The organism is Pedobacter lusitanus, assembly GCF_040026395.1.
Taxonomy (GTDB): domain Bacteria; phylum Bacteroidota; class Bacteroidia; order Sphingobacteriales; family Sphingobacteriaceae; genus Pedobacter; species Pedobacter lusitanus.
Genome location: NZ_CP157278.1, coordinates 4,902,068 through 5,132,753, shown reverse-complemented (window position 1 = coordinate 5,132,753; position 230,686 = coordinate 4,902,068). Strand labels below are relative to the sequence as shown.

At 39.1% G+C, this 230,686-nt stretch carries 203 protein-coding genes and 4 tRNA genes (2 of these 207 cut by a window edge); 66 read left to right on the top strand and 141 right to left on the bottom strand.

From position 1 onward, the window contains the following. The 3 genes in view from PL_RS22070 to PL_RS22060 are tightly spaced (at most 56 nt apart) and all read left to right on the top strand, a layout consistent with a single transcriptional unit that may run on beyond the window. Positions 1–264, top strand: the 3' portion of a protein-coding gene (locus tag PL_RS22070; protein ID WP_052496487.1) for an import component protein. It extends 90 nt beyond the left edge of the window; 264 of the gene's 354 nt are visible here — the last part of the coding sequence; the start codon falls outside the window, past its left edge; the stop codon is at positions 262–264. Between the two features lie 56 nt (positions 265–320). Further along, a complete protein-coding gene (locus PL_RS22065) occupies positions 321–806 on the top strand; it encodes a hypothetical protein (RefSeq protein ID WP_041884487.1) in 486 nt (161 codons plus the stop codon). Between the two features lie 34 nt (positions 807–840). After that, positions 841–1,881, top strand: a complete 1,041-nt coding sequence (locus PL_RS22060; RefSeq protein WP_041884490.1) for a hypothetical protein — start codon at positions 841–843, stop codon at positions 1,879–1,881. Between the two features lie 70 nt (positions 1,882–1,951). On the opposite strand, the gene PL_RS22055 is transcribed toward PL_RS22060, so the two are convergent. The 9 genes from PL_RS22055 to PL_RS22015 are packed head-to-tail and all read right to left on the bottom strand — an operon-like array spanning position 1,952 to position 6,960. Beyond that, positions 1,952–2,458 carry a hypothetical protein gene (locus PL_RS22055; protein WP_041884491.1) on the bottom strand — a complete coding sequence of 169 codons (507 nt, stop codon included), beginning with the start codon at positions 2,456–2,458 and terminating at the stop codon, positions 1,952–1,954. A 48-nt stretch (positions 2,459–2,506) separates the two neighbouring features. Next, entirely contained in the window at positions 2,507–2,995 is a 489-nt protein-coding gene (locus PL_RS22050; protein WP_041884493.1) for a hypothetical protein, read from the bottom strand. A gap of 6 nt (positions 2,996–3,001) precedes the next feature. Continuing rightward, positions 3,002–3,322, bottom strand: a complete 321-nt coding sequence (locus PL_RS22045) for a hypothetical protein (RefSeq protein ID WP_041884496.1) — start codon at positions 3,320–3,322, stop codon at positions 3,002–3,004. 28 nt (positions 3,323–3,350) lie between these two features. Then, positions 3,351–4,208 (bottom strand): hypothetical protein, encoded by an 858-nt coding sequence (locus PL_RS22040; RefSeq protein WP_052496482.1) that lies wholly within the window; start codon positions 4,206–4,208, stop codon positions 3,351–3,353. Further along, positions 4,168–5,202, bottom strand: coding sequence for a hypothetical protein (locus tag PL_RS22035; protein ID WP_152620358.1), 1,035 nt, complete (start codon positions 5,200–5,202; stop codon positions 4,168–4,170). The genes PL_RS22040 and PL_RS22035 overlap by 41 nt, the downstream gene beginning before the upstream one ends. Continuing rightward, positions 5,199–5,579 carry a hypothetical protein gene (locus PL_RS22030; RefSeq protein ID WP_041884498.1) on the bottom strand — a complete coding sequence of 127 codons (381 nt, stop codon included), beginning with the start codon at positions 5,577–5,579 and terminating at the stop codon, positions 5,199–5,201. The genes PL_RS22035 and PL_RS22030 overlap by 4 nt, the downstream gene beginning before the upstream one ends. Before the next feature lie 21 nt (positions 5,580–5,600). Further along, positions 5,601–6,065, bottom strand: a complete 465-nt coding sequence (locus PL_RS22025; RefSeq protein ID WP_041884500.1) for a hypothetical protein — start codon at positions 6,063–6,065, stop codon at positions 5,601–5,603. Positions 6,066–6,076: 11 nt separating this feature from the next. Next, positions 6,077–6,625, bottom strand: coding sequence for a hypothetical protein (locus tag PL_RS22020; RefSeq protein ID WP_041884502.1), 549 nt, complete (start codon positions 6,623–6,625; stop codon positions 6,077–6,079). 11 nt (positions 6,626–6,636) lie between these two features. Beyond that, complete coding sequence (locus tag PL_RS22015) at positions 6,637–6,960, bottom strand: import component protein (protein ID WP_041884504.1); 324 nt, start codon at positions 6,958–6,960, stop codon at positions 6,637–6,639. 219 nt (positions 6,961–7,179) lie between these two features. Between PL_RS22015 and PL_RS22010 the strand changes: the two genes are divergently transcribed. Next, positions 7,180–9,042 carry a helix-turn-helix transcriptional regulator gene (locus tag PL_RS22010; protein WP_348620383.1) on the top strand — a complete coding sequence of 621 codons (1,863 nt, stop codon included), beginning with the start codon at positions 7,180–7,182 and terminating at the stop codon, positions 9,040–9,042. Here the strand turns inward: PL_RS22010 and PL_RS22005 are convergent, their stop codons facing one another. From PL_RS22005 to PL_RS21990, 4 genes are all read right to left on the bottom strand, one after another. After that, positions 9,043–10,347: an amidohydrolase gene (locus tag PL_RS22005; protein ID WP_041884506.1), complete on the bottom strand. Its 1,305-nt coding sequence runs from the start codon at positions 10,345–10,347 to the stop codon at positions 9,043–9,045. A 56-nt stretch (positions 10,348–10,403) separates the two neighbouring features. After that, positions 10,404–10,970, bottom strand: a complete 567-nt coding sequence (locus PL_RS22000; RefSeq protein WP_041884508.1) for a dihydrofolate reductase family protein — start codon at positions 10,968–10,970, stop codon at positions 10,404–10,406. Positions 10,971–11,070: 100 nt separating this feature from the next. Next, a complete protein-coding gene (locus PL_RS21995; protein ID WP_041884510.1) occupies positions 11,071–11,847 on the bottom strand; it encodes a helix-turn-helix domain-containing protein in 777 nt (258 codons plus the stop codon). A gap of 78 nt (positions 11,848–11,925) precedes the next feature. Next, on the bottom strand, positions 11,926–12,822 hold the full coding sequence (locus tag PL_RS21990; protein ID WP_235324613.1) for an oxidoreductase: 897 nt from the start codon (positions 12,820–12,822) through the stop codon (positions 11,926–11,928). Between the two features lie 156 nt (positions 12,823–12,978). Here PL_RS21990 and PL_RS21985 point away from each other — a divergent pair, with 156 nt between their 5' ends. Both PL_RS21985 and PL_RS21980 read left to right on the top strand, forming a co-directional pair. Next, positions 12,979–13,890 carry an NAD(P)-dependent oxidoreductase gene (locus PL_RS21985; protein ID WP_041884512.1) on the top strand — a complete coding sequence of 304 codons (912 nt, stop codon included), beginning with the start codon at positions 12,979–12,981 and terminating at the stop codon, positions 13,888–13,890. Beyond that, on the top strand, positions 13,891–14,391 hold the full coding sequence (locus PL_RS21980; protein ID WP_041884514.1) for a hypothetical protein: 501 nt from the start codon (positions 13,891–13,893) through the stop codon (positions 14,389–14,391). A 50-nt stretch (positions 14,392–14,441) separates the two neighbouring features. Here the strand turns inward: PL_RS21980 and PL_RS21975 are convergent, their stop codons facing one another. After that, a complete protein-coding gene (locus tag PL_RS21975; RefSeq protein ID WP_041884517.1) occupies positions 14,442–14,816 on the bottom strand; it encodes a winged helix-turn-helix transcriptional regulator in 375 nt (124 codons plus the stop codon). Between the two features lie 120 nt (positions 14,817–14,936). On the opposite strand from PL_RS21975, the gene PL_RS21970 reads away from it, so the two are divergent. The 3 genes from PL_RS21970 (at position 14,937) to pncB (ending at position 17,697) form a co-directional block, all read left to right on the top strand. Next, positions 14,937–15,941: a quinone oxidoreductase family protein gene (locus PL_RS21970; protein WP_041884519.1), complete on the top strand. Its 1,005-nt coding sequence runs from the start codon at positions 14,937–14,939 to the stop codon at positions 15,939–15,941. A gap of 19 nt (positions 15,942–15,960) precedes the next feature. Beyond that, on the top strand, positions 15,961–16,440 hold the full coding sequence (locus PL_RS21965; RefSeq protein WP_041884521.1) for a cupin domain-containing protein: 480 nt from the start codon (positions 15,961–15,963) through the stop codon (positions 16,438–16,440). A 72-nt stretch (positions 16,441–16,512) separates the two neighbouring features. Further along, positions 16,513–17,697, top strand: a complete 1,185-nt coding sequence (gene pncB / locus PL_RS21960) for a nicotinate phosphoribosyltransferase (protein WP_041884523.1) — start codon at positions 16,513–16,515, stop codon at positions 17,695–17,697. A 6-nt stretch (positions 17,698–17,703) separates the two neighbouring features. Here pncB and PL_RS21955 read toward each other — a convergent pair whose 3' ends face one another. The 9 genes from PL_RS21955 to PL_RS21915 all read right to left on the bottom strand — a co-directional run bounded on the left by PL_RS21955 (position 17,704) and on the right by PL_RS21915 (position 27,789). After that, a complete protein-coding gene (locus PL_RS21955) occupies positions 17,704–18,720 on the bottom strand; it encodes a WD40/YVTN/BNR-like repeat-containing protein (protein ID WP_041884525.1) in 1,017 nt (338 codons plus the stop codon). Next, positions 18,720–19,151 (bottom strand): DUF2147 domain-containing protein, encoded by a 432-nt coding sequence (locus PL_RS21950; RefSeq protein WP_041884528.1) that lies wholly within the window; start codon positions 19,149–19,151, stop codon positions 18,720–18,722. Before PL_RS21950 ends, PL_RS21955 begins: the two co-directional genes overlap by 1 nt. 485 nt (positions 19,152–19,636) lie before the next feature. Further along, positions 19,637–20,023 (bottom strand): TonB-dependent receptor domain-containing protein, encoded by a 387-nt coding sequence (locus tag PL_RS21945; RefSeq protein WP_041884533.1) that lies wholly within the window; start codon positions 20,021–20,023, stop codon positions 19,637–19,639. A 197-nt stretch (positions 20,024–20,220) separates the two neighbouring features. After that, positions 20,221–21,258: an aldo/keto reductase gene (locus PL_RS21940; RefSeq protein WP_041884535.1), complete on the bottom strand. Its 1,038-nt coding sequence runs from the start codon at positions 21,256–21,258 to the stop codon at positions 20,221–20,223. Positions 21,259–21,294: 36 nt separating this feature from the next. Continuing rightward, positions 21,295–22,314 (bottom strand): LLM class flavin-dependent oxidoreductase, encoded by a 1,020-nt coding sequence (locus tag PL_RS21935; RefSeq protein WP_041884537.1) that lies wholly within the window; start codon positions 22,312–22,314, stop codon positions 21,295–21,297. A 115-nt stretch (positions 22,315–22,429) separates the two neighbouring features. Continuing rightward, complete coding sequence (locus tag PL_RS21930) at positions 22,430–23,470, bottom strand: hypothetical protein (RefSeq protein WP_041884539.1); 1,041 nt, start codon at positions 23,468–23,470, stop codon at positions 22,430–22,432. A gap of 85 nt (positions 23,471–23,555) precedes the next feature. Further along, positions 23,556–23,639, bottom strand: a tRNA-Leu gene (locus PL_RS21925). A 253-nt stretch (positions 23,640–23,892) separates the two neighbouring features. Continuing rightward, positions 23,893–25,191, bottom strand: a complete 1,299-nt coding sequence (locus tag PL_RS21920) for an esterase-like activity of phytase family protein (protein WP_041884541.1) — start codon at positions 25,189–25,191, stop codon at positions 23,893–23,895. A gap of 168 nt (positions 25,192–25,359) precedes the next feature. Next, entirely contained in the window at positions 25,360–27,789 is a 2,430-nt protein-coding gene (locus PL_RS21915) for a TonB-dependent receptor (protein WP_041884543.1), read from the bottom strand. Between the two features lie 263 nt (positions 27,790–28,052). Between PL_RS21915 and PL_RS21910 the strand changes: the two genes are divergently transcribed. Further along, entirely contained in the window at positions 28,053–28,994 is a 942-nt protein-coding gene (locus PL_RS21910) for a hypothetical protein (protein ID WP_041884545.1), read from the top strand. A 7-nt stretch (positions 28,995–29,001) separates the two neighbouring features. Here PL_RS21910 and PL_RS21905 read toward each other — a convergent pair whose 3' ends face one another. The 4 genes from PL_RS21905 to PL_RS21890 are packed head-to-tail and all read right to left on the bottom strand — an operon-like array spanning position 29,002 to position 32,548. Continuing rightward, complete coding sequence (locus PL_RS21905) at positions 29,002–29,418, bottom strand: hypothetical protein (RefSeq protein WP_041884547.1); 417 nt, start codon at positions 29,416–29,418, stop codon at positions 29,002–29,004. A gap of 2 nt (positions 29,419–29,420) precedes the next feature. Then, positions 29,421–30,860, bottom strand: a complete 1,440-nt coding sequence (locus PL_RS21900; RefSeq protein ID WP_041884549.1) for a GMC oxidoreductase — start codon at positions 30,858–30,860, stop codon at positions 29,421–29,423. 21 nt (positions 30,861–30,881) lie between these two features. Next, positions 30,882–31,871: a UbiA family prenyltransferase gene (locus tag PL_RS21895; protein ID WP_041884550.1), complete on the bottom strand. Its 990-nt coding sequence runs from the start codon at positions 31,869–31,871 to the stop codon at positions 30,882–30,884. An 8-nt stretch (positions 31,872–31,879) separates the two neighbouring features. Further along, positions 31,880–32,548, bottom strand: a complete 669-nt coding sequence (locus PL_RS21890) for an HAD family hydrolase (RefSeq protein WP_160292140.1) — start codon at positions 32,546–32,548, stop codon at positions 31,880–31,882. Positions 32,549–32,747: 199 nt separating this feature from the next. On the opposite strand from PL_RS21890, the gene PL_RS21885 reads away from it, so the two are divergent. Then, the gene (locus PL_RS21885) at positions 32,748–34,253 is read left to right on the top strand and encodes an ArnT family glycosyltransferase (protein ID WP_348620377.1); all 1,506 of its coding nucleotides are present in this window, start codon (positions 32,748–32,750) and stop codon (positions 34,251–34,253) included. Between the two features lie 50 nt (positions 34,254–34,303). Here PL_RS21885 and PL_RS21880 read toward each other — a convergent pair whose 3' ends face one another. From PL_RS21880 to PL_RS21835, 10 genes are all read right to left on the bottom strand, one after another. After that, the gene (locus PL_RS21880) at positions 34,304–35,419 is read right to left on the bottom strand and encodes a metallophosphoesterase (protein WP_152620413.1); all 1,116 of its coding nucleotides are present in this window, start codon (positions 35,417–35,419) and stop codon (positions 34,304–34,306) included. 8 nt (positions 35,420–35,427) lie between these two features. After that, positions 35,428–36,897: a RagB/SusD family nutrient uptake outer membrane protein gene (locus tag PL_RS21875; RefSeq protein ID WP_041887293.1), complete on the bottom strand. Its 1,470-nt coding sequence runs from the start codon at positions 36,895–36,897 to the stop codon at positions 35,428–35,430. A 10-nt stretch (positions 36,898–36,907) separates the two neighbouring features. Further along, positions 36,908–40,138, bottom strand: coding sequence for a SusC/RagA family TonB-linked outer membrane protein (locus tag PL_RS21870; RefSeq protein WP_160292175.1), 3,231 nt, complete (start codon positions 40,136–40,138; stop codon positions 36,908–36,910). Between the two features lie 304 nt (positions 40,139–40,442). Further along, positions 40,443–41,588 carry a FecR family protein gene (locus tag PL_RS21865; RefSeq protein ID WP_041887288.1) on the bottom strand — a complete coding sequence of 382 codons (1,146 nt, stop codon included), beginning with the start codon at positions 41,586–41,588 and terminating at the stop codon, positions 40,443–40,445. A gap of 70 nt (positions 41,589–41,658) precedes the next feature. Then, the gene (locus PL_RS21860) at positions 41,659–42,237 is read right to left on the bottom strand and encodes an RNA polymerase sigma factor (protein ID WP_041887289.1); all 579 of its coding nucleotides are present in this window, start codon (positions 42,235–42,237) and stop codon (positions 41,659–41,661) included. Positions 42,238–42,370: 133 nt separating this feature from the next. Continuing rightward, a complete protein-coding gene (locus PL_RS21855; RefSeq protein WP_052496661.1) occupies positions 42,371–43,432 on the bottom strand; it encodes a phosphatidylinositol-specific phospholipase C1-like protein in 1,062 nt (353 codons plus the stop codon). A 52-nt stretch (positions 43,433–43,484) separates the two neighbouring features. After that, positions 43,485–45,083: a RagB/SusD family nutrient uptake outer membrane protein gene (locus tag PL_RS21850; RefSeq protein ID WP_041887290.1), complete on the bottom strand. Its 1,599-nt coding sequence runs from the start codon at positions 45,081–45,083 to the stop codon at positions 43,485–43,487. A 23-nt stretch (positions 45,084–45,106) separates the two neighbouring features. Continuing rightward, positions 45,107–48,106: a SusC/RagA family TonB-linked outer membrane protein gene (locus PL_RS21845; RefSeq protein ID WP_082036110.1), complete on the bottom strand. Its 3,000-nt coding sequence runs from the start codon at positions 48,104–48,106 to the stop codon at positions 45,107–45,109. A gap of 205 nt (positions 48,107–48,311) precedes the next feature. Further along, the gene (locus PL_RS21840) at positions 48,312–48,512 is read right to left on the bottom strand and encodes a hypothetical protein (protein WP_041887291.1); all 201 of its coding nucleotides are present in this window, start codon (positions 48,510–48,512) and stop codon (positions 48,312–48,314) included. A gap of 341 nt (positions 48,513–48,853) precedes the next feature. Further along, a complete protein-coding gene (locus tag PL_RS21835; RefSeq protein ID WP_348620375.1) occupies positions 48,854–49,387 on the bottom strand; it encodes an NAD(P)H-dependent oxidoreductase in 534 nt (177 codons plus the stop codon). A gap of 164 nt (positions 49,388–49,551) precedes the next feature. Between PL_RS21835 and PL_RS21830 the strand changes: the two genes are divergently transcribed. Then, positions 49,552–49,908, top strand: coding sequence for a winged helix-turn-helix transcriptional regulator (locus PL_RS21830; protein ID WP_041885231.1), 357 nt, complete (start codon positions 49,552–49,554; stop codon positions 49,906–49,908). A gap of 86 nt (positions 49,909–49,994) precedes the next feature. Here the strand turns inward: PL_RS21830 and PL_RS21825 are convergent, their stop codons facing one another. The 11 genes from PL_RS21825 to pyrF all read right to left on the bottom strand — a co-directional run bounded on the left by PL_RS21825 (position 49,995) and on the right by pyrF (position 59,243). Then, positions 49,995–50,591: a short chain dehydrogenase gene (locus PL_RS21825; RefSeq protein ID WP_041885234.1), complete on the bottom strand. Its 597-nt coding sequence runs from the start codon at positions 50,589–50,591 to the stop codon at positions 49,995–49,997. Between the two features lie 84 nt (positions 50,592–50,675). Continuing rightward, positions 50,676–51,314: a class I SAM-dependent methyltransferase gene (locus PL_RS21820; RefSeq protein ID WP_041885239.1), complete on the bottom strand. Its 639-nt coding sequence runs from the start codon at positions 51,312–51,314 to the stop codon at positions 50,676–50,678. A 35-nt stretch (positions 51,315–51,349) separates the two neighbouring features. After that, a complete protein-coding gene (locus PL_RS21815; protein ID WP_041885242.1) occupies positions 51,350–51,580 on the bottom strand; it encodes a hypothetical protein in 231 nt (76 codons plus the stop codon). A 95-nt stretch (positions 51,581–51,675) separates the two neighbouring features. Continuing rightward, the gene (locus PL_RS21810) at positions 51,676–52,521 is read right to left on the bottom strand and encodes an AraC family transcriptional regulator (RefSeq protein WP_041885244.1); all 846 of its coding nucleotides are present in this window, start codon (positions 52,519–52,521) and stop codon (positions 51,676–51,678) included. Positions 52,522–52,693: 172 nt separating this feature from the next. Continuing rightward, positions 52,694–53,536, bottom strand: coding sequence for a DUF5694 domain-containing protein (locus tag PL_RS21805; RefSeq protein ID WP_041885246.1), 843 nt, complete (start codon positions 53,534–53,536; stop codon positions 52,694–52,696). Positions 53,537–53,648: 112 nt separating this feature from the next. Next, positions 53,649–53,732, bottom strand: a tRNA-Leu gene (locus PL_RS21800). Positions 53,733–53,790: 58 nt separating this feature from the next. Further along, entirely contained in the window at positions 53,791–54,552 is a 762-nt protein-coding gene (locus PL_RS21795) for an MBL fold metallo-hydrolase (protein WP_041885263.1), read from the bottom strand. Between the two features lie 109 nt (positions 54,553–54,661). Next, a complete protein-coding gene (locus tag PL_RS21790) occupies positions 54,662–55,312 on the bottom strand; it encodes a LolA family protein (protein WP_041885247.1) in 651 nt (216 codons plus the stop codon). 13 nt (positions 55,313–55,325) lie between these two features. Further along, entirely contained in the window at positions 55,326–57,959 is a 2,634-nt protein-coding gene (locus PL_RS21785) for an FtsK/SpoIIIE family DNA translocase (protein ID WP_041885249.1), read from the bottom strand. An 86-nt stretch (positions 57,960–58,045) separates the two neighbouring features. Further along, on the bottom strand, positions 58,046–58,267 hold the full coding sequence (locus PL_RS21780; RefSeq protein ID WP_041885250.1) for a PspC domain-containing protein: 222 nt from the start codon (positions 58,265–58,267) through the stop codon (positions 58,046–58,048). A gap of 145 nt (positions 58,268–58,412) precedes the next feature. Continuing rightward, entirely contained in the window at positions 58,413–59,243 is an 831-nt protein-coding gene (gene pyrF / locus PL_RS21775) for an orotidine-5'-phosphate decarboxylase (RefSeq protein ID WP_041885252.1), read from the bottom strand. 283 nt (positions 59,244–59,526) lie between these two features. On the opposite strand from pyrF, the gene rho reads away from it, so the two are divergent. Together rho and pssA are read left to right on the top strand one after the other, a co-directional pair. Beyond that, positions 59,527–61,269 (top strand): transcription termination factor Rho, encoded by a 1,743-nt coding sequence (gene rho / locus PL_RS21770; RefSeq protein WP_041885256.1) that lies wholly within the window; start codon positions 59,527–59,529, stop codon positions 61,267–61,269. Positions 61,270–61,275: 6 nt separating this feature from the next. Continuing rightward, the gene (pssA, locus tag PL_RS21765) at positions 61,276–61,959 is read left to right on the top strand and encodes a CDP-diacylglycerol--serine O-phosphatidyltransferase (RefSeq protein WP_041885259.1); all 684 of its coding nucleotides are present in this window, start codon (positions 61,276–61,278) and stop codon (positions 61,957–61,959) included. Positions 61,960–62,039: 80 nt separating this feature from the next. Here pssA and PL_RS21760 read toward each other — a convergent pair whose 3' ends face one another. Beyond that, positions 62,040–62,417 carry an Hpt domain-containing protein gene (locus PL_RS21760; protein WP_041877569.1) on the bottom strand — a complete coding sequence of 126 codons (378 nt, stop codon included), beginning with the start codon at positions 62,415–62,417 and terminating at the stop codon, positions 62,040–62,042. 108 nt (positions 62,418–62,525) lie between these two features. Beyond that, entirely contained in the window at positions 62,526–63,023 is a 498-nt protein-coding gene (folK, locus tag PL_RS21755; RefSeq protein ID WP_041877571.1) for a 2-amino-4-hydroxy-6-hydroxymethyldihydropteridine diphosphokinase, read from the bottom strand. Between the two features lie 52 nt (positions 63,024–63,075). Here folK and sppA point away from each other — a divergent pair, with 52 nt between their 5' ends. Next, positions 63,076–64,845 (top strand): signal peptide peptidase SppA, encoded by a 1,770-nt coding sequence (gene sppA, locus PL_RS21750; protein WP_041877572.1) that lies wholly within the window; start codon positions 63,076–63,078, stop codon positions 64,843–64,845. Between the two features lie 105 nt (positions 64,846–64,950). Here sppA and PL_RS21745 read toward each other — a convergent pair whose 3' ends face one another. Beyond that, complete coding sequence (locus PL_RS21745) at positions 64,951–66,273, bottom strand: hypothetical protein (protein ID WP_235324403.1); 1,323 nt, start codon at positions 66,271–66,273, stop codon at positions 64,951–64,953. Between the two features lie 114 nt (positions 66,274–66,387). Between PL_RS21745 and PL_RS21740 the strand changes: the two genes are divergently transcribed. The 7 genes from PL_RS21740 (at position 66,388) to PL_RS21710 (ending at position 72,699) form a co-directional block, all read left to right on the top strand. Continuing rightward, positions 66,388–67,308 (top strand): glycerophosphodiester phosphodiesterase family protein, encoded by a 921-nt coding sequence (locus PL_RS21740; RefSeq protein ID WP_041877575.1) that lies wholly within the window; start codon positions 66,388–66,390, stop codon positions 67,306–67,308. Between the two features lie 89 nt (positions 67,309–67,397). After that, complete coding sequence (locus PL_RS21735) at positions 67,398–69,083, top strand: DNA polymerase/3'-5' exonuclease PolX (RefSeq protein ID WP_041877810.1); 1,686 nt, start codon at positions 67,398–67,400, stop codon at positions 69,081–69,083. A gap of 37 nt (positions 69,084–69,120) precedes the next feature. Next, a complete protein-coding gene (gene rfaE1, locus PL_RS21730; RefSeq protein ID WP_052495976.1) occupies positions 69,121–70,104 on the top strand; it encodes a D-glycero-beta-D-manno-heptose-7-phosphate kinase in 984 nt (327 codons plus the stop codon). Next, on the top strand, positions 70,104–70,658 hold the full coding sequence (gene gmhA / locus PL_RS21725; protein WP_041877576.1) for a D-sedoheptulose 7-phosphate isomerase: 555 nt from the start codon (positions 70,104–70,106) through the stop codon (positions 70,656–70,658). The genes rfaE1 and gmhA overlap by 1 nt, the downstream gene beginning before the upstream one ends. 13 nt (positions 70,659–70,671) lie before the next feature. Then, a complete protein-coding gene (gene rfaE2 / locus PL_RS21720; protein ID WP_200890675.1) occupies positions 70,672–71,163 on the top strand; it encodes a D-glycero-beta-D-manno-heptose 1-phosphate adenylyltransferase in 492 nt (163 codons plus the stop codon). Between the two features lie 55 nt (positions 71,164–71,218). Then, on the top strand, positions 71,219–72,187 hold the full coding sequence (locus PL_RS21715; RefSeq protein ID WP_041877577.1) for a glycosyltransferase family 9 protein: 969 nt from the start codon (positions 71,219–71,221) through the stop codon (positions 72,185–72,187). Positions 72,188–72,195: 8 nt separating this feature from the next. Then, entirely contained in the window at positions 72,196–72,699 is a 504-nt protein-coding gene (locus tag PL_RS21710; RefSeq protein WP_041877578.1) for a SixA phosphatase family protein, read from the top strand. 2 nt (positions 72,700–72,701) lie between these two features. On the opposite strand, the gene PL_RS21705 is transcribed toward PL_RS21710, so the two are convergent. From PL_RS21705 to tig, 4 genes are all read right to left on the bottom strand, one after another. Further along, entirely contained in the window at positions 72,702–73,565 is an 864-nt protein-coding gene (locus PL_RS21705; RefSeq protein ID WP_052495978.1) for an AMP nucleosidase, read from the bottom strand. Positions 73,566–73,712: 147 nt separating this feature from the next. Then, positions 73,713–74,954, bottom strand: coding sequence for an ATP-dependent Clp protease ATP-binding subunit ClpX (gene clpX / locus PL_RS21700; protein ID WP_041877579.1), 1,242 nt, complete (start codon positions 74,952–74,954; stop codon positions 73,713–73,715). Positions 74,955–74,957: 3 nt separating this feature from the next. Next, positions 74,958–75,647, bottom strand: coding sequence for an ATP-dependent Clp endopeptidase proteolytic subunit ClpP (gene clpP / locus PL_RS21695; protein ID WP_041877581.1), 690 nt, complete (start codon positions 75,645–75,647; stop codon positions 74,958–74,960). 236 nt (positions 75,648–75,883) lie between these two features. Next, on the bottom strand, positions 75,884–77,239 hold the full coding sequence (tig, locus tag PL_RS21690) for a trigger factor (RefSeq protein WP_348620365.1): 1,356 nt from the start codon (positions 77,237–77,239) through the stop codon (positions 75,884–75,886). A gap of 481 nt (positions 77,240–77,720) precedes the next feature. On the opposite strand from tig, the gene PL_RS21685 reads away from it, so the two are divergent. Then, positions 77,721–79,034 (top strand): hypothetical protein, encoded by a 1,314-nt coding sequence (locus tag PL_RS21685; protein ID WP_041877583.1) that lies wholly within the window; start codon positions 77,721–77,723, stop codon positions 79,032–79,034. Between the two features lie 61 nt (positions 79,035–79,095). Here PL_RS21685 and PL_RS21680 read toward each other — a convergent pair whose 3' ends face one another. The 11 genes from PL_RS21680 to PL_RS21630 form a co-directional block, all read right to left on the bottom strand. After that, on the bottom strand, positions 79,096–80,508 hold the full coding sequence (locus PL_RS21680) for a cation diffusion facilitator family transporter (protein ID WP_041877585.1): 1,413 nt from the start codon (positions 80,506–80,508) through the stop codon (positions 79,096–79,098). A gap of 152 nt (positions 80,509–80,660) precedes the next feature. Further along, positions 80,661–81,044: a hypothetical protein gene (locus PL_RS21675; RefSeq protein ID WP_152620242.1), complete on the bottom strand. Its 384-nt coding sequence runs from the start codon at positions 81,042–81,044 to the stop codon at positions 80,661–80,663. Positions 81,045–81,130: 86 nt separating this feature from the next. After that, complete coding sequence (locus tag PL_RS21670) at positions 81,131–81,928, bottom strand: Fic family protein (protein ID WP_041877587.1); 798 nt, start codon at positions 81,926–81,928, stop codon at positions 81,131–81,133. Positions 81,929–82,039: 111 nt separating this feature from the next. Next, positions 82,040–82,121: transfer RNA gene (locus PL_RS21665), tRNA-Leu, on the bottom strand. Between the two features lie 112 nt (positions 82,122–82,233). After that, positions 82,234–83,031: an ABC transporter substrate-binding protein gene (locus PL_RS21660; RefSeq protein ID WP_041877589.1), complete on the bottom strand. Its 798-nt coding sequence runs from the start codon at positions 83,029–83,031 to the stop codon at positions 82,234–82,236. Positions 83,032–83,048: 17 nt separating this feature from the next. After that, on the bottom strand, positions 83,049–83,732 hold the full coding sequence (locus tag PL_RS21655; RefSeq protein ID WP_041877591.1) for an ABC transporter ATP-binding protein: 684 nt from the start codon (positions 83,730–83,732) through the stop codon (positions 83,049–83,051). 41 nt (positions 83,733–83,773) lie between these two features. After that, positions 83,774–86,170, bottom strand: a complete 2,397-nt coding sequence (locus PL_RS21650; RefSeq protein WP_041877594.1) for an ABC transporter permease — start codon at positions 86,168–86,170, stop codon at positions 83,774–83,776. Between the two features lie 15 nt (positions 86,171–86,185). Next, complete coding sequence (locus PL_RS21645) at positions 86,186–88,579, bottom strand: ABC transporter permease (protein ID WP_041877818.1); 2,394 nt, start codon at positions 88,577–88,579, stop codon at positions 86,186–86,188. 18 nt (positions 88,580–88,597) lie between these two features. After that, the gene (locus PL_RS21640; RefSeq protein WP_041877596.1) at positions 88,598–90,967 is read right to left on the bottom strand and encodes an ABC transporter permease; all 2,370 of its coding nucleotides are present in this window, start codon (positions 90,965–90,967) and stop codon (positions 88,598–88,600) included. A 67-nt stretch (positions 90,968–91,034) separates the two neighbouring features. Further along, positions 91,035–91,733, bottom strand: coding sequence for an ABC transporter ATP-binding protein (locus tag PL_RS21635; protein WP_041877598.1), 699 nt, complete (start codon positions 91,731–91,733; stop codon positions 91,035–91,037). A 55-nt stretch (positions 91,734–91,788) separates the two neighbouring features. Continuing rightward, the gene (locus PL_RS21630; RefSeq protein ID WP_041877822.1) at positions 91,789–93,033 is read right to left on the bottom strand and encodes an efflux RND transporter periplasmic adaptor subunit; all 1,245 of its coding nucleotides are present in this window, start codon (positions 93,031–93,033) and stop codon (positions 91,789–91,791) included. Between the two features lie 219 nt (positions 93,034–93,252). Between PL_RS21630 and PL_RS21625 the strand changes: the two genes are divergently transcribed. The 3 genes from PL_RS21625 to PL_RS21615 are packed head-to-tail and all read left to right on the top strand — an operon-like array spanning position 93,253 to position 97,082. Continuing rightward, complete coding sequence (locus tag PL_RS21625) at positions 93,253–94,623, top strand: sigma-54-dependent transcriptional regulator (RefSeq protein WP_041877600.1); 1,371 nt, start codon at positions 93,253–93,255, stop codon at positions 94,621–94,623. A 3-nt stretch (positions 94,624–94,626) separates the two neighbouring features. Further along, positions 94,627–95,982 (top strand): sensor histidine kinase, encoded by a 1,356-nt coding sequence (locus tag PL_RS21620; protein ID WP_041877602.1) that lies wholly within the window; start codon positions 94,627–94,629, stop codon positions 95,980–95,982. 47 nt (positions 95,983–96,029) lie between these two features. Continuing rightward, positions 96,030–97,082 (top strand): ferredoxin--NADP reductase, encoded by a 1,053-nt coding sequence (locus tag PL_RS21615; protein ID WP_041877605.1) that lies wholly within the window; start codon positions 96,030–96,032, stop codon positions 97,080–97,082. Between the two features lie 276 nt (positions 97,083–97,358). Here the strand turns inward: PL_RS21615 and PL_RS21610 are convergent, their stop codons facing one another. After that, complete coding sequence (locus PL_RS21610; RefSeq protein ID WP_041877607.1) at positions 97,359–98,633, bottom strand: glucose-1-phosphate adenylyltransferase; 1,275 nt, start codon at positions 98,631–98,633, stop codon at positions 97,359–97,361. Between the two features lie 9 nt (positions 98,634–98,642). Next, the gene (locus tag PL_RS21605) at positions 98,643–100,049 is read right to left on the bottom strand and encodes a glycogen synthase (protein ID WP_041877610.1); all 1,407 of its coding nucleotides are present in this window, start codon (positions 100,047–100,049) and stop codon (positions 98,643–98,645) included. Between the two features lie 338 nt (positions 100,050–100,387). On the opposite strand from PL_RS21605, the gene PL_RS21600 reads away from it, so the two are divergent. Next, positions 100,388–101,179, top strand: coding sequence for a hypothetical protein (locus PL_RS21600; protein ID WP_041877613.1), 792 nt, complete (start codon positions 100,388–100,390; stop codon positions 101,177–101,179). Positions 101,180–101,294: 115 nt separating this feature from the next. Here PL_RS21600 and PL_RS21595 read toward each other — a convergent pair whose 3' ends face one another. From PL_RS21595 to PL_RS21570, 6 genes are all read right to left on the bottom strand, one after another. Beyond that, positions 101,295–103,892 (bottom strand): BamA/TamA family outer membrane protein, encoded by a 2,598-nt coding sequence (locus PL_RS21595; protein ID WP_082035778.1) that lies wholly within the window; start codon positions 103,890–103,892, stop codon positions 101,295–101,297. Positions 103,893–103,895: 3 nt separating this feature from the next. Beyond that, positions 103,896–106,259: a GAF domain-containing protein gene (locus PL_RS21590; protein WP_041877616.1), complete on the bottom strand. Its 2,364-nt coding sequence runs from the start codon at positions 106,257–106,259 to the stop codon at positions 103,896–103,898. 104 nt (positions 106,260–106,363) lie between these two features. Then, complete coding sequence (locus tag PL_RS21585) at positions 106,364–107,233, bottom strand: SdiA-regulated family protein (protein ID WP_041877618.1); 870 nt, start codon at positions 107,231–107,233, stop codon at positions 106,364–106,366. Between the two features lie 40 nt (positions 107,234–107,273). Further along, positions 107,274–109,337, bottom strand: a complete 2,064-nt coding sequence (ppk1, locus tag PL_RS21580) for a polyphosphate kinase 1 (RefSeq protein ID WP_052495980.1) — start codon at positions 109,335–109,337, stop codon at positions 107,274–107,276. 7 nt (positions 109,338–109,344) lie between these two features. Continuing rightward, complete coding sequence (locus PL_RS21575; RefSeq protein WP_431357146.1) at positions 109,345–110,616, bottom strand: Pycsar system effector family protein; 1,272 nt, start codon at positions 110,614–110,616, stop codon at positions 109,345–109,347. 25 nt (positions 110,617–110,641) lie between these two features. Further along, positions 110,642–111,229, bottom strand: coding sequence for a TetR/AcrR family transcriptional regulator (locus tag PL_RS21570; protein WP_041877621.1), 588 nt, complete (start codon positions 111,227–111,229; stop codon positions 110,642–110,644). Positions 111,230–111,686: 457 nt separating this feature from the next. On the opposite strand from PL_RS21570, the gene PL_RS21565 reads away from it, so the two are divergent. From PL_RS21565 to PL_RS21555, 3 genes are read left to right on the top strand one after another with little or no spacing between them, the layout of a single operon-like run. After that, positions 111,687–112,478, top strand: coding sequence for an FkbM family methyltransferase (locus tag PL_RS21565; protein WP_348620354.1), 792 nt, complete (start codon positions 111,687–111,689; stop codon positions 112,476–112,478). After that, positions 112,471–119,055, top strand: a complete 6,585-nt coding sequence (locus tag PL_RS21560; protein ID WP_041877624.1) for a type I polyketide synthase — start codon at positions 112,471–112,473, stop codon at positions 119,053–119,055. The genes PL_RS21565 and PL_RS21560 overlap by 8 nt, the downstream gene beginning before the upstream one ends. Before the next feature lies 1 nt (position 119,056). Continuing rightward, complete coding sequence (locus PL_RS21555; protein WP_041877626.1) at positions 119,057–123,115, top strand: non-ribosomal peptide synthetase; 4,059 nt, start codon at positions 119,057–119,059, stop codon at positions 123,113–123,115. Between the two features lies 1 nt (position 123,116). Here PL_RS21555 and PL_RS21550 read toward each other — a convergent pair whose 3' ends face one another. Together PL_RS21550 and PL_RS21545 are read right to left on the bottom strand one after the other, a co-directional pair. Then, the gene (locus tag PL_RS21550) at positions 123,117–124,286 is read right to left on the bottom strand and encodes a glycosyltransferase family 2 protein (protein WP_041877628.1); all 1,170 of its coding nucleotides are present in this window, start codon (positions 124,284–124,286) and stop codon (positions 123,117–123,119) included. Between the two features lie 6 nt (positions 124,287–124,292). Further along, positions 124,293–125,204 carry a glycosyltransferase family 2 protein gene (locus tag PL_RS21545; RefSeq protein WP_041877629.1) on the bottom strand — a complete coding sequence of 304 codons (912 nt, stop codon included), beginning with the start codon at positions 125,202–125,204 and terminating at the stop codon, positions 124,293–124,295. A 367-nt stretch (positions 125,205–125,571) separates the two neighbouring features. Here PL_RS21545 and PL_RS21540 point away from each other — a divergent pair, with 367 nt between their 5' ends. Genes PL_RS21540 through PL_RS21525 form a run of 4 tightly spaced genes read left to right on the top strand, consistent with a single transcriptional unit; the run spans position 125,572 to position 128,691 of the window. Further along, a complete protein-coding gene (locus PL_RS21540) occupies positions 125,572–126,432 on the top strand; it encodes a beta-1,6-N-acetylglucosaminyltransferase (RefSeq protein ID WP_041877630.1) in 861 nt (286 codons plus the stop codon). Further along, positions 126,416–126,787, top strand: a complete 372-nt coding sequence (locus PL_RS21535) for a sugar 3,4-ketoisomerase (RefSeq protein ID WP_041877631.1) — start codon at positions 126,416–126,418, stop codon at positions 126,785–126,787. Before PL_RS21540 ends, PL_RS21535 begins: the two co-directional genes overlap by 17 nt. Beyond that, entirely contained in the window at positions 126,765–127,865 is a 1,101-nt protein-coding gene (locus PL_RS21530) for a DegT/DnrJ/EryC1/StrS family aminotransferase (RefSeq protein ID WP_200890676.1), read from the top strand. The genes PL_RS21535 and PL_RS21530 overlap by 23 nt, the downstream gene beginning before the upstream one ends. Positions 127,866–127,878: 13 nt before the next feature. Beyond that, positions 127,879–128,691, top strand: a complete 813-nt coding sequence (locus tag PL_RS21525; RefSeq protein WP_052495981.1) for a methyltransferase, TIGR04325 family — start codon at positions 127,879–127,881, stop codon at positions 128,689–128,691. A gap of 13 nt (positions 128,692–128,704) precedes the next feature. Here the strand turns inward: PL_RS21525 and PL_RS21520 are convergent, their stop codons facing one another. Both PL_RS21520 and PL_RS21515 read right to left on the bottom strand, forming a co-directional pair. Beyond that, the gene (locus PL_RS21520; protein WP_041877635.1) at positions 128,705–129,694 is read right to left on the bottom strand and encodes a hypothetical protein; all 990 of its coding nucleotides are present in this window, start codon (positions 129,692–129,694) and stop codon (positions 128,705–128,707) included. A 49-nt stretch (positions 129,695–129,743) separates the two neighbouring features. Continuing rightward, positions 129,744–130,604 (bottom strand): beta-1,6-N-acetylglucosaminyltransferase, encoded by an 861-nt coding sequence (locus PL_RS21515; protein ID WP_041877636.1) that lies wholly within the window; start codon positions 130,602–130,604, stop codon positions 129,744–129,746. Between the two features lie 438 nt (positions 130,605–131,042). Between PL_RS21515 and PL_RS21510 the strand changes: the two genes are divergently transcribed. From PL_RS21510 to PL_RS21500, 3 genes are all read left to right on the top strand, one after another. After that, positions 131,043–132,422, top strand: a complete 1,380-nt coding sequence (locus PL_RS21510; RefSeq protein WP_041877637.1) for a hypothetical protein — start codon at positions 131,043–131,045, stop codon at positions 132,420–132,422. 133 nt (positions 132,423–132,555) lie between these two features. Further along, positions 132,556–133,356 carry a glycosyltransferase family 2 protein gene (locus PL_RS21505; RefSeq protein WP_041877638.1) on the top strand — a complete coding sequence of 267 codons (801 nt, stop codon included), beginning with the start codon at positions 132,556–132,558 and terminating at the stop codon, positions 133,354–133,356. A 54-nt stretch (positions 133,357–133,410) separates the two neighbouring features. Beyond that, positions 133,411–134,304, top strand: a complete 894-nt coding sequence (locus PL_RS21500; protein ID WP_041877640.1) for a glycosyltransferase family 8 protein — start codon at positions 133,411–133,413, stop codon at positions 134,302–134,304. Positions 134,305–134,308: 4 nt separating this feature from the next. On the opposite strand, the gene PL_RS21495 is transcribed toward PL_RS21500, so the two are convergent. The 15 genes from PL_RS21495 to PL_RS21425 all read right to left on the bottom strand — a co-directional run bounded on the left by PL_RS21495 (position 134,309) and on the right by PL_RS21425 (position 150,494). Continuing rightward, positions 134,309–136,006, bottom strand: a complete 1,698-nt coding sequence (locus PL_RS21495) for a GMC oxidoreductase (protein WP_041877643.1) — start codon at positions 136,004–136,006, stop codon at positions 134,309–134,311. A gap of 3 nt (positions 136,007–136,009) precedes the next feature. Next, entirely contained in the window at positions 136,010–136,588 is a 579-nt protein-coding gene (locus PL_RS21490) for a gluconate 2-dehydrogenase subunit 3 family protein (RefSeq protein ID WP_052495982.1), read from the bottom strand. A 33-nt stretch (positions 136,589–136,621) separates the two neighbouring features. Continuing rightward, positions 136,622–138,058, bottom strand: a complete 1,437-nt coding sequence (locus tag PL_RS21485) for an MOP flippase family protein (protein ID WP_041877645.1) — start codon at positions 138,056–138,058, stop codon at positions 136,622–136,624. Between the two features lie 2 nt (positions 138,059–138,060). After that, positions 138,061–138,861 (bottom strand): glycosyltransferase family 2 protein, encoded by an 801-nt coding sequence (locus PL_RS21480; RefSeq protein WP_052495983.1) that lies wholly within the window; start codon positions 138,859–138,861, stop codon positions 138,061–138,063. An 11-nt stretch (positions 138,862–138,872) separates the two neighbouring features. After that, positions 138,873–139,754 carry a glycosyltransferase family 8 protein gene (locus PL_RS21475; RefSeq protein ID WP_041877647.1) on the bottom strand — a complete coding sequence of 294 codons (882 nt, stop codon included), beginning with the start codon at positions 139,752–139,754 and terminating at the stop codon, positions 138,873–138,875. Between the two features lie 11 nt (positions 139,755–139,765). Continuing rightward, positions 139,766–140,569: a glycosyltransferase gene (locus tag PL_RS21470; RefSeq protein ID WP_348620348.1), complete on the bottom strand. Its 804-nt coding sequence runs from the start codon at positions 140,567–140,569 to the stop codon at positions 139,766–139,768. A gap of 4 nt (positions 140,570–140,573) precedes the next feature. After that, on the bottom strand, positions 140,574–141,404 hold the full coding sequence (locus tag PL_RS21465) for a glycosyltransferase family 2 protein (RefSeq protein ID WP_041877649.1): 831 nt from the start codon (positions 141,402–141,404) through the stop codon (positions 140,574–140,576). A 28-nt stretch (positions 141,405–141,432) separates the two neighbouring features. Continuing rightward, entirely contained in the window at positions 141,433–142,053 is a 621-nt protein-coding gene (locus PL_RS21460; RefSeq protein ID WP_041877651.1) for an acyltransferase, read from the bottom strand. Between the two features lie 6 nt (positions 142,054–142,059). Next, positions 142,060–143,274, bottom strand: a complete 1,215-nt coding sequence (locus PL_RS21455; protein WP_041877653.1) for a glycosyltransferase — start codon at positions 143,272–143,274, stop codon at positions 142,060–142,062. 5 nt (positions 143,275–143,279) lie between these two features. Further along, a complete protein-coding gene (locus tag PL_RS21450; protein WP_041877655.1) occupies positions 143,280–144,434 on the bottom strand; it encodes a glycosyltransferase in 1,155 nt (384 codons plus the stop codon). A 136-nt stretch (positions 144,435–144,570) separates the two neighbouring features. Then, positions 144,571–146,040, bottom strand: a complete 1,470-nt coding sequence (locus PL_RS21445; protein WP_052495984.1) for an O-antigen ligase family protein — start codon at positions 146,038–146,040, stop codon at positions 144,571–144,573. Between the two features lie 21 nt (positions 146,041–146,061). Further along, positions 146,062–148,212, bottom strand: coding sequence for an exopolysaccharide transport family protein (locus PL_RS21440; protein WP_041877657.1), 2,151 nt, complete (start codon positions 148,210–148,212; stop codon positions 146,062–146,064). 22 nt (positions 148,213–148,234) lie between these two features. After that, positions 148,235–148,927 (bottom strand): TolC family protein, encoded by a 693-nt coding sequence (locus PL_RS21435; protein ID WP_348620345.1) that lies wholly within the window; start codon positions 148,925–148,927, stop codon positions 148,235–148,237. Positions 148,928–149,023: 96 nt separating this feature from the next. Beyond that, on the bottom strand, positions 149,024–150,085 hold the full coding sequence (locus PL_RS21430) for a sugar transferase (RefSeq protein ID WP_041877659.1): 1,062 nt from the start codon (positions 150,083–150,085) through the stop codon (positions 149,024–149,026). A 7-nt stretch (positions 150,086–150,092) separates the two neighbouring features. Continuing rightward, positions 150,093–150,494, bottom strand: coding sequence for a response regulator (locus PL_RS21425; RefSeq protein ID WP_041877661.1), 402 nt, complete (start codon positions 150,492–150,494; stop codon positions 150,093–150,095). Between the two features lie 640 nt (positions 150,495–151,134). Here PL_RS21425 and PL_RS21420 point away from each other — a divergent pair. Further along, on the top strand, positions 151,135–152,121 hold the full coding sequence (locus PL_RS21420; protein ID WP_041877664.1) for an LCP family protein: 987 nt from the start codon (positions 151,135–151,137) through the stop codon (positions 152,119–152,121). A 2-nt stretch (positions 152,122–152,123) separates the two neighbouring features. On the opposite strand, the gene PL_RS21415 is transcribed toward PL_RS21420, so the two are convergent. Beyond that, positions 152,124–152,837, bottom strand: coding sequence for a glycerophosphodiester phosphodiesterase (locus PL_RS21415; RefSeq protein ID WP_052495985.1), 714 nt, complete (start codon positions 152,835–152,837; stop codon positions 152,124–152,126). A gap of 6 nt (positions 152,838–152,843) precedes the next feature. After that, positions 152,844–153,827: a GlxA family transcriptional regulator gene (locus PL_RS21410; protein ID WP_041877666.1), complete on the bottom strand. Its 984-nt coding sequence runs from the start codon at positions 153,825–153,827 to the stop codon at positions 152,844–152,846. A 111-nt stretch (positions 153,828–153,938) separates the two neighbouring features. On the opposite strand from PL_RS21410, the gene PL_RS21405 reads away from it, so the two are divergent. Continuing rightward, positions 153,939–154,235: a Dabb family protein gene (locus PL_RS21405; protein WP_348620342.1), complete on the top strand. Its 297-nt coding sequence runs from the start codon at positions 153,939–153,941 to the stop codon at positions 154,233–154,235. A gap of 82 nt (positions 154,236–154,317) precedes the next feature. Here PL_RS21405 and PL_RS21400 read toward each other — a convergent pair whose 3' ends face one another. From PL_RS21400 to PL_RS21385, 4 genes are all read right to left on the bottom strand, one after another. Then, on the bottom strand, positions 154,318–154,701 hold the full coding sequence (locus PL_RS21400; protein ID WP_235324411.1) for a VOC family protein: 384 nt from the start codon (positions 154,699–154,701) through the stop codon (positions 154,318–154,320). Between the two features lie 27 nt (positions 154,702–154,728). Continuing rightward, positions 154,729–155,787 carry an NAD(P)H-dependent flavin oxidoreductase gene (locus PL_RS21395; RefSeq protein ID WP_041877668.1) on the bottom strand — a complete coding sequence of 353 codons (1,059 nt, stop codon included), beginning with the start codon at positions 155,785–155,787 and terminating at the stop codon, positions 154,729–154,731. Positions 155,788–156,115: 328 nt separating this feature from the next. Then, positions 156,116–156,628 (bottom strand): DinB family protein, encoded by a 513-nt coding sequence (locus PL_RS21390; RefSeq protein ID WP_041877670.1) that lies wholly within the window; start codon positions 156,626–156,628, stop codon positions 156,116–156,118. 102 nt (positions 156,629–156,730) lie between these two features. Continuing rightward, positions 156,731–157,909, bottom strand: a complete 1,179-nt coding sequence (locus PL_RS21385) for a hypothetical protein (protein WP_152620243.1) — start codon at positions 157,907–157,909, stop codon at positions 156,731–156,733. Positions 157,910–158,171: 262 nt separating this feature from the next. Here PL_RS21385 and PL_RS21380 point away from each other — a divergent pair, with 262 nt between their 5' ends. The 7 genes from PL_RS21380 to PL_RS21350 all read left to right on the top strand — a co-directional run bounded on the left by PL_RS21380 (position 158,172) and on the right by PL_RS21350 (position 163,667). Beyond that, positions 158,172–158,810: an NAD(P)H-dependent oxidoreductase gene (locus PL_RS21380; protein WP_041877675.1), complete on the top strand. Its 639-nt coding sequence runs from the start codon at positions 158,172–158,174 to the stop codon at positions 158,808–158,810. Then, positions 158,782–159,072 (top strand): putative quinol monooxygenase, encoded by a 291-nt coding sequence (locus PL_RS21375; RefSeq protein ID WP_041877677.1) that lies wholly within the window; start codon positions 158,782–158,784, stop codon positions 159,070–159,072. The genes PL_RS21380 and PL_RS21375 overlap by 29 nt, the downstream gene beginning before the upstream one ends. A gap of 36 nt (positions 159,073–159,108) precedes the next feature. Then, the gene (locus PL_RS21370) at positions 159,109–160,095 is read left to right on the top strand and encodes an aldo/keto reductase (protein WP_041877680.1); all 987 of its coding nucleotides are present in this window, start codon (positions 159,109–159,111) and stop codon (positions 160,093–160,095) included. Between the two features lie 121 nt (positions 160,096–160,216). Further along, positions 160,217–160,591: a hypothetical protein gene (locus PL_RS21365; protein WP_152620244.1), complete on the top strand. Its 375-nt coding sequence runs from the start codon at positions 160,217–160,219 to the stop codon at positions 160,589–160,591. Positions 160,592–160,689: 98 nt separating this feature from the next. Next, positions 160,690–161,787: a DNA alkylation repair protein gene (locus tag PL_RS21360; RefSeq protein WP_041877685.1), complete on the top strand. Its 1,098-nt coding sequence runs from the start codon at positions 160,690–160,692 to the stop codon at positions 161,785–161,787. Between the two features lie 3 nt (positions 161,788–161,790). Beyond that, entirely contained in the window at positions 161,791–162,483 is a 693-nt protein-coding gene (locus PL_RS21355; RefSeq protein WP_041877687.1) for a VIT1/CCC1 transporter family protein, read from the top strand. Between the two features lie 146 nt (positions 162,484–162,629). Further along, complete coding sequence (locus PL_RS21350) at positions 162,630–163,667, top strand: glycoside hydrolase family 18 (protein WP_041877689.1); 1,038 nt, start codon at positions 162,630–162,632, stop codon at positions 163,665–163,667. Between the two features lie 94 nt (positions 163,668–163,761). Here the strand turns inward: PL_RS21350 and PL_RS21345 are convergent, their stop codons facing one another. Continuing rightward, positions 163,762–164,814: a PLP-dependent cysteine synthase family protein gene (locus PL_RS21345; RefSeq protein WP_041877690.1), complete on the bottom strand. Its 1,053-nt coding sequence runs from the start codon at positions 164,812–164,814 to the stop codon at positions 163,762–163,764. A 184-nt stretch (positions 164,815–164,998) separates the two neighbouring features. On the opposite strand from PL_RS21345, the gene PL_RS21340 reads away from it, so the two are divergent. Together PL_RS21340 and PL_RS21335 are read left to right on the top strand one after the other, a co-directional pair. Beyond that, the gene (locus PL_RS21340; RefSeq protein WP_041877692.1) at positions 164,999–165,463 is read left to right on the top strand and encodes an Lrp/AsnC family transcriptional regulator; all 465 of its coding nucleotides are present in this window, start codon (positions 164,999–165,001) and stop codon (positions 165,461–165,463) included. Positions 165,464–165,510: 47 nt separating this feature from the next. After that, entirely contained in the window at positions 165,511–165,948 is a 438-nt protein-coding gene (locus tag PL_RS21335) for a GNAT family N-acetyltransferase (RefSeq protein WP_041877693.1), read from the top strand. Positions 165,949–165,950: 2 nt separating this feature from the next. Here PL_RS21335 and PL_RS21330 read toward each other — a convergent pair whose 3' ends face one another. From PL_RS21330 to PL_RS21290, 9 genes are all read right to left on the bottom strand, one after another. Beyond that, positions 165,951–166,541, bottom strand: a complete 591-nt coding sequence (locus tag PL_RS21330) for a hypothetical protein (RefSeq protein ID WP_348620336.1) — start codon at positions 166,539–166,541, stop codon at positions 165,951–165,953. A 1-nt stretch (position 166,542) separates the two neighbouring features. Next, positions 166,543–167,817: a phthiocerol/phthiodiolone dimycocerosyl transferase family protein gene (locus PL_RS21325; RefSeq protein ID WP_041877695.1), complete on the bottom strand. Its 1,275-nt coding sequence runs from the start codon at positions 167,815–167,817 to the stop codon at positions 166,543–166,545. Positions 167,818–167,819: 2 nt separating this feature from the next. Next, positions 167,820–169,097, bottom strand: a complete 1,278-nt coding sequence (locus PL_RS21320) for a condensation domain-containing protein (RefSeq protein ID WP_041877696.1) — start codon at positions 169,095–169,097, stop codon at positions 167,820–167,822. Positions 169,098–169,253: 156 nt separating this feature from the next. After that, complete coding sequence (locus tag PL_RS21315) at positions 169,254–170,459, bottom strand: glycosyltransferase (protein WP_041877697.1); 1,206 nt, start codon at positions 170,457–170,459, stop codon at positions 169,254–169,256. Between the two features lie 9 nt (positions 170,460–170,468). Beyond that, positions 170,469–171,674, bottom strand: a complete 1,206-nt coding sequence (locus tag PL_RS21310; protein WP_041877699.1) for a glycosyltransferase — start codon at positions 171,672–171,674, stop codon at positions 170,469–170,471. Between the two features lie 22 nt (positions 171,675–171,696). Next, positions 171,697–172,458, bottom strand: coding sequence for an alpha/beta fold hydrolase (locus PL_RS21305; protein ID WP_041877700.1), 762 nt, complete (start codon positions 172,456–172,458; stop codon positions 171,697–171,699). Further along, positions 172,446–172,748 carry an acyl carrier protein gene (locus PL_RS21300; RefSeq protein WP_041877701.1) on the bottom strand — a complete coding sequence of 101 codons (303 nt, stop codon included), beginning with the start codon at positions 172,746–172,748 and terminating at the stop codon, positions 172,446–172,448. Before PL_RS21300 ends, PL_RS21305 begins: the two co-directional genes overlap by 13 nt. Continuing rightward, positions 172,736–177,010 (bottom strand): type I polyketide synthase, encoded by a 4,275-nt coding sequence (locus PL_RS21295; RefSeq protein ID WP_041877703.1) that lies wholly within the window; start codon positions 177,008–177,010, stop codon positions 172,736–172,738. Before PL_RS21295 ends, PL_RS21300 begins: the two co-directional genes overlap by 13 nt. A gap of 26 nt (positions 177,011–177,036) precedes the next feature. After that, positions 177,037–184,086, bottom strand: a complete 7,050-nt coding sequence (locus PL_RS21290; RefSeq protein ID WP_041877705.1) for a type I polyketide synthase — start codon at positions 184,084–184,086, stop codon at positions 177,037–177,039. A gap of 273 nt (positions 184,087–184,359) precedes the next feature. Here PL_RS21290 and PL_RS21285 point away from each other — a divergent pair, with 273 nt between their 5' ends. Then, a complete protein-coding gene (locus PL_RS21285; protein ID WP_160292050.1) occupies positions 184,360–184,518 on the top strand; it encodes a hypothetical protein in 159 nt (52 codons plus the stop codon). 182 nt (positions 184,519–184,700) lie between these two features. Here PL_RS21285 and PL_RS21280 read toward each other — a convergent pair whose 3' ends face one another. Continuing rightward, positions 184,701–184,892, bottom strand: coding sequence for a hypothetical protein (locus PL_RS21280; RefSeq protein ID WP_041877709.1), 192 nt, complete (start codon positions 184,890–184,892; stop codon positions 184,701–184,703). A gap of 159 nt (positions 184,893–185,051) precedes the next feature. Between PL_RS21280 and PL_RS21275 the strand changes: the two genes are divergently transcribed. Then, positions 185,052–186,068 carry a hypothetical protein gene (locus PL_RS21275; RefSeq protein ID WP_052495987.1) on the top strand — a complete coding sequence of 339 codons (1,017 nt, stop codon included), beginning with the start codon at positions 185,052–185,054 and terminating at the stop codon, positions 186,066–186,068. 84 nt (positions 186,069–186,152) lie between these two features. On the opposite strand, the gene PL_RS21270 is transcribed toward PL_RS21275, so the two are convergent. Together PL_RS21270 and PL_RS21265 are read right to left on the bottom strand one after the other, a co-directional pair. After that, positions 186,153–186,632 carry a peroxiredoxin family protein gene (locus PL_RS21270; RefSeq protein ID WP_041877711.1) on the bottom strand — a complete coding sequence of 160 codons (480 nt, stop codon included), beginning with the start codon at positions 186,630–186,632 and terminating at the stop codon, positions 186,153–186,155. Positions 186,633–186,749: 117 nt separating this feature from the next. Beyond that, entirely contained in the window at positions 186,750–187,439 is a 690-nt protein-coding gene (locus PL_RS21265) for a sterol desaturase family protein (RefSeq protein WP_041877853.1), read from the bottom strand. 130 nt (positions 187,440–187,569) lie between these two features. Here PL_RS21265 and PL_RS21260 point away from each other — a divergent pair, with 130 nt between their 5' ends. The 5 genes from PL_RS21260 (at position 187,570) to PL_RS21240 (ending at position 191,899) form a co-directional block, all read left to right on the top strand. Then, positions 187,570–188,007 (top strand): hypothetical protein, encoded by a 438-nt coding sequence (locus tag PL_RS21260; RefSeq protein ID WP_041877713.1) that lies wholly within the window; start codon positions 187,570–187,572, stop codon positions 188,005–188,007. 66 nt (positions 188,008–188,073) lie between these two features. After that, positions 188,074–188,547, top strand: coding sequence for a DUF3347 domain-containing protein (locus tag PL_RS21255; RefSeq protein ID WP_041877857.1), 474 nt, complete (start codon positions 188,074–188,076; stop codon positions 188,545–188,547). A gap of 73 nt (positions 188,548–188,620) precedes the next feature. Next, complete coding sequence (locus PL_RS21250; RefSeq protein ID WP_041877715.1) at positions 188,621–189,196, top strand: DUF3347 domain-containing protein; 576 nt, start codon at positions 188,621–188,623, stop codon at positions 189,194–189,196. 13 nt (positions 189,197–189,209) lie between these two features. Further along, on the top strand, positions 189,210–189,665 hold the full coding sequence (locus PL_RS21245) for a heme-binding domain-containing protein (protein WP_235324412.1): 456 nt from the start codon (positions 189,210–189,212) through the stop codon (positions 189,663–189,665). Positions 189,666–189,667: 2 nt separating this feature from the next. Then, positions 189,668–191,899 carry a multicopper oxidase domain-containing protein gene (locus PL_RS21240; protein ID WP_041877719.1) on the top strand — a complete coding sequence of 744 codons (2,232 nt, stop codon included), beginning with the start codon at positions 189,668–189,670 and terminating at the stop codon, positions 191,897–191,899. 88 nt (positions 191,900–191,987) lie between these two features. On the opposite strand, the gene PL_RS21235 is transcribed toward PL_RS21240, so the two are convergent. Continuing rightward, positions 191,988–194,354, bottom strand: coding sequence for a right-handed parallel beta-helix repeat-containing protein (locus PL_RS21235; RefSeq protein WP_087149043.1), 2,367 nt, complete (start codon positions 194,352–194,354; stop codon positions 191,988–191,990). 264 nt (positions 194,355–194,618) lie between these two features. On the opposite strand from PL_RS21235, the gene PL_RS21230 reads away from it, so the two are divergent. After that, on the top strand, positions 194,619–195,119 hold the full coding sequence (locus PL_RS21230; protein ID WP_041877720.1) for a GNAT family N-acetyltransferase: 501 nt from the start codon (positions 194,619–194,621) through the stop codon (positions 195,117–195,119). Between the two features lie 79 nt (positions 195,120–195,198). On the opposite strand, the gene PL_RS21225 is transcribed toward PL_RS21230, so the two are convergent. Continuing rightward, complete coding sequence (locus tag PL_RS21225; protein ID WP_041877723.1) at positions 195,199–196,020, bottom strand: energy transducer TonB; 822 nt, start codon at positions 196,018–196,020, stop codon at positions 195,199–195,201. A 214-nt stretch (positions 196,021–196,234) separates the two neighbouring features. Continuing rightward, positions 196,235–196,552 carry a hypothetical protein gene (locus tag PL_RS21220; protein WP_041877725.1) on the bottom strand — a complete coding sequence of 106 codons (318 nt, stop codon included), beginning with the start codon at positions 196,550–196,552 and terminating at the stop codon, positions 196,235–196,237. 115 nt (positions 196,553–196,667) lie between these two features. On the opposite strand from PL_RS21220, the gene PL_RS21215 reads away from it, so the two are divergent. Beyond that, a complete protein-coding gene (locus tag PL_RS21215; protein ID WP_087149044.1) occupies positions 196,668–197,435 on the top strand; it encodes a DUF2625 domain-containing protein in 768 nt (255 codons plus the stop codon). 96 nt (positions 197,436–197,531) lie between these two features. On the opposite strand, the gene PL_RS21210 is transcribed toward PL_RS21215, so the two are convergent. Then, positions 197,532–197,945, bottom strand: a complete 414-nt coding sequence (locus tag PL_RS21210; protein WP_041877728.1) for a hypothetical protein — start codon at positions 197,943–197,945, stop codon at positions 197,532–197,534. A gap of 285 nt (positions 197,946–198,230) precedes the next feature. After that, on the bottom strand, positions 198,231–198,665 hold the full coding sequence (locus tag PL_RS21205; RefSeq protein ID WP_152620245.1) for a hypothetical protein: 435 nt from the start codon (positions 198,663–198,665) through the stop codon (positions 198,231–198,233). 183 nt (positions 198,666–198,848) lie between these two features. On the opposite strand from PL_RS21205, the gene PL_RS21200 reads away from it, so the two are divergent. The 6 genes from PL_RS21200 (at position 198,849) to PL_RS21175 (ending at position 203,761) form a co-directional block, all read left to right on the top strand. Next, on the top strand, positions 198,849–199,781 hold the full coding sequence (locus tag PL_RS21200) for a sugar phosphate isomerase/epimerase family protein (protein ID WP_052495990.1): 933 nt from the start codon (positions 198,849–198,851) through the stop codon (positions 199,779–199,781). A 61-nt stretch (positions 199,782–199,842) separates the two neighbouring features. Beyond that, positions 199,843–200,844 carry a sterol desaturase family protein gene (locus PL_RS21195; protein ID WP_041877730.1) on the top strand — a complete coding sequence of 334 codons (1,002 nt, stop codon included), beginning with the start codon at positions 199,843–199,845 and terminating at the stop codon, positions 200,842–200,844. Between the two features lie 137 nt (positions 200,845–200,981). Then, complete coding sequence (locus PL_RS21190) at positions 200,982–201,194, top strand: NAD-dependent epimerase/dehydratase family protein (RefSeq protein ID WP_041877733.1); 213 nt, start codon at positions 200,982–200,984, stop codon at positions 201,192–201,194. Continuing rightward, positions 201,191–201,838: a hypothetical protein gene (locus tag PL_RS21185; protein ID WP_041877736.1), complete on the top strand. Its 648-nt coding sequence runs from the start codon at positions 201,191–201,193 to the stop codon at positions 201,836–201,838. Before PL_RS21190 ends, PL_RS21185 begins: the two co-directional genes overlap by 4 nt. 37 nt (positions 201,839–201,875) lie before the next feature. Further along, entirely contained in the window at positions 201,876–202,973 is a 1,098-nt protein-coding gene (locus PL_RS21180) for an MBL fold metallo-hydrolase (RefSeq protein ID WP_041877738.1), read from the top strand. A gap of 5 nt (positions 202,974–202,978) precedes the next feature. Beyond that, entirely contained in the window at positions 202,979–203,761 is a 783-nt protein-coding gene (locus PL_RS21175; protein ID WP_041877741.1) for a helix-turn-helix domain-containing protein, read from the top strand. A 124-nt stretch (positions 203,762–203,885) separates the two neighbouring features. Here PL_RS21175 and PL_RS21170 read toward each other — a convergent pair whose 3' ends face one another. After that, positions 203,886–204,197 (bottom strand): ArsR/SmtB family transcription factor, encoded by a 312-nt coding sequence (locus PL_RS21170; RefSeq protein ID WP_041877743.1) that lies wholly within the window; start codon positions 204,195–204,197, stop codon positions 203,886–203,888. A gap of 44 nt (positions 204,198–204,241) precedes the next feature. Then, positions 204,242–204,622 (bottom strand): DoxX family membrane protein, encoded by a 381-nt coding sequence (locus PL_RS21165; protein WP_041877746.1) that lies wholly within the window; start codon positions 204,620–204,622, stop codon positions 204,242–204,244. 194 nt (positions 204,623–204,816) lie between these two features. Between PL_RS21165 and PL_RS21160 the strand changes: the two genes are divergently transcribed. Continuing rightward, positions 204,817–205,593 carry a hypothetical protein gene (locus PL_RS21160; protein WP_041877749.1) on the top strand — a complete coding sequence of 259 codons (777 nt, stop codon included), beginning with the start codon at positions 204,817–204,819 and terminating at the stop codon, positions 205,591–205,593. On the opposite strand, the gene PL_RS21155 is transcribed toward PL_RS21160, so the two are convergent. From PL_RS21155 to fdhD, 3 genes are read right to left on the bottom strand one after another with little or no spacing between them, the layout of a single operon-like run. Continuing rightward, complete coding sequence (locus PL_RS21155) at positions 205,590–207,962, bottom strand: FdhF/YdeP family oxidoreductase (protein ID WP_041877752.1); 2,373 nt, start codon at positions 207,960–207,962, stop codon at positions 205,590–205,592. The genes PL_RS21160 and PL_RS21155 overlap by 4 nt on opposite strands. 21 nt (positions 207,963–207,983) lie before the next feature. Further along, positions 207,984–208,334, bottom strand: a complete 351-nt coding sequence (locus tag PL_RS21150) for a DUF7009 family protein (RefSeq protein ID WP_041877754.1) — start codon at positions 208,332–208,334, stop codon at positions 207,984–207,986. A 46-nt stretch (positions 208,335–208,380) separates the two neighbouring features. After that, the gene (fdhD, locus tag PL_RS21145) at positions 208,381–209,256 is read right to left on the bottom strand and encodes a formate dehydrogenase accessory sulfurtransferase FdhD (protein WP_041877757.1); all 876 of its coding nucleotides are present in this window, start codon (positions 209,254–209,256) and stop codon (positions 208,381–208,383) included. Between the two features lie 165 nt (positions 209,257–209,421). On the opposite strand from fdhD, the gene PL_RS21140 reads away from it, so the two are divergent. Both PL_RS21140 and PL_RS21135 read left to right on the top strand, forming a co-directional pair. Further along, positions 209,422–209,991 carry a Crp/Fnr family transcriptional regulator gene (locus tag PL_RS21140; protein ID WP_041877758.1) on the top strand — a complete coding sequence of 190 codons (570 nt, stop codon included), beginning with the start codon at positions 209,422–209,424 and terminating at the stop codon, positions 209,989–209,991. A gap of 75 nt (positions 209,992–210,066) precedes the next feature. Beyond that, positions 210,067–211,350, top strand: coding sequence for an adenylosuccinate synthase (locus PL_RS21135; protein ID WP_041877867.1), 1,284 nt, complete (start codon positions 210,067–210,069; stop codon positions 211,348–211,350). A gap of 118 nt (positions 211,351–211,468) precedes the next feature. Here PL_RS21135 and PL_RS21130 read toward each other — a convergent pair whose 3' ends face one another. The 19 genes from PL_RS21130 to PL_RS21040 all read right to left on the bottom strand — a co-directional run. Then, positions 211,469–212,959 carry a serine hydrolase domain-containing protein gene (locus tag PL_RS21130; RefSeq protein WP_041877759.1) on the bottom strand — a complete coding sequence of 497 codons (1,491 nt, stop codon included), beginning with the start codon at positions 212,957–212,959 and terminating at the stop codon, positions 211,469–211,471. Positions 212,960–213,129: 170 nt separating this feature from the next. Then, positions 213,130–214,764 carry an ABC-F family ATP-binding cassette domain-containing protein gene (locus PL_RS21125; RefSeq protein ID WP_041877761.1) on the bottom strand — a complete coding sequence of 545 codons (1,635 nt, stop codon included), beginning with the start codon at positions 214,762–214,764 and terminating at the stop codon, positions 213,130–213,132. A gap of 100 nt (positions 214,765–214,864) precedes the next feature. After that, positions 214,865–215,401 (bottom strand): hypothetical protein, encoded by a 537-nt coding sequence (locus tag PL_RS21120; RefSeq protein WP_041877763.1) that lies wholly within the window; start codon positions 215,399–215,401, stop codon positions 214,865–214,867. A 139-nt stretch (positions 215,402–215,540) separates the two neighbouring features. Beyond that, positions 215,541–216,482: an alpha/beta fold hydrolase gene (locus PL_RS21115; protein WP_152620246.1), complete on the bottom strand. Its 942-nt coding sequence runs from the start codon at positions 216,480–216,482 to the stop codon at positions 215,541–215,543. Between the two features lie 402 nt (positions 216,483–216,884). Beyond that, on the bottom strand, positions 216,885–217,517 hold the full coding sequence (locus tag PL_RS21110) for an immunity protein Imm33 domain-containing protein (protein WP_041877767.1): 633 nt from the start codon (positions 217,515–217,517) through the stop codon (positions 216,885–216,887). Positions 217,518–217,588: 71 nt separating this feature from the next. Beyond that, positions 217,589–218,362 (bottom strand): Fic family protein, encoded by a 774-nt coding sequence (locus PL_RS21105; protein WP_200890677.1) that lies wholly within the window; start codon positions 218,360–218,362, stop codon positions 217,589–217,591. Positions 218,363–218,428: 66 nt separating this feature from the next. Further along, positions 218,429–218,508, bottom strand: a tRNA-Leu gene (locus PL_RS21100). A gap of 77 nt (positions 218,509–218,585) precedes the next feature. Continuing rightward, positions 218,586–218,888, bottom strand: a complete 303-nt coding sequence (locus PL_RS21095; protein WP_041877770.1) for a DUF3817 domain-containing protein — start codon at positions 218,886–218,888, stop codon at positions 218,586–218,588. A 79-nt stretch (positions 218,889–218,967) separates the two neighbouring features. Further along, a complete protein-coding gene (hscB, locus tag PL_RS21090) occupies positions 218,968–219,498 on the bottom strand; it encodes a Fe-S protein assembly co-chaperone HscB (protein WP_041877772.1) in 531 nt (176 codons plus the stop codon). 6 nt (positions 219,499–219,504) lie between these two features. Beyond that, entirely contained in the window at positions 219,505–220,836 is a 1,332-nt protein-coding gene (gene rseP / locus PL_RS21085) for an RIP metalloprotease RseP (RefSeq protein WP_041877774.1), read from the bottom strand. A gap of 29 nt (positions 220,837–220,865) precedes the next feature. Then, positions 220,866–222,032, bottom strand: coding sequence for a 1-deoxy-D-xylulose-5-phosphate reductoisomerase (locus tag PL_RS21080; protein ID WP_041877776.1), 1,167 nt, complete (start codon positions 222,030–222,032; stop codon positions 220,866–220,868). Beyond that, on the bottom strand, positions 222,029–223,534 hold the full coding sequence (locus PL_RS21075) for a GH3 auxin-responsive promoter family protein (protein WP_041877778.1): 1,506 nt from the start codon (positions 223,532–223,534) through the stop codon (positions 222,029–222,031). Before PL_RS21075 ends, PL_RS21080 begins: the two co-directional genes overlap by 4 nt. 9 nt (positions 223,535–223,543) lie before the next feature. Next, a complete protein-coding gene (locus PL_RS21070) occupies positions 223,544–224,329 on the bottom strand; it encodes a hypothetical protein (RefSeq protein WP_041877780.1) in 786 nt (261 codons plus the stop codon). Beyond that, positions 224,326–225,294: a glycosyltransferase gene (locus PL_RS21065; protein ID WP_041877783.1), complete on the bottom strand. Its 969-nt coding sequence runs from the start codon at positions 225,292–225,294 to the stop codon at positions 224,326–224,328. Before PL_RS21065 ends, PL_RS21070 begins: the two co-directional genes overlap by 4 nt. 2 nt (positions 225,295–225,296) lie before the next feature. After that, positions 225,297–226,250 carry a glycosyltransferase family 2 protein gene (locus PL_RS21060; protein ID WP_041877785.1) on the bottom strand — a complete coding sequence of 318 codons (954 nt, stop codon included), beginning with the start codon at positions 226,248–226,250 and terminating at the stop codon, positions 225,297–225,299. A gap of 122 nt (positions 226,251–226,372) precedes the next feature. Next, complete coding sequence (locus PL_RS21055) at positions 226,373–226,912, bottom strand: DUF4199 domain-containing protein (RefSeq protein WP_152620247.1); 540 nt, start codon at positions 226,910–226,912, stop codon at positions 226,373–226,375. A 10-nt stretch (positions 226,913–226,922) separates the two neighbouring features. Then, positions 226,923–227,597: a hypothetical protein gene (locus PL_RS21050; RefSeq protein ID WP_041877788.1), complete on the bottom strand. Its 675-nt coding sequence runs from the start codon at positions 227,595–227,597 to the stop codon at positions 226,923–226,925. Beyond that, on the bottom strand, positions 227,590–228,852 hold the full coding sequence (locus PL_RS21045; RefSeq protein ID WP_041877791.1) for a dihydroorotase: 1,263 nt from the start codon (positions 228,850–228,852) through the stop codon (positions 227,590–227,592). Before PL_RS21045 ends, PL_RS21050 begins: the two co-directional genes overlap by 8 nt. Positions 228,853–228,858: 6 nt before the next feature. Next, positions 228,859–230,686 carry the 3' portion of a BatA domain-containing protein gene (locus tag PL_RS21040; RefSeq protein WP_041877794.1) on the bottom strand. It continues 200 nt past the right edge of the window, so 1,828 of the gene's 2,028 nt are visible here — the last part of the coding sequence; its start codon lies beyond the right edge, outside the window; its stop codon occupies positions 228,859–228,861.

Sequence of the window (230,686 nt, the reverse complement as noted above, 5' to 3'; positions counted from 1 at the left end):
AGTACGCTCGTTAATTATCATCTGGGACAGGCTTTAGGTCTGATGATCATCAGCGTTGTACTCAGTATAACAAGTAGTATTATTCTGGTCATAATCCCAGCTCTAGGATCAATCTTATACCTCATTTTATTACTGCCTCTTGTACTTCTGTTATTCGGTATTGTCGCCGCCTCTAATGAAGTAGAAAAACCAGTACCGCTCATCGGAAAAATATTTGAAGGAAAATTCAATTTCTCTTCTAAACATCCTTTGCAAAGCAACTAAAGATCCTGTAAATAAATCAGGAGCTGAATAAATAACCTTTATTAATAATCAGAATTATGAAAATCAGTCATTTTTATCCATTGCTATTTTTAGTCCTGTTGTGTACTCAGTTTACAGCTGTGGCTCAACAGGAATCGAAACGACAGATAAACTTTAAGCTGACCGATCCGGCAATACAGACCAGTCATACTTATCACCTTAACAATGTAACTTATATAGTCAGTAACGCATTTCCGGCACAAGACGAAAGCAAGCAGCTCCGTGAAGGTAGCTGTAGCATAAGTTTGGATCTGGGTCAGGATATGGATCCCTTTTTACTCAAATGGATCGCCGGGGAAATGAAGAATGCAACTGGCGTAATTACAATGGTGTCAGCAGATGGGAGTAAAAAAACAAGGAACATTGCCTTTACAGGTGGCAGACCCGCTGGCTCTTCCGAAAGCTTTTATGGCTCAGAGGTTAATTCCGCAGTACAAATCAGCTTCTATGTGAATACACTTTCCATAGATGGCACAAGCATCTTCAAATCAACCGGTAACTGATACCTTAAATAACCTATCATTTAGCTACCGAACCATGAAAAACTTAAAGTCAATTGTAATCTTATTTCTGGTCATCAATCTGGCCGCCTGTAAAAAAGACAAAAACAAACCAGGCGACAATGAGAATGATCCCGCTATTCCGATAACAGATATATACGTAGCCGGGTATCAGACAAGCCGGGGAAGCAATGTAGCCATATACTGGAAAAACGGAGTACCTGTAACACTTTCGGATGGGATAATGAGTGCACATATTAATTCCATAAAAATCCAGGGTCCCGATGTCTATGCCGCAGGCTGGGAAGGAATACCTTTAGGTAATGGCAAAAACAAAGCAGAATACTGGAAAAATGGCGTGGTAACTCAACTTAGTATAGGAAACAATGACGCTACTGCAACCGGAATTGTTGTAAACGGATCTGATATTTATATAGCAGGATCTGAACACAATGGTACAGCTTACGTAGCTAAAGTGTGGAAAAATGGTGTAGCTACGAATCTATCTGACGGAACCAAAACCAACCGTACCGGGAATATAGTTATGGCCGGTAATGATATTTATGTGTGTGGCGGCGAATACAATGGAACACGAATGGTTGCCAAGTACTGGAAAAACGGTCAGGCTGTGATCCTTACTGACGGCAGCAAATCAGCCTTTGCAAATGCTATTGCTGTACGGGATAATGATGTTTATGTGGCAGGGTCCGAAACAGAAGGGAACAACACTGTTGCCAAATACTGGAAAAATGGTCTTGCAGTATCACTTACTGATGGCAGGGTACCGGCTATAGCTAATTCAATTGCCATATCAGGAAAAAATGTTTACGTATCAGGCTGGGAAAGGAGCACAATTAAAAACATAGATATTGCCAGATACTGGAAAAACGGAAATGCAGTTCAGCTTAGCGATGGTATTACCGAAGGTGCTCATGGCAATGCCATCGCAGTAAACGGCAACGATGTGTATGTGGCAGGTTATAAAGGCAATTTCCCGGTATACTGGAAAAACGGACAGGTGGTCCAGCTATCAGACCGTTCAGCCAGTACTGAAATGTGGGATATCGTATTAAAATAATAAATGCCGTATTCAGGCCGGAATATTCTTCAGCCATTGCAGATCAATACTCCGGTTCTGATTAAGGATCTTAAACTTCCTTAATAGCTGCAAAATAATTACTCAGCCTGTTTTGTTCTGTGATCAATGTCACAATGACCTCCACCTGTTCACTAAAAGAATAGCGATGATTTGGATATTTCCTGCTCCTGTCAAACCGGCCAAAATGATCTTCAATACTTTTGATGCTGCTATCAGGTGAAGGGCTTACATTCCAAAAATCAGCAGACTCTTTTCTCTCCCGTTTCTGGTACAGTTTTCCGTCAAAAATAATCTCACTAAAGTAAGGTATATAATTACATCCTTCCTGACGTACCGGAAAATTCTCATTCTGTAATTCTGAGCGAAAATAATACGCAAATCCCCACTCTTTATCCTGAACAGCTGCGCTGTTTTTTATAGAGACAGGTGTCTGGCTATTGGGTTTCATCAGGGCAACAGATTGTGGCAGCATCAGATGACGCTCTTTAAAGAAAAAGATCAGTCCGGGATCAGTTACAGGAAGTCCCAGTAACGCTAACAGATCACTTTGTTTCATGTAATATGGCTTTATCAGATTATCTTAATTAGTAGAATAACAAGGAGTTCAGCTGGTCCGGGTAAAACTCTCCAGAACAGATAGCACCTCTGTTTCAAATAATTCCCGTCGTTTTATACTTTTACGGTTACTGCCAAAAGGCTGACTGATAGCATAGCTTTTACCAAATTTGTTTTGTTTAGTTGAAAGTGCGTAATACAGCAGACCGTCTTCCTGGGTATGTATGATGTACATCTCATCAAAAGACATAAGTTTATAAGTATACAGACCAGGAATTTTCCGGAAAACATAACCAACAGACTGATCGAATACATAAGTGACATTAAAGTGGAATATAAAATCATATATCGCTGTAAAGGCCGATACTATTCCGATAGTCAGCACACCCCATTTGGTCTGATAGTACAAACTGAGCATCGGTGTGACGAGAAATATTACCGCTGCAATCAGTCCGAAAAACAAGATCTTCCCTAAGTAATCGCGTTTGGGCTGAAAGCTTAATTGCCCGTTTTCTATTTTCAGATTATATGCCGCCATATTGTCCTATATTTTTTCCTGTGCTTTTATTCTTCTCCATTGCAGATAACCTTTGCGTAAAACAAAAAAACCAAGCACAGCCATAAAGCCCAGAATCAGCCACTTTCCTCCTATACTGTACATCAGCTCTGTTGCCTGATTCATTTCAAAATCTCCTTTCAGCTGTTCCCAGTTTCTTATTTTAATAAAATTGATAATACCTGCTGTGATGAAAAATACACCAATAAGCAGGTAACTGATAGCTTTGATATAAGGTTCTTTTCTATTGCCGCTATAGACATGGTCATTGGCAAAATGCTTATCGTTTTTATCCGTTTCGTTTTCCATAGTTTTGATTTCAGATTTTGGTTATCCCTCACTCCTGCCCATAGCTTTTTAAAGTGCCATCAGGATTGAATTCTATTGAATAGCGCTCACGTGTACCGTTGATCGTGCCTGGAAACCAACGCATGCGATCATCCCAGATAGATACATAAACATAAGCTGTTGGCTTCGCACCTTCCACCTGAGCCGCCTTTTCATTATATAGATTTAATACCTTAAAGGCGCAGGGAAAGCTTATTTTATCCAGCGGCATTAACCGGCGGGTTATGTTCCGGGTAATAGCCTGAACTGGTTCAGGAGCTGACCATTTGCCATTTGCATAAACATATTCATCCAGGTAGTTTGGATTTTCCGGATGTTGGAGTGTCAGCCTGATACGACCATCCTGATCAAAATGAACAGACTGATATATCTGGATATTTTTTCCCGCATATTGAGGTAATGCTCTGAGTCTCATTTCTGCTTTTTCCAATTGAACAGTATTCATAAATCCTTCCTTATTTTTCTCTGTAACCGGTTTTACCGTTGCCTTTACACCTGCCTGATGTGACAGGTTTATACTTTTTAAAAATTCATTTACTCTTTTCTGAATCTTTTTGCTGTCACCATTTTTTTTCAATGTTTCCAGGTCTTCAAAGAAAATTTTGGACTTATCCTCCATCTCTTTAGTATTCAGTGTATCTCCATTCACAATTACCTGCCGGCTTTCTACACGTGTCGTACTGGTTGCAGAACTCGTTGTGGAAGAACCATATTTTTGCGCATGACGCTTAACAACAGTCTCACCGGGTCTGAGTGTATCATCTATACTTTTTGTAATTTCCTTACAACCCGGCAATAGCAAGATACTACCTGCGATGAGGTGAACGACGATTTTTAAGGCTTTCATAAACTACATTTAACTCTTCTAAATCTTTGGCAAAAATAATTCGTCCGGGATCTTCCTTAAGATATAATATATCCACTTCCTTTTCCCGGGTTCTGTCCAGATCCAACAGACCTATCACTTTCTTTTTACTGACTTCATGACTCCGGTTGTGATGATCTGTAAATTGAAGCACAAACTCAATCATTGGCTGTTCATTAATATAAGTACCAGTTTCTCTGACTTGCAGTACTTTTGCACTAGCATGCAGTCCTTTGTACTTGATTAAAAAATCATTCTTATAATTCTGATTCATCAGTCTGGAGATCAATTTTCCAAAGAGCTGTATATTGCCCAGTATCAACAGCACCGCACAGATAATCAAAGGATGATAAAAAACCATAAAACGCCAGCCCATTCCTTCGCTTTCTCTTTGATAACTATAATAATAATAACCAACTATTATGGCTGCGATAGCCAGTGTAGACAGATGAATCCATATCAATGGCTTTATATTAATCTTTACCTGGAAACTGGACAATACCACATAAGGATAGTCACTGGGATTTTGGTCCAGCACAACTTCTACCTTATTACCTGCCTGAAACCTCCGTTCATAAGCTTTGGTATCGTTTACAGTCATTTTCTCTTCTATTTCTGCACCGGCAAGATTCTTAAACGCCAGGTTTAACTCATAAGTACTATAGCCAATATCAGGAACTGACACATCAATACTGGTCAGAATCCTGGCTTCCCGTTTTTCCCCGTTATCTTTCAGTCGTTCTATTCTTCGTTTTAAGGCAAACGTCTTCCATACCCGTTTTTTGTAGTAACCTGCCAGAACGGCAATCCAGAGCACAACAGACAATGCAACCAGCCCCAGAGCCAGCCGTGGATCGGCATTAACCAGATCTGTTGGATCATCACCCGTGATCCCATAATACATAATCATAGGAAAAGGTATCGCATAAAACAGGACGATCAGTTTCCTGAATATAGAAAAGCCATTCAACATCATACTTTCGGTTTTAAATGTCCGTAAATGTATAGTCCGGCCAGCAACAGAAATATTGCGCCAAAGAATACAGCAGCAATCCATAGCAGTATTTTCCCTTTAGTCCCAATTTTAAAGGATGTAATTACCTTGATCTGTTTTTTCTCTGTCTTGTAAAAAGCGTCGAGTTCCTTATCCCAGCGTACTACCGGTATCTCCTGCCCGCAATGCTTGCAACTGACGGAGGCCGTAATTTTTTTGGTATTATGAATATTGTCTGTTTCTATTTGCAACTGATAAAAACTCATCTCCATGCCATTACCCAAGTGACATAACGGACAATCAAGCTGAGGCACAGACAGTGTTTTAAGGTACAGGTGGTTTTTGTTTATACGTATCATCTGCTCTTGTTTTTAATCAGTTTATTCAGGTAACCCCAAAATCACATACAATTCATCACTAAGTCGTTGAAGAGGTTTCGACGTGAAAAAACATTGTCGCAACAAAATATTTTTGGTCTTTCCGTTTCTTTCCATAACCAAAACACCCGATACGCCTACAGTGATAAAAGTACTTTTAAGTTTAGATACCAGAAAGTGATCAAAATCGTCAAAACTGTAAGTAACCGGCGAGCTGAAAAAGAAAGACTTTTGCTGTATTTCCCGCTCTGTTGTATTAAACTCCATACTAGCTGTACTGCGCAGCACCCCCATTACCCCAATAAAGACCAGTATTGCTACACCAAAATAACTTCCTTTAGTGGTTCCGTAAATCAGGGCGGCAATCACAGCAACAAAGGCTATAATTGCCATAGTATAAAAAAATCCCTTCTGTACTTTCAGATGATAAATATTGTCCTGCTGTTCAAAATATTTAAATGTCTCCATGGCTGATCAGATTAAAATGGCATCTCTTTTATTTTTATACCGTTATTTTTTGCATAGACTCCGGCTATCTCCCAGACCTTGTCATATTTCTCTGCAAAACCGGCATAACTCTTTTTATCCAGAGCTTCAATAGCCTGATTGATAACTTCGGGCGATTCCTGCTTATCGATCATCCTGGCTATAGCAAGATGATCAGTTTTATAACTTTCCAATACATAAACATGAAGTGCAACAGAAGCATTTATCAGTGGCGCTGCCTCTTCATTGGGATACAGATCCTGTACCTTTTTCAGATTTCTTTCTGCAGATGCGATGGAATAATTCCTGAGATACTTTTCACAGGTATTAAAATCATTGGTTCCTGCCCCGCCTTTAATATATTTCACATAAGTGCGGAAATACTCACTGCCAAATCTGGATAACATATTGGTATTTAAAGCAGCCCGGTCAAAATATTCACCCGGGCTATTCACCAGATTGCAGCCTGTTCCGGTAACCAGTAGTAAACACAGGATTCCTGTCATCAACCTGGCCGAAGAGATTAATAGCTGATCTTTCATACTGATTTGACTTAGCCGATAAAGGCAAATTTATTTTCAAACATTTTACCAATCAGAGGCACAGGTTTCTGAGCTTCGTTAGCGGCATGAATGATACCCATAATCCACAGCACTACAATGACCCAGCCTGCTAAACTCAGAAAAGCGAGAGAAGGGACAATTGAAGCAATAATGGTTAAGACCACATTAAAAATAATACTGACGATGGCCAGGCCCAGTGCCTGTCTCAAATGATATTTAAGCAGTGAATCTGCATTTTCTTTTCCACTGAAATAGGCTACAAGCCAGCCAATGAGCGTAATGTACGATACGATTGATAGTGTTTTGCTGTTCATCTTTTTGTTGTTTAATTTTTAGAATTGATTGCTAACAAAATTGCAGGCTTATAGCTAATCTTTCAAATACCGGCTTACTACAAAACGCCTACACTTAAACAGCACAGGTGTCTACAATATGTCTACATAAAAAATAAACAACTGTATATCAATAAAATACAACTAAAAAAATTTAACAGCTAAAACGAAACCTGTAGACATTTATGCTATTTTTACTTTATGAATTATCTAAGGCAAACTCTCTTTTTTGTAGTCTTATACTGCTCCTTTTTTACTGCAGCGGCGCAAACCCCTGTTACCGGAAATACCAATGTGGCAGAAAAAGAAAAACCTGCCCGGCTTATCCGTCTTGCCGAGTCACACCGGATTAACGAAAATTATAAAGCAGGGATTTCCGAAGCTCAGCAAGCTGCTGCCATTGCTTTAAAACTGAAGGATTTTAGTACAGCAACAAAAGCCTATGTTATCCTTGCCAATATTTATGCCGCTACCAAAGAGTTTACACAGCTAAAAAAAGTAAGTGATTCGGCAATGCTGGCTGCCCAGCAGGCCCACAGTCCCGCGGTCATGGCTTATGGCTATTATGCCCAGGCTTATTTATATAATAACATTGATAATGCCGAGCTGACACTTAAATATAGTCAGATGGGGCTTAAGGAATTAAAAAAGGTACCGGATCACTATCTGCAGGCTAAGATTTATTACCTGCTATATGCTTTAAATACCCGCTGGGATAATATTCCTAAAGTAAACCTCTATGCCAGACAAGCCACAGAAAATGCCCTGTTCACCACAGATTATAATCTGCTTGGTAATTGTTATACTGCTTTATCTGTAGCAGCAGATTACAATTACGGTATTACTAAAAGCACAGCACAAAGAGATAGTATTCTGTATTATTTGAAAAAGGTGGAGGAGATTTACCAGCAGCATCCCAAAGAAATAGCACCAAGAACCTATGGTATTGCCTGCATTAATATTGCTTTTTATTATTTGAAAAATTTTTCTGAGGGAGATAAAGAAGCTAAAGCAAATGCCATCCAATATGCCAATACAGCTCAAACAGTAATGAAAGATGCGCCTAATGGCGAAGAAATTATGGCCAGTGGTCTGGGTATACTCAGCGAATACGCCCTGCGTGAAAAGAATTTCCCTATGGCAGAGGCTTATCTGATGCAGGCTTATAGTCTGATGCAGTCAGAAGAACATCCTTACTATTATACCCTGGTCAATGTGGTGCGTTCGCTTTCTCAGTTGTATGAACAAATGGAAAACTACCCGATGGCACTGAAATTCCAGAAAAAAATAGCTGAATACAACAGTAAAATTTTTGATCAGAAACAGGCTTTAAATGTCCAGAAGCTGGAAATACAATATGAGAGTGAAAAAAAAAACAATGAGGTGAGCTTATTGCGGCAACAGGAAAAGTATAACCGCATCCAAAAGAATCTCTACATCGGTATTGCGGCAGTTTTTTTACTCGGACTGATTTTTATGTTTCGTTCTTATCACTTCCGTCTGCGCTATTCCCTGCAGCGCGAAAAACAGCTGCATTTAGAAAAACATGAAGCCGAATTACAGACAAAACTGGGGCAGGAGGAGCAGTTAAGGCTCAAAGCCGAACAGCAATTACTGGAAACCCAGCAACAACAGCTGCAAAAAGAAATGATGGCCAATGTCCTTCAGCTGGAACACAAAAAGGATATGCTTTCAAAAATCAGGGAAAAATTAAATGATAACCATGAATTGAATATCAATAAAATATGGAACGAAGAGTTATTACTGGACAATGATTTTGAGAACACCAAACTGCATATCCAGCGTGTACACCCTGAGTTTTTTTCTATTCTGAATGAAAAAGCACAACAGAAACTCACCCCCCTTGACCTGAAACTCTGCGCTTATCTGTACCTGAAACTGGATACCAAAAAAATCGCCTCTATTCTGCATATAGAGCCTAAAAGCGTCCGTATGAGCCGTTACCGGATTAAGCAGAAACTGGAACTGGACAAAGAAGAAGATCTTAATATTTTTTTACAGAACCTGGGCTCGAATAAACAACCGCTGCCGGATATAACCTGATCAGTTTTTTAAATTCATATAATCCAGAACCAGGTTACTCATGGTATTTACGCCCAGTGTAAAACCACTTTCATCAATAAAGAAATCAGGCGTATGGTGCGAAGGAGCTTTCAGCGGGTCCTGACCTTTAGGCATACCGCCCAGGAAGATAAACAAACCCGGTATCTTTTCCTGGTAAAAGGAGAAATCTTCTGCACCTGTTACTGCTGGTCTTAATTTCACATGATCTGTACCAGCACTGCGCTGCAAACTTGGCAGCATCTTTTGCGTTAAGGATATATCATTAAAAGTCACCGGATAATGATTACCGTAAGGGATTTTAACTTCTGCTGTTCCACCCCCTGCCTCGGCAGTTTTTGTAGCTATAGTTGTTACCCTGTTGACAAACATTGCTTCATCTTCCCTGCTTAAAGTACGGATAGTCCCTATCATTTCTACTTTTTCAGGAATGATATTGGATCTGACACCGCCATTAATTGCACCTATAGTAACAACCCCCGGATTCTCAGTGACGTTCAGGTTTCTGCTTACTATAGTTTGCAGATTATTGATAATCTGCGCTGATATGACGATAGGATCTACACTACTCCATGGATAACCTCCATGTGCCTGCTTCCCTGTTACTGTAATTTTCAAACTGTTACTACCAGCCATTGTTCCTCCCGGACGATAAGCAATATCACCAGCTGCGGTCTGGGAGTTGATATGTAAACCAAAAATAACGTCTACTTTCGGATTCTCTAATACCCCTTCCTTAACCATTAGCTGTGCTCCCCCCTCTTCTCCTTCCGGGACTCCTTCTTCAGCCGGCTGAAATATAAACTTTACTGTTCCGGAAATATCTTTTTTTACCGAAGCCAGAACTTCGGCTACTCCCATTAAAATGGCCACATGAGAATCATGACCACAGGCATGCATTACACCTGTTTCTTTTCCATTGTATATGGTTTTCACCTTCGAAGCAAAAGGAATAGCTACACGTTCCGTAACCGGAAGAGCATCCATATCTGCCCTCAAAGCCACGACTGGTCCCGGCTTTCCACCCTTTAGAATTCCAACCACACCAGTTTTGGCTACACCGGTCTGTACCGCTATACCCAGACTTTTTAAATGCTTTGCAACAATACCAGCAGTACGCACCTCATTATTTCCAAGCTCCGGGTGCTCATGAAAATCACGACGCCAGTCTATAACCTTTTTTTCAATACTGAGCGCCTTTTTTGAAACTGACGATCTTAAGTCATTTTCCTGCGCCATTGCGGATGAAGCGATCAGCACAAGAATAGCAAAGCAATATTTTTTCATAGGTATACTTTTTGGTAAATTAAGAAAATATTAATTACTCTGCTAAAACAAATGAGCTATTCTTTCTGATAGTGCAGGCAGACTACTTCCTTAGGAAACATGGTACTTTTGATCAGTTTAAGCTTAATAGATTCTTTGACCGGAGTAAACACAGGGATACCCTGCCCAAGGATTACCGGATTAATAAATAACCAGAAATCATCAATCAGATTATCCTTCAATAAGGAATGTACTGCACCCGGGCTTCCCAGCACTAAGATATTTCTTCCCTGCTGCTGTTTCAGCTCTTTGATCCGTTCAGTAACCTGATCACTGATGATAGTGGTATTATTGATCTGCTGTCCACGTAAAGTTTCTGATAAAACAACTTTGGAGACTTTATTGTACCATGCCGAATGTTCAATATCATGTTTGGAAGCTCCGGGATGATCTGCTGCTGTTGGCCAGTAGTTCTCCATCATCTGGTACGTAACTCTTCCATAAAGAGCCGTATCTGCCTGATTTGTCTGTTCACCCGCAAAATCAAACATTTCATCACTAACAATAATCCAGTCCATTTCACCATTCGGACCTGCAGCAAAACCATCGAGTGAGGTATGCATAAACATCACTATTTTTCTCATCGTAAATATTTTTTGTTTTACTAAAATTACGAAGGAAATTTAATAGCGATCGGGTGTGATCAAGCCATTTAAAGGGGGTAGACTGGTAACAAATCAGCTATTATATTTTTGATGGTGCAAGCCCGTATTTTTTCTTAAAAACAAAAGAGAAATGAGATAAGTCTTCAAAACCAACTTCCAGATAAACATCAGAAACTGTTTTTCCTTTTTCCTTTAGCAGATGATAAGCTTCCTGTAATCTTTTGTTCTGCAGCCACTTTCCAGGTGACATCTGATAAAGCTTCCCGAAATCTCTTTTAAAAGTAGCCAGACTTCTTCCCGTCAGATAAGCAAACCTTTTCATTTCTACATTAAAGCGGAAATTCTTATTCATAAAAGCTTCGAGATCAATTTTTCCAGGTTCCGCAAAATCAAATAATGCACCTGCCAGCTCCGGATTAGTCTGGAGCAGAATTAAAATTGCCTCTGTCAGTTTCAAAGTCATGAGCTTTTGATTTTCCAGGGGCTTTAGCTGGTAAGGAGTCAGAGAATCCATAAAGCTTTTATAGAGAGGATCGTGCTTTAATGACAGAATAGGTTCAACATGCTGATGTTTTACTTCATTATAACCATGTTCTCTACTAAAATCGCGAAGTGTTTGCTGATCAAGACGGACAGACAACGCTTTAAATTCTCCATTTTCCGGCGGAATTTTAGTGAATTTAACCAAATGATTCCTTTTAAGGAATCGAAAGTCTCCCTCTTCAAAAACATGCAGTTTATTACCGTCATACATCTGGAGTTTTCCGGAAATCTGATAGCTAAAGACATGTTCAGGAATAAACTGTTCCCCTTCCCTGCTGACATTGGTATAACAGGAATAAAGTATGTTTGTCATCTTTTATTTGCTTCTCTTTTGAACGTATCAAATATAAAGATAAGTACCAGTAACGCTTACTGATACTTATCTTTGATATTATCTTTTAGCCAGCATTGCTTTTCCTGCCTCTGTTTCCAGAAAATTTACGGCATTTGTATGATCCGTAGAAACAGATACCGGCAGCCATTTTTCAAGCTCTTCTGCTTTTACAGCCTCTGCATGTCTGACAATACCCACAGCTTCACTACCCAGAATCAGGTGTACCGGAGGCTCTGGATTTTCTACCAGTTCAACCATAACTTTCGCTGCTTTGTCAGGATCACCCATTGGGACGAAAGTGCCCCCTTTAAACATTTCAATTCTCTGATCAACAGTTTCGTATCCTTCAACCTGTTTAGCATAAGTCATAGAATCACCAGCCCAATCGGTACGGAAACCACCTGGTTCAACGCTGGTTACAAATATTCCTAAAGAAGCCACTTCTTTAGCCAATGCCTCACTAAAACCTCCTAAACCAAATTTAGCCGACTGATAGATGGAGAGTCCGATGCTGCCCACTCTTCCACCAACTGAACTGATTTGTAAAATACGTCCCGAACGCTGTTTACGCATATGAGGTAATACTGCGCGGGTAATTGCTATCGGGGCATATAAATTGGTCTCCAGCTGGCTGCGTACCTGCTCATCTGTAAAGGCTTCTGTTGCTCCGGTAATGCCAAAACCGGCATTGTTTACCAGCACATCGATACGGCCAAATTGTTGAACAGCAATGTTAACTGCCTGGTCGATCTGCTCCTGATCAGTTACATCCAGCTGTACCGGATAAAGCTGATCCGGATACCGGACTAAAAGTTCTTTCAACTGACTGATATCCCTTGCTGTTGCCACTACTTTATCGCCACCAGCCAGTACACTTTCAGTCAGGCTTCTGCCCAGTCCGCGGGAACTTCCTGTAATAAACCACACTTTTAATATTTTTTCTGAATCTTTCATGATTGTAATTTTTAATGAAATAAAGTTCGGTAGTATTCAGCCAGTCTGTTTTGTTATAAAGCTCATTTTAATTTGCTGTAAAGCTCAGCAACTAAGTATCTGCTGATTAATTATAATTAACATATATTCGCATTTTGATAATTAATTAACAATTACATGCAATTTGAAAAAATAATTATACTGGACAACTGTGGTCTTATCCCCGAAATTACGGATCAGATTGCCGGCCTTTCCAAACATAAGATCATTGTATATAACGATTATCCAAAAGATGATTATGAAACACTTTTGCGTATAGGGGATGCAGATTGTGTTCTGGTAAGCTGGCAGACAAAAATCACTGCCGAAATCATCGCCAGAACTACAAGGCTGAAATTTGTGGGTATGTGCTGCAGTTTATATGATGAAGCCTCTGCAAATGTTGACATTATGGCTGCCCGTAAAAAAGGTATCCAGGTAAAAGGAGTCAAGGATTATGGAGATGAAGGTGCTGTAGAATTTATCTTTGCACAACTGATTTTCCTGTTGAAAGGTCTGCTTAAGGCAAGATGGAAAGCTGAGCCGGTAGAATTAAAGAATAAAAGTATCGGTATTATCGGGCTTGGAACCTTAGGATTGATGGTTGCACAAACTGCGCAGCATTTTGGAATGCAGGTATTTTACTATAGCAGAAGCAGGAAACCTGAGCAGGAGAAAAATGGGATTACCTATTTACCTCTTGATGAATTAATCCAGTCCTGTGATATTATTACCACTCATTTACCAAAAAATACCATCCTGCTTACCGCAAGAGAATTTAAGCTTAAAAAACCGAATTCGATCCTTGTCAATACCTCTCTGGGCGTACCTTTTGAAAAAGACGCATTTTTAGACTGGATTGCTGATGAACAAAACTTCGCCATCTTTGACGCAGACGGAGTCGGAGATTTTATGCAGGAGTTTACCGGACGTGATAATATCATTTTATCAGACCAGTTTGGAGGTTTTACCTTTGAGGCAAAACAACGGCTCTCAGAAAAAGTCCTTGCAAATTTAGCCGATTACCTGAAGAATCATAAAGAAGTATAAATGAGGTTATTGAATAAGATTATTTTCTGGATTTCTATTGCTATAATCATCATCTGGATGATTATAGCTCTTTTTGGAAAAATTATCCCGCTGGAGATCAAAATAGGAAACCCCGGTGATTTCCATCAGCTTTTTGTATTCTATGCCCTTCAGACAGCGGTTCTGTTTACCATGTTCGGCACTTTAAAACGAAAAGACAGTAAAAAACTATTAATCGGAAAAGTAATCTTAACCTGTATAGTTGCAGCAGCAGCTTGCTTTCTAACGTTTATTACTGTTTTTGCAGGGATGTGTGCCTGGAGTACAGACCAGGTTTTAATGGAGAAAAAAGACTCGCCGGATACCCGGATAGTTTTAAGAAGAAAGAGTTGCGGATCACCACAGGGTACTCTTCCTCAATATAAAACCAGTAAAGTAAAATATATTACGTCCCGCTTGTTCTGGATAAAAGATATTGACACTAATACTATTGATAAAAAGCAATGGATCAGGATAAAATAACTCACCCCGGATGAACAAAGCACCTTATGCTATACCGCAAGGCTATATACCTATACTTCTTCCTTAATTTTCTCCCGGTGATTCAGTCCCCATTGCACCAGGATATCAGTAACCGGAATAATGCTTTTACCATATTCAGTAATTGAATAATCAACAGTAATTGGTCTGGTATCCTGAATAGTTCTGGTCACCATCAGATTCAGTTCAAGATCTTTTAATTCTTTGGATAACATCTTTGCCGAAATCCCATTGATGCCACGCTGAATCTTTTTGAAGTGATTACTTTCTGAAGTCCGGTTAGTCAGATAACGCATAATCAGTAACTTCCACTTTCCACCTAATATATCAATACTATCACGCATGGCTGTAAGCTCTTCCTGACAGCTCGCTTCACGTACATTTCCTTTATTCTTTACAGTGCTCATAAGCTGATGGTTTATCCGGGGTAACCAGTTACCTGAGGTTAACTAATAGCAAATATAAAAATTCACTATCTAATTTAGCCCTGCTCTTAAACAGTTTATAAGAAAGGAAATAAAAGGATCATGAAAGCAATCGTATTAAAAGATTTTGGCAGCACAGATAACTTCACTGCAGATGAAAATTTCGCTATACCTGAACCCGGAGATCAGGAAGTACTTATCAGAATTAAAGCAACGGCGTTTAATCCTATAGATTATCAGATGAGACAAGGTAAAACCGAAAGAAAACGCATGCACTCTCCTATACTGGGCCGCGAATTCTCAGGCCTGGTGGTTAAAACCGGTAAATCAGCTCATCAGTTCAAACCAGGTGATGCCGTCTTTGCCGCGTCGGGCAGTATGGGGTCAAACGGAACCTATACAGAATATATCAGTGTTCCTGAACTGATACTGGCTGCCAAACCTCAGAACATAACCTTTGAAGAAGCCGCAGCTATTCCCAGTGCTTCACTTACGGCACTGCAATGTTATAACCGTTTAGGCATTAAAACAGAGGATTCAGTTTTTATCAGTGGTGCAGCAGGCGGTGTCGGGATGGCGCTGATTAAAATACTTGTAGCTAAAGGTTATCAAAGAATAATTGCTACGGCCGGGAATGCAGAAAGCAAAAATCAGCTGCTCAAAGCAGGACTCAAAAAAGAACAGATTATAGACTATAAAACAGAAAATCTTGCTGAAGTTATTCTGGCACACAATAATGGTCAGTTATTTCATTATTGTATAGATCTGGTAGGTGATAAAATGTCTCTGATCAGTGCTCAGGTAATTGCCACAAATGGCACTTATGCTGATGTTACTGCACTGACTACAGCAGATGCAAGAGAAGGTCTTTTTCATAAAGGAGCTGTAATCGTGAATATTTCCAATTATGCCTATTCCTTAGAAAAGAACTACCGTTATTATGGCGAAAGACTAAATGAGTTTATGAAATTAATGACAGATTTCTCTTTATCCCCGCCATCCATATTAAACGTAGGTTCCCTGAATGTTCAAACTGTCAGCAAAGCACACCAGCTCCTGGAAGACAACCTCACACAGGGTAAGAAATTAGTTATGCAAATAGATTAAGTCAGTATTCATAGAAAATATGTCACAAATACCAAAAATACCCCGCCGTATAGTCACAGGAAATAAAAATGGTAAATCAGTAATTACTGAAGATGCCATAGTAAACAATGTTTCTGAACATTTTCCCGGCCTGATCATCTCAGATATCTGGGCTACCAATCAGATGCCTGTAGATTTATCAAAGGAATTAAAGATAGAAAATACAGCTATGCCCGAAACTCCTGCTCATGGCTCTTATTTCCGTTACGTGAGTATCCCACCGGACAAAGACCTGGGTATAAGCCCACTGGAGAAAGGACAAGTGCATCCTTTAATGCACAAAACCGATACACTGGATTATATTATCATCCTGTCGGGAGAAATCTACCTGATCCTGGAAGAAGAAGAAACATTGCTGAAAGCAGGTGATATCGTAATCCAGCGGGGTACAAATCATGCCTGGAGTAATCGTTCAGCTACATATTGTATTCAGCTGGCTGTACTATTAGACGCCAAATAAATTATATTTAAGGCAAAATAATGAGCTACTGGCCCGAATTATGTTAAGGTAGCTCATATATATCCTTAATTTATGTCTATACAGCCTGCTCCTTCGATTGTTTCCATCCTTGACAATGACTTTTATAAGTTTACGATGCAGCAGGGTGTGATCCGTTTATTTCCCTATGCTAAAGTCCGCTATAAGTTTATAAACCGTGGAAAACACTCTTTCCCGCCGGGATTCGGTGATGCATTACGTAAAGCTGTCAATGAGATGCCTTTATTGCGGTTAACCCGCGAAGAGAAAAAATTCCTCCAGCTAAACTGTCCTTACCTGGACCCATTGTATCTCGACTTTCTTGAAGGTTATCGTTATCAGCCTGATGAAGTGCACATAGAACAACAGGGTGATCAGCTGGAAGTACACATTGAGGGACTATGGTACCGGGCAATTTTATGGGAAGTGCCAATCATGTCATTGATCTGCGAGTTATTTTATGAAATGACACATGCTGTCAGGATCAGTAATGAGGAAGTAATTGAGCGGACAAAAAAGAAGATTGAGAACTATCGGGATCTTGGGGTCACGATTGCTGAATTCGGCACACGCCGGAGATATTCCTATGCTATTCATCGTTTAGTTCTGCAGACCTTGCAACAATACGGAGAAGGATCATTTATCGGGACCAGCAACGTGCATATGGCCATGGTACATCAAACCAAACCCATAGGTACACATGCGCACGAATGGTTCATGTTCCATGCAGCCAGATATGGCTTTAAAATGGCTAACTCTTTAGGATTGGAACATTGGGTACAGGTATTCAGAGGAGATCTTGGAATCGCTTTATCTGATACTTATACAACAGATGTGTTTTTCAGACAATTTGATAAGATGTTCTCCAAGCTATTTGATGGAGTAAGACATGACAGCGGAGATCCTCTTTTGTTTGCCGATAAAGTAATTGCACATTATCAGCGTATGGGCATAAATCCTCAGACTAAAACTATTATTTTCTCTGATGCATTGAATTATGAAAAAGTAAAGCGCATAGCTGGTCATTGCCGTAACAGAATTGGTATCTCGTTCGGCATAGGGACCAACCTGACCAATGATGCAGGTCCTGCTCCAATGAATATTGTGATTAAGATGACGCAGACACAGCCTCAGAATGAGGAATGGACAGATGTAATCAAACTATCTGATGAACATGGAAAATATACGGGTACGGAAAAAATGATTAATCTGGCCAAAGAAATTCTGGGAATAGATTAGCAATTATTATTTGACCTTTAATCTGTAGATGAGTCCCTTGCCACCTGCCAGCAGTACCAGGTTACCTTTTTTAGCTTTTTGAATTACATTAAAGCTTTCTTCAGAAATGTGATACCAGTTCATCCCTCCGTCTCTGGAAACATCTGTACCCGAGGTACCCGTTGCAAAACAGGTTTTCTCATCATACCAGATTACTCCGGAACGGAAACCAAAAACCGGTCTGGATGGTTTAATCCATGATTTACCTCCGTCTCCGGTTAGCAAAACATTATTTGTATTCTCTTTATCCTTCTCATAATCACCACCAACTACGATGCCCTGGTTTTCATTATAGAAATCAACAGAGAAGGCACCCGTAGTACTTTTGCCATGTATGATAGGACAATCGTACTTTTTCCAGCTCAGGCCGTAATTATCAGATGCATAAATATTTGATTTAGTACCGCCGGTTGCGATCCATACCTTCCCATCAGAGAAAGTCTTAATTCCGGTGCCACTGGCAGCAAAACCAGCTTCACCGGTTGCAATGGTATGGTTTAATCTTTTAGTGACATCTGTCCAGTTACAGCCACCGTCATCAGTGATCAGCAGTTGTAAATGGTTTTGAATGGGATCACCAAAGATGATCCCATGTTTTTCATCCCAGAATGACATTCCATCAAGGAATATTGCAGAATCCAGGTTTTTATAAGTTTCAGTCCAGCTCTTTCCACCGTCTTCGGTACGCAATATATAAGCAGGAGAACCTGCATTTACAATTACAGCATGGTTTTTATCAAAGGCTTCAATATCCCTGAAATCAAGTGTTTCATAGCCTTTGGGTTTTGTCCACGTCCACTCCTTGCCTCCATTTAAACTTTTGCCAATAAACCCGTTACTTCCACTTACCCAGGCAATACTGTCAGATACAACAGACATTCCTCTGATACTGGTATTGGTTCCAGTATTAACGGTACTTAGTTCGTAGGTTTGTGAAAATACAGAAAACGGCGTCAGCAATAAAAGGTACAGGAGTATTCGCATTATTTAACTTTTTTCCAGACTTCAGATCTTCCAATAATTGAGATACCGATATAACCACGCATATTCAAGTCACCGTTGTCTTTAAGATTCATATTACAGCTATAGGTTTTACCTGATTTAGGATCATAGATTTTACCATCAGTCCATTTTCCATCTTCAAAAACGAAATCTTTAAGCATTTCCAATCCCAGGATAGGTCTTGACTTTAAATTTGCATCAGGATTCTTTACATCAGTTTTTGCATTACCTTTTTCATCCTTAGGATTCTTAAGCCATACAATTTTACCAAAATATTTAGAGTCTTTCTTAAAAATCTCTACGTGCGCCTCTCCTGTTGCGTTAACCCATTGACCAACAATAGCATCTTTGTTCTGTGCAAAACCTGTGAAGGAAATTGCTGTGAAAAGTAATAACAGTGAAATGTATCTCATAAGTTTATATTTAGTTTAGGCTAATTTACAAATTACAGCTATTAAACAACTATGCTTTCGGCTGGTTTTTTCTTTTTCTTTATTTTGTCTGTTCATCCCTCTGACCTGTAATTGATAATTCGTCAAGATCATACATTCCACTACTTATTGTTATATAGCTGGTATAGTTATGTTTTGTTTTACAAACTATTGTGGCTATGTTGTGGCTAGTCTTCCGTTAGTATTGAAACGGGTTTGAAGCGTAGTTGATACGGGGTTGAAACGCTTCGACCCGTTTCAACTACGCTTCAAACCCGTTTCAATGGCGTATCAATATTAGCCGGTATATAGCCCATAACCCTATTGTCCCATCCCAGAATTACCTGACAACACAGCTCATTGTACTGCTTTTGTTTTACCTGTTCAACCTTTATCAGGATAAGAGCACAAAAAAACCGTCCTCCACAATTCGGAAAGACGGTTTTCATCATTATAAAGAGTTAACGTTAAAATTTATAAGACAAGGTTGTCATAAACTGGCGCGGTGGAATAGGATTGATACTGTAGTTTTCATGTACATAATAGTTATAAGTATTTCCTATGTTTGATAATTTAGCAAGGATTGAGAATCTGCTAAAGCTATATCCTGCTGAAACATCAACGGTAGTAAATGGTTTAAGGGGGATTGTACCCGTAGTAGTCCCATTTTTATTATTATCACGGCCACCATTACGAGAACCTACATAAAACACCGATGTTCCCAGTTTAAGTCCTTTAAGGTCTCCATCCATAAACGTATAAAAAACAGTTCCGTTCGCCGTATTTTTTGTTGTTCCAACTAAACGCTGTCCTTCAATAATACCGATTCCGGGTGCAGTTTCAGTATAACGCATGTAGTTATTAATAACACCTGCGGATCTAAGACTGTGATTAAACGAATATTAGTCAGTTTTTAAATCGATTAATCATTATCATTTGATAAAATGAACTGATTTCCAGAAACAATCCGGTTACTAAAAAGAAAGCACAAAAAAGCCGTCTTTCAGGGTTCTGAAAAACGGCTTCTCTGCTTAAAGCAGATTAAAATATATTAAGCTTTATAAAATACCGGCAGTGGATTTAGTTCTTCACTTTGTCTTTGATGCCAGTAAGGATAAATAGGTTCAGGTTTACTTGCCTCATCTAATTTCTTAACCTGCTCAGTTGTCAGATTCCAGCCTACGGCTTCAAGATTTTGTTTCAGCTGCTCTTCGTTTCTTGCTCCGATAACAATATTTGAAACCGTAGGTCTCTGTAATAACCAGTTTAAGGAGATCTGCGCAACTGATTTCCCTGTCTCAACCGAAACTTCATCAAGGGCATCCATGATGGTATATAATCGTTCTTCATTCAATGCAGGCCCATGTCCTCCACCCTGCTGCACACGATTATCCTGTGGAAGTGGCTGATTGCGTCTGTACTTTCCCGATAAACGCCCGGAAGCCAGCGGGCTCCAGACAATTGTTCCTACTTTCTGATCAATTCCCAATGGCATCAGCTCCCATTCAAATTCACGATCCAGCAAAGAATAATAGGCCTGATGTGCGATATATCTGGACCATCCGTATCTTTCAGAAACTGAAAGGGATTTCATTAAATGCCATCCTGAAAAATTAGAGCAGGCAATATAACGCACTTTCCCACTCTCCACCAGGTTTTCCAGTGTTTTTAAAGTTTCTTCAACTGGTGTATTTCCATCAAAACCATGCATATGATAAATATCAATATGATCTGTTTTCAACCTTTTCAAACTGTCTTCACATTGTTTAATCAGATGAAATCTGGAAGAACCCAGATTATTTGGTCCGTCTCCCATAGAGAAAGTTGCTTTGGTAGATAGCAGAACTTTATCCCGAAGTCCTTTTATCGCCTGCCCTAAAATCTCTTCTGATAATCCGTTAGAATACACATTTGCAGTATCAAACAGATTTACACCGGCATCCAGACAAAGGTTAATCAGTCTGCCTGCCTCTTCAACCTGAGTACTGCCCCAGGCTTTAAAAAACTCATTTCCACCACCAAAAGTAGCGGTACCAAAACTTAATACGGGTACTTTAAGACCCGAAGCGCCTAATTGTCTGTATTCCATGTTATGTTAATTTATAATCTAATACTCTCTTTCCTGTTAAGCCTTCATCAGGTCTGCAAAAAGCTCATAAGAATGTACTCTTGCCTGATGATCAAAAATGTGAGAGGTTATCATGATCTCATCGACCTGCGTCTGTTTAATAAAAGACTCCATATCTTCCCTGATTGTTGCCGGACTGCCAAAGAAAGAACAGGCTATCATTTGATTAACCGCAGCCTCTTCATAATCTGTCCAGACACTATCCATGTTATCAACCGGAGGTTGTAACAGTTCCAGTTTTCCGGTTACTACTCCCATAAAAAACCGCTTTAATGAAGTCGAAAGTCTATCAGCTTCAGCATCAGTATCTGCAGCGATTACATTGATACAGGAAATAACATAAGGAGCCTTCAGATGAGCGGATGGCTTGAAATTCTGACGGTAAATATGAATTGCTGTCAAAAACTGAGCTGGCGCAAAATGACTGGCAAAAGCATATGGCAAGCCCATAGCCGCGGCCAAACGGGCACTATCGGTACTTGAGCCCAATACCCAGATTGGAATATCTAATCCTTCGCCGGGAATAGCCCTTACACGGCTGTTCGCATTGTCTGCTGAAAAAAAAGTCTGCAACTTGATAATATCCTGGGGAAAATCATGTACGGCACTAAATCTTTCTCCCCTGATAGCCATTGCAGTTGTCTGATCAGTACCTGGTGCACGACCAAGTCCCAGATCTATCCTTCCGGGATATAAAGATGCCAGAGTACCAAATTGTTCTGCCACAATTAAAGGAGAATGATTGGGTAACATAATTCCTCCCGACCCTACACGGATCGTATTTGTACCACCCGCAATATGACCGATCAGCAATGAAGTTGCCGAACTCGCAACACTTATCATATTATGATGTTCTGCCAGCCAGTATCTGGTATACCCAAATTTCTCTGCATTTTGTGCCAGATCAAGGCTATTGCGAAAAGTATCAGCAGGGGTCTTTCCCGCCACTACTGTAGCTAAATCTAATACTGAATATGGAATAGCTGATAATTTTGTCTGATGTGTTTCATTTACCATTACGTAAGCCCTCTAATGCAGAAATATCTGCCTGTTTTATAAAATTAGAGATTAGTAATGGTAAAAATATCCTGTACAGAAAGATTTGACTTTACATACAGAAGTGCGCATATACCTAAAAAAATGACCGTTCTAATTGAACAAGTACCCATCTGCCTTTAATCCAGTAACATGAGAATTGAATACTCTTTTCACCTTCATCAGTTTCATATTTCACCGTTACTTCAAGACAAATTTTACCTCCGGCATACAGGTCATTGTCATAATTTCTGATATGATAACCAACTGATTTATTTTTACTGATCGTATACTTAAATTCATGCAGTAGTCTGGAAGCAGAACCGATATCCTCGACGGACTGATTATAGTATTGCTCCGGATGATTAGCTAAAAGGTCCCGAAATACGTTGAGCAGTTCAATCTCCTGCTTGCCAGGTGATCCTTTAAACTTAGTTGCCACCATCTTCAGCAGATCCTGACGGAAATATTGGATAAAATCAGATTCGGACAAAAGATAAGGAAACTCTTTAACCGGCTTATTTGCCGCTATATCCTGTAAAACAGCAGTAATAAAAGATATCGGGTCAGAAACACAGGTACCTGCTGCTTTCCAGCGGTCATCACTGATAGTCTGATCAGCGAAAGGAACACCTGCCTGGTTCATGACACCTGATTCTTCTTTTTGAGCTGCACGTTCAAAAGTAATCTTATTGCTTTCTTCTGTCCTGAACCGAAAAAAATGATCATCAACAGCAGTCAACTGCCATTTATTTTCCTGCCTTAATAATTTGAACTGAATAGCCAGCGTATCACTTTCTTTTTGAAATGCAGCGTATAAAATCATACCATCCGGCAGCCCTGATTGATCAAATACCTGATTGGTGGAAAAATAACTGTTATAAAAACTGGTATTTGAACTGGTAATATTCTCCGTCTTTGCAGTATGAAGCAGTCTGTTCCAGGAATTTATCAGCTGCGGCGCAACTGCTGTATCAGAAAACACAGAAGCTTTACCGAGATCTTGCTGAGTTAGAAATGCATTTACAAGGTATTTACCCAGAGAATCAGGGATAATCAGACAGGATTTTTGTGCATTTACCTGTAACGCGCAGAGCAGACCTAAAGTAATCAATGCGATAATTTTCCTCCTGAACATATCAGACTATATTTAGCTATGCAGTTAAAATAAAAAAGCCTGTAAACTTTCGGTTTACAGGCTATAAAGAGCTTTGATATTGGTGTGCCCGAAGAGAGACTCGAACTCTCAAGGATCTTACTCCAACGGCTTCTGAGACCGCAACGTTTACCAATTTCGCCATCCGGGCATTAAAATTCTGGATATCCGCTCTGTGGCGACAAATGTAGCATTATTTCTTAAATGATATCAAATATTCAACAAAATTGTTCACCTGTAAGGAGAGAAATTTCAGACAAATTATAATGACCAGGATTAATAATCCACAAAAACCCGGAGAAAAACACAAGCTATTTACCAGATAATCTGTGTATTAAAAAAAGCCCTCACCGATCTGGCAAGAGCTTTTTTTTAGCCTGTTTTCAACAAAAAAAATATGATAATTACAGTTTTATTTTCACAAAATATAACCTGTTGCGGTCAACCTGATTGATAGAAGGCAGAATTTTTGCCGCAAATGAACCATTTGCTCCTGGAATTACACCAAAATCATCATCATTGGAGATCACCAGGGTATTTCCGTTCACTAAAGCCATTCCTTCTGCTTTATCATGCGGATAAACAGTTGGTAAATTCTTTAAAAGATCCAGGACCTCGGTTTTGCTCACCGGTACAATACCTGCACCCTGGATACCAGCCAGATCCTTTAATTGTTCCGGAGTTTTACCACCAAATAACTTCCCTGTTGCACCATTAGCTGCATCAGAAATATCTGTAGCATTAGAAAGATCAATCTTAAATACCTTCTTAAAGGTAGCAGGACTGGTTGGTGCACCACCATAATCACCATCTCTCTCCAGTGTTAAAAAAGTAGTACTGTTTACTGCCAGGATCTCACTAACACCCGTCAGTGAAGCATTATCCATTAAATAAACATATTGTTTAGTTGCACCTGTAGCAATTTCAAAAGTCAGTATACGTAATACAACAGAACCTTTTACTTCTGCTTTAGACGGATTGAACATTGGAGACTGCATGATGCCAACCAGCGTTTTTCCATCTGGTGTGATAGTTAGTCCTTCCATTCCGCGGTTAGGTTTTCGTCTCGCAAATACAGCAGGAATTTTACGACCGCCCGTACCATCACCAAAGGGATTTATTCTTTCAATGGTTTTTCCTGCCGGATCAAAATGAACCAGATGTGGCCCATACTCGTCACTCACCCAGAAACTGCCATCAGCAGCGCGGACTAAACCTTCAGAGTCCAGTCCATCCGGACCAGGAGCCAGAACAGTGCCGTTAAGATCAATTGCCGTTTCTTCACTGGAACCGGCACCCGGCAGATTTGGTAAACCATTTAAATTTACACCAGCTGCATTTTTTAACAGAATGGTTTGTTCCAATACCAGTTTTCCATCTTTTAACCGGAATTTACCTATCTGAGGGGTAAAATCAGGCTTACCAAAAATCTTAATATTTTCAGCTGGTCCATCAGCATTCGGACCGCGATCGGTTAACATATAGAAAACAGCAGGATCATTCGGATCGGCTGCTACAGCAGAACCAAAACCTCCGTTATAGACTTTAACTCCATTTGAAGCAGTGAAGAGTACAGCAGGATCAGCAGCTTCTGCCATATCCGGATAGGTTAAATTCCCGGTAACTGTTTCGCCATTATTTTTTTTACAGGAATACAAAGAGACCGTAAGCATAAGGAAAGAAGATAGTATCGTTTTTTTCATAAGAATGTTTTCACAAAAAAAAGGTTATACTGTCAACTCAATGTTAATTCAATATTGTTTAACAATGTCCATTGAATTTCAAAACAGCAAAAAAGAAAAGGGGTATTCTTTAAACAGAATACCCCTTTTCTGATAAGCAGCAAGAATGCTGCTGCGGAGAAATCTGATTTAGAATTTATAAGAGATACTACCTACAAAACTGCGTAGTTTCTGCGCATTCATAGTGGTATAACCAATCCAGTATTCTTTATTGGTCAGGTTGTCTACTTTGGCACCAATACGGAATTTTGGATGATCATAGAAAACACTGGCATTTAAAACCGTATATTTTGGTAAGGTAAAAACACTTGTGGTGGTGTTAACAATTTTGTTGTCACTTGCATAATTACCTCCAAAGCCGACACCCAGTCCTTTTAAATAACCCGAAGGTAATTTATAACTTAACCACAGATTGGCAGAATAAGGAGACATAGAAGAACCATCACGACGACCTTCAACATCTTCACTTGCATTTACAAAATGGTTTTCATTGTAACCAAATCCCGTCAGGATATTGAACCCCTGGAAAGGATTGGCATTAAGTTCAAACTCTATACCTTTACTGATTTTACCTCCGTCCTGGATTCTAAAATTAGGATTTGTAGGGTCTGTCCTTAAAACATCTTTTACTTTGATATAATAATAAGAAATTGTACCACTCAACTTTCCTTTAAAAACATCCAGTTTAACCCCGCCTTCCAATTGATTAGCTTGTTCCGGCTTAAATGTATTTCCTTTAACGTCTGTTCCCTGCTGATTGGTAAAACTGTTCTGATAATTTCCAAAAATTGAAACCTGGTCTTTTACCGGTTGGAATACCAAACCAAATTTTGGTGAAAATGCAGTCTGTTTATAAGCAGGATTATTACCTGTAGCTGCACCAGCCTCATTATTGATATTTTCAAAACGATCTACTCTTAAAGCAGCTAGGGCAGTTAAACGATCTGTCAAACCTATTGCATCCGATACATAGGCACTGTATATATTATTTATTGACTTAGAAAGAAAGTTTGAAACACTATCCGGATTTGTTCTGTTCAACGCATAATACGCCGCCACGCTAGCTGCGTTAAAGTTGTTATAATTCGGCATTGACCCTCTGAAGTTGATCACATCAATCTTATTGGTAGAATAGAACAATATGTTAGAATTGCTATGCATATAATCTAATCCAACAACGATCTTGTTTTTAACCTGTCCAATATTAAACTCGCCGTTAAAGTTCTGCTGAATTTCAGTAACTTTTGCCTTACCATTTTCAGTAGACTGATCAGCTCTGGATAAATAATTTGCCTTTGGAGAGGCCGGTAATCCAGGTACAGCTATGTTATCAGGGGCCAAAAAGAAATATGGGCTCCGGCCATTAGAATAGCTGTAAGTATGAGTAATATTGGTTTGCGAAGTCCATTTTTTGCTAATCTTATAGGTTGCCTGAGCAAAGATATTTGCATTGTTATAGACTTGTAACAAGTCATTGCTCATATATGATTTTCTATAGTCCAGACCAACCTGATCTGCTCTGTCATATCCCAGTTGCGAAGCCGGGAAATAAAAGAAGATAATCTGTTTAGGTACATTTCGTCCGGAAGAAATTTCCGCGTCAAAATTCAGATCTAACCGGTCATTTACTTTATAAGATAAACTCGGTGCAAGAAAAAAACTTTTATCAAATCCACTGTCCTGGAAGCTGCCTTCGTAATTATAGGCAGCATTTACACGCATATAAATCTGATCAGATTTCGAAACTGGTGCATTAAAATCTACCGCTACCCGCTCAAAATCATAACTTCCTCTGCTGTAGGTTACCTCACCTCCTGTACCTTCATAAGGCTTTTTAGTCACTCTGTTGATTAAGCCACCATAAGAAGTCAGCGTACTGCCAAATAGAGTTGCAGAGGGGCCCTTAATCACTTCCAGACGCTCCAGGTTAGCGGCATCAATTCTTGTGCTTATGTTACCGGCAACACCATTTCTCATCTTGCTCTGCACTATAAATCCACGGGAACTGTAATAACCGCCACCATCTCCTGCTCTTGAAGTTGCTTCCCACATTTTTTGCAGTCCGGGTACATTCCTGGTTGCATCGTCTACAGAAAAGACCAGCTGATCGCCCATGAGTTCTTTGGAAACTGTTGTATAAACCTGCGGATTTTCCAGATTGGTCAGAGACATCTTTGATACATATTCGCTTTTCTTCGTTGCGAATTTATTTCTTGCATTACTCCTGATATTGATCTCTTTCAGCTCATCTGAACTTTGAACAATAATAAAGTCAACATTCAGTTCTTCACCGGCCTGTACTTTAATCTGTTTTTCAACAGATTTACTACCCACAGCAGAAACTTTTAAGGTATACTGACCTGGTTTAACCATTTTAATAGTATAGTATCCTTCTTCGTTACTGGTACTTCCCAGATTTTTATTTTTCAGACCAACAGAAACATAAGCTGCCGGATGACCATCGGAGGTCGAAATTTTCCCTTTAATAGTACCAGTTGTTTGTGCACAAACGTTCAACGTAAGGAGTACAAATAAAGGAGCAAGTATAAGTCTTATCATATATTTATTTAGATTGATTATAAATTTTGCGCAAATAAACCACCTGACAACGGCTTTTCAAAATTTATTTAGAATTATTCTACACAAAATCTGAAACTTTGTTTGTTTATAACTAAACAGTTAAGACTATTTTCAATAAGAATGATGGATTTCATTTAAAGAAACATTGAAAAATAACAGATCTATCCCTGAGCTTTTCTAACCTTTATATTTATATTCAATCAATTCTGCCAGAAAAGCCACATCTACCTGACTACCCATCCATGAAAAACCTATCGAAAATTTGCTCAGTTTTACTATTGACCGCAGTTATCTCCTCCTGCAGTACCCCCAAAAAAACAGCATCCAATTCCAAACTTCTGGGATTTAAGTATAATTACTGTGCGCCTGGCGTTCCTTATCTTCAAAATGAAATATCATGGAAGGATTCAGTCAGAACTGACCTCTCCAAAACTAATATTTCTGCACATGACCAGCTGCTCTGCCGGATTCTGGGTATAAGCAGTTATGTAAATGATCTTTATACCATAAATCATGATCATTCGCCGGAAGCTATATCCAGACAGGTACTGCTGAAACAAAAAATAACCAGCAGATTATTACTTGCCCAGACTCAGTTACAGGCTGTCGCTGCAGAACTGGATTGTGAAGGAGAAAGAGCCGATATGGCCGCTGCTTATCTGGATGGGATTAACAGCAAAAGAAACACAAAATTAACTGTTGGATCTGTAATTATAGGTGCATTGACCACGGTTGCAACCGCAGCTATTTCTAAAAACAGTGTACAAACTGCCGTAGGTGTGGGTGGAGGCCTGTTAGGGGCAGGTTTAGGTGCTCTGACTATCAACCCTAAAGGAAAACAACTGGAGTTTTATCATGATCATAATCTGTTGCGTACCATATGGACTGAACCAAAAACAAATACAGATTACCCGGAATTTGTATGGGAAATGCTGCATGAAAAAAGTTTCAGTAATAAAGGTGATGTAACGCTTTCCCAAAGTATAAAAAACAGATGGCTCCAGTTTGAGTTTGATGAGCATATTGATCAGACACAGGAAGCTTTACTGTTCGGCAACGGAGGATATTATCGTTCTGACGATCTGCACACCAGAGCAACGATGATTAACCAGCTCCAGTCTACGATTCGTTCTCTTAACCAGGATTTGAGTAGCCTGATTGCATTTATCACCAGAATGGAGTAAAAAGAGATCAGACCGAAGGATATAACACAAACGAATATGGATTCGGAACCGGACTTTTATACGGGCTGTATAAACCCAGATAATTTACGGTTTTGCTTTCGTCCATCTGATGAATAAAAAAATCTGTTGATAACAAATAGAATTTAATCAGCTCAAATATCTGGTTTGATCTGTCCTTATTGAAACCCAGATAATAAAAGGTTTTCCACCTGAGATTGGTTATGATATTGTTGGACGAAGCATTGAAATAGTCATTTACATACTGATCAACACCGGCAGAATCGAGTTTCAGATAATCCAGTTCTTCTCTGATTAGCTTTCCGGCATATTTCCTGACTGACGGGGAAGATAAATATAAGGCTGGCGGAAGGATCAGTAATCCTGTACCAATACCAGCCATAGTGATGAATTGTCTCCTTTTCATAATTAAAATGAATGATCTGCTGAGTATAAAGACATAGCGGCTAAAGTTAAAGTAGGATTTGACGCGCTAAAAGTGGTAAAAGCGCCGCTACCTAATACAAAGACATTTCTGTACTGATGATGGATCATATTTTTATCTACCACACTATCTGCTGCACTCAGGCCCATTCTCGTTCCGCCTATAATATGCCCCTCATTTGGAAAGGGATCAAGATATTTAAGCTTCTCTACAGGCAGACAGGATAAAATTCCAGGCAGTACTTTTTTCATGTTTTCCATGCCTTTAATGGCATAATCTGATCTGCCGTTAAAATGGACTTCCGGAACCAGCTTATCTGCCGAAGTAGTGATATAGTTTGTCAAAAGCGGCAGATCTTCAAAAATCATTCTGAAAGAAGCCATATTTAACCATTTCCCTCTTTCCAGTCTGATATTGTAAGGTGCGTTATTCACTTCAATCAGACAGGCTGCAAAGTCTTTCCGGTGATCGCCATCATATAACATATAACCATTGGCATTGACCCAGGTACTGCCTCCGGTATTTTTCAGGTTGTCCAGGTAAATCAGCACCTGCATTCCCATCTGTTCTCCAAATCCTTTACCGGTAAGCGGATTCCGGTCTCCTGAATTTAACAGAATATTGGAATTAAACATCGGGTTTGTTCCCAGCACAATGACCTCTCCCGAGATCTGGAAATCTTTACCATCCTTTACATAATTTACTTTCTTTACCACATTTCCTACAGTTTCCAGACTGTAAACCTGTGCGCCATAGACAAGTTCTACCTGCGGATCCTCATATACGCCAATATTTGAATTCTCAATAGTGAATTTGGCGTTTACGGCACATACATCACAGGATGAATGCGCCATACAGGCATTTCTTCCTTTAACAGCACGGCTGGCCCTGCCGGTAGGCTGGCTGATATACAGCTTACCGTATTTTTCATGGAGTATTTTATCGACTGCTGTAAAGTTATGCGGAGGAAGCGGATATTTTCCTGTTCTTGGAAATGGTGTGCCTTCCGGACCTGATACAGCCATTAATTCTTCTGCTTCGTAATAATACGGATCAAGCTGTTCATAGGTGACCGGCCAGTCGTTTTCTATTCCAAACAGGGTCTTCATTTTAAAATCTGCGGGCATAAACCTTGGCGTACAACCCCACCAGCAATTAGAACTTCCCCCAAAGTCTGTAGAAAAAGGCCATCTCTTTTCTTTGTTTTTATTGATGATTTTTTCTTCCCAGGAATTTTCATCAGCTAAAAAATCAGAGTGCTCTCCTTTCTTTATTTTAAGTCTTTCTGTATGTGGAAACAACTGTCCACGTTCCAACACCAGAATCCTTTTTACGCCCTTATTTTTTTCCAGATATTTTTTCAGGAAAAAGGTTGAAGCAAACCCGGTACCGGCTACAATTAAATCGTAATAGTCATATTTCATGAGCAGTAAAAAGAGAGGAAACTAATAATTAGAGGCATTTTTAAGGAACCAGTACAACCATGGGATATCAACAAACATCAGAATGCAGAGTAAAGCGGTAAACAAAAATAGATACAACATAAACCACTTGCGGGTATGCAGTTTCTCTGTCCCCTGTACAGGAGAATCATTTAATAATCCAATTCTCAGATACCAGGAAAACAGTAAAGCAAAAAAGGGAAAACTAACGAGTAATTCTATCCTATCTTTGATGAGAAAAATCCCCATAAAAAAAGCACAGGTAATCGCATAAAAGAACATGGATACAAGCAAACTGTTCTCTGTATAAAACTTAAAAGATCTGCGGTACAGACCAGCTGTTTCAGGATTTCCAATTAATCTGTATTCTGCAAAGCGTTTAGTTGCCATTAAAAACGCTCCTCCCATCCAGTAGGCCACAATAATACTCGTTGGCGGAAAAGTATTAATCCAGTCAAAATCCCATTTACTGCTGGGCGCACCTAAAGCCGGAGAAAATATAAACCATCCCAGACCAAAGCGGATAGGGTTATTCACAGATTCAGAAAGTACGTCCAGAAATACTCTTTCCTTACTTCTGAAGGGTCTGACATTATAAATCACCCCCATGAATAACAGCAACGCAGATAAGATGATAAACTTATAAGAGATGAGATAGGCAAGCGACAAACCGGCAATTGCCAGAAAAGCATATTCCAGACAGACCAGTCTGGGATTTACGGTGTAAACAACTGAAGATCTGTTCTTCTTTAACGGGTGAAACTTATCAAAATCTGCATCCAGGTACTCATTGATCACATAATTTGCTGATGCAATGAAACAGGTACTGATGATCCCAATAATAATTTTAAAGAAAAGGTGACTGGTTAACGGCGTTTTAAATACAGATAATGCGAAGAGCATTCCCGGTACCATAAAGATATTTTTCACCCAGCTGTCGGGTCTGGCCAGGGCAATATAATTTTTCAGACCTGCCGTTTTTTTAAGCGTCATTTAGCAATCTAATTAGCGTTTTTTAAACTATCTGCCAGTTCAGTATATAAACTACCAGCTTGATGTGTATCTATATTGAGGTAGTGTATTTTTGCCTGGGCAGCACATACTCCATCCAATTCCTTCCTGTCACCTATATACAAACACTGTTCCGAACGAACACCAAAAACCTGCATGATATGAAACAATGCCGTTGCTTTCGGCTTCAGACAATTGATCTGCCTGTCGGTAGATGCAATTACCAGATCAGGTTCTATATTTAACGCTTTTAATTTATCAGCGGCAGGGTAATCTGAGTAAACAGCTACTTTGATTTTACGGGCCTTCAATTCATGCAGAAAAGGATATATTTCTTTATACCGGTATTCATATAAGTAAGGATTTGGAAATTTGAACATCCATTTGGAAATGACCTGTTTAATCCGGTCTGTCGAATCCCCCGTTTTGGAAGCACACCACTGATACTGCTCATGTTCCAGATTATTACCGCAATATCCTGCTCTTTTTTCACGTTCAGAACGAAAGACATACAGGATCAGGAGATCTTTAATTTGCAATGGTCTGACCAAATAGTACTTTAGCAAAGCAAATAACATTTTTGTTCTTAATCCTGCCTGATTGTACAATGTGCCGTCTACATCAAGAATCAGAACTTTTAAATTTGCCCAGTCAATCACATCCAATTTATTTGCTTAAATATTGTTTAAATTTATGTATTATTTATATTAATTAAAAAGTTTCGAATTACTGAATATCAGCCATATGTGTAAAAACCATTCCAGTGTTCTTAAAAACCCAAATATTTGGTTTGGTATTTTTATCGTATCCGGCATTTTACTACGTCTTTTCCATTTTTTTTATAACCACACCCTGTGGATGGATGAAATTTATCTGGCCACTAGTCTGATTAAAATGAACTATACGGAGCTCATTACGCAGACACTTGATTATCAGCAAAAGGCACCCATTGGATTCTTATGGACTGTAAAAACGTTCGTCAGTCTTTTAGGGAAAAACGAGATGGTTCTCCGTCTATTTCCTCTTTTATGTGGCATAGGATCACTTTTTCTATTTATTCCCGTTTTACGATATTTTCTCCGGCCCATTGGTGCAATAACCGGAATTGCCATATTAGCACTCTCTCCTCCCCTGGTTTTTCATGCTGTGGAGATCAAACAATATTCAACCGAACTGTTTGCCACTATCCTGATCCTTTATACTTATATCCGTTATCATGAAAAACAGGCCATAGCCTCATTACTTCTCTGGGGTCTGTGGGGAGCAATAATTTTATGGTTCTCTTATTCTTCGGTTTTCATTTTAGCAGGAATGGCTGCAGGAATAAGTTACAGAAGTTTATACAAGAAAGACTGGAAGATGTTCTTCAGGCAACTCATGCCTTTTTCTTTATGGCTGATAGCTTTTGCAGTCAACTATTTGTTATTTACACATAAACATGCAGAATCCGGATGGGTCATACTGTGGTTTGATTTTTACCATTATTTTATGCCGCTGCCTCCGGTCAATGCAGCAGACCTCAGATGGTATCCGGCTGCTTTATATCATTTAATAGAATATCCGCTGGGCCTGACCTGGAAACTTTATACCGGAAATTCTGTCTGGTTTAAGGTTCTGCTGAATACCCCCTGGTTACCATTTGCCACATTATTTTATGGAATCTGGTTATTTATAAGGGAAAAGAAACACAGACTGGTTTTATTGTTTCCATTTCTGCTGGTTTTCCTGGCCTCAGGATTGAAGCTCTATCCGTTAAATGAAAGATTCTGGGTTTTCATCTGTCCTGTACTGATTCTTTTTATTGCCAGAGGTACAGAGCAACTAGCCGGCCTTTTTCAAAGTTCACTGGTAAAGCTACTTCTGGTGATACTTTTGATAGCTGCCCCCATTTATAATTCCATATGGTTTATGATACATCCTGATGAATTTATTATGCACAAAAGATCTTTCCAGAAAGAAGCACTAGCTTATATAAATGACCGGTTTCAGCAAGGTGACCTGGTTTACGTTTACTGGAATGATTTACCGGGTTATCGTTTTTACAGCAATACTTATCCTTATACTTTCAAAGCACTGGAAGGAAAAGATTACCGTAAAGCTTCGGTAAGTTATCCGGACTATATCGCACATCTGCAAAAAGACTTCAGTGCCTTTAAAGGAAAGAAAAGGATATGGCTGATTTATAATAATCGCTTCCTGACTGATATCGGCGATGAAATAGATCAGCCCGCCTGGTATTATCTGAAAGACATTAATCCGGCAGACCGCCTGAACAGTTATCTTTCAACTTTAGGAAAGAATGAAAATGTTTACAGCTCATTTGATATCAAAGTATCACTGATCACTTTAAACGGGCAAAAATAAAATAGCGGTTCTTCTGATCGCAGAGCCGCTATTATCAATAATTATTTTCCTTATTTTTTAATCAGCACTTCCCTGCTTTCTGTTAAACCTGTTTTATACCAGGTCCCGTTTTCGTAAAGAGCACCTTCATGTTTACCATTATGCTGATCAACATCGATTCCCAATACCTTACCATTGTAATAAGCACCTACATTGGTTTGAGTAATAGTATGTCCAACTATTATTCTTTTTACTTTATACAAAGATAAAGTCTGGTCCACTTCTGCCTCTGTAGCCTTTGGTTCAATAAAATAACCTCTGTACCAGAACAATGAAGAACGGGTTCCGTCAAATAGTTTCCTGACCACACTATCAGTGAGCTGTTTAACCTGTTTTGCCTTATCATAATACGGGCGGCATTTACTATTCAGTTCGGACACATTCATATTCAAAGTGTTAATTACAGGTGCTACTCCGGCATGCAGACAAAGATTATCACCAATCTTTTCTATCAGGTTTTTACTTCTCAGCCAGCGGCCCAGTTCTGTATTTTGGGCATAAAGCGCTTTATAATCCAGCCCCATAAGTCTTGCATTTTCAAAGTATTCAGGTACTACATAACGCAGATCACCACTCAAATTCATAATGTCATGATTGCCCAAAATAGTATGAAGATAACCACCTTTAGCTTTGGCATCCTGTTCAAGTTTATATAGCAGCCAGATTGTTGCCGGGACTTCTTTCCCCCGGTCAAATAAGTCACCGCAAATCACTACGTGTCCTTTTCCAAAAATCCAGTTATAGTGCTTATCGATTACTTTATTAGCGATTAGTAATGCCCTGAAAGCTTCAAACTCCCCTTCTATATCAGAAAGTGCAAAAATCCGGTCAGGCTGCCTGAATTCTGCCGGTTCATTTTCAAGAACAGGCTGTAATTTCACAGAGAAATTCCAGTCCGGATGATTGGAGAACTGTAGTTTAACCGGAACTGAGCTTTTCTTCCGGGCCGGAAATGTTTGCACCACAGCCTTCCGGGCACCATTTTCAAGAACAATACTCCGAACTTCAATTTTATCTTTTTGATAAAGGACATAAGGTCCGTCATTCAGATTTTTCTGACCAGTGGTATCAGGTTGTAACCCCATACTATTGATCATCAATGGCAAAACTATCGCTAATAAATTCATCCTATTAATTATTTATAACCTTGATTTTGTTCCATATTTGGATTTGAGTTCATTTCCGCCAGAGGAATTGGCAAAACAGTCTGCAGTGAACCTTGCTCTACTGGTATCACAATACCACCGGTACGATACTTGGTAAAACCTTGTTTATTACGGGTAAGATCAAACAGACGATGTCCTTCAAAAGCAAATTCTTTACGGTTTTCAAGCAGAATAAGACTTTGTAATGCTGCTCCGGTTTGTGTAGTGGTTGGTTTTGCAGTATCAGCACGTTTAGCTACCACATCCAGATCGGCCGCCGCCAATGCATCTTTACCTTGTTTTGCCCTGGCTTCAGCCCTGATTAAATAAACTTCTGATAAACGGATTACTTTAACTCCTTCTTCATAGGTTGAAATGTTATTGTATTTGGTGATCACGAAAGCAGGATCTTCGCCACCACTACCGCTTCTTTTCCCCTTAGCCATAAAGCTTCTGCGCACGTCTGTACTGCTATATATATTATACAGGTCGTCAGTTGCCAGACCATCACCATAACTTGCTCCCTGAAGTAAAAAGCTGGATAGTGCATCCTGTGCCAGGTTATCTGTCAGGGTAAATTGCACCTCAAAAATTGCTTCACTGTTATTCTGGGTTCTGAAATTAGTTGAACCGGCCGCATAATTGGCATTGGTCAGTAAGGTGTATCTGTTACTGCCAATTACATCTGTAGCCATAGTTTCCGCATTTGCCCAGTCACCCATGTATAAGTAGATTCTGGAAAGTAAAGCTTTTGCTGCATAATGTGCAATATGCGCCCTGTTAGAAGTACTAAAACCTACAGGTGCTGCTGCGGGCATTAAAGTAATTGCTTTTTGCAGATCACTTACAATCTGGGTATATCCTTCTTTTACAGTGTTCCGTTTGGGAGAAATCACGTCTTCCTTGCTCGTTCCGCTTTTGATAATTACCGGGACGCCGATATGACCGGCATCGGCCGATGCATTATAAGGCGCAGCATATAAACGCAATAAATCAAAATGCGCCAGTGCCCTTAGGGTATAAGCCTCGCCTATCAGGTGTTTGAGCTCTGCAGTCTCGGTTTCGGCCAGATTAAGCTGTTCGCCTTTGCTAATTATAATATTGGCATTCACAATGGTTTTATACAGCGCATTCCATGTACCTGCAGCCGTACCGTCATTGGCGATAGTGATATATTGATCATAGCTGGTATACCTGTTTGAGTTTCTCCGGCTGATGTACATATTATCTGCCATCACATCAGGCAGTATCACCAGACTGCGTCCGTAATAAGCTGCGCTTTGTAAAATCCCATAGGTCCCCATTACCGCAGCTTTTGTACTTGGCAGGTCGATTACTACCATATTTACTGCTGTTTGCTGTTCGGGATTAATTTCCAGAAAATCCTTTTTACAGGAACAAAAAGATAGTGCCAATAGCATTATTGGCCATATTTTATAGAAGTGTTTTATAGTTTTCATCCTTGAATGATTAAAATTTAAGATCAAGCCCCAGTAGAGCGGTTTTATAAATAGGAACATTTTTATCTGCAAGACCGTCGATCCCTACCTCAGGGTCGAAACTGATACGCTTGTCTTTGATATAGGTGAAAAGATTATTCGCTCTGAAGTAGATTTTAGCACTGGTCAGATTCAACTGCTTAATCCATTTTGAAGGCAACTGATAACCCAGAGACACATCACGCAGACGGATATAATCACCGTTATAAAGAAAACGGGAAGATCCCTGACTGGATGGTCCTGACTGAGTTCCTGTAAATACAATTTTAGGCTGATCAGTAATATCACCCGGATTACGCCATCTGTGGTCATAAGTATATCTTGTCATCCTGGTCGTTGGCGTAAAGCCTCCTGAACCATCTGAGGCTCCCGTAGCTCCATAGTTATCATAAATCTTGTTCCCATAATTAAAGTATAACTGGAAACTTAAAGAGAAACCTTTATAAGTGAAGGTATTGGTTAATCCTCCAAAGAATTTGGGCAATGCACTTCCCTGATTAAACTGGGTTGCGGAACCGTAATTATTTGTAGTTTTCGTTTTAGTTTCATCTGTATACCACAACGCTTCTCCATTCTGAGGATCCACACCTGCATAACCAACCATATATAACTGGTAAAAATCCCCCCCCACATAACGGTTATATCCACCAGAAACAATAGGGCTGTTTAATGCAGTTATCCTGTTTTTCATCGTAGAAATGTTAAAGCTGGTAGTCCAGCCAAAGCCATTATTTTCAGCTTGAAAATTGGTACTGTTCACCTCAAATTCAAGACCGCTGTTTTTCATTGCACCAATATTATCGGTATAGCTTGTCAAACCATTTGTTGCTGAAATAGGTCTGCTCAATAATAAGTCTGAGGTAGCACGGGTATAATACTCAATCGTTCCTGTAAGCCTGTTTTTAAGCAACCCAAAGTCAAGTCCAATGTTAAATGGTTTATTTTTCTCCCAGGTCAGGCGATTATTGCCATAGTTGGAAAACTCCAGCCCGGGGGCATTATCATAATCAGCACTTCTGTAAAGTGCTCTTGAAGCAAAGTTACCGATATCCTGATTTCCATTGACACCATAACTGCTACGCAAACGAAGATCAGAAATCACATTTTGTCCTTCCATAAAATGTTCACGACTGATATTCCAGGAACCACCAACTGACCAGAAATTTCCATATCTGTTATCAGATCCGAATCTTGAAGATCCATCACGGCGAACTGAAGCACTTAAATAGTATTTTGATTTATAATCAAAGGAAGCATTAAAGAAGGCAGAATTCAGTGCGTTCGCAGTCGCGTTAGATCCTCCGCTTACTAAGATTGATGCATTATCAAGTGTATAGGTATTCGGTAAGAAATTACGTTTGATTACATTATTGCCAACTTCATTTACCTTTTGAGCTTCATAACCGGCATAGGTTTTAAGACCAAAATCGCCCAGTGTTTTGTTGAAACGGAGAATGGTTGTATTTACCCAGTTTGAAGAGCGACCAGTAGAAGAGGTCGCTCTGCCTCCATCGGTACGTGAAGTACCTACTCCTGATTTGTTATAATCTGTAAATTCTTCATAAACAAAACTGATATTAGATTGATTTTCAATTGATAAAGAAGGCAACAATTGATACTTAACCAGAAAATTACCCAGCATTCCATAAGAATTACTTCTGCTATAGCTTTCTTTGACCTGTGCTACGGGATTATATCTGTTGAAATAACTAAAATCGTAAGTACCGTCCTCATTATATGCCCTTAACCAGGGTTGATAAATTGAATACATCCGGACAGGATTTCCAAATGAACCGGCATCAGCCTGAGTTTGATTTTTACGATAGTTAAGCTGAATTCCACCGCTGAAAGAAAGGTTTTCTGTAGTCTGATTGCTTAGCTTTAAATTAGCAGTACTCCTTGAAAACTCACTTCCTAAAAGAGGTGCTTTTGCTACGTAATGGCTACCGGAAACATAAAACTTAGTCTTCTCTGTCCCGCCACTTGCAGAAAGATCATATTGATTATAGGTTCCTGTACGGGTAAGTAAATCAAACCAGTCCGTATTGACATTAGGGTCAACAGCGTTATCAACGAGTGCTTTATCAAAAAGTGCAGGATCATTTCCTTTATTCACCCAGCCTTCTTTTAAAAGTTCGAGCATTTCCTGCGTATTTAAGGCCTTATTACCTTTAATTGTCGTTACTGTATTAGCTCCGAACTGTACTGAAGCATTGATCACTGTTTTACCGGCAACTCCGCTTTTAGTGTTAATCAGGATTACTCCGTTTGCTGCTCTTGATCCGTAAATTGAAGCCGCGGAGGCATCTTTTAAAACCGTTATTGATTCTACATCAAAACTATTCAGACTATTGATCAGACCTGATTCCAATGGAATTCCATCTACGACGCAAAGAGGTCCGCTACCTGCATTTACAGATCCGATACCGCGAATTCTGACATTAGGTACAGCACCGGGTTGTCCCGATCCGTTTGAAGAAATCAGTCCGGGAACATTTCCCTGTAAGGACTCCTGGATACTTGTTCTGGGGCTCCCATTGATTAAATCAGATTTTAAAGTTTTGGCCGATCCGGTAAAAGAGGATTTAGTCTGTGTTCCATAAGCAACAACCATGACTTCATTTAGATCTTCATTTGATGGTGTTAACGTAATATTTTTAACTACATCTTCTTTTTTGAGGTCAACGGCCACGGAATATTTTTCATAACCTATAAAACTCGCTGTCAGTACATATTTACCAGCTTTAGGAACATTAAAGATATATTCACCATTTCCGGTAGTCTGTGTACTCTGCTTAAAATCATCACCGCTCAGGATAATACTGACTCCAGGCAGCGGCATTCCTTTTTCATCAAGGACTTTCCCCTTAAGTGTCGTTAGCTTATAATAATCTCCGCTAATACTTAAAGACAGCTCTTTTTTCCTGAGCAGTACATTATTTCCAACCAGCTTAAAAGTTAAGGGCAATACTTTTGTGCATTCATTCAATACAGTTTCTATGGACACGGTTTTAACATCAATGGACATTCTGATTCCACTTATATCACGAGTATCATAGAAAAACACATAACCACTTTGTTTTTTGATAGCCTCCAGAATCCTTTCCAGAGGCACATTTTTCTCTTTGATACTTATCTGGCTATATCCCTTTGCGCTGACCTGTACAAGGGCCAGAAACAACAAGATGGTGGTCAATTTCATAGTAAGCAACAGTTTAGGGGGAAGCCATGTTTTGGACATAGCTCTGCTAATAGCATAATAATTCATACTTTTGGTGTGTTTGGGTTAGAACAGTAAATAGTTTCGAAATTGTTTGATCCCGGATCTATGCCGGGAAAGGGCTAACTCAGATATTCCGCAGTTGTGCTCCAACACTTCTGCGGTATTTTACCCGGTTACCCCGGACTGTCAATACTCTTGTAGTTTTCTTTTCATAATCTTGATTAGTTTTTGGGTTAATTGGTTAGGTTATTATCTGGTAGGTTTAGTTTTTTTGTTGGGCAGGTTAACTGGTTACAGTGATCTTCTTTCCTTCAACCCTGAAATGCACTTTAAAAAAGCTCAGGATATCCAGTACTTCTGAAAGGTTAATATTGCGATGAATTTCTCCCGAAAACTGTCTTGCGGGAAGGCTTCCTTCGTAACTTACTTCTACGTCATACCATCTGGCAACAGATCTCATTACAGTTAGCAAGTCAGCATCTTTAAACCTGAACATTCCGTTTTTCCAGGCAACAGCCTCTTCCGTATTAGCCAGATTCACATGCAGTTGATTCCCCACCAATGAAGATTGTTGTCCTGGTTTTAATAAAACATCCGGATTCGAAGTTGTTTTTACAGTGACTTTAACTGAACCTTCCAGTAAAGTGGTTTTTACCGCAGGTTCATCGCTGTAAGAACTGATATTAAAATGAGTGCCCAATACCTCTACCGTCTGCAGGGCCGCAGCTACCTTGAAAGGTTTTGCCGGATATGCTTTAGCTACTTCAAAATAGGCTTCTCCTGTTAAACTTACTTTGCGCTCTGCTCCCGTAAATACAACAGGAAAACGTAAAGATGAAGCAGCATTCAACCATACTTTTGTTCCATCAGGCAGGTTGATCTGATATTGTCCGCCTTTAGGCGTGGAAATCACATTCGTCTCTGTCTGTCCGTTAATCAGATTCCCACGGTCAGAAACAGTGTATACCAGCTGACCGTCTTTGGTTTTCGTGATAATCATACCGGCCTGTTCTGCCAGCCGGCCATTACCCGCTTCATCTAAAGTAATTTTCCTGCCATTAGCCAGTGTTAAAGTAGCTTTATTTCCACCGGGCAGAATTTGTGGAAATTCAGTTTTAGCAGTCTGCTTCAGCAAAGCCGGATGGCTGTTAAATGAAAAGGGTTTCAGGTAATAAGTACCTGCAGAGACTACAAACAGAATTGCAGCAGCGATTCCTGCATATGACCATAGTTTGCGTCGTTTTACCGGGTTTTCTTCATGAACCGGTAATTTGTTCCAGATACGGTCAGTTGCATCATTTAACTCGGTATCAGACAAATCTCCTGGTCTTTCCAGTTCAAATTTCAGATACCATGTTTCTACAATTGCCTTTTCTGCATCTGTACAATTTCCCGATTTATACTTCTCCAGTAATTCTTTTGCATCCATTGGCTTTATCTGCTTGTTACCTCTATAGACGGTTAACTCAGCTACCGGGCGTAAAAGAAAATAAAATAATTTAGTGGTGGCCGATATACAGCAGACAGGTAAGCAATCCCAGTTTACTTCTCAGAATTTTGAGTGCATTATTAACATGTTTTTTCACCGTCATTTCAGACAGTTCCAGTTTTGCAGCAATCTGTTTATGAGAAAGATTGGCTTTTCTGCTTAATTCAAATACCACTCTCATTTTCGGAGTCAGCGCGCCAATCTCTTTTTCAATCAGCGCAGTCAGTTCATTTTCTCTGACCAGATGATCTGTAACTGCCTCACTTTGATTTATAAATTGCTGGAGTGAAACTATATAAGTTGATTCAACTTTTTTATGAGAATAGATATCAATAATACGATTTTTGATTGCCTGATAAAGATAACCTGAAAGCTGAGTTCTTAAAACCAGCTCCCCTCTTTTAGTCCATAAAGAGGTAAACAGCTCATGAACTACATCATCCGCTTCCTGCTGATTCCTTAAACGGTTATAGGCATGAATATATAACAGACCTTTGTAACGATTATATATTTCGGTAAAGGCAGCTTTGTCACCATCCTTCAGATAGGCAACTAAATCGTTATCAGATAGGGTTACATAAGAGATCATAAACAGAATCGCTCCTGTGTTTTAAGGAAGATTCTGGTCAATATTAAATAAATTTTCTGTAAAAGCTCCAAAGACCCAATGTAATCAAATTATTAACAGACAGATAAAGCACTGTAAGATAATAACATTACTATTATTTAAAAAGCGGATTAATTCTGAAATACCGTCCTCCTTCAAAGCTGACCAGATAATCAGATTTAAAATGTGTACTCTTTAAATAATAATCAGTGGTGATAATCTGAGCTCCTGACTCACATGCTGCATTAAAATTAGAGTAATCATTGTTGCGGGCTTCCTGAGTATCTGCATCAGCCCGGGTACGGATAATATATCCTTTTTTAACCAATTGAGGAATTAACGGATCTTTAGCATCATTAATGATCATCATAGCTGCTTCAGGTCTGCCAGCTTCAGCATTCACAAATAAAACTCTGCCTGCGAGTGAAGGATGCCCTTTCATATAAAGTTCCATTTTCTCCCCTTTCTGATCCAGAAGAAAAATAAACTTTTCTTTTGCATTTTTTACTAACGGCCAGTTATCTTTTAAAACAGCAGCTTCCAGCGTACTATATTTTCCTCTTACCTGATCTGGTGTGATCAGCTTTTGCTTACCTAATCCATCTAGCAGTGCCTTGTCCAGCTCATCAAATGTTTCTGCGGTAAAGACTTCAGGATCACTATAACCTTCGCCTTTCATTTTACTGTCTTTAGCTTCCAGCGTAATAAATACAGGTGTATGACCGGGATGATGATCTGACCAGTTCTTTAACTTCTCCAGTCCCCTTTTCAAGGTCAGAAAATCACTTCTGAAATCCAGATCCTGAATATGAAAAACTTTAAATCCCGGCTGGTCCATCTCTTTATCCAAATCATAGGGTGCCTGATCTTTTGCCCAGTCAAGTCCTCTTGGATGTGCATATTTTCCACCTTTGGAATCAGCATACACATCAATTTCAAGGTTCCTGAGCCCTATATCAAGCTGTTCGGTTATACCAATATGCTCATAATCTATTTTACCGGCAGATATGGAATCACGCTGCCTGAATTTTTCAAACAAGTGAGGATCTATTGCTTTTTTATAACTGTTATGTGATCCTATAACCTGAATTTTATTAATTGGCAATTCATCACTATCAGTCGATATGAATAACGGAAACACAAATAATAACAATGCGCCTGAAACTGTTTTTATCATTTTAGTAATATAAAGGCAGCTGGCTTTTGAGGCCGGCTGCCTGATCAGATAATTAGTAACCCGGGTTTTGTCTCAGATTGGAATTTAACTGAAGTTCAGTTGCCGGAATCGGATAAAGCCTTCTGGTAATATCCTTATTCATTGATAACACATCATTTGGTAAAGGATATTCCTTTTCAAATAAACCATAACGAATCAGGTCATTTCTTCTCCAGGCTTCCCAGCTCAGCTCTCTTGCTCTTTCATCCAGTAAAGATTCTAAATCGACACTGGTTGCAGCAGTTGCTCCTGCTCTGGCACGGATTTTATTGATCAGCGTAAGTGGTGTTTGCATTTCTCCATTCACTGCTGTCGGTTGTGCACCACGTAAAATAGCTTCTGCTTTCATCAGCATCACATCTGCTAAGCGTAAAAATGGCATATCATTACCGTTTAAACGGGTGGCTTGTATAGCATTCACATCCGGCCAGTATTTAACTGAGCGAATACCCTTGGCCTGATCGGTCACCAGATTTCCTACATCCATTGGTTTACCTGGTTTGAGCACAAGGTCTGGTGTAATTACAATTTGTGTAGTAGTCCCGGCGATATAAACAGGTTTGTTCGGATCAGGTTTTCTATTTGCATCAGGCGCAAACTGAGGTCCTACCAGCCAGAAAGATTTCCGGATATCATTATCGAGATTAAACCTGTTATAATATTCTGGCGTGGTACTCATTGAAATACTGAACCCTACCCCCGGAATCCCATATGCAGCAGCTAAAGCAGGATAAAATCCGAATCTGGTAATCTGATTACCCGGAATCTGCTGATCATAAGGAATAGCAAATATTGTTTCAGTAATCTGAGGTCCGTTGTTTACGTCAAAAATATCGGAATATTTAGCATCCAGCTGATAAGTGGTATTTTTCATTACACTATCGGCCATCGCTACCGCATCGGTATACCTCGGCTTACCAGTATATACCTGAGCATTCAGATACATTTTTGCCAGCAGGGCAAAAGCCATGCCCCGGGTTGGCTTACCGTATAACAAGGTTTGATTAGCTCCGGTTTTCTGAGGTAAATTAGGTATAACAGCCAGCAGCTCCTTTTCAACAAACTCAAATACTTTGTCCCTGCTGGTTGTACCAGGTAAAGAACCCGCCTCAACAGGAAACTTATCAATGATAGGTATATTCCCATAAAGATCCATCATCAGAAAATAATACAGCGCACGCATTGTTTTTATTTCTGTTATCCCCGTCGCCTTTGTCGCATCAGAAACTGAAGACGCATTGGTCACAGAAATCAGACGGTTACAATTGTTGATTCCTCCAAATCCCCATTCCCAGATTGTCTTCACATTTGGATGATCAAATGTCCAGGTATGGTAGTGCAGTTGTCTGTATTGCCCGCCGTCATCAAAATTACCATCTCTTGCTGGTAATATCGCAGCATCGGTTGACAGCTCCTGCATTCTGAAATAAGGTACACCAAACTGAGAAGAAAGGTTTGAATACATGGTACCATATAAAGCAGCATAATCAGCTCCGGTGGTAGGAAAATTATCTTTTACATATTGCGATTCTACCTTTACATCAAGTTTAGTACAGGATATGGTAGCTAACATTGCAGCAAAGGCTGCCGTTAATAAATATATATGTTTCATTTCTTTGAATTTAGAATGACAGCTTAAAATGATGCGTTAATACCGAAACTGAACGTACGGGTTTTAGGATAATAATTATTATTATCAATTCCCGGTGTCAGCCCTCCGATGTTAATTTCAGGATCCAGTCCGCTATATTTTGTAATAACAAATAAATTGTTTGAGGTCAGGTAAAGACGTATAGCTTTAATGGCTTGTACCTTTGGCTTGATGGTATAACCAAGAGTGGCATTATCCAGACGCAGATAAGAACCACTTTCCAGGTATCTGTCAGAGATCAGATAAGCATTTACATCATTGAAAGACTCACCCAGTGTAGATCTTGGAATATTCTGCAATTTGGCATCAGCTGGTGTATTCAGACCTGCAGCAGTAGCGTTTAAGATTTTATTACCCAACACCCCACGCACAAGGAAACTGAAATCCCATTTTTTATAGGTAAAACTGTTACTCCAGCCATAAATATATTTTGGCTGCGCGTTACCTGCAACTTTAGCATCAGAAGTTAAAGGTTGTGTGGCAATTGTCTGCCCTGCTGCATTGATATAGGTACTTACTCCTGCTGCATTTTTACCTGCATAGTTCCATAGCTTAAACGTTCCTAAAGATTCTCCCGGCTGGATAATCTGACTGTAGTTCCCAGACTGTCCTTTACCACCTAACTGAGCAGTTTGTATATACGAGATTTTATAGAAATCATCTGATAAGGTCTCCACCACGTTTTTATTATGCGCAATATTTGGCGAGGTATTCCAGCTAAAGTCATTTGTTTTAACCACTAATGCATTTAAAGACAATTCTATACCTGTATTCTTAATTTTCCCCACGTTTGCAGTAATAGTAGGTAAGAAAAACTGGGTAGTAGAAACAGCATATTCAGAATAGATCAGATCGGATGTTTTCTTTATATAATAATCAACTGATCCGGTGATTCTATTGCCAAATAAACCAAAATCCAATCCGATATTGGTTGTTGCTGTACTCTCCCACTTCAAATCAGGGTTTTCATTTCTTACCGGGCCTATGGCATTGCTGATTATCCCATTATTCAGATATTTACTGCTTGTTGCCGGTGTTCCATAAACCAATAAGGCAGAAAAGGCATCAAATCCCAAACTGTTACCAGATTTACCATAACCTGCTCTTAACTTTAAATCACTGATTGCCGGTATGCTCTTCATAAAATCTTCGCCGATAATTCTCCATCCGGCAGATACTGCAGGGAATAGTCCCCAGCGGTTATTTCTACCAAAGGCAGAAGAACCATCTTTTCTCAGCGATGCCTGAAACAGATATTTCTCATTAAAATTATACTGCGCCCTTCCGTAAAAAGATATTAATCTTAAAGTTGAAATTGGAGAATTAGCAAATGTAACCTGTGAAAGTAATGCAGGATTAGATAGGAAGATATTGTTTGCACCAAGATTATCATTAGAGAACCCCTGAGTAGTTACGCCAAAACCATCATTGGTCCGGTCTTCCTGCCAGGAATATCCTCCAAGTAATTTCAGGTTGTGTTTCCCGAATACTTTATCATAATTAAAATATCCTTCTATCACTTCTGATTTATTCAAAACATCTGCTTTGATCGCCTGCCCGTTAGCACCTCTGGCCAATCCTGACTGACTGTTCAGATAAGAACTTGCATTATTCTGGTCTTTTTGTGTAGACAAACTAGCTGTGAATTTCAGACCCGATAAAATGTTAACCTGCGCCATTCCATTGATCAGAGTTTTGTTATTTACATTTTTAACTGCATTATTATCAACGATAGAAAGCGGATTTCTGGTTCCGCTTCCTGTTCTGTCATAATTCTCTTTATAAGTCCCGTTTGCATTGAAAGGACTTACAGTTGGCAGATAGAACAGCATATTTGAAAGCGCCTGAGTCTGATAAATATCATTTCCGGTTGAAGAACTGTTAGTAATTGTTAATCCCAGCTTCAATCTGTCATTGAAAAACTTCTGATTTACATAGGCTCTGACTATAGTTCTTTTCAGGGAAGTATTTTTCAGAATACCCTGATTGTCAAAATAATTGACACTTGCGCCGTATTCTGAGGATTGCCCCGAACCGCCATAAGAAAGATTATGATTTTGAGAATAACCTGTTCTTTCCAGCAGTTTTTGCCAGTTCGTATCAGATCCGTCATCATCAATAGGATTCAGTGTTTGTTTATTATCTTTCAGATACTGACGTAATTCGGGAGCAGTAAGCATATCATATTTTTTTGATACACTCTCCATCGCTCCGTAACCACTATAGGAAAGTCTGGACTGTCCGCCTTTTGATCTTTTAGTGGTCACAATAATTACCCCATTCGCTGCTCTGGAACCATAGATCGCAGTAGACGAAGCATCTTTTAAAATATCTATACTTTCTATATCGGCTGGTGCCAGAAGATCAATAGAGGCGCCCGGCACCCCATCAATTACATAAAATGGTTCTTGTGCAGCACCTTCACGTAAAGTAGACGGTCCTCTTAGAATTGTGGATGGTTTGGCATTAGGATCACCACTTTTAGTAACATTTAATCCTGCAACTTTACCCTGCAGTAACTGAGCAGGGCTGGTTAATACTCCCTGATTAAATTCTTCGGCATTTACAGAGGTTACCGCACCGGTTAAATCTTTCTTGCTCGAAGTACCATAACCGATCACGACAACATCCTTGAGCAGTTTGCTATCGGTAACCAGTGAAATAGTTAAATTCGTATTATTGCCAACAGGTATTTCCCGCGTTACTGTTCCCAGCATGTTAAATACAAGAATATCTTGCGGCCCGCTTACCTGGATAGAAAAAACACCGTCCTGGTTTGTGGATGTGGCTGTTTTTGTTCCTTTAACTCTGACCGTAACACCAGGCAAGCCGCCATTACTTTCATCAGTTACTTTTCCTTTAATAACTTTGTTTTGCTGTGCATAAGTACAGACTGAGATGGCCAGCATTAATAACAGCAAAAGCATATTCTTCTGCTGAAAATAATGGGTAACCACGAAAATTAATTTGTAGTTTTTTCTCATAAATCGTTTTATTTAAGCTCTAAAATTCCGACAAAGATGTGGCTCTCAGTTTAATACGGATCTCCATTGAAGTTATCAAATTGTTAATAACAATCCTAGATGTTATTACTATGGTAACATTAGAAGGTGTTTTAATTCTTAATAAAATACGATACAGATTTATGAAAATGAAGAAAGTATAAGGTAATAAAAAAAGAAAGGACTATTATCTGTTGTGTTTATCCAGCAACCTGGTTAACTCGATCAGCTGTTGCTCAAGAATCCTGCACTTCAGTAAATTTTTCATAAATTCTGCTGGCATGCCCTCTGTCGGTTCAACCATTATTGCATTAAGTTCATCCGAGACAAACTCTGACTTAGCTTTGAACTCAACTATATCGAGGAATAAATCATTATTCGATTCCATTGTATAAATTGTTTTAGTTTAAATATTATTGGTTATTAATCCGGTCAGGGGAAAATTAATTCAATAATATTTGCAGGCTTATATTATTACGGGAACTATAGATTAAATTACGTGAAGTACTATAAGTTACGATTATTATGGATTTAATTTTACTTTGCTACACAACCAATTTAGGCTAAAAAAGCCCACATATAAACTAACCCGATATGAACAAATCATTAAGCTTCCTGCTCAAATTCACTCTCAAACTATATTCTCCCATGGAAGAAAAAAAATAAGGCTGCTGTAAATTAAATATACACAACAGTCTTATTAAGCATACAACCAGGACTTACGAGTTATTATTTCACAAACATGAGAAAAAATATATAATCATGTACACTTTTTTCAACTATTTCTTCAGTAGCTTGGTACTCAGCCCCATAGAAAGCAAAGAATGATTTATAATCTGCCCTTACATAATCAAAAGTAACCTCAAATGGCGACGTCAGTTGCTCAAGTGTATATTTATATCTTCCAGATGGAGCATAATCTTCTTTGTTGATTCCAGCTGTAATACCCAGTCCGATTTTTTTCCCGGTTAACTTATACTCACTTCCTTTACCATAAGCCCAGCCATGAGTTAATACCAGATCCAGCCACTTTTTGAATAAAGGAGGGCAATTGAACCAGTAAAAAGGAAACTGGAATACAATATTATCATAAGCTTCAATCAGTTTTTGTTCTTTTTCAACATCAATTTTCTCGTCCGGATATACGCTGTATAAATCATGTATAACATACTTTTCGGGGTATTTCTTTAATTCTGCAACCCATCGCTTGTTGATTACTGAATTTTCAGGATCAGGGTGAATAATAATGACAAGAGTTTTCATAGTATAATCTTTATGTTTATTAAATAAATTTGTCTGTGCAAAGATGAAACTCATAAACTCGTCGCACAATACGGGTCTGATTAATCATATAGTGATAAATTAATCACTAACAGTTTTATATCCCCGGATTATTAATTTACAATTCTAAAGAAAGCATTGAACATATGTATCAGCGAAAAATTCCAATTGATTATGATTGCGGCCTTACTGTTGCAATGGAAGTAGTGGGTTCTAAATGGAAATTTTGTTTACTGGATGAAATTTCAAAAGGGAAGAAACGCCCAAGAGATCTTGTTAATGCTGTTAATGGAATTACCAGACGGGTATTACAAAACCAGTTGAGAGAACTGGAATTACATGGGATTCTAGGCAAAACAGTATATAATGAAACTCCTTTACGGGTTGAATACTATCTTACTGAATCAGGTGAATCTATCTTACCCCTGATTTCTGCTCTTGACCAGTGGGGTTTGGGCTTTGCATCGCAGCTAAAGACTATACTGGAAACTGAAACAGTATAAATCAGGGACAGTATCTGACAATTTCTGTCTGAGACCTATCCGCAGATCATTAAGCCTAATGATCTGCGGATAATACAGGTTCTGTTTTATAAAACTTCTATGACCTGTCCTGTACCTGCGCCAGTCACACTTTTAAGATAGCCGTATATAACCTGTTTCATGGTTACAGGAATATGTCCCGGGAAGAAAGAAAAGTATTTTGGTGATTCTTCCACTACCGTAGGACTTACTGCATTAATACGCACACCGTTTTCCAGCTCAATTGCCGCTGACCTTACAAAAGCCTCAATTGCTCCATTGGCAGCAGCTGGATTAGCACCACCCAGAACCGGATCATTTGTCAGCACACCAGAGGTTAATGTAAATGAACCTTTAGGTCTGATATATTTTTGTCCGATAAGTACGAGATTGATTTGTCCCATTAATTTACTATCAATGCCTAATCTGAACTCTTTATCAGTCATCGTTTTCCAGGGACCAAAGTATGCATCTCCTGCTGTGCATATTAATGCATCAAATGGACCTGTTTGCCTGAATAGATTTTCTATGGCATCCGGCGAAGTAATATCTGTTTGAATATCCCCGCTTTTTAAACCGACTCTTATGATCTCATGATCTTTTTCTAAAGCACCTGCAACATGTTTCCCTATGGTTCCTGTTGCGCCTACAATGATTATTTTCATTCGTGTAAATGTAAATTTGTTATTTTATAATGAATGGTTCAGAGAACCGCTATCTGATTTAGTTGTTCTGAAACTGTATGGTAATTATGAAATTTTTCTGCCTGCAAATCTGATCACAGAACTTTTTCCTATATGATACTTTCCTTCGTCTAAAAGGACTTCTTCTTCTTCCAGCAGCAGTATCTCGTAATTTTCAAAATCGGCTGCTATTTCTTCCTTCGAAAATAACATATCAATATCCTTTGGCCCGCCAACTTTAGGATCAAGTTTGTTTAACTCCAGATGCTTTTTACTGAAAGCTTCAAAAATGATCACCCCACCCGGTTTGAGATAATTATCCAGTTCCTGATGAAATAAAGATTTTTTTTCGGCAGCAAAATGTGCATAGATAAGCCCGATGGCATCAAATGATTCTTTTTCAAAATGCAGCTCCTCCAGATCACCTACCATATAATCCAGTGTAACCTGGTTCTCTTTTGCCAGTTGCAGCGCTTTTGTTCTTCCTTCAGTACTAAGATCCAGTGAGGTTACTTTCCAGTCATTACGGGCTGCAAATACTCCATTTCGGCCCTCCCCATCTGCCGGCATCAGTATAGATCCTGGTTCAAATTTCTGAAGCCATTCTGCAAAAAACAGATTAGGACCTTTCCCATAAACATATTCCTGTTCTTTATACCGGTCATCCCAGCTATTTCTGTATAGATCATCCCAAGATTTACTCATATTTTCCAGTTTAAAATTTTCATGCAATAATGTCCTTATTTACTCATATCATTCTTCTCAGCCGAGATAAGGCTGATGATAAAATTAATCAGAGGTAAGCCAATAAACACTATACAAGGGACTAGAGAGACTGTCAGCAAAAGCGTTCTCTGATATAATGGAAATGCAGCTAAAGGTTTACCGAACAGGTACAGGAACAGCGTGATAGCTGGATAAATCACTATCCATATTTTTAATGAGGTAATTAATTTGGCTTTTGTATTCATTCCCTGATAATTAATTTTATGAATTCCTTTTTCTTATACAAAAGTAATTCAGAAGGGAAACTGAGGGATAGGACAAAAACTCAGTTGAACAGGATTTATCTAAAGTTATGTCTGAATGACTCAGGAGAATAGCCCGTATGCTTTTTGAAAAAGCGGATAAAGTAGGAAACATCTTCGTACCCCAAACGATAGGCGATCTGATTGATCTGACTGGGAGTTGCCAGAAGACATCTTTTAGCTTCGAGTAAAATATATTCGTTAATCAGTTCTGAGCTGGTTTTCCCTAGTGTTGTCTTAGCGATAGCATTAAGCTGATAAACGGAAATATTCAGCATGTCCGCATATTCAGATACTTGTTTATGGCTGAAAATATGCGTTTCTAAAAGTTCCAGAAACTTCTCGAGCTGTTCCTGCCTGTACAGATTGACCTGAGCAGAAGGACTGCTATTGTGCTGCCGGATAAGTTCAATAAAGAAAACCTGCATATTTGCTTTAATAACCTCCTGATATCTTTCTTTTTTGTTATTATATTCATGAAAGACAGAGGTTGATAGCGTAAGGAGTTTTTGAATCCCATCTGCATCAAGCTGATAATGGTTACTGTTGCCCGCACTGCGTAATAACTGGCCTGATGTTTTATCACCTGATTCATCTCTGAATCCCATGAGATAACCGATGCTTCCTGCTTTAAGCACAAGCTGATGTACCTGACCAGGACGCATAAAAAAAACTGAATTATCCGTAATTGTATAGGGGACAAAATCTATTTCATGATTACCGGTTCCTTTTTCCAGAATAAGTATATAGAAGAAATCATGTCTGTGAAGTTCCTGGATCATATCCTGTCCGGCAAGTAATTCAGTAAGATTCCGAATACTAAAACTCCCTGAAAAATCAGGTTCTTTCTGAGTGGTGAGATGTCTTACCGGTATTCCTTCCATTTGAATTTGTTGCTTATAGCGTTGGACAAGTTATTAAAAAGGTTGGATTATCTTCTTCAGGCTTCTTTAAATCATCAAATCAAAAGTTAAGCTATGAAAAGGATATTTTCATAGCAAACAATTTTCATCAACAAGACCCCTTGCTCAAAAATTGCCTGATTAGTTATTTTAGTTACAAAATCTTGTCAATTCTAATCAGGTTAAATTTTGGATCCGCTTTAATAAAGTCTTCCATTATTGCTGCGTGGCCAGCACCCACAATAATTACTATATTTTTATCTGAGGCCGAAACCTGGTTTTGTATATTTGCATACATAATCAAGTTTCTTTTGTACCATCCCGCTACGAGTTCAGAGCCAAAGAAATCAGAATCTTTATTAAGCTTATTCAAAAAGGATATATAGAGCCCTTTGTTCAACCGGTACTGTTCATCAGAATTCAGACACTTCAAAACATTTTCAAGTGAATTTTTGCTTACACAATCGTTCATAAAATTTTCCAATGCTGCAATCTCATTTTGGTAGTTGCTAAAATGCAAGGCTGAATTTTGGGATATTTTTGATTTGATCAGGTCAAACCTGATAGGGACTTTGTCATAATCCATTGCATAAATCAAATCGTTATCTGCCTTTTTCGACAGCCTGAATCCAAACTGGAATATTTCGTTTTCTGCATAAAATCTTTTATAATAATCCTCTTTTAAGGTGTCCTTTTTATAATAGGGTTTAGCAAATTTGTATAAACGGTACATTTCATTGAGCTTGTCTCTCTTGTCATAATCATACTCGACAAAGACCTTACTCGGCTTATATGTTTTTAGCAGTTTGTCGGTAATTCTCTCAAGGCCATTTTGGTTTTCATTTGACAATATATTACGTTCATTTATTTTACCCTGATCAAAACCAGGATTATTAAAATGGTAAACCCCAATCAAAACTACATTTGTTTTAGATTTGGTTTGACTAAAACTTAAAGTAAAACATAGTGATAAAATAGCAGTAAAAATTAATCTCATAAATTTTTAATTGAAGTACCCCCGAGCAGGAATACTTTGAATACAATTTAGAACAGTTTAAAGCCCGGAAGTTCATAAAAAAGCCGGAATCGATGTGTTCGATTCCGGCTAGTACCCGGAAGCAGATTCGAACTGCCACGCCTTTGCAAGCGCCACCCCCTCAAGGTGGTGCGTCTACCAATTTCGCCACCCGGGTATTTTCAGAGCTGCAAATATAGATTTATTCGCATTACTTCAAACAGATATTTTAAAAATTATAAGTTTATAACCAATCCGTCATAGCCCAGCCTGATATTAGCCGGCAATTCTCTCTCTACATCCTCATGTTTCCCCATATTATGACTGATATGCGTAAAATAAGTTATCCCTGCACCAATATCCTGTGCAAAAGCAATAGCTTCGGCCACAGTAAAATGAGAAATATGGTCTTCCATCTGCAAAGCATTTACAACAAGTACCTTTGTTCCTCTTATTTTGGCTATAGTTTCTTCCGGTACTGTCTTCGCATCTGTGATATAAGTAAAATCATTGATCCGGAAACCCAGAATCGGCAACTTATAATGCATAATAGGCAAAGGGATCAGTTCCGTTTTTCCAATATAAAAGTTTTCTGTTGTTATAGTATGCACGTTGATCTGCGGGATTCCAGGATATATCTTCTCTGCAAAAACATAGGAGAACTCCCTTTTCAGGGCTTCCTGAACCCGCTCAGTTGCATAAACATCAATATTCTTTTGTAACAGATAATTAAATGGACGTATATCATCCAATCCGGCCACATGGTCCTTATGCTCATGCGTATATACAATCGCGTCCAGATCCTTTACACGGGCCCGCAGCATCTGATACCTGAAATCAGGTCCGCTATCTATCACAATTGTCTTGTCATCCGTTTCTATCAATACAGATACCCGCAGACGATTATCCCTTGGATCGTCAGATTGGCAAACTTCGCAATTGCAGCAAATCACAGGAATTCCCTGGGAAGTGCCAGTACCTAAAAATGTAATTTTCAAAAGCAGCTGATTTATATGAGCCTGACTGAACAGACTCCAATGTTGACCAAAAATAACAAAAAAAAGGGGTTTAGACAGAAGTCCAAACCCCAAATTTCTTTTTGGATAATTAACGTAAATCAACTACTTCTACACCAGGATATTTCCTTGCATCAAACGTAAAAGTTGATTCAGGAACCTTTGCATTAGCTGCAAATGACTTGATAACATATGTATACTTATTTCCGTTTTTATCAAAAATCAAAACGCTGGCAAGCTGTTTCGCAGCTTTATCAATGCTCAGTCTGATCTTGAAATATGATTTCTTAGTATCTGTCGGCGATAAATCTATCAGCTGATAAACCTTCGCTCCTGTTTTCTGATCACCGGTATAAAGATATTTAAACCCCTTTTCATAAAGTGTAAAGATCTTTGCAGGATTAAGCGCATCCCCACTGTTATCAGCTGCCGAAACCTGTACCTCTTTATCCTTTTTCAAGTAAGTCCACTGACTTTTCCCATCACTGATCATATCCTGATCAGTCATGATCACTTTATATTTATTAGCAGCAGCTTTCGCGATCAATGTGCCCTGCTGAGTTTCCTTTGCCTTATTCTGCGGACTCTCCAGCGTAAAAGCAAACTCTGCTTTTACCACATCAAAAGACCTGTATTTCTTGCTTACTTCTGCTAAAATAGCCTTTGCTTTAACATCCTGCTGAGCATAACCCCCAAAACTTATACCTGATAAAATCAGTAACGCAACTAATATCTTCTTCATTTGCTCTTTAATGTTATTTCTTCAGGTTGTTCAAGAACTGTTCCAAAGCATATTCATCAGGCAATAATACTTCCCTTGCCTTACTACCTTCAAACGGACCAACCACGCCCGAAGCCTCCAGCTGATCAATAATTCTGCCCGCTCTGTTATAGCCTAATTTCAGCTTTCTCTGTATCAGAGAAGTGGAACCCTGCTGATGCATGACAATTAATCTCGCCGCGTCCTCAAACATCGCATCACGATCATCCGGATCAAAATCAGACTTGGCAGATTCTGCTGCCTCATCAAGATATTCAGGTAACTGATAAGCCTCAGCATACCCCCTCTGGTTACCAATAAATTCAGAAATACGATCAACTTCTGGTGTATCCACAAACGCGCACTGTAACCTGATCAGATCATTTCCAGTAGATAATAACATATCCCCGCGTCCGATCAGCTGATCTGCACCCCCACTGTCCAGAATAGTTCTCGAGTCAATTTTAGATAATACCCTGAAAGCAAGCCTTGCCGGGAAATTCGCCTTAATTGTACCAGTAATAATATTTACAGACGGACGCTGTGTAGCCAGCACCAGGTGAATCCCTACCGCACGGGCCAGCTGTGCCAGACGTGCAATCGGCGTTTCCACCTCTTTACCTGCAGTCATCATTAAATCCGCAAACTCGTCCACGATCAATACGATATAAGGTAAGAAACGATGTGAATTATTCGGATTTAGCTTCCTTTTGATAAATTTATCATTGTATTCTTTCAGATTCCTCACCATTGCATCTTTTAACAGATCATAACGCTGATCCATCTCAATACAAAGTGAATTTAAAGTATGAATTACCTTTTTAGTATCAGTAATAATCGCATCAGCCTCTCCGGGAAGTTTAGCCAGGAAGTGTCTTTCAATCTTATTAAATAAGGTCAGCTCCACTTTCTTTGGATCGACTAATACAAATTTCAGTTGTGAAGGATGTTTTTTGTAAAGCAGAGAAACCAGGATAGCATTAATACCAACTGACTTACCCTGTCCGGTTGCTCCTGCTACCAGCAAATGGGGCATTTTTGCCAGATCGGCGATATAAACCTCATTCGAAATAGTTTTACCTAAAGCAATTGGCAGATCCATGTCCGTTTTCTGGAACTTTTCAGTACTCAGAATACTTCTCATAGAAACCATCTCCGGATGCAGATTCGGAACCTCAATACCGATAGTCCCTTTTCCAGGCATTGGCGCAATGATACGAATCCCCAAAGCAGCCAGACTCAGTGCAATATCATCTTCCAGATTTTTGATTTTTGAAATCCTGATTCCCGGAGCAGGAATAATTTCATAAAGTGTCACCGTTGGGCCTATGGTAGCTTTGATTTTATCAATCTCTATGTTATAGTGATTAAGCGTCTCAACAATTTTATTCTTGTTTGCCTCTAACTCATCCGCATTTACAGAAATCTTATTCGACCCATAGTTCTCCAATAACTCAAGATTCGGATAGACATAACTGGAAAGTTCCAGCGTAGGATCATAATTACCAAACTGTTCAATCAGCTCATCAGATTTCTTTTCCTCTTCAGTTTTCTCAATAGTCAGCTGAGGCACTGGTTTCACTTCTTCAAAAATCAATTCCTTAATCGGTTCAACAGTCGGAGAAAGAATAATCGGCGCATTCATCACATTCAACACCGGTGATTTTGGTACAATCACCTCTGGCTCTTCCTCTTCTTTTTCTTCAAAACGATTCGGAGTAAGTGTGATATTCTGCTGTTCTTTTTTACGCTCTGATGCCAGTCTGTCATTTAAGGTGAACTCTACCTGATCAGCACGTCTTTCATTTTCCTGAGCTGCCACAGGCGATGGACGTTCTGCCTGAGCAGGAGAAACTCTCTCTGACGCAGAATTAAAGCCAGAAAAAGAATTACCTGTTTCGGTAATGATTTCCTCTTCTTCTTCAACCTTACGCACTCTCTCCGGAAATTTAAAGTCAATATTATAGGCAATAATTAAAATTGTCAGCCCCAGAAAAGCAATTAGTCCGCCAACTCCGGTAACACCAATCTGTGCAACCAGCAATTTGTTGGCCCAGTACCCTATTTCACCTTCCAGGTAATGCGGAGAATCCAGGAAGAAAGAATGCAGGAACCCAAAAGTCAGTGACAGAAAAAGAAGGGAGAACAAACTGTAACCCAATGTTTTTTCCAGCGCAAATATTTTCACTTTAAACAATAGGCGATAGCCTATCACAAAGAAAACAAAAACAAACAGAAAGGAAGCTACACCAAACCACTCATAGATAAACTGATGTGATAACAGCGCTCCGAATTTACCGAGCCAGTTTTGCACCACAACAGGAATATTATGCTGTTGCAACTCTTCCATGGTCTTGAAAAGGTTACTCCAGCCCCCGTTTGCATCAATGACATAACTGTAGTCTTCCTGCCAGGTAAAAAGATAAGAAGTGAAAGCCACCAGGAAGTAGACAGACAGGATCAGAAAAAACAAGCCTGCAATTTTCAAAACCCTTTCATCCTGAAAATTCAGTGAGGGCATCCGTTCAAATCTCAATCTTGGCTCTTTGGATGATGCTTTTGAACCTGACTTCTCCCCGTATTCGTTCTTGAATGAATTAGATTTAAATTGGTTTCCCCTTAACGACATTTTTCGTAACTGTATTAATAAACAACAAATATAAAATATATAGTTGTATGACCCCTGTTATTATAATTTGTAACAGAATAATAAATTTATAAATCCCAAATCCGTTGTCTGATCCTTTTTATATAGTGACGTACATCTAAAATCAGTACAGCCATAATATAGAATACAATAGGAAAACCTACTGCCAGAAAAGAAGAATAGATAAAGAATAATCTGATTTTACTGATAGACATGTTAAAACGATCCGCTATATAAGTACAGACCCCAAAACTTTGCTTCTCGAAATAGGTAACGATGCTCTGAAACATGCTTTTTATTTAATAACATACAAATGCAATAATCATACCCCAAATCGGAATAACACTACACATCAATGCTAAAAGCAATTTAAGCATTTTTTCTCAGAACAAAATTTCTTTTTATCTGAAGAAGCTGCCGGAATAAAAGCAGAATTTACAATAATCCTGCTTTTTCCAGAATCACTTCCATTTCCTGCTGCAATTTCAAAGCTTCTTCTCTTGCTTTTTCAGCAAAATCTTCCCCTTTACCAGCATAGATAATACCTCTTGATGAATTGACCAGTAGCCCGCAGGTCTCATTCAGTCCGAATTCACAAACATCAGCCAGACTTCCCCCCTGTGCACCAACACCAGGCACCAATAAGAAATTATCAGGAGCCAGTCTTCTGATATTGGCAAATTCAGTCCCTCTGGTAGCTCCTACCACATACATCAGCTGATCACTGTTTCCCCACTGTGAAGACACCCTGATTACCTCTTCATAAAGTTTACCCTCTTTATTTTCAAATAACTGGAAATCACTGTGACTTTCGTTTGAAGTCAGCGCCAGTAAAATCACCCATTTATCTGCATACATTAAAAAAGGTCCGACAGAGTCTCTGCCCATATAAGGTGCAACCGTAACCGCATCGAAACTCATTCCGGACTTTTCCTCACTAAAAAAAGCATCCGCATACATCGCAGAAGTATTTCCGATATCTCCTCTTTTTGCATCCGCAATGGTAAAAATATCTTCAGGAATATGAGCCCATGTTTTCAGTAAAGTTTCCCAGCCTTTCAAACCCCTTGATTCATAGAATGCTGTGTTTGGTTTATAGGCAACACAAAGATCTTTAGTGGCATCAATAATCTGTTTATTGAATTCAAGTATCGGATCTTCAAAACTCAACAGGTGTTTTGGAACATTTTCCAATACAGGATCAAGTCCGACACATAAAAATGATTTTTTCGATTGAATTTGTTCAAATAGTTGCTTCTTATTCATTTGGGCTTAGATTATGCGCAAATATGCCAAAATTTCTACAGCAATTAAGTCCCTATTTGAGATGAGTTTTACACATTATTAAGTAAAATATTTATAACAATTTTAAATTTTCCTTGGAGATTAGAATACAAATACATACAATTGCAGCATAATTCTCAACAATTTATCTGATCATTCCAGAAAATCTCACAATAATTTGTTCTATTTTCAAATTCGTAATTGCATTTTTTTGCTTTGATATACAGATAAATACGTTTATATAAAATTTCTCTACACCCACATAATGTTTAACAAAACAGAATTAAATGAAAAACTTACTGCAGAATTGCGGGAGTTAGCAAAATCTCAGGGGATCTTGAATGCTGATGATTTGCGTAAAGCTGAATTGGTTGAAGTTATTCATCAAATTAGTGAACAACAAGCTGAAGCTACTCCTCAAACTGATGCTCCTGCAGCGGCAGTTAATGATGAGGCCACAGGAGAAAATCCTGTTAAAGCAGCTAAATCAAAAGCACCTAAAGTTGCTCCGGCAGCAGCCCCGGCTGCAACAGCAGAAAAGCCTCTCAGAAAAAGAACACGTATTGCTAAAGACGAAGCGGAAGCAGCGCCAGCGGCAAATAACAACGCTAACTTTAACAGAGCTTCTTTATTTGACGCACCTCAACAGGAAGAACAGGCACAGCCAGAAGCTGCACCAGTTATCACTGAGGGAAATGTGAAGACAGAAAATGCTGCTCCTGCACCAAAAACGGCAGAAAGATCTAACGTTCAGCAACCTGTTACAGCACATACCGAAATTAAAAAGGCAAAACCTGTAAGAGAAGACAACAGACAGAAAAACAACAATAACGGTAATAACGGCAACAATAATAATCAGAAACAAAACGAAAACAGTTATTCAAACCTGGATTTCGATAATACCATTACCAATGAAGGCGTATTGGAAATTATGCCGGACGGATATGGTTTCCTGAGATCGGCAGATTACAACTACCTTTCCTCTCCTGATGATATTTACGTTTCACAGTCTCAGATCAAACTTTTCGGTTTAAAAACCGGAGATACAGTTAAAGGAAGTATCCGCCCTCCAAAAGAAGGTGAAAAATATTTCCCGCTGGTAAGAGTAGAAACTATCAATGGCCGTTTACCTGCTGATGTAAGAGACAGGGTTCCTTTCGACTACCTTACTCCTTTGTTCCCTACGGAAAGATTAAATCTTTTCACAGAAACCAATAACTATTCTACCCGTATCATTGATTTGTTTACCCCGATAGGTAAAGGTCAGCGTGGTTTGATTGTTGCACAACCAAAAACAGGAAAAACCAACCTCCTGAAAGAAGTTGCCAATGCAATCGCTAAAAACCATCCTGAAGTATATCTGATCATTTTACTGATTGATGAACGTCCGGAAGAGGTTACTGATATGGCAAGAAGCGTACGTGCAGAAGTAATTGCATCTACATTCGATGAGCCGGCTGAACGTCACGTTAAAATTGCCAATATCGTATTGGAAAAAGCAAAACGTCTGGTAGAATGCGGACATGATGTGGTTATCCTGCTGGACTCAATTACACGTCTTGCACGTGCTTATAATACAACTGCTCCTGCATCAGGTAAAATCTTATCAGGTGGTGTGGACGCAAATGCATTACACAAACCAAAACGTTTCTTTGGAGCTGCACGTAATATTGAAAGAGGTGGCTCATTAACTATTTTAGCAACTGCTTTAACAGATACAGGATCTAAAATGGACGAGGTAATTTTCGAAGAATTCAAAGGAACAGGTAATATGGAATTACAGTTAGACCGTAAACTGTCTAACAAACGTATTTTCCCTGCTATTGATATCACAGCATCAAGTACCCGCAGAGACGACTTATTACATGACAGAGATACCTTACAAAGAGTATGGATCCTACGTAACCACCTGGCAGATATGAATGCACAGGAAGCTATGGAGTTTGTTCAGGCGCAAATAAAGAACACAAAAACCAACGAAGAGTTCTTAATTTCCATGAACAGCTAGTCAGATATGAAAAGGCACATTCCCAATGCATTAACTTGCGCCAATCTCTTTTCGGGATGTATAGGCGTGGTTTTTGCATTTAAAGGTGATTTAAATATTGCAGCATATGCCGTGTTAATATCCGGCATATGTGACTTCTTTGATGGTTTTGTAGCCAGATTACTGAATGTTAAATCCCCGATTGGTAAAGAACTGGATTCCCTGGCGGATATGGTAAGTTTCGGATTCCTGCCTGGTGTAGTGATGTTCCAGTTACTTGCACAGAGTGATTTCTCTTCGCCTTATTTACCTTACCTGGGTTTTCTGATTACCATATTTTCGGCATTAAGACTGGCTAAATTCAATATAGATACCAGACAGACAGAAGATTTCATAGGCTTAAATACACCAATGAATACCCTGTTTATTGTATCTCTGCCTTTTATCCAGAAAGATTACCCCGGATTGATCAGTTCCTCTATTCTGCTGGTTGCAATTACAGTAATCATGAGCTTTTTGCTCACCAGTGAAATCAGGATCTTCTCTTTGAAATTTGGCTCACTGGAATGGAAACATAACAAAATAAAGTTTATCTTCCTTATGCTGTCAGCAGTGCTGATCGGGTTTCTGAAATTTGCGGCAATACCATTTGTACTGGTACTTTATATCAGTTTATCGGTATTACATTTCAGACGCGAACCCAAATTATAAACCGGTTATACCCTATAGTATAAAAAGCAGAAAGCTGTAAATAATGATTATTTACAGCTTTCTGCTTTTTATACATTTTTCTAAAGTCTTTTGGCCAGTTCAGCCTTTGCTTCATCCAGCTGTCTGTACAGGATGTGTACAAAATCATTCAGTTCTTTGATGGCCTGAGGCATTGCCGAAAGATCTTTCAGATCACGGGCATTATTCTCAATCAGCTGAAGATGTCCGCGGGCATCTTCTCTACCTACATATGACAGTGTAGGTTTTATTTTATGTGCATAACCCGCCATCTTTTCCCAGTCCTGAGCCTCGTACGACTGTTCCAGATCTGCTACGTATAAAGGTGTCTGTACCTTAAACATATCAATCATCTCAATCATAAACTCGGCACTGTCACCAGACATGTCCCGGAGGTAAGACAAATCAAGGGGGCTATTATTTTTTTCTTTGTCAATCATTTGAAACAAAACTAATAAATTTATAGAAACTGTCTAAAATTCATCTGATAATTTATTTTTTCTTCTTTTTAGCTATAAATAGCCTCATCAGATGAACCTAAAACAATTTTATGATATTTTTGACACTTTTAAATTATCCTTTAATAACGCTAACAAAACTGAAATATGCTGTTTGAAAACCGGATGTTCCACTTCCCCGGCAATTTCGGCAAGAGGTACCAGTACAAATTTACGTTCGTGCATTCTTGGATGAGGTACCTGCAGGCGCTCACCCTCATCGATAATCTCCTGTCCGTATAAAACCAGGTCAATATCGATCAGTCTGGCTCCCCATCTCTCCAGTCTTACCCTCCCCAGCTCCTGTTCTATAGCCAGAGCAGCATCCAGTACCTCAAGAGCAGTCATTTTTGTTTCCACAGCCACTGCAACATTCAAAAAAGAGGGCTGATTTGCATTTCCCCAGGCCGCAGTTTCATACATAGCTGATTTTGAGACCACTGTTCCTATCCTTTCTCCAATTTTAGAAATTGCCTCATGAATCAGCTCTTTTCTTTCTCCCAGGTTACTTCCCAGTAACAAATAAACTATTTCGCACTCCAACCCCATATAAAAAGCTAATTCATTTAATATATTTACAAATTAAATATTAAACATCTACATGAGAGAATTTTTTAAATATGTTTTTGCCACCGTTGTAGGAATACTGCTTTCTACCGTGATTATTGCCCTGCTTTTTATAGTTACCGTGGTTGCTATAGTTTCTTCGATAGACAAAGAAAAAACTGTAGATGTGGTCAGCAATTCAGTACTCTACCTTAATCTGGATCAGACTATTAAGGAACGTACTCCGAATAAAACACTGGATAACCTGCCAATCATCGGTTCAAATTCAGGCAAAAGTCTTGGTTTTAATGATCTGATGAGAGCATTAAAAAGAGCAAAAACAGATGATAATATTAAATGTATCTATTTAAATGTTAGCTCACCAAGAGCTGGAAAAGCAACTTTAAAAGAAATCAGAGATGCATTAATTGATTTTAAAACAAGTAAGAAAAAAATCATTGCTTACAGTGAGATTTATACTCAGGATGCCTATTACCTGGCTTCAGTAGCTGATAAAGTTTACCTGAACCCACAAGGCGCTCTGGAATTCAAAGGCTTTAGCTCTCAGCTCACCTTTTTCAAAGGAGCCATGGAAAAACTGGGTGTAGAAGCTCAGATTATCCGCGTTGGTAATTATAAAAGTGCTGTAGAGCCTTTCACTAATGATAAAATGAGTGATTATAACCGTCAGCAGGTTACAGCCTATCTGGGTGGTCTTTACAATACCTTTTTAGAAGGAATTTCCCTGTCCAGAAACATCCCGAAAGACAGTTTATATAAAATGGCTGATACTTACAGGATTCAGGCTCCTAAAGACGCCCTAACCTATAAAATGGTAGATGGACTGAAATATAAAGACGAAGTGATTGATGAGCTTAAAACGCTGAGTGGAACAGGTCAGAAAGAAACTATCGCTACAGTGACTATCAATGATTACGCCGCGAATCAGAAAGAAGACAATAGTGACAGCAAAAACAAAATTGCTATCATTTATGCCAATGGCGATATTACAGGTGGTGAAGGAAATGATGAATCCATTGGTTCAGAAAGAATTTCCCGTGCGATCAGAAAAGCCAGACAGGATGACAAAATTAAAGCTATAGTACTCCGTGTAAACTCAGGTGGCGGAAGTGCACTGGCCTCTGATGTGATCTGGAGAGAAATTGTACTGAGTAAAAAAGTAAAACCGGTTATTGCCTCTTTTGGAGATGTAGCCGCTTCAGGTGGTTATTATATTGCCTGTGCAGCTGACTCTATTTTTGTACAGCCGAATACAATTACCGGTTCTATAGGCGTATTCGGTATTATCCCGAATTTCCAGAATCTGTTAACCAATAAAATAGGAATTACTTTCGACGGTGTAAAGACCGGTCAGTATGCTGATATCATGAGTACCAGCCGTCCGTTAACTCCGGGAGAAAGATTAATTATCCAGACAGATGTTAATCATGTCTACGACAGTTTCATCACCCGTGTTGCAGATGGACGTAAGAGATCAAAGGCTTATATAGACTCCATTGGCGGCGGACATGTCTGGGTTGGCACAGACGCAGTTAAAATTGGTCTGGCTGACAGAATAGGTAGCTTCAATGATGCTATAGCTGCTGCTGGCAAGAAAGCGAAACTCAGCAATTACAGAGTTGTTGAATATCCTGAGAAAATGGACCCCTTAAAATCTTTCCTGTCTGATGCAGGCGATAACGTAAGGATGTATTATGCAAAACAGGAATTCGGTGATAACTTCATGCTATATCAGCAATTGAAAAAAGTAGTTATCAATAGCGGTGTTCAGGCCAGAATGCCATTTGAGATTAAGATTCAGTAACAGGATCAGCATAAACAGGAAAGGCCTTTTAACAATTGAATCTGTTAAAAGGCCTTTTTCATTTAAATGAACAGTACCAGGAACAAAATCCAGGGTTTTCTGCTATTATCTTGCACTTACAAACGAATAAACCGGGAATTTATAATTATTGTAAGTGGTAAAAAAGTCCTTTCCACAATGCTCAGGTAAAGTAGCCAGTCCAAAAAGCATAGTTGAATAATCAATCCCCTGAACCTCATTAGCTCTCCAGGCCGGATCTTTTACACTATATCTCCACAAGATCTGATCAGTTGTTCCAGGAAGTGTATAAACCCCTTTATTAGCTCTGTACAAACTAACCAGATCATTCTTTGCCTCAGCATTAACCGGAATAAAGCCACCTGCGATATGCGGGGAAACTACTTTGCCTGCATTATCATTAATCCTGTTGGCTTGATAACCGGCAGGATCACTGCCAGCACCCAGCCCCCATTCATAAACCGCCGTCCCACCAGCGGTGATCCACCATAATTTATCAGCCAGCATCGAATTCTTCATGTAATTCATATAAACCGGACTAGCCGAATAAGGCTGACATAAATAATAACAGAACTGAGGGATAAAATCAGACAGGAATGAACCGGCATAATCTGTCAGTACTTCCTTACCGGAATAATTCGATTTAGGTAAATTAGCCGGATTGGCATAAAAATTAGTCCATAAAGAAGTCGCAGGGCCCGTATTACCATTTTCAGCTTTATAAGCCAGATGGGCAAGCAGCATATATTCATTGTATACCGAAGTAGTACCTATTCCTTTACCATCAGCATCCAGGGTAAGAAATAATTTACCGGTAACCGGATCAGCAATAGCCTTAGACCAGTCGATAGATTTATACAAAGAGTCAGCAAGTCCGGAAATTGTCGGGTTTCCGCTAAAATAATTCTTGCAGAACAATGCACCCGAAACCATAATCGCTGCATCAACCGTACTGTATTCAGAATTCCACTCCCGGGCCCCGGTTTCCATATTCACAAAATGACGGGGAAAACCAGCACTATTGACATCCAGTTTGAAAGTTTTATCCCATCCCAGTATAGTTCTCAGCGTGGTAATCGCCTGCTGGCTGCCATCAGGAATCCATTTCATCCGGTCTGCAACACAAAGTGAGACCAGCCCGATTCCGATATTAGCTACAGAAGACGGATGATAATCAGTCCCGTTAAACAATTTTGAATCCCTGTAAATTCCTTTCACATTGCGCTGCATTTCATATACCCGGTAAGCGTTCCGGAATAAGGTATTTAATGTATCAGCAGCCCCATCCTTCTTTACTGATGGTGGCGTATCAGTTATCCCTTTATCCTTGGAACAGGAAAACATTCCCGTAATCAGTAATACAGGTAAAATGTATATTGCGGTTTTTCTCAGATATTTAATCATTTTCATAAAAACTAGAGGAATAATTGCTTTTATTACCCCGATTTACAATATCGCGGGTAAACATTCCGTTACAATTTAAGCAATTCTTAGTTTATTATTCCGATTCTTCCATCAATTCGTATGAAAAATTTTCTACTCAAAATCACGGTACTGGCCATCATCCCTGTTGCCCTCAGCTCCTGTGCTTCACTTCGCCAGCACTCAACCCAAACTAAATCTCCTCAGATCGTTGCCCATCGTGGCGGCAAGAATGATTTTCCTGAAAATACCTTGCTGGCGTTCAATAATGCACTGCAAAAAGGAGCCGATGCAGTAGAAATGGACATTCAGGTCAGTAAAGACAGTGTCCCGGTGCTATATCACCCAAATGATCTCAGCGTATGGACAGACGGAAAAGGCAAAATCGAAAATTTCACGTTAAAGGAGCTGAACAAACTCAATGCAGCCTGGAATTACCAGCCGGATAAAGGCTTTCCTTACCGCAAGCTGCCGTTGCATATTCCTACACTCAGAGAAGCCCTGAATACTATTCCTTCTGATATTCCTATTACACTGGATATGAAATCCTTGCCTCCGGGGATACTGGTACGCAGTATAGCCAGAGTATTGGATGAACTGAATGCCTGGAATCGTGTCATCTTTTATTCTACAAGTATAGCACATTTGAATGCGCTGAAAGCATGGCCAAAAGCCAGGGTATTTGAAGCCAGAGAACTAACCCGTCAGCGGCTGCTGGATTACCGGATCAACAGGAAATACCAGGCTCCTGATACCAGCGTAACCTGGATAGGTTTTGAATTACAACGCAGCTTCACCATCAATGAAGCACTTACCCTGGGTGAAGGCAGCAGCCCTGTCACCATTGATCTCTGGGACAAAGAACTGATCAGAACTATTAAAGGTAAATCCGGCAAAATAAAAATCATCCTGTTTGGGATTAACAATGAGCAGGACTATCAAAAAGCCGGAGAACTTGGTGCAGATGCTGTCCTGACTGATGCACCGGCCAATCTCACAAACATCAGAGCTAAAATGAAATAACCAGGCAGATGCCTGCACTGAAAAACCAGGCTATGTTTTTTTTAGCAGGCAATCTACCCTTCATCTTTTTTTCTTTATTTTTGCATCAAATGGAAAATAAAACCATAGCCCGCAGTCTCAGACTCCTTTCTCAGTTAATGGAGCTCCATAACGAGAATCCTTTCAAAATAAAGTCAATAGCAAATGCTGCCTTCAAAGTAGATAAGCTACCCTACGCAATCAGTACCAAAACCATGGACGAAATCGAAAAAATCGATGGTCTTGGTAAAAGTACTGCAGCGAAAGTCTGGGAATTACTGCAGACCGGGACTATGACAGAACTCCAGCAGATTCTTGCAGAAACACCGGAAGGTATTGTGGAGATGCTGGGTATCAAAGGGATTGGTCCAAAAAAGATCGTTGTGATCTGGAAAGACCTTGGTATTGAAAATATCGGTGAACTCTATTATGCCTGTAATGAAAACCGCCTGATAGAAGCCAAAGGTTTTGGTCTGAAAACTCAGGAAGAAATCAAAAAGGTTATCGAGTTTAAAATGGCTGCACAAGGTAAATTCCTGTATGCACAGGCAGAAACACTGGTTGCCACTCTTTCCGCAGATCTTCAGTCATGGCTGGATACTATTGAAAAGAATACCTTATTCAATATTGCAGGAGAATATCGCAGGTATCTGGAAACCATCGAAGAACTGGATTTTGTGATCGGTGCAGAAAACCCTGCAGCTATCATCAGTGGCCTTGGTGCATTTACAGACCTCTCCTTTGAAAAGCAAACAGACAACCTGTTTACTGCCAGCAGTACTTTCGGACTAAAAATACAATTACATATCTACCCTAAAACAGACTTCTATCTGAATCTGTTTACCCTAACTGGTAATGAAGCCCATGTACAGGAAGTACTGAAACTTTCCGGAAATGGTCCATTTGCCAACGAAGAAGAAATCTATACCAAAGCAGGTCTTGAATTTGTAACTCCGGAACTCAGAGAAGGTCTTGATGAAATAGGGCTGGCCAAAGCAAACCGCTTACCACAACTCATTACCTATACTGATCTTAAAGGAAGTCTTCACAATCACTCGACCTGGAGTGACGGTGTACACACCCTTGAACAAATGGCCGTTTACTGTAAAGACACACTCCACCTGGAATACCTGGGTATGTGTGACCACTCTAAATCAGCCTTTTATGCCAACGGGTTAAATGAGCAGCGTATTTTTGCCCAGCATAAAGAAATTGATGCCCTCAATGAAAAGCTGGCACCATTCAAAATATTTAAAGGAATAGAAAGTGATATCCTGAATGATGGATCTCTTGACTATAGTGACGACATCTTAAAAACCTTTGACTTTGTTGTTGCATCTGTCCACAGTAATTTAAGGATGGATGAGGAAAAAGCAACAGCCAGATTAATCAAAGCTATAGAAAACCCTTATACCACCATTTTAGGTCACCCAACCGGACGTCTGTTGTTAAGCCGTAAAGGTTACCCTATAGACTATGCCAAAGTGATTGACGCCTGCGCCGCAAACCAGGTGGTCATTGAGATCAATGCTAACCCTTTGCGTTTAGACCTGGACTGGAGATGGCATCGCTATGCGCTGGAAAAAGGCGTATTGCTTTCGGTTAACCCGGATGCGCACCGGATGGAAGGCTTCAGAGATATGCATTATGGAGTTTATATTGGCAGAAAAGGAGGATTACAGGCTAAACAATGTCTTAATGCATCTACTTTAGCTGAAATTACTGCTTTTTTTAACGGTTTAAAAACCGGCATATAACCCCTTTATACCTATCTTTGAAAATTAACCCATTAGCATGCTTGCAGAAAAATTATATAATGCACACCATCAGATTCAAAAGCCTAAAATCCTTGTTATAGGTGACCTGATGCTGGATCATTATATCCTTGGCAATGCGTCCAGACTTTCACCGGAAGCACCTGTACCTATAGTCAATGTTAAAAAAGAAAACAAAATAATTGGTGGTGCAGCAAACGTTGCCAGTAACCTGATTGATTTAGGCGCACAGGTATCACTGGCTGGTGTTACCGGACAAGATAGCTTTGGAGAAGAAATCAAAGCCATACTCCGTACCAAAAACATAGATACCCGGCTTATTTTAACAGATCAGTCCCGTCCGACTACAGTAAAAACCAGGGTAATTGCATCTACTCACCAGATTGTAAGAATTGATCATGAAGAAACTCATGATATTCCGGAAGCACTGGAAAAAGACTTCCTGAATGCACTTTATGCACATATTGAAGCCAGTGACATCATTATTCTTTCTGATTATAACAAAGGACTCCTGACCAAAAGTCTGTGTCTGGACATCATTGACTACTGCAACAAGCTGCAAAAGAGAGTAATTGTTGATCCCAAGGGACTGGATTATACCAAATACAAAGGTTCATTTATCATCAAGCCTAACCGCAAAGAACTTGCAGAAGCAGCAAAGACAGATAAAATACATAGCCCGCAGGAGTTGGTAAAAGCTGCCGAAGTTATATTTAACACCACCCAGGCAGCCTATTTAATTGTTACCCTTTCTGAAGGAGGAATAGCTATCATCACTCCCGATGATCATCAGATCTTACCGGTTATGGCAACCGAAGTCTATGACGTTACCGGAGCCGGAGATACGGTTATTGCCACTTTGGCCTATTGCCTCACTTTAGGCATGACAGTTGAGGAAGCCTGTCATGTTGCTAACTACGCTGCTTCAATTGTGATTAAGCATATTGGCAGTGCAACTACAACGGTTGATGAAATTATAGCCGCAATCAAAACAAACAACTAATGGTATCAGAAGAACTTATCCTTCATAAAAAAACAATAGACCTGGTAATTGCAACATTGGTTCCGGCTATAGAAAACGGATGTAAATTAGTTACAGAAACCGTTCTTGCAGGAGGAAAAATATTAGTAGCAGGTAATGGCGGCAGTGCCGCTGATGCCCAGCATATCGCGGCAGAATTAACCGGAAGATATGTTAAAGAACGCAAAGCCTTACCAGCGATAGCCCTGACTGTAGATACCTCTGCTTTAACGGCAATCAGTAATGATTACGGCTTTGAAAGAGTATTTGCCAGACAACTGGAAGCCTTTGCAGGTCCGGATGACCTGTTTATAGCGATATCAACCAGTGGTAACAGCCCAAATATTATTCAGGCTTTGCATACAGCCCGCGAACTGGGCTGCAAAACTATTGGTCTTTCCGGAAGAGACGGCGGACAGATGAATAATTTATGCGATCTTAATATTATTGTACCAGATGATGTTACAGCCCGTATTCAGGAAATGCATATCCTGATCGGCCACATCTTCTGTAAGGCAGTAGATAATTTATTCTAATCCAGAAATACAGATGATGATGAACCATTCACCAAGCCATAAAATTGTTTCCTTATCCGAACTGACTCCACTGGTTAATCACTGGAAGGGAGAAGGAAAGAAAATTGTATTCACCAATGGCTGTTTTGACTTATTACATGCCGGACATATTACTTATCTGACAGAAGCAGCCAGCCTGGGAGATATCCTGATTATTGGGCTGAATTCTGACGACTCTGTAAGCCGTCTGAAAGGACCCGCCAGACCTGTTAATAATGAAACGACCAGATCTGTTGTCCTGGGTGCAATGTCTTTTATAGATGCTGTTGTATTTTTCAATGAGGATACGCCGCTGGAACTGATCAAACAGGTTTTGCCGGATGTACTGGTTAAAGGTGGTGATTACCAGATTGAAAATATAGCAGGAGCAAAAGAAACCATTGAAAATGGCGGAACAGTACAGGTCCTCAGCTTTTTACCCGGATACTCTTCTACTGCTATTATTGATAAAATAAAAAATTCCTAAGCGGATTATTAACCATCAGGCTATTGAAAGTACCATTGAAAACAATCATAAACAAATGAAAATACTGGTCATCAGATTCAGTTCAATGGGTGATATTATTTATACCACTCCGGTCATCCGTTGCTTAAAATTGCAGGTACCGGGCTGTGAGGTGCACTTTCTCACCAAAGAACAGTTTAAATATATCTATCAGCAGAATCCGTATTTAACTAAATTACATTTCTTAAAACCTACCTTATCAGAAACGATTAAGGATATTAAAGCAGAGAAATTTGACCTGATTATTGACCTGCATAATAACCTGCGGACAACTCTTATCAAATTAGCCACACAAATTCCCTCTTCTACTTATAAAAAAGATACGGTCAGAAAATGGCTGGCTCTTAAATTCAGATGGACCAGACTTTTCTCTAAAGACCATCTGGTAGACCGCTATCTGGAAACCGTTAAATTTCTTGGGGTAAAAAATGATAACAGGCCCATTGACTATTATGTAGCTAAAGAATATCAGCTGGCAGAACTGCTCCCTGCATCTCACCAGCATAAATTTGTTGCTTTTATTATTGGTGCGACACATTTTACCAAACGTTTACCTAACCATAAGATTATAGAGATCTGTAAGGACATTAGTCTGCCGGTGGTACTGTTAGGTGGTCAGGATGTAAAAGCTAATGCAGATGAGATTAAACTGGCATTGGGCGAAAAGATATATTCAACCTGTGGCTTAACTAATCTGGATCAGTCAGTTTTCATCGTTTCCCAGGCCCATAAAGTTATTGGTTTTGATACCGGACTAACCCATATCGCTGAAGCCTTTGACAAACCCATAGCCTCGGTATGGGGTGGTACAACTCCGGAATTACTGGGTGTTTACCCTTATAAAATAAAAGATTCGTTAATTGCAGGAGTTGATTTATCCTGCAGACCCTGCTCCAAATTCGGACTGGAAAAGTGCCCTCTCGGACATTTTGACTGTATGGAAAAACTTCCGGCTCAGTTAATTGTTAATTTCTCAAACGAATAACAGAAAATATGGCTAAACAACTGGTATTAGTAAGACATGGTAAATCTGACTGGGCAGTGGGTGGAACGTCTGATTTCGACAGACCATTAAACCATCGCGGCAATAAAAATGCCCCTGAGATGGCAGAACGCATCAGCAGACGGAATCTTATTCCTGACCTTTTAGTCAGCAGTCCGGCAAAAAGAGCCATTACCACGGCAAAACATTTTTCTGAAACATGGAATATGCCTAAGGAAAACATCCTTAAAGAACCCTCAGTTTATGAAGCAAATACAACAGCCTTACTGGCAGTTGTCAATAAATTTGATCCGAAATATAACAGGGTGGCACTTTTCGGGCATAACCCGGGATTAACTGATTTTGTAAACTATCTTGCCGATGCACATATTTATAATATGCCTACAGCAAGTGTAGTATACATAGATTTCCCATTTGATGACTGGTCTCTGGTAAGCCATCATACAGGAAGTCTATGGTTATTTGATTATCCTAAAAACACGGATTCAGTTTAGACCTAGAATTTAAGGTGTTTAACTGTCAGTCCGTTATTGATTAATTGTTTTAGTGAATCAATACCGATTTTCAAGTGTGTATCTACATAATTGGTAGTTACACTGCTGTCACTTTCCGAAGTTTTCACACCCTCAGGAATCATTGGCTGATCAGAAACAAGCAATAAAGCACCAGTAGGTATTTTGTTGGCAAAACCAGTAGTGAAAATTGTTGCTGTTTCCATATCTACTGCCATTGCTCTTAATGTTTTAAGATATTTCTTAAAATATTTATCATGTTCCCAAACTCTGCGGTTAGTGGTATAACAGGTTCCTGTCCAGTAATCACGTGAATGATCACGAATGGTTGTAGAGATCGCTTTCTGCAGAGCAAATGAAGGCAATGCAGGCACTTCAGCCGGCAGATAATCATTCGATGTACCTTCTCCTCTGATTGCAGCAATCGGAAGGATTAAATCTCCTAATTGATTTTTCTTTTTCAATCCACCGCATTTTCCCAAAAACAATACTGCTTTAGGCATGATTGCAGTCAGCAAATCCATCATGGTTGCTGCCATCGGGCTTCCCATACCAAAATTGATAATGGTAATTCCATTTGCAGTAACACTCTGCATCGGTTTATCGAGTCCTACGATAGGTGCATTATCATTCCATTCTGAAAACATCTGCAGATACTTACTGAAATTGGTCAGTAAGATATATTCTCCAAACTCTTCAAGCGGACGGCCTGTATATCTTGGTAACCAGTTTTTAACTATATCTCCTTTAGATTTCAGTCCGCCTTTTACCGGTGAATCTATTTCTTTGTTCTTTTTCGATTTTTCTTCAATAGCCTCGTCTTTTTTTACTTCTTTTTCTTCGTTCATATCTTCATTTATTAATTATTGACTGCCACCGGCAGCCAGAGCGGACAATTTTCAGGATATACCCCCTGACCAGGTATTTTTGTCAAACGGTATCCTGTTTAAACAAGTTAAAAAAAAATCCCCGTTAAAACGGGGATTTTAAATTCTTTAGGCAGCCTTTAACTTCTTAAAATCTGCTTTTTCAAATTTCTCCACCGCATATTCGAGCGAGATGACCAGCTCCTTAATATTCGGGTCTGATGGAATATCAAACATGGCATCCAGCATAATAGCCTCACAAATAGATCTTAATCCCCTTGCGCCTAACTTATACTCCATAGCCTTGTCTACAATAAAGTCTAAAACTTCATCGTCAAATACAAGATTTACACCTTCAAATTCAAACAACTTCACATATTGACGGAATAAAGAATTCTTTGGTTCCGTTAAGATGTTACGTAATGCCTGTTTATCCAGAGGATTCAGGTGAGTTAATACAGGAACACGACCAATAAGCTCAGGAATCAAACCAAATGATTTTAAATCAGCAGGTGTGATATACTTGTACAAATTGTTCAGATCAAGATCAGTCTCATCCTTTTTCACTTTATAACCTACCGCCTGGGTACGTAATCTGTTGGCAATTTTACGTTCAATACCATCAAATGCACCACCACAGATAAACAGGATATTATTCGTGTTTACCGGAATCATTTTCTGATCAGGATGTTTACGTCCTCCCTGAGGCGGAACATTCACAATAGTACCTTCCAGAATCTTTAACAGCGCCTGTTGTACACCTTCTCCTGAAACATCTCTGGTAATAGAAGGGTTATCACTTTTACGTGCCACCTTATCTACCTCATCGATATATACAATTCCGCGTTCTGCAGAAGCCACATCATAATCCGCAGCCTGAAGCAAACGGGTCAGAATACTTTCCACATCCTCCCCTACATATCCTGCTTCTGTCAATACCGTAGCATCACAGATACAGAATGGTACATGAAGGATTTTAGCGATTGTTTTAGCCAGTAAAGTTTTACCTGTACCGGTTTCTCCAACCAGCATAATGTTGGATTTTTCAATCTCCACTTCATCAGCTGCATCTACCTTCTGTCCTAACCGCTTATAGTGGTTATATACGGCTACAGAAAGTACTTTCTTAGCATCATCCTGTCCAATAACATATTGGTCAATGTGTGCTTTAATCTCCATGGGCTTTAAGAGGGGGCCGGCAGCATCCAGAGATTTAGCTTGTTTATTGCCAAATTCCTGTAGTACCAGCTGGTGAGCCTGTGTCACGCATTTATCGCAAATGTATGCATCAAGCCCTTCAATAAGCATTAAAGTATCCTGCTTACTTGAACCGCAAAAAGAACAACGGGATTCTTTATTTTGTTTAGCCATTATCTATTTTTTATTCGAGCCTAATACCTCATCAATCATTCCAAAGCTTTTAGCTTCATCAGCTTTCATCCAGTAGTCACGGTCAGATGCTTTTTCAACCCACTCGTAAGTCTGTCCTGAATGATTAGAAATGATGTCATATAATTCTTTTTTCAATTTAAGCATTTCTCTCAGATTAATCTCCATATCTGAAGCTACACCCTGTGCACCTCCTGAAGGCTGGTGGATCATTACACGTGAATGAGTTAATGCCGCACGTTTACCTTTAGCACCCGCAACCAGTAAAACCGCACCCATAGATGCTGCCATACCTGTACAGATAGTAGCTACATCAGGAGTGATATACTGCATGGTATCATAGATACCTAAACCAGCATAAACAGATCCGCCTGGTGAGTTGATATAAATCTGGATATCTCTGTTATTATCAGTTGACTGTAAAAACAGTAATTGTGCCTGAATGATATTTGCATTACCATCATGGATAGCATCGCCCAGGAAGATAATTCTGTCCATCATCAAGCGGGAGAACACATCCATCTGAGCAACGTTTAACTGACGTTCTTCAATGATATATGGTGTCATGCTTTTTGGTGAACTATTTGTATGACCAATATAACGATCAACATTTAAGCCGTTTATACGGTGATGTTTAACTGCGTATTTTCTAAATTCGTCTTTATCTATATTCATCTGTATATATTTTATCGAGTTTACATTATTTTTAATTGTCTGACAGTTTTTTAAGAATTTTCATACTGTCAAATCCAAATTAGTCAAACTAAGTTGACAATTTATTTGGTTATTGTAAAATTAAGTGCCTGTTTAATTTAGTTAGTCAATTTAAACGGCTCTGAAATAGCAGTTATAAATAAGGCGGCTTTAATAAAGCCGCCTTACGATAATTTTAAAGAAATCGGAGAAACCTGTTATACAGATTCAACTAACTCCTGAAATTTATTATAAGCTATATCTTTTTGGTCTAAAGTTGCAACCGATTGAATGTATTCAAAAACTTTGATTGCTTTAACTTCTTCGAAGATACGGTTTGCATTGTCTTTTTCCTGTAAGAAGGTAGCTGTGTATTGTGACAACTGATCTTCTGGCATCGGAGCCGGGCTATACATTCTGAATTGAGCATCTAAACGCTGTTTAGCCGTTTGGAATACATCTTCGTATTTAATTTCGATACTGTTGTCTTTAATGATTTTGTTTTCAATTAAAGTCCATTTCAGGTTTTTTGCAAAATCATTGTAACCTTCTGCCAGTTCTGCATCAGATAATTTTTCGTTGGTAGCTTTTAACCATTTACGTAAAAATTCATCCGGCAAATCCATTTTCACATTTTCAGTTAACTGAGTGTACATATCGTTCTGCAGTTTGCGATCAGCATCCTGTTTGAACATACCTTCAATCTCTTCAGTGATTTTTGCAGTGAAACCAGCTTCGTCAGTAACGATACCTTCACCAAATATTTTATCAAAGAACTCCTGGTTCAATTCAGATTCTTCCAAACGGTTGATATTTTTAACCGTTACTCTGAATTTAGAGGTTAATTCCTTAGCCTCAGGTTCACCAATATTTAACAATTTAGCGATAACAGCTTCATTGTTTCCTAATGCTTTCTGCAAATCCAGTTCAAGTACAGCATCTTTTTTAAGACCGATTAATGATTTTAAAATTGCTTTGTCTTTAACCTGATCTAAACGGATAGAACCAGTATTGGTAATTCCACCTTCAAAAACTGAACCATCCGGAGAAAGTTGTGCTAATTCGGCATAAAGTACATCATCATCTGCCGAAACTTCCGGGTTTGTCATTTTGCCATAGCTGCGACGGATGTTTTTGATACGTGAAGCCAAAGTTTCATCGTCAGCTTTTACGTTATATTGAGTAAATTTATCTTTAGCGGTGATGTTAACTTCAACTGCCGGAGCTAAACCAATTTCATAGTCAAACTCAAAAGCATCAGTACCATCCCATTTAAAATCTTTAGTGTTATCTACAACCGGAACTGGCTGACCAAGGATCTCAACTTTATTTTCTGTTAAAAATTTATTAAGGTTTTCACTCAATAAAGTATTTATAGTTTCAACCAGGATACTTCTACCATACATTTTCTTAATATGTGCCGCAGGAACCATTCCTTTACGAAATCCTGGAAGGGTAGATTTTTTCGCTTGTTCTTTAATAGTTTTATCGACCTTTTCAGTATAATCTTCAGGCGAAATTTTAACCTTTACAACTGCATTTAAGTTGTCAATCTTTTCCTGTGTAATATTCATCTTTCTAAATCAATGTGTTTAAATGTCTTTTTCTTGAAATCCTCTTCATGTTACCGGAGGATGATCCGCAAGAAGGATATAATCTCTTCGTAGCCCCTCTTCAATAGAGGTGCCAAAAATATTAATTTTCTTGAATAACACCTAGTTAATTATCAAATTGTGTCCTGAATGTTATTTTAAGCCACATTTTTCCAATAAAATCAGGCTTTAACGGATTAAAAAAAACATGACAAATATGGGCACCGGAATAGATAAAACCAGCATACTGACATCCCAGGGATGTTTGTGATAGGTAAGAGACCGTGTGCGACCACCGTGTTTCCCGCAAGCGACTGGCGGGTCACCCCTGCATTACCGGTTAAAACCATGCTGATCAGCCTGTATACCCCATTCCAGGTGGTAACATCAGCAATAATCTATACATTTATGCTATATCATTGCATGATCTATTCTTCTACCTCCTGGTAAAAACAAAAAGCCTATGAAAACGAAAAAAATTTTACTCTTAAAGCGATCGGTTATTGCCTTTACCACAGTTTCTATTTTCTTTACTGCCTGTAAAAAGGATCAGAATCCATCTCCCGCTCCTGTTCAGACAAACCTTGCTGCCAAAGGAAAACAGGTAGCAGGTATGATTGTAAAGGATTCATCTGTTATCCTGAATACACAAGCTATCGGATTACTGACTCAGGTGAATGCCAAAGAGCTTGTTTTTAAATCAAAACCGGCACAGGCAGACAGCATGGGAACCCATTTTATCATCGCCAGTGGCATCATTCCTGAAAAAGCACCTTTGGGACTTTTGCTCAGATCGACCGGAAATTATGAAGATGCACAGGGTTTTCACGTTCAGATCGAAGAAGCACAGCTGAAAGATTATATTGTCTCAGCTGATATCAGAGGGGAGATTGAACTGGATCCGGAGCATCCGGCCAGAATGTACAGCAGCACCAGGGATAAAAAACAGGCGCAGGCATTGCCAAACACCAGTGCTTTCACCCTTCCCGATCTGATTCCTCATATCAAAGGCTCAGAAACCATTACTGGTAAGGATATAGATCTGACCCAGACTTTCCCGGTTTACCAGGACAATGTTAGTAAAGCCACCGTTAAGATACATTTTCTGGCTACCCCAAAAATCCAGTACTGGTTCCGGGTAGACCCGGTCAACGGGGTTCAGCTGGAAGTTAATTCCAATTTAAATGTAAAAGAGCTGAAAGCCACTTTTGAAGGCACAGCGGGGTTTAAGTTCCTGCAGATTGCGGGTGACAATGTATATATACCGCTGGTTGCCATACCAGTAGGGCCGATAGTGATTACTCCTTATATCAGCTTGTTCCCATATCTGGAAGGTACAGTAGCAGGCACGGCCAGCTTCAGTATCAATTCTACCGAAAACATCAGTTTCGGCGCCTATAAAAAAGGGATAGCTAATTTTGGGGGATCGGCAGAACTTACCGCGACAGTATTTGCACCGGCAGCGGAAAAACTGGAGGTCCCGTTAACTTTAGAAGTTGGTATCCAGGCCACTGTTGGCGTTGGTATTTATGGTAAAACTGTTTTTGCACAGGTACAGGCAAAAGCCGGCCCTAAGTTAGTGACCACAACAGATATCCTGAATACACAAACCCGTTTTAATCTGACAGTTCCGGCCAAAGTAACCGCCGCTGTGGGTTCGGGTCTCCCGGGATTTTCGTTCCCTACTTACGGAGCTACTTTATTTGAAAAGAACTTATATGAAAAACAATGGGTTTATGACTGGCCTAAATTAGCCGGTTTACAGGGAATCAATTAATAAAACATAATCACCAGGAGTTAGAAGGAAGCTGTCTCTGATGAGACAGCTTCTTTTGTTTTTAATGATTAAAGGTCCTTCCTTTAGCTACCTGCCTGGACATCGGTTCCGGATCGATATGAATCTTTGCAACATCCAGTACCTGAGCACGGATTTTACGTTCAATAGCTGACATCGCAGAATGGACTTCAACCAGAGCCATCTCATCAGGAAGCGGTAAAGTCAGGGTCAGAACAATTCCGTAGCCGGTAGTTAAAACATCTTCCAGTATCACGTCTTTATCAATTGACTGAGTGATTTTCTGTATTTCATTTTTCAGTTCATAATCGATCTGTGCCGGATAGGGTTTCTCATTTAAAGGCTCCAGATGCACCTTGATATGTACTGGTGATTTGAATTCTTTGATGATAGCCTTTTCCAGTTTTTCGGAGGCTACATGAGCCTGAGCAAGATTTAACTGACCGGAAACCTCCATATCCAGCTCCAGCCAGATTTTTTGTTCCACCAGATATACATGCAGATTATGTATTTTTAAACCTAAACGATCAGCAATGGCATGAACAGTAACAGCATATGGTTCGTCTGCAGCAGCTTTGGGTTCCGGGTGTATAATGATAACAGCATCAGTACCCAGTTCTTTTGTAAGCACTTTTTCAATCTGATCAGTCAACTGATGAACTTTTTCAAAATTAAGTTCACGGTTAATCCCTATGACCACTTCTGCATAGGGAATATTACCCACATATCTGATCTTGGTTTTCACCGTATCAGGTATAACTCCTTTCTGTTCTTCTATCAGCTTATTTAAACCGGGTATAAGTTCTTTAGGGATATTATCCATCAAAGAACGTACAGCCTGTGAACCAATGTTCCAGAAGGATTTTAAAGCGGCAAATGCGACACCCAATGCTGCAATCGCGTCAATACGGTTTACCAACCAGATGGGTAGCGCTATATAGCGGGAAAGAAAGATTACAAAAAGTCCTGCCAGCACGGCTAATGAACCCAGCAGATCGTTACTAAAATGCTCGGCATCTGAAGCCAGTGACGGACTGTTATAATGAGCAGCAGCCTCGTTTAAACTTCGGACCCTCCAGAAATCGACCAGCAAACTGATTATAATAATGGCAAAAGACCAGACAGTGACCTCCGGTGCTCCGGGATACCAGATAATTTTTGAGATGGAGTGGTATAAGATCCAGATCGCAGTTACCGCAAGCAGAACCATCCCGCCCAAAGCACCTAAAGATTCTGCCCTTTCATGACCATAAGGATGATTTTCATCTGGCGGAAGGGCAGAAACACGGACAACCACAAAAGTGATTAGTGTAGAAAACAGGTCTAACAGGGAATGTGCGCCTTCGGCAATTAAGCCCAGACTTCCTGTTGCTATTCCGACAATAAATTTTAATGCTGATAAGCCTGCACTGGAAATAACGGAGATTGTGGTGATTAATCGTTTACTCTGTATCATGATTTGAATTGATATGTACTCAGATTTATCAGATATAAATTTAACTGATAGCTTGTAAAATTGAATTTATCACAGCATAGCCGACAGCAAATCATTACTGATCTGATCAATATCAAAAGCCGGATGATAAATTAAAATGATGAAATAAGTTATTAGGCTAACTTCGGCGGCTGCCAGATCTTTCCTGACAGACAGGAAGGTATAAACAGAAAGTCTTCTGCGATTTGAATTCTTTCGCAACAGGCATATATTCTTGCTGCAAATTCGTAGCTCCAGGATGACGGCACGGCATTAACTGCACTGCCAGAAACATGAATATGTTTAAAGGGTAATTGCATATCCCTGGAACGGTCATGATCATAATCATCCTCCAATGCGTAATGCAGATATAAAAATTCAGAAAAGCTGATTTTATTGTTCCTTAACTGATGTTCATGATAATGCACAATCAGGACTGGCAGCTTCAGGAATTCCCGGACTGGCAGCTGATCCTGAACAATGACCAGCATTAACACGATGAGGATATATCTTTTCAACAGGACAAAAGTATAGACTTATAGTCTAATAATATAATTAAAAGACAAGTTCCACACAAATTGCAGGAATTTTAAGGTAACATCATTTATTCTTTTTTCTTCGGTTTAAAGCTCATGTTAAAGTTCTGAGTCAGGTTTTTCTTCTGATCCATTTCCTTTTGCATTCTGTTTATAGCCGTTTCAGCAAAAAAAACAGTCAGAATATCCGTATCCTGATGTCTTGCAGACTGTTTTAAAGCTTCAATATAAGCAGCTTTTTCAACTGTGCCAATAATCACATGAGGCTGATTAAATTTGGCTAGTATAAAGTTTGAGATCAATCGCCCGGTTCTGCCATTCCCATCAGGGAAAGGATGTAAATAGATAAAAAACTGGTGAAATCTAGTACTAATGTCCAATGGGTGAAGTTCTGCTTTTTCAATTGCATTTTGCGTGGAATTGATTAGCGATGGCATACGTGAGATATTAACCTTATAATCACCAAAAACTGTATCTCCGGCTGCCATTTGGGTATCAGTATATTCACCTGGCTCGTATCCCTTTGAAAACCTGATTGTGTTTTCAGTTAATATCTTCTGAGTTTGTTTGATCAGTTCTTCTGTAAGTGGCTGCTCCAGATCGTTAAAAAGAAATTCATAAGCTTTGAAATGGTCAAGAATTTCATAAGCTTCATAAAGCGACCGGTTTTGCAATTTTAAATTGATCCCCTGTTCTCTTAATTCACGGGTTTCATCAACTGTAAAAGTATTGCCTTCTACTGCGCAGTTGTGCGCTGAAAATAAAATCTCGTTATATTCTCTGAAATCTTCAATACTGAAACTATCAACAATTGTTTTATTGTATTCCAATACCAGTGAATCATATTTCTTAAGCAATTCCTCCATAAGGTGTGGTCTTATATAACTACAAAAATAACCTAATTTATCAGACTAGATACAAGTAAAGAAACAGGTAAAATAAAAAAGGTGACAACTTTTCAGTTATCACCTTTTTTGTGCGGATGAAGGGACTCGAACCCCCACGCCGTGAAGCGCCAGATCCTAAGTCTGGTGCGGCTACCAATTACGCCACATCCGCAGTTAGGAATTGTTTTTGTTTGGACTGCAAAGATAGAGATTGTTATCAATTATCAAAAACCTTTTACATTTATTTCGCCTCCAAATAGCTAAAGCATTCATTTTAAGCTAATTTATTTTAATTCTTTTTGTAATTGAAATAAATACTGAACAGCTTTGACCAGCCTGCTGCCATACCACGAGAACATTTCACCGTCAACCAGCATCACTTTAGCTCCGGGAATTGCTGTTTTTAACTCTTCTATATGTTTTTCCCTGAAGGGATAGGGCTCTGAAGACAATAATACCAGTTCAGGTTTTAATGCTGCCAGCTCTTCCAGTTCTATTTCCGGGTAGCGGTCAGCCTTGATGATATTAGTCAGCCCGTTTTTCACCAGTATATCATTAATAAAAGTATTTCTTCCGGCAAGCATATAAGGGCCTTTCCAGATCAGGTAAGCCACTGTTTTATCTATCCCCTGCTCCAGGGCCAGAGTCTGCAGATCAGTAAATCCGGCATTAATCAGATAATTCAGATAAGCAGCCTCAGGCTGCCGGTCTACCAGTTCAGCAATCTGGGTTATCGTTTGCATCGCATCTTCGAGCGTAAATATATCACTCATCCAGACCGGAAACTCTTTTTGCAGCAGCTCGATATCTTCTTTCGTGTTTTCTTCTTTATTTCCGATAATCAAATCCGGCTTCAGACTCCTGATCAGCTCAATGTTTAACTTTTTTGTCCCTCCTACTTTTGTTTTAGACTTAAACTGCTGCTGTGGATGTATACAGAATTTAGTGAGTCCGACTACTTCTTCATTCAGGCCCAGCTCGAACAGCAATTCAGTTTGTGAGGGTACAACAGAGATAATCCGCTTTGGCGGATAGTTAATGGTAATGGTCTGATCAAGCTGATCGGTAAACTGACGTCGCATGAAACAAAGATAGTTTTTTATACTACCACCTGCAGATCCTCACTGATTACTCCATCAAGCAAATGTAAAATCCGCGAACCATAACCTGCATTGACTTCAGAATGTGTCACCTGGATAATGGTGATATTTTCTTCTTCATTGAGTTTTTTAAAAAGTTCCATGATTTGCAGGGCCTGTGCTGATTGTAAATTCCCGGTAGGTTCATCAGCCAGTATAATCAGCGGTTGTGCAGCTAAAGCTCTTGCAATACCTACCAGCTGCTGCTGACCACCTGATAACTGGTTTGGAAAAAGATCTTTTTTGGCAACCATATTGAAACGGTCAAGCATTTCAGCAACCCGGCTTTTACGTTCTGCACTTCCTATCTTTTTATATAATAAAGGCGCTTCGATGTTCTCTGCAACTGTCATTTCATCAATCAGATGATAAGCCTGAAAAACAAAACCTATATGATTTCTGTAAAGCTCTATCCTTTTGCGCTCATTCAGAGAAACTACATTTTCACCCATAAATTCATAGGTACCATAAGTAGGTTCTTCGAGCATGCCCAAAATATTCAGCAATGTTGATTTTCCGGCTCCCGAGGGGCCCATAATGGAAACAAACTCCCCCTGTTTGATGGTTGTAGTTACATGTCTGAGCACATAGCTTTTCAGACCTTTGTTCGCATAGTATTTTTCTATATTCTGTAATTGTATCATCTTTTGATAAATATAAGATTTAATTAGTTAACTCTCTTGCTTTACTCGCCTTTAAGTGCATCTACAGGATTTGTTCTGGCAGCCCTAAAAGACCGGAAACTCACCGTCAGTAAAGCGATACTCAAAGAAATAAACAGCGCTATAGCAAAAGGCCAGACACTTAACTGTATACGGTAAGCATAACGGGACAGCCATCTATCAATAAATAAATAAGCAAACGGCCAGGCTACCAGATTGGCTAAAAGTACCAGGATCATAAAGGATGAATTCAGCATATTAACCAATTCCAGCGTACTTGCACCTAATACTTTACGGATAGCTACTTCTTTTGTTCTTTGCGTGGCCACAAAAGAAATAAGCCCGAATAACCCGATGAAGGAGATAAAAATGATAACCGCAGCAAATACTTTGAACAGGGTTCCCATGACACGTTCACTTTCATAATATTTATTGATATTATCTTCCATAAAAGCAGAACCATATACATGTTCAGGATACACAGAATTCCAGATGGCTTCTACCTTACTCATCACCCCCGGAATGCTTTTACTCTCCATTTTCACCGCGAGAGCTGTGGAAGTTTTACTGCTTTTAATCAGCATAAGCGGTGCGATTGCATCTTTGAGACTTAAATTATTAAAATCCTTCACTACTCCGATAATCCGGGCACCTACAGTATTTCCACCCAGACGGATCGTTTTCCCGATAGCATCTTCAGGATGAACGATATTTAGTTTTTTCAACAGGGTCTCATTGACGATATATTCATTCAGGCTATCATTTCTGGAGTACATCTTACCCGCAATCAGTTTCAGATCAAAGGTTTTAAGATAATCAGCGTCAACGGTCTTGTGGCCTATCTGGAAATCGGCATCTTTTGTTCCGTCAAATGCAAAATTGCTATAAGTATTGGCCGAAGAAGAAGGAGCATCACTGCAGAAACTTGCAGCTATCACTCCCGGTTCACTCAATATTCTCGATTTTAACAGGTTATATTTCAACTGGCTCAGACTATCACTCGGAACATCCACCAAAGCAATAGCCGAAGGATTAAATCCCAATGGCTTCTCTCTGATATATTTCATCTGTTTGAGAATGACAAGCGTACCTGTAATCAGAATTATAGTAATAGCAAATTGCACCACAACCAGCACTTTGCGTAAGACACCGCCCCCACTATTACCAATACTGACTTTGTTCTTGATTGCCAGTACCGGATCAAATCCGGACATGACCATAGCGGGGTAAAAACCTGCTACAAAACCCACAAATAAAACCAACACAATCATGAAAACAAAAATCACCGGCTGGTCAACCAGGCTAAATACAATCTTTTCCCTGAAAAGAGCAGTCATACTGGGTAATGCAGCTTCTGTTAACGCACAGGCGACAAGCAATGCAAAAACTGTGATCGTAAGGGTTTCTGTCAGAAACTGCGCCATCAGCTGCTGACGCCTGCTTCCCATTACTTTACGTACACCTATTTCCTTAGACCTGCTAACAGCCTGAGCAGTTGCCAGATTTACAAAATTAATACAGGCTGTAATGAGCAGAAATACACCAATAATTGCCAAACCCGTCATTTCATTTTTACTGGTAATTTTATGCGCAAAATTATCATATCTGTCATCCTGATGAACTTCAAGCAGAGGCTGAAAGAAATGATCTGTTTTACCTGGCCCTTTTTCCGTATAATACTTCTTCACAAAAGCCTTTTTTGTTGCTTCCAGATCTTTTACATCCACTCCTTTTTTAAGCAGGATAAAACACTGGGAACCGGAAGAAACTGCTCCCCAGCTCTTTAGTTTTGAGTTTTCATATCCTGCATAGGCAATGGCAATTTTCACCGGATTACTGGTATTTTCCGGCATATCAGCAAATACTCCGGTCACCTTGAGTGTAGTTTTATTTCTGAACTCCAGGCTTTGTCCTACTGCTTTACGCCAGTCACCAAAAAACTTCACAGCCATTTCTTTTGAAAGTGCTACAGTATTTGGTTCTTTCAGGGCTTGCTCAGCATCGCCCTGCAGCCATTTATAATTGAATATTTTAAAAAACTGAGGTTCAACAAAAAAGGCTTCTTCAGAAGTTTTAAGCCTGACTTTACCAGATTCATCTTTTGTTTTAAAAATTCCACCACTGCCCTGTATGGCTGCAACTTCTTCCAGCATCCCGAAATCATTACGCATAGCTGGCGCCAAAGGTCTCGGAACTCCACTTTGAAACTCCTCGCCATCACTATATTTCCAGTAAGAAACTACCCTGTAAACCCTGTCTTTATTCCCAAACTGCTGATCAAAACTGAGCTGATAACTGATGAAAATAAAAATGAGGATACAGCTGGCCATCCCTATGGATAATCCGGCAATATTGATAAAGGTATAGCCTTTATTTTTCCAGAGATTTCTTAATGCGATTTTGAGATTGAGTCTAAACATCTTAAGCGTTTTTAATTATTCGTATTTCAATGCGTCTATAGGATTAGTTCGCGCTGCTTTATAAGAGCGGAAACTTACTGTTATCAGGGTAATGGACATGGAAATAAACATCGCAACAGCAAATGGCCAGATACTGAGTTCTATCCGGTAAGCATATCCCGACAACCACTTTTGAATCAGCACATAAGCTACCGGCCAGGCGATCAGATTGGCCAGAAAAATCATCACGATAAATGAGGTATTTAACATGGTTACCAGCTCCGGAATACTAGCTCCTAAAACTTTACGTATAGCCATCTCTTTGGTTCTCTGTGCAGCTACAAATGAGATCAGACCAAACAAACCGATAAAGGAAATAGAGATGATCACCATCGCAAATATCTTAAAAAGTGTCCCCATCAGCTGTTCGCTCGCATAATATCTGCTGATTCTCTGGTCCATAAAATCAAAAGTATAGACCTGCTCGGCATAATATCCATTCCAGATTTTTTCTATATTTTTCATGATTGCAGGAATTTGCTGCGCGTCCATCTTCACTGCCATGAGCTCAAAGCGATCATTACGGGTTATCATAATAATTGGCGAAACTGCTTCTCTGAGATTCATATTATTAAAATCTTTCACCACACCGACAACCGGACCAGTGATCCCTCCAAACTGGATTTTTTTGCCAACTGCCTGCTGAGGATTACTTATTCCAAACTTCTTTAATAAAGTTTCATTCACGATATACTCCCGCGCAGTATCACTTTTACTTTTAGTCAGATTTTTACCGGCAAGAAGCTTTAAATCGAAAGTCTTCAGATAATCATCATCTACTACTTTAGTATTGGCCTGAAAATCTGCAGTCTTTGTTCCATCAAAAGCAAAAGCATTATTGGTATTGTCATCAGAGCTTGGGCCATCACTACAAAAACTAACGGATAATACACCGGGTTCTGCCATAATTCTCGTCTTTAGAATCTGATATTTTTGTCTGCTCAGACTATCTGCAGGAACATTGATCAATGCAATAGCCGAAGTGTTAAATCCCAGCGGTTTTTCTCTCATAAATTTCATCTGCATGAGAATGACCAGTGTGCAGGTAACCAGTACTATAGTTATGGCAAACTGAATAACAACCAGTACTTTACGGATCATACCACCGCCATTACCCATGCTGACTTTGTTTTTAACTGCCAGCGCGGGGTTAAATCCTGACATAACCAGTGCAGGGTAGAATCCGGATAAAAAGCCGACAAACAAAACCAGGCAAAGCAGAAAAACAAAAATAACAGGATGTGCCGCCAGGTTAAAGGTTATCTTTTCCTGAAACATGGCTGACATGCCTGGTAAAGCAACTTCTGTGAATACACAGGCCAGCAACAATGCAATCAGCGTTAATACCATAGTTTCGGTTAAAAACTGAACTATCAGCTGTTTTTTCCCGCTCCCCATTACCTTGCGCACACCAACCTCTTTAGATCTGCTTACCGATTGCGCCGTAGCCAGATTAATGAAGTTAATGCACGCAGTAATGAGCAACAACGCACCTATTATTGTAAGACCAAGCAGTTCACTTTTGCTGATTCTCTTACCAGAAAAGTTACCAAAGCGTTCATTTGTATGTATGTCTTTAAGCGGCTGAAAAAGATGATCAGGTCTGACATTCGTTTTTTCAACATAATATTTTTTCAGGAAAGCATTTTTAGGTCCTTCCAGATCTGTTACAGCTACTCCTTCTTTCAGTAAAATATAACACTCTGAACTGGAAGAAACAGAACCCCAGCGCGTTTGATTTCTGTGTTTAAAACTGGCATAAGAAATTGCAATGTTGATCACATTGCTGTTATTCTCCGGAACATCGGCAAATACACCTGTAACTTTAAGATCCTTGTCATTTTCATAATTGATAGTTCTGCCGATGGCCAGATGCCAGTCTCCAAAATACCGCTCAGCTGTTTTTTGTGAGAGTGCAACTGTACCCGGTGCTGTTAAAGCCTGAGCGGGATTGCCCAGCAGCCACTGATAATCAAATATTTTAAAGAATTCAGGTTCAACATAGAAGGTCTTTTCCTGAGTTTTAATTTTCAGATTTCCTTCGGCATCTTTCACCTTAATCATCCCCCAGCTGCCTTCTATTGCAGCCACCTGTTCCAGCATCCCAAAGTCATTGCGCATTGCCCCTGCCAATGGCCTTGGTACTCCACGATCAAAATCTTCTCCTCCAGCATAATAAGCATGGCTGACCACCCGGTATATCCGATCCTTATTTTTATACTGCTGATCAAAACTTAACTGATAATTGATAAATAAAAATATGAGTATACAGCCGGTCATCCCAATTGATAAACCCACTATATTCATCAGGGTATATCCTTTATTTTTCCAGAGATTTCTGAATGCAATTTTTAGGTTAAGTCTGAACATATCCATATCTTATTGATTTTATTCGTATTTCAATGCTTGTACAGGATTGGCCTTCGCAGCCTTATAAGCCTGGAAACTTACAGTAATCATAGCTATCCCTAAAGTTCCGGCCACAGCCAGTGCAATAATCACCCAATTGACTGAGGTATGCAGTTCAAAACCTTTCAGCCAGCCGGACATCAAATAATTGGCTACCGGTACGCCGATTACTATAGCAATCAGAACCATTTTCAAAAAGCTGAAAGAAAGAAGCTGTATCAGATTTCCTACAGATGCACCCAATACTTTTCTTACTCCGATCTCCTTGGTTCTCTGCTCTGCACTATAAGCAGCCAAACCGAATAGACCAAGACAGGATATAAAAATGGCAAGCCCCCCAAATACGTTAGACAGAATGCCCAGTACCTTTTGTGTGTTCAGCTTATCTGCATATAAGCGATCTGTGTAATTAATCTCTACGGGATAAGCCGGGTTAACTTCTTTTACAATTTTCTCTATTAAGGCGATATTGGCAGCTGGACTATTAATGGGATTCAGACGCATGGTAACTCTACCTCCCCAGCCCTTGAAAAATGCAACGACCATAGGTCTCTCGACCTGTGAAGGTGAGCCCCAGATAAAGTCTTCAAAGACCCCTACAATAGTGCGGTTTTCTCCATGATAAACAACTGTCTGCCCTACCGGATTCTCCAGATTCATTCTTTTTGCAGCAGAACGGCTCACCATAACTGCGGCACTGTCAGAAGCAAAATGAGGGGAGAATTCTCTACCTGCTAAAAGTTTGACACCAGTAGTTTTGATAAAATCGTAGGTAGTAGCCAGCTGATTAAAACTAAACAGTTGATCTGCATAATTTGATCCCGGCCATTTCATCCCTATGAAACTAGAACCATCCCGGGTTATACTGGATGAGGTTTGTGTCAGAGCTGTTACTGCCCCCGATTGTAATAACCTTGTTTTTAACAACTCAAATTTGTTATATAAATCACCATCCTGCTCCATTTCTACGAGTTCGCCGATTTGATAACCAACAGGCCTGTTTTTGATAAATTGAATCTGCTGATAAATGACTGTGGTTGCAATAATCAATACAACTGCAAAACCAAACTGGCCAATCACCAGTAACTGACGAAGGCTGACAAGCTGTTTTTTAACCCCTTTTTTCTTAAGGATCTGTACCGGATTAAAGGAAGATAAATAGAGCGCGGGATAGCTTCCTGCGATCAGTCCTGTAAGCAATGTCACGAAAACCAATCCGGCCCATATATAAAAATCAGCATAACTGACACCTAATTCAATAGCCAACAAACTGTTAAATAAAGGCAAAGCTAATTCAACGATAATAACAGCCAGGATCGCACTGCAAAAAGTCAGTACGATTGATTCCATCAGGAACTGAGTAATCAGACTGCTGCGGGTTGCACCAATAGTCTTTTTAATACCGACTTCTTTAGCTCTGCGCTCTGACTTTGCTGTAGCCATGTTCATAAAATTGACGCAGGCAATCAACAGAATTCCAATTGCAAGTCCCATAAACAAACGTACTTGTTCAATTTTTCCGCCTGTACTTTTGCCATTGATAAATGTACCGTGCAGATGCAGCTTATTTAATGGGTAAACTGATACAAATACTCTGGCACCAGCACTGTTTTTTTCCACTATCCCTTTGATTTCTTTATTAAACCGGGCAATATCAGTTGACAGGTCAAGTCTGACCAGCGTTGCCCAGCTGAAATTAGTCCAGGCAGGTTCTTTAACCCAGCTATACTGGTTTTCGAAAAGAGACCAGGGCATCAGAAAATCAAAGTAGACAGAACTATTACCCGGAAGATCTCTGATTACTCCGGTAATCTTAAGACTGATCTTATTTTCAAAACGCACAACTTTATTCAGCACATCTATGGTACCAAATAATATTTTAGCCGTAGATTCTGTAACGATCACATTGCCGGGTAAATTAAGGGCAGTTTTGCGATCACCGGCAATAAATGTATAATCGAATATGTTCAGGATACCTGCATCCGCAAAGAGTCCTGTTTTCTTGAAACTTTTAGTTGTTCCGTTAGCAATTAATTTGGGTCTGCCCTTTTCATAACGGCACATTGCTTTAACAGCAGGATAGTTTTCTTTCAAAAACGGCCCGATCATATTCCCCGTCGCTCCGTCAGTCGATTCAATATTCCTGTTTACATCCAGGAAATTTGTCATGACCTTATAAACATGGGCCGAATCTTTTCCATGATTGTCATAACTGAATTCATAAGACACATAAAGCAGCAATAAAAAACAGGAAGCCAGACCAATAGCTAATCCGCTGATATTGATCAGAGAGAAGCTTTTATTTCTCCAGAGATTTCTTAAGGCTATTTTCAGGTTCAGTTTAAACATCGTTGTGGTTCTGTTTGATGATCGCTGGTACAGTATTAAATTGACGCTTTCTAAATAAAAACGTTGCTTAAATGAGTTCTTCTGTACGGGCTTTATTTACTTTTTCTGAGATTACATGCCCGTCTTTCAGGTTGATGATCCTGTTGGAAAAACTTGCATCATGCGAAGAGTGGGTAACCATCACAATAGTAGTTCCCTGCTCATTCAGTTCACAAAGCAGTTCCATCACTTCATTACCATGGGAGCTGTCCAGGTTACCCGTAGGTTCATCGGCAAGTACCAGTTTAGGTTTAGTCACCAGTGCTCTTGCCACAGCAACACGCTGCTGCTGTCCGCCGGATAACTGTTGAGGGAAATGGCCGCTCCTGTTAACAATATTCATTCTTTCAATCATTTCATTAACCAGACGTTTGCGCTCAGGTGCAGCAACTTTGTTATAGATCAGGGGTAATTCTATATTTTCAAATACAGTCAGCTCATCAATCAGGTTGAAATTCTGGAAAACAAAACCCATATTTCTTTTACGGAAGTTTGACCTTTCTTTATCATTCAGCGTCAGCAGTTCTGTTTCCAGAAATTTATAACTGCCGCTTTCAGGTTTATCCAGCAGCCCCATCACGTTCAGCAATGTTGACTTTCCGCACCCTGAGGGGCCCATAATAGAGACAAACTCACCAGCTTTGACGTGCATATTAATTCCATTCAATGCAGTGGTTTCTATCTCTTCTGTTTTATATACTTTTTCCAGGTTTTCAATTTTTATCATGATATGATGATTTATATTTTTTTATAGTTTTTATAACGGTTATCAGGTTATACGTTTACCTGCTTACTTCTACAATATCGTATTGATTGAACTGATCGTAAGATGAGGTAATTACTTCTTCATTTTTCTGCAATCCTTCCATAACCTCATAGTACAAATAGTTTTTCCGGCCTATTTTCACATTTCTTTTCTGTGCTTTTCCATCTTTCAGTACAAATACCCATGACCCTCCGGTACTCTGGAAAAATTGCCCCTGTGCAAGCAGTAACGATTTACTGTTGTCCGAAAGGGTAAGTTTTACCTGTAAAGATAATCCTCTTCGCAACTCATCCGGTGATTTCCCTTCAAAAACAAGCTCCACCTGGAACTGACCTGCAGTTACCTCAGGAATTACTTTTCTAACCGTAAGATGATAGATCTTCCCATTAAACTCACAGTTAGCAGATTGTCCTTCTTTTACTCTGTTGATATAGTATTCATCTACGCCTGCCTGCAGTTTATAGCCTTGCAGTACATCTATCTTGCCCAGCATTTCATTTGCTGTATAGGATTTACCTATAACGGGATCATAAGAGGATAATCTTCCGGAAACCGGAGCCTTGATGGTCATATTCTCAATATTTTTTCTGATAGTTTCCAGGCTCTCGTTCATTCTGCTTACAGATACATCAATCTGCTGCAACTGCATCGCCCTGCTCTGGTTTTCTTGTTTTACAGCCTGTTTTAATATATTCTTTCTGCCTTTATTATACTCATAATCCTGGCTTGAGTTATTAAATTCCTCTCTGGTTATCACTTTATTTGAAAACAAGGTACTGTCAATTTTATATTTTCTGCTGGCAGTTCTCAGTGTATTCTCTATGACCATCATATCCTGAGCCATTATCCGCTGGTTTTGTTCCAGATCCAAACGTACTTTACGCAATTGATTAATCTGCTCGATAATACTGGTTTCACTCGATGTATAATTTGATAACGCGTTTGGATTAGCAATTCTCAACAGCGGCGTACCTTTAACTACCGACGCTCCGTTCTCCGTAAAAATTTCTGCAACTGTTCCGCCTTCTGATGAACTCACGATCACTGAAGTCAGCGGTACTACGCTTGCATTCAATAATACCACATCCTCAAAGTCACCATACTGAACTTTGCTGATCGTTAATTTATCTGCATCAGCTTTGTATACCTTATTCAGGGATAGTTTATATCCATAAGCTACCAGCCCGGCCAGCAACAGGCCTCCTGTAAGCATTAATATCTTTTTTGTACTGAATCTCTTTTTTGCAATGATCTTATCCATGATAAATGTAATGTCTGTGAAGCCATATACCAAGGGCATGCCAAAGCAAAAAAACATATTTAATCAACTACATATCAGTAATTTAACACATTAACACTAAAAAACACTGTTCGTTATCGGACAGCTGTTGTACAGCAACGGACAATTCCATTATTTTTGCTCATCAGTCAGTTAAATTTATCGTTTGATAAGCTTAACTATATATAAAATCCTTATAAAATGACAGAAGCAAACGTTTTGGTAATTGATGATGATGATGATATTCTTTTAAGTGCGAAACTCTTTTTAAAACAGCACTTTAAACAGGTTGTCACTTGTAAATCACCCAAAGAGATCAATGTATTACTCAGCCATAATGAGATTGATATTATCCTGTTGGATATGAACTATCAGAAGGGAGCCAGTGATGGTCGTGAGGGACTTTACTGGTTAGAGCATATCTTATCAATAGATAAAGACTATGTAGTCATTCTCATGACTGCTTATGGCAATGTGGAACTGGCTGTACAGGCGATAAAAAAAGGAGCTGTAGATTTCATTCTTAAACCCTGGGAAAATGAGAAACTTTATGCTACGCTCTCAGCAGCTTCTAAACTAAGACAATCAAACAAAAAGGTTAAAAAACTTGAAAAAATAAACACCTCTATACAAACTGATCAGGCCAGAAAGTTTGAGCATATTATCGGGACTTCGGCTCCCATCAGACATTTGCAAAACACACTAATTAAAGTAGCGCCTACTGATGCGAATGTATTGATATTAGGCGAAAATGGTACAGGTAAACAGGTATTTGCTTACGAATTGCATAAACACTCTCTAAGAAAAAATCATATTTTCATGCATGTCGATCTGGGTTCTTTAAATGAGAATCTGTTTGAAAGTGAACTTTTTGGTTATGCTAAAGGCGCATTTACGGATGCCCGCGATGACAGACCGGGAAGATTTGAACTGGCCGATAACGGAACAATATTCCTTGATGAGATAGGAAATCTGTCTTTGCCATTACAGGGCAAATTACTAACGGTCCTGCAAAACCGGACAGTCACCCGTTTAGGAGAAAGCAAGGACCGGAAAATAAATGTAAGGTTGATCACTGCAACCAATATGCCGTTGAATGAAATGGTAGCCAAAGGCACTTTCCGTCAGGATTTACTTTTCCGGATCAACACAGTCGAACTGGAACTCCCTCCGCTGCATCAGCGTGCTGAGGATATCTTACTGCTGGCCAATCATTTTTTGCATACTTTTAGTACCAAATATCATAAGAACATTAACCTGATTACTGAAAAAGCCGGTAATACCTTACTGGCCTATCACTGGCCGGGTAATGTCCGTGAATTACAGCATGTGATTGAAAGAGCTATTATCATGGCTGATGGTAATGAGATTACTGAACAGGATTTACAATTAAGCCCGCAAAGATTTGGCGGATCGGCATCGCTACCGGTGACTCTGGATCTGGAAGAAATGGAAAAAATGATGGTACAGAAAGCAATAGAGAATCATAAGGGAAATATTTCGCGTGCAGCGGCAGAACTGGGGCTTACCCGTGCAGCTTTATACCGCAGAATAGAAAAATTCGGATTATAGCCTATGTTTTATCAACGTTTTACTTTCAGACTGATTTTTAAGCTGCTGCTGATTAATTCACTGATAGTTTTATTGGGTTATCTGATTTTAAAAACTCAGCTATGGTTTACTATAGCCGGCGTTTCCTGTATACTGATAATCTCTGTCTTTTCCTTATACAGTTATATTAACCAGATCAGATCTGATATTAAGCGTTTTATTCTTGCAATTAAAACCCGCGATCATACTTTGAATTTCAAAAATAAAAGTACCAAAGGGAGCTTTCCTGATTTGTACGGATCATTTGATGAGATTATCAAAACTCATAAAGATATCCAGCTGGAACAGGATGCCATGTTTCAGCTGATCAAAACTATTCTGCAGCAGGTACCGGTAGGTGTCATAGTCCTTAAAGACAATGCTGATCCTGCGCAGGCAGAAATTTCTTTTTTTAATGAGGCTGCAGCTTTCCTGCTTAAGGTACCAGCTTATAAATACTGGCACCGGCTGAAAGAGCATCTGCCGATTTTCACGACAGAAATTGAAAGCATACAAAATGGTGGTAAAAGATTTCTTGAAATTAAAATTCAGGAAAAACTCATTCAGTTATCAACTGAGGTTATCCCGATAAACCTGTATAATACCAGTTACAGGATCATTTCTTTCCAGAACATTAAGGATGAAATTGAGCAGAAAGAAATCGAAGCCTGGAACAGGCTGATTGGTGTAATCTCTCATGAGATCCTGAATTCCATTACCCCTATCAGCTCCCTTTCTGATACAGTTAACAGTATGGTATCAGGTAAAGATTCATTAAACAAAGAGGAGCTGGAAGACCTTAAGCCAGCTATACAGGCTATCAAAAGACGATCGGTGGGCTTGCTTGACTTTGTAAAGGATTACCGTCTGATTGCTGAATTACCCACGCCAGAGCTTGAATCACATAGCATTGGCGAAATCCTCCAGCATATCCAGATCCTGATGCAGCCTTTTGCAGCTGTAAAAAATGTAAAACTCTCTATAGGACAGACCTCTTCAAAAATTACGATCAGCGTAGATTTAAAACTTATAGAACAAGCTTTAATTAACCTGGTGACCAATAGTATTCATGCTTTGGAAGATGTAGATCAGCCATTTATAGCAATTGATTACCGTCTGGAACAAAATAAGTTATTCCTCGACGTAACTGACAATGGCAGGGGTATTGAACCGGAGCTGGCAGAGAAAATATTTGTCCCGTTTTTTACGACCCGCAAAAACGGTTCTGGAATTGGTCTGACCATTACCCGGAACATTATGAAAATGCATTACGGTAGTCTGGAAGTTAGTTCCATACCTTATCAAAAGACTATTTTTTCTCTCGTTTTTAATTATGTTTAATCCCTTGTTTAAACAGGCTCTGAGAAAAATCGGTAGATTTGTATCCTATGACCACTCTGCAATTACGAATTACTGAAATTTCAAAGCGCCCCGGAGATAATATCTTCATCCAGTTTGAACCTGTAGACGGAACAATTCCAGCTTATGAATCCGGACAATTCCTGACTGTATTATTCCAGGTCAATGAAAAAGAAATCAGGCGTTCCTATTCTATTTGCAGTTCTCCAGCCATTGATGAGCCCATGAGTATCGCCGTAAAATTGGTAGAGAACGGAGAAATATCAAAGTATCTGCATCATAAAACCGCTGTGGGTGATGTCCTGACGGTTCTGCCTCCAGCCGGCATTTTTACTTATTCTCCGGTCACAGCAATTAAGCGTACCGTTTTCCTTTTTGCAGCCGGCGTCGGGATTACCCCGGTTTATTCTATTTTAAAAACTGCTCTGCTTAAGGAAGAAAACTCAAAAATAGTGCTGATCTACAGTAACCGTTCGGCCACTACTACCCTGTTTTACAAAGAACTAAATGACTGGCAGGAAAAATACCCTGAAAGATTTAAACTTATCTATCTGTTCAGTGATTCAAAAAACCTTCAGTTTGCCCGTCTGAATAGTTTCCTGATTCATGATCTCTATAATTCGAACATTCAGTATGACCAATCCGATGCCCTGTGTTATACCTGTGGTCCGATTGATTATATGGTGATGTGCCGTATTTCTCTTTTAGGAATGGGTTTCCGTCTAGATCAGATCAAAAAAGAAACCTATTTCATTCCTGAAGATGAGGCAGACGATGATGATATGACCGAGAAGGTCATCAAGGATAAAAATACTTATACGGTAATCCTGGAGTTCAATAAAAATGTTTATCAGCTCGAAGTTCCGTGGTATAAGAGAATCCTGGAAGTAGCCCTTTCCCATAACATTAATGTGCCCTACAGTTGTGGTGCCGGAATTTGCAGCTCTTGCGTAGCCTCCTGCACTGAGGGTGGTGTAAGAATGGATTACAACGAAGTTTTAACAGACCAGGAGATAGCGCAGGGAAGAGTACTGATTTGCACAGGTCATCCTACCAGCAACCATACAAAAATCGTGATCTAGATAAGAGGATGTAATCCAGACCATAGAATAAGTTACCCTTTCAGCGTATCAGCCATCCGTATCATATCCGTAGCAAGGAATGCATATCGGCTCTGCTAAACTCCCAACCTCCCACACCCAACTTGTAAAAAAGATTACACTGTAATATTAAGCGGCCAGTTAATCGGATCTAAAACTCTCCGGCTAATTAAAAAAGGGATAGGGGTTTACAGGCATTGTTCATCCCTTCAGATGAACGCGGCCTGTAAACCCCTATCCCTTTTTTAATTACTCCCCCTATCCGATCACTGTCCCATTGACAATTACCGCATCTTTCTTTATAACCACAATACCATCTTTGACTGCATAAAACTCAAAATCCCCATCTTCCAGATGTTCTCCTCCGTTGATAGTCACATCGTTTCCTATTCTGCAGTTTTTATCTACAATTGCATTAAAGATCTTGCACCGGTCACCGATCCCGATCAATGGTCTTCCTGCTTCATTTTCTTCAGCAATTTCAGCAAGAGTCTGATACCTGTCACTGCCCATGATATAGGTGTTTTCGACAGAAGTACCATTCCCAATTCTTGATCTTATCCCAATCACAGAATGTTTAATCAGATCAGCATTTAAAATACAGCCCTCAGCAATCACAGCTTTAACCAGCGAAGTGCTCAATATCTTGGTAGGCGGAAGCATCCTTGGTCTGGTGAATATGCTCTGATTACTATCAAACAGATTAAACTTTGGAATATCATCAGTTAAGCCCAGATTTGCTTCAAAGAAAGAACATATATTCCCAATATCTGTCCAGTACCCCTCATATTGAAAACTTAACACTCTTTGCGTTTGCAGCACACGGGGAATAATTTCCTTTCCGAAATCTTTCTCATCAGGATTTTCGGCAAATATGCTAACCAGCAAATCACGGTTAAAGATATAAATACCCATTGAAGCCAGATAATTACGGCCTTCAGCCTGCATTTCCGGTCCGGTATCAGAAGCCCAGTCACCTAACTGATCAGCACTTGGTTTTTCAATAAAAGAAGTAATTATATTTTCTTCATTCGCCTTTAAAATACCAAAACCAGTTGCATCTTTAGCTGTACTGGGAATTGTTGCCAGTGTGACCTGGGCACCACTTTCTTCATGAGCATTTAACATCTCATTAAAATCCATCTGGTACAACTGATCACCTGATAATATCAGTACATATTCAAAATCATGCTGTAATAAATGATGCATCGTCTGACGGACAGCATCGGCTGTTCCCTGAAACCAGGTTGGGTTATCAGGCGTTTGCTCGGCCGCAAGAATATCTACAAAGGCATCACTAAAATGACTAAAATGATAAGTGTTTTTAATATGTTTATTTAACGATGCCGAATTAAACTGGGTAAGTACAAACATGCGGTGAATACCAGAATTAAGACAGTTAGAGATCGGAATGTCTACCAAACGATATTTACCTGCAATTGGAACAGCTGGCTTGGAACGGGTCTGTGTTAGCGGTGATAATCTGGAGCCCTGGCCACCGCCAAGGATAACTCCTAGTACTTTTTCAGTCATATAGTTAAATTACATTTGGTACAGATCTATATATTGTTGGGCGGCCTTATCCCAGGAATGGTCCAGCTGCATTGTATATTTTAGAATTTCTTTAACATGCTTTTTATTCTGATAAAGGTCATAAGCCCTTCCGATAGCATGTCCAACATCTCCCACACTGGTCTGATCATGACAAATACCAAATCCACCATCCCCTATATCCACCACTGTATCTTTCAATCCACCAATCCTTCTTACAACCGGGATAGTCCCGTAACGCAACGCGTACATTTGATTTAATCCACAAGGTTCTACTCTTGAAGGCATTAATAGAAAATCAGCCCCTGCATAAATCTGATGGGACAATTTTTCATTATAGCCAATATAAGCGTTATAGTTTCCAGAAAACCAGTTCTTCAACTCGATTAGCTTTCCTTCTACTTCAGGATCTCCGGAGCCAAGCACGAGAATATTAATATTCCCGCGACTGTGAGCTAATGAATTATGAAAAATCTCAGGTAATAAATCTGCTCCTTTCTCTCCAACCAGCCTGCCGATAAATGTGAATAACGGTTTTGCCGGGTCTAAATTAAAAACATCACACAGCGCTGCTTTGTTTGCCTTTTTACCATTTTCTACGGTTCTTATACTATAAGTCTTCTCGAGCATCGGGTCTTTTTGCGGATCCCAGACCTCATTATCGATTCCATTTAAGATCCCCGCAGACTTCCCTCTTTCGCTGGCCAGCAGACTTTCCAGTCCATTGGCGTTGTAACTGATTTCCTCCAGATAACTCGGAGAAACCGTTGTTACCCTCCAGGCACATTTAATAGCTGAAGCCAACGGATTAATATCATTTTTCCATTCCAGCAAACCAGATCTCCACAGATCAAAGGCAGGCAGATAATGTAGTTTATCCCACCCAAACTGTCCCTGATACTGAGCATTATGAATGGTAAGCACGGTAGGAATATTTCTAAGACTCTTATATTTTTCACAATTACCGGTCATAAACGGGACAAGACCAGTATGATGATCATGACAATGGATCACATCAGGACGGTGTTCCCACTGACTGATCCAGTCTAAGGTAGCAATCTGATAAGCCAGGAAACGCTCAGTATCATCTTCATAACCATATACCCGATCACGATCCGTTAAACCCGCTATGTATACCAGATAAAGATCAAACCCCAGTTTATTTGTCTTTTCTCTGAATATCCGTACCGGAAAATGACGGGTTCCGAGATTACCCCATGCATCATAAACTACTTCAAATTCGTTTTGAAGCATAAATGAATTATTATATGCGGGCATAACTACTTTGGAGAAGTGCCCCAGTTTACGCTGATATTTTGGTAATGCGCCTACAACATCCCCTAATCCTCCAACTTTAGCTATCGGATAACATTCTGCGCTGAGATGAATTATTTCCATAAATTATTGACGTGCTGAGATAAAGGTGGTATTTGTAATTTGCTATTAAAATATGAGTTATAACCCAAATAAACACACATTGTTTTTCATTAAATTGTATTATTTTTTTCTGGTCTTCTTTTATCTGATTTCTCAGCGCCTCCTCTGTTCAGCCAATGTATGATTACAGAGATGCCGGCAATGAAGCATGACAGTACCTGAATTGATTTAAAATCAGCAAATATTACCGTTCTGGGCTTATTTTGTTATTGTTTAGATATTTATTTAATTATTTAAACATTATTTCCAATAATGGAAGTAGTTTTAGGTTTTAATTAAATCTAAAATTTATTATTGTTATGGAAATTTATAAGAATTTGTTTCTGGTCACTATTGTTCTTTTTATGGGTTGTAAAAAAAATGACAGCCCGGCAGAAACTACCGGAGAGGTTATTCCGCCTGTTATTGATGTGGGTACCAAAATATTGGTTCCGGTTCAGCTGGGAACCGGAAAATCAAAAATGGTAATTAGCTATACCGAAGGATTAGCCGTTTCTAAAATTGAGTATGGAGATGGAAAAAGTATTGTACTGACTTACACCAAAGATGGAAAGCCTTTCGATTTACAGCGATATAAGAACGATGTTCTCGTTTCTTATACCAGTTATTCTCTGGATGAAAAAGGACGAGTAAAAAAGGGTAAAACAGCTGTTGTGAAAAAAGATGAATATATCTCTACAGGTTACTATGAATTGAAATACAATAGTGATAATCAGATTACAGGTATTCATAATTTTGACATCAATAATCATCAGGCTGGTGAGCAGGAAAGATGGTTTAATGAGGCCGGCAATCTGAGCGGGGAAAAAGCAGGAATAGCAGGACCTGCATTAAACTACAGTTATGATCTGAAAAATGGCTTATTTAAGCATGTCAGATATGTGTGGCTACTGACTATCGAGAAAGATAACAGTCTTTTCCTTTCCGGGGTCAATAATATCAGGTTTTGTAACAATCCTTCAGCTCCCGAAGATGAACAAAATTTCAGTTATGAATACAATACTGACGGCTATCCGGATATGATTACTACAACAGTCAGGGAAGGAAAGAGCTCAGCGAAGGTAATTTACCGGGAAATCAAAACAAATTGAACTCAGCTATTCTAAAGATTGTTTTTTTGTTTGCATAGTTGGTTCAGTGCTGCCGGTTTAATTGGTTCCGGCAGCCTGAATTATAATTTATAAACAGCCATTATGAACGGTCGAATTAAAAATTAAATCCTACAGAAATATAAGGCATTGTGCTTTCTTTCGAAAAACCAACAGCTGCCTGTATCAGGATCAGATCAGCCGGAACAATGTATATTCCACCTCCGTATCCATGATGCCACTGATTTGAAGACTGGCCAGGCATCCATACACGGCCAACATCATTAAAGCCAAGAAGACCTAATGATCCGGGTACAATGTAAGAGGTAAAATCAAATAACTTAAGGCGAAGATCCAGATTATAATATAGCATGGATTTACCCGTAAACCGATTTGTATGGAAACCGCGAAGATTATGTACTCCACCTAATTGCATTTGCTGGAAAAACCCGGGATTTCCTAAAGTTGTACCTCCACCTAAACGGTTTGCAATCACGAAGCCAGAATGTCCCGGATTCAAATAGTAACGAAATTCTGATTGTATTTTCCCATAGCGTTCATGATCTGAGTTGAGCTGCTGACTAGCTGTAATCCTGGTATTCCAATACATTCCATTTTTAGGGATGGAAATATTATCTCTGGAATCATATTTTACTTCGGTAATCAGCCCCACGTAAACACGATCATTAAAAACTGACTCTTCAGGATTAGTCTGATTGAAGTCATTCAAAAACCGATGTTCATTTCCTTTACGGCTGCTGGTGTAATACTCTGTGGTTAACCCTCCACCTATTGTCCATCTGCCGGTTTTTTTATAGAGTTGAAAATCTGCAGTCAGATAATCGTAACGGTTTCTGTAATAGGACATGTCTTTGGGTTCCTCTTTGATAAATTCAGTTTCATTACCTAAACCAAAAAAGTTACTCAGGTTATTTGGCCCCAAAAGATTTGCATTGACCTTAAAATCTGTATTCCCAATGGCTTTTTTAAAGTCTCCGGCATAGTTCAGGATAAAAGATTTTCTACCCGTCGAATAATCTACCCAAAACTCCTGATGCGATGCATAAGGTGTTTTTCTAAAACCCTGTTTCTCCAGAATCAGTCCGACACCTGCTTGTATCCCCTGATCAATATTATAATTAACATGAAATAATGGTCCAAACTGATCAAATACGTAGCTTTTTTTATTATACTGATTAACAGCTGTATCAGCAGATAACCGAAGTTTTGCTACAGAAGAAGAAGGAATTTCATTTTCCTGATCTGAGCGGTCATAGATGTAAGTATTTGATTTATGACCCAGATCTTTATTAATCTCAAAACGATCTTTACCATCTCCGCCAATCATCCGAACTGTAATCGGCGATTTTGTTTCTCCGGTCACTTCAAATATATCATCCCCTCCCATTCCATATAATCTGATTTCATGGGTCAAACTATGATCAAAGGTACGGTGATATAATTTCCGGCCCGTTTCACCACTCTTTTTAATATTACTGACAGTCAGTTCTATATTCCCGTTCTTCTTATGTCTGATTTCAAAATACTCTCTTTTATCGGAAGCAGGAATTTCAACCGTATGAGCCAGAAAACGATAATAGGCCATGGCACTTTTCTCCAGGTTATCTTTTCTGGCAATCATTATATTCAATGTCTCTTCTCCTCCTTCAGCAAAAATATTAGCTGGCATCAGCTGCATTGATTTTCTAAGTAAAGCCGGCGTTAATTTTCCCTGCACATATTTGATTTCCTCCTGCCAGTCTTTTTCACTCAACCCGCTCAGAAAGTATCTGTCAAAATACCGCTGATTAAAATTCCACTGATCAACAGCTCTGATTTCTGCATCAAAAGGCTGTAAATTGGCTTTTAACCACTGATGTGAGAGTATCCAGGGAAATATACCTGAGGTTTTATAAAAAACCTTGTCCCTATCCCTTGGAACAGGGATATATGTCTTCTCTCCTTTATCCTTATCGTCTATTTTTAACCATCGCCAGTTATCTTCATGTCTATCCCAGTCACCAACAACAAAATCAAGTAATCTCGCTCTTAAAACTAATTTTTGTTCAATATGTGTATCATTATCTTCCTCAATTTTTCGCTGAGCTTTCAATGTATTATCACTTTTCTCATACCCTGCCGGCATACGTTCTTCCAGCAAATAAGCTGCATTGGCAAAAACCTTCCGGTATTTACCAAGGGCAGGATCATCACCGATATAAATAATTTCTGGATTAGCATGAGGAATTTCAAGGGCATCAGCCAATGGTGGAACAATTAATGCAGAAAAAGGATGACCTGTTGAAATCTGATCCTGTACGATATCTTTAGCAATTGTTGCCCTCAAATTTGCTGGCAAACCTCTTTCAGGATATTTCTGAATCGTTCTGAGCGCCCACTCCCTTCCTGAGGCATCTTCCAGGCGTAAAGATCTGGTCTGCATTCCTCCTCCCAGTTGCAATATTTTCATACCACCACGTTCTTTCTGGAGATCAACAATCCGCATTCTTACAGGAGTAGCCCATAACTTCCTGTAATTTTCACCTAAAAAGAAACGATGTGTTTTGGAAACGGAATCATAGGCAGGAGATATAGCTATTGTAATAGAGTCCTTAGTCCTGTTCTGCTGTGCATGGGTAAATAGCGGAAGACTAAAGAACAGAATAGTTACTGATACTGTAAGGTTTACTTTATTTTTTCTGGAAATTATGTGCATTTATTAATCAGTTTTTATTGCGACTTCTACCCGCAATGCTTTAAGTCCTTCAACACCTTGTAATTCTTCCACTTCCAGATATTCAACCTGATCGGTTAATAATTGCTGTTCCTGTAATTTATGGATATATGTTATATATTCATCAGCTTCTGAACTATTGAAATAAACAATTGCAATTTTACCGGGCTGAGTAAGTCGTTCTGTACTATCCTTGACATGAGCCTTATCTATCCTTTTCTTCACCATCTGATACCGGATATTATAACTTCCTTCAACATCAAATCTTTGTTCATCAATCCTGAAACTAATATCAATGATTTTTTCATAAACAAAAATCAACTGTGTAGTTTCCATCGGTATAGCTAGTGAAGGCTTCAGGTCTGCCGTTATCCTGGTTATCTCAGCAATTGCTTTCAACTGCCTTAACCGGAAATCAGCCAGTAAATCATCTCTGAAATCTTTGTCTGGTGCAATAGAATGCCCAAGATAAATATCAAACTCCACACCGTCGGTTCTGAATTTTTCAAAATAACAAGGATATTCCTGCTGCAATTGTGCATTAAACTGATCCAGGTGTTTATTCACCGCCCGGTTAATGGTCTGCATACTATTCTCGTAATTATCTCTGTTTTCAAAGATCTTCCCTCCCGGACGTGTCAGTTCAAAATATTCATCAATAATCTTTTCAGCCTCAGGATAAATATCTTTAAGTATATTCAGGTAAGGAGGAAGCTGATGCTGAAGATAATCGTCAGTTTTCATAATCTCCCGATCAGATATTTCGTCAAACCCTTTATGATCCCATGCAGACTGCTGTCTTGGAAAATCATCTTCCAGGACCTCTGGTATTATGGACTTCAGGTTTCCCAGTGTTATTTCCAAAATTTCAAAATGAGCAAACAAATCTTTCCGGATCATCAGATTCCGCTCAATACTTGAATTTCTGATATCAATTGCTCCGTAGAAAGGATGTACATCCTTGAAATAAATCGGTTCAATCGGAAGATTTTTTTCCCACCCGCCTGAAGCCATGTAATTGTAAGCAGCCTGATTGAAACGCCACTCAACAGAAGACTGCAACGCAGTAAACTTATCAGTGACTATCGCAGTGATCTCATTGTTAAAATCAGTAATGATATTCTGATACAGCTGAGTCAGCAAAGGGAAAGCGCTTTCAATTCTGGATAAAGTATTCCCATTAAAAGCCGTACTGTCTTTAGTATAAAGCTCTAAGCAACCGATCAGTTTAGCATTGTAGTATAATGGAAAAATAGCATATGACCTGATACCTGCATCTGCAACCAACTTAAGCATCGGGTAGGCAGTATATTCTTCAGCTTTAATTTCAGGAAAAATAAGTCTGCGCGGGTTTGCTATAAATGATTTTACCAGTTCAGCATATTCTGCTTCATCTACTCCATTTAGTTTCGCCTGCTGAATGATAATACTTTGAAAACCCTCATGAAAATAAGGTAATGTTTTATTATTCAGTTTTAAATAAGGCAGTAATCCAAAATCTATCAGGTCACTTCCAACCAGGGATTTGAGTGCTAAAGAAATTGAAGAAGTACTCCAGCCTACCTCACACTGGTTATGTGAAATAATTGCGTTTTTAATAGACTCAAGTGCATATTCGGCAGTGATATCTACTAAAGTGACAATAGCAATTCCTTCAACACGGAACATGGAAGAGGGTAGTAAATTATTAAGGGTTTCCAGATTGCTGCTTTCATCCTGCATATACTCTTTTACATTTTGCAGTGTGAGCTCTGGCAGCGTTGTATTACTTGTAATCTCAACAAAACGGGTATCGATATTTAACCTGTAATACCTGATTAACTGTGTTTTATGATCAACTATAGATTTAATAACATGCTGATCTGTACCCAGACTGAAATTATAAAACTTTTGCAGAACCATATTGTACAGAGTGGTCAGCATAGTATTCTGCAGTTCTTTTTGAGAAGGCAAAGCCAGATCGGTATTTAAACCTTCTTTTTTATCATCAAGCAGGACCTTATAAAAAGCATTTGTACCATAATAAAAGCAAGGACATATAGGTTTACTTAATGCCCATAATTGCTCCCGTTCATCATTAATGATCGGCGACAATGCCGTATAGATCAATTCAAATAAATGATTGTATTTATTGACATTTGCTGCAGGAATAGGGTCTGCCAATTCCGGAAAAGCAGAGAACTGCTCCAGCAAATAGTTATAGAAGTTTATTTTGGCTGTCTTTTCTACTTTAATCTTTTCAGTAAGAAAGGTAATAAATGGTTTTAATGAAAGGCGAATATCAGCTTTCATTCCATTTTCCTCATTCCCGCAAACGTACTTGTTAAAGTCAATCGTTATTGCCTGCATTTTGTGTTTTCAATTATAAGCGTCATCGATTCAATTAGAAGACCCCGCTTAAATTTAAAAATTTAAAACTGGGTCTAAGTCATTGATTCATAATTATTTTAGCATCAGGGTTTACGTGCAAATTTCAGGATATTTCCAGAACTAAGTTCATCACCTTCATTAGATATATACAGATTCATCTGATTATCAAAAGCTAATCCTTCAGGCTGTATAAATATAGAAGAATTTAACCGGTGTACACCTTTAACTTTCCAGTCGGGGCTGGCTACAACCAATAATTTATTGACAGAAGACAAAATATACCAGTCTCCTGAATGTGGATCTCTGGTAAGAGCGGAAGCTTTTAATCCTGTTTTCAGTATGAGTCCCTTATCAATCAGGGGAGTGAGATCCATAGAAAAATTACCAGATGCAATCAGCTCTTTCTTTGCCGGATTATAAGTAAAAATAGAACCCGACATTGTTTTTTCCTTTTTATCTTCTTTACAATTCTTACAAAGCAGATAAACCTGGTTCGTTTGCTGATCTGCATAAATACTTTCATATTCTCCATCAGGCAGTATGTCATTCCATTCTTTAATATTGGCTACTTTATCTTTAGTAGCTTCACTAAAAGGAAAGGTATAAAGTGTACCATCACTTCTGAGAATAATGAAAGTTTCATTTAAAATTGCCAGATCTTCATAATCACCTTTTTTAGCGAAAACAGCATGTTTCTGTTTCTTATTACCCCAGGCTTGTCTGAAAAGACGACCTTCTTCATCCTGTATAGAATAAACAGTATCACTTTTTCCTTTATAGAATGCAATACCGGAAATTTCATGCAGACTTTCTGGCATAGTAAATTTCTCCGGATGGTTAAAGTCATATCCTTTTGGGCTTGTATAAGACTGTTTTGCTGGTTTACAAGCATAGAATCCGATAAGGATCAGTACCGGAAAAATATAATTCAGCTTTTTTAGAAGTAATTTCATTCGTTTTTTTTTTATCAGATGCCCCCTAATCCTATCGGGTTTATGATGCGTTATTTTCAATAGTGTGTACAGTGGTTTCTTTCAGCAGATCATAAATAGCTTGCTGGGAACGTACCTGGACTTCTCCACTACAGTAATTATTTTGTAATTCTTCATTCAATTCAACTGCCTGTACAGTATCCTTTAACTGTAAATTTAAGATTTCTATCAGTCTTATTTTTAATTCCTGATCATAGATTGGAAAACAAACCTCTATCCTTCCGTAAATATTTCTGTTCATCCAGTCTGCGGATCCCATAAAGACATCTTCTGCTCCGTTGTTATGGAAAAGAAAAACTCTTCCGTGTTCCAGGTACCGGTCCACAATACGTTTCACGATAATATTCTCACTTTGCCCCTCTATTCCGGGAATCAGGCAGCATACACTACGTATAATCAGTTGTATTTTAACTCCGGCATTTGAAGCTTCATATAATTTAGAGATCAGTACTCTTTCTTCCAGATTATTCATTTTAATCACCATACCAGCCGGTAACCCTTGTCTGGCATTGGCAATTTCCTGATCAATAAGTGCAATGAATTTAGCCTGAAGGTTGAATTGTGCAACCAGTAAATGTTCAAAGTTGATTGCATCTTCCTGCAATGGTTTCTTCTTTTTCTTTCTGAGGAAACCAAAAAGCTGTTCAAGCTCAGCCAGCATAACCTGATTAGCAGTGAGCAGAATATGATCTGTATAAAACCTTGCCGTTGATTCATTCAGATTTCCTGTAGCCAGCAGTCCCAGATATTCACTCTGATCTCTGATCTTTCTCTTAACCAGAGCAACCTTTGCATGTACCTTTAATTCTTTATTACTATAAATGATTTTTACTCCCGAAGCTTTCATTCTCGAAGCCCATTTTATATTATTGGCTTCGTCAAATCTTGCTTTCAGTTCTACCATTACCGAAACCTTTTTACCATTTTTTGCTGCCGTCATTAAGGCATTAACAATTCTGGAATTATCAGCCACCCGGTAAAGGGTCACATAAATTTCTTCTACATAGCTATCATTTGCAGCTTCATTAAAGAATCTTAATATCGGATCATAATTCTGATAGGGAACGTGAATCATCAGGTCCTTTTTACGAATCTGTTCGAACAATGTATCTTCTTTTTTCAGCAGCAGATTAGGGAGTGACGGCCATTTAGGATAATTTAACCCGGCTTCCTGGAGTGGAAAATTACTCAGGTCCTTCATATTATGATAATATCCACCTTCTACAACAGATGAATTGGTCAGGTTAAGGGCATAAATGATCTTATAGAGATACCTCAGTGGTATTCCAGGTTGGCATAAAAATCGTGTTGCTGTGCCCAGGTCCCGTTTCTTTAATTCTTTTTCAAGAGCAATGGTAATGTCTTCTTCCAGATCATCAATCTCATCTTTGATATTCAATTCTGCATTTCTGGTAATCTTGATATTGAACACTCCAGTTATTTTTTCATCAGGGAAAAGATAAGCGAGATTGCTTCTGATAATATCATCCAGGAAAACCACATATTTCTGATCCCCTTTATTCACTGCATATAACCTTGGCAAATCATCAGATGGGATGGTAATCAACTCTAAGCGCTCTGTTCCGACCGTATCAGATAATATAACTGCCTGATAAAGCTTATTGTTTTCTGCAAAAAAACCATCTTCATCCTTCGCTACTGAATACAGCCTGATATACGCCAGGACTTCATTAAAGAAAATCCGGGACAATTCATCTGTTATCTGATCAGGAATAGCCTCATTATATAACCAGTGTATATTTCTGACCTTTAAAGCAGGTAAAAGCTCGTTAGCCAGCAGATGCCCAAATCGCTGTTGCTGCTGATTGATTAAAAACTGTGCTTTATAATAATTGTTATTTAAACCGGTGTTCTCATCAAAATTATCAATAGCCATCAATACCGGCATCCTCACTCTGTAAAACTCATCGAGATTGGAAGAATAAATGGATAGAAATCTGATTCGTTCCAGTAATGGAACCTGTTCATTTTCGGCCTCCATGAGCACACGCTCATTAAAACTCAACCAGCTCAGATCGCGATTAAAAAAAGAATATTCTTTCATGGTATTTCTATAAAGCTACTACCGCACTGGCAATAACAAATGCGAGAACAGAAGCAATAATACCGAACATAAATACATTGTAAGCAACTCTTAACAGACGATATTTACGTCCTAAGACAACTCCCTGTGAATATAAGTCCCGGATCAGACTTCCATATAGAAAATCTCTGTCCTCCATCATATTCTGCATCCCTTCTACATAATCAGGCAAGGCCATCCGGTAAAAATTACCAAAGAACAGCAGATTCACCTTTTTTTGCTCAATATCTTCGTGTGTAAAAGTTCCCGGAGGAACTGTTGGTCTGGTGGCCAGTATAGAAAACACCATAGTCACCACACAAATAACCAGTAATATTAAAGTAGGAATAATCAAATGAGGATTATCTTCCAGCTTTCGCAGTAAAACACTAAGGGTAACCGACAGAATAATAGAGTTAGTGGAAATCATGATATGTGCTTTATTATCTGCCATATCACTTAAACGCTGATGGTTACCTGACGAAATTCTGAACATCGTTTCTATCCCTTTATCAGGACGGTCACTTTTTTTCTTCTCTTCCTTTTTATTTTCTTTTTTTTCCATGAGCTGAGCCTTAGATCCGGTAGCTGCTATTTCAGGATGATGGTCAGTATTTTCCAGAACCGAATTGATTGCTTTCTCTTCTTTTGACTTTTCATGATCATCTTTGATCACTTTTTCTTTCAATTCATTCAGATTCATCTCTTTTTTTTCATTGAGTAAATCACGGCAGTAATCCGTATGATAATGATGCGACTCAAAAAGCATAATTGTTTTTAGACGCCATTCGTGTTTATCAATATCTTTACCAGCAAAAGCGCTGGCCTCTTTACGGATCAGTTTATTTCTTTCTCTGAAATCTTCACTACCCAGATGAAAGAGATCTGCATCACATACAATTTCTTCAAGCAGCCCTACCGGACGTTGCGGCATTCTGGTAGCCAGAATACAATTCATCACCAGACTGGTTAACTCAGGATCTGCTCCTTTAGATTCCAGAAATTCTTTTACAAGACCAGCTCCCCGTTCTTCATGTTTTTCACAACTGGTCAAATAACCAATATCATGAAACCACGCGGCTATGCTCACTACAAAAAAATCATGATCTGATAACTGATAGTGGTTAGCAATTTTCACTGCAGCTTTGACCACCTGTTCGGTATGCAGCAGATTATGATAGATTAATCTCTCGTCTTTATTAGTGTGAAACAAGCTCGAGACATGTGCTCTGACCTGATCTAGTATATCCAGGTAATTCATCATATAAATATGGTGGTTTAAATTATTAATTCCCAATACCCTCGATAAGCATATCTACCAGCTCATCAAAATATTCATGGGACTGTACTTCTGAAGGGTTAATAGACAGCGGAAAGTGAAGCCCCCTGAAAGCGACAATAAGAACAAAAGACATTTTATGAATACTCTCTGCCGAAAGTTCTTTAAATTCACCACTTTGTGTACCTCCAAGAAGTATTTCACTGATCATACCCAGCTGCATCTGTTCGTATTTAAGCCTTAGCGGAAGCAGCATCCTCCTTGATTCAATCATATCTTCAAAAATCACTTTATAAAGACTTCTGAATTCCAGGATAGCTATACTTTGAAAATTTAAAAAAGCTTTCAGTTTATCTTTTGCAGATAGTGCTCTGTTTACTGTTTCCCTTAAATTTTTAATCACTGCTTTCATCTCATCTTTTACAACAGCAGCGAAGATTTCATTCTTTCCGGGGAAATAATAATAAAGTGTACTTTTTCCTTTACCGGCTGCTGCGGAGATATCCTCTATCGTTGTCTTTTTTAACCCGAATTTTCCAAATAAAGATTTGGCGGCAATTAAAATTTCACTAATTACAATTTCATCTTTATCCATAAGCACCAAGCAAAGATTTGAATATACTAGCTGATTAAAGTTCAGCTTCTTTCAGATTCCAAAAGTATTGAATTTAACTGGGGAAAATAATACCCTAAAAATAAAAAGAAGCCTTTTTCATCCTGACAAATCATTAGATCAAATTAGTAACAAAATAATGACAACATGTTTTAAACTGAGGCAGACAACCAGTTATCATTAACTAGTATTTCTTATAGGGAGAAGAGGAACGATCTTTGTTAATTATTCTCAGAATAGCAGAAATAAACGAATTCTTAAATTCTTAGATAAAAACAGTACACAAAGCAATCCTTTAATCTATAAAATCATGTAAAACGCAATCACGGGAACATCTTGGTATTATATAAATAATTAAGAAAATATCATTTAGCTTTCTTAAATTAACATAATACTAATTAAGAGGTAAAAATTAACGCAAACTCAAAATACGCTCAGGATGGCAACTCAATTTATTAAGAAAATTTTAGGCATTCATCATCAATCTAACGTAAAACCATTGAAAAATCTCAGTTATTATGGCTCAGTAAGACATGGATATATGGTTCCTGATCATTTCTTAGGGTCAGGTTCAATTTGTTATTGTGTTGGTGCCGGTGAAGACATTTCTTTTGATACAGAACTTAAAATGGCTTTTGATTCCAAAGTTTTTATTTTTGATCCCTCTCCTTATGGGATTAATCACTTTAATCAGGTTAAAGATTATGTAGATTATGGGATCCCCTTAACACTGGACAAAACTCTTGCTCCTTATGTATATAATATAAGTAGTAAACAATTCTCAGAAATAAAATTTGTTGCTGTCGGCCTCTGGGACAAAAAGAAAACAATGAAATTTTATGACCCCGAAAAAGAGAACTATTCTTCCCATTCTGCTTATTTGTTTAAGGAGTCAAAGAAATTCATTGAAGCCCCCGTTGACCGTTTAAGTAATCTAATGCAACAATTGGATCACCAGCATATCGACCTGCTTAAAATAGAAATAGAAGGAGCTGAATATAAGGTTATTGATACTATAATTGAAGACAAATTAAATGTTAAGGCCATTCTGGTAGAATTTGACGAGGTTTATAATACCAGGGACAAAACCTTCCTTTTCAGAATAAAAAAAAGCTGTGATAAATTAAGAAAAGCCGGTTATATACTGGCGCATTCTACTGTTGCCATGAAACGTTTGTTCATTAGGAAGGATATTTATGATCAGTTAAAAAAATTAGAAGTTAATGCATAATATTACTAAACAGGATTTTACTGACCCGGAATCAGTTTCTTTGGTATTTACACTTTTTGAAAGTGCAGCCAGAAATTTCCCCCAGCTCACGGCCCTTTCGACAGCACATGAGCAGATCACTTATGAAATTCTTTTTCAGAAAGTTATCAGATTAGGTCAGCAAATTACTGAATTAACACTAAATGAAGATATTATTGGTTTAAGCACAACCAGATCGGCCGATATGATTATCGCCCTACTGGCGATACTCCAGTCAGGAAGGGCTTACCTTCCTTTAGACCCGGCTTATCCAAAACAAAGATTAACACAGATTATTAAGGATTCTGGCATCAAGACCTGTATTTGCCCGGAAACTGATCAGGATTTTTTCCTGACAACCGGATTAAATACACTATTAAACAATATTGACGAACCTGCCGAAATCTCAACCAAACAGCATCTGGCTCAAAGTCAGCTTACCGGACAAAATCCGAATGCTTATGTATTGTATACTTCAGGTTCTACAGGCACTCCGAAAGGAGTGTATATGACACAAGCTGCACTGGTTAATCTCATTTTATGGCAACAGAAAAACTCTGTGGCCGGCCCGGGCAGTAAAACATTGCAATTTGCGCCAATCAGCTTTGATGTATCTTTCCAGGAGATATTCTCTACACTGACAACAGGAGCTACTTTAGTATTAATCAGTGATGATTTAAGACTGGACCCTGTCAATTTGCTTAACTTCATTGACGAAAATCAGATTGACCGTATTTTTCTGCCTTTCGTAGCTCTTCAGTTTCTGGCAGAAGCTGCAAGCGTAAACAAGCAGTTCCCCAAAAGTTTAAAAGAAGTAATTACTGCCGGTGAACAACTAAAAATAACCCCACAGGTAAAAGACTTTTTTGCGGGTCTTGGAAGTTGTGTTCTTTTCAACCAGTATGGCCCTACAGAATGTCATGTGGTGAGTGAGCTTAAATTACAGGGGCCAGCAGCAAACTGGCCATTACTACCCAACATAGGTACACCAATATCCAATACAGCAATTCATATTTTAGACCAGGACAGAAACCTGCTTAAATCAGGTGAAACCGGCGAGTTGTGCATTTCTGGCATCAGCCTGGCCCAGGGTTATCTGAACAAACCTGAATTAACTGCAGAAAAGTTTATAATTATTCCCGTTAATGGTAAACAGACCCGTGTTTATCTCACTGGAGACCTCGCCCGCTATGAAGCAGATGGAACTATAGAATTTCTGGGTAGACAGGATGATCAGGTTAAAATCAGAGGTTACAGGATTGAACTGGGTGAAATTGAAGTAAAACTTAATCATATTGACGGGATCAGGCAGGCAGTAGTTATTGCAAAGCCAGATCTGAGTGGTCAGAACAGATTGCTGGCTTATCTTATTGCTGATCACGAAAACAAGAATACCCTGCTGATCAGAAAACAACTTGAAGCCAGTTTACCGGATTATATGATTCCATCTTCTTTTATCTGGATGGAAGATTTCCCAAAAACAACCAGTGGTAAGATTGATAAAAAAGCATTACCTGTACCAGAGCGTAAAAGACCAGATTTATCTGCACTTTACAGCCCGGCCAGGACTGCTCTGGAAAAAAGAATTGCAGCGATCTGGATACAGGTACTGGAATTGGATACAGTAGGAATCAATGATAATTTCTTCGAGCTGGGAGGAAACTCCCTGCTGGCATTAAAGACAGTCGCTTTATTAAGAACTGAACAACATATAGAATTACCAATTACCAAACTTTATCAGTTTCCACAAATCAGTCAGCTAATTAATTATATTAATGCAGCATCGGCCATGCCTAAAAAAAGACGGACTCAGGAACATCCTTCAGATCCGGGTCAGCCTGTTGCAATTATTGGCATGGCAGGTAAATTTCCTGGTGCTGATACAATTGAAGAGTTATGGCAGGTACTGCGAAATGGCGAAGAAACTACTACATTTTTTAAAGATCAGGAACTTGATTATTCTATTCCAGCTGAGCTAAAGAATGATCCGCTATATGTAAAAGCAAGAGGAATTATAAAGGATGCTGACTTATTTGATCCTGCATTTTTTGGCATCAACCCTAAACTTGCAGAACTCATGGATCCCCAGCAAAGGGTTTTTCTTGAAATCAGCAGAGATGTTTTGGAAAAATCCGGACATTTGCCAGCCGTTTATGATGGAGTAATCGGCGTTTTTGCCGGCTCAGGAAATAACAGTTATTTTCCGCATAACGTTGCAGGAAATACAGATTTAATTAATCAAATCGGAAGTTTCCAGGTCATGACTGTTAATGAGAAGGATTATATCTCTTCCAGAACGGCTTATGAACTGGATTTAAAAGGGCCTGCAGTTAGTGTTTTCTCAGCTTGTTCCACTTCATTACTTGCAGTTTCCCAGGCGGTAGAAAGTTTACGAAAAAATCAATGTGATGTAGCTATTGCCGGTGGTGCAAGCATCTCCTCTCCTATTCACAGCGGACATATCTATCAGGAAGGTGCTATGTTAAGTAAAGATGGTCATTGCCGGTCTTTTGATGAAAAGGCCACAGGAACTGTCTTTAGTGATGGTGCCGGAGTTGTACTTTTAAAAACACTGTCTGCTGCTTTACAGGATGGTGATACAATTTATGGACTGATCAAAGGTGTCGGGGTAAATAATGATGGGGGTGCGAAAGGTAGTTTTACTGCTCCCAGTACCGATGGACAGGCCACGGCAATTGCTATGGCAATAGCCGATGCAGCAGTAGATCCCTCAACTATTTCTTATGTAGAGACCCATGGAACTGCAACCCCTCTGGGTGACCCTATTGAAATTGAAGGATTAAAACAGGCATTTGGTGAACAAACCAATCAGCAGTTTTGTGCAATTGGTTCGATCAAAAGTAATATGGGACACATGACTGCTGCTGCTGGCGTAGCCGGTCTGATTAAAACTACACTCGCATTATATCATAAAGAAATCCCGCCTTCTATTAATTTTGATAAACCCAATCCAAATATCTCTTTTACTGAGTCTCCTTTTTATGTAAACAACCAGTTAAAACACTGGGATACAAAAGATATCAGAAGAGCGGGGGTAAGTTCTTTTGGAGTAGGTGGTACAAATGTTCACGTTATCGTAGAGGAGCATGACCATTTACCTGGTGTAAATCAAGACAATGGCAGACTAAAAAATCTGTTCAGCTGGTCTGCTAAATCCCAGGAAAGCCTCCAGGATTATGAACTGGCCTTAAAAACACAATTACAAACCCGGCAGGAACTTAACCTCGCTGATACCGCCTTTACACTGCAAACTACAAGAGCTGATTTCAATCATCGTAGTTTTATTGTTGCCGGGACAAAACAGGAGCTGCTTGATGCCTTGACTGATACCGCAATTCCAGCTTCCAGACTAAAAAAACTACCGGGTGAAACCGTATTTCTTTTTCCTGGTCAGGGTGCCCAGTATCCTGGAATGGGTGCAGAATTATATATAAACGAACCTGTATATAAAACTGCAGTCGACAAATGTGCTTCAATTCTGACTGCGTACCTGGATAGAGATATCAGAACAGTTATTTATGCAGCAGCTGATGATGAACATGCCGGTTTACTAAATAATACCAAATATACACAACCAGCATTATTTGTTACATCCTATGCACTGGCGCAATTATGGATAAGCTGGGGAATACAACCTTCCATCCTTTGCGGACACAGTATAGGAGAATATGTTGCTGCACATTTAGCCGGAATTTTCACATTGGAAGATGGCCTTAAATTGATTGCTGCGCGCGGTACGATGGTCAGTGCACTCCCGGCAGGAAGTATGTTAAGTGTACGTACTTCAGCTTCGGAAATTGAAAAAATCCTTCCGGAAACTTTATCCCTGGCCGCAATAAATAGCCCTAAACTATGTGTCGTAGCTGGTAAAAATGAAGATATCGATGCTTTTCAGATACAACTGGATGAGCAACTGATTCTGCACAAGAAGTTACTGACCAGCCATGCATTTCATTCTTCTATGATGGACCCTGTGCTGAAAGACTTTAGTAAGGTTGTCAGTGAGGTTAAACTAAACAGACCTCAGAAACCCGTTGTCTCTACAGTAACCGGTCAGTTTCTCACTGATACACAAGCACAAAGCGCGGATTACTGGACAGAACACATGAGAAAGACGGTTAAATTTTCTCCGGCGCTCGATACTATACTCGAACTGGATAATCCTGTATTGATTGAAACCGGACCTGGAAATACCTGCACAACTCTGGCCTGGCAGCATGAAGCTAAAGCTTCTTTTACTGCGATTGCAAGTCTGGATAAAAAAGAAATAACAGGTTCTTATGATGCTATATTAAATGCGCTGGGTAAAGCCTGGTTATCAGGCTTAAATCCGGACTGGAAATCATTCTACCAGGGTCAGCAGAGACGAAAGGTTGATTTACCAACCTATAGTTATCTTAAGAAAAGATATTGGGTTGAACCAAAAAACATTACTGAACAAAAAACTCATACAAATTTTAACCAACAAGATACAAATACTCTTACTGCCATGAGGAAAGACACTCTGATTGAAAAGATAAAACATTTACTGGAAAATGCCTCCGGAATTGAGATGGATGGTGTTACTCCAGACAGCAGTTTTATTGAGATTGGCCTGGATTCATTACTAATGACACAGGTAGCACTAACATTTAAAAAAGAGTTTTCCCTGCCAATCAGTTTCAGACAACTCAATGAAGAATATGCAACCATTGATGCGCTCGCAACTTATATAGACAAAAATTTACCAAAAGAAAATATAGCTGAACCACAGGTTTTTCAGGCAACTGTAAATGCACAGCCTGCTGCACAAACCTCTGCCTTTACCCCTGCCGATACCGCTTTGGGACTAATTGCACAGCAATTACAATTATTAACCCGGCAGGTAGAATTGATGAGTGGTTCTCCTGCTCCATTAAATTTCAGCAATGGCAGCTCACCGGTAAAATCAGCAGTCAAAACAAATGCCGAGCTATCAGCAGAAGAACTGGCAGAAATTAAAAAGCCTTTTGGAGCAACTGCACGTATAGAAAAAAACGTCACTGAATTACAACCAGAACAAAAGCAGTTCCTTGAACAGTTAACAGCACGTTATAATCAAAAAACCGCCGCCAGCAAAACCTATACACAGAAGCACAGATCATATATGGCAGATCCCCGTGTAGTGTCAGGGTTTAAACCTTATACTAAAGAAATCGTTTATTCCATTGTTACCAATAAATCAGCAGGTAGTCATTTATGGGATATTGACGGAAATGAGTACATAGATGCGTTGAACGGCTTTGGATCAAACTTATTAGGTTATCAGCATCCGGTATTAAAAAATGCCATACTCGAACAGGTAGAAAAAGGATATGAGATAGGTCCGCAGCACGAACTTGCAGGTGATGTCAGTAAGCTGATCTGTGAATTTACAGGGTTTGACAGGGCTGCACTCTGTAATACTGGCTCTGAGGCCGTATTAGGAGCAATGAGAATAGCGAGAACAGTAACCGGGCGTTCATTGATTATTGCTTTCTCCGGCTCTTATCACGGGATCAATGATGAAGTGATTATCAGAGGGACCAAAAAACTAAAAAGCTTCCCTGCTGCGCCGGGAATTATGCCAGAAGCCGTACAAAACATGCTGGTACTGGATTATGGAACAGAAGAAACATTAAATATTATCAGGGAAAGAGCGCACGAAATAGCAGCTGTACTGGTAGAACCTGTACAAAGCCGGAGACCCGAATTTCAGCCGGTAGAATTCCTCAAACAGGTAAGAGAAATTACCCTTAAATCTGAAACCGTACTGATTTTTGATGAAGTTATCACTGGTTTCCGTGCACATCAGGGTGGTGCACAGGCCCTGTTTGGAATAAAAGCCGATCTGGGTACTTATGGAAAAGTTATTGGAGGAGGCCTGCCCATCGGAGCCATTGCAGGGAAAAAACAATATATGGATGCACTGGATGGTGGCTTCTGGCAATACGGAGACACTTCCTTTCCTGAAGTTGGTGTAACTTATTTTGCCGGAACTTTTGTAAGACATCCATTAGCCCTTGCAGCTGGCAAGGCAAGTCTGGAATACATGAAGGCTAAAGGTCCTGAATTCCAGGCAAACCTGAATAAGAATACGGCTTATCTGGCTGGTCTGTTAAACGATGTTGCTGAAGAGCTGGGACTTCCACTATTTGCAGCCCATTTTGGTTCTTTATGGAAGATTAAATTTAAAGAGGAATATCCATACAGCGAGCTGCTGTTTACCTTAATGAGATATAAAGGAATTCATATCTGGGATGGTTTTCCCTGTTTCCTTACTGCAGCCCATACACTGGATGAGATTAAACTGATTGCTGACCGGTTTAAAGAAAGTATAGCAGAATTAATGAAAGTGGGGCTGATCCCTCTAAATACACCTGCGGCTTTATCCGGATCTGACAATTCAAAAATAACCCCTGTACCTCAACCGCCTGTTCCCGGAGCCAGACTGGGAAGAGATCAGTCAGGAAATCCTGCCTGGTTTATTACAGACCCGGAAAATCCGGAAAAATATCTTCAGGTTGAGTCAAATAATTAAAATGATAGATTCTACAAAAAACATAATATATAAACAGGTTGATTTTGATCCTTTTGCCGGAGGAGAAATTATTCGCACCGCACCATCAACAGAGCCCCAGATAGAAATCTGGACTTCCTGTATGCTGGGTGGTGATGATGCAAGCAGGGCATACAATGAGTCTGTCTCACTCCGTCTCAAAGGGAATATCCGGATTGATTTATTAGCCGATACTATAAAAAGAGTAGCAGAAAGACATGAAGCTTTAAGATCCGCATTCAGCAGAGATGGCTCAACAATACTCATTTTTGATCAGGTAAAGGCAGAAGTGTCTTTCGCAGATCTGTCTGAGCTGAATGCTGACCATCAGGAAGAAGAAATCAGCGCATATGTAAATGGTGATGCAATGTTTCTGTTTGATCTTTTAAACGGGCCGTTGTTTAAAACCGGTTTACAAAAGCTTTCTGATCAGGAATATCACTTTACCTTTACCGGACATCATATCATCTGCGATGGCTGGTCACTGGGTATCATCTTACAGGATATCAGTAAAATCTATACTGCACTGGCTAATGGCACTCGTCCTGTTTTAGAAGAAGCAACTGCACTTACTGATTTCGCCTTTGAACAGCTGGAGTTTTCAAAAGGCGCAGAACGCAAAATCAATGAACAGTTCTGGTTAAAAGAATATGAACAAAGTATACCAGTACTGGATATACCAACTGACCATGAACGTCCGCAACTCAGAACATTTAAAAGCAACCGGCTGGATTTTAAGATCTCTCAGGAACTGATTCACGCGCTGAAGAAAACTGGGAAAGCCGAAGGAAGCAGTCTGGTAATTACTTTTCTGGCCGCATTTGAGGTCTTCCTTCATTTTTTAAGCGGACAAAAAGATATAGTAGTAGGATTACCCGCATCCGGACAGGCAGTCACCGGTCATTATAATCTGGTTGGACATTGTGTAAATTTCCTCCCGCTGAGAAGTTATCCAAACAAAAATTACAGTTTCAGAGAATATCTGAAGATCAGAAAACCAGCCGTACTTGATGCTTTTGATCATCAGCAGATTACCTGGGGTAATTTATTAAAGAATCTTAAAATAGCCCGCGACCCTTCCAGAATCCCCCTGGCTCCTGTTGTATTCAACGTTGACATGGGTTTAGATGACGGAGTAAATTTTGAGCAACTGGATTATAAACTGATCAGTAATCCCAGAGCATTTGAAAGCTTTGAATTGTTCATTAATGCAAGCGGTTCAGAAGACTCTTTTGTACTGGAATGGTCTTATAATACACAATTATTTGAAGAGCAAACGATCCGGCAAATGATGGCTGGTTTTGAAAACATAATCAGATTCATCACCACTCAACCCGATCATAAGCTGAAAGAATTAATACAATCAGATAATGCCTGTTTTCTTGCCGAACCTGTTTTTAAAAGAAGTACTACAGTTTCCCATATAAAGACAACTGATTTCAGTGAAGAGATTGCTGCCTTAAAAGGAATAACCATTCAGAGTTTGTTTGAAAAAGCAGCTACCATTTTCAAGGATCAGACTGCAATTACCTTTCAGGATGAATCCATCAGCTACAGTAATCTTGATATCAGAGCAGATAACCTGAGCAGAGCAATCTTAAACCGCGCACCTGATCAGCAAATCATAGGAATCAGTACAACCAGAGGAATAAATATGATTGTGGCTATCCTTGCTATTCTGAAAGCAGGAAAAGCCTATCTGCCTCTTGACCCAACTTATCCCGAAATCAGGTTAAGTCAGATTATTAATGATTCCAATCTCCAGTTCTGTATTGCGGGAGCTGTAGAAAACAAATTCTTTCAGCAACTGGATTTACAGACTATAGATTTTGACATTACTTATAGTTTGCCAGTGCAAACCATGAGTAATCAAAATCCTAACGGATATGTTTTATACACTTCAGGGTCTACAGGAAAACCGAAAGGAGTATATATGACTCAGCTTGCATTAGTTAATCTGATTCAATGGCAGACAGCCAATTCAACTGCCGGTTCCGGAAGTATAACCCTGCAATTTGCACCACTTACTTTTGATGTATCCTTTCAGGAGATATTCTGTACACTATGCAGCGGAGGACAATTAATTCTGATTGATGATGTACTGAGATTAAACCCTGATAGTCTGCTAGACAAAATTGAAGTAAAACAAATCAACAGGATCTATCTGCCTTTTGTTGCGCTACAATTCCTGGCCGAAACCGCTGCAAGCATAGGAAAATTCCCTAGAGCTTTAAAAGAGGTCATGACCGCAGGTGAACAATTAAAAATCACCCCGCAGATTGAACAGTTTTTCAGAGCTGTTCCTGGTTGCGTACTTTACAATCAATATGGCCCGACTGAATGTCACGTGGTTACACAACTGAAGTTAACCGGAAATCCTTCCCGTTGGCCGGCCTTACCTAACATTGGAATTCCTGTATACAATACGGTTATTTATATTACTGATGAAAACCTCGAAATTGTATCACCGGGAGACACCGGGGAATTATGCATTGCAGGTGCCAGTCTGGCTACAGGTTATTTAAACAAACCTGAACTGACGGATGAGAAATTTGTTATGCTCACCTTACCGGATGGAAAACAGGTTAGAACTTATCGTTCAGGTGATCTGGCAAGAATTCTGCCCGATGGAAATATAGAATTTCTGGGACGTAATGACGATCAGGTCAAGATAAGAGGCTATAGAATTGAGATCGGAGAAGTTGAAGCCGTATTAAACCGTATTCCGGGTATTGCACAGGTAGTCGTTACTGCAAAAGAAGATCATAACGGACAGAAAAGATTAGTTGCCTATCTCGCCTCTTCTAATGGCAGTCAGGATACTGGTTATGTAAGAAGCGAAATACAAAACAGACTCCCTGCCTTTATGATTCCATCGGTATTTGTCTGGGTGATGGAATTTCCAAGAACCAGCAGTGGTAAAATAGATAAAAAGCTTTTGCCTGCTCCTGATCACCTGCATTCAGGAGATCTGAGTAAATATACCGCACCACAAACAGCTACCGAAAATGTAATTGTCAAATTATGGGAAGAGTTGCTTAATGTCAAAGAGATTGGTACTGATGATAATTTCTTTGAACTTGGCGGACATTCCCTGATTGCTATTCAGTTCATGATCCAGATAGAAAAGGCAAATGGACATGGATTACCGCTGGCAACATTATTTGAATATCCAACAGTAAGAACACTGGCCAAACTACTTGACGGACAAAACCGGCCTACTACCTATACCTCGCTGGTTCCTATTAAACCAGGTGGGTCTAAAACTCCGATTTACATTGTACACGGAGGCGGATACAATGTACTTAATTTTAGCGGAATAGGACTTCACGTAGATCAGGAACAACCTGTATTCGGTATTCAGGCGCAGGGACTGGACGGTGTGGAAGAGCCAATGGACAATATGGAAGATATAGCCCGTTATTATATAGAAAGTATACTCGCCCAGAATCCTCATGGACCATATGCCTTAGCCGGCTACTCTTTTGGAGGTTACGTAGTGATAGAAATGGCCAGACAGTTAAAGGAACTGGGACATGAAATCAAGATGCTGGGAATCTTTGATACCAATGCAAAAAACCTTGATTTTCATGGAAATGATTTTAATGTTTTTAAAGAAAGAGTCAAAAAACAATTGCCCAAATTATGGTGGATCATCTCTTCACTTTTCAAGAATCCAAAAGCTACTATTAACTATCAGAAACATATCATTACCACCAGACTAAAAGAAGTTCTCGGAATTAAAACCATTACAGAAGAAGAATCAGGTGGGATATATGAAATTATGAGAAGGATTGATAAGAAATATGATATTGCTTATCAGGCCTATAAGTTAGCCCCATTTGATGAAAAAATACATTTATTCAGAGCAACCGATAATGTCTATTTTGTAGAAGACTTCAAATACCTGGGATGGCAGAAATACGCAAAGAAAGGAGTTGAAGTACATGACGTTCCCGGTGATCATAAAACGATGCTGCTTGCTCCTTATGACAAAGAGTTTGCCAGAACGCTGCAATCAGTATTGGACAGCGTTTCTTAAATCAGACTTTTCTTTTTGATTTTTCCCAGGCAGCACTTTGGTTCTTATTATAATATTTAATGATACCTGCTAAAACTGCATAATTCATCATGCAAAAATAGTAAGGGATAAATAATGCTTTGATGCGGATATTCCGCTGTTCAAAGTAAAACCCAATCACACTCAGGAGGTAAAAAAGAATCTGCAGAACAAACAATATCCGGTAAAAAGGAGCAGGAACTGTGAACGCAATAATTCCATTAAGAATAAAAACTGCAAACAACAGAAAAGGCACTATTGTCCAGCGTAAAACCCTGTGACTGATATATTGAAAGGTAAAAACAGGCTGGTTAAAGGGATTGGCAGCTTTTTTCAGTCGCAGTATGGATTGTATTCCCCCTGCTGCTATCCTGATTTTTCTTTTAAGTTCTTCTCTGACGTCAGCCGATGCCGTTTCCATAGCATAGGCTTCCGGCTCGTAGGCAATGATATACCCTTTTTCTGCAATACGCATGGCAATCATATGATCATCAATAATTGTATCTGTTTCTACTGGCTGATAAAGTGCAGTTCTGATACTGAACAATTCGCCGGCAGCACCTACATTGGAATATAATTCGTAATCGAGTTTTTTCAGTTTCGATTCATATTTCCAGTAAAATCCTTCCCCTGCAGAACTTGCATCCGCAGTTTCCTCTACCAGGATTCTCTTTTCACCCGCTACAGCCCCGACTTTAGCATACTGATAATGTTTAACAAGTTCATTAATGGCTTCTGCATTTAAGAATGTATTGGCATCTGTAAATACGGTTATTTCACCCGTAATTAAAGGTATAGCCCTTTTGATTGCAGCCATTTTCCCTGCTCTGAGATCCTGATGTAACAGGGTTATTTCCTTAAAATTGCTAACCCTTGCAGCAGTTTGATCTGAAGAACCATCTGTAATAAAAATCAGTTGAAGTTTATCTTTCGGATAAGCCAGCTGCAGGGTATTCCGTATTTTTTCCTCAATGATATCTTCTTCATTATAAGCCGCAACCAGTAAAGTGACCGAAGGTAAAGCGACATCAGTTTTAAAAACAAATGGTTTGACAAACAATCTCTTGATTTTCACCAGGATGTAAAGAACAAAACCATAACCAACAAATGTATAAACGATCAGAAAAATGCTGATCCAGAAAATTATAATCATCAATATTTATATTTTAAAACCTAAATCTTCACTGTTTTTCGAATGGGTAAGATTCCATTTTATGCCACGAAACACCCACCTGATCAGATCTGTTCTATTCTTTTTAAGATAGATAAATATCTGCTTGGGACAGGCAATGCCGATATAATATAAACTAAAAAACAAAGTATTAAGTTTCCCTGTATTTCTACGGATAAACAACATTCTGTTTCTTGTCATAAAGTATGTCTTGATCATACTTTCCTTACCCACACTCATTGATTCTTTATGATAAACTTTTGTATTGCCAGTAAACCATATCTTTTTACCAGCTCTTTTAAACTGCTCGCACCAATCCAGTTCTTCATAATAAAGAAAGAAATTCTTATCCATCAGGCCAGCACTTTCAAGATCCCGTTTACGACACATCATAGCAGCTCCATGACAGAAAGCAGTTTCTCTGCTCTGATGGTCATACTGTCCGTTATTGTTTTCCAGGAGTCCTATCGTACTGTTCCGGCAGGTTAAATAATCCATTGGTGTGGCTCCTGCATATTGTATGATATCAGGATTATCAAAATATAACAACAACGGTGATATCAGCCCGATCTCCTCATTCTCATCCAGTTCTCTGATCAGCTCACTGATCAGGTTTCCGGTAATTTCTGTATCATTATTTAAGAACAAAAGATAGTCCCCCTGAGCTGCCTCAATTCCAAGGTTATTCCCTCCGGCAAACCCAAGATTTTTTGCAGAGCTTATATATATAAGTTCAGGATATTCTTTCAGAAAATCCTGACGATGATCCTCTTTACTTCCATTATCGACAATGATAACCTCAACCTCAGACAGATTACTATGAAGCTTTACTGACCTGAGAAAATCAATGGTAACTTCAGGCTGATTAAAATTGACGGTTATAATTGAGGTGAGCTTCATTCCGGGTAAAAGTAATTATTTGCTGGTAATATTATTGTTTTTCAATGATTACCCGCATGATATGCAATAAGTAATCCAAGTCCGGCACATCATCATTCAGGCATTTCAAAAGGATTATATTACGCAATAATAGATTTATGTACAAAGAGATCTACAATTTGGGCAAATAAGTCTGATTTATGCCCCTGTTTTTTACATTAGCAGAAGCTCCCGAGATAAAATAGCAAATTTATTGCCTATTAGCATTAAACATTAATTATTATAAAAAAACCACAAGCAATTTAATTGCATTTCAATACTGGCACCATTTTTTCTATACACCAGACGTTACTATCTATCTGAAAAATTCATTAACTCTATTTGAAAAATGCGTGTTGCTCATTTGATACTTACTTATACTGATCCAAAACAAACAGAGAGAATGATTAAAAGTTTATCTCATCAGAATTTCGATTTTTATATACATGTAGATAAGAAATTTGATATAAACCCACATTTATTCCTGAAGTCTATACCCAATGTTTATTTCATCAATAACAGAATAGACGTAAAATGGGCAGGATTCAGCACGGTAACGGCAACTTTTGAATGCATTAAAGAAATTGTAGGAACAGGTATTGAGTACGACTTTATCAATTTTTTAAGCGGTCAGGATTATCCCATCAAAACAGCTGATTATATCAATGACTTTTTTGTTCAGAATAAAGGAAAAGAGTTTCTGAGCTATCGCGATATTAAGAATGACTGGAAAGAAGGACTAATCAGAATGGAAAAGTATTTCCTGACCAGTTATAATTTTATTGGAAAGTACAGAATAGAAATGCTTATCAATAAGATACTTCCTAAAAGAACTTTACCTTATAAACTGCACCCTTATGGGAAGTCAATGTTCTGGATGCTAAGTCCTGAAGTTGCTTTATTTGTAGTAAAAAGAGTCGAAGAAGATCCGAAGCTAAAACACTTTTTCTCTTTATGCTGGGCAAGTGATGAATTCGTTTTTCAGACAATTCTGTTAAATTCGAAGTTTAAAGATAAAGTAGTAAATAATAATTACCGGTATATTGATTGGTCTGCAGGCGGAGCAAGCCCGAAAACACTGGAGAAAAGTGACTTTGGAAAGATTGCAGAATCAGCAATGTTGTTCGCAAGAAAATTTGATGCGGCCGTTCACCCTGAAATACTGGATTTAATTGACAAGAACTTATTAGCACATGGCCCATATAATTAATATACAAACGTTTAAAGACAGCAGAGGAATTCTTACTGTATTAGATAATATCGTTCCTTTTGAGATTAAAAGATTGTTCTATATCTACTCTGTTGATGATACTGAACGTGGCGGACACAGACATCACGAAACTCATCAGGCAGCAATCTGCATTAAAGGTTCCTGCAAAATCACCAACAACAATGGAAAAACAACTGAGGTCTTTGATTTAGATAGTCCGGAAAAATGCTTAATGTTGCTGCCCGAAGACTGGCATGTGATGCATAATTTTTCAGCAGACGCTATTCTTCTTGTACTCGCTTCAACAGCATTTGACCCTAAAGATTATATTTATGAGCCTTATGATTCCATATGAAAGTCTGAAAATACTTAACCGTCCCTTTGAAGAAAAATTTAAAGCCAGGTTTGCCGGTTTCCTTGAAAAAGGATGGTATGTACTTGGAGAGGAGGTTTCTTTATTCGAAGAGGAATTTGCAGCTTATCACGATGAAAAATATGTTGCCGGAGTTGCCAACGGGCTGGATGCGCTGATACTTTCGCTGCGCTGCTGCAACTTTAAAAAAGGGGACGAGGTTATTGTACCCTCCAATACTTATATAGCAACCATTCTGGCTATTATACAGGCTGGTTTAATTCCTGTTCTTGTTGAACCTGACAGCCGTACCTATAATATTGATCCTGCCGCTATACCTGCTGCCATTACAGACAGAACTGTGGCAATTATGGTCGTACATTTATACGGTCAGTGCTGTGAAATGGACCCGATAATGGAGCTGGCTGCACAGCATCAGCTTAAAGTTATTGAAGATTGTGCACAGGCACATGGTGCAAAATACAAAGGTAAACTAGCCGGAACATTCGGCGATTTCGGTGCCTTTAGTTTTTATCCTACTAAAAACTTAGGTGCTTTGGGAGATGCAGGAGCAGTTTTATGTAAAACTGAGGCAGACTATCTCAAAATAAAGCAATTGAGAAACTACGGGTCAGAAAAAAAATATCATAACGGCATAATAGGTTATAATTCAAGACTTGATGAATTGCAGGCTTCTTTTTTAAGAATCAAGCTGCCTTATCTTGATGAAATAAACACACATAAAAGAAAACTCGCACAGTTATATACTGAAAATCTGAACGATTCATTTATTAAGCCAAAGTCAGATCCGGATTTTTATAATGTTTTTCATATCTATAATATCCTGCATCCGGAAAGAGACAGGCTTAAACAATATCTGCTTGAAAACAATATAGGTACCGAAGTACATTATCCTGTAGCGCCGCAGGATCAGCCAGCACTGAAAGATTATCTCCGGAGTTTTGACTATCCCGTATCCGCAAAAATACATCAGCAGACGCTTAGTCTGCCCTGTTCTTTTGCACATACTGAAGCAGACGTACTCGGGGTAATCAGGATTTTGAATAAATTTCACTCATAAAAACAGAAGAAGGATGTTCTATTTACTGAAAGAACTTGCCCCTCCTATTTTACATACTTTAAGATGGTTTAGTTTTAAATATGGCTGGAAAGGTCATTATAAAACTTATGAAGAGGCAAAACAGAAATGCAGAGGTTACGATGAGGATCATATTCTGAACAGAATTATTGAAACTACCTATAAAGTAAAAAACAAAGAAATTGCTTACGAACGTGATGGAATCATGTATGATACCGTTCAGATGAATTTCCCGCTCTTAAAAACACTGCTGTTCGTTGCATCAAAAAACGATAACGAACTGACGATCATTGACTTTGGCGGCTCCCTGGGAACTACCTATTACCAGAATTATCCATATCTGAAACATTTAAAAAAGATAAGATGGTGTATCATTGAACAACCAAAGTTTGTAGAGGCAGGAAAAAAACACTTTGAGAATGAGCACATTAAATTCTATAACAGCATTCAGGAATGTATGGCAGAGAATAACCCCGGGTTATTTTTGATTTGCAGCGTTCTGCAATACATAGAGAAACCATACAAACTGCTTGATGAGGTCATTAATACTGGAATTCCATATGTGATGCTGGACTATGTAGGTTACAATAACCGCAATTCAGACAGAATAACAGTACAATATGTACCCCCGGTATTTTATGGAATAGAAGCATCCTATCCATGTTACTTCTTCAACAGAGCTAAAATACAGGATAAGTTATGTGAACGATATGATAAAGAACATGATTTTATCTCTACAGAAGAGAAATTCTATATTGGATTTAAGCCCTTCAGGTATGAAGGAACACTGTGGAAACTTCGTCCGTAATCAGGTATACGATTTATCTTTTCTGTACCGCAGCTGCAATTAGCTCTTTATAGTTATTTAAATTGAAAGGGTCCTTCATCATCACCTGCAGACTTTTTCTGGTGCCATATACCCAGGAACCAAAAGTAAGTGCTATTGCAGCCTTTTCCTGGATAACATCAACCTCTACGCTGAATTTCCATTTTTTCGTATAAGTTCTGATCAACGTTTTGTCTTTCAGTTCCAAAGCAGGATATTTGTTCAGCAAATCAATTAAAAACTGATCCATCATCAGTTTCTGACGTTTACCCCAGTAATGTAAAATAAACTCATTGGCCGGACGCAGATCTGTTCTGCGCTGCAGTATTAAGGAAAAGGCGAGCTGTTCACTGATAAACCATTCAGAATTCCTGTAAAATTCATCATTCAGCCGGAACACATCAGGCATGTACTCAGCAAAACTCCGGTGAAGGCCCAATACACCCGAATTCCAGCCATAATCATTCTCTGTGAACCTCTCAGCCCGTCCGCCTATCATAAGGTCCCTACCGGAGATGTAATCAATAAATGCCTGTGGAAACTTCCCCTGATTAAAGCCTGTAAAAATTGCCAGTCCTTCTTTAAAGGTATACTCCCGCATGTGCATAAAAGCATGATCTCTGGCCAGTCCGTTTAATAGTTTTGCAGAATCATTAATAAAAAAAGTATCAGAATCTATAAACAATAAATCATCCTCAGGATATTTTTTCAGCGTAAGATCTATACATGCGATTTTTCTGCGGTGATTAAAACCTGTGCCTCCCAGCATTTCCTCCATCAGTGCCGGTGTCATCAGAACATATTCAATATTGGTCTCTTTCAGATAAATCTGAAAAAACTCAGGGTGGTCAGTATAAATAACTATCCTGGAATTTTCAATATCCTGAGTATCAGACCAGGCATAAAAACTTAAGATACAAAATATTGCTCTGCGCAACTCAGATTCAGCGCCGTAAGAGAGAAAAACCAGATTTTTATTAATCATTTGTAAATAAGGGTTTCGGATAATTATCGAACGTTGAAGCGGCCGGTATTTATATGTGCTGAGCTATATGTTCATCAATTTTATCCAGAATATCAGTATTGATTGAAATATCGAATTTTCTGGCAAAGAACATACTGGATGATATCATTTTATCAATATCCTCTAATCCAAGAATCTTCGGGTTTGCCATACCTTCCGGAAAATCTATATAACGCAGATTATCATTAATAATATTATACTTTAAGGGTGAGTTGATCAGGATAGTCGGAATAACAAACTCATCCGTACCCCAGCAATATTTAAGGAATTTGTTGATTTTGACTTCTGTGTCAAAAAATTTCGCAACATACTGAGCACTCTCCCGGTTAATTGTCCACCAGCTGGATTTACTTCCACCATATAACTTCATGGACATCGGAAATTTGCGTAAAGGAAGTATTTTATTGAGCATATTTTCAACAAAAAACTTACCTCTGAAATTATAATCAGTTAAATGGTAACGTTGAAACCGGTTAACCGCACTCTCCCACCAAAGCGAATTCTCAGCTTCATAATAGATAAATGATTTATCCGGATTTTGCTCAAAAAATTCACAGATCTCATTATTACTTTTTAATGGATAATCCTGCCCGCTCAATAAATTATAGAAGCCATACTGATTACCATTATCAAGTACTTCTTTTAAAGAACTGACCATCGCCTGTAAGGTGCTATAACCTCCCCAATTGCAAATCAATCTGTTTTTTATAAACTGAACCCCTTCTAAAGCAGTCAGAAACTCATATTGCCTGATATCAGTTTTTTTATCTACATGAATATAGAAATCAAAATCAGGGTGCTGCATTCTTTTCAAAAGACGACTGAGCTGATGGGGATTTTTATGAGTGATTATAATATGAGCTATACGCATACAAGAATTAAATTAATCCAATTAATAAATATTGGAACGCGTCGTTTTTCATTAGCAGGCAATAATCATAAATACTCTTTCAAAAGTAGGAATTAATAGCAACCATTATTCCATCTTTTACCAAAATTACATTTATCAATGTATATCTGAATTTTAGAAATTCAGATATTAAAATTATCTGCATCTGAATTTCAGATTAAGCTAAACAACGGGTTGTTAAACATCTTTAATTTTCTGTTACCGGTTCCGCAGATTTACTTTTTGAACAGAAAAAAAAGATAATTTATTTTTTCTGCGAATTCTGCTATCAGAGCGTAATAAATTAGTTTAAAACCGGGACATTTTTACCCAAATTTCCCCACTATTTAAAATAAAATTCTTTCTGATACAAATAATATTTGTATCTATGCATTGTAATCTGAAAATATCATACTGAAAATGAGAATATTATATATCATACTTATACTATCCATTCCGTCATTATTATTATTCTCTTCCTGTAAGAAAAATCCGCTTGAAGATCCGGGGAATACATTAATTATTCCTGGTTCGGGACCTGATACGTCCAAGGTTCCGCCACCAATTGTATATAAAAGAACTGTAAATATTGGTACCGGATCTGGCAGTCTGGTATTTGACGGGGCTACTTTTGCTGTACAATGTAACGACCTGATTAAAATCAAAGGAGGATCATATTCGTCAATCACCATTAAGAATGTAATATCTGCTGATGGCTGTCCTATTACCTTCAAAAATGACGGACTGGTTGAAGTTGCAGGAGATTATAATGCAATGTCTCTTTCCAACTTGAAAAATGTGGTTATCTCCGGAGACGGAACTGCAGGACTATCAAAAGGATTTCTGTTCAGAGACAATATATACAGAGCAGTAGTTATTACCGGAACACTGGATAAGTTCACTTTCCAGAATGCAGCCTTTAAAAACGTTAAGGATTTAGATATATCTTTCAAATATAATGCAGTATATGATGGAACAGAATCATCTTATTCTAAAAATCTTAAATTCCTGAATATATCCTGCGATAACACGAACCAGTTTATGACTACAGGCGGTTATATAGAAAATGGAGTAGTTTATGGGCTGGTTAAGGATATAGAAATAGCTAATGTTGATTTCCAGAATGCTCCCGATGTAGGAACTGTGGTTTTTATGGGTAATGCAGAAGATTATAACATCCACAATAACAGGATTAATAACATCAATACAGCGAATAACAATCACAATGGTATTTTCCAGATTGCAGGAAATGGAAGATTCCACGATAACTATATCAGTAACCACCAGGGCAATTCGATCAGAGCCTGGGGACACACTGTTGGTTCAACTCCAAAAGATATACTTATTTACAATAACATAGTTATAAACTCACGCAAGTATTCAGGATTCGAAGTTCAGGCTTATGCTGACAGAATCGTTTCAGGAAAAACCACTTATGTCAATGCTATTGTCTTTAATAACACCTGCGGAAATTTAAACCTGTCAAATGACTGGCAGGCAGCAGTAGTTGATGTATACAGCCTGCAGGGTGGTAAATGTGATGTTTATAATAACCTGGGTTATAACTTCAAACCAAATCAAAAATTAATTGCGCTGCAATGGGCTGAACTTATTCCGAATACCTCATATAATTTATATGACGAAAACTTTTCAGATACAGGCATGTCCGATCAGAGTTCATTTAATTTAACAGCTGCTTCACCTGCCAAACAGAAAGGCAGACCAACACCATTTGTAATTACAGATTTTTATGGTAAACCAAGAAACGCAAGTGCACCATCTATCGGTGCTATTGAATAAGTTTACAGCAATATAAAGGCTATAAAATCTCATCTCCATAAATCTGTGGAGATGAGATTTTTTTTTGGCACTCTATCTGCTTATCTCTCGAACAATCTAAAACATTTATCTTTATAGCAAGGCCCCCTAATAGATGACGAATCCCGCATATAATTTTCCAGAAGTTACCCTGCTTATTACACACTATAACAGATGTAAGTCACTGGAGCGACTGCTGAAAGCCTTTAAAGACCTGAACTGCCATTTTGATGATATAGTTGTTTCTGACGATGGAAGCCAGAAAGCACACCTGCAGTACATACAGGAACTGCAGTCAACCTATCAGTTCCGGTTAATTACTACCCCGGTTAACAAAGGATTGGGCAATAACATCAACAAAGGGCAGGATAGCGTAAATACAGAATATACACTTTACATACAGGAAGATTTTGTACCAAAAGCTACTTTTCCTGAGCACTTTACAAATGCATTACAGATCATGCAGCAGGATAAAAAGTGGGATATGGTTACTTTATATTCTTATTCTCCTTACCCATACATGACCCCTTACAAACTGGGGTTCTCAGAAAAAGTGTTTCATCTTGCTCCATGGTATACCAATAACCTGAAGTTTTATTTATATGGTGATCATCCACATCTGAGAAGATCAACATTCCTTAAAGACTTTGGCAGATATCCTGAGGGCCTGAATGGTGATCAGACTGAGATGCAGATGAGTTTTGCTTTTATTAAAAACAAAGGCAGATGTCTGTTTTATGATGATCACTACGGTCTGCTGACACAGGAAAATTCAGCAGAAGAACCCAGTACGGCTACTTTCAGAAAATCATGGAGAGGCGGCAATAGTATCCCTTTGGTTATAGCCAAATGGATATATGCAAAGTATAAGTTTTTAAAACTTAATTTTCAGCTGCTTACAAAAACAGTAAAATAGGTTTATTACCTAAATCATTTATATTCGTACAAGAAAAGAACTACGCTAAAATTAATGGAAAAATCAAATCCTATTGCAATAATTTGTGTCTGTGACAATCACTATGCTATTTTGCTGGCTGCTTTAATCAAATCTATTGAAGTCAATCATCATACAGCCGAGAAGCTGGAATTCTTTATTGTAGAAGATGGCATTACCAATAAAAATAAATCAAGAATTGCAGACGCAAGCAATCCCGCAATAACTACTATCCATTGGATGGTGATGTCTGAATGCCTGCCTAAAAATGCAAAACTACCAGTTGATAAGAGTAGTCTTCCACTGAATATTTATATCAGACTGTTTATCCCTCATTTCATACCAAAACATATCAAAAAGATCATATTCCTTGATGTGGATATGATTATGCTTGAAGATGTCAGCAAGTTATGGCATACAGATCTGGGTGATAACATTGTTGGTGCAGTCCAGGACCAGTTTATCCAGGTAGTAACCCGCTGGGGCGGTATCAGCAATTATGAAGAATTAGGCATACCTGCCGACAATAAATACTTCAATGCCGGATTAATGGTACTCGATATAGAGAAATGGGAAAATGCTGATATTACCAATAAAGTGCTGCATTGTCTTACAGAATATAAAAAACACGCAGTTTTTCAGGATCAGTATGGGCTGAATGCCGTACTCGCTCTGCACTGGCATGAATTAGATCCTTTATGGAATCGTTTTGCTTATTCTGAAGAAGAGAGACCATTTCTGATTCACTTCACCGGCAGGAAGCCTATTTATAAGTCCTATGAATTCAGTGAGAAGTATAAAGACATCTTCTACTCCTATCTGAATATGACAGGCTGGAAGAACTTTAAGCCAATAGGCGAAAGCTCCAGGTATTTAAAGAAGTTCTATAATATCCTGGAAAAACTCAGAAACTTAATCGGTATCAAATAGATCTTTATAGTTCACCTTTTTTTAACTGCTCGTAAGCAAACTGACTTGCTCTGGCTGTTAGTGCCATATAAGTTAACGATGGATTCTGACAGGCAGAGGAGGTCATACAACTCCCATCAGTTATAAATACATTCTTTGCCTCATGCATCTGATTAAACTTGTTTAAAACAGATGTTTTAGGGTCATTACCCATCCGGGCTGTCCCCATCTCATGAATCGTTGAGCCGCCCGGTTTATTGTAATTAAAAGATTCAATATGTTTGAATCCTGCCTGATCAAGCATCCTGGCCGATGTCTGTTCAATGTCGGTCATCATTTTATGCTCATTTTCACGGAAGGTAAAGTCAATTTTAAGTAGCGGCTGGCCCCATTTATCTTTTTTTGAAGGATCAGGCGTCACCTGGTTATCAAAATAAGGCAGACACTCTCCCCATCCTGCCATCCATACGGTCCACGGTCCGGGTGTGGTTAGCCCGGCTTTAAAGTCTTCTCCAAAACCATCAATACTCTGGGCTTTATCCATCCATTCCTGACGCTCTCCGTGCCCCTGAATATTATAACCTCTTTTAAAATTCAGTTTTTCACCAGGATGAAGATTTCTGTATCTCGGAATCAGAAATCCACAAGGTCTTCTTCCTTTATAATATTGATCTGTAAACTGATCATGCACTCCGTAGGCGCCTGCCGAAGAATGATGATCCATAAGATTATGACCTATCTGCCCGCTTCCATTACCAAAACCATCAGGAAATCTCGAAGAAACAGAATTCAGTAATAATCCGGCAGTGGCGATTGTAGACGCATTGACAAAAACAATCTTCGCATAAAACTCATGCACCTCGCTGGTTAAAGTATCTATCACCCTTACCCCTCTGGCTTTTTGTTTCTGCTCATCAAACAAGATTTCAGTCACGATAGAAAAAGGTCTCAATGTCAGATTTCCGGTAGCCATTGCAGCAGGAATAGTAGAACTGTTACTACTAAAATATCCTCCAAACGGGCAGCCTCTGGTACAAAGGTTTCTATTCTGACAAGGCCCGCGGTTATCCCAGCCCCTGGTTAAATTAGCGACCCTGGCTATAGTTAACAATCTGTGCTCATCATTTTTCCGGATAGAATCTCCAAGATGTTTTTCTATACAGTTCAGCTCCATAGGCGTTAAAAACTCTCCATCCGGCAGGTGTCCCAGATTTTCACGGTTTCCGCTTACCCCTATAAAAGACTCCGCATAGCTATACCATTGCTCCAGATCCTTATACCTGATTGGCCAGTCCACCCCGGTTCCGTCGCGGTGATTCGCTTCAAAATCAAGATCACTTAACCGGTAACACTGTCTTCCCCAGGTCAGCGATCTTCCGCCAACCTGATAGCCCCGGTACCAGTTAAACGGTTTCTCCTGTATATAGGGATGTTCAGCGTCACTTACATAAAAGTGCTTATCGGCCGGACTATAGGCACTGCTCTGAACCGGGTTAGCTTCCCGGTCCTGTATGGTATTATTCATACCCGCTTTAAAGTCCCAGGGATTAAGATTTGCTGTCGGATAATCCACCAGATGCTTAACGTCTCTGCCCCGCTCCAGAAGCAGCGTTTTCATCCCCTTTTTGCAAAGCTCCATGGCCGCCCAGCCTCCGCTGATCCCCGAGCCAATTACAATGGCATCATAAGTATGGAGTATTTTATTTTTATCGCTGATGTACATAATTTATTTGGTTGCCCAGGATCTCTGGTTTGGACGTATAGGAATACAAGCTTCAAAAGTACCAGGAATATAGTCATAGGCCAGCCCCTGAGTAGCCCCTAACCTGGATTGGCAATAGCCTTCAACTGTTAACTCTCTTAGTTTAAGAAAGAAGGGTTTTCCGAAAATTTTATTGTTAATCTTATTCAGAATTTTATAAGAATAGCCTGATGAATTTTTAGCCATCTGTTTTAATACCGCCTTTCGTTCAGCAGGGTTACATTTCAGAAACTCTTTACCATATTCACGAGCCGCATATTCTTCGAGTTCAGCAATTCCGTCAATAAATTTATTCTGTTCCTTTACAGAAGTACAATCCACCATGACCGCAATGATATACTCATGGACATTTGCCGCTTTAGCCCCGGGAGTATCAGTTTGGGGTATAATCATTTCGGCGAGTTCAGCCAGTAATTCATGTTTACTGCTAAATTCTGCAGGAACTACCTTGCGGTGTATACTGAACCACTTAAAAACAGAAAAAGAAGCTGTGCCTGCCACAGCCAGACCAGCTACACTTTTTAGATATGATCTTCTGTCCACCTGAAGTTTAATTTCAAAAATTTAAACATGCTCTTATAATGATTGTTTTAAATTCTTTATTTCCGAAAGCGATAATTTATATTTTAATGTTAACCCACCATAAACCAATCCTCCGATGGCAATCTGTACAATGGTATGGAAAACTCCTGTATTACCTATAAATTGTTTGTAAAGTAAGATCACCACTGCCATCGCCAGACTAAACAGCACAGGCTTGGCAATATTCTCTAAAAATGTTTTCATAAAATCACCTACCATATATTGTATCAATACAAAATTCAGGATAAGCGTAATAAATGTCATGATCAGGAATCCATAGGCGATACCCATAATTCCATATTGTTTAGCCATGAAATAGATCAGTGGAAATTTGATAATTAAAGTTATCAGATTCAGATAAAACAGCAATTTAGGTTTTCCTGTTGAATAAGCTACAGTAGAAAGCGGATACATCAGACACGAGAATATTCCGGTAAATACAAATATTTTAATCAGCGGTACTGTTTCATCCCATCCCGAACCATAGATCAGCGGAATAACATTTGCCGCCATTAAATACAGGCCGGCCAGCAAAGGAATATTCACGTAAGACAGAAAATCTACGATCTTCAGATAAGCCCCTTTCAGCTGTTCCAGATTCTCCTTCATTCTTGCCATGATCGGATAACAGATCTGCACAATAATAGGACAGATTCTGGCAACCGGATAAATGGCTATCTGAGAAGCAATCGTATAATAACCCAGTTCTTTTACGCCCAGTACGCCGCCAATCAGAATGGTGTCCATGTTACTGTTGGCAAAACCCAGCAAACTATCCCCGATATTATAAATACCAAACATCAGGTGATCTTTAATCTCCTTTAGCCTGAAATACCATACCGGTGAAAAATAAACCCTGCCAATAATATTCTGAACAATCATCTTGAGTGTCTGACCTGCTAAAAGACCAAATACCAGAGACTTAGCCTGAAAACCCTGATAAGCCAGCACAATAGTGACCGATGTAGCCAGAATGGAGCAGACAATCTCAGTTAAGGCCAGTGATCTGAATTTAAGTTCCTTTTCCAGCAGGATATTATAAATCTGCCCGAGAAAAACTATAGGAAAATAAAAAGCAGAGATATGAAGAACTTCCAGCAGTCGCGGTTCCTTATAATACATGACCAGCAGCGGTGAGCCAAAGTAAATGATCACAAACATAGCCGCACCTATCATCAGGTTGAGAAAATAGATCGTTGATAAAACTTTATGATCACTTTCCTGTTTGTAAACTATAGAGTTGGAAAAACCAAAATGGGCAAAGATCCCCAGAAAAGTAATCACCAGTGTACTGATACTTACAATTCCAAAAGACGAAGGTTCTAACAATCTGGCCAAAATCGCTATCTGGACAAATTGAAGTACCGTATTGACAACGGTCGAAATTGTTGTCCATTTCGCGCCGGAGATAGCTAATTTTTTATTACTCATATCTATTTATTCAGAACAAAAGAAACGGTGTCCTTAATCATTTTATATTTCAGATAGGCCCAGTATAAAGGCTTAATATCTGCATAAGTTTTAGTTTTCACTTTATCGGGTCTGAACAATCCGGGTTCATCCTCGGGATTATCATGTTCAAACAGCTCCATATAATTTTTAAAGTACAGGGCTTTACCTTTATTTTTAAGAAAGGAACGACACATTTTCATTTCAGTTACATCTCCGTTCGGCGCTTCGAAATACCGGCCAAACTTCGTTGTGAAACCCGCTCTTTTTAAATGCGGATGATCACTGTACACATGAAATTTAAGATGATTGGTATACCATGGCCACAAACTGAATATCATTCGCGAAAAACCTTTTTTATAAGGTTTTAAATAAGGATAAGGAGACCAGGGAAAAGAATAAAAACGAACAATATCCCACTGGCTTTCTGACTTCATGATTTCAAGGCCGTCCTTTAAGGCAGTAATAAAAGCAGATTTGGGCACAAAATCTTCCTGGATATAAAGGATATAAGGAGATTTTACCGCATCCATACCTTTATTGATGTTATTTCCCAGACCTCTGTTTACTTCAGTAGTGACTAAAGTAAAACCCAGATCTTCATGCATCTCTTTTAAACGGTTCAGATGTTCCTTTTTACTGCCGTCATCAGATACAATGATCTGTTCAAAAGAAATTTCATGCTGAGCGATTGTTTTTAACAGGCGTAATAAAGATTCACTCCTGTTATAATGAGTAATAAGCAACGTAACACCCGGAATAAGCTGATTAGAATTTTTCGTCATTTAAATCCCCGTTAGAATAACAGTTTTATCTTCTCAAAGATATTATTTATCTTTTTCATATATCTTGTTGTTTCTCCAATTGGCTTAAACCCTTTCCATGCTGTCAGATTCAGATAATAAAAGAACTCTTCCCTATAATTATAGGCATAGGTTTTATAAATAGGTTTTCTGTGAAAATAATGAATCAGCTTAGGTTTTGGATCGGTACAAACAGAGAAACAGTTCCACATTCTGTCAATCTCGTGCCAGTTACCAATCAGTGAAATATTCAATCCATACTGATCACCCAGACCAGCATATTTCTTATTGCTGTTAATGGCATCAAAAGTTTTCTGTGTAATATCCTGTTCCTGCCACTTTTCTATATTAATAAGCTGGAGACCTGCATTAAAATACTTCTGATCAGGATCAAGACCTAATTCCTGATAATTTTCAATCCCTTCCCTGATAGTCTTTTCATGATCACCGGCATTATCATTTACAGCGCCGATCACTTTATCCCCGGTTTCAATCCTCCATAAATTACTGATATCATCCAGCATGATCATATCCACATCTAAAAAGAGTACCTTTTTGATTTCCTTTGGTATAAAATAAGGGATCAGAAGTCTGATATAAGTATTGAGCGGATAAGAATTATTGACTAATGGCAATTTGACTCCTTCCGGAATTATTTCACTCATTTTCAACCAGATCAGATTAATCTTTTCCAGTACCAGTGAAGCAGTGAGTTTTTGCCTGTTCACTTTCGAGATATGATCATCAACGATATAAATATCCACAATATCCTCACTCAAATGATTCATTTCAATCGATTTCAATAAGGCAGCCATGAGTATTACATAGTGATTATCACAAGCTACTACAACGGATATGCGATTGTTCAGTTTCATATTTTTTTGTCTTATCTTTTGAATTTAGTATTGATATGAAGGTCATAATTATACTTAATCTGTCTGTATACCAGCCTGACTAATGAAATCAGTGGATTATCACTTTGTCTCCAGTTACTTCTGGTTACCGTACTGGGTTCTGCCGAAGAATTTTCCTGCAGAAAAAGGCTGTCATACTGATCATAAAAAAGTGCTCTCCCTTTATTCTGAATGAAAGACAGACACATTTCATATTCAGTTTTGTCAGACTTTATCCCCTCAGTATATTTCCCAAAACGTTCAAAGAATGAAGAGCGTCTGAGATGAGGGTGATCACTATAATTGTATATCTTATTTTTATCGGTATACCAGGGTTTATACAACATCGCTGAAAATCCATTTTTATACGGTTTCAGATAAGGATACGGACCATAAGCATAAAATCTTACCAGATCAAGATCTGCCTCAGCGTGCATCATATCCATGGCATCATGAAAATGTGCAGCAAAAACAGGCAGAGGAATAAAATCTTCCTGTACATATAACGTATAGGGCGTTTTCACCTCAATTTGTCCCTTATTGAGATTATTACCTAATCCCCCATTAACTTTTGCAGTAATCAGTCTGAAGGAAAATTCATCCTTAATCTTTTCAAGATGCTTTAAATGAAAGCTGTCACTGCAATCATCAGAAACTATAATTTCACTGAAACCAACCCCCTGCTCTTTAAAAGTTCTGAGTAACCGTTCTAAAGAACTACTTCTGTTATAATGAGTAATCAGCAGTGTAACATCATCAAAAAGATTCATCTTATCATTCACTGGCATCACGGACATATTATTAATTACGGGTAATAAAATTATATTTAAATCTTTTCAGATCTTCTTTGATTCTGGAAATTACGATATTATAAAAAGAACCGTTCTGGCTCAGTGTTCTCACACCTGTCCATACTCTTGCTTTTCTGGCTTTAACCTGTTTGATTTTACCATAACTCATTAAATCCAGACAAAGCTGTCCATCCTCACCTCTCCTGTTGATCCTGATAAACCCAATTTTGAGGCCAAACTCTTTCACATAGCCCATGCTAATCCCAAACGTATTGAAATAAGGCTGTTTGATATGTCTGATTTCAGCCATAGTATCTTTTAATGTTTCCAGTATCCTGAGTTTCCATCTTGGAAATCCCGGCTCGCCAATAAAAGAGTATCTGCCATATACACAAACTACCCCTTGCTGTGTTAAAACACGCATCATCTCATCAATCCATACTTCCGGATAAAAACAATCTGCATCAGCAGTTAAAATATATTTACCCAAAGCATTTTCCTGGCCTTTTTGTCTGGCCGGGCCTGCTCCCTGGGTCAGTTCATTAAAAGATCTGACATGAAGCTGGTCAATAGTTTCCTGTGTTTTATCCTGTGAATTATTATTAACCACAATAATTTCAAAAGGGATAGCTGTTTTCATTTTAGACAAACTGGCCACGCAACGAAGAATATTAATCTCTTCATTCCATGCAATAACCACTACACTTACCAGCGGCTCTTTACTTTGTACTTTATCCAGATCCCTGTTGATTGCTGCAAATACAGCAGGGTCAATTTCTTCATACTTTGTGTAAGTATAGAGGAATTGATTTATCCAGTCAGGGTTATACGGGCTCTTCATAATATTCAGCTTTGAAAGAATAAATTGGTCAGGATTTTACAGACTCCCACTGTTTGTTCTCAAAATTATATAATTTAATAACTCTTGCAGGATTACCTACAGCTACCGAGTAATCAGGTACATCTTTAGTAACTACACTTCCCGCTCCGATCACAGCATGCCTGCCAATGGTAACACCAGCAGTAATCACACAATTAGCTCCGATCCAGACATTATCTTTGATGGTGATATCTTTTGTTACTGTCTTCTGTTCACTTGGAGGAATATCAATCAGTTCATAACCATGATTAAGTCCTGAAATCACGATGTTTTGTGCAAGCATAACATGGTTCCCGATTTTTACCGGGCCAATAACTGTACAACCAATTCCAATAATTGTCCGGTTACCAATCAGCACTGCTCCTACCCCGTTATTAATCGTTGAAAAATCCTCTATAATACTATAATCCCCCAATGCAAAAGGATTAAATGGAAATACATCCATTCTGGTCATTCTTCTTACAATCGTCCCTTTTCCTTTTTGATGTTTGAAAGGATTCACCAGTAATCTGACCCATAACCTTGGTCTGAAATCATTAGCAGGAATTAACATCCTGTGTGCTATTTTTTTCAGTACCGGATTGGCTTTTATTTTTGCGGATAATGACATAGCTGTTTATATGACGTGATTAATAGCCTTATACAATTCACCTACACTGTTTTCCCAGGAATGCGACTGTGCAACCTCTACCCGGTATGCTGCCAGTTCAGCAGTATTTTCATGAAGCCCCTTATCAATCATGGCTACAAAGTTTTCTTTACCTTCTGCCAGATAAACTGCCTTTTCAAAAATAGTCACAGCCTCGGTATGTGTAGCCACCACGGGTTTACCCATAGCCAGGTATTCATCAATTTTGCGGGGATAATTCCCTATAGTTACCTGGTTAATCAGCTGAGGGTTGATACACAGATCAAACGCATTGATATACTGCGGCAGATCTTCAGGTTTCTGAGCACCAGAAAAATGGATATTCGGAATGCTGTGTAATTCACTATCCCTGAATACATCATCTTCAGGACCTACCAGAATAATATTCCATTCCGGTTTAGTCCACGCGATATAACCAATAAGGTCAATGTCCAGACGTATACTCTGCAAAGCTCCTACATAACCTATTTTAGGCCCGGATAGTTTTTCAATAGCTGCTACAACCGGAAGATCTTTTGAACTGGTAAAAATATCAAGTTCACAGCCCTGACCTATATAAAAAGAGGAAGGATTATATTGCTTGCAATAATTACTCAGATAAGTAGAGTTCGCTACACATAAATCACTCTTGGCAATCAGGGCAGGTTCAATTTTCGTCCCGTGTTTTTTCCAGTAATCCACAGCCAGCATAAAATCTCTGGAATAATAAATACTCAGAGCAGGATGAAGAAATTCTTTAAGATAAAAACTCTTGAACATATCATTATCATTAAAGAGTATTACATTTTTAAAACCCAGTAAGGATATGGTTTTCAAAATTGATCCGGCAAAGAGCCTGTTATTCCGCTTGTTCAGCAGATCAAATATTTTAAAATTATTAATCCAGTTGACAGATTCAATCAGCACATCAGGATAAAGCGTCCATAAATTATCACTAACCGGAATCAGACCATTTGTTTTCCCTTTAATTACAGCTCTGCGTTTGATAATTGCAGCATCTTTTCTGTTTCTGAGCAACGTTATCCTGTCCAGCGCAGAATTAACATATAAAACCCGGTTATGTTTAGCCAGTTCTATAGCTATATTTTTGCAATTACTACCAATATTCACATCCCATGGCTGCTGGCCAACAATAACAATATCCCTTCCTGAAATGACTGCTCCTTCTGTTTGCTTGATCATAAGAATTATGAAGTAATATCATGTTTAGTAGCTACCGACCGCTTGTTGGCCTGTTTGGCATGTACTAATGATAATAATTGAAAAAATATAAACTTTGGAATGTTAATTAAAGACCGGTATATCCTGGGATCAGTTGGATGACTGATCAGTGAAATCCAGAAGCTCGCAGCAAAAATCCCGAAGGCAAAAAACCAGATTAAAGTATAAAACGGGAAGATAAATAAATTAACAAAAGCACATAAAAGAGACAACAGTATAAACATAAACAAGGGTGGTCTTAGTAAAATCACACCAAATAAAAACTGATTAAAATTTAATCTTTTTATCCCCCTGAATAAAATATCAAATCCATATCCAAAATATTTGAACCAGGTATTGATCCATCTGGACCGCTGGTTAACCAACTGTGCAGAATTCGTCGTTTTTTCATCATATACAACTGCCTTTTGAGCAAAAGCAATACGTTTACCCCGTTTTAACAGCTGAGCCTGCAGTACCTTATCAAACCCTGCCCCGGTAATATCCAGATTATCAAAACAGGAGCTGTAAAGACTGGTTTTAAAAGCCATTCCTGACCCCGCCAGAGTAGCTGATGAGCCCAATTCAAACAAAACCTCTCCATCATAAAAGTGATAATAAATATCCCTTGCCGCATCCAGACAGGCAAAAGTGGTATTCAGGTTTTTAGCTGCCCTGACTCCCTGAACCGCTTCAAACCCCTGGTCAAAAAACTGATTCAGTTCATTGAGATATTCCGGGTCTGTCAGGTTATCACTATCTATGATAGTCAGCAGCTCATGCGCTCTTTTAAAATGAGCAATTGCATAAAGATGAGATCTGGTGTTACTAGCCAGAACTGTTTCCGGTTTTAACAGTATTACCCTGTCATTGTTAAAATGCAGGTCTGAAATATCACAATTATCAGCTACGATATAAATCAGATAGTTTTCATAATTCAACTGCAGCAGAGAATCAACGACCGAAGGCAAAAGCCCTGTCTGTTCGTAAGCCGTAACAATGATGGCATAATCATAATTACTGGTCTTCCCGCTTGTTTTTCTTTTTCTTTTAAAGAGTTTATAGAAAACAAAAAGCAGCATTGGAAGAACAAGGTTATATCCAATGATGACCTGAAAAACTACCCAAAGAGTTTGATTCATAATAAATATCCTTTTTATTTAGGTTCTTCCTCTTTTGAATACACCTTTTCAAAGTGTTTACCAGACTTAAAGAAGCCATAGGCAAAAAAGAGTAAACCGGGAATAAGAAATATTTCAAATGGCATAACGGATCGGATTAAACGGGTTTAATTTCTAATGAACTACTATTGGCAATTAAATTTTCATCTGCTATATCCCTATCAAATTTAGGGCCCAGATAAACCAGAACAAATGAGATACAGACAATCATGGAAGAGGGCATATTATTGATAACCTCATTTCCATAACTACAGAAAAATATACCGGCACTGGCCGATAAAATAGCGATGAGTTTTACTTTAAGTTTTTTATCCTGTATTTTCCAGATGATTCCGCAGCATTTACCCAGCACATACATCAGTATACTAAACCACAGGGTCAGCCCGACAATACCATACATAGCCCAGATCTTAACCCAGTAACTATCCGGCTGGATAGTCGACAGAAATTTATCCTGGTTATACGTGGAAAAGGCTCCCAGCACACCCAATCCGCCTCCAAAAGGCCGGGTACTGAGATATTCCCTTAAAACCCGTTGTGTATTAAAACGTACATTCAAAGACGGATCTTCCGGATCCAGTGAACTTCTGAAGCGGTTAATTTCATAGTAATTGCTCCCTATGGTAGTAAATTTAAGTACCCCTAAAAACATGACCATAAAAAACCCACCCAGAAATAACACCTTGAAATTTTTAGTAAGAAATATAGCAAATATAGCGGCGACGACCAGGGCGAAAAAAGCGCCCCTTGTGCCCGAAAGTAACATCGCATAACCATAGATAGCTGCAAAAGAAAACAAGGTAACCTTTTTCCATAGTTTGGACGAGCCCAGAGCCAACACCACAGCCATCACCACAAAAACAGCTTCAAAAGCACCGAACTGTCCGGCATCGTAAAACGAAAAGGCTCTTAGTTTCCCAAAAATCAAATGTGTTGCCCCACCAGGACCTAAAATAAAGGCCTGTTCTCCGGGAAATAAACCAATATGAATCTGTTTAATTCCGTTCAATGCAGCTACAAGTGCCAAACCCAGAATCAGTTTAATAAAGAGATCCAGATCACTCTTTTTGTTAAAAACGACAAAACTCAAAGGAATAAGCAGCACAGGATATAAGGCAACTGACCTGATTTCCATCAGCCAGCCCATTACACTTGCCCCGGCCGGATTAATAACCTCAATTACACTAACGATAAACCAGATCAGGAACAATAAGCTCAGATCATTCCGTATCACCGGCCAGTCTTCTTTTTTATAATAAATCAGCGAGGATAACCAGGTGAGCACCAGCAAGATTTCAATCCCGATACCATAAGGTACCCCACCTATTTCTCTTCCTAAAAAGCCCAGCGTAAAACAGTAAATAACCAGAGTTACCAGTCCGACCTTAGGATTTCTGAATAAAAAAATCAGGTAGACAGTAAATACCGCCAGCAGTGCTAATACTACCGGAACTAAAAATTCCAGTTTCGCAGTTGCAAAACTGGATATTCCCGCTATCAGAAGACCAAAAATTAAAAATTTTATTCTCGATTTCTTTAAGAACAGGTGATTAGAATCTCGCTGCATAATTAAATATCTACCAAAAAATTAACCTTCAATACCGGTCAATTTTATTTTATTGATCACCCAGCCCATAAACCCAGGCTGTTTCTTAAGAAAAGTTACTAAATCTTTATCAGAATCAGTTAATGTTTTACCAGCTTCAAAAACAGCAAGGTTCTTTTCAGTAAAAGAAAGCCATTCTTTAGCCAGGTTAATATTTAATAAGCTGTTCACATCGATAATGATGATATCAAACTGTTTTTTAAGCACATCAAATCCCGCTCTCAGGTTCCTCTCACTCTGAATTTCAAGCAAAGATCTGGTTTCATCAATCTTATTCAAACGGGTGATCATATCATCGATCTGTATTTCTCTTTTAACCAGGAACGTTTCAAAGTTCTGACTGATCTGCAGTTGTTTGGAATCTGATAATACAGGAGCAACCTGATCACCTCCAATCAACAGCACTTTTTTACCGGTCATGGCATAGGCATAAGCCAGGTTAGAGGCCAGGAATGTTTTTCCCTCACCTGCGCCCAGACTGGTAATTCCCAGTACACGGCTGTCATCAGCCGCCAGCAGATCACCGATTTCAAATCGCAGCGACCGCAGTAAATCCTTATGAATTGTATAGTTATTGTTTTTAGTATCGTTCCAGATAGATTTTATATCTATGTTTTTTTCAGGAACATAGTTCAGACTACCCAGTACACGCATTTTTGTTGCTGCTTCCAGCTGATGTATCGTATTGATAGAATGATCTGTCAGAAATAACAGTACCAAACCGGAAAAACATACAGCAAAAGTCGCAATACCAGATAAAGCAACGTAAACCAGTGTTTTAGAAGCCTCGGCAGAACCTGGTAAGCCAATCTGGGCAACCTGCAGTTTTAAACCTGTATTTTGCTCCGTACGACTCTGATTAGTACGCTCCAGCGCTGCCATATAGTCTTTTGTTGCGATATCAGCATCCCTTTCATAGTTTTGAATGCCGGCATCAAAAGGAACCATTGTATTATACTGTCCTTTAAGTTTGGCCAGCTGCTTATCAATCGAATTGATGGTATTCTTGATCTGTCCGGTTGAAATATCCAGATTAATTCTCTGCTGTACCAATCCCTGTTTTGCTACCTGCGGGTCAACTACGTTTTTATCAGAATTTCTGGCAGACTGTCTGGATAATAAGTTCTGCAGGGAATCTACTTTACGTTTATCCGACTGTTTGAAACTTCCATCTATATAACGGTCATTGGCTATTTTCAGTTCACTTTTCAAATTGAGAATAGCATTATTATCTTCTATAACCGTACCACCCATATAAGGATCTCCAACCCCTTTAAGTTTACTGTTTATAGCTGCCAGGGCACCCTGATTAGCCTGGATATCACGAATAGCCTGAGCCTTTCTCTCTTCGTACTGAGAGATCTGCGAATAGACAGTAGCTGCCTGCTCATTCAGATTTAAGACTCCGTTTTTCATTTTGAAGCTTTTCAGTGCACCATTCTTGGCATTCATGTCTTTTTCCTTCTTTTTAAGCAGGGAATCAAGCACGGCTATAGAATTGTTCTGGTTATTGTAAACATCTATACTGTAGTTACTGATAAACTCAGTAGCCAGTGTATTCACCAGATAGGCAGACAACTGCGGATTTTCTGATGTAAAATCTATATTCACAAAATCACTGTTATCAGGTCTGTAGATCATCAGTTTTTTGTTCAGGGCAGCCTCACCATAACCCATCCCCTGAAGGATGTCATATAGTTTATACTTTCCTTTATTATCATAAACCGTAATCGGAACTTTCTGCGCAAGTTTCTGCTGATAGATTCCTAAAACTTCAGCTTTTTGCGGAGCAGAAAGAGAATCCAGTTTTTTACTGTATTTTCTGAAAGTGGCCTTAGGGTTTTCCAGATCATGAATAATCAGATTATAAGAAAGAATACTCATAATCTTTCTCATCTTCATTTTTTCAATGATATTGCTAAACTGCTGACTTGTTTTAAAGTAATCATTCTGAGTCTGAGAGGACAATTGTTTCGACTGATCAACCAGGCCAGTAGAAATCTGAACTTGAGATTTATACTCTTTAGGAATATTTTTAGATAAAAAATAAGTGATAACAGCTGCTACTACAGGTACCAATACCAGTATCCATATATATTTTTTGAGAAGCTTTAAAAATCTTTGAATGTCCATTTCGTAATAAACTTGAATTGTATTACTTTATATCAGTAAGTTTCCTGCCAATTATTTCTTCCAATGCATCTTTTGCATTCAGATAATTCACCTCAGTCTGTATTTTAGCAGAATTAGAATCCGATAACTGAACTCTGCTGCCGTTATAGGTATCCAAAGGAATCTCCCCTTTTTCAAATCTGCGGCGGGCATTTTCAGCTACACCATTATTGTCCTGTGCAGTCTGGGTTTTAATTTTCAGTTCGCTTAAAGTCTGAATATAGGTATAGTATCTTTTTTTAACCTCATTGACCAAAGCATAATCATAATCTTCAGTCTGTAACTTAGCTACCTTATAATCCGCTTTTGCACGTTTAACCAAAAATGGTTTCTGTAAAAAGGCACCCAGGTTAAAGCTGATTCCGTATTGAATACCATTTACAATATAAGGATTATTTGTCTGTCCCGGACCACTGATAGCCTGTTTATCACCAGGGCGATAAAAGTAAGATGCACTGAACATATCAAGATAAGAAATCTGTGCAATGGGTATACCAGTTTTAATGGCTTCCTCCTGTGCTTTAAGGATCTTACGTTTAGGGTAATTTTCTTTTGCAGCCTGGATATATTTTTCCAGCTGACCATAATTGATGTCTCCGATAATCGACTCCTGTGCAGATACCTGCAGGCAAAGAAACGAAAGTAAAAAAACTGTGAGAGCAGATATTCTTTTCATTTGATTGTAAATTTAGGTTATTATTTATAAATTGATTTTATCTGTTTATTGTTCTTTCCGGCCAGCCCCTCTGTTGGGGAGCACAAGCTGCCGGGTTTAAACTTTTTCTTTTTGGAACAAGGCAGGGAAGGTTCTTAACATGATGCTCATATCAAACCAGACCGAGTAATTTCTTGCATAAAAATTATCCAGTTTTTTTCTTTCAGTATCAGACATATCAGCTTTTCCTCTTTTACTGATCTGCCATAAACCAGTTAGACCTGAAGGGCCTAAGAAACGCATTGACCATTCATTGGAGGTTAACATCTCAGCTTCATATAAGGGCAGCGGTCTGTTTCCTACCAGAGACATATCTCCTTTCAGCACATTCAGCAACTGCGGAATTTCATCAATACTGGAACTCCTTAAAAAATTCCCCAGTTTAGTAACACGCGGATCATTCTTAATTTTCACAAAAGCATTGGTACCACTTCCATCATCAGCGTACTGATTCAGTGCCGATAAATTTTTCAGTTCAAGATCTGCCCCTGCTTTCATCGATCTGAATTTATAGAAGTCAAATATTTTATAACCGGTACCAACCCTTTTACTTTTATAGATAACCGGTCCTTTAGAATCCAGCTTAATCAGCAGAGCTACGATCAAAAGAAAAGGTGATAATACCAGTAATACTCCACCTGCAGCCACGATATCAAAAATCCGCTTGGTTGCCGGAATATCATATTCCTTATGTTTTTTAATCACTGATAACTGCTCAATGTTTGGTTTGATCAGTTTGAATTTGATTAGAAAATTCAGTCTGTCTCTCAGATCTTCCATCTGAAAAGGAAGAAAATACAAATCATGTATCTTGGCTTTTATAGCCCTTGCTCTTAATTTAGCGTCAGGTTTCTTTGCCATTAAAACAATGATCAGCCCGCTTGTCAGCGGATTATTTTTAATTTTGGCAATAATAGAAAAGACTACCTCCTCATCAACTACCTCGATCATAATCACATCAGGAGTAGAGAACAAGGATAAAGAGCTTAAATATGCTTCCAGTTTAGATGGATCATCCAGCCGAAAAATATTATACTCCTGGCCCAGAATCTCCCCTGATTCAGGAGAAAGTTCAGTGCCACAGTAAACCAATCTGATTCCTTTATAATTATAGTCCATTATCTGTTTAAAATGATGTTGTTATTGAGGTCAGTACTTTAGCAATCTCCGTTTTCAGGCTTTCCGGATTAAATGGTTTTGGGAAATAAGCCTCTACTTCAAATGGTAAATTCGCTACGATCTGATCAAGATCTTCAGCAGCTGATAAGATGATAACAGGAATTTCTCTGTAATATCCGCTTATCTTGATACTTTTAAGGAAAGAGGTGCCATCAAAATGTGGCATATGCAGATCCAGAATAATAATATCAGGGAAATTTCCTTCCTCAAGCCACAAATGAGCTTTATAACCACTTTCCATTGCATGAACAGTGTATTGCTTTGATAAAATGAAGTTTAATAACTTTAAAATACTTGGCTCATCGTCAACTATTAAGATTTGTTTTTTTTCAAATGAGACATTTTCCATTTTTAGCCAGCTATTATTTGTAGATTAAAATATTTTGAGATTTTTTGATTTGAATTGTAGTCATGGTTCCGATCCTGTCAAAAGCATTACAATTACCATGCAAGTTATATAACCTTTCAACAATTACGAATTAAAATAAACACCAGTTTTATAACTAATAATTCTGATAAAATATTTTACCGTTAGTTCATATCTTTTGAATCTGCATGCTATATTCCCAATATCCTGCCAAGATCTCAAACTGCTCATAATTCCTGAGGGATTAGCTGACAAAAAATATATCCCGGGTTATTAATCCCCGTAATTATTTTGCCTGAACCCCGGATTTATAAGCAAACATTTCATTCAGGAGCTTTAGAATTGCAAGATGAGACTGATTTTACCCGATCCGGACATCCAATGTTATCATTGTATTAAACTGGAACAAACCCGGGTCTAAATTCCCGCAATCACAAAGAATCAGGGGAATTATCTCAACTAACTGTAAAATTTATACCCCCGATAGCAAAAAACGCAAAATCAGCCTGCAGGCCAAAGCCTCCTGAACATCAAAACAATATGTCCTGATTACAATTACAGCACATAATTTGCAGATAGTAAATAGATTACAAATAATTAATTGAATTATTACCCCATAATTATGAAACATTTTCTATTCAGCTTACTGCTGTTAAGCACCCTATCTTTAGCGGTTTCTGCCCAGGATACTTTAGCAGTTAACAGCAATAATACTGAGGCAGCAAAGCCCCGTACTGTGGTTAAATTAATTAAAACTCCGGCCGCACTGGGGATTTCCCCAAAAACTCAGAAAAGAATTTCTGCTATTGCCAGTCCGCCAATAAATATTGCTCTTTTTGCAGTAGACAGAAGAAATAAAGAGGACGAAGGAAATTCTGATGTGATTATGATTATCACTATAGACCAGGTCACTAAAAAAATCAAAATGTCTTCTATTTTGAGAGATACCTATGTTAACATTGAAGGCAAAGGGATGGACAAGATCAATGCAGCATTTGCTTTAGGAGGCCCTCAGCTGGCTATTAAGACCATCAATCAGAATTTCGATATGGATATTCAGGATTATATCAATGTTGATTTTTTTGGTACAGCCAAAATGATTGACGCTCTTGGCGGAGTAGAAATCAATGTTAAACCTGAAGAGATTCCCTTCCTGAATAATTATCTGAAAGAGGTCTCTATTATTGAGAATATCCCACCGGTTGATGTCACCAGTCCTGGTCTTCAGAAATTAACCGGCAGACAAACCGTAGCCTATACCAGAATCAGGGCTGTTGGTCGTGGTGATTATGAAAGAACTGAAAGACAAAGAACCGTATTAGTTGCCCTATTCAATAAAATGAAGGGTTCGGGTCCGGAGTTATACCCGGTTTTCATGAATCAGATTTTACCAAATATGGAAACCAGTTTATCCGGAATGAACTTATTTAAAATAGGCGGAGATATCCTAAATTCAAAAAGCAAAGGTATTGAGCAAGCCAGGTTCCCACTGGATTCTTCCAGTAAAGGGATCAGGGTAAATAACATCTGGTATTTATCTGCAGATCTGAAAGCAACTACCGCATCGATTCATAATTTTATCTATAAAAACATTGCTCCTGCACGTTAAGACTATGATAACAGGCTAAAAAGTAATTCCGGTTCATTAGTCGTGATAAAGTCGATATCGTTAGCCATCAATGCTAACATATCGGCTTTTTCATTGACAGTCCATGCATTGACAGTCATTCCCGATTGATGCGCGCTGTTAAACCAGTCCCCCTCCTGATATATTTTGTAGTCATAATCAAGCTGCAGAATATGATCTCTTTTTAATGTTTCTACTGGCAGCTCATCATCAATTTCGGCCAGAAATGCTGTTTTGGCCGCCGGATCATGATGCAATATTCTTAAAAGCGCTTCATAACTAAAACTGATATATTCTATCCATGGGCCTGCACCTGATCGCTGTACCATTTCAAACACTGCATCAGTAAGCTGTAAAGTAGCCGGAAGGTTTGGTGCAACTTTGATTTCAAGAATCAGTTTGGTTTCATTCTGCTTCATCCCTTCTTTCAGATAGTCTTCGAGTGTTGGAAGGTGTTCCCCATTATGTAGCGTTTTTTGCCTCAATTCGGCATAGGTAGAAAGTGCAATCGGCATCCCCAGAAAATCATCATCATGATTAACTACAATTATATGATCTTTTGTAAGATGGACGTCAAACTCGGACCCGTAACATTTCAACCTGATCGCTTCTTTCAATGAAGCGATTGAATTCTCCGGGAAGTTATTTTTCTTAAATGCACCACGATGTGCAATAACTCTGGTTATTTTGTTCTTCATTTCCGATCAGGCCCTGGTACCCAGATAAAATTTATCCCGGTATTCACTGGGAGTCATTCCCACAGTCTTTCTGAAAACTTTCCGGAAAGCTTTAGGATCGTTATATCCTGATTTATAAATTACTTCCGTCATTTGTTCCACAGTTTGTTCCAGTAATTTTTTTGCAGCCTCAATACGGGTCTGCTGTAAGTACTCAATCAGCGTAATCCCGGTCACCTGTTTAAAACGACGCACAATATTTCTTCTGCTTGCCGGGATATCTTTGATCATTTCTTCAATGGTACCGGTATTATGATAAGCAGTTTCTATCTTTTGCTGTGCCATGGCTACCAGATCATCATTATGCTTTCTTGAAATCTGAAAAGTATTGAAATAAGACTGGGTATGTCTGTCCATATCGATAGCAAACAGTTTAGCAATCTTAATGGCAATTAAATTACCGCAATGTATCTGCAACAGATGCAGCATCAGGTGAAAACTTGAAGTTGCCCCACCGCTGGTGTATAACCTGCCGTCCTGGGTGACCGTTTTATCAGCCTGAAGACTGACTTCCGGAAATGCAATGGCAAATTCAGTGCAGGCGTCTACATGGGTAGTGGCAATTTTACCGTTCAGTAATCCTGTTGCGCCCAGTAAAAAAGCTCCGGTACAGAAACTGGCCAGCTCTGCCCCTTCCTGGTATTGCTGATTTAACCAGCCAACTGCAGCATAATTTTCAGCGATTGCATGTTTGATATCTTCATTGATAAAAGAAGGAATCAAAATCAGATCCTGTTTTGAAGGGCTCTGTATAGACAGCGGCTGATACCCATAAAAATAAGTTCCGGGCTTGCTGAGCAGATGATTATCACTGCAAAACAAATCAATCTGAAAAGCTGCAGGGTGGCCGTCCTGGAGATAAAGTTTATTTACAGTTTCAAAAACGTCTAGTATAGCGGCTACACTCAATAATCTATACTGATTGGTTAGAAGAAGACCAAGTTTTATCATTTGATTCTTTTTTTAATACATAAATATAAGATTTAAAAAACAATGTTAACTATTCCCTGATAAGCTCATGGAGGTTATTACATTTGCATAAAAAAATTAAAAATAGATACTATGATAGCACATCACGTTTTATTCTGGTTAAAAGCTGATACCACTGAAGATCAAAAAAAAGCATTCAGAAACGGACTACAATCTTTAGAGAGCATTGAAGTTATAAAATCTCTTCATGCTGGAGTTCCCGCACCTATTGAGCGTGCTGTAGTTGATACAACCTACACTTTTTCTTTAGTGTTATTCTTTGAAGATCTTGCTGCGCATGATGTATATCAGGTGCACCCTGTACATAAAGCCTTTCTGGATGAATTCAGAGTATTATTTGAAAAAGTAGTAATCTACGACGCTATTTAGCAAATCATCAGCATCAGCTGATCAACAGCTGATGCTGATACAAGCTTTCTGCGCCAGATCATTTCTGCTGCAGACCTAAACACTACTGTTTTTCAAGAACAGATAAAATATTACCGGAGGGATCTTTAAACCAGGCTATTTTCGGGCCACCCCCATGAAAAACGCCATACTCATCAGTTTTAAAATCTTCTTCATCATAAATGATAAATTCTATACCCCTTTTGCTTAATTCATCCATAGCATTTTTCAAATCATCAACCGGAAAATTAAGTACAGTGTAAGTTGCGGGTACATGGTTGGGTTTAGCATAAACAAATATAGTTCCTCCACCTCCGGGATGAAGCACCAGCTGCTCCATAGTCCGGGAAGTTTTCAGCCCCAGCTTATGTTCATAAAAATCTATTGCAGTGGGTATATCGAATACAGAGAAGCCACTAAAGGCATTTACATCTTTGAACATTGCCATAATCCTGCGTTTTTAAATTCGTTAAATTCATTCCCAGCCATCTTTCACCAATGCGGCAAAAATATCTCTGGTTTTTCCTCTTACCGCTTTTGAAGAGGATTGCCCTGCCCACATGGAGATAAAATCTTTCAGATTGTTTTGCTGTGCATAACTACGCAAGGCCGATGTCAGGCTATTCTGTACTACATATTCCGGAATTTTAAGCCCTGATTTTTCTACAGCTTTCATGAAAGCATTGCTGAGTCCTCTCGCCCATCTTCCCGAAAAGGCGCGGGTCAGTTGAGTATCTTCATCAGCAGCGTTTAAAACAGCATTTTTATAACATTCTGCTGCCATGCTTTCATCAGCAGGTATAAATAAACTCCCTACCTGCACCCCGGCAGCACCAAGTAATATGGCAGCCTTCAATGCTTTATTGCTGGAAATCCCGCCTGCTGCAAGTACAGGAATCTTAACAGCATCTGTAATCAACGGAGTCAGGGACATTGCACCAATCTGCGGTAACTGATCCGGATTTAAAAAAGACCCTCTGTGTCCTCCGGCTTCCACCCCCTGTGCAGTGATCATATCTACTCCACTTTGTTCCAGCGCTATAGCTTCCTGTACAGCGGTTGCCGTACCAATCAACTGGCTGTTGTTTTTCTTTAAAGCAGCAATAGCTGCCGGGTTAAGCATGCCAAATGTAAAACTGACCACAGGAATTTTTTCATCAATCAGTATATCAATCTGATCCTGATAACTATAGAAATGCAGATCTTCTGGTTTTTTAAGTTCAAAAGGAAGCTGATTGGTTTTACAGTAGGCCTGTAAGAAATCCTGCATATGATTAAAGTCCTGAATATCTATCTCCCGGGGTACATCATGAGCAAAAAGATTGACCGCAAATTTTTTAGCCGTATACTGTTTGGTTTCCCTGATCAGCTGTATCGTTTTTTCAGGCGATAAACCGCCAGCAGCCAAAGTACCCAAACCACCTGCCTGCGATACTTCGGCAGCCATTTTCGGCGTGGAAACGCCTAACATAGCTCCCTGGATTACGGGATAATCAATGTTCAATTGCTTTAACAATTGTGTTGTATTTTTCATTGACCAGAAGTTTAAATACAAATTAAAGGTAAAAGAAAAAAGCCCTCAGACAAAAAAAATCCTGCATGATCTGAGCATAAATGACACTGTAATTAGTTTCCCGGAAGCAGGATTATCCTTGTAGCTGTTCCTGGTTAAAGACCGGGTTATGGCTGGAAAGCCAGAAGCAGGTTTAAGGTAAGTAAGTGATCGGAGTTGAGAAGGGGTTGATAAGGCCCGGGGCCTTATCAACCCCTTCTCAACTCCGATCACTTACACTTGTTAAACATCTGTTCAACTTAACTTCTGTTTTATAAAAAGATCACGAAATCAGAGCCTGCCGGATAGCTCAGCTTGCTGACCTCAGCAAGTGCTGATAGATATTTTCCAATTGATTGTTATGCCGCTGTGTATGATAATTCACAAAATAAACAGCTTCCATTCTTGTTAAAAACCCATAAACAGGCAGTTCAAATGTCAGACACGTCTTATCCAGTTCGGTAGTCTCTATCAGATGCAGTAGTCCACTTTTTATATTTTCAAGTGTTCCCAGCTGTCTGGTTTTACTATAATCGATAGGCAGCGGCAAAATAAACTCAGGAGCCTGCAGTTTAGTAGCAAAGTTTAAGAAGTCTTCCCTGATTCTCGTTACAAGCTGATCAGGTTCTCTTTCGGTTTCCTTAACCGGCCCCTGCATCACTTCTATAAATCCGGAATTCGCCAGAATCAGATGCTGCACTACCTGTCCGGCAGTCCAGCTTCCTTCAAAAGGGATTTCATTTAATTGTCCTTCATCAAAAGATGAAACAGTTTTTACAAGATTATTGAAAGTCTGGTCTGTGTCTGTCAGAATTGTTCCCATGATTATAATTTTTTGTTCAGATCTAAATTAAATGATAAGTCTGATAGTCCTGCTTGCTTAAAAAGTCATTTTCAGGGGGCATTCCGGACATGTTTAATTACCTTATGGAAGATCAAAAACCGGAGTTCCGCCAACCACTTTATAATTATAAGACTTGGTTTGAAAACTTCCGTTGACCTGCTGCAGGCGAATGCGCAACTGATATGGGCCATCATGATTTGCCCGGAATTCACTAAAAGGCATCGCTACGTAAAAACTGTCTACACTAACCGGAGGTTTAGTCCATACCGAAGTATCATAATCCAGATTGACTCCAATATTCTGAATATTCCCGTTGGCATCATAAGTACCGGGATCATTATAAAAATTAAGCGAATTGACCGTTGCGTTGGAAGTGTATTTTCCGGAGACTATAATGGTATTGTTCTCTACTTTTGCATGTATTCTGCTGATAGCAGTCGATGGCGTTACATACCAGCCCGTTTTAACCGTCGTGCTGAAACATTGATTATTATACAGAGTAGCACAATCTGCAAGGGTCAGAAAAGTTGGCGACTTTAAATAACTCGTATTTCCAGACCCCATCAGAGAAGTTCCGTTAACTGCGCAATCAGTCTTTAAACCTCCATTGTGTGCTAAACCCAAACCATGTCCCAATTCATGAAAAAGACCACCGACATAAGCAGTTTTGCCAGCTTTTGCATCTTCAAACATCGTTGGATAATCAACTGCATAACAGTAATTGCCACCTACACTGCCAAAAAAAGCTCTTCCATTCGCATCATCATGATCTTTACAGCCCATGATCATTAATAATGTCTGGCTGGTTTTCTCCAGTGGATGAGCGGCAAAATAAGCATCAACTTCTGATCTGATCACTCCGCTTTTGGCAGAAACATAGTAAGCCTGGTCATTCACTCCGGTAATCGTAGTAATCTTGATTAAATCAGCACTGTTCTTCAGCAAACCAAAGGTAATTTTACCATATCCGTTTTTATCCATCCAGGTACGGTAGAAATCCTGACACTGCAGCATATATGAACTGATACGCTGCTGATAAGCACTATCCGGTGTCCGGTCTTTCCCGATAAAATAAATAACATTCAGATTGTAAGGAGAATCAGAAGTATAATCTGATAAGGTATCAGTCTGCAGATTCTTTTTTAAACTGCCGGCATCAGGAGTATGATCCGGTTCGCTTTTTTTACAGGAAATACAGCATAGCAAAAGCGCGATCATTAAGGGGGCTACGCCCATTTTCAGGTTCTTCAATAGTCTCATAGTTAATGTTTTAGATTTACAACCTAAGATAACCTGATCAGTTATGCTGCCCTACCGGTATTTTAAAATAGGAGAAACACAATCGTTTGATATTTCATTTCAAACGATTGAAATGCCAGAGGTTTCTCATTATGCTTTATGGTAAGCATTTTACAGGAGCGCTTTTATATATCATAATTATGATACATAACTATGATTCATGCTATTTTAATGAGACACCTGGAACCATTAATTTTGTATCAGCAATTAAAAGATCTGCAATATGGAAACTAAAAAAATATTTGTGATTAACGGAGGCCAGATCTTTGGACACTCTGGAGGTCGTTTTAACAATACAATTTTCAATGCTACAATAAACTTCTTTAAAAATCAACCCGGATTTGAGATCAGATCTACTGATATCAATGACGTTTATGATCCTGCAACAGAAGTAGAAAACTATGTATGGGCCGATGTCATTATTTATCATACACCAATCTGGTGGTTTCAGGTACCAAACGGGCTGAAAAAATATATTGACGAGGTATTTACTGAAGGTCATCAGAAAGGGATATACAGAAGTGATGGTCGTTCTTCAGCTAATCCGAATATTAATTATGGTACAGGCGGCTCCTTACACGGAAAAAAATATATGGTTACTTCTTCATGGAATGCACCGGCCACAGCCTTCACTTTACCAGGCGAATTTTTTAATGAGCGCAGTGCAGACGATGGTGTATTATTCGGATTCCACCGGATGAATGCTTTTACCGGCATGACACCACTGGAAGGTATACATTTTCATGATGTAGAAAAGAATGCTGACATTGTCAATGATATGAATTCATATCAGGAACATTTAACCAAAACTTTTATTAATCAAAAACAAGAAAATGAGTCTTTATCTAACAGCTATAATTAAAAGTACACCAGGAAACGCTGAACAATTAAAAGCGCTTTTAAAAACGCTGGTAATCGGTTCAAAAAGTGAAGCAGCATGTATACAATACGATCTGCATCAGGCTCAGGAAGATCCGAACGTGCTTATTTTCCATGAAGAATGGGCAAGTCGGCAAGAATGGGATTTACATAACGCAACACCTCATATTAAAAAATTTGCCGCAGATGCTGCAATAATACTGGATGGCAAACCCATCATCTATATCACTGAGAGAGTAGATTAATCCCTCTCTCCTGCAGAGATTACAATAATCATTATTATGGAATACAGAAAATTAGGAAATACAGATTTAAACTTATCAGTAATTACTCATGGTGCTTTCGCTATCGGCGGAAATATGTGGGGAGGAAATGAAAAACAAGACTCTATTGATGCGATACATGCTTCACTGGATCATGGAGTGACCAGTATCGATACAGCACCGTTTTATGGTTTTGGATTAAGCGAAGAATTAATCGGTGAAGCTATTAAAGGAAGAGACCGTTCAAAAATTCAGTTACTGAATAAATTCGGCCTGGTATGGGATGGCAGCAACAATGGAAAAGGAGAATTCTTTTTTGATGCAGGTGCAGATGGTAAAAGCATACCTGTTTATAAATATGCTTCTAAAGCTAATGTCATTAAAGAGGTAGAAGAAAGTTTGAAACGTCTGCGGACAGATTATATTGACCTTTTACAATTACACTGGCCAGATGCGACAACACCGGTAGATGAAACTATGGAGGCGCTTAATTTATTGATAGAACAAGGAAAAATCAGAGCGGCAGGTGTCAGTAACTATAGTCTTGATCAGCTGAAAGAAGCACAAAAAACTATCAGCCTTGCATCAAACCAGGTTTCTTACAGTATGCTGAACAGAGAGATCGAAAAAGAAATCGTTCCTTATACGCTGGCAAACAATATTGGTATTATTGTTTACAGCCCGCTGGAAAGAGGCTTACTTACCGGTAAATATTTTAAAGATGCCAAACTTAAATCCAATGATCACCGTAACGGTTATTTTGGCCAGTTTGATCCTGAAAAAGTAAAAGCTTTACTGCAAACTATTGAACCTATCGCAACCAGTAAAAATGCTACAGTCGCACAGCTGGTGTTAAGATGGACTACCCTGCAGCCAGGAATAAGTATCGTACTTGCAGGCTCAAGAAATGCAGCCCAGGCAATTGATAATGCAAAAACTATGGACATCACGCTGCATACAGATGAATTAACTATCATTCAGCAGGCGATTGATCAGGCCAGATAAGCTTAAGCTAAAATACTTAAAAACAGCCGGTATTATGTTGACAAAACAGGGATACCGGCTGTTTCCGTTTAGCAGATTATTAATTATATTTACGTATAAACAAACATATAATCAGAACATTATGAAACAGGCAGGCTTTATTTTTTCATTCGTACTATTGTTATTATTTACGCATACTGCACATGCTCAAAAAAATGATGCCTATTTTGTTGGCAAATGGAATATCGTCATTAAAGGCTTGCCTAAAGGTGATACAGAAGCGCTGGTAAAATTTGAACTGAAAGATGGCAAGCTAGCCGGAAGCATTACAGATAAAGAAGAAAAAAAAGACATGCCTTTCACTGCTATTACCCTCAACGATTCTACAGTGGTGGTTAAATTTGATCATAGCAGTGGTGAAGTGGAAATGAACCTGCTGAAAAAGGATAGTGATAACTTAACAGGTCAGATCAACAGTCAGTTTGACCTTACTGGTATTAGACAAAAAGAGGATTAACGGCGCTTAATTTATTCCGTTTGAATGACATTTCTAAAAGGGAAAGGCACTATATTTATCCAGCATCAGGCGATAAAATCTGGTGCCTTTCGTATTAAATGAGTTTATTAAAAGATATATATTCAGCCTCCTTTTATCACAAACTGGCAGACAGCCTGATAAAGTTAAATCCTGAATTTGACAGGAAGAAATTTATCAGCCTGATCAATACAGAAAATTTTGCACTGATGGAACTGAAACAGCGGATGCATCATACGACTCTGGTTATCCATCAGTTCCTGCCAGCCGGTTACTCACAGGCCGTCTCACATTTGTGTTCTTTAATTGATCAGCTGAGAACTGAAGACACCGGAGAAGATAAATTAGCCTACATATTTCTACCTGATTATATTGAAACCTTCGGACTGGAAGATTATGAAACTTCAGTTGGCGCAATAGAATTTATTACACAGTTTATCTCCTGCGAATTTTCTGTCAGACCATTTCTGGTTAAGTATCGTCAGCAAATGATGAAACAGATGGAACAATGGTCTTTGCATGAAAACTACAAAGTAAGAAGGCTTGCCAGCGAAGGCAGCAGGTCAAGATTACCCTGGGCAATGGCAGTACCCGGATTAAAAAAAGATCCTTCGCCAATACTTCCAATTCTGGAAAATTTAAAAAACGATCCTTCAGAATGGGTGCGAAAAAGTGTAGCCAACAGCTTAAATGATATCTCCAAAGATCATCCTGAAATTGTAATTGCCATAGCTGGCAGATGGAAGGGGCTCAGTAAAGAAACCGATGCGATTATTAAACATGGCTGCCGCAGCCTGCTTAAGCAGGGGCATCATCAGATATTAGCTCATTATGGCCTGGAAAGCACACAAATCGAACTCAACCAATTTGAAATATTAACTCCTGAAGTTGCTGTTGGTGATAGTCTTGAATTTACCATAACCCTAAAAAATACGGCTCAGCATACCCAGAAAATTCGTTTGGAATATGCCATTTACTACAAAAGATTAAATGGCTCAATGGCTAAAAAAGTATTTAAAATCAGTGAGCGTGATTTCCTGCCGGATGAGAATACCATCATCAGCAGAAAACAAAGTTTCAAAATTATTACGACCAGAAAATTTTATCCGGGCCGGCATCAGTTATCCATTATCCTCAATGGTCTGGAAAAAGAACCCAAAAACTTTGAATTGAAATAGATTATGAACCAGACGCATCAGGAAAAACATCTTAAAAGTTCTGCATTTATCTCTGATATTGTCATTGGAATGAGTGATGGACTGACTGTCCCTTTTGCACTCGCAGCCGGGCTAAGCGGAGCTGTACAGCACAATACTATTATTATTACTGCTGGTCTGGCTGAGATCGTTGCCGGTTGTATTGCCATGGGGCTGGGCGGATACTTAGCCGGCAAAACAGAACAGGAACATTATCAGAGTGAAAAACTCAGAGAATACAACGAAGTGGAGCATTTCAGGGCAGAAGAGCTACAGGAAGTTAAAGATATTTTTGCCGGATATGGTATTGATGAACAGGGACAAACTATTTTAGCCAATCAATTAGCTAAAGACAAAACCAAATGGGTAGACTTTATGATGAAGTTTGAACTGGGACTGGAAGAACCTGATATCAACAGAGCCAGAAATAGTGCCCTGACTATAGGTATTGCTTATTGTGTCGGCGGACTATTACCCCTGTCAGCCTATTTCCTGACTTCAGATCCGCATAGCGGTTTACTGCTTTCTGCAATTATTACGACTTGCTGTCTGTTTATTTTCGGTTATTTCAAAAGCCAGGTGACCGGACAGCCTGCCCTGAAAGGTGCAATCAAGGTCACTGCAATAGGTCTTATTGCCGCTGCTGCTGCTTTTGGCATCGCCAGACTGATTTCTTAGATCCGCCCTGTCTTTTTATAACTCCGGAGTCAACCCTTCAACACAAAACACTAAAAATCAGTTGTATAGTAAAACAATAAATAAACTAAATTGTTTTAGCATTTAGGTCGCCGACTCAAAACAACCAATGTAAACCAATATCAACTATGAGAACAAAACCTTTCATCCAACTCTACAAGGGAATTTTTGTCCTTGTCATTTCAGTTATCGCCTTTAGCTCCTGCAAAAAAATCACTGATGCAGGCGGCACTACAGGCGGTACTACTTCAGATCCGAATTATCTGAAAAATTTACTGGCTTATAAAAAAAGTGCACATCAGCTCTATCTGGGTTACCTGGTAGCAGATGGCAATGATCCTGCAGAAGCCTCTTCTATGCTCAATGTACCGGATAGCGTAGATATTGTAATCGCCTTTGCCGGATGGGACAAAGATCCTTCACACTGGGCAACCTTACAGGCAAAAGGAACAAAAATCCTGACCTGCACTTTTCCTGGAAATGATGCCTTTTATGACGGGTCAGCAAAAGATACCACAACAACTCAAAAAACCACCCTGTCTGCAAACAGTACTTATGACCACTGGGCTAAAGCTATGTATGATAAATTTATCACCCGCATGGGCTGGGATGGGATTGATGTGGATATTGAAACCGGTACTTTTGGTGGCGATGCACCAGCCAGCAATGCTAAAGCAGTTTTACAGTCTGTAGCTAAATATTTTGGTCCTAATGCACTTGCCGGAAACTTAACCAAAGCAGGTGTAAAACCTATATTTATTTATGATACGGATGTAGATGTGGCAAGCGGTAGCCTGGGTTACAATACTATTTATACTCCTTTCAAAAGCAATTATACCTACGTAAACTTCCAATCTTATGTTGGTGGAAGCCGCCGCTGGAGCGGCAGCAAAACTTCTGACCTTACCCCACTGCTGACTGCTTTTGATAAAACTAAATTAGTTGTGCTGACCAACGGCGATGAATTTAAATATCCTAATGGTTCTGAGGATACTCCTGGTGGAGATGCAAAAGCGACCAAATGGTTATGGGACATTGCTCAATGGGCCAAAACAAATGGAACAGCTGGTGTAGGAACTTACAGAATGAGCAGGGATTATAATCATACCCCTACATTTAACAGTACCCGTCAGGCAATTCAGATCATGAACCCACGTAAAAATTAAAAGAGTGTATTATTGAGGCGGAAAGATCATTAAAAGGCCGGTAAATCTATGCATTTACAACATAGATTTGCCGGCCTTTTAAATTCCCCGTATTTTATTTAAGTCTGCATATCGGATGATAATTGATAAACTCTGTTTCCGGAGTTAAATAGCCTTCTTTAACGGGTTCTGCTCTCATTAAATCGGTACTCAGATATTTCTTGTTACTATCCGAAAATATAGTAACCACACAACTGTCCAGACCTAATTCCTGCTGTAAGCTGATTGCGCCTATAACATTGGCTCCGGAAGAAATCCCAACAGCCAGTCCCAGCTGACCAGCCAGTTTCTGAGCCATCAATATTGCATCGCCATCATTAGCCTGAATTACCTGATTCATTTCATCCAGTTTTACTATTTCCGGAATAAACTCATCAGAAATCCCCTGTATTCTATGGCTGCCTACTTTATAACCTGTTGTCAGTGTCGGAGATTCTGCCGGCTCCAGAGGATGGACTCTTACAGCTGGGTTCATCGTCTTTAAATACCTGCCAACTCCCATAATCGTTCCTCCTGTTCCAACTCCTGCCACAAAAGCATCCGGCATTAAATTATTCAGTCTGAGCTGCTCCCAGATTTCAACTCCAGTGGTTTCCTGATGCGCTTTCGGATTATCATTATTTTCAAACTGGCGGGGCAGAAAAGTATTTTCATTCTTTAGGGCCATAGATTCGGCTAATTCAATACTACCTAAAAATCCGCCCTGTTCTTTACTCACCAGTACAACTTCAGCACCCAGGCTTTTGATAATATCTATACGCTCTTTACTTAACCAGTCCGGCATAATAATTTTAACCGGGTGTCCCATTGCCTTACCTATCGCAGAGAAAGCTATTCCTGTATTACCGCTGGTTGCTTCGATAATTTCATCACCGGGTTTAATCTGACCGTTTTTATAGGCATGATATAAGGTAAACAGGGCAATCCTGTCTTTGATGCTACCGGTCAGGTTATACTGTTCACATTTCACATATATTTTCCCTGCTTTTCCTTTGAATGTATAGTGTAATTCCAGCATTGGCGTATTCCCTACCAGATGCCATAAATGTTCAAATTTCTTCTCCAGATCAGCTGTTAAACCAGCTGTTTTTATTGTGCTTACAGACATTATTCTTTAGTTTTGTTTTCCCTGATATTTCGGTAAAACTCTACAATTCAAACTTTAGTAACAATCAATTGTTTTAAATCCGGAAATTTTATGGAAAAGAACAAATAAAATATAACTAATTACAGTTAATGTGTATTATATGGTAAATTACTGGTATTTTTCCATTCATAATTTGTAACAGCCAATGGACGCAGACTTAGACACGACAGATCTCGAAATTTTAAGAATTTTACAGATAGATGCGACTCTTACAAATAAGGAGATCGCCTTTAAATTGCGTAAATCTATCGCTACTATACATGACAGGATAAGAAAATTAAAAGAAAGAGGTTATATTAAAAAAGTCGTTGCTATTCTGGACCGGCAAAAAATCAATAAAAGTCTGATTGCCTTTTCTCAGGTCTTGTTAAAAGAACATACAGCAGATGCGCTAAATGAGTTCGAACGGGAAGTAGCTAAATTTAACGAAGTGATGGAATGTTTTCAAATGACCGGAGCTTTTGATTTTATTCTTCGCATTGCAACCAGTGATATGGAAAGCTATCATTTATTTCTGCGAAATAAACTGGCCATATTGCCGAATATCAGTACCGTTCAGAGTTTCTTTGTCTTATCTGAAACTAAAAGCGATACAGCATATCCGTTATAATGAAATCACTTCATTTGTATTCATAAACCTCATAAACACATACAATTATGCCCCTCTATTTTAGAGACTTAAAAATCGAAGATGCAGAAGCGGTTACCAGATTATCCGATCAGCTGGGATATCCGGCTACAAAAGCAGAAACAGAACTGAGGGTCAACAGCTTATTATTACATCCTGATCATTGTATCATTGTGGCTGTTATCGGGGAAACAATCACTGGCTGGATTCATGCTTTCTATACCATCAGGTTAGAGGCCGATCCATTTGTGGAGATCGGAGGACTGGTTGTAGATGAGAATTACCGTAACCAGCAAATAGGTGAAAAACTAGTGGAACAGGTAAAAGAATGGGCGCTCAATAAAGACGTAAAGAAATTACGGGTAAGATGCCAGACCAAAAGAACAGCAAGTCATCATTTTTATCAGAAGACGGGTTTTATCCAGACCAAAGAGCAGAAAGTGTTTGACCTGAACATAGCGGATTAAATTCATTCCTCAATCAGCTGAGGCTTATCAGCTGCTGCAGGAGCAACAGTTCTGAGATTCTGAGGTTGATCTTCCGGAGTATTCCCGGTATCAGGAAGATGGTATTTTTTTAATTTACGGATGGGCATATAGGTAAAAAGCACAGAGAATAATCCGGCAGTAAGTCCTAAAAGTACTGCCAGTACAGCACCGTTATAATTATAAAGTTCAGGCAGGCCAAAATGCAGGCCCAGCATCATAGCAAAAACAAATGATACTGTACAAAAACCATTGATACCCGCCATCTGCAAAATAAATTTGTTCTTCTTAAAACCTTCAGGCAATATAATTTCTGAATGACCTTTCTCTGAAAGTGTAATCGTTTTTTTCAGGATATCAAAGGTGATAATAAAAGGCAGAAAAAAAGCCATGGGCAGAATGAATCTCGCCAGATTCTGTTCTCCATCAAATAAATGAACTGCATGCAGATCTGTAAAACTGAAATACGGAATAATTGTATTAAAGACAACATTCGGGATAATATAGTACAGTAAATTCTTGCGTAAAAATCGCTTTAGCGTAATCTCCTTTTTTTTAGCAGCTGTGGTTAACATATCAGGCAACAGATAATTGTTTCAGGTTTTCAAATAATAAATTCATTGCTTCAGCTTTAATCTGCCCGGCTTCCTTTTCAGTCAGAAAAGTCTCATTAGACATAAAGGTAAAATCCATGCGGTTTTTGAAAGTACAGGCCACCATCGTATTGGGATTTCTCCACGGAAAAGCTACTGTCGGACTATGAATAGCCATCACTTCAAAATTGTGGTAATTTTCTTTGATCCTGAGTTTTCCCATATTGGAAAGTGTCACGTCATGGGTACCATCAGTGGCTTTCAAAAATTTAACCATCCTGGTCACTACTGAATGAAAGTATTCACTCATCCATAACATTTCTTCTACTTTCAGCTCCTGTACTTTTGCAGTCAGATCTGCTTTCAGATTTCTTGCCCTTGTCCAGAAATCCAGCTCCGTTTTTTTATCTGTCTCCAGTTCCACGATCGGAGCAAATGCAAACATAGTATCACTTTTGATTTCAGGGACAAACTGTCTGATATCTACCGGACAAATTACTTTTCCATGCGCCTTTACTCCTCTCACTTGCTGAAAGGCCTTCATCACCGCAATGCACAACATGGCGTGAACAGTAGTTCCTTCGGCTTTGCTCTGCTCAAGCAGTTCAATAGTCTGCTCTGGACTGAGTGTCCAGTGGAGGACATAATTATTCCCTGCTGCTACTTTACGGCTGGTGGGTTTAAATAAGAAAAATGCTTTCCCTAACAGCGAGAACATACGGGCTTTAAGAATCTTTGCCTGCGATATAGAAAAAGCTGGTGTCAGCAATTCTTTTACTGAACTGAAGGACTTGTATGGGGTAAGCTGCAGATCCGGCTGATCCAGCAGAAATAACAGCTCCTGCAACAGGGTTACCAAAGTAGATCCGTCACAGATACAATGTGGCAGAACCAGCAAAATATCTGATACTTCTGCATCCTTTAGCCAGACTACTCTGGCTAAAGGTTCATTTTCACCATCAAAAAGTTTGTTCCATTCTGCTTTAGATTCATTGAGCCAGTCATCCTCTCCTTTACGTTCAATGACCCGTACAGGAATCTCCCCGATATTTTCATTTAAAATGAAATAAGGGCCACCGGTTTGTTTATCATCAATCTGCATCTGTAACAACGGATGTTTTTGCTGTATTTTCCGTAGTGCAGCATGTAAAGTTTCCGGAGCTATAACTCCGCGGATATTTACTGTAAAAATGCAGTTAACAGGTGTCAAAGCATCTACATACATAATCCTTTCTCCAATGATCAACTTTCTTTTCATTTTTATGCTGGTTGTAGCTGTGTTTCTAATTGCTCTTTGAGTATTGACATAATCTTGCCTTGTATGGCCAGACCATCTGCATAGGGTATATATCCTTCACTTGCTACAAATGCAAAATCCATTTTTCCACGGTAGATAGTAGTCATGAATGAAGTTGTATTACCTAAAGGGCCGATCACAGTTGGTGTATATATTGTTTCTATTTCGAAAGTACTGTACTGATAAGGAATAGGCATTCTGCCTATATTGGAAAACATACAGTCATTACTTGATTTACCATGTTTTAAAAAACGACGGAACTTATTTAGTATAGGATGCGCTTTTTCAAGTACCATCAGCATCAGATATGGATCCAGCTTTTTAACTTTCTGTTTGATATCTTTCTGTATGGCCTTTGCATTACTCATAAAATCGAGCTCAGGATAAGCACTGACAACGAACATGGAACCGAATGCAAAGATGTTATCCTTTTTGATCTTCTTATTTATTGTACGCAGGTCAACAGGGCAGGAAACTTTATTGTGTGCATTTTCTTTTCTGATGTCTTTAAAGGCTTGTAATAACACTGCACATAACAACGTATTGACTGTTATCCCCGAACCTTTACAGAATTTAGAGATCTCTGCAGTCATCTCTTCATCCAGTTTCCAGTGAAGCATATAATCCTTCTGTCTCTCTATTGCTTTTTTTCTGGCAGGCATGAGCCATAGAGCCAAAACTGCTATGCTACCGATCAGACCAGCTTTAAACCTTTGCTTTTTATTCTCCAGGATTTCTGCAGGAACTATATCCTGTAACCCTTTAATCGGATCTTCCTGTCCAATTTCAGCATCACCGTTATCAATTAATTCGAACAGGGTAGCCAGAATAGTCAGCACAGATCCACCATCAATCAGACAGTGATGTACAATCATTAAAAGTTCTGAGACACCATCTCCTTTAATCCAGACCATTCGCATCATTGGGTCCTTAGCCGTGTCAAATGGGCTCAGCCACTGATTGATTGATTCTTTTTTCCAGTCATCATCGCTATTGCGGGGAATGATATGCACCGGGATTTTAGCAGGCCGGTCTTTATCAACGGTAAAATAAGGGCGGTTATGTTTATCATAAGTGATAACCGCATTAAGCAAGGGATGTTTTTGCTGTAATCTCAACAGTGCGTGCTGTAAACTCGCTGCAGAAAATTCTCCGCGGATTTTTACCGGCACTACCCCGTTAAACGGAGTATGTCCGTCTCCCAGCATCAGCCTCTCCCCAAATAGTAACCTTCTTTTCATAGGCTTTAAATTTTTGTTTTGTTTTGTGATGGAGCCTTTGAATGATCAAACTCCTAAGGGTTTATGAACACAAAAGCACCTGTAAAATCCATGAATAAATAAGTACAGCCCTGCGTGCCTGATAACTATTTCAATCCTCTGGGATTCTCATAGGTATTAGTTATTTTTTTCGAGTAATTGTTCTACCCCGGCAAAATCTTCAAGCAACTCTACTGCTTTATCATTTCCCCCGGCTGAGATAAATGTTTCTCTTATTCTTAATGCTGCATTTCTGTATTTCGGATTTCCCAGTAACTCAAAAACAGCATTTCTAAGTTCTGCTATCTTTAAGCGTTTATAACGGATACTGATTCCGCAACCTGCATTTTCAATCAGTTTAGCGGTGTGAAAATGATCATAGGCAATTGGTGTGATCAGCATAGGCAAGCCATTGGTAAAAGTATCATTCACAGTATTAAAACCTCCATGACAGATTACCGCATCCATATGCGGCATAAGTTCTGCCTGTGGCACAAAACTGTTTACAATAAAATTAGCCGGCCATTGCTCAAAAATATCCGGATTAGTTGCTGCTATAATTGTTACGGGTTCATTGGCAAAAGCATCAATCAGTTTCTGAAAAAAAGCAGCTCTGATATCAACCAGCAGAGTACCCAGGGAGACAAAAATCTTTGGTGTTGTGGCCTTTGCAAGTCTTTCCCAGTCAAAGGCTGCGTGATTTGGCCTGCCTTTCACCGGACCTACAAATCTCATATGTGATGGAACTTCTTCAAATCCGGCAAAAGCCTGGGAAGTAAAAACCAGATTAAGTTTATTGGAGTGGATAAAAATACCATCTTCGATTATACCTAATTCCTTTTGTAAGCCTTTAATCAACTGCTGCTGCCACTCAAATATTTTAGGTGCACTGGTAGCTGTATCTCCCATTACATCTGGCGGAACAGGTGTAGTGGTCACAGAAGGGATTCCTTTGACATGTGCACATAATGCCCCCGCAAAAGTAATACAGTCATTCACAATCACATCTGGTTTCCACTCATCAGCAAACTTGCCAAGTCCTTTCATCATCATCCGGGCAAAAGGAACATAAGTTTCTTCCAATGCCAGTTTCATGACTTCAGGTCCTGAACAGGAAGGGCCATCATCCTGACGTTTCAGGATGCGGGTAATCTCTTCCTGATATTCTTCCAGATCTGCTTCAGGGTAAATAAATTCCCCTCCTTCTGGTATATGTTTGTCTGCCAATGGTGTGATTCCTATCCATTTCACTTCATGCCCGCGGGCAATTAAACTGGATCCTATGCTAAGTGTTGGGCTGATATGACCAAAAAAAGGTGGTACGACGAATAAAAATCTTGACATAATTTCTTTTTAATTATTTAATAAGAACAAAGGTTCATTGACACTGAACTGCTCAAGTAAAGTCGCCGCAGCTTCCGTACCGCCAGCATCTATAAAAGATTGTTTGATTTCAACAGCTGAGGTTTTAAAAGACTGGTTCTGAAGAATTTCTGTGACAGCCTCCTGCAGATGTCTGGCTTTAAAACGATTGAAGTTTAAACGTAATCCTGCACCTACACGCACTACCCTGCCTGCCACATGTGACTGATCATAGGCAATGGGTATAACGACCATAGGTAAACCATTAATTAAGGTTTCACAGACAGTATTATGTCCGCCATGACAAACTACTGCATCTAAATGCGGTAATAATTCTAATTGCGGAACCATCCGCTGAACGATGAAATTATCTGGCCAGACTTCAAATAGTGAGGGTTCTGAAACAACCACTACAGTTATGTCTTCTTCTCCGAAGGCTTCTATCACTTTGGCAAAAAAGTTCTTTTTATGCTCGTGATCAAAAGTAGTTCCGATACTGACTAATATTTTTGGCCTGTTATTTTTTTGCAGTAACTCCCAGTCAAAAGATGATTTTACTGATTTGCGATTGATTACCGGTCCTACAAAATGATAATGTGCAGGCAATTCTAGTTCCCCAAAAAATGCTTTTGAAGTTAAAACCATAGTTAACAGACCCGAACATGCAATTGACACTGGTTTATCAATACCCAGTTCCTTTTGCAGATCAACAATCTGCTTAACCTCCCATTCGTGGACTTTGGGTAGCTCATCCATGATTTTTATAGCAGCGGGTGCCGTTACTGATGTAGCATAAGGTATTTTCTGATTGACCGCGGCGATAGCTCCGGCAAACATCTGGTGATCTGTAATGACCAGATCGGGCTTATACTTTTCCAGCCATTCTATTATCCCTTCATAACTATGACGGTTTAATGGAATTAAAACTTCTTCATATAAAAACTTGATACTGTCTATTCCGTAGACAATTTTTTTGGTAATGATATCAAGATATTGCTCACTATCCTGTTTCTGCTGATCACTCTCGTTATATTTGATTAATAACAATTCACCACCTTCGGGCAATCTGGAACCTAAATCAGGGTCAAGTGTAATCCAGCCAACCTGATGTCCACGCCCAATCAAAACAGCGCCCATACTCAGGGTAGGATTAATATGACCTGTTAAAGGAGGAACTATAAATACAAATTTCGCCATTGATAAGGTATTAAGTTGACAACTAATTCTTAAAAAATCCAGAAACAATCTCCGCGATCATCACGGGTTCCTGAATAGGAATATTATGATCTCCATCTAATGGAATCAGATCTGATTTTCTGATTTTCTGATGAAGCTGTTTACCCGCTTCCAGACAATTGGAAGCAGATCCATACAACAAAAGGGTATCTTTCTGCATCGTATTGATTTCAGGTGCGCTAAAAAAACCGCTCTCCTGAATCATGTCTTTTTTGATACTGGTCTGATAAAACAGATATTCATACATCCGGTGGTTACGGTCCATCTGTCTTTTACCCATTTTCACTTTAGTTGTATCCGTAAAATTAGCTACATAATGTTCCAGAAACTCCCTGCTGTATTCTTCAATAATACCACGGGTTTTATCATCATTGGGGTCCGGCGCTTCTATCAGGACAAGTTTCCTCAGTTTTTCCGGGAAACGAACGGCCATTTTTAAAGCAATCAGACCACCAAAACTATAACCTGCCAGATGCACCTTCTCCAGCTTAAGTACTTCCATTAAAGCATAAAGATCATCAGTCATACTGTTCAGGTCATAACCTTCCAGTGTACGTTCACTCATTCCATGACTTTTCAGATCGTACATCACCACATGAAAATGTTCGGCCAGTACCGGGGCAATATTAAAGTAATAAACAGAGAGGTTACTGAACATTCCATGAATTAAGAGAACGGTTTCGGCCGCTCCTTTATTCAGTTCCTGAATGTGTACATCTCTGTGATTTACTTTTATGACTGGCATTCGTGTATATAATTAATGATCATTTCCAGGTTCAGATTAATCAGCTGATCAAGATCCATAGCAGATAACCATCCTGTAAAATCAATCTGGTCGCCAAAGTGTGTTTTTATCTTTTCAGAGAAGGATACAATTTCTATACTGTCCATTTCCAGATCTTTGGTAAAAGAGCTTTTAGGAGTGATATCCATTTCTTCTACAAATTCTTCTCCTATAACCTCTGTGATAAATTGCTTCATCAGCTCAAAGATCTCGTCGTTATTTAATTGTTTGTTTTTCGCTATTGTGTCCATCCGATTATGTAGTTATGATGTTTAATGGTCTTTATAAATACGTCTTTGATTCTTAATTCTTCTCCTCTGATTTCTTCTATAACATAAGCTTTAGGGTTACCCTGTAAGCCCTTGCCAAGATATTTGCCATAGGCTTCTTTGGCTGTCCAGAAACGGGTAGCCCATTCGGCCTTATCTTTACCTTCCAGCAAAACCATCTCTGTGTCGGCAAATGCCAGGTCAAAGAAACCGCTACTGCGTTCTTCAATACTTTCAATATCAATACCCACAGGTCTGTCCAGGCGGGCAACCCCCACGGCATCAGTTCCTTTATGTGCTAAAGAAACATGAATACCAGCAGTTTGACCACCGTGAGGGTAAGGCTTTTGCCGCTCGTCTGACCTGATTTCAAACGTGATCGGGTAACATGCATGTTGTTTCTCTTTATTGAGTAAATTTCTCACTGCATCTTTTACCGCCACACGGCTGATCATCCAGGCTTTCCTTTTATTGGGCAGCAATGAATTATGATGTTTTTTCTCGTCCTGATTGAAATAACGTTTCAGGATAAAATCCCATGAAACTACTCTGGAATAGGCATTATGGAACATAAAAATACCCGGTGCAATTTCCTTTGATAAACGGTTATGCAGCGGTGACATAGAAACACTCCATAAGGCGTCATCTATTTCCAGTCTCCTGTTCTGCCAGCCTGAGATAATTGCCCATACACGATTACTACGTTTGATGATAAAATTTCCTGTAGCAAATTCTCCATTCATTTCCGTCAGTACACAGGTACATTCAAACTCTCCCTGCTGATCGTGCATATTCTCAAAAAACTCGATTTCCTGTATTTTTACCGGAAAGGCTATTCTGTCTTTGGTCAGGATCAGCTGAAGCCATAAACCAAAAAGCTGTCCTGCATTATCCAGCAGAGAGCCTTTCCCTGCACCACTTTCAATAATACCGGTGATTCCTTTTTCACCCACAGCCTTCAGTGATTTTATACCCTGATAACCTGGTCCGTGAAACATGTGATTTTCATAAATCTGTTCCGGAGTTCTCTGGATATCCAGCACTTTACCAATATCAAATGATTCCTGAGCTGGTGAACCCAGCTTTTCTGATAAAATGACTTCAGCATTTGCAAACCGCTCCAGATTGAGATATACGCTCTGCTGATCCTTCCATTCACCGGTAATGGTTTCGCGGAAAGGCTTAATCACATTCATCCATTGGAATACCTTGATATTCAATATTTTTTGCACCTGCTCTCCTGGTGACTGTTCTTCGGCAATCTCTCCAAATAACTCAAAGATCATTGTCATTGGAATAACCGGATCCATGTCATCGACGCAATGCCAGCCTTTAGGCTGCCTTAACAGTGCGTGATCTATCAGGTAAGGACAATTTTCAAGAGTAATATCCAACTGTTTTGAAAATGGTACCCTGATAGCTGGTGCTGAAATCACTGGTGATGCCTGAGCAGGTGAAGGTTTAATAGCATAGTTTGCAGGTTGTAGAACTCTGTTTTTAAACAGCTGTTGTATCTCTGCCTGGATATTTACCATTTCCAGTATATTTTCATTAAAAGCCTGCATTACAGGATCAGCTACATCTTCCAGTAATCCTTTGGCATAGACCATCGGGTCTGGCTTTGTATAAACTGACGGCTGCTCTGCAAGCCCTTTCAGTGTGCTTAACCCGGTAATAATCGGCAAGCCTAATTCTAATCTGATTCCTCTGTCTCTGAAAGATGGCCCTGATTTGATTTTACCTGTAAAGTTTACTCCTACTTCTCTGCCTTCTACAAATAAAGCTGCGATTACACGCTGCAATTGAGTTAGTCCTGATCTGATTGGTACATTGGAAGAAATTGTACTGAAATTCTTTCCTTTTAGTGTATCATCTATAAACCCTGTTAGTCCTCCTGACCCGATCTGTATAAATACTCTTGCTCCCTGTTCATATAGTTTTTCTGTCAGTTCACGGAAACGGACAGGTTGAATCAAATGTTCAGCACTTAATTGTCTGATTGCTTCAAAACCTTCAGGGTATAGCTCTAAAGTTGTTGCAGACCACAATGGGGTGGTTGTTTTACGGAATTGCATATCCTTCATCCCTTCCAGAATCACTTCCAGCTTGTCCGCTATAAACGGAGAATGGAACCCGGACTGAAAAGGTAATATCTGATGAAAGATCTGTTTTGCTTTTAAAACAGGCGTCAGTTCTTCCAGCGCATTTTTACTTCCACAAAGAATAACCTGTTGCGGACAGTTGTCATTGGACAGATATACGTCATTAATATCAGCAATGATTGGTAAAAGCTGTTCTATTCCGCAACCTACTGCAATAAATCTGGAATCTTTCAGCTCAAAAGTCTCAGGATTAAGCACTTTAAGCAATTGTAAAACAGAACTCTCTTCTGCAAGTTCTGATGATCTCGCAGCCAGCCATTCGCCTAAGCTATGACCTGCATTCATGTCAGGTTTTACACCCAGTTGCTTAAGAGCTGTATCAAGTACGCTGCTTTTATTTAAGGTTTTTAAGGCTTCACTCAGTAAACCATCAGCTTTAATATGCTGATCGTCTGTGATATTAAAATAATCGGCAACACTGGCTACTTCTCCACCTGCCAGGCCGTCCAGACCGGGAAATACAAAAGCAACTTTTCCGCCATTGCTGATCAATGGTTCGTTGGTATACCAGATATCCTGTTTATTACGCCACGGATTATTTTTTGAAGCTATTTTAATTGCTTTATTAATTCTTTCTGGTGTCGGATCAAATACGGCAATACGGTAATTCCCTGTGCCATCACTATAATCCTGATTTTCCAGTGCAGAGATCAGTTCTTCATGAGTTGGGCGGGCAATTAACAATACCTCATCTTTTTTTGGTGCATTAAACCCTTCAAGTACAACATGAGCATTGATTCCCCCAAAACCAAAAGCATTAACTCCGGCAATTTTAGGCAGACCAGCTTTCTCCCAGCTCAATGGTTCCTGCACAGCTAAAAACCGTGTTTTTTCCATTTGTGCCAAAGGATTTTCACAATGTAATGTAGGTGGCAGCGTATCGTGATATAAGGCTAAACAGGTTTTGATCAAACCAGCAATTCCAGCTGCCGGCATCGCATGACCAATATTTGATTTTACTGTTCCGATACCTGCTTTCGGCAATTCAGCATCAAAACCAAAAAACTGCGTCAGCGTCTCCAGCTCAGTTTTGTCTCCCAGAGGGGTTCCTGTACCATGTGCTTCAATATAACCTATAGTGGCAGGTGAGATCTCAGAATTGCTCCAGGCTTGCGCTATCGCTCTGAGCTGACCTTTTACCGAAGGACTCATTACGCTTGTACCACTGCCGTCACTGCTTACACCAACGCCCTTTATTACTGCATAAATCCTGTCCTTATCCTGAATTGCATCTTCCAGGCGTTTTAAAACTACAAATCCGCAGCCTTCGCCAATAATCAACCCATCGGCATGGGTATCAAAAGGCTTTATTTTTTCCTGCTTTGATAAGGCACCCAGATTGGAGAATATACTCCAAAAAGCTGCATTTTGTCCAACATGTACACCACCGGCAATGACCATATCACACCGGCCGCTATTCAATTCCTGAACCGCATGATCTATTGCGATCAGTGAACTTGCACACGCGGCATCAAGTGTGAAGGCTACTCCACCCAGATTTAAACGGTTGGCTACCAGTGAGGCTACCAGATTTGGTATTAACCCCATCGCTGTATCGGGTCCGAAACGACCCTTACGCAATTGGAATTCGTGTTTTACTTTTTCTATATCTTCAGTTCCCAGATGAGGCAGTAAATCTTTCAATATTGCTGCAATCTGTTCACCGGTTCTTACAATTTCAATTGCTCTGGTTGCTCCCGGACCCGCATAATTACCTTTTCCAATGATAATACCTGTTTTTTCCAGTGAGGCATTCTTTTCAAATACGCCAGCATCTTCCAGTGCCCGGTAAACCAGATCCAGCGTTAGCAAATGATCAGGTTCTGTACCATTGACTGCTACAGGAAGTATACCAAAGCGCTGAGGATCGAAGTTATATTCGGGAATAAAACCTCCCCGATTGCAATAAAAACGGTCTACACCAGAAGAATCTTTATTGAAGTGCACCGGATCAATACGATCCGGTGGCACAACCTGAGTAGAATCAACCTTATTTATTATATTTTTCCAGAATGTATCCAGATCTCCCGCACCCGGGAAAATGCAGGACATTCCGATTACAGCTACATCCGTTTTCTTCATTAGGCGTATTATTTAATACAAATCAGCTACCAGTTATTTCCAGCCATAATGAGAACCTGACTCTCCTTACCATATTTCAGTTCATTCAGAAAAGTTTCCATACCATCCTGCAAAGGAATAAGTGCAATACCTCTTCTTTCATATTCTTTTTCCAGTGTCGGAGAAACCATACCAGCACCTTTCCACGGTCCCCAGTTAATAGCCAGTACTTTACCACTGATTTTTTGTTTCAGCGCCCAGGCATATTTATCCATTACACTGTTTGCAGCAGCATAATCTGTTTGTCCGCGATTACCATAAACAGAAGCAATACTTGAAAAGAGAATTACAAACTGAGTTTCGGCTCTCAGCTTTTCTGCAAGCACTCTCAGCGGAGTAACTTTGGTATCAAATACACGTTCAAAAGACTCTGAAGTTTTACTGTGGAATAATTTATCTTCCAGCAAACCTGCTCCATGGACAACACCGTCTATACGGCCATATTTTTGATAAACATTGTCAACAAAACGACTCAGTCCTTCTTCATCACGTAGATCCATGGATTCATAAACAACTTTAGAACCTCCATTTTCAAGCATGGCGATGCTATGCAGAATTTGATTATTCTTGTAGATTCTGGCTGTTTCCTGTTCTATCTCCGCTGGTTTTTTAAGTTCTCCCTGCTGAACCAGATAACTTCTGATCTCATCTTTTGTCTTTAAGGATGCTGCTTTCCCCTGAACTGCTGATTTTGGATCAGCTGAACGGCCAACAAGAATATAGTTACAAGGATAATCCTTAGCAAAGTGAATCATCAGCTCGGCGGTAATTCCCTGTGCTCCACCAAAGACCAGTACAACTGCATCTTTATCCAGCTGAATATGAGAATCTTCCAGTCCGGTAATCAGTTCAGCAGGGATCAGATCCATAATCTGTCTTTTATCACCATGATAGATGATTTCTGAAGGTGTATCCGGATTTAGAATCTCATTCAGTGTGATATTAGCGGTCTCTTCTGCTGTCATTTTTGTTTCCAGACTCACCAGTCTGCATTTAGTATTTTCATACTCTCTGTCCAGACTTTTGAAGAAACCTGAATATCCCTGATAAAGTCTGAGCATTTCTACATCAGTACTGTCATTCAGATAGGTTCTGACATCAGAGATCATATAAACCCATTTCACCGCTTCAAAATTCAGCTGTTTGATCATCTCAAAATGCTCTATTATACCTGATTTTTTCTCTGTAGTAAACATGTTCAGAATAATCAATCCCTGGTAACTGCTCAGATTGTCTCCTGCACATACCACATTGACCACAGCACCGTGTTTCTTAAACAGATTTTTGATCTTAATAGCCTGACCATAGCCATCATCAGTAATTGCAAAACGCTGCCCTTTAAGGATTGCAGCTTCTATATCAGCGAGTGCTGCAGGAGTAAGTTCAAATCTCAGTCTGGACAATTTCTCTAAACCGGCAGCATCAGCGACACCTTCTTCTATGATCTTCTTTGCTTCAGTCAAAACCTCATCAGTGCCAGATTCCAGATCAGAGATCCAGTTCACCAAACCATTCAGGGTTTTAATAGCTGCAAGTTTTTCCATTAAATCATCCCCCTGCTCCTGTTCCTGATTAAAGCCTATTTTAAGTTTTAATTCTCCGATAATCTCCATTCTTTTAATGGAATCGATACTTAAATCAGCTTCCAGATCAAGATCCATACCCAGCATTTCTTCAGGATAACCCGTTTTTTCACTGACTACGGACAGAATAGCTGTTCTCAGTTCTTCTGCTGAAAATTTAGGCTGATTACTTTTTACAGTAACTTCTATATTGATGGTGGCAGATACATTGGTATGAGCCGGTGCTGCATTTTCAGTTATCCAGTTAACCAGCCCGTTTAATGTTTTTATACCAGCCAGCTGTTCCATTACGGTGTCTTCACTCTGGGTACTGCTAAAACCTCCTAATTCAGTACGCAGTGCTCCTATAATTTCCAGACGTTTAATAGAGTCAATACTCAGGTCTGCTTCCAGATCCATCTCCATGCCTAACATTTCCTGCGGATATCCGGTTTTATCACTGACAATTTGTAACAAAGCCAGTTTCACATCTTTCTGTTCTGCTACCGCCTGAACAGGAACAGCTGCAGCTTGCTGTAAGACAGGCTGTGTCTGAGGTGCTGCCACCGTATAACGTTCCTGCGATACCTGTTGTACCTGCTGAGCAGGTTGCGGCATAGCTACCGGATTGGACAAACCAGTATGGAGAGGGACATGCTGTCCCAGAAAAGTCAGCATCACATCCCGTTGTGCCTGAATCAATAATTTCATACTGTTCAGGTATTCCTGCATCATCAGGTCACTGGCAGAAGTTGCCGTCTGTAAAGGTTCCGATCTTAATTCTCTATTTTTCATTTGGATAGGTTCTATGATAGGTAATGCCCCGTTTGCCGGTAATTTCCCATTTGAAGGAATTGCATGCTGGCCATTAACGAACCAGACTGCAGGGCTTTTTTTATACAATGCCGGTTCATTAAGATTTAATAATCTTGCGCCACGGCCTTCAAATAATTTTTCGATATGGATATCACGTCCGGTAGAGATGTAGGTTGCCAGCATACATAAAAGATGGGTCAGCTTATTCTGTCCGTTATCTTCTGCATGCAGTAAAAGTTCTTCTTTACCCAGACAAGCTTTAGTTAAACCTGACAGCACTTTGCCCGGGCCAACTTCGATAAAGATTCTGGCTCCTGCGGCATACATTTCCTGAACCTGATCTACAAATTTCACCGGCTTAATCAGATGATCAGTCAATCTTTCTTTGATCTGTTCTGCCTGCAAAGGATATTCCTGCGCAGTAGTATTTGACCATACTGGTAAGTTCAGATCAGTGAACTGTACTTTCTCCAGTGTCTGCTGATAAAGTTCTTTGGATTTAACTACAAGCGGACTATGGAATGCACAGGCAACTTCCAGTTGTCTGAAAGATATTTTTGCCGTTTTGAGTACTTCCATTAAATGGGTTATTGCTGGTGTAGAACCTGCCAGTACACATTGCATCGGTGAGTTATAGTTCACAGCATAGATACCTGTCAAACCAGAAATAACCTTTTGTAATTCTTCCTGTTTCGCATTCACAGCAACCATAGCACCTGTGTCTCCGCCTTCAACAGCATCCAGAATAGACTGTGCTCTTGCTGCACTCAATTGTACCAGCTGATCTTCGGCAAAAGCACCTGCGAAACATAAAGCAGGTAACTCTCCATAACTATGTCCTGCAACCATATCAGGTACAATTCCAAGAGTTCTCAAGAAGTTGGCTATAGCCAGATTCACAATCCCAAGTAAGGGCTGCGCCATACGGGTATCTTTAATATTCTCCTTTTGCTCTTTCAGCAATGCCGCACTAAACACAGCATTAGGGAATAACACTTTTTCATATTGAGGCAGATCTTTTAACAGTTCACGCATAGCGGGGAAAATGACAAAAAGATCTCTTGCCATATTAATCCGCTGACTTCCCTGCCCGGGGAACATAAAGGCTACTTTACCCTCTCTTTTTTTAGTGGCATAAGTATCTTTACTTTCTATACCAGAAAGTGTCAGTTCGAGCTTCATATTCAGGTCTTCAGCACGATCGGCCACAATACATAACTGTACGGGTTTATTATCGGCCATTGCCAGACTATAAGCAATATCTTTTAAATCTATCTGTGCGTTACTATCCAGCAATGTCTTAACTGCTGTAAGTTTTAGTTTTGCTTCTTCGTAGGTATCTCCTCTGAAAACAAATAACTCTGAAGGCCATGATTTTAAAGTTGGAACAGCAGTATTTACCGGATTATTATTCTCAATAACAGCATGGAAATTAGTTCCTCCAAAGCCAAAGGCACTTATTCCTGCATAACGTCTGTTCTGCATCCATAGTCCTGCTTCAGTATGGAAAGCAAAAGGACTGGTTTTTGCATTATAATAACTGTTTGGATTATTTAAATGTATAGTTGGAGGTTTAATACCGTGATAAACTGATAACGATGCTTTAATCAGACCTGCCAGCCCGGCTGCACATTTGGTATGTCCGATCTGGGTTTTTACAGATCCCAGATGTGCCTGACCTGCTACAGCACCTGATTGTATAAACTTATCTGTCAAAGCACTAAGCTCTGTTCTGTCCCCAACCACAGTTCCTGTTCCGTGAGCTTCTACCAGACCTACAACAGATGGTGTAATACCAGCCTGATCATAAGCACGTTCCAATGCCTGAACCTGCCCATTTTTACGTGGTGCAGTTAAACCTAAACTTTTACCATCGCTTGAACCACCTAATCCTTTGATAACAGAATAAATCCTGTCTCCGTCTCTCAGTGCATCTTCATGTCTTTTTAAGACAACCATTGCAATTCCCTCACCCAGTGCAATTCCATCTGCTCCGGCATCAAAAGTTGCACATCTGCCTTTACGTGAAAGTGCATGTGTACTGGAAAACATCAGGTAATCATTGATTCCATTATGTAAATCGGCTCCGCCTGCAAGTACCATATCAGACTTTCCCAGAAACAGCTCCTGGCAAGCCAGATCAACAGCTGCGAGAGAAGATGCACAAGCTGCATCTACAGTAAAGTTACGGCCGCCTAAATTCAAGCGGTTAGCTACTCTTCCGGATATGACATTGGCCAGAATTCCGGGGAATGAGTCTTCTGTCATTTTTGGCAATGCCTGATCTATTTCAGGTGGCATTTCTCCAAATACTTGTTTATAGAAACATCTGAATCCATAGCTGTTCGCGAGGTCATTCCCACCTTCTGCACCTATAATTACAGATACATTTTCATGATCGAAACTGCCATCCTGATAACCTGCGTTTTCCATCGCCTGTTTAGCAACCATCAGTGTTAACAGTTGTGTAGGTTCAATGGCAGCAAGTGACTGTGGCGGAATACCAAATTCAAGCGGGTCGAAATCTATTTTTGGAATAAAGCCACCCCATTTAGAGTGTGACATATCGCCAGCTGTAGAGTCGGGATTATAATAGAGTTCTTTGTTCCAGCGTTCATCAGGAACTTCTGTCACACTATCTTTTCCCAGGATAATATTGCGCCAGTATTCTTCAATATTTTTTGCTCCCGGAAAGATACAGGCCATACCAACAATAGCCACATCAAGAGATTTCCCTGTTCTTTCAGGTGGAGAAGAAAGTTCGGCATCCAGAATATGCTGATAATTGCCTTCAGCAACATCCTGATGCAATTCAAGAAGAGAAACGACTTTGTTTTGCATTGCAGCCACCTGGCCAATCATATACATCCCTAAGGTAAGCTGTTCTGCTTCGTCAATATTAACCAGCTGATCGCCTCTGCGCTCTATACCTTTGGCAGCAATTCTTAAACGGCCAACGTTAAGTGTTTCCAGTTTTTCCCAGATCACTTTTTTATCAACTCCCTGCTGCTGAAGTTTCTCTTTTTCTTCACTGAAAAAGTCAGAAAACGGAGATTTAAGACATCTTGTTTCGTGGCCCGGCGCAGTTTCCAGTAATATGGTATCACTGGCATTCACAGCCTGCTGCTGAAACTTATTTTGAATAGCACCTGTAGTTACGGCTTCTTTAGTATATAAATAGGCAGTTCCCATCAGTACACCTACTTTTACACCTTTAGCGGCAAGTGGAGCAGCCATAACGGCAATAAATGCGGCAGAAAAAGAATCATGGATACCACCGGCAAAAAATACACTGATCTGCTCAGGATTATCTTCTTTAAGTAAGCGTTCAATCTGCTTTTCCCAAAGGACCATACTTGATAAAGGGCCAACGTGACCACCGCATTCCCGGCCTTCAAAAACAAAGCTTCTTGCTCCTTCTTTTAAAAACATATCCAGCAGAGATGCTGATGGAACATGAAGGAATGTTTTTATACCCGCTTTTTCAAGTGGTTTTGCCTGTGAAGGACGTCCGCCGGCAATCAAAACTACCGGTGGCTTCTCTTCCAGGATATATTTCATTTGTTCGTCCCTTAATTCCTGAGGAGCAAAACCAAGAATACCAACGCCCCAGGTTCTGGTGCCTGCAAGCTTTTTTGTATCTTTAATGAGGTTTTTAGCAGTTTCTCCTTTTAATAAGGATAAAGCAATAAATGATAAGGCTCCCGCTTCAGAAACAGCATCTGCAAAGCCGGCAACATCACTGACTCTTGTCATTGGTCCCTGTGCAATAGGATAAGTCAGGTTCAGTTCTTTGGCCAGTGGATTTTCAGGACTGATAACATTTAATGACTTTGCCTGATTTAAATGTCCGTAAACAGCTTCCCTTATACCGAATGCAAGTTTATTTAACTTTTTATATCTGCTGAAGAGATCAACTGATAAAGCGATATCCTGTCCTAAAGGAAGGTAGCTTTTTTCAAGATCGAAATCTGTAAAATATGCTGAAAGATCTTTATAGGATATATGATGTGCAATAGCAGGCGAATTAGGACGGTACAGGACACGGCAGTTATCTACCAGCTTTGTTTCTGTACCACTCAATTTAGCACATATATCTTTGATTGCTTTAGGTGCACTGCACTCAGGAAATAAAACCAGCTGGCTATCCAGTATTATACCCGCAGCTCCCTGGGCTATTAAAGCTGCAGCAGTATGTACTCCTGCTCCACCCTGTACCCAAACAGGTATATCTTTAATCTCTTTTATAATACGTTGAAAAAGTACAAAAGATGACTCGTGTCCAACTCTTCCGGCGCCTTCATTACCTTTTACAATAATTCCATCAGCAGATAATGCTTTTGCTTGTCTTGCTGATTCAATATCATAAACCTGATAAATCAGTTTAACTCCGGCTTTAAGGACGATTTCTACACCATAAGGTATAATAATCAAAGTCACCTGGACAGGAAGTGCAATTGATGTAAAATCAGCCGATGGAAAGCATACTCCAAAATCTGTTACACCACGCTTTACTAATTCATTAATTGCCTCAACAGCATCAGATTGCCTATATCCAAGGTTAATCACAGGGAAAATTCCAGCCTGTATTAAAGCAATCGCAAGTTCGGTATCTGGCTTCTCAAATGGGGTTATTCCGATTATCTTAAGATTTTCCATATTATTAGGTAGATAAATATTAAACTTTATAGATATTATTCTGTCAAAAACATCGATTACAATTTGAACCAATATGTCAAAGAATACACCCCGGCAATTGCCTTAAATTTAGAATTAAGCTAATAAATTAGCTAAATCGAAAAAACAATAATCGAGGTGAGTCTTAATTCTTTCAATAAAACAAATTTACGACTCTGAGGATTGCTTTCTGCCTCAGAAAGAGGAATGAACAAAAAGAATAAAAGAGGTATTATTTATTCACAATATAATAACATGAAAGAAATAAAAACCGAAAAACAGGCAAAACAGAATGAAATGAAATTAAGCAAACTAGTCTCTACCAATGTTATCTCAGCATCAGAAAATGAAATTCCACAGGTTTTAACAGACGACAAAACCAAAATACAAACAACTGAAAATCAGATTGTTTAAAAACAAAATAGCCACCACAGGGCTATGGTAGCTATATTTTCGCACAGGACACAAACCGAACAATATATCTTAAACATCCGTCCGTATTGAGGATACCGGTATTTTAAGACAATTTTATCTTTTATTTTTTAGTTAATTTCGGCCCTCATGTAATAATGAACAAGGTTTCGATGCAAAAGTCTTTAAGTAGAAGGTTCCCATCTGACAACGTCTCCCCACATGTCATAAATATCACCTTTTGATATACGAATATATTCCTCTTTTGCGTTATAGATTCCCTCCTGCCAGGTCTCATATCCCTCATCAATTACAGTCTGAAAAAGGACTTGCTGTCCATGCTGCGGTAAAGTAGTTTTATCGAGTTTAACTTCCATTCTGTAAACATATTAACTTAGGCTGACATTCCCTATTTGTTTGAACCGATTCAAACATTATCAAAATTATACTGTTATCTGTCAGTATCGTAAGAAAAATGGTATTTATCCATATTCCAGGCTACTATTTATTTATCTACTTATTAAAAATCAAAAATTATGACTAAATCTATTCATGCGTTAAGTGATAAATCTCCCGTGGGATTTATCAGCCGTTTATCATGGAGTGCCGTATTTGCAGGCGTATTTATTGCTGTTGCAGTTCAATTATTACTGAGTTTATTAGGCCTGAGTATAGGTTTTGGAAGTATTAATCCTGTAGAAGATGCAAAACCATTCAGTGGTTTAGGCACCGGTGCCCTGATCTGGTGGGTCATTACGGTATTGATTTCCCTGTTTGCCGGTGGCTGGGTGGCAGGCTGGCTTTCTAACCAGGTTCAGAAAACAGATCTGATTCTACATGGCTTAATTACCTGGTGTTTATTTACCTTCTTAAACATTTATGTAACTGCACTTTCAGTTAGTAAAATTGCCGGCGGTGTTGGTGCTGTCATCAGTAAAGGATTTTCAATTGTTGGTACAGGGATCAAAAACGCGGCTCCTGAAGCCGGAGATATGATTAAGGATCAATTGAATATTGATGGAAGTTCAATTGAGAAAATGAAAAGCGAAGCAGAATTACTGCTAAAGCAAACCGGTAAAAAGGAATTGCAGCCAGAAAACATTGGCAACAAAGCAAAACAGGCAGCTGGAAAAGCAGAAGCTACTGGTAAATCAGTTTTGGAAAACCCTCAGCAGGCACAGGCCAAACTGGATTCTCTGGTTTCAAAATTATTCAGTAGCGGAGATGCTGTATTTGAGGCAGCAGACCGCGATGCCCTGGTTAATATAGTAGCTAACAAGACTGGTAAATCTAAAGTGGAATCTGAAAAAATTGTTGACAACTGGGTCAGTACCATTAAAACAACAAAAGAAAAGGTGAAACAGGCTAAAGATCAGGCTACAGAAAAAGCGAAACAGGTAGGTGAAGACGTTGCTTCCGGGCTTTCTAAATTTGCTGTTTTCTCTTTCTTTGGTTTAATACTCGGCGCAATAAGTGCAAGTATCGGGGCTGGTATTGCCGCTCGCAGACGGGAAGCAGTTGTATTGGTACACACAACTGTTACTGAAGATTAAAAAATAACCCCTTCTGATTTCACTTATAAATCAGAAGGGGTTTATTACTTATCGCTGATCAACAACTACTACAGCGAATAGTTCCTATGGATTAATCAGTTTAAAAAACTTAGGCACATCATTCTGATTACTTGATGTAAAAACCAGGCTCTTATCCGGATTATATAAATAAATAGCAGGGTATTGTTTAGGATGGAAAGCCATGATAAAAACATGATCCCGGTCCTGAACTACTTTTACATTTTTCTGCTGTAAAAACGGTTTCCCGAAATTAGTCATGAAATAATCTATAGATCTGTATTCATCCTGAGAAATCAGGTAAACATTCACATCTTTTAACTCTTTAGTTCTTTTACTCATCTGGGCAACTACTTTTTGGCAATGCTCACAGGTTGCATCAAAAAACAGGATCAGTGATTTTTTACCCTTAGGGATACTATAAGTAGAAAACGGCGTATTGTCTCTATTGTAAAAGATAGCATTAGGCATTACAGAACCTATATCCTGCGCTGAAACAGAAAAAGAAAAAAAGAGAACAGCAACACAAGTCATTAATAACTTCATATGATATTTTTTTTAAAACGTGCTGCAAATATCGGTTTCCCCTTCTTCCTTTATGTCAGCACATTTACAGATTTCAGAAACATAAGCGTTATAAATGAAATTTAAGTCAGGAATATTTCAGGATTTGTACGTTCCGAATAGCCTGTCCCATATACTGGTATAAAAACCAAAATTAAAGTCTTCATACTGATGATGCTGATGGTGAAAAGTCGATGTCCCGAGGTATCTGATCACAGGTAGATTCCGGAATCTGAGTGGTAATGGTTCTATTCCTAAATGACCAGTCAACCCAAATACAACATTGATAATAAGGTAAATTACAATCGCATAAATATTGAAAGGAAACAGCATCAGTAAAACCAGCCATAATGCTCCAAAAGATATAGTTTCCAGTGGGTGCAGAATAAACAGGTCGATCGGTTTGGGATGGACAGCCAAATGATGTAACTGATGTACTATCTTGTATAAAAAAGTCTGGTGTATCAGGTAATGAAATATAAACATCAGTAAATCCATTGCAAAAAACAGCAGTAAAAAGTCTGTGAGTATAGTTACTGAAATGTGCGCAGTTATATTTATATAATTATACTCCCACAATTTAAATCCCGCATAGGTAACTGCTGTATTCAGCACATTAGTCACTGCACAGATCTGCCATTCACGGGCTTCATAAGAATAGGAAATAAAAGCAGACGCTGAATAATATCTTTGTTGCACCAGCTTACCGAAAAACAGAACGAGAATAGTTATCAGTATATTTTCTGCCAGAAAAATCAGCCATAATGATAATGCTGGTAATTCAGACAAACAGGTAAGTCCATTATTTATATTAAAATCAGCTGACATAGCGCAGTATAACCAAAACCTACGAAATTTTGAATATTTTTATTCAAATTCTGTAAATTCAACAAAACATTTGACAGTAGATTTGTGTCACATGAAAACTCCAGGTTCCATAAAACTTAAGGCAGTCTTGCTGATTATTGTATTCTTTTTGAATACAGTAGTTGGTTTTGCCTGTGCGATCGGAACAAATATGGGATTTAATCAGGGGCATCATCCTGAAGGTCATCCGGTATCTCATCAGCATGATAAAGCTACACCTCATCACCATCACACTGAGCAAAAGACAAAAAGCGATAAAGATAATTGTTGCAAGGAAGAAGTTTCTAAACTAACAGCTGCTGATAAAGAGACTCAGTCTGCTTCTGTATTCAGCTTTCAGTTATCTTTCAGTGGTATTTTACCAGCACCTGTTTATCTTCAGAACGGCCTGATTTCTACTGTTGTAAATATTCCCAATATATATTTTGCAAGACTCAGCCGTGCTCCTGCACCGGATATCAGAATTGCTATACGAAGCTTCCAGATTTGATTTAAGGTTATTTAATTTTTACAGGATTTTTCCTGATTAATTATGTTCACCATTAATATCAATAAAATGAAAAAGATATTTTTTATGATTGCTTTGATAACAGCAATCTTCACTCAATCTGGATTCGCACAGCAAAAAAATGATCAGCCTGCTGCATTATTATTATCTTATTATAGCATTAAAGATGCGCTCATTGCCGACAACGCTAAACTAGCGGCAGTTAAAGCTGCTGAATTTGTTAAAACGCTCAATGGCGGAGATTACAAAACCATAGATGCAGCTCAACAGAAGACCCTCACAGAAAATGCTGGCAAAATTGCTGCCAGCAACGAACTGAAAAGCCAGCGGGATTATTTTGCGGTTCTCTCCACGCATATCATTGCCTTAGCAAAAACTTCAAGATTATCTGCCGAACCTGTTTATGAGCTTTACTGCCCAATGAAAAAAAGTAGTTGGTTAAGTAATAAACAAGCGATCAGGAATCCTTATTTCGGAAGTTCTATGTTAACCTGTGGCAAAGTATCAGAAACGATAAAATAGCCCTCTTTTCTTTAAAACAACTTATATTTAATTACCCTGATCCTTCAAAAGATCAGGGATTTAATCAAAAAACATGAAAACATTTCTGTTCAGTATAGCTATGGCAACTATTTTTTTAGCTGCATGTAATAGCAATTCAAATCAAAAGATAAAAAACCAGACTACAGCAAATGATACTGCCTCTGGCAGCAGGTCTGAAAAACAAATAGCAAAATCACCTGTTAATGAGGTCATATCTGCCTATCTGCAACTTAAAAATGCTTTGGTCAATGACGATGACAAGGCAGCAGCCACAGCTGGTAATACACTGAAAACCGCAGCAGAGAAAGTAATGCCATCCACGCTGAGTCCAGCGCTGGCCAAAGTATTTAAAGATATAACTGACGATGTTAAAGAGCATGGAGAACATATTGCCGCAAATGCCGGAAATATTGAACATCAGCGGGAGCATTTTGAGATGCTGAGCCAGGAAATCTACGATCTGGCAAAAGCGAATGAAAAATCTGGTCAGAAACTCTATTATGATCACTGCCCGATGTACAATAACAAAAAAGGTGGCAACTGGATTAGTGAAACAAAAACTATCAGTAACCCTTATCTGGGCAAAAAAATGACTACCTGCGGCAGTGTTCAGGAAGAACTGAATTAAGCTTATGAACCGGATGAAATGGATAATAACTGTAATATTAATAGCTGTAATAGCTATGCAGTTTATCCCCCGAACTTACGACCAGGATAGCCGGATTAAAGCCACTGATATAACCAGGATCTACCCTGTACCTCCAAAGGTACAGGCGGTCTTAAAAAACTCCTGTTATGATTGTCACAGTGACTATACCCGGTACCCCTGGTATGCCCGTATACAGCCCGTAAACAGCTGGATGACATCACATATTAACCAGGGTAAAAAAGAACTGAATTTCAGTGAGTTCGGCAGCTATTCAGGACGCAGACAACAAAGTAAATTAAAAGCCATCATTAACAGTATCCAGGATAAAAAGATGCCTCTTACAGCTTATACTTTGATCCACAAAAATGCTAAACTAACTGAAACCGATAAAAAATCAGTGATCAGCTGGATTGAAAAAACGAAAGACAGCCTTTCATTAATAAATTAAAAATGAAGAAATTAATCATCTATATATTATTCATGAGCATATACAGCTTTGCCTCCGCGCAAAACCGTGAAAACAAGCATCAGCCAAAAGTTGTCCGCTATGATCTTTATGTGAATGACACTACAGTAAATTACTCGGGAAAGCCAAAAATGGCCATGGCTGTTAATGGAAGTATTCCAGGCCCGGCATTAATCTTCACCGAAGGTGATACAGCAGAAATTTATGTTCACAACCTGATGAACATGGAAACATCTATCCACTGGCATGGGGTATTCCTGCCTAATAACATGGATGGTGTTCCTTTTCTGACGCAGATGCCTATTAAACCGCACTCCACCTTTTTATACAAATTCCCTGTTATTCAGAATGGGACCTACTGGTATCATAGTCACACTATGCTGCAGGAACAAAGCGGGATGTACGGTGCATTAATTTTCAATAAGAAAGATGAACCGGCTATCCCTGCTATTCCGGTAGTACTGAGTGACTGGACAGATATGAATCCTGAAGAAGTACAACGTTCACTTCACAATGCAAATGACTGGTTTGCTATCCGTAAAGGAACTACACAGGGATATGCCGAAGCAGTAAAAAAAGGATATTTTAAAACCAAAATCGCCAATGAATGGAAAAGGATGAATGCTATGGACGTGAGCGATGTCTATTATGAAAAGTTCTTAACCAATGGTCAGCAGACTTCTGAGCAACCTCAGTTTAAAGGCGGAGACAAAGTAAAACTGCGTCTTGTTGGCGGGGCTTCTTCCACCTATTTCTGGTTAACTTATTCAGGCGGCAAAATCACCGTTGTAGGCAATGATGGTAATGATGTCGAACCTGTAGAAGTAGACCGCCTGCTTATATCTCCTTCAGAGACTTATGATGTCATTGTAACTCTTCCTGAGAACAAGAGTTACGAATTCTTATCCACTGCTGAAGATCGTACAGGTTCCACTTCTTTATGGCTTGGCAGTGGCACCAAAGTCCCTGCTAAACCTTTAGGGAAACTAAAATACTTTGAAGGGATGAAAATGATGAACGGCATGATGAAAATGAATGGCGACATGAAGCCTATGGGCATGGAAATGAGTAATCAGCAAATGGATATGAATGCTGTAATGTACCCGGAAATTACCGGAGATAATTATGGAAAGAAAAAAACTGCTGTTCCGGTTAAGACAGGTAAAAATGAGATGGACGATAAAATGGATATGGACGACAAGCCTGACCTGGTTACCCTTAATTATGGAATGTTAAAGGCAACTGAAAAAACCACTTTAAGAAAAGGTCCTGAAAGGTTGTTACGTTTCGAGCTTACCGGAAATATGAATCGTTATGTCTGGACAATCGATAATAAAACAGTATCAGAGACTGATAAAATTCTGATCAAAAAAGGGGAAAATGTAAAGATTGTAATCTATAATAACTCGATGATGCGCCATCCTATGCATTTACACGGACATGATTTCCGCGTACTGAATGGGCAGGGCGAATATGCACCTTTAAAAAACGTGCTTGATATTATGCCAATGGAAACTGACACCATAGAATTTGCCGCAACCGAAAGTGGCGACTGGTTTTTCCATTGTCATATCCTGTATCACATGATGAGTGGAATGGGTAGAATCTTCAGTTATGAAAACTCGCCTGCCAATCTTCAGATCCCGGATCCGAAGGCTGCACTACAGAAACTATATAGCGATGACAGGAAAATGTACCTGATGGCAAACATAGGTCTGGAAAGCAATGGTAGTGATGGTACTGCCCGATTGGCAAATACCCGTTACAGCATTTCAACTGAATGGAGACTGGGGCTGAATGCAAAACATGGTTTTGAAAGCGAAACGTATTTTGGAAAATACATAGGTAAAATGCAGTGGTTCATGCCATTTATTGGTTTTGATTATCATTATAACAGCAGAAAAAATGAACATGAGAAAAATATGTTCGGGCAGCAAACCAATCAGTCAAACAGAAAAGCTTTTGTTGTGGGTATGCAATATACCCTGCCAATGCTGGTCACTGCTGAAGCAAGACTGGACAGCAAAGGAAAATTACGTTTCCAGCTGAAACGTGAGGACATCCCTATCACCAACAGACTGAGATTAAATCTTTCAGGTAATACAGACAGAGAGTATATGGCCGGCTTCCGCTATACTATAACCAAATATTTCTCTTTATCCACACACTATGACAGTGATATGGGTTATGGAGGTGGAATGACCATCACCTACTAAAAAAAAGGGAGTGTAAGTAGACTACACTCCCTTTTTTTTCGAACCAACTATCTACTCACCCTTACGCAGTTTCATGAGTTCTTCAGCATCAGTTAATCAATGGAATGATGATTTTTTTCATAGATTGGTTTCTAAACAGATCAATATTCGCTTCAGACTTATATTGCAGCCCCATTTGTATTTTGAGTAAGTCCTTTCTGTTACGGACAGGCAATTCATTTAATTTCAGAATTACATCATTTGGCAGGATTTTACCGTAGAGTATACTGCTTTGCGGCACTTCCAGAATCAGTACTCCAGTTTCTTCGGCCATTCCGGTAGCTGACCGCTCTCCCAGAGTATTCAGGTCCTTTATTTTTGCACCCAAAAATTCATAAATCTGCTGTCCACGCTCTTTTACTTCGGTTAGTGCTGGTATATTAACCCGATGCGCTATAGCTTTCAAGGCTGGAGAAGTAACCCCGAATTCATCCATTCGGAAATTCTTAAAACCCAACTGAAGCGCCGGAGAGCTTTTTTCAACACGATAATCACCATTCACAGGGTTAACAAATTCCGGATCTCCGGCTACTGAATGTAAATCTGTACCTGCTTTTTGTGCTTCGGCAAGAGCTTCATGATCAGGAAACAAATTGAAATCCACTTGTTTTCCCCAATCGGTAATTCTGATAGGGAAATAACCCCTGGTCACAATATTATTTCTAAAAATATCTCCGCTATTATTAAACCAGACATGCGGATGAAAAGAGTTATTGATTATAATATTATTCTCTACGGTTCTGTAAAATCCTTCCCGCAATTTAAGCCCCCCGTTAAGACATACATTATTATAAATATGATAATTACCAGAACCATCGTCCAGGTCAATATCCCAGCCATGGTCACAACGGAACCGATTATCATGGAGTGTGATTGTTTTAACCACATCAGCAGTTATTAATTCCGGATTGCGCTTCACGATATCCGACATTACGGCATAATCAGGGTGCCAGTAACGATCTCTTCCCCAAGAATTAAAAGCGCCATGATCTCCCGATTCCAAAACTGTATTAAATACATCATTATATTCAATATTATGTCCACCCCAGGTTCCTTCACTGACATTTATTCCTGCTCTGGGAACATCATAAATTGTATTATGACTTACTGTAATGTCCATTGCCATTGAAATTTCCACACCAGCAATTTGTTTTTCCACTTGTCCCAAACCATACATCAGCGTATTTTCAACACGGCAATCAGCAGGATAATTATTTGTTTTTGGTCCTCTCGCTGTATCCAGCTGATTAAAAGAAATAAATTGATTATATTCAAAAACCGGAGATCTTACCGCTTTCGGATCACCAACAAAACATACACCGCTGGCACCTGCGTAAGCAATCTGACAACCTGAAACCTTATTATACCGGTTATAATTGCTCATAAACACGGCATTTCCACCAACAGTATTGAGCAAACAATTCTTGATTTCACAATGCTCTGCTCCTTCCATTATCACCGCTCCACCTCTGTATATTGTCCAGTCACTGCGTAGCAGAGGTTCTTTCGTCTCCATGAATGTCCGTAAAGTATGTTTTAATTCCAATCCTTCTATACTGATATTCTTTACAGGATTACTGGCACTTCCGCGGAATTCAAAGATACTTTTCAGCTGCGGAACTTCTATCAAAGTATTATTTAAATCAGTATTATTCAGTGGATAATAATAAAGCAGCCGGTCACTTTTATTATAGTACCACTCGCCCACAGTATCCAGTTCTTCAAAGATATTTTCAGCAAAACGGTATTTGTCGTGCATCCCCATTTGCCTGTTATTCTGGAATCCTCCTTCCAGCTTTAATCCGCCTTTATCATCCTTTCCTAAAATCTTATACTGATAACCACCCCACTCATGCTTATGCAGGGCATGAATAAATCCTCCTTCGGGATTTTTCCATTGTTTAATCTTTTCAGGACTCATTACATCCTCTGCATAACCCCCAAAAAATCTGATCTTTGGGTTATAATTTGGATACCTGGCCATACGTTGCTGAGAGCCGCCGGCAAATAACTGGTCAAATTCTATGTTCTGATTAACCCTTGCTCTTTTAATACCATTAAGATAGTTTTCCCATTTCAGCTTTAATGGCACACCTCCGCTTATCACCACTTTTTCACCCGGATAAGCTGTATAGCTTACAGCTGCTCCTTCCTCTCTTGAGTCTTTGTCAGTAAAAATAATTGGAGCAGTTAAATAATACGTACCACCACGGATATAAACTACAACAGCCCCTTTTATTGATCTTACTGCTATCTGAGCCCTTTTTAAAGTTGCGAATGGCTTTTCTTTAGTCCCCTGATAAGTATCGTTTCCATTACGGGAAACGTATATATCTTTCGCCAAACTTATATTATTCAGCAATAAACAAAGAAAGGTGAACAGCATCACCCGCAGACTTAATGTATACTTGATCATATCCCGGCTATTATTATCGGGTGGGTTCTGAAGAATGGAATCCCACCTTTATTCCAGACCAATATAATAATAAATGCTCCTGTAGTCTTTAATCCCATTTAGCTAAACATTCAATGATTTTGTTAAAGCAACACACATAAAAAGCCACAAAACAGAATAAATAAGTAGTCCATCACCTAAAAACCACAGTTTTTCAAATAAAATCCGTCCACAATTCTGTAAAAAATATAAATTAGGCAAATATTAACGCCGTACATCAAAAAAATGTCAGAAGTAAACTACAGAAACGCTACATTCTCAGATCTGGAATCTATAGTCAACATATATAATTCAACAATACCATCCAGAATGGTCACTGCTGATACTGAACCAGTAAGTGTAGAAAGCAAAATACAATGGTTTGAAACCCATACACCGGAAAAACATCCGCTTTGGGTAATTGAAGATGAAAAGAATCAGATTACAGGCTGGATAAGTTTCCGCGCATTTTACGGCAGACCCGCTTATAGCGAAACAGCAGAAATAAGCATTTATCTCGATGAAAACCAGCGTGGCAAAGGAATGGGTAAAAAGACACTTGCCTATTCATTAAGTCAATGCCCCGGACTCGGGATCAAAACTATTTTGGGATTCATATTCGCTCATAATGAGCCCAGTCTTAAACTATTCAGGCATTTTGGTTTTGAAGATTGGGGTACATTACCCGAGGTAGCTGTACTTGATGGCGAAGAAAAAAGCCTTAAAATACTGGGAATTAAAATTTAACAACAACAGTCGGTCGCTATTCAGGCCAGGTCACTATATCAAAGGCGGTATCATTTCAGATGATACCGCCTTTGATTTTTTATTGAGATAAAGCGAAACTAATGGGAATATTATACTTTACACGAACCTTATTACCATTCTGAATTCCGGGTAACCAGTGCGGACTGGCTTTCAATACACGTATGGCTTCTTCATCCGTACCGGCACCTAATTTTCTCTCTACTTTAATATCAGTAAGGCTACCGTCCTTTTCAATAATAAAAGACATAAACACTTTGCCCTGTACACCATTCTCCTGGGCCATTGCAGGGTATCTGATAGCTTTTGAAAGATAGGCATAGAATTTATTTATTCCGCCAGGAAACATGGGCTGAACTTCAAGAGCTGCGAATTCAGTATGAATAGTATTATCCTCAACCATAGCAGCTCTTTTTACCCCCTCGCCGGTAGGACCAGTGACAACAATTTCTCCATCAGGTTCACCTACTATGGTTTTCTGCCCTGGTGTTGCAACCTCCAGCTCCTTAATTTGTGGCGGGTCTTCATTAACTACCTTATCAACCACTATTGGCGGCGGAAACTTCAGCGTATTCTCTTTCGCTTTAGGTGGCTCAACCGCAGCCGGTGGCGGAGTTTTGGGATCAACTGCGGGAGGAGGCTGAATAGTCACAGCAACTTTTTGTTCCTGAACATCCTCTACAGAACTGCTCCCTTTAATCAAACTAATAATTCTGGGAGATAAAAAAAGCAGGATAAAAAGTGTTCCTGCAATAAAAAGTGCTTTAACCGTATCTGAATCACTCTGTCTGCGAAGCATATATGCGCCGTAGCTTTTGTTTTTTTTATCAAATACTACATCAAGCCACTCATTGCCAAATAAATCGATTTTTGAACCTAACATTGCTTTAGAATTTAGAAGTGAATACCATACCGTAAAATAGCCTCCGGCTTATTTATAGTATGGATGCTAATTCTATAAGCATTCCATAAAAAAAAGGGCCATATCATTTATTTAATGATATGGCCCCATTCTATGATTTGTTAAACCTGATCAGCCTTGATTATCTTTCTAATCAGCTATATATTTTATCAATCAACCGAAATACGATTAATTACTACAACGTTTCGTTTGTAGCCTGAATAGTATTATTTAAAGCACGTAACAGTGTCTCTTTATAAGCGATAAAGGTACTCTGACGAGTCTCATCTGAATCAGCATCCTTAACAGCTTTTCTACTGATTTTCACTTCTTCCAACTCATTTTTATATAAATCACCAAATGTCTCTGGTTCTTTATTTTTCAATATTCTGACAGTATGAGAATATTTTTCATGCGTATCAACGAGAGCAGCAAAACTTTTCTCGTCATAAGTATTTAAACCAACTATTCTTAATAGCTTTTCAAGCTTTCCTCTTTCTTTTGCGTAACCCATAATTGCGGCAAATATACCAGTTCTTCACAAGAATCACACTATAATAAGCACTTATCAATTTTTTGGATTAATTTCAGTTTATCATCCTATCTTTGAGAAGATAAGTTCTATTTCAATGAAAAGTGTATTTAAAAGCCTTTTAATTCTTGGCATAACCCTTCTTTCTACTACTGTTTTCGCGCAAAATAAGATGCAGAGTCTGGATGAACTCATCAACAAGACCGATCCTGCATGGCCACTGGTTCAAAAATGGATTGACTCTGCAAAAAACAAAGTTGAGGTTCTTGAAGCTGATTCTGCCAATGCTAAAAATGCCCTGTTTAACACTCAGGTCTCCACCTATTCCACTTTAGGCGCAGTGATTTACAATAGTGGAGGCATTATGATTGATAATGGCTGGTTAAGAATCTTAGGATCCGGAAGTACCAGACTGAATCGCTCTGTTCCGGAATGGAATAAAGGAAAAACGATAGAAGAATATGGTGATAAGCCAGACTATTTTTTAGTTGCTGATGATGCAGCTGGTGGTTTTTTCGCCATAAATTATGGGGCTTTTGGTAAAGATTTGAAAAACGTTTATTATTTAGCTCCCAACAGCCTGAACTGGGAACCGCTAGGTCTTGGTTACAGCGAGTTTATTCGTTTCTGTCTTGATGGTGACCTGAATGAATTCTACAAAGGCCTGAGATGGTCAACCTGGAATAAATTTATTGCGAATCTGGACGGTAATAAGTCATATAGTTTCTCCCCTTATTTATGGACAAAAGAGGGAACTGATATAGAAAAGTGCAGAAGAAAATTAGTATCAACAGCTGAACTTTTCAAATTTAATCTGAGCAAGCAGAAAGAGCTTAAAACAGCCGGGGTTGCTCCTGCTCAATAAATATATCTGCATAGTATTAAAACAAAGAGACTGATCATGAATTATGATACAGTCTCTTTGTTTTAATAAGCAGACCCTTCTGGAATTGTTCTCAATTTAAAGCTGAAAACGGAAGGTATACTGATTTTTATTAGGATAAGCTGGAATATCATTCTTAATATATAATTTCAGTGCAGTCCCTCCTCCCTGCGGATAAGCCACATAGTACACATTTGGATTTGCATCAATAGCAGACTTAGTTACATAATATACATAGACTGCACCACCTGAAAGTGTTGCCAGAACTTTAAACTGATAAACCGGGTTAATCTGAAAGACGTGAGATTCAGGTGCCACTAGCCATTCATACCTGTAGGTTGTACTTGCAGCAGTCATACTCATTACGGTAACGTCTGCCTGGCAGGCTACACCAGTCCCTTCTCTTATAACTCTGGGCATTTGCGCAATGGCAGTAAACCCAGCAAATACAATCAGGCTAAATACAAATAATGTTCTTAATAGGTTTTTCATAATAATTTAGATTTAAAAAGGTTAATTAATGAGTTATTTTAGGTCGACATAATAAAAATAGCTCAATTTATTGTTATACAAGACATTAACCTTATTAAGATTAAGAACTGGCAGATCAGAGCCGGAAAAATATTTTGGTTTAATCATTAACGACATAACCAAAACAAGAAGAGCTGTCAGCATTAATGCTGACAGCTCTTCTTGTTAATAAGCATAAATAGAATCAGATTTCATTAAGCTTTAGTAAAAGCTAAAAGATCTGCATTGATTTTTGGTTTTAATTATTTATTCTTCCCAGGCAATAGGAATGTAAATAGTCACATAACCATCAGGACCGATCATTTCCGGAGACAGTGTTGCGATAACATTACCATAACCAGTCCAGTTTCCCTGACCTCTCAGCACATTAAACTCATAAGTTCCGGCTGGCAGATTATTAATAGTTCCAGGTAACTGATAAGGCAGATAAACTCCCAGAGGCGAAGAACCCAACTGACATTCAAAGTCACTACCTGTATTTGTGTTAGTTGCAGTAAAACCCGGACTATCAGTATAACCAGTAGTTGACAGACTGCCATCCAGATGTTTAAAACCAAAACGGACATTATAGCTTACCGGTGGTTCAGTATTTTTTGGTGGTGTACTTACTGCAGAAGTTGCAAAAGCAGTTAAAGAAACGACTGATAACAGGATCAGGCAAATAGAAATTATCTTTTTCATAATAAATAGTTTTATATAATAAAGATCAAAAAACATTCCGGGTTATTTATTAAACAGGGGTTATCAGATAATTAAATTTCCGTAAGATGAAAACGTTTCCAATATTACAATCACGATGTTACATAAAATGCATACCACAGAGATTTAAAATATGTATTTTGATTTTTCAAAACCTTGCTAACCATGAAATATAACCGAAGAAATTTTATAGGGAATAGTCTTGCCGTAACAACCGCAATGCTTTTACCTTCACTGGACATATTCGGATCTTCAAGGCTCGTCACAGAACACATAGAAAAAGGTTTTGCCTTAAAGATCATGGCCCCCTTCTGGGGTTTCAACGGAACTGTAACTGATTTTTGCAAAAAGGCAAAACATGATGGATATGATGGGATAGAAATTTTATGGCCATCTGATATTACCCTGCAAAAAGAGTTATTTGCGGCATTAAAAGAGTATCAGCTGGACGCAGGATTTCTTTGCCGCGGAGATGAGCCGCTTCCGGATAACAATTTTGCAACTTTTAAAAAGGTAATCAGCGAAGCAACCGAAAACAAATACCAGCAGCCACTATACATAAACGTCCATTCAGGCAGGGATTTCTTTAGTTACCAAGAGAATAAGCAGTTTATAGATTTTACTATTAATTATTCAAAGAAAACTGGTGTTCCCATTTATCATGAAACCCACAGATCGCGTATGCTTTATTCAGCACCGGCGGCCTTGCCTTATTTACAAAAAAATCCAGGTCTGAGACTTACGCTGGATATTTCCCACTGGTGTAATGTTAGTGAAAGCTTACTGGAAGATCAGCCAGCTACTGTTGAACTGGCTATTTCCCGCACAGATCATGTACACTCCAGAGTTGGACATGCTGAAGGGCCACAGGTCAGCGATCCCCGTGCTCCGGAATGGAAAGCAGAATTAGCTGCTCATTTTGCCTGGTGGGATAAAGTAGTTAACTTAAAAAAAAGACAGGGCAAAGTGCTTACGATGTTAACCGAATTTGGTCCCCCCTCTTATATGCCTACTATTCCTTTTACTAATCGCCCTGTAGCCGATCAATGGGAAATAAATGTATATATGATGCAGGTCTGGAGAAAAAGGTATCTGTAAATCGTCTGCGATCACTAATAGAATTAATTATAAATCATTGTAAAAACAATTATATCAGCTAATGAATATCTTTCAAACATTCTATGACGAACTAACAGGCTTCTTTGGTATCGGTGGTATTATAAAGATGGTGCAAAGCGGAGATTATGGCTCACTGTCTACATTTGAAGGCATACAACATCTTATCGCACCCATTATCCCCTTTCTGTTACTGATAGAAATATTAAGGGCTTTTTTTTATAAACGTTTTAAAATAGACGAATACCGCATTCCCTTTTTAGTATTTGTAATCAACCGTTTAATCTCCAGATTTATATCAATAGCTGCAGTAGCATTCTGTATAGGATTACTCGAAAAACATGCTATTTTCACAACAACCTTTACGTGGTACTGGCTGATTTATGGCTATATTATCTGGGAATTTTCTCATTTTGTTTACCATGCCCTTGCTCATAAAGTCAGAATCTTATGGTGTCTGCATTCCACACATCATGCCCCCCAGCAAATGAACCTCTCTGTTAATTTTGCCCATTTCTTTTTAGAGGCGCCTTATGCGGATGTAATCCGGACTTCAATATGTATACTTTTAGGCGTAAATCCGGCCCTGCTTTTTTTCATTATGTTCATTGATGGATTCTGGGGTTCCTTTATACATATAGGAGAAAATGTCATTAAAGATGGAAGATTGGGATTCTTAAATCATATTCTGCTTTCTCCTTCACATCACCGGGTACATCACGCCAGAAATCCATTATACATGGACACCAATTTCTGCAACCTGCTGAATATCTGGGACCGGGTTTTCAAAACTTATCAGGATGAAAGAAGAGATATCATAATAGAATATGGCATCACCCGAGAGATGGATCCCAACAGTCTGTGGGATGTTTATTTCGGTGAATTTATTTGTTTAGGAAAAGATATTGTCGCAGCTCCAGGTCTCAAAAACAAGCTATTATACATCATTATGCCACCGGGATGGAATCATACAGGAGATCATAAAACTGCAAAAATTACACGACGATCATTTATCGAAGAAGAACTTACCAAAACCGTCAAATAAAACTACAACGCTTCAGTGGCTTTTTCCCGGAATTAAGGCCACTGAATTTCTCTCTATCAGCACCCGCTGAAATTTGGACTTTTCAACAAAGCCAGCAATCAGATTAACTCTCATCTTTGTATCCTGATTTCATCATTATGACAAAGGAAAATAATCAAACATGGGTTTTAGTTACTGGTGGTATGGGCTTTGTAGGTATTCATGCTATTCATCAGCTGTTGCAAAAAGGTTACCAAATAAAAACTACGCTTCGTTCTTTAAACAGAAAAAACGAGGTACTCTCCATGCTGAAAGCAGCCGGTATAACCATGATAGCTTCATCACCATTAAAAACAAATTTACACCTATGAAAATCATATTAACAGGGGCTACAGGAATGGCTGGCCAGGGCGTTTTATTAGAATGTCTGCAAAATAATGCCGTTACAGAGATATTAATGATCAATAGAAAACATCTGGACATTGTACACCCCAAACTAAATGAATTACTGGTTCCCGATTTTCTGAAAATAGAAGACTATAGTAATTCGTTACACGGATATGATGCCTGTTTCTTCTGCGCTGGTATTAGTTCAGTAGGTATGAATGAAGAGAAATACACTATTATCACCTATGATACAACCATGCAATTTGCTAAAACACTGGTGACCATTAATCCTGACATGGTTTTCAATTATATCACAGGAGCAAATACAGACAGCACAGAACAAAGTAAAACGATGTGGGCCAGGGTAAAAGGTAAAACCGAAAACGATTTGATGAAATTACCTTTTAAAGGGCAGTATAATTTTCGTCCGGGAGGTATGGCACCTGTAAAAGGGCAAAAAAGTGTCAAAATGATTTATGTTGTCATTGTAAACATCATTAAAATTTTTGCACCAAAAAGCATTATCAGTCTTAATGAACTGGGACAGGCGATGATTAATGCCGTACAAAAAGGCTACCCTAAACAGGTTCTGGAAATCAGCGATATTAAATTACTGGCCAAAGGATAGGGCTATGAAGAAAAACTTTAAAATTTTAAAACGAACAATGCAGATTCTTTTAATGCTGATCGTATTGATCGCGGTTACTTCATTTTTTTATATGCGTCAGGCCAAATTCGGGAAATTGCCTGCCGGAGAACGATTAGCAAGAATTGAAAAATCACCACACTATAAAGACGGCGGCTTTCGGAACCTGATTGAAAAACCTACACTAACCGAAGGATATTCCATACCAGGTGAATTATATAAAACAATCTTTACAAAATTTCCCAACCGCAATCCTGTTGATTCTTTGCCTTCGCTGAAAACAGATTTAAAGTCTTTACCAATTGACAGTAATCTGATTGTCTGGTTTGGACATTCTTCTTTTTATATGCAGCTTGACGGAAAAAGATTTTTAGCAGACCCGGTATTCAGCGGATCAGCATCCCCTGTTCCAGGTTCAGTTAAGGCATATAAAGGAAGTGATATTTATACAGCAGACGATATGCCTGCAATAGACTATATGCTGATCTCCCATGACCATTATGATCACCTGGATTATGAAACGGCTATCGCACTGAAAAACAAAGTAAAACAGGTCATATGTGGTTTAGGTGTAGGTGCACATTTTGAGTATTGGGGTTATAGCCCGGAACAAATCATAGAAAAAGACTGGTATGAAAAAGTAGAAGTAGCTGAAGGTTATACCATCTTTACAGAATCAACACATCATGAATCTGGCAGAGGATTTACAAGGAGTAAAGCATTGTGGTTATCCTTTTTAATCCAATCTCCAACTATGAAAGTATATTATAGTGGTGATGGTGGTTACGATAATCGTTTTGCAGAAATCGGCAGAAAATATGGTGTAATAGACTGGGCAATTATGGAATGCGGGCAATATAATAAAGCCTGGCAGGCGGTACATGAGTTACCCGAAGAAGTAGCCCGTGCAACCGTGCAATTAAAGGCAAAGAACATGCTTCCTGTCCATCATTCTAAATTTACACTGGCTAATCATCCCTGGAATGAACCACTGAATAAAATAACGGAGTTTTCTAATCATAAACCCTATCGTTTGGCTACACCTATGATTGGCGAAACCGTACATCTGAATGATGATCAACAGGTATTTACAAAGTGGTGGGAAAGAGTAAATTAGTGCCGATGAAAATTACAGAAATAACGTCCTGCTATCTTGGCCCGCAGATCTCACCTGAGCAATTTGTCCCGGAGCATATTTTCATCTTTTTGCTCAAGGGCAGAATGAATGGTTATGATGGTACAAAACATACAAAAATAGGACCTGGAGAATGTTGTATAGTACGTAAGAACCGGTTGGCAAGATACAACAAGCAAAAAGATCAGAATGATTTTGAAAAAGTAGTAGTCATATTGGATGAAGAGTTCTTGAAAAAGTATCAAAAGAAATATGCGCTTTCTTCATCAGAATATTTTGTTTCTGATATTTTTATTCCGTTGGAAAGTTCACCATCGGTTATAAATTTCATACAGGAACAGCTGCCCGCTTACGAAAGTCAGGAAACAACCTTGCAACGCACTGATGAAATAAGAGAAAAGTTCCTGCAAGTCCTGCTGGATGTATATCCGGAACTGGTAAACCTTTTCTTTGATTTTGGAAAGCCTGGCAGAATTGACCTGGAAGCCTATATGCAAAAGCACTACAAGTTCAATGTCAGCTTAGAACGTTTGGCTTACCTTACCGGACGAAGCCTATCTGCATTTAAAAGAGATTTTAAAGCTATATTCAGACAAACACCCAATCGGTGGCTCGTACAAAGGCGTCTGCAGGAAGCACATTTTCTGATTGAAAAAGAGAAGAAAATATCCAATGAAATTTACCTGGATCTGGGTTTCGAGGATCTGTCACATTTTTCCTTTGCTTTCAAAAGACATTTCGGATATAACGCGACGGAACTGGCTGGATAAAAAAGGAGTTAAAGCTGCTTTTCATTTTAAAAAACAGCTTTAACTGCATTTACAGTAGTAGTAACAGTAATTTTGTTGTCTGCTTTTTATTTTTTCAAGGTTAGTAAGTTGTGTTTCATTTTTTTTATCCCTGAATAGTTAGCAAAAGATCATCCAGCTGCTGATAGCGGGTTTCCCAGATCTCGCGGAATTGTTCTAACCACTTGTCTATTTCTTTCATTTTGTCAATTTCAAGTTGATAATATATTTCGCGGCCCTGATGCTCCTGTTTTACCAGTTCACATTCAGTTAAAACTTTCAGATGTTTCGAAACTGCCTGGCGTGTGGTATCAAAATGCTCAGCAATCGTATTAGGTGTCATAGCTTGAATAGCAATCAGAGCGATAATAGCTCTTCTTGTAGGATCTGATATAGCTTGAAATATATCTCTTCTCATTGATTGTTGTGATAAGATGAGCTTAAGGCTCCGTAACATTAAAATTATTTCCTGATTAAGTGCAGATATTTTTCCCAATTCTCAATAATTACCCAAAGAATAACTGCGATCAGAATAAAAACTATAGGCAATCCCGATGGAGCCATACTAATGTTGGCCAGTAGAATACCTGTTAAGATAGGAACGATAACAATAGCACCCAGCGCCCGTGTTTTTCCAAAGATCAGCAACAAACCACCAAGGATTTCTATAGTACCCACAAGTGGCATTAACCAGCCTATTTCCATAAATGCTTTAAATGCTTTTACCATTTTCTCAGGCATTTCTTTTGGCATGGGCATGTAGTGCAGGAATTTATCCAGACCTGCATTAATAAACATCAGCCCGGTGAGCAGGCATAAAACGAAGAGAATTTTACTTTTCATGATTATTTTAATTTAAATAAGAAACCAATTAGTTGTAAATATATATGCAACTAGTTGGTTTCGCAAGTCCTTTTAAGAAAATAAAATACTAAACTCAGGACTGTATTATAGCCTATGCAATCATATCTTTATAACGCATCGCAAAAGCCGGTCCTTAACAGGTTTTCTTATATTTGATGAAAGATTTCAAGTCAATGAGGATTTTTTATATTGTTTTGACTACGATAGTGCTGATAATAGCCTGGACTTACTTTTCCCGCTATATCGGCTACAAGTCAATCTATAACAACTATAGCTTATTATCTCAATTGAAGAGTTCCGGTGGGTATACCATCAAAAAAATAACAGACAAAAAGCTTTACCTGCAGTTTAGTGATAGGTTTGCAACCAGCGATGAAAGAAAGGAATACTACCGGATAAACAAGCCAAAGAAAAATACAGACGGCTTCGTATATTATGATACACTTAAACATCAGTTTTGGATAGAAACCACTGAAAAGCCTCACCGTAAAGACGGTCACCTTCCTCTTCCCTATGAGGAATGGTTAAATACAGACCTGAAAGGAAATATCATTGCAGTAAAACACAGAGACAGCATTAAAACTTCTCCGGGCATCATTCTGGAAGACGAAATAGTGAATTTCTATAAATGGAATGATAAAAATCAGAAGTTTTATATGGATTATTTCTTCAGAGAGAAATTTAACTGGAGTGCTATGAATCCGGTCCGCGGTATTGGCTTTTCTAACGGAGCTTCCTCCCATACCTGGCAGGGAACAGCTTTTTTCAGACTATTAATGGATGCACAGCCAATTGAATTCAAAATAAATACTGCTAATACAGCCAGTTTTGAAATGAGACTATACAGGCTGCCCAGGCATTTTACTGAAAAAGAAACAGCATTGCTTTATGTAGCTGACAAGTATTTTGACCAGAAAGAGACAGGACTATATCTGATGACAAAAAATTAAGATGATGCTTCAATTTTTTTAACCCGTTCAAATATCTCTGGAGTATGTTTTCTGATTTTTATTCTTACATATTTAGATGCTGGCATATTACTCTCCTCCACTACATTATTAATGGAAACCAAAACATTTGTTTCTGGGAAATAGGTAACCGTATTTCTCTCTGGAATCTGATACGATACAATAATAAATAGCGGAGCAATTCTTTCTATACCATCATCATAATTAAACAAATCTACTTTGTCACCTGCCTTAAATCCGCCTTTTTCAATATCAACCTGATTCATAAATACAACCCGTCTTTCATTTTTTATTCCCCTGTAACGATCATCTAATCCGTAAATAGTGGTATTAAACTGATCATGTGTACGAGTGGTTGCCATCATATATTCATCATCATCGAGCTTATTATCCGGTAATTCTGTAAGTGTAAATGGCGCGCGATCTCCAAAATTCTTGGTAATAAATTTGCCATCCCTTGCTGCATTGGGCAAGTAAAATCCAGCTTTTTCTCTTACCCTTTCATTATAATTTTCAAAACCCGGGATGCACTTTTCAATGGCGTCCCGAACCGCATTATAACTATCGTGATAGAGCTGCCAGTTCACAACAGACCTATCTCCAAGAGTCGCCATAGCCATTCTACAGACAATCTGTGTCTCATTGACCAGGTTATCTGATACCGGTTTTAACATCCCTTTAGAAGACTGTACCACACCCATAGAATTTTCCGTGCTGACAATTTGTACCTGGCCCTTTACAATATCTTCATCACTGCGTCCGTAAGTTGGGAGTATGATAGATTCTTTGCCATGTACCAAATGTCCACGGTTTAATTTTGTGGAAACACTAACGATTAAATTCAGCTTGCGTATCGCATTGGCCGTATAAGTAGTATCAGGCGTTGCTGACAGGAAATTCCCGCCCATACAGAACAGTAACTTTACCTTTCCTTCGTCCATGGCCTTTATTGCTCTGACCACATCGTACCCATGTGCTCTTGGAGGGTTAAATCCAAAATAAGCCTGTAACCGATCCAGTTGTTCATCTGTGGGTTTCTCATCGATCATCATCGTCCGGTTCCCCTGTACGTTACTATGTCCCCGCACCGGGCAAACACCAGCCCCCTGCTTACCGATACTTCCCTTCAGCAATAAAATGTTTAGGATCTCCCGTATCATATGTACACCATTAGGCTGCTGAGTAAGTCCCATTCCCCAACAGACAATGATTCTTTTTTTAAAAGCAATCATCTGAGCCGCATCGTATATTGCCGATAGTGGAACGCCCGACAATTGAGCTAATTCTTCTGCATTATACCCCTCAACCCGCTCTACAAATGCATCATACCCAGTGGTTTTTTCTTTGATAAACTCACGGTCAAATACTTCTCCTGGTGATTTTCTCTCGAAATCCACTAAAAAACATTCAAGAGCTTTGAGCAAGGCCATATCTCCATTGATCTTTACAGGCAGGTAAAGATCTGCCAGTTTATCTCCATCCCCTAAAATCCCGCTGATTTCCTGCGGATTACGGAAACCGAATAATCCAGCTTCCGGTAATGGATTAATCGCGATAATTTTCGCTCCGTTTTTCTTCCCTTTCGCCAATGCACTCATCATCCGGGGAGCATTTGTTCCCGGATTCTGACCAATTATAACGATAACATCTGTATCATAAAAATCTTCCAGGGTAACAGTACCTTTCCCTATACCAATAGTTGGGCGCAAAGCTGAACCAGATGTTTCATGGCACATATTTGAGCAGTCGGGCATGTTATTGGTCCCAAATTCTTTCGCAAAAAGCTGATATAAAAAAGAGGCCTCATTACTTGTTCTTCCTGAAGTATAAAATGCAGCTTCATTCGGATCTTTCAGCTCATTAAGATGCTGAGCAATCTTTTTAAAAGCATCGTCCCAGCTAATTGGCACATAATGTGTCGCATTTTCAGGAAGATACACGGGGTCGGTTAACCGCCCCATTTTTCCAATTTCGTAGTCCGTTAATTTAGCGAGTTCGAAGACAGAATTTACTTTAAAAAACTCAGGCGTTACCCTTTTGCTCGTCGCCTCTTCTGCCAGTGCTTTAGCACCATTTTCACAATATTCACCTATAGGAGACCGCTCATCATCCGGATCTGGCCATGCACAGCTTGGACAGTCAAAACCACCTGCCTGGTTCATTTTAAACAATGCTTTTGTCCCACGAATGACAGCCTTTTCTTCAATCAAGTCAGCGAAAGCCGCCAATACCGCAGGGATACCTGCCGACCAGGTCTTTACAGGAGTTAATTTCAAGTCCAAAAGAGTATATGGATTCTCTGCGTCAGGTTTTTTGATTGCCGCTTTCTTTTCTAAATTATCTTCTTTCATAACTCATCAATTTATTACCAATCAACATTTTAAAGCAGGATTCGGATAATTATCACTCTGATCCTCATCTACATTGTCCAGACAAACGAAATCTTTTTCAATAAGCAGACTTACAGGACCCGTTTTGTCTTCAAATCCGACTCTATCCGTATGATGAAGCTCTTCAATCATCTTTCTGGATATCTTAAGTACAATATCATTCCCGTTAAAGTTTGCTGTAAGCCCCTCTTCATCTCCCACAATAACCAGATACCCAAAAGTTTTGCCTGCAAACTCAGTGTACTCTTCCAGATGCCCGGTCGCGAACAATTTAGTAACCTCTGACTGAATGAGTCTGTATCTTATAGAATTGCCTTTAATTCTGATTTTCATCTATTTTAATTTTAGTCGTTAATGCAGGAATTATGTTCATCAGCAGCTATAACTGGCTCATAATCCTGTGGTATTTGCTCTCGTTATAAATATTAAACCTGTTTTCTTTCAGAAAGCCCAAAAGGGTCATATCAAATTCTTTAGCCAGTTCTACTGCCAGGCTGGAAGGTGCACCAATTGCAGCGACTATCGAAATACCCGCCATGGCAGCTTTCTGTATCAGTTCAAAGCTCGCTCTTCCGCTCAGTAATAAAATATGTTCTGCTAAGGGTAAAGAATTATCGCTTAGGGCTCTGCCGATCAATTTATCGAGCGCATTATGCCTTCCAACATCTTCTCTTAAAAGTATCAGATCCCCCTCCAGTGTAAAAAGTCCCGAGGCATGAATTCCTCCTGTAGCGGCAAACTCATTTTGTGCTTCCTTTAACTTTACAGGCAATTGATAGAACACATCGATAGGCAAACATATTTCAGGCCTGTTGATGTGGCTAAAAGGACTAACTGTTTTTATAGATTGAATAGAGCCTTTGCCACAAACGCCACAACTTGAAGTCGTATAAAAGTTCCTGTCTGATTGCATTAAATGGGGAACAAAATTATCAGCCAGCTCAACCTGAACAATATTCTGTTTCTGCATGGAGCAATCCACTTCTAAATGATAAACTTTCTTTATGTTAACATAAGAAGAAATGATTCCTTCAGTAAAGAGGAAACCAATGGCAAGATCAGCATCATTGCCGGGAGTCCGCATGGTCACAGATATATTTTTCTTCACCTGCCTGGAAGCAGAGCCGTAGCATATTCTGATCTCCAAAGGTTCTTCAACAGAAAGTACATCCCACAATGCAGAACTGGAGTGACTGTTTATCCTATTGATAACTACATTTTTGGTAGAAATTGATTCTGAATCGTTTACGACCATAGCGATTTGATAAGATGAAGCAATATTGTCATTTTTTCAGTAATTATCAGATTAAATTTCATTGACATTCCTGATACAGCAAACAATTTAGCAAATAAACTGATGAGCTCACAAATCTTGCCAATTGACAATTTTATATGATGGTTATAATCTTATTTTTGGAGGATGAAGGACTTAATCCAATACTTGCTCAAATTTGGACAGTTGAATGAATCCCAATGTGCTTTAATTCAATTGAAAGCACAATTTAAAAAAGTAAAGAAAGGAGATTATTTTTCCGAGGCAGGTAAAGTAGCCAGAAATGTAGGCTATGTTACCAAAGGTGTTTTCAGAATTTGTTATTATAGTAAAGCCGGTGAAAGTTTTACCCGGTATTTTGTTTACGAGAATCGCTTTGTTGCCGATATCAATAGTTTTATTGATGAGTTACCTTCAGCAGAATATATTGAAGCTGTCACTGACTGCGAAATTCTCGTCTTCTCCAAAAAGGATTTTACGGAATTATCATTAACCATACCCGGCTGGACTGATATTTTTTCCAAAATCACTTCTTATGTGATGGAAAATAAAATGAGGGCAAGCAGTAATATGCTGGTACAAGATGCTCAGACCCGCTATTTACACTTTTTAGCACACTATCCGGGATTAGCCAACCGGATTCCGCAGCTTATGCTGGCTTCTTACCTGGGAATTACGGCATCCTCACTTAGCCGTATCAGAAAAACTGTTCTCTAGGTTTTTTCTTGTCAATTGGCAATTGCAGCACATAATTTCCTGCTGAACTTTGTCCTGTTAAAAAAAATAAGGATTATGAAGAATGTTGATGTTTTATTAGGCCTCCAGTGGGGCGACGAGGGCAAAGGAAAAGTTGTGGATGTGCTTAGTTCGGATTATGATCTGATTGCCCGTTTTCAGGGTGGCCCAAATGCCGGTCATACGCTGGAATTTGATCATCAAAGGTTTGTATTGAATACTGTGCCGTCGGGTATATTTTTCAATAACACGATGAACCTGATTGGTAACGGTGTGGTGATTGACCCTGTTACTTTGGTAAAAGAACTTGAAATGCTTAAAGCTGCGGGTCATAATTTATTAGCCAAAGGCAATCTGATGATCTCCCGAAAAGCACATTTGATTCTGCCTACACACCTGTTACTGGATGCTGCATCAGAGCAGAAACTAGGCGAAAATAAAATAGGCTCTACATTAAAAGGTATCGGCCCTGTTTATATGGACAAAACGGCCCGTAATGGATTGCGCATAGGCGATATCACCTCACAGGATTTTAAAGAACGTTATCAAAACCTGGTTGCTAAACATACAGCTATACTTAGCACTTATGGTGAAGTAGCCGATTTTAGCGAACGGGAAAAAGCATTCTTCACAGCGCTGGAAGTTTTGAAACAATTTCCACTGGTTGATGCAGAGCATTTAGTGAATGATTATCTTAAACAGGGAAAGAAAGTTTTAGCTGAAGGTGCACAGGGCACGCTGCTGGATATTGACTTTGGTTCTTATCCTTTTGTGACTTCATCTAATACAACGACCGCTGGTGCCTGTACAGGTTTAGGCGTTGCACCGAACAAAATTCGTGAGGTTATAGGTATTTTCAAAGCATATTGCACACGTGTAGGCGGCGGCCCCTTCCCTACCGAGCTTGCTGATGAAACGGGTGAGCATATAAGGCAGACAGGAAAAGAATTTGGTGCGGTAAGCGGTCGTCCCCGCCGTACTGGCTGGATAGATCTGCCTGCATTAAAATACGCTATTATGCTGAATGGCGTAACTCAGCTTGTGATGACAAAAGCTGATGTACTGAGTGGTTTAGCAAAGATATACGTGTGCACACATTACAATTATCAGGGTCAATTGATTGATTTTATGCCTTATGATATATGCACAGAGAAGCCGGAACCTGTCTTAAAAGAAGTTGACGGCTGGAATGAAGATATTACAGCTGTGACTGGTAAGCTGCAGATTCCAGCTAAACTACAAACCTATATTCATCTCCTGGAAACAGAATTAGGAGTACCGATTAAATATTTGTCCGTTGGCCCGGACAGAAAGCAAACACTGGATCTTTCTCTTAGTTAAAAAGATTCAGACAAAACTGGTTCGGTCAGGTTCCTTAGTCAGAGCTACAGGCAGAAACCCCTCTTTATGAATTAAAGAGGGGTTTCTGCGCATAAGCGGGAATAAACAACTTCTTAAACTACTGTTTTATAAGCGCCTGAATTCTTCCAGCCGCGTGCTTATTTTGCGGATCAATTTTTAGCGCTTGCCTGTAATTAATCAGTGCCTCTGTACGGTTATCAGTAGCTTCCTGTACTTCGGCCAGGCTATCATATACATTTGCACTCTTTGGAAACAGAGACACGTTGAGCTGGAAAACGGACAGTGCGGCTTTAATATTTTTCTGGGCTAAAAGTTCATATCCCCAGCCGTTAAGTTCATTTTCACCTGGATTGAAAGAAGGATCATTCTTTTTCAAACGTGCGGCAACTGGTATGGCCTTGTCAAAGCCTTGCTTCAGCAGTTCTGCTCTTAACTTTTTCAAATCCTTCGGCAGGCCAAATCCATTGGCTTTATGCATTTCAGGAATATAGTAGCCTGCAATTTCATCTATAAACTGATCTGGATTACCCTGCATTAAATTAGTCAGTACAACTATCGACAGGTCGTCTTTTAAGTAAACAAACAGGGCCGATCTACCGCCACCTACCGGGCCGACTGCAGGATGCTCATCCCTTGTCACGGTTGGCCAGCCTATTGCATAACCATTAGTTAATCTATTAAAACCACCAATTTTACCATTAGCGAGTATAGCAGGAGTCCACAACAGATCTATGCTGGATTGCTTTTTAAGTAGTTTGCCGCTTTTTAAAGCGATGATCCAGTTTGCTAAATCAGTTGCTGTCGATTGAATACCTGCAGCTGTTCTGAAAAATACAGGTATTTGCATATAAGCATGACCTGGCGTACTGTTTTTCACAAAACCAGCCCCCATTTGCCGGGTCAAAGTATACGCTCCGGCATAATTAGGGATCACATCATACGAATCGCCAAAACGGGTTAAATTCATTCCTGCCACTTTAAACTGTCGTTCTTCAATAAAACGTGTAAAATGCATACCGCTTAGTTTGGTAATGATTTGTCCTATCAGTACGTAGCCGGTTTGGTTATAACTAAACTTTTGCCCTGGTTTAAACTCAACCGGAAGTAACTTTACCGTTTGCATAGCTTCCCTTTCGTCGTTATGTCCCATAATCTGTTCTTCAGCATCCATCAGGTCTGGCAGCCCTGAAGTATGGGTTAATACCTGTTGCAGCGTGATATTTTTCCAGCTATCCGGCAGGCTGTCCAGATAAAGTGATAAGGGATCTGTTATCTTCAGCTTGTTCTCTTCTGCCAGTTGCATTACCGCAATGCCGGTAAAAGCCTTTGTAATGGAATTTACAGAGAATATGGTCTGGTCATTAGCCTTAATATTGTATTCCAGGTTAGCGGTTCCAAAAGTTGTGTCTTTGATAATTTTACCATCATGTACAACAGCAATCTGCAATGCCGGAATATGGCGTTGCTGCATTTTACTTTTTAAAAAAGTATCTATGCTATCAGTAGCAGGAGCTTCTTGTGCTTTAACAGATAATGTAAGCAAGCCGAATTGGATAAGAAAAATCGAAGTAAGAATTTTAAGTTTCATGCGTTGAGATGGTTAATCTATTCTTGGAGATTAAATCTAGCATTTTGTTACTGTATCTCTTTAATATCACACCATCTTATCTATCCCGGACCAAAGAATCGATAAACAAAATAGCCCATCACCGGATAAATCCGGTGATGGGCTATTGCATATTCAGACAGAAACCTTTTTTAGCTTTGTTCGATTTCTTTTAAGTTATCCATTTTTTTATAAGCCAGGAATCCTTTGATATCCTCAAAGTGCTCTCGGACCCGCTTATTACCAAATTCGAATACTTTTTCTGCCAGTCCATCCAGGAAATCCCTGTCATGGGATACCAGGATCAAAGTACCATCAAAATCCTTTAAAGCGTCTTTGATAATGTCTTTGGTCTTCATATCCAAATGGTTGGTTGGCTCATCCAGTATTAACACATTTACAGGTTCCAGCAGCAACTTGATCATGGCTAAACGGGTTTTCTCACCTCCGGAAAGCACCTTAACTTTTTTCGTGGTATCATCACCGCTGAACATAAAGGCACCTAAAAGATCTTTAATTTTTATCGTACCATCGCTCAATGGAATCTGGTCAATGGTTTCGAATACCGTCAAGTTTTCATCAAGCAATGCGGCCTGATTTTGGGCAAAGTATCCGATCTTAGCATTGTGACCTACTTTTAAACCTCCTTCAAAATCAATCTCGCCCATGATGGCTTTGATCATGGTTGACTTACCTTCACCATTTTTACCAACAAAAGCCACTTTTTCTCCGCGTTCAATCACCAAAGAGGCTTTTTCGAACACGACATGATCGCCATAAGTTTTAGTCAGCTCTTCTACAATTACAGGGTATTGACCAGAGCGTGGTGATGGTGGGAACTTCAGGCGTAATGCCGAAGTATCTACTTCATCGATCTCAATAACTTCAAGTTTTTCAAGCATCTTCACGCGTGATTGCACCTGCAGGGTTTTAGAATAAGTTCCTCTAAACCGGTCAATAAACTCCTGGTTATCTGCAATAAAACGCTGTTGTTCCTCGTAAGCTTTCAACTGGTGAACACGGCGGTCGGCACGTAACTGGAGATAATGACTGTATTTGGCTTTGTAATCATATATTCTACCCATGGTAACCTCGATGGTACGATTGGTAATATTATCTACAAAGGCACGGTCGTGAGAAATCACCATGACTGCTTTTGCCGAATTGATCAGGAAATCTTCCAGCCATTGTATACTTTCGATATCCATGTGGTTGGTAGGCTCATCCAATAAGATGAGATCGGGTTTCTTCAACAGAATTTTGGCCAGCTCGATACGCATGCGCCATCCACCCGAAAACTCAGAAGTCTGGCGGGTAAAGTCCCTGCGTTCAAAACCCAGGCCTTTTAGCACCTTCTCTACCTCTGCATCATAATTGATCTCTTCGATCGAATAAAATTTCTCACTCAGATCCGACACACGTTCGATCAGCTTCATGTAGTCATCACTTTCGTAATCAGTACGAACAGTAAGCTGTTCATTCAGCTCATCAAGCTCTTTTTGCATCTGGTTTACCTCTGCAAAAGCTTTCATGGTCTCTTCGAAAACGGTAACCTTATCCTGGGTAAGCAAATGCTGTGGCAAATACGCAATTACCGCGTCCTTTGGACCACTTACATTACCAGAAGTAGGTTTAGCCGCATCGGCAATAATCTTCAGGATCGTTGACTTTCCTGCACCATTCTTACCCATCAGGGCTATCTTATCGTTCTCGTTTATCGAAAAGGTTACGTCACTAAACAGCGTGGTTCCGCCGAATGAAACGGAGATGTTATTTACATTAATCACAGTATGGGGTATTGTTTACTGACAAAGATAAGGGAAAGACATCAGATTATGGCGATGCAGTATCTGTCTGATTCAAAATTTGACAAGCCGGTTCTGCTCTTTAACTCCCTCTGCTTAAATTTACAGCTCTTTCTATTCGTGGACGATTATATCGCTGAAGAAAAATTGGGTAAAGATTTAGTAAGACATTTAACAGGAGTAACCACAAAGATCTGAGAACGTCAAATTCGAATACCACAAAAACATTAAATCCCAGAACGATAAGTAAGATAACTATATGATCCAGTTCAGATTTCTTTGTTTTATAAAGCAAATTCATCAGGGCACTAGTATTTTTTTCTATCGGATTAGATTTTCTGATCACTTTCTCCCAGCCAATCCAAACCAATAATTTTCTGAAAATATTTATTCCAAAATATTCGTATATCTTTCCTCTCTGTTCCCATCTCTTTTCCTTATAGTAAGAAGAAGAAAACGGGCTGTTTAGTATTTCAGTGAAGAAAACAACAAATAGCATCAACAAGAAGTTCAGAACCCATGCGAAAGCAAAACCATCCATTTTAATATAAATAATCAATGCGCAAATTGAGGCAATTGTAATTATTGGAATTAAAATTAATGTCAGTGTTTTTTTCATCTACCTTATTCTGTTCAAAAATATTACAGTTTGTTCTGATAACGACTACACTTGTGTGTAGTATTATCTGACTTAGATTGATGGGCGATAAAATTTAATTCAACCCTATCATTACCAGGCACACGTGTTAGCATTAGCTTTACCTATTATTTATGGCCGATATACAATTTTCATAAGTGTCAATCAAAGCTTTTGCTACAGTTTTAGGATCTTGCTGATGAATTCCATGACTATAACGTGGCAATAGGATAAGTCGGCTATGCCTATTATTTTTTATCATTTCTGAATAGTGGTAAATTCTCAATTGATCTAATTCTTTCCACCAGGAGATTAGATTGATACCCAATTTTAAATTTTCGTTCATTTCTGTTTCATAATGTTCTATATGCTTATTATATGAAATCATTACTGTTACGGGGATGTCTTTGAGCGGTTGCAAAGAGTTGTATCTTTTAAAGAATACTGGCGAAATTTCATTCTTTTCTCTTTTAACTTCATCTCTGAAACCATTCGATGTTGAAGCATTATTTAAGATATTATCAAAGTTTTTCATAAGCAATTCTCTATATCCTGTTGCGCTGAATGTCTTTATTTTCACTTTTTCATCCTCGTCTTCTGTCAACATAAAATCTGTTGGGTCTATAAAAAACAAGCCACATACATCATCCTGGTAAACAGAAGAATACAGACGAATAAATGGTCCGCCAATGGAATGTCCAACCAATAGATATGGAGGTTTTATTTTTAATGTTGTCAATAGATCATGAAGTCTTTTTATTACGTCTGCATCTGTTTTTATAGAAGTATCAATTTCAGATTCTCCAATTCCGTTTCTATCATAGGCTATTCCTGCAAAGCTTTTTTGAATGAACGGAAATAAACTTCCATAGCTTCCGCCACCCGAACCAAGTCCTGATTCAAAAATGATAAACGGCTCATTATCTTTTCTGTTTTCGATTCCAAAAGTTATATATGCCATTTGTTTATTATTGATCAGGACAAATTTTCTTTCAGAAATCTGCGAAAAGACTAATGTATTTGAAAAGAAGATTATGGATACAAAAGTTATTATTGATTTCATTTCTATTTCTTTTATAGGTGTATAAGTCTTAAAATTACTGCTCACTGTCTATTATCTGTGTCTATGGCCACCGCAATGATAAAAATGCTTTCAAACAATCTAACAGGAAAATTTGTGATGAGATCTGATTAATATTAAGCCTCATATATAATTCGTAATTTAATTTAGGTCAATAAGAGTTTGCTTTCTTTAAAATGTGACGAAATGGGAGAAAAATGTGACGAATGACATTGAACTCTTTCAAACTAGTAAATCTAATATTAGCGAGTATGTAAAAACATATCTCAATCTCACGAATTAACTCTGGGGGGAACTGTTCAGAATTTCCGATCAATTCAAAAAGAGGGGAAAAGAGAAATAGCAAGTTACTTGCAGTATTATAACTTTGATATTATTATATAATCAAGAGTTTTGAGAATAATCTCCGGTCATATCGTTTTTCACAAATTCTGAACCAACTGATTCTTCGAGTAAATGAATAAAACTGTCATCAATATTTAACACCTTGCCCAGTAAAATATATTGGAGATTGTTTGAATCATCAACATATTCCTGAGTTTCATAATTACTCATAATTGTCCAGCCTGAATAATCCTCATCCTCTCCATACTCACGATAGATTCGGCCAACCTTATATCCTTCCTTCATTATATGATTAGATACAAAGCATTTTTTGGTAAATCTTTCAATCATTTCACTCAATGGATCTTCAACATTTAATTCATCAAATATATAATACTGAATAATATGTTCTTTCCTAAAAGTGATCAAATCACCCGCTTTTAAATCTTTAATATAAAATGGGTCGTTATCTAAAATACCAGAATAATTACCATCCCTATCCACTGATTCCAGAATCACCCACATTCGTTCTGCACAAGGAGCTTCCGGATCATCTGACTCGAATAAAAACATGAGTTTTACCGCAGCTTCTCCGGGTATGAAAAGATCAATTATATTATCAGATGGTTTATAGAAAGTATAAGGCGCTTCCTTTCGAATTTCACAGGCATTTTCTAATCTCCAACTCATCATAAATCACTTATTTCAGCTATTTACATAATCATTTTCCCGGACTGGAATTTCTGATATGCTTTATGTACAACTTATAACAGGCTGTCCGGCAACATCAGCAAAAAGGGCAAAGCCTGACTATAGTCCAGTTCAATATATTCCAATCCAAGCTTACGAATATTGATATAGTATAAATTATGCTGATTATAATAATGCTTTTCACTTGGCAAATACCAGGCCTTTTCTCCAATTTTCTCTGCTATAAACCATTTTTCAATCAATCTGGCACTCCGGCCGTTCCCATCATTCCATGGGTGAATTTTCACAAAGACCAGATGAATCATTGCAGCGTAATAAAGCACTTCTCCAAATGACAGTTCTGCACCAGTCAACAGATCAAGATCCCGGTAAAATTTATCCATCGCATCAGGAACCTGTCCGGGTAGGGCAGCAACATATTCAATTCTACCATCGGGTGTGGAAACATACATATTATGTTTTCGAAAATTGCCCTGCGCTGATTTATTCAGGATATGTTTACTCAGCAATCTGTGTGCTGCTGCTATATTTTCGCTGTTTAATCTATTGTTCTGAGCAAAAGTATAAGCATCATATAAATCATCAATCTTTCGGGTATAATCGGCTTGAAACGGAATACCATCCCGTCTGTGTTTTACAAAAGAATCCAGTTCTATGGTTTCACCTTCAATTTTACTGGAAAACACAGAGGAAACAGAGGTATAAAAACTGAAATTGGCTGTAGATAATTCTGCGTCCTGTAATTGATTAAACAATGACTCCAGGTCAGGAGATAACTCGTGAAGATACCTTTCTAAAAGTGCATCGGGAATGATTGTCAAGTCCACAGGCATTCTTTAATTAAGTTGAAATTAAAAAAAGCCCCCGATTTTAATCAGAGGCTTTAGTCAATGTACCCAGCGCCGGAGTCGAACCGGCACGGTTTCCCACAGGTGTTTGAGACCAGCGCGTCTACCAATTCCGCCAGCTGGGCGTTCCCTTATTAGCGGGATGCAAATCTATATATTCACGCTAACAAATCCAAGACTTATTTTGAAATAACCCTTATTATTATGCTTTAACCTGACCATCAGTCTCTTCCTTTAACTTCTTATCTACATAAAAAGGAGCAAAAGGCAGTAATGAAGCTAAGAACACCAGAATTGTCTTTCCGATTTTCCATTTATACTCCAGGAAACACATAATCACCATTACAACATAGAACATAAACAGTACACCATGTGCCCATCCTGTATATTTTACAGCCAGAGGCATGTTCGCAAAATACTTTAGTGGCATAGCAATAAAGATCAGTGCGATGTAAGAGATACCTTCAGCAACTGCTACTTTTCTAAAAAGGGATAAAGTGCTCATAATTTCAGATTTGTCCAAAAATAGAAAAACCGGGACAGCAATGCCCGGTTATCTTTATTTTTTACATTGACAGGACACCTTATCCCTGTTCCAGCTTAAGCAAGCTGTCATTGATCCTGTTCAAATATTTCTTTCTATAGTACAAATCCTTAACAGAAGCTAATATATTGCGCTCACGGTCTTTATTCTGCTCATCAAAGGCAATAACCAGTTTATCCAGTTCCTGCTGCATCTGATCAGCGATCACTTCCACCTCGTTCTTAATTCCCTCCAGCTTTTCCCCGTCAGGAGAAAACTGCAGTTCCATTAAAGCCTCGTTTACATCCATCATCTCCATCAGGAAATCCTGCGGCAGAGAATAATTCTCCCCCTCAGTCAATACCCCTTTCAGTTCAAGAATATAGTGAAGACGCTTCTGCGGATCACTCAAAACCTGATAAGCCTTATTATTCAGCGTAGATAATTCCAGAATCTCATCCTGCTTTTCAACAGGATGATTAATATAGAAATCCGGATGATACTGCTTACTCAGTGCATAAAACTGCCGTTTCACAAGTCCCGCATCCAGATTAAATGATACCGGAAGATTATAAAACTCAAAATAGTTCATACAGCGCTACTGAATAAAGGCTTTGAAGATATCATTCCCCAGTACAAATACCATTAAACTCAGCAGCAGTACAAAACCTACCATCTGCGCTCCTTCAAGGAATTTATCACTTACAGGTTTACCTTTAATCATTTCTACAATCAGAAAGACCACATGCCCACCATCAAGTGCAGGTATCGGTAACAGGTTCATAAAAGCAAGTGCAATTGAAATCAATGCAGTAGAAGCCCAGAAATGTGACCAGATCCATACTCCGCCATAAACCTTCTGCGCCAGGGCAACCGGGCCGGCAAAAGCTTTATTCGCTTTGATTTTACCAGTTAAGACCTTCCAGATACCTTTTCCATTATCAGTAAAAGTAATCCAGGCCTGATTTGCACCAATTGGCAAAGCTTCAAAAAATCCGTAATTAACAGTCTCAAATTTGATCTCGTTTGGATTGAAGCCCATACCTATCGTACCAAGACTATCTGTATTCACTTCAAAATTCAGCTTTTCATTGCCACGGTATGCCTCAACGATCAGCTTTTTACTTTTCTCTTTTTTCAGCTCTCTGCGGACATCAGCATCAAACTTTACAGGCACGCCGTTTACTGCAACAATCCTGTCCCCTTTTTTCATTCCAACCTTAAAGGCCGAACGACCTGCGATCACAGTGTCTACAGTTGTACTCAACAAGGGTACACGACTGATAAATTCTTCCAGACCCAGATCTGCAACCTTATTCAAAAGGTTATCAGGAACTTTAATATCGAGTGTTTTACCATCACGCACAACAGTCAGATTCGTATTATCCAATAATACTTTTGAACTGGTCAGCTCATCAAAACGGATAACTTTTTTACCATTTACCGCAATAATATGGTCACCTTGTTTCAACCCGATCTCTTTTCCGATACTTCCAGGATTAATCCCGTTTTTAACCGCGCTGTTTGGAATAAAAGTTTCGCCAAATTTGAAAGTCAGCATCCAGAAAATAAAGATACCCACAATGATATTTACAAATATCCCTGCAAGCATCACAATCAGACGCTGCCATGCTGGTTTAGATCTGAATTCCCATGGCTGAGGAGGCAAGGCCATCTGCTCTTTATCCATAGACTCATCAATCATTCCGGCAATTTTAACATAACCACCCAAAGGCAGCCATCCTATTCCATACTCTACACCGCCACGTTTGAGACTGAATAATTTCACACCCCATGCATCAAAAAACAGATAGAATTTCTCCACTTTAATACCAAAGGCACGCGCCGCAAGAAAATGTCCCAATTCGTGCAAGATTACTAATATTGATAATCCCAGCAATAACTGGGCAACCATAATTAATCCGTTCATATTTTATATAGTGTTTTTACTTTTGAATATTAGATCGCTAAATGTTTTTTTGTTACTAACTGACGGGCAAATATACGTGTATGATGGTCAGTTTCTAAATAATTATTCAGGCTGGGTGTCTGAATAAAGGCCAGATCAGACATACACTGCTCAATTACATCACTCATTTCGAGGAATCCAATGCGGTCATTTAAAAAGGCCTCAACTACTATTTCATTTGCTGCATTGATGATACAAGGCATATTTCCGCCTCTTTCCAACGCATTATAAGCTAACTGTAAATTCCTGAAAGTATCCAGATCAGGTTTATGAAAAGTTAATTCAGGATAATCCATGAAGTTAAAACGTGGAAATTTGCTTTCTATTCTCTGTGGGTAGGCCATAGAGTAATGAATTGGCAATTTCATATCCGGCACCCCCATCTGCGCCTTCATCGATCCATCATTAAACTGTACCATAGAATGAATAACGGACTGAGGATGCACAATCACATCGATCTGACTGATATCCAGATTGAACAGCCATTTGGCTTCAATCACTTCAAGTCCTTTGTTCATCAGCGAAGCAGAATCTATAGTGATCTTTGCGCCCATCACCCAGTTAGGATGCTTTAACGCCTGCTCCTTCTTTACCTTTTCTACAAAGCTCCGGTCTTTGCCTCTGAACGGCCCGCCCGAAGCCGTGATATATATTTTTTCTATCGTATCCAGCTCCTCACCTACCAGACACTGGAAGATTGCGGAATGCTCAGAATCGACAGGAATTATAGTTACTCCATTTTCGGCGGCCAGCTGTGTAATCAGTTCTCCTGCTACAACCAGCGTTTCTTTATTAGCCAGTCCAATGTTTTTCTTCGCTTTTATTGCAGCAATTGTTGGTCTTAAACCAACAGAACCCATAATCGCAGTCAGTACAAAATCTGCACCTGGTAAAGAAGCAGCCTCACATAAAGCATCTTCTCCGCAAAGGATATGCATACCTTTACCCGAGAGTGCATTTTTTACTTCAGTGTATTGAGTTTCGTCACCGATAACAACCAGTTCAGGTTTAAATTCCATTGCCTGCTGAATTAACAGACCGGCATTGGCATTCGCTGTTAAGGCAGATACCTTATACAACTCAGGATTCGCCCGGATAACATCCAGAGCCTGGGTACCAACAGATCCCGTGGACCCCAGTATAGCTATATTTTTCAAATCGTATTTATCAAATTAGTCAGACTGTCTGCAATCTTTCTGTCATTGGACAAACGGGGAACTTTATTCTGTCCTCCAAGCTTACCTTCCGATCGCATATAAGTAACAAATGCATCTTTTTGTAAGGTCCGTATGATCAGTGGCTGCAAAATTTTGCCTTCAATGAGGTCAAAGTAGTAAATATTTTTCGCCTGAAGAGCCTCATCTACTTTTTTACTGAATGCGGGAAGATCTTCAGGAGCTTTGGAAAACTCGATAAACCATTCATGGTAAGGTAATTCACCAGCTCCGGGATTCACCTGGGGAGCAACCGTAAATTCGGTGATACCCACCCCCTGTTCATTCGCTACAGATAAAAGTGCATGTTCAACCTCTTCTCCGATTACATGTTCACCAAAAGCAGAAATAAAATGTTTAATCCTGCCGGTCACCAAAATCTTGTAAGGATTTTTAGAGACGAATTTTACCGTATCCCCAATGCTGTAACCCCATAAACCCGCATTCGTATTTAATATCAAAGCATAGTTTGTATCCAGTTCCACTTCTTCCAGACTCAAACGTGCCGGGTTATCATTATAGTATTCATCAGCCGGGATAAACTCGTAGAACATTCCAGCCTTAGCCAGCAGCAGTAAACTCTTGTCCTGCTGACTATCCTGATAAGCAATAAACCCTTCCGAAGCCGGATAAGTTTCTATCGCATCAATCTTCCTGCCTATGCTATTTTCAATTTTTGCCCGATAAGGCTCATAATTCACCCCTCCGTAAACAAACAGCTGAAAGTTTTTGAAAATATCCCTGATCTGTTTACCACCCGATTTTTCGATCAGCCGGTCAAAATACATCTGTACCCAGGGTGGAATCCCGGAAATCAGCGTCATATTCTGGTGGTAAGTTTCCTCTACAATCGCATCAACCTTTTCTTCCCAGTCTTCAATACAGTTGGTCTGATAAGATGGCAGCCTGTTTTTCTGCAGATACGCAGGGACAAGATTCGCAACTATGCCCGATAAACGCCCTACCTTGATCCCGTTTTTCTCGGTCATCACAGGACTACCCTGTAAAAAGATCATTTTCCCATTTACAAAACCGGCATTACCCGTTTCATGAATATAAGTTAATAATGCATTACGGGCAGCTTTCAAATGCTCAGGCATGGATTCTCTGGAAATCGGAATATACTTTGCCCCGGAAGTTGTACCAGACGTTTTTGCAAAATAAGCAGGTTTGCCTTTCCACATCACGTCTTTTTCTCCTGCTACCACACGGTCAATATATGGCCGCAGCTGCTCATAATCCCTTACCGGAACCAGCTTTTTAAAATCTTCGTAGTTCTTTACTGATGAAAACTGATGGTCTTTACCGAAAGCCGTGTGTTTAGCTGAATCGATCAGCTGCAAAAGCGTTTCCTTTTGAGCAGCTACTGCATCTTTTTTCCATTTATTTACCCCTTTTACAATAAAGGCTGCAAACGGTTTACTTAATGCCGCTTTTAATCCCATAAACTGGTTTTAAACTATGTTATGAATAATATCATTTTCATCCCCTTTATAAGCTCCCATCATCATTCTATAGGCAATGGTTAAAGCTACGCTGGATAAAGGAACAATGATAAATGAACTAAGAATATTGACAAAAAATGCAATTACCGGCCATTGAAGGTAATTCAGGAACAAATACAGCACATGAAATCCACCCAATACCAATAATAACATTAATATCTTCGTGAAGTTTCCTTTAGTTATCGCAAGGCTGAATTTCAAAGAGCCGAAAGGAGGCTGATTTTTATCAATGATAAAGAAAGGGAAAAAAGAAATACGTACCCAGGTGATAAATATCGCTACTATACCTACCGACACCGCAATATTGGTAATTACGGCCATTTTTATACCAGTATAGATAAATGGAAATGCAACCAGAATAACCACGGCATAAACACCAATGATCACCAGCATAAAATAAAGCATCCCCATGATAAAACGGATGATTTGCTGACGGGTAGGTAATGTGCTGACAATACTTACATCATGTTCTTCATTATCGAGCAGATGAAATATATACTTCAGCAGGGAAAGGTTGATGGTAAAATATAACAGGGCGAAAAAGAACGCCATTAATATACTTAAACCCTTGTTTACGTCTTTCAGGAAAAATGCCATTAAACTCGATGCGTTTGACGTAATGAACATCAGAAAACATAAAGTAGCAATGGAAAAATAATTCCGTTTAGTTACCTCCCAGGCTTTGCGGATAACTACATTCACTATAAACGTGCTCTCCTTTAAAAAGTTTATCATGGTTTTTTAAGTACTATTCTTTTGAAAAAATCTTGCATAAATCCTAATCCGTAAGCCGTTAGTTGTATAAATGAGGAAATAATACTCAAAAATGCAACTTTCAGTAACTTATTAAGCACTAATGAATGAAAAAATATCAGCATAAAGTATACCAGAAGAAATAAATTCCCGAAATATGCCAGTGGCGGATAAAATATATTCAATAACAGGACAGATATGACACCTAAAGTGAATGCTGCCGGAAAAAAATGTACCAGTTTCAGCTCAGAAGGAAAATGTTTGTAGATATTAATACGGGCACGGCCAAAAAAGTGGATCTGTTTATAAAACTGGAACATACTTGTCCTTCTTTTATGAAAAACCTTTGCCCCCGGGATCAGCCCGATTTTAAAACCACTCTCGTGAATACGGATACTGTATTCGATATCCTCTCCCAGCCTGGTTAATATAAATCCGCCAGCTTTCTCCCAGACTTCTCTGGAAACCCCCATATTGAAACTGCGGGGATGAAACTGCCCGACATGTTTCTTATTTCCCCTGATACCTCCGGTAGTAAAAACAGAAGTCATCCCATAACTGATCGCTTTCTGCACCGGAGTAAAAGAATCATGAGCCGCATCCGGACCACCATAAGCATCCAGATGATGATCAAAGAGATAATCTTTAACAGTTTCCAGGTAATCGGCCGGAATCAGACAGTCAGAATCAAAAATGACAAAATAATCGCCTTTTGCTCTTTCAAAGCCATAATTTCTGGCAAAACCCTGCCCTGCATTCGGCTTAAAGAAATATTTGATATCCAGTTTATCCGCATAACTTTTCACAATGTCTTCTGCAGTTAATGAAGATCCGTCTTCAATCACTACAACCTCAAATTGCGTATAAGTCTGCAGACACAGGGTAGCCAGTAATTCGTCTATTTCCTGCGGCCTGTTGTATAAAGGAATGATGATCGAGAAAAACATGCTTAAAGTATTTCTTTTTCTATCAGGTATTGATTACGTTCAGTGGCATTGCGGGTAACCAGTTCGGCCACAAATCCTGTTAAAAAGAGCTGTGAACCTACAATGATAGCTACCAGGGCAATATAGAATCCCGGCTGTTCGGTCACCTCTCTTCTGATAGGCAGATTCATTGAAATATGATATAGCTTTTCTCCGATAATCCATAAGGCCATAATCATTCCGATCATAAAACTCAGCACACCAAGCGAACCGAAAAAGTGCATCGGTCTTTTGCCAAATTTCCCGACAAAAAATATAGATAACAGATCCAGAAAACCGTTGATAAAACGGCTGAAACCAAATTTGGTTACGCCATATTTACGGGCACGATGCTCTACTACCTGTTCCCCGATCTTTTTAAATCCTGCCCATTTTGCAATAACCGGGATATAACGGTGCATCTCCCCATAAACTTCTATTGTTTTAACAACATCAGAGCGGTATGCCTTTAAACCACAGTTGAAATCATTCAGCTGTATGCCCGACATTTTGCGCGTTGCCGCATTGAATAGTTTTGTTGGAATAGTTTTGGTAATCGGGTCGTAGCGTTTCTTTTTCCAGCCTGAAATCAGATCAAACTTCTCTTCCCTGATTCTGCGGTATAATTCCGGAATTTCATCCGGACTATCCTGCAGATCTGCATCCATAGTAATGATCACGTCGCCCTGCGAAGCTTCAAAAGCAACATTCAGTGCAGCCGATTTTCCGTAATTACGTCTGAACTTAATTGCCTTTACAGCAGGATAAGTTTTTTTCAGTTCCTCAATAACCTGCCATGAGGTGTCTGTACTTCCATCATCGACAAAAAGGATCTCATAAGAAAAATTATTGTCGGCCATAACCCTGGCAATCCAGGTGGTCAGTTCGGGCAATGATTCGTCTTCGTTAAATAGGGGAATGACAACAGAAATATCCATGCAGGTATAATGTGTATTAAAAATAACGTGCAAATTTTATCAATTAAAATGATAAAACCTGCACGTTTGAAATTTATCTTGTTATTTACACAGTACCGGAAGTCTGTATAAATGTAATCCGGCTAAACAGCAGGGTTATCTTTTTTCAGGATTGCAGCGCCGATAAGACTCAGTATCAATCCAAAAATAGTATAGGTTATAGCAGCACCGAAACCTATAAATACTGCGAGATAAGGCTTCATCATGTTGACGCCCTGAATTGCTTTCTGATCATCTCCGGCTTTTTCCAGAGCCATTTCAACGGCACTGTCCAAAGCAGAACGATCCAGTACTTTATAATATAAAATATACAGCAGGGCGATAAACAAACCTGAATAAGCTGCAACTTTAAATCCCGCAGAAAAACCTCTGCCAAAAGACATATAGCCACCAAGTTCAGTTCTGTGTCTGCTCTGCGCATACAAAATAGCCAAAATAAAAGGCACATAAGTACAGATCATGCTGACGATCCTGGTTGGAACACTGATATGGTCATCCTGCGTATCAATATGAAGCAGCTTAAATATAAAAACCAGTGCAAGCGTATATAATGAAAATACGATCGCCGCCTGAAAAGCAACTTTATTAGGTTTAACTGATATTTCTTTTAATTGTTGTTCCATAAAACCCGGATTAGTTTTTTTCGTTGAAAACAGCAATTAATGCATATACAGCACTGTCAAATTCTTTATTCGCACTGAATTCTTCCAGATCCTTAAAGGCCTGCTCATTTGCCTTTGGCTGATTGAAGAAACTCATAAAAGGAACAAATAATTCTTCCATTTCATCACCAAGCTCAATCATCGCTTTATGACTCACAATATCTTCAATACTGCTTTCTGCAAGCTGCTGGTTACTGATCAGGTCTTCATAGATATGGAACTCATCCTGGAACTCATCTTCCTCTACCAGTAAGAATTCTCTTAAGAAATCTCCCAGTTCAGGTTTGATCTGCTCATCATGACACTCATTGATATACAATAACAGGTTTAACAACTCTGTTCCACGGTCAATAGTTTCTTCCTCGATATTTGCCCACTCATCTGTGTCCAGGTAATCTTCTTCCAGTTTCTTGATATCACTTGCAAAGAAGTTGATCATCAGTAAATCAAAATAAACCTCTCTCAATTCATCAAAAGCCGGGTATTCATCAAATACACCATCAAACTCTTCTACTTTTTCCAGGAAACCCAGGTCTTTGTTAAAAACATCCAGTAAATCCTGTTGTAATTTTAAAGAATCATTACCCGAAAGTGCTGCAAATTTATCTAATGAGGCTACAAGAGCGCTCTGTACTTTACTATCCATATACTTGAAATTGATTGTTATTATAAACGAGTTGAACTTTCCCTGTCAGGGTTTGGTTTAATAATGGGGTATTTCTCGACTTCGAAAAATTATTGTCACGGTTATATTCCCATTTTTCTGTCAGACCGAAAAGTACAAAATTTGCATTTTCACCAGCGGCGATAACAGGTACAGGCAGTCTGAGTAATTTACGTGGATTTACTGAAAGTTTCTCTACAATCTGTGCAGCGTCCAGCCCTGCTTTAACCAGTAATGGTAATACAGTCTGTAAAGCAATAATACCATAAGCTGCAATCTCAAATTCCACATCCTTAAATTCAGGTTCATGCGGACGGTGCTGCGAAGAAACCGCATCAATAGTACCGTCTTTAAGACCCGCCAGTAAAGCTTTGATATCTGATTTACCTCTCAGTGGTGGCTTAATTTTGTAATTGCTGTCAAAATCATTCAAAAGCTCTTCAGTGAATACCAGGTGATGGGCAGCCACATCGCAGGAAATCTGCAGACCGTCTTTTTTTGCCCTTTTAATCAGCGCGACAGAACCCGCAGTAGAAATATTGGTAATATGTACCGGAGCCTGGTGATAGGTAGCCAGGAAAATATCCCTTGAAATCTGCATTTCTTCAGCCAGTGCCGGCATTCCCTTCATCCCCAGCAATACACTTGTTTTGCTCTCATTAACCTGGCATTTACCAGCGATTGCTTTATTTTCAGGATAGACCATCAGTAAACCATCAATCCCTTTGCAATATTGCAATGCACGGCTCATAAAACCATCATCGCTGACTGGTTTGGTTCCGTCAGTAAAAGCTATTGCACCTGCCTGCTGCATATCATAAAGCTCTGCCAGCTCTTTCCCTTCCAGATCATGACTGATTGCTCCCAGAGGATAAACATCAACCAGGTTATTTTTTGCTTTATTGATAATATATTCTATTTCCGCTTTGGAATGAACTACAGGTTTGGTATGCGGTAAAACTGCAAGTCCGGTAAATCCTCCGGCCTGTGCAGCAGCAGTTGCCGTTTTGATATCTTCTTTGGTCTCTAACCCCGGATCTCCAATGGAACAGTTCAGGTCAAAAAATCCCGGCGCAAGAAAGGCTCCCTGACCATTGATCAACTGTTCATTTTCCAATGGCTTCAAGGTAGGCTCAATCTCAGCGATTTTTCCCTGTACCACACGAACATCACAGATTTTCTGATTATGCTGGCTATTCGGATCGGTAATGGTTACGCCTGTGAGGAGAAGGTTCATGTCTTTTTATGTTTTTAATTTGTTAAAAAATCGAATCAATAGGGCTTCAACGGCTAAAAAAACAGCACACAAAACTAGGCAAAGTTTCCATAACTCTGTGCGGTTATTTTCCACAGCTTTCCACGACAAATCGCCCCCGGGTTTTGTCAGGTTCACTTTTTCAGACCCGAAAATTGTCTGAAGAGCTTTATCATCAGCATAATGCATATCTGATTCTGCACGTCCCTGGTTAAATGCATAAGTACTTAACAGGGAATCAGCTTTATATAATTCATAAATACCCGGCGTCTTAATCTGATCGGCAACATACAGTAAAGTCTGTCCCGGAACCTGCCTGATTTCAGGAATAACTTCCTGTTTATCAGTAATTAGCCGCAGCGACTGATTCGGATTCAGCGTAACTGGTGCTGTCTGCAGATAATTACTTTTTCCTATGGTATAATACAAAGGCTGCTCCTGCACACTGGTTAAAGCAATTTTATAAATCAGTGGCACAAATACAGGATGCTGAGGCAGATTGCTATCCCTGATATTTAAAGAAGTGGCACATAAATACAAGCGTCCTTTTCCGGCACTGTATTTACTAAAAAAAGGTTGATTAAGAGGCAGTCCCATCAGCTCTTCCCTCCCGTTCTGATGATTGCCGGCATACACAAAATGCCTGTTAATTTTTGGCAGATCCAGCTTTGATGGTATTTCTTCAAATACATCATTAAAGACTTTATTTTTCAGTGCGATGGAACTCACCCCGACAGTATCCCTGCTTAATGAAACTGACTGCGGAATATCCAGCGCCTGTAAAAATGAAGCATAAACAGCAGGATTAACCTCTAAATCAGGAAAAATCACCACAGTACCCCCATTTTTCATATAAGTTTTCAATTCCTGGGCCAGTCCGCTCGAAGGTGTCTTTAAACCCGAAAGTATAATCAGATTATAGTGATGAAAACCTGCATAGACGATAGCTGACTCAGACAGGGTACTGAGTTTGAAATAAGGATCTGCCCCAAAAAGAGCACTGATATATTTTTCAGAGGTTTCACCCGTAAGCTGTAAAACTTTCAGCCCGGTACTCACCTTAAAGGCAAATTGCAGCTGATCATCAAAAGTTACCGGAAAATCTTTGATACTGATCTTTGCTTTTTGCCAGCCGGCTGATAACCCACTGAACTTTAAAGTATCTCTTACTGCTTTTCCTGCCGGTATATTCAATGTAGCTAAAGCTCTCTGCTGATTATTAATGATCAGTTTTACCGGAATTCCCGGACTGGCCTGGGCCGAATAGTTACGCAGCTGGACGACAAACTTCTCCTGATCACCCGGTTTATGCGCCGGAGATAAGGACCAGACAGAGTCCACTGCTACATTGGGTATCGTATTTGCCTTCAATCTGACCAGACTGAGTGTACTTTTCGGATTGGTATGCAGTGGCGACTTCCCTGCAAACTGCTCCTGGAAATCTGATAAAATATAATTGTACTGATTTCGCTTTCCTGCCTCTGCCGTGTTCTGACGGTTTATAACCTGTTGTAAAGTACGTTCAGCAGGAGAAACTCTGACTTCATCAATCAAACGGAATAATTCTTCTGAATTGACCGGACGCTGATGGCGTCCTTCAAAATCATTGGTGGTTAGCTGAAACTTATCATTGATTTTAAACTGTTTTACAATCTCTTTGGCTTTACGCTTAGCCTCATCCAGCAAAGATCCCTCTTGATTGACTGCTTCCATACTATAGGAATTATCGAGATAGATATTGACCAGATTCCCGTTTTCCGGCGATCCGGCCGGTCCCCATGACCAGTAAGGACGTGCGAAAGCAAATGCCAGAAAT

Bases quoted from the DNA above. Each gene is read 5' to 3' on its own strand.
- PL_RS21870 (WP_160292175.1), bottom strand. From the start codon at position 40,138: ATGAAATTGACCACCATCTTGTTGTTTCTGGCCCTTGTACAGGTCAGC.
- pyrF (WP_041885252.1), bottom strand. From the start codon at position 59,243: ATGAATAAGAAGCAACTATTTGAACAAATTCAATCGAAAAAATCATTT.
- PL_RS21305 (WP_041877700.1), bottom strand. From the start codon at position 172,458: ATGCCAGTCATAAAAGTAAATCACAGAGATGTACACATTCAGGAACTG.
- PL_RS21280 (WP_041877709.1), bottom strand. From the start codon at position 184,892: ATGGAAGTTAAACTCGATAAAACTACTTTACCGCAGCATGGACAGCAA.
- PL_RS21365 (WP_152620244.1), top strand. From the start codon at position 160,217: ATGAAACAGGCAGGCTTTATTTTTTCATTCGTACTATTGTTATTATTT.
- PL_RS21945 (WP_041884533.1), bottom strand. From the start codon at position 20,023: ATGCGTTATACTGAAACTGCACCCGGAATCGGTATTATTGAAGGACAG.
- PL_RS21605 (WP_041877610.1), bottom strand. From the start codon at position 100,049: ATGGAAATAATTCATCTCAGCGCAGAATGTTATCCGATAGCTAAAGTT.
- PL_RS21950 (WP_041884528.1), bottom strand. From the start codon at position 19,151: ATGAGATACATTTCACTGTTATTACTTTTCACAGCAATTTCCTTCACA.
- PL_RS22040 (WP_052496482.1), bottom strand. From the start codon at position 4,208: ATGAAAGCCTTAAAAATCGTCGTTCACCTCATCGCAGGTAGTATCTTG.
- PL_RS21150 (WP_041877754.1), bottom strand. From the start codon at position 208,334: ATGAAAATCAGAATTAAAGGCAATTCTATAAGATACAGACTCATTCAG.
- PL_RS21565 (WP_348620354.1), top strand. From the start codon at position 111,687: ATGGCAACTCAATTTATTAAGAAAATTTTAGGCATTCATCATCAATCT.
- PL_RS21735 (WP_041877810.1), top strand. From the start codon at position 67,398: ATGGAAAATAAAACCATAGCCCGCAGTCTCAGACTCCTTTCTCAGTTA.
- PL_RS21880 (WP_152620413.1), bottom strand. From the start codon at position 35,419: ATGAATTTATTAGCGATAGTTTTGCCATTGATGATCAATAGTATGGGG.
- PL_RS21445 (WP_052495984.1), bottom strand. From the start codon at position 146,040: ATGCAGCGAGATTCTAATCACCTGTTCTTAAAGAAATCGAGAATAAAA.
- PL_RS21740 (WP_041877575.1), top strand. From the start codon at position 66,388: ATGAAAAATTTTCTACTCAAAATCACGGTACTGGCCATCATCCCTGTT.
- PL_RS21680 (WP_041877585.1), bottom strand. From the start codon at position 80,508: ATGATACAGAGTAAACGATTAATCACCACAATCTCCGTTATTTCCAGT.
- PL_RS21220 (WP_041877725.1), bottom strand. From the start codon at position 196,552: ATGGGTTACGCAAAAGAAAGAGGAAAGCTTGAAAAGCTATTAAGAATA.
- PL_RS21375 (WP_041877677.1), top strand. From the start codon at position 158,782: ATGAGTCTTTATCTAACAGCTATAATTAAAAGTACACCAGGAAACGCT.
- PL_RS21760 (WP_041877569.1), bottom strand. From the start codon at position 62,417: ATGATTGACAAAGAAAAAAATAATAGCCCCCTTGATTTGTCTTACCTC.
- PL_RS21165 (WP_041877746.1), bottom strand. From the start codon at position 204,622: ATGAAAAGTAAAATTCTCTTCGTTTTATGCCTGCTCACCGGGCTGATG.
- PL_RS21325 (WP_041877695.1), bottom strand. From the start codon at position 167,817: ATGAAAAGAAAGTTGATCATTGGAGAAAGGATTATGTATGTAGATGCT.
- PL_RS21975 (WP_041884517.1), bottom strand. From the start codon at position 14,816: ATGAGCACTGTAAAGAATAAAGGAAATGTACGTGAAGCGAGCTGTCAG.
- PL_RS21160 (WP_041877749.1), top strand. From the start codon at position 204,817: ATGAGGATTTTTTATATTGTTTTGACTACGATAGTGCTGATAATAGCC.
- PL_RS21910 (WP_041884545.1), top strand. From the start codon at position 28,053: ATGAAAAACCTATCGAAAATTTGCTCAGTTTTACTATTGACCGCAGTT.
- PL_RS21200 (WP_052495990.1), top strand. From the start codon at position 198,849: ATGAAATATAACCGAAGAAATTTTATAGGGAATAGTCTTGCCGTAACA.
- PL_RS21170 (WP_041877743.1), bottom strand. From the start codon at position 204,197: ATGAGAAGAGATATATTTCAAGCTATATCAGATCCTACAAGAAGAGCT.
- PL_RS21470 (WP_348620348.1), bottom strand. From the start codon at position 140,569: ATGTCCGTGATGCCAGTGAATGATAAGATGAATCTTTTTGATGATGTT.
- rseP (WP_041877774.1), bottom strand. From the start codon at position 220,836: ATGAACGGATTAATTATGGTTGCCCAGTTATTGCTGGGATTATCAATA.
- PL_RS21590 (WP_041877616.1), bottom strand. From the start codon at position 106,259: ATGCAGGCAATAACGATTGACTTTAACAAGTACGTTTGCGGGAATGAG.
- PL_RS21175 (WP_041877741.1), top strand. From the start codon at position 202,979: ATGAAAATTACAGAAATAACGTCCTGCTATCTTGGCCCGCAGATCTCA.
- PL_RS21850 (WP_041887290.1), bottom strand. From the start codon at position 45,083: ATGAAACATATATATTTATTAACGGCAGCCTTTGCTGCAATGTTAGCT.
- PL_RS21905 (WP_041884547.1), bottom strand. From the start codon at position 29,418: ATGAAAAGGAGACAATTCATCACTATGGCTGGTATTGGTACAGGATTA.
- PL_RS21620 (WP_041877602.1), top strand. From the start codon at position 94,627: ATGTTTTATCAACGTTTTACTTTCAGACTGATTTTTAAGCTGCTGCTG.
- PL_RS21635 (WP_041877598.1), bottom strand. From the start codon at position 91,733: ATGATAAAAATTGAAAACCTGGAAAAAGTATATAAAACAGAAGAGATA.
- fdhD (WP_041877757.1), bottom strand. From the start codon at position 209,256: ATGGTCGTAAACGATTCAGAATCAATTTCTACCAAAAATGTAGTTATC.
- sppA (WP_041877572.1), top strand. From the start codon at position 63,076: ATGAGAGAATTTTTTAAATATGTTTTTGCCACCGTTGTAGGAATACTG.
- PL_RS21980 (WP_041884514.1), top strand. From the start codon at position 13,891: ATGAGGTTATTGAATAAGATTATTTTCTGGATTTCTATTGCTATAATC.
- PL_RS22035 (WP_152620358.1), bottom strand. From the start codon at position 5,202: ATGATGTTGAATGGCTTTTCTATATTCAGGAAACTGATCGTCCTGTTT.
- gmhA (WP_041877576.1), top strand. From the start codon at position 70,104: ATGGTATCAGAAGAACTTATCCTTCATAAAAAAACAATAGACCTGGTA.
- PL_RS21130 (WP_041877759.1), bottom strand. From the start codon at position 212,959: ATGAAACTTAAAATTCTTACTTCGATTTTTCTTATCCAATTCGGCTTG.
- PL_RS21065 (WP_041877783.1), bottom strand. From the start codon at position 225,294: ATGTTTTTCTCGATCATCATTCCTTTATACAACAGGCCGCAGGAAATA.
- PL_RS21260 (WP_041877713.1), top strand. From the start codon at position 187,570: ATGAAAACTCCAGGTTCCATAAAACTTAAGGCAGTCTTGCTGATTATT.
- PL_RS21275 (WP_052495987.1), top strand. From the start codon at position 185,052: ATGACTAAATCTATTCATGCGTTAAGTGATAAATCTCCCGTGGGATTT.
- PL_RS21495 (WP_041877643.1), bottom strand. From the start codon at position 136,006: ATGTACATCAGCGATAAAAATAAAATACTCCATACTTATGATGCCATT.
- PL_RS21985 (WP_041884512.1), top strand. From the start codon at position 12,979: ATGCAATTTGAAAAAATAATTATACTGGACAACTGTGGTCTTATCCCC.
- PL_RS21395 (WP_041877668.1), bottom strand. From the start codon at position 155,787: ATGAAAAATACAACACAATTGTTAAAGCAATTGAACATTGATTATCCC.
- PL_RS21410 (WP_041877666.1), bottom strand. From the start codon at position 153,827: ATGATAAAACTTGGTCTTCTTCTAACCAATCAGTATAGATTATTGAGT.
- PL_RS21715 (WP_041877577.1), top strand. From the start codon at position 71,219: ATGAAAATACTGGTCATCAGATTCAGTTCAATGGGTGATATTATTTAT.
- PL_RS21790 (WP_041885247.1), bottom strand. From the start codon at position 55,312: ATGAAGAAGATATTAGTTGCGTTACTGATTTTATCAGGTATAAGTTTT.
- PL_RS21645 (WP_041877818.1), bottom strand. From the start codon at position 88,579: ATGTTCAGACTTAACCTAAAAATTGCATTCAGAAATCTCTGGAAAAAT.
- PL_RS21930 (WP_041884539.1), bottom strand. From the start codon at position 23,470: ATGTTCAGGAGGAAAATTATCGCATTGATTACTTTAGGTCTGCTCTGC.
- PL_RS22000 (WP_041884508.1), bottom strand. From the start codon at position 10,970: ATGAGAAAAATAGTGATGTTTATGCATACCTCACTCGATGGTTTTGCT.
- PL_RS21290 (WP_041877705.1), bottom strand. From the start codon at position 184,086: ATGGAAAATCTTAAGATAATCGGAATAACCCCATTTGAGAAGCCAGAT.
- PL_RS21185 (WP_041877736.1), top strand. From the start codon at position 201,191: ATGAAAATCATATTAACAGGGGCTACAGGAATGGCTGGCCAGGGCGTT.
- PL_RS21320 (WP_041877696.1), bottom strand. From the start codon at position 169,097: ATGAAAAGAAGGTTACTATTTGGGGAGAGGCTGATGCTGGGAGACGGA.
- PL_RS21070 (WP_041877780.1), bottom strand. From the start codon at position 224,329: ATGATAAACTTTTTAAAGGAGAGCACGTTTATAGTGAATGTAGTTATC.
- PL_RS21485 (WP_041877645.1), bottom strand. From the start codon at position 138,058: ATGAGTAATAAAAAATTAGCTATCTCCGGCGCGAAATGGACAACAATT.
- PL_RS21895 (WP_041884550.1), bottom strand. From the start codon at position 31,871: ATGACGCTTAAAAAAACGGCAGGTCTGAAAAATTATATTGCCCTGGCC.
- PL_RS21710 (WP_041877578.1), top strand. From the start codon at position 72,196: ATGGCTAAACAACTGGTATTAGTAAGACATGGTAAATCTGACTGGGCA.
- PL_RS21380 (WP_041877675.1), top strand. From the start codon at position 158,172: ATGGAAACTAAAAAAATATTTGTGATTAACGGAGGCCAGATCTTTGGA.
- PL_RS21370 (WP_041877680.1), top strand. From the start codon at position 159,109: ATGGAATACAGAAAATTAGGAAATACAGATTTAAACTTATCAGTAATT.
- PL_RS21640 (WP_041877596.1), bottom strand. From the start codon at position 90,967: ATGTTTAAACTGAACCTGAAAATAGCCTTAAGAAATCTCTGGAGAAAT.
- PL_RS21095 (WP_041877770.1), bottom strand. From the start codon at position 218,888: ATGAGCACTTTATCCCTTTTTAGAAAAGTAGCAGTTGCTGAAGGTATC.
- PL_RS21685 (WP_041877583.1), top strand. From the start codon at position 77,721: ATGAAAACGAAAAAAATTTTACTCTTAAAGCGATCGGTTATTGCCTTT.
- PL_RS21460 (WP_041877651.1), bottom strand. From the start codon at position 142,053: ATGTCATTATCCGCAAAAATAAAAGCCAATCCGGTACTGAAAAAAATA.
- PL_RS21940 (WP_041884535.1), bottom strand. From the start codon at position 21,258: ATGGAATACAGACAATTAGGCGCTTCGGGTCTTAAAGTACCCGTATTA.
- PL_RS21315 (WP_041877697.1), bottom strand. From the start codon at position 170,459: ATGTCAAGATTTTTATTCGTCGTACCACCTTTTTTTGGTCATATCAGC.
- PL_RS21050 (WP_041877788.1), bottom strand. From the start codon at position 227,597: ATGGATAGTAAAGTACAGAGCGCTCTTGTAGCCTCATTAGATAAATTT.
- pssA (WP_041885259.1), top strand. From the start codon at position 61,276: ATGAAAAGGCACATTCCCAATGCATTAACTTGCGCCAATCTCTTTTCG.
- PL_RS21805 (WP_041885246.1), bottom strand. From the start codon at position 53,536: ATGAGATTAATTTTTACTGCTATTTTATCACTATGTTTTACTTTAAGT.
- PL_RS21405 (WP_348620342.1), top strand. From the start codon at position 153,939: ATGATAGCACATCACGTTTTATTCTGGTTAAAAGCTGATACCACTGAA.
- PL_RS21420 (WP_041877664.1), top strand. From the start codon at position 151,135: ATGAAACATTTTCTATTCAGCTTACTGCTGTTAAGCACCCTATCTTTA.
- rfaE1 (WP_052495976.1), top strand. From the start codon at position 69,121: ATGCTTGCAGAAAAATTATATAATGCACACCATCAGATTCAAAAGCCT.
- PL_RS21965 (WP_041884521.1), top strand. From the start codon at position 15,961: ATGTCACAAATACCAAAAATACCCCGCCGTATAGTCACAGGAAATAAA.
- PL_RS21630 (WP_041877822.1), bottom strand. From the start codon at position 93,033: ATGGATAAGATCATTGCAAAAAAGAGATTCAGTACAAAAAAGATATTA.
- PL_RS22030 (WP_041884498.1), bottom strand. From the start codon at position 5,579: ATGATACGTATAAACAAAAACCACCTGTACCTTAAAACACTGTCTGTG.
- PL_RS21550 (WP_041877628.1), bottom strand. From the start codon at position 124,286: ATGATTATAATTTTCTGGATCAGCATTTTTCTGATCGTTTATACATTT.
- PL_RS21660 (WP_041877589.1), bottom strand. From the start codon at position 83,031: ATGCGACGTCAGTTTACCGATCAGCTTGATCAGACCATTACCATTAAC.
- PL_RS21615 (WP_041877605.1), top strand. From the start codon at position 96,030: ATGACCACTCTGCAATTACGAATTACTGAAATTTCAAAGCGCCCCGGA.
- PL_RS21430 (WP_041877659.1), bottom strand. From the start codon at position 150,085: ATGGACTATAATTATAAAGGAATCAGATTGGTTTACTGTGGCACTGAA.
- PL_RS21110 (WP_041877767.1), bottom strand. From the start codon at position 217,517: ATGATGAGTTGGAGATTAGAAAATGCCTGTGAAATTCGAAAGGAAGCG.
- PL_RS21915 (WP_041884543.1), bottom strand. From the start codon at position 27,789: ATGATAAGACTTATACTTGCTCCTTTATTTGTACTCCTTACGTTGAAC.
- PL_RS21625 (WP_041877600.1), top strand. From the start codon at position 93,253: ATGACAGAAGCAAACGTTTTGGTAATTGATGATGATGATGATATTCTT.
- PL_RS21250 (WP_041877715.1), top strand. From the start codon at position 188,621: ATGAAAACATTTCTGTTCAGTATAGCTATGGCAACTATTTTTTTAGCT.
- PL_RS21210 (WP_041877728.1), bottom strand. From the start codon at position 197,945: ATGAAAAACCTATTAAGAACATTATTTGTATTTAGCCTGATTGTATTT.
- PL_RS21785 (WP_041885249.1), bottom strand. From the start codon at position 57,959: ATGTCGTTAAGGGGAAACCAATTTAAATCTAATTCATTCAAGAACGAA.
- PL_RS21295 (WP_041877703.1), bottom strand. From the start codon at position 177,010: ATGAAGAAAACGGATGTAGCTGTAATCGGAATGTCCTGCATTTTCCCG.
- PL_RS21955 (WP_041884525.1), bottom strand. From the start codon at position 18,720: ATGCGAATACTCCTGTACCTTTTATTGCTGACGCCGTTTTCTGTATTT.
- PL_RS21570 (WP_041877621.1), bottom strand. From the start codon at position 111,229: ATGGATAAAGATGAAATTGTAATTAGTGAAATTTTAATTGCCGCCAAA.
- PL_RS21505 (WP_041877638.1), top strand. From the start codon at position 132,556: ATGACGAATCCCGCATATAATTTTCCAGAAGTTACCCTGCTTATTACA.
- PL_RS21190 (WP_041877733.1), top strand. From the start codon at position 200,982: ATGACAAAGGAAAATAATCAAACATGGGTTTTAGTTACTGGTGGTATG.
- PL_RS22020 (WP_041884502.1), bottom strand. From the start codon at position 6,625: ATGAAAGATCAGCTATTAATCTCTTCGGCCAGGTTGATGACAGGAATC.
- PL_RS21425 (WP_041877661.1), bottom strand. From the start codon at position 150,494: ATGGAAAATGTCTCATTTGAAAAAAAACAAATCTTAATAGTTGACGAT.
- rho (WP_041885256.1), top strand. From the start codon at position 59,527: ATGTTTAACAAAACAGAATTAAATGAAAAACTTACTGCAGAATTGCGG.
- PL_RS21440 (WP_041877657.1), bottom strand. From the start codon at position 148,212: ATGGACATTCAAAGATTTTTAAAGCTTCTCAAAAAATATATATGGATA.
- PL_RS21415 (WP_052495985.1), bottom strand. From the start codon at position 152,837: ATGAAGAACAAAATAACCAGAGTTATTGCACATCGTGGTGCATTTAAG.
- clpP (WP_041877581.1), bottom strand. From the start codon at position 75,647: ATGAATATAGATAAAGACGAATTTAGAAAATACGCAGTTAAACATCAC.
- PL_RS21310 (WP_041877699.1), bottom strand. From the start codon at position 171,674: ATGGCGAAATTTGTATTTATAGTTCCTCCTTTAACAGGTCATATTAAT.
- PL_RS21845 (WP_082036110.1), bottom strand. From the start codon at position 48,106: ATGAGAAAAAACTACAAATTAATTTTCGTGGTTACCCATTATTTTCAG.
- PL_RS21435 (WP_348620345.1), bottom strand. From the start codon at position 148,927: ATGAAAAGAATATCTGCTCTCACAGTTTTTTTACTTTCGTTTCTTTGC.
- PL_RS21390 (WP_041877670.1), bottom strand. From the start codon at position 156,628: ATGGGAACAATTCTGACAGACACAGACCAGACTTTCAATAATCTTGTA.
- hscB (WP_041877772.1), bottom strand. From the start codon at position 219,498: ATGAACTATTTTGAGTTTTATAATCTTCCGGTATCATTTAATCTGGAT.
- PL_RS21560 (WP_041877624.1), top strand. From the start codon at position 112,471: ATGCATAATATTACTAAACAGGATTTTACTGACCCGGAATCAGTTTCT.
- PL_RS21820 (WP_041885239.1), bottom strand. From the start codon at position 51,314: ATGAGTAAATCTTGGGATGATCTATACAGAAATAGCTGGGATGACCGG.
- PL_RS21055 (WP_152620247.1), bottom strand. From the start codon at position 226,912: ATGGAACAACAATTAAAAGAAATATCAGTTAAACCTAATAAAGTTGCT.
- PL_RS21855 (WP_052496661.1), bottom strand. From the start codon at position 43,432: ATGATAAAAACAGTTTCAGGCGCATTGTTATTATTTGTGTTTCCGTTA.
- PL_RS21135 (WP_041877867.1), top strand. From the start codon at position 210,067: ATGAAGAATGTTGATGTTTTATTAGGCCTCCAGTGGGGCGACGAGGGC.
- PL_RS21535 (WP_041877631.1), top strand. From the start codon at position 126,416: ATGGCCCATATAATTAATATACAAACGTTTAAAGACAGCAGAGGAATT.
- clpX (WP_041877579.1), bottom strand. From the start codon at position 74,954: ATGGCTAAACAAAATAAAGAATCCCGTTGTTCTTTTTGCGGTTCAAGT.
- pncB (WP_041884523.1), top strand. From the start codon at position 16,513: ATGTCTATACAGCCTGCTCCTTCGATTGTTTCCATCCTTGACAATGAC.
- PL_RS21235 (WP_087149043.1), bottom strand. From the start codon at position 194,354: ATGATCAAGTATACATTAAGTCTGCGGGTGATGCTGTTCACCTTTCTT.
- PL_RS22045 (WP_041884496.1), bottom strand. From the start codon at position 3,322: ATGGAAAACGAAACGGATAAAAACGATAAGCATTTTGCCAATGACCAT.
- PL_RS22060 (WP_041884490.1), top strand. From the start codon at position 841: ATGAAAAACTTAAAGTCAATTGTAATCTTATTTCTGGTCATCAATCTG.
- PL_RS21840 (WP_041887291.1), bottom strand. From the start codon at position 48,512: ATGGAATCGAATAATGATTTATTCCTCGATATAGTTGAGTTCAAAGCT.
- PL_RS21575 (WP_431357146.1), bottom strand. From the start codon at position 110,616: ATGAATTACCTGGATATACTAGATCAGGTCAGAGCACATGTCTCGAGC.
- PL_RS21450 (WP_041877655.1), bottom strand. From the start codon at position 144,434: ATGAATCAAACTCTTTGGGTAGTTTTTCAGGTCATCATTGGATATAAC.
- PL_RS21330 (WP_348620336.1), bottom strand. From the start codon at position 166,541: ATGTTAACCACAGCTGCTAAAAAAAAGGAGATTACGCTAAAGCGATTT.
- PL_RS21195 (WP_041877730.1), top strand. From the start codon at position 199,843: ATGAATATCTTTCAAACATTCTATGACGAACTAACAGGCTTCTTTGGT.
- PL_RS21935 (WP_041884537.1), bottom strand. From the start codon at position 22,314: ATGGTAAATGAAACACATCAGACAAAATTATCAGCTATTCCATATTCA.
- PL_RS21480 (WP_052495983.1), bottom strand. From the start codon at position 138,861: ATGACGAAAAATTCTAATCAGCTTATTCCGGGTGTTACGTTGCTTATT.
- PL_RS21705 (WP_052495978.1), bottom strand. From the start codon at position 73,565: ATGAACGAAGAAAAAGAAGTAAAAAAAGACGAGGCTATTGAAGAAAAA.
- PL_RS21340 (WP_041877692.1), top strand. From the start codon at position 164,999: ATGGACGCAGACTTAGACACGACAGATCTCGAAATTTTAAGAATTTTA.
- PL_RS21060 (WP_041877785.1), bottom strand. From the start codon at position 226,250: ATGGATATTTCTGTTGTCATTCCCCTATTTAACGAAGACGAATCATTG.
- PL_RS21525 (WP_052495981.1), top strand. From the start codon at position 127,879: ATGTTCTATTTACTGAAAGAACTTGCCCCTCCTATTTTACATACTTTA.
- PL_RS21465 (WP_041877649.1), bottom strand. From the start codon at position 141,404: ATGAAGAGCCCGTATAACCCTGACTGGATAAATCAATTCCTCTATACT.
- PL_RS21875 (WP_041887293.1), bottom strand. From the start codon at position 36,897: ATGAAAACTATAAAACACTTCTATAAAATATGGCCAATAATGCTATTG.
- PL_RS21920 (WP_041884541.1), bottom strand. From the start codon at position 25,191: ATGAAAAAAACGATACTATCTTCTTTCCTTATGCTTACGGTCTCTTTG.
- PL_RS21360 (WP_041877685.1), top strand. From the start codon at position 160,690: ATGAGTTTATTAAAAGATATATATTCAGCCTCCTTTTATCACAAACTG.
- PL_RS21510 (WP_041877637.1), top strand. From the start codon at position 131,043: ATGAGAATATTATATATCATACTTATACTATCCATTCCGTCATTATTA.
- PL_RS21075 (WP_041877778.1), bottom strand. From the start codon at position 223,534: ATGGGATTAAAAGCGGCATTAAGTAAACCGTTTGCAGCCTTTATTGTA.
- PL_RS21335 (WP_041877693.1), top strand. From the start codon at position 165,511: ATGCCCCTCTATTTTAGAGACTTAAAAATCGAAGATGCAGAAGCGGTT.
- PL_RS21225 (WP_041877723.1), bottom strand. From the start codon at position 196,020: ATGTTAGGTTCAAAAATCGATTTATTTGGCAATGAGTGGCTTGATGTA.
- PL_RS21345 (WP_041877690.1), bottom strand. From the start codon at position 164,814: ATGTCTGTAAGCACAATAAAAACAGCTGGTTTAACAGCTGATCTGGAG.
- rfaE2 (WP_200890675.1), top strand. From the start codon at position 70,672: ATGATGATGAACCATTCACCAAGCCATAAAATTGTTTCCTTATCCGAA.
- PL_RS21385 (WP_152620243.1), bottom strand. From the start codon at position 157,909: ATGAGACTATTGAAGAACCTGAAAATGGGCGTAGCCCCCTTAATGATC.
- PL_RS21455 (WP_041877653.1), bottom strand. From the start codon at position 143,274: ATGATCAAGCAAACAGAAGGAGCAGTCATTTCAGGAAGGGATATTGTT.
- folK (WP_041877571.1), bottom strand. From the start codon at position 63,023: ATGGGGTTGGAGTGCGAAATAGTTTATTTGTTACTGGGAAGTAACCTG.
- PL_RS21865 (WP_041887288.1), bottom strand. From the start codon at position 41,588: ATGGATGCAAAAGAATTACTGGAGAAGTATAAATCGGGAAATTGTACA.
- PL_RS22065 (WP_041884487.1), top strand. From the start codon at position 321: ATGAAAATCAGTCATTTTTATCCATTGCTATTTTTAGTCCTGTTGTGT.
- PL_RS21995 (WP_041884510.1), bottom strand. From the start codon at position 11,847: ATGACAAACATACTTTATTCCTGTTATACCAATGTCAGCAGGGAAGGG.
- PL_RS21745 (WP_235324403.1), bottom strand. From the start codon at position 66,273: ATGAAAATGATTAAATATCTGAGAAAAACCGCAATATACATTTTACCT.
- PL_RS21400 (WP_235324411.1), bottom strand. From the start codon at position 154,701: ATGGCAATGTTCAAAGATGTAAATGCCTTTAGTGGCTTCTCTGTATTC.
- PL_RS21230 (WP_041877720.1), top strand. From the start codon at position 194,619: ATGTCAGAAGTAAACTACAGAAACGCTACATTCTCAGATCTGGAATCT.
- PL_RS21815 (WP_041885242.1), bottom strand. From the start codon at position 51,580: ATGAATACAAAAGCCAAATTAATTACCTCATTAAAAATATGGATAGTG.
- PL_RS21515 (WP_041877636.1), bottom strand. From the start codon at position 130,604: ATGCGTATAGCTCATATTATAATCACTCATAAAAATCCCCATCAGCTC.
- PL_RS21270 (WP_041877711.1), bottom strand. From the start codon at position 186,632: ATGAAGTTATTAATGACTTGTGTTGCTGTTCTCTTTTTTTCTTTTTCT.
- PL_RS21530 (WP_200890676.1), top strand. From the start codon at position 126,765: ATGAGCCTTATGATTCCATATGAAAGTCTGAAAATACTTAACCGTCCC.
- PL_RS21830 (WP_041885231.1), top strand. From the start codon at position 49,552: ATGTATCAGCGAAAAATTCCAATTGATTATGATTGCGGCCTTACTGTT.
- PL_RS21555 (WP_041877626.1), top strand. From the start codon at position 119,057: ATGATAGATTCTACAAAAAACATAATATATAAACAGGTTGATTTTGAT.
- PL_RS21780 (WP_041885250.1), bottom strand. From the start codon at position 58,267: ATGTTTCAGAGCATCGTTACCTATTTCGAGAAGCAAAGTTTTGGGGTC.
- PL_RS21585 (WP_041877618.1), bottom strand. From the start codon at position 107,233: ATGAAATTACTTCTAAAAAAGCTGAATTATATTTTTCCGGTACTGATC.
- PL_RS22050 (WP_041884493.1), bottom strand. From the start codon at position 2,995: ATGGCGGCATATAATCTGAAAATAGAAAACGGGCAATTAAGCTTTCAG.
- PL_RS21475 (WP_041877647.1), bottom strand. From the start codon at position 139,754: ATGAAACTGAACAATCGCATATCCGTTGTAGTAGCTTGTGATAATCAC.
- PL_RS21155 (WP_041877752.1), bottom strand. From the start codon at position 207,962: ATGAAAGAAGATAATTTAGAAAAGAAAGCGGCAATCAAAAAACCTGAC.
- PL_RS21115 (WP_152620246.1), bottom strand. From the start codon at position 216,482: ATGAAATCAATAATAACTTTTGTATCCATAATCTTCTTTTCAAATACA.
- PL_RS21970 (WP_041884519.1), top strand. From the start codon at position 14,937: ATGAAAGCAATCGTATTAAAAGATTTTGGCAGCACAGATAACTTCACT.
- PL_RS21595 (WP_082035778.1), bottom strand. From the start codon at position 103,892: ATGCACATAATTTCCAGAAAAAATAAAGTAAACCTTACAGTATCAGTA.
- PL_RS22015 (WP_041884504.1), bottom strand. From the start codon at position 6,960: ATGAACAGCAAAACACTATCAATCGTATCGTACATTACGCTCATTGGC.
- PL_RS21300 (WP_041877701.1), bottom strand. From the start codon at position 172,748: ATGGACACAATAGCGAAAAACAAACAATTAAATAACGACGAGATCTTT.
- PL_RS21350 (WP_041877689.1), top strand. From the start codon at position 162,630: ATGAGAACAAAACCTTTCATCCAACTCTACAAGGGAATTTTTGTCCTT.
- PL_RS21355 (WP_041877687.1), top strand. From the start codon at position 161,791: ATGAACCAGACGCATCAGGAAAAACATCTTAAAAGTTCTGCATTTATC.
- PL_RS21885 (WP_348620377.1), top strand. From the start codon at position 32,748: ATGGATGAAATTTATCTGGCCACTAGTCTGATTAAAATGAACTATACG.
- PL_RS21120 (WP_041877763.1), bottom strand. From the start codon at position 215,401: ATGAAAAAAACACTGACATTAATTTTAATTCCAATAATTACAATTGCC.
- PL_RS21670 (WP_041877587.1), bottom strand. From the start codon at position 81,928: ATGGAGGAATTGCTTAAGAAATATGATTCACTGGTATTGGAATACAAT.
- PL_RS21655 (WP_041877591.1), bottom strand. From the start codon at position 83,732: ATGATACAATTACAGAATATAGAAAAATACTATGCGAACAAAGGTCTG.
- PL_RS21205 (WP_152620245.1), bottom strand. From the start codon at position 198,665: ATGAAAAAGATAATTTCTATTTGCCTGATCCTGTTATCAGTCGTTTCT.
- PL_RS21860 (WP_041887289.1), bottom strand. From the start codon at position 42,237: ATGATCTCTTATGTAACCCTATCTGATAACGATTTAGTTGCCTATCTG.
- PL_RS21045 (WP_041877791.1), bottom strand. From the start codon at position 228,852: ATGAACCTTCTCCTCACAGGCGTAACCATTACCGATCCGAATAGCCAG.
- ppk1 (WP_052495980.1), bottom strand. From the start codon at position 109,337: ATGAAAGAATATTCTTTTTTTAATCGCGATCTGAGCTGGTTGAGTTTT.
- PL_RS21835 (WP_348620375.1), bottom strand. From the start codon at position 49,387: ATGAAAACTCTTGTCATTATTATTCACCCTGATCCTGAAAATTCAGTA.
- PL_RS21180 (WP_041877738.1), top strand. From the start codon at position 201,876: ATGCAGATTCTTTTAATGCTGATCGTATTGATCGCGGTTACTTCATTT.
- PL_RS21240 (WP_041877719.1), top strand. From the start codon at position 189,668: ATGAAGAAATTAATCATCTATATATTATTCATGAGCATATACAGCTTT.
- PL_RS21600 (WP_041877613.1), top strand. From the start codon at position 100,388: ATGGAAATTTATAAGAATTTGTTTCTGGTCACTATTGTTCTTTTTATG.
- PL_RS21255 (WP_041877857.1), top strand. From the start codon at position 188,074: ATGAAAAAGATATTTTTTATGATTGCTTTGATAACAGCAATCTTCACT.
- PL_RS21825 (WP_041885234.1), bottom strand. From the start codon at position 50,591: ATGAAAATAATCATTGTAGGCGCAACAGGAACCATAGGGAAACATGTT.
- PL_RS21545 (WP_041877629.1), bottom strand. From the start codon at position 125,204: ATGAAGCTCACCTCAATTATAACCGTCAATTTTAATCAGCCTGAAGTT.
- tig (WP_348620365.1), bottom strand. From the start codon at position 77,239: ATGAATATTACACAGGAAAAGATTGACAACTTAAATGCAGTTGTAAAG.
- PL_RS21810 (WP_041885244.1), bottom strand. From the start codon at position 52,521: ATGGAAGGAATACCGGTAAGACATCTCACCACTCAGAAAGAACCTGAT.
- PL_RS22025 (WP_041884500.1), bottom strand. From the start codon at position 6,065: ATGGAGACATTTAAATATTTTGAACAGCAGGACAATATTTATCATCTG.
- PL_RS21520 (WP_041877635.1), bottom strand. From the start codon at position 129,694: ATGATTAATAAAAATCTGGTTTTTCTCTCTTACGGCGCTGAATCTGAG.
- PL_RS21540 (WP_041877630.1), top strand. From the start codon at position 125,572: ATGCGTGTTGCTCATTTGATACTTACTTATACTGATCCAAAACAAACA.
- PL_RS21215 (WP_087149044.1), top strand. From the start codon at position 196,668: ATGAAAAGTGTATTTAAAAGCCTTTTAATTCTTGGCATAACCCTTCTT.
- PL_RS22010 (WP_348620383.1), top strand. From the start codon at position 7,180: ATGAATTATCTAAGGCAAACTCTCTTTTTTGTAGTCTTATACTGCTCC.
- PL_RS21500 (WP_041877640.1), top strand. From the start codon at position 133,411: ATGGAAAAATCAAATCCTATTGCAATAATTTGTGTCTGTGACAATCAC.
- PL_RS21140 (WP_041877758.1), top strand. From the start codon at position 209,422: ATGAAGGACTTAATCCAATACTTGCTCAAATTTGGACAGTTGAATGAA.
- PL_RS21990 (WP_235324613.1), bottom strand. From the start codon at position 12,822: ATGAAAGATTCAGAAAAAATATTAAAAGTGTGGTTTATTACAGGAAGT.
- PL_RS22005 (WP_041884506.1), bottom strand. From the start codon at position 10,347: ATGAAAAAATATTGCTTTGCTATTCTTGTGCTGATCGCTTCATCCGCA.
- PL_RS21285 (WP_160292050.1), top strand. From the start codon at position 184,360: ATGAAAGAAATAAAAACCGAAAAACAGGCAAAACAGAATGAAATGAAA.
- PL_RS21245 (WP_235324412.1), top strand. From the start codon at position 189,210: ATGAAATGGATAATAACTGTAATATTAATAGCTGTAATAGCTATGCAG.
- PL_RS22055 (WP_041884491.1), bottom strand. From the start codon at position 2,458: ATGAAACAAAGTGATCTGTTAGCGTTACTGGGACTTCCTGTAACTGAT.
- PL_RS21610 (WP_041877607.1), bottom strand. From the start codon at position 98,633: ATGACTGAAAAAGTACTAGGAGTTATCCTTGGCGGTGGCCAGGGCTCC.
- PL_RS21900 (WP_041884549.1), bottom strand. From the start codon at position 30,860: ATGAAATATGACTATTACGATTTAATTGTAGCCGGTACCGGGTTTGCT.
- PL_RS21650 (WP_041877594.1), bottom strand. From the start codon at position 86,170: ATGTTTAGACTCAATCTCAAAATCGCATTAAGAAATCTCTGGAAAAAT.